This window comes from Streptomyces sp. NBC_00490 (genome assembly GCF_036013645.1).
GTDB classification, from domain to species: Bacteria; Actinomycetota; Actinomycetes; order Streptomycetales; family Streptomycetaceae; genus Streptomyces; species Streptomyces canus_F.
On record NZ_CP107869.1, the window covers coordinates 5,630,009 to 5,857,689 of the forward strand.

General features: G+C 70.4%; 207 protein-coding genes, 2 tRNA genes, 3 rRNA genes and 3 pseudogenes (2 of these 215 running past the window's edge). 136 read left to right on the plus strand and 79 right to left on the minus strand.

All coding sequences use genetic code 11. From position 1 onward, the window contains the following. Positions 1–115: the 3' portion of a recombination mediator RecR gene (gene recR / locus OG381_RS25610; protein ID WP_266824222.1), read on the plus strand. The gene continues 485 nt to the left of window position 1, outside the view; only the last 115 of its 600 coding nucleotides appear in the window; its start codon lies off the left edge, out of view; the stop codon is at positions 113–115. Then, a complete protein-coding gene (locus OG381_RS25615) occupies positions 108–767 on the plus strand; it encodes a DUF5063 domain-containing protein (RefSeq protein WP_327718410.1) in 660 nt (219 codons plus the stop codon). Before recR ends, OG381_RS25615 begins: the two co-directional genes overlap by 8 nt. Before the next feature lie 43 nt (positions 768–810). On the opposite strand, the gene OG381_RS25620 is transcribed toward OG381_RS25615, so the two are convergent. Then, positions 811–1,530 (minus strand): sulfite exporter TauE/SafE family protein, encoded by a 720-nt coding sequence (locus tag OG381_RS25620; protein ID WP_327718412.1) that lies wholly within the window; start codon positions 1,528–1,530, stop codon positions 811–813. 102 nt (positions 1,531–1,632) lie between these two features. On the opposite strand from OG381_RS25620, the gene OG381_RS25625 reads away from it, so the two are divergent. The 3 genes from OG381_RS25625 (at position 1,633) to OG381_RS25635 (ending at position 4,636) form a co-directional block, all read left to right on the plus strand. After that, a complete protein-coding gene (locus OG381_RS25625) occupies positions 1,633–3,678 on the plus strand; it encodes a tetratricopeptide repeat protein (RefSeq protein ID WP_327718413.1) in 2,046 nt (681 codons plus the stop codon). Between the two features lie 108 nt (positions 3,679–3,786). Further along, entirely contained in the window at positions 3,787–3,969 is a 183-nt protein-coding gene (locus tag OG381_RS25630) for a hypothetical protein (RefSeq protein ID WP_327718414.1), read from the plus strand. Positions 3,970–4,129: 160 nt separating this feature from the next. Further along, positions 4,130–4,636, plus strand: a complete 507-nt coding sequence (locus OG381_RS25635; RefSeq protein WP_327718415.1) for an SgcJ/EcaC family oxidoreductase — start codon at positions 4,130–4,132, stop codon at positions 4,634–4,636. Here OG381_RS25635 and OG381_RS25640 read toward each other — a convergent pair. The 4 genes from OG381_RS25640 to OG381_RS25655 are packed head-to-tail and all read right to left on the minus strand — an operon-like array spanning position 4,602 to position 8,611. Beyond that, complete coding sequence (locus OG381_RS25640) at positions 4,602–5,957, minus strand: sensor histidine kinase (protein ID WP_327718416.1); 1,356 nt, start codon at positions 5,955–5,957, stop codon at positions 4,602–4,604. The genes OG381_RS25635 and OG381_RS25640 overlap by 35 nt on opposite strands. Beyond that, positions 5,954–6,643: a response regulator transcription factor gene (locus OG381_RS25645; protein WP_327718417.1), complete on the minus strand. Its 690-nt coding sequence runs from the start codon at positions 6,641–6,643 to the stop codon at positions 5,954–5,956. Before OG381_RS25645 ends, OG381_RS25640 begins: the two co-directional genes overlap by 4 nt. 59 nt (positions 6,644–6,702) lie before the next feature. Further along, positions 6,703–7,893, minus strand: coding sequence for a cytochrome P450 (locus tag OG381_RS25650; RefSeq protein WP_327718418.1), 1,191 nt, complete (start codon positions 7,891–7,893; stop codon positions 6,703–6,705). Then, on the minus strand, positions 7,880–8,611 hold the full coding sequence (locus tag OG381_RS25655; protein ID WP_327718419.1) for a tRNA-dependent cyclodipeptide synthase: 732 nt from the start codon (positions 8,609–8,611) through the stop codon (positions 7,880–7,882). Before OG381_RS25655 ends, OG381_RS25650 begins: the two co-directional genes overlap by 14 nt. 275 nt (positions 8,612–8,886) lie before the next feature. On the opposite strand from OG381_RS25655, the gene OG381_RS25660 reads away from it, so the two are divergent. The 4 genes from OG381_RS25660 (at position 8,887) to OG381_RS25675 (ending at position 13,481) form a co-directional block, all read left to right on the plus strand. Further along, positions 8,887–10,164, plus strand: coding sequence for an aspartate kinase (locus OG381_RS25660; protein WP_266824190.1), 1,278 nt, complete (start codon positions 8,887–8,889; stop codon positions 10,162–10,164). Next, a complete protein-coding gene (locus tag OG381_RS25665) occupies positions 10,164–11,228 on the plus strand; it encodes an aspartate-semialdehyde dehydrogenase (protein WP_327718420.1) in 1,065 nt (354 codons plus the stop codon). The genes OG381_RS25660 and OG381_RS25665 overlap by 1 nt, the downstream gene beginning before the upstream one ends. A 406-nt stretch (positions 11,229–11,634) precedes the next feature. Then, positions 11,635–12,312 carry a SigE family RNA polymerase sigma factor gene (locus tag OG381_RS25670; RefSeq protein WP_095046635.1) on the plus strand — a complete coding sequence of 226 codons (678 nt, stop codon included), beginning with the start codon at positions 11,635–11,637 and terminating at the stop codon, positions 12,310–12,312. 125 nt (positions 12,313–12,437) lie between these two features. Next, a complete protein-coding gene (locus OG381_RS25675; RefSeq protein ID WP_443062044.1) occupies positions 12,438–13,481 on the plus strand; it encodes a hypothetical protein in 1,044 nt (347 codons plus the stop codon). 48 nt (positions 13,482–13,529) lie between these two features. Here OG381_RS25675 and OG381_RS25680 read toward each other — a convergent pair whose 3' ends face one another. Both OG381_RS25680 and OG381_RS25685 read right to left on the minus strand, forming a co-directional pair. Further along, a complete protein-coding gene (locus OG381_RS25680; RefSeq protein ID WP_327718422.1) occupies positions 13,530–14,327 on the minus strand; it encodes an SURF1 family protein in 798 nt (265 codons plus the stop codon). A 43-nt stretch (positions 14,328–14,370) separates the two neighbouring features. Beyond that, entirely contained in the window at positions 14,371–14,745 is a 375-nt protein-coding gene (locus tag OG381_RS25685) for a nuclear transport factor 2 family protein (protein ID WP_266889468.1), read from the minus strand. A 109-nt stretch (positions 14,746–14,854) separates the two neighbouring features. Between OG381_RS25685 and OG381_RS25690 the strand changes: the two genes are divergently transcribed. Further along, entirely contained in the window at positions 14,855–16,678 is a 1,824-nt protein-coding gene (locus OG381_RS25690) for a S9 family peptidase (RefSeq protein ID WP_327718423.1), read from the plus strand. A gap of 80 nt (positions 16,679–16,758) precedes the next feature. On the opposite strand, the pseudogene OG381_RS49665 reads toward OG381_RS25690, so the two are convergent. Continuing rightward, positions 16,759–16,935, minus strand: a pseudogene (locus OG381_RS49665) (cobyrinate a,c-diamide synthase); the annotation flags it as partial. A 16-nt stretch (positions 16,936–16,951) separates the two neighbouring features. Further along, positions 16,952–18,880: an NAD-binding protein gene (locus tag OG381_RS25695; RefSeq protein WP_327722556.1), complete on the minus strand. Its 1,929-nt coding sequence runs from the start codon at positions 18,878–18,880 to the stop codon at positions 16,952–16,954. 178 nt (positions 18,881–19,058) lie between these two features. On the opposite strand from OG381_RS25695, the gene OG381_RS25700 reads away from it, so the two are divergent. Next, on the plus strand, positions 19,059–20,213 hold the full coding sequence (locus tag OG381_RS25700) for a permease (protein ID WP_327718424.1): 1,155 nt from the start codon (positions 19,059–19,061) through the stop codon (positions 20,211–20,213). Next, the gene (locus OG381_RS25705) at positions 20,210–20,911 is read left to right on the plus strand and encodes a TIGR03943 family putative permease subunit (RefSeq protein ID WP_327718425.1); all 702 of its coding nucleotides are present in this window, start codon (positions 20,210–20,212) and stop codon (positions 20,909–20,911) included. Before OG381_RS25700 ends, OG381_RS25705 begins: the two co-directional genes overlap by 4 nt. A gap of 3 nt (positions 20,912–20,914) precedes the next feature. Here the strand turns inward: OG381_RS25705 and OG381_RS25710 are convergent, their stop codons facing one another. Then, positions 20,915–21,763 carry a helix-turn-helix domain-containing protein gene (locus tag OG381_RS25710; protein ID WP_327718426.1) on the minus strand — a complete coding sequence of 283 codons (849 nt, stop codon included), beginning with the start codon at positions 21,761–21,763 and terminating at the stop codon, positions 20,915–20,917. A gap of 98 nt (positions 21,764–21,861) precedes the next feature. Here OG381_RS25710 and OG381_RS25715 point away from each other — a divergent pair, with 98 nt between their 5' ends. Beyond that, complete coding sequence (locus OG381_RS25715; protein ID WP_327718427.1) at positions 21,862–22,623, plus strand: NAD(P)H-dependent oxidoreductase; 762 nt, start codon at positions 21,862–21,864, stop codon at positions 22,621–22,623. Positions 22,624–22,646: 23 nt separating this feature from the next. Here OG381_RS25715 and OG381_RS25720 read toward each other — a convergent pair whose 3' ends face one another. The 4 genes from OG381_RS25720 to OG381_RS25735 all read right to left on the minus strand — a co-directional run bounded on the left by OG381_RS25720 (position 22,647) and on the right by OG381_RS25735 (position 25,049). After that, positions 22,647–22,931, minus strand: coding sequence for a zinc-ribbon domain-containing protein (locus tag OG381_RS25720; RefSeq protein WP_327718428.1), 285 nt, complete (start codon positions 22,929–22,931; stop codon positions 22,647–22,649). Between the two features lie 150 nt (positions 22,932–23,081). Then, a tRNA-Pro gene (locus OG381_RS25725) sits at positions 23,082–23,155 on the minus strand. A gap of 42 nt (positions 23,156–23,197) precedes the next feature. After that, the gene (locus tag OG381_RS25730; RefSeq protein ID WP_327718429.1) at positions 23,198–23,995 is read right to left on the minus strand and encodes a Pr6Pr family membrane protein; all 798 of its coding nucleotides are present in this window, start codon (positions 23,993–23,995) and stop codon (positions 23,198–23,200) included. Positions 23,996–24,122: 127 nt separating this feature from the next. Then, entirely contained in the window at positions 24,123–25,049 is a 927-nt protein-coding gene (locus OG381_RS25735) for a metallophosphoesterase (protein ID WP_327718430.1), read from the minus strand. Positions 25,050–25,169: 120 nt separating this feature from the next. Between OG381_RS25735 and OG381_RS25740 the strand changes: the two genes are divergently transcribed. Further along, the gene (locus tag OG381_RS25740) at positions 25,170–25,637 is read left to right on the plus strand and encodes a GatB/YqeY domain-containing protein (protein ID WP_327718431.1); all 468 of its coding nucleotides are present in this window, start codon (positions 25,170–25,172) and stop codon (positions 25,635–25,637) included. Positions 25,638–25,721: 84 nt separating this feature from the next. Here OG381_RS25740 and OG381_RS25745 read toward each other — a convergent pair whose 3' ends face one another. Beyond that, entirely contained in the window at positions 25,722–28,007 is a 2,286-nt protein-coding gene (locus tag OG381_RS25745; RefSeq protein ID WP_327718432.1) for a transglycosylase domain-containing protein, read from the minus strand. Positions 28,008–28,499: 492 nt separating this feature from the next. Between OG381_RS25745 and wblA the strand changes: the two genes are divergently transcribed. Further along, positions 28,500–28,838 (plus strand): transcriptional regulator WblA, encoded by a 339-nt coding sequence (gene wblA, locus OG381_RS25750; RefSeq protein ID WP_063757766.1) that lies wholly within the window; start codon positions 28,500–28,502, stop codon positions 28,836–28,838. 33 nt (positions 28,839–28,871) lie between these two features. On the opposite strand, the gene OG381_RS25755 is transcribed toward wblA, so the two are convergent. Then, entirely contained in the window at positions 28,872–30,188 is a 1,317-nt protein-coding gene (locus OG381_RS25755) for an ArsA family ATPase (RefSeq protein WP_327718433.1), read from the minus strand. Further along, positions 30,185–31,162 (minus strand): ArsA family ATPase, encoded by a 978-nt coding sequence (locus tag OG381_RS25760; protein WP_327718434.1) that lies wholly within the window; start codon positions 31,160–31,162, stop codon positions 30,185–30,187. The genes OG381_RS25755 and OG381_RS25760 overlap by 4 nt, the downstream gene beginning before the upstream one ends. A gap of 95 nt (positions 31,163–31,257) precedes the next feature. Here OG381_RS25760 and OG381_RS25765 point away from each other — a divergent pair, with 95 nt between their 5' ends. The 4 genes from OG381_RS25765 to OG381_RS25780 are packed head-to-tail and all read left to right on the plus strand — an operon-like array spanning position 31,258 to position 33,631. Further along, complete coding sequence (locus OG381_RS25765; RefSeq protein WP_003967454.1) at positions 31,258–31,416, plus strand: DUF4177 domain-containing protein; 159 nt, start codon at positions 31,258–31,260, stop codon at positions 31,414–31,416. Next, the gene (locus tag OG381_RS25770; protein ID WP_327718435.1) at positions 31,413–31,880 is read left to right on the plus strand and encodes a RidA family protein; all 468 of its coding nucleotides are present in this window, start codon (positions 31,413–31,415) and stop codon (positions 31,878–31,880) included. Before OG381_RS25765 ends, OG381_RS25770 begins: the two co-directional genes overlap by 4 nt. Before the next feature lie 54 nt (positions 31,881–31,934). Continuing rightward, positions 31,935–32,804 (plus strand): NUDIX hydrolase, encoded by an 870-nt coding sequence (locus OG381_RS25775; RefSeq protein WP_327718437.1) that lies wholly within the window; start codon positions 31,935–31,937, stop codon positions 32,802–32,804. After that, complete coding sequence (locus tag OG381_RS25780; RefSeq protein ID WP_327718438.1) at positions 32,801–33,631, plus strand: MBL fold metallo-hydrolase; 831 nt, start codon at positions 32,801–32,803, stop codon at positions 33,629–33,631. Before OG381_RS25775 ends, OG381_RS25780 begins: the two co-directional genes overlap by 4 nt. Before the next feature lie 36 nt (positions 33,632–33,667). On the opposite strand, the gene OG381_RS25785 is transcribed toward OG381_RS25780, so the two are convergent. Both OG381_RS25785 and OG381_RS25790 read right to left on the minus strand, forming a co-directional pair. Further along, positions 33,668–34,489: a nucleotidyltransferase domain-containing protein gene (locus OG381_RS25785; protein ID WP_327718439.1), complete on the minus strand. Its 822-nt coding sequence runs from the start codon at positions 34,487–34,489 to the stop codon at positions 33,668–33,670. Positions 34,490–34,647: 158 nt separating this feature from the next. Beyond that, complete coding sequence (locus OG381_RS25790) at positions 34,648–35,322, minus strand: Crp/Fnr family transcriptional regulator (protein WP_266824125.1); 675 nt, start codon at positions 35,320–35,322, stop codon at positions 34,648–34,650. Between the two features lie 276 nt (positions 35,323–35,598). On the opposite strand from OG381_RS25790, the gene nth reads away from it, so the two are divergent. The 3 genes from nth to OG381_RS25805 all read left to right on the plus strand — a co-directional run bounded on the left by nth (position 35,599) and on the right by OG381_RS25805 (position 38,572). After that, positions 35,599–36,543, plus strand: a complete 945-nt coding sequence (gene nth, locus OG381_RS25795; RefSeq protein ID WP_327722557.1) for an endonuclease III — start codon at positions 35,599–35,601, stop codon at positions 36,541–36,543. 91 nt (positions 36,544–36,634) lie between these two features. Continuing rightward, positions 36,635–37,324: an NUDIX hydrolase gene (locus OG381_RS25800; RefSeq protein ID WP_327718441.1), complete on the plus strand. Its 690-nt coding sequence runs from the start codon at positions 36,635–36,637 to the stop codon at positions 37,322–37,324. A gap of 48 nt (positions 37,325–37,372) precedes the next feature. Beyond that, positions 37,373–38,572: a MarP family serine protease gene (locus OG381_RS25805; RefSeq protein WP_327718442.1), complete on the plus strand. Its 1,200-nt coding sequence runs from the start codon at positions 37,373–37,375 to the stop codon at positions 38,570–38,572. Positions 38,573–38,585: 13 nt separating this feature from the next. On the opposite strand, the gene OG381_RS25810 is transcribed toward OG381_RS25805, so the two are convergent. From OG381_RS25810 to OG381_RS25835, 6 genes are all read right to left on the minus strand, one after another. Then, positions 38,586–38,768: a hypothetical protein gene (locus OG381_RS25810; RefSeq protein ID WP_095046639.1), complete on the minus strand. Its 183-nt coding sequence runs from the start codon at positions 38,766–38,768 to the stop codon at positions 38,586–38,588. A gap of 127 nt (positions 38,769–38,895) precedes the next feature. After that, the gene (locus tag OG381_RS25815) at positions 38,896–39,822 is read right to left on the minus strand and encodes an alpha/beta fold hydrolase (RefSeq protein WP_307027839.1); all 927 of its coding nucleotides are present in this window, start codon (positions 39,820–39,822) and stop codon (positions 38,896–38,898) included. After that, the gene (locus tag OG381_RS25820; RefSeq protein ID WP_327718445.1) at positions 39,819–40,307 is read right to left on the minus strand and encodes a phage holin family protein; all 489 of its coding nucleotides are present in this window, start codon (positions 40,305–40,307) and stop codon (positions 39,819–39,821) included. Before OG381_RS25820 ends, OG381_RS25815 begins: the two co-directional genes overlap by 4 nt. Positions 40,308–40,383: 76 nt before the next feature. After that, a complete protein-coding gene (nhaA, locus tag OG381_RS25825) occupies positions 40,384–41,820 on the minus strand; it encodes a Na+/H+ antiporter NhaA (RefSeq protein WP_327718446.1) in 1,437 nt (478 codons plus the stop codon). Positions 41,821–41,975: 155 nt separating this feature from the next. Next, the gene (gene acs, locus OG381_RS25830; RefSeq protein ID WP_327718447.1) at positions 41,976–43,934 is read right to left on the minus strand and encodes an acetate--CoA ligase; all 1,959 of its coding nucleotides are present in this window, start codon (positions 43,932–43,934) and stop codon (positions 41,976–41,978) included. Positions 43,935–44,215: 281 nt separating this feature from the next. Then, entirely contained in the window at positions 44,216–46,657 is a 2,442-nt protein-coding gene (locus tag OG381_RS25835) for a bifunctional SulP family inorganic anion transporter/carbonic anhydrase (protein ID WP_327718448.1), read from the minus strand. Positions 46,658–46,955: 298 nt separating this feature from the next. Between OG381_RS25835 and OG381_RS25840 the strand changes: the two genes are divergently transcribed. After that, positions 46,956–48,227 carry a hypothetical protein gene (locus tag OG381_RS25840; protein WP_327718450.1) on the plus strand — a complete coding sequence of 424 codons (1,272 nt, stop codon included), beginning with the start codon at positions 46,956–46,958 and terminating at the stop codon, positions 48,225–48,227. Between the two features lie 46 nt (positions 48,228–48,273). Here the strand turns inward: OG381_RS25840 and OG381_RS25845 are convergent, their stop codons facing one another. Next, on the minus strand, positions 48,274–49,254 hold the full coding sequence (locus OG381_RS25845) for an ATP-binding protein (protein WP_327718451.1): 981 nt from the start codon (positions 49,252–49,254) through the stop codon (positions 48,274–48,276). A 101-nt stretch (positions 49,255–49,355) separates the two neighbouring features. Here OG381_RS25845 and OG381_RS25850 point away from each other — a divergent pair, with 101 nt between their 5' ends. Then, positions 49,356–50,180 (plus strand): oxidoreductase, encoded by an 825-nt coding sequence (locus OG381_RS25850; protein WP_327718453.1) that lies wholly within the window; start codon positions 49,356–49,358, stop codon positions 50,178–50,180. Positions 50,181–50,544: 364 nt separating this feature from the next. Here the strand turns inward: OG381_RS25850 and OG381_RS25855 are convergent, their stop codons facing one another. After that, positions 50,545–51,378: an HAD family hydrolase gene (locus tag OG381_RS25855; RefSeq protein WP_327718454.1), complete on the minus strand. Its 834-nt coding sequence runs from the start codon at positions 51,376–51,378 to the stop codon at positions 50,545–50,547. A 585-nt stretch (positions 51,379–51,963) separates the two neighbouring features. Here OG381_RS25855 and ssd point away from each other — a divergent pair. The 7 genes and pseudogenes from ssd to OG381_RS25890 all read left to right on the plus strand — a co-directional run. Next, complete coding sequence (ssd, locus tag OG381_RS25860; protein ID WP_327718455.1) at positions 51,964–53,064, plus strand: septum site-determining protein Ssd; 1,101 nt, start codon at positions 51,964–51,966, stop codon at positions 53,062–53,064. Between the two features lie 32 nt (positions 53,065–53,096). Beyond that, positions 53,097–54,314, plus strand: coding sequence for a TadA family conjugal transfer-associated ATPase (locus tag OG381_RS25865; RefSeq protein WP_327722558.1), 1,218 nt, complete (start codon positions 53,097–53,099; stop codon positions 54,312–54,314). Next, positions 54,307–55,158: a type II secretion system F family protein gene (locus OG381_RS25870; protein WP_327718457.1), complete on the plus strand. Its 852-nt coding sequence runs from the start codon at positions 54,307–54,309 to the stop codon at positions 55,156–55,158. Before OG381_RS25865 ends, OG381_RS25870 begins: the two co-directional genes overlap by 8 nt. A gap of 37 nt (positions 55,159–55,195) precedes the next feature. Then, positions 55,196–55,981, plus strand: a complete 786-nt coding sequence (locus tag OG381_RS25875; RefSeq protein WP_327718460.1) for a type II secretion system F family protein — start codon at positions 55,196–55,198, stop codon at positions 55,979–55,981. A gap of 85 nt (positions 55,982–56,066) precedes the next feature. Then, a complete protein-coding gene (locus tag OG381_RS25880; protein WP_266899418.1) occupies positions 56,067–56,276 on the plus strand; it encodes a DUF4244 domain-containing protein in 210 nt (69 codons plus the stop codon). Further along, on the plus strand, positions 56,263–56,622 hold the full coding sequence (locus OG381_RS25885) for a TadE family type IV pilus minor pilin (protein ID WP_327718461.1): 360 nt from the start codon (positions 56,263–56,265) through the stop codon (positions 56,620–56,622). The genes OG381_RS25880 and OG381_RS25885 overlap by 14 nt, the downstream gene beginning before the upstream one ends. Continuing rightward, positions 56,619–57,107, plus strand: a pseudogene (locus OG381_RS25890) (Rv3654c family TadE-like protein); the annotation flags it as partial. The gene OG381_RS25885 and the pseudogene OG381_RS25890, both read left to right, overlap by 4 nt. Here OG381_RS25890 and OG381_RS25895 read toward each other — a convergent pair. Further along, the gene (locus OG381_RS25895; RefSeq protein ID WP_327718462.1) at positions 56,998–59,523 is read right to left on the minus strand and encodes a DEAD/DEAH box helicase; all 2,526 of its coding nucleotides are present in this window, start codon (positions 59,521–59,523) and stop codon (positions 56,998–57,000) included. The pseudogene OG381_RS25890 and the gene OG381_RS25895 overlap by 110 nt on opposite strands. Before the next feature lie 163 nt (positions 59,524–59,686). On the opposite strand from OG381_RS25895, the gene bldG reads away from it, so the two are divergent. From bldG to OG381_RS26000, 21 genes are all read left to right on the plus strand, one after another. Continuing rightward, positions 59,687–60,028, plus strand: a complete 342-nt coding sequence (gene bldG, locus OG381_RS25900; RefSeq protein WP_005475923.1) for an anti-sigma factor antagonist BldG — start codon at positions 59,687–59,689, stop codon at positions 60,026–60,028. A 116-nt stretch (positions 60,029–60,144) separates the two neighbouring features. After that, complete coding sequence (locus OG381_RS25905; protein ID WP_327718463.1) at positions 60,145–60,582, plus strand: ATP-binding protein; 438 nt, start codon at positions 60,145–60,147, stop codon at positions 60,580–60,582. A gap of 275 nt (positions 60,583–60,857) precedes the next feature. Continuing rightward, entirely contained in the window at positions 60,858–63,269 is a 2,412-nt protein-coding gene (locus tag OG381_RS25910; protein ID WP_327718465.1) for a sodium-translocating pyrophosphatase, read from the plus strand. A gap of 194 nt (positions 63,270–63,463) precedes the next feature. Then, entirely contained in the window at positions 63,464–64,078 is a 615-nt protein-coding gene (locus OG381_RS25915) for a small secreted protein (RefSeq protein WP_327718467.1), read from the plus strand. 64 nt (positions 64,079–64,142) lie between these two features. Further along, positions 64,143–65,660, plus strand: coding sequence for a class I SAM-dependent methyltransferase (locus OG381_RS25920; RefSeq protein ID WP_327718468.1), 1,518 nt, complete (start codon positions 64,143–64,145; stop codon positions 65,658–65,660). Positions 65,661–65,831: 171 nt separating this feature from the next. After that, entirely contained in the window at positions 65,832–68,060 is a 2,229-nt protein-coding gene (locus tag OG381_RS25925; protein ID WP_327718469.1) for a serine/threonine-protein kinase, read from the plus strand. Positions 68,061–68,205: 145 nt separating this feature from the next. Then, positions 68,206–68,403, plus strand: coding sequence for a hypothetical protein (locus OG381_RS25930; RefSeq protein WP_327718471.1), 198 nt, complete (start codon positions 68,206–68,208; stop codon positions 68,401–68,403). 248 nt (positions 68,404–68,651) lie between these two features. Continuing rightward, complete coding sequence (gene topA, locus OG381_RS25935; protein ID WP_327718472.1) at positions 68,652–71,468, plus strand: type I DNA topoisomerase; 2,817 nt, start codon at positions 68,652–68,654, stop codon at positions 71,466–71,468. Between the two features lie 124 nt (positions 71,469–71,592). Then, positions 71,593–74,787 (plus strand): dTMP kinase, encoded by a 3,195-nt coding sequence (gene tmk / locus OG381_RS25940; protein WP_327718473.1) that lies wholly within the window; start codon positions 71,593–71,595, stop codon positions 74,785–74,787. A gap of 107 nt (positions 74,788–74,894) precedes the next feature. Then, entirely contained in the window at positions 74,895–76,100 is a 1,206-nt protein-coding gene (locus tag OG381_RS25945) for a DNA polymerase III subunit delta' (protein ID WP_327718474.1), read from the plus strand. Positions 76,101–76,213: 113 nt separating this feature from the next. Next, on the plus strand, positions 76,214–77,812 hold the full coding sequence (locus OG381_RS25950) for an alpha/beta hydrolase (RefSeq protein ID WP_327718476.1): 1,599 nt from the start codon (positions 76,214–76,216) through the stop codon (positions 77,810–77,812). A gap of 119 nt (positions 77,813–77,931) precedes the next feature. Next, a tRNA-Thr gene (locus OG381_RS25955) sits at positions 77,932–78,005 on the plus strand. Positions 78,006–78,338: 333 nt separating this feature from the next. After that, entirely contained in the window at positions 78,339–79,691 is a 1,353-nt protein-coding gene (locus OG381_RS25960) for an enolase C-terminal domain-like protein (protein ID WP_327718477.1), read from the plus strand. Next, positions 79,688–80,449 carry an SDR family NAD(P)-dependent oxidoreductase gene (locus tag OG381_RS25965; RefSeq protein ID WP_327718478.1) on the plus strand — a complete coding sequence of 254 codons (762 nt, stop codon included), beginning with the start codon at positions 79,688–79,690 and terminating at the stop codon, positions 80,447–80,449. The genes OG381_RS25960 and OG381_RS25965 overlap by 4 nt, the downstream gene beginning before the upstream one ends. A 110-nt stretch (positions 80,450–80,559) precedes the next feature. Beyond that, the gene (locus OG381_RS25970; protein ID WP_327718479.1) at positions 80,560–81,603 is read left to right on the plus strand and encodes a sugar ABC transporter substrate-binding protein; all 1,044 of its coding nucleotides are present in this window, start codon (positions 80,560–80,562) and stop codon (positions 81,601–81,603) included. Between the two features lie 46 nt (positions 81,604–81,649). After that, a complete protein-coding gene (locus OG381_RS25975) occupies positions 81,650–83,200 on the plus strand; it encodes a sugar ABC transporter ATP-binding protein (RefSeq protein ID WP_327718480.1) in 1,551 nt (516 codons plus the stop codon). Further along, entirely contained in the window at positions 83,193–84,269 is a 1,077-nt protein-coding gene (locus tag OG381_RS25980) for an ABC transporter permease (protein ID WP_327718481.1), read from the plus strand. The genes OG381_RS25975 and OG381_RS25980 overlap by 8 nt, the downstream gene beginning before the upstream one ends. Before the next feature lie 99 nt (positions 84,270–84,368). Then, positions 84,369–86,831, plus strand: a complete 2,463-nt coding sequence (locus OG381_RS25985; RefSeq protein ID WP_327718482.1) for a SpoIIE family protein phosphatase — start codon at positions 84,369–84,371, stop codon at positions 86,829–86,831. A gap of 268 nt (positions 86,832–87,099) precedes the next feature. Then, complete coding sequence (locus OG381_RS25990; protein ID WP_327718484.1) at positions 87,100–87,537, plus strand: DUF3052 domain-containing protein; 438 nt, start codon at positions 87,100–87,102, stop codon at positions 87,535–87,537. Positions 87,538–87,600: 63 nt separating this feature from the next. Next, on the plus strand, positions 87,601–88,497 hold the full coding sequence (locus OG381_RS25995) for a glycosyltransferase family 2 protein (RefSeq protein WP_327718485.1): 897 nt from the start codon (positions 87,601–87,603) through the stop codon (positions 88,495–88,497). A gap of 384 nt (positions 88,498–88,881) precedes the next feature. Then, positions 88,882–91,962, plus strand: a complete 3,081-nt coding sequence (locus OG381_RS26000; protein WP_443062045.1) for a BTAD domain-containing putative transcriptional regulator — start codon at positions 88,882–88,884, stop codon at positions 91,960–91,962. A gap of 27 nt (positions 91,963–91,989) precedes the next feature. On the opposite strand, the gene OG381_RS26005 is transcribed toward OG381_RS26000, so the two are convergent. The 3 genes from OG381_RS26005 to OG381_RS26015 form a co-directional block, all read right to left on the minus strand. Continuing rightward, positions 91,990–93,678: a bifunctional 3'-5' exonuclease/DNA polymerase gene (locus OG381_RS26005; RefSeq protein ID WP_327718488.1), complete on the minus strand. Its 1,689-nt coding sequence runs from the start codon at positions 93,676–93,678 to the stop codon at positions 91,990–91,992. A 79-nt stretch (positions 93,679–93,757) separates the two neighbouring features. Further along, positions 93,758–94,483, minus strand: coding sequence for a Clp protease N-terminal domain-containing protein (locus tag OG381_RS26010; protein WP_327718489.1), 726 nt, complete (start codon positions 94,481–94,483; stop codon positions 93,758–93,760). A 75-nt stretch (positions 94,484–94,558) separates the two neighbouring features. Next, positions 94,559–95,185: a LysE family translocator gene (locus tag OG381_RS26015; RefSeq protein WP_327718490.1), complete on the minus strand. Its 627-nt coding sequence runs from the start codon at positions 95,183–95,185 to the stop codon at positions 94,559–94,561. Between the two features lie 65 nt (positions 95,186–95,250). On the opposite strand from OG381_RS26015, the gene OG381_RS26020 reads away from it, so the two are divergent. After that, positions 95,251–96,366: a DUF2786 domain-containing protein gene (locus OG381_RS26020; protein WP_327718491.1), complete on the plus strand. Its 1,116-nt coding sequence runs from the start codon at positions 95,251–95,253 to the stop codon at positions 96,364–96,366. Here the strand turns inward: OG381_RS26020 and OG381_RS26025 are convergent. From OG381_RS26025 to rpmB, 4 genes are all read right to left on the minus strand, one after another. Beyond that, the gene (locus OG381_RS26025; protein WP_327718492.1) at positions 96,363–96,887 is read right to left on the minus strand and encodes a DUF4232 domain-containing protein; all 525 of its coding nucleotides are present in this window, start codon (positions 96,885–96,887) and stop codon (positions 96,363–96,365) included. The two genes, OG381_RS26020 and OG381_RS26025, sit on opposite strands and share 4 nt — an antisense overlap. An 81-nt stretch (positions 96,888–96,968) precedes the next feature. After that, on the minus strand, positions 96,969–97,496 hold the full coding sequence (locus tag OG381_RS26030) for a hypothetical protein (protein WP_327718493.1): 528 nt from the start codon (positions 97,494–97,496) through the stop codon (positions 96,969–96,971). A 44-nt stretch (positions 97,497–97,540) separates the two neighbouring features. Continuing rightward, on the minus strand, positions 97,541–97,846 hold the full coding sequence (gene rpsN, locus OG381_RS26035; RefSeq protein ID WP_307027715.1) for a 30S ribosomal protein S14: 306 nt from the start codon (positions 97,844–97,846) through the stop codon (positions 97,541–97,543). Positions 97,847–97,859: 13 nt separating this feature from the next. Continuing rightward, a complete protein-coding gene (rpmB, locus tag OG381_RS26040) occupies positions 97,860–98,096 on the minus strand; it encodes a 50S ribosomal protein L28 (RefSeq protein ID WP_046260351.1) in 237 nt (78 codons plus the stop codon). Between the two features lie 62 nt (positions 98,097–98,158). Here rpmB and rpmG point away from each other — a divergent pair, with 62 nt between their 5' ends. The 5 genes from rpmG (at position 98,159) to OG381_RS26065 (ending at position 100,571) form a co-directional block, all read left to right on the plus strand. Continuing rightward, positions 98,159–98,323 (plus strand): 50S ribosomal protein L33, encoded by a 165-nt coding sequence (rpmG, locus tag OG381_RS26045; protein WP_307027713.1) that lies wholly within the window; start codon positions 98,159–98,161, stop codon positions 98,321–98,323. A gap of 8 nt (positions 98,324–98,331) precedes the next feature. Then, the gene (locus OG381_RS26050) at positions 98,332–98,580 is read left to right on the plus strand and encodes a type B 50S ribosomal protein L31 (RefSeq protein WP_327718495.1); all 249 of its coding nucleotides are present in this window, start codon (positions 98,332–98,334) and stop codon (positions 98,578–98,580) included. After that, a complete protein-coding gene (locus OG381_RS26055) occupies positions 98,580–99,761 on the plus strand; it encodes a CobW family GTP-binding protein (protein ID WP_327718496.1) in 1,182 nt (393 codons plus the stop codon). The genes OG381_RS26050 and OG381_RS26055 overlap by 1 nt, the downstream gene beginning before the upstream one ends. A gap of 5 nt (positions 99,762–99,766) precedes the next feature. Then, positions 99,767–100,000 (plus strand): 30S ribosomal protein S18, encoded by a 234-nt coding sequence (rpsR, locus tag OG381_RS26060; RefSeq protein ID WP_046260355.1) that lies wholly within the window; start codon positions 99,767–99,769, stop codon positions 99,998–100,000. 316 nt (positions 100,001–100,316) lie between these two features. Beyond that, positions 100,317–100,571 (plus strand): DUF397 domain-containing protein, encoded by a 255-nt coding sequence (locus OG381_RS26065; RefSeq protein WP_266823915.1) that lies wholly within the window; start codon positions 100,317–100,319, stop codon positions 100,569–100,571. Positions 100,572–100,677: 106 nt separating this feature from the next. On the opposite strand, the gene OG381_RS26070 is transcribed toward OG381_RS26065, so the two are convergent. Next, complete coding sequence (locus OG381_RS26070) at positions 100,678–101,175, minus strand: ATP-binding protein (RefSeq protein ID WP_443061936.1); 498 nt, start codon at positions 101,173–101,175, stop codon at positions 100,678–100,680. Between the two features lie 333 nt (positions 101,176–101,508). Between OG381_RS26070 and OG381_RS26075 the strand changes: the two genes are divergently transcribed. The 7 genes from OG381_RS26075 to OG381_RS26105 all read left to right on the plus strand — a co-directional run bounded on the left by OG381_RS26075 (position 101,509) and on the right by OG381_RS26105 (position 108,392). After that, a complete protein-coding gene (locus OG381_RS26075) occupies positions 101,509–102,333 on the plus strand; it encodes a helix-turn-helix domain-containing protein (RefSeq protein ID WP_327722559.1) in 825 nt (274 codons plus the stop codon). 142 nt (positions 102,334–102,475) lie between these two features. Next, positions 102,476–103,936: an aldehyde dehydrogenase family protein gene (locus tag OG381_RS26080; protein WP_327718498.1), complete on the plus strand. Its 1,461-nt coding sequence runs from the start codon at positions 102,476–102,478 to the stop codon at positions 103,934–103,936. A 172-nt stretch (positions 103,937–104,108) separates the two neighbouring features. Beyond that, positions 104,109–104,645 (plus strand): DinB family protein, encoded by a 537-nt coding sequence (locus tag OG381_RS26085; protein ID WP_327718499.1) that lies wholly within the window; start codon positions 104,109–104,111, stop codon positions 104,643–104,645. An 18-nt stretch (positions 104,646–104,663) separates the two neighbouring features. Further along, positions 104,664–105,305, plus strand: a complete 642-nt coding sequence (locus tag OG381_RS26090; protein ID WP_327718500.1) for a PadR family transcriptional regulator — start codon at positions 104,664–104,666, stop codon at positions 105,303–105,305. A 73-nt stretch (positions 105,306–105,378) separates the two neighbouring features. Further along, positions 105,379–106,347 (plus strand): ATP-binding cassette domain-containing protein, encoded by a 969-nt coding sequence (locus tag OG381_RS26095; protein WP_327718502.1) that lies wholly within the window; start codon positions 105,379–105,381, stop codon positions 106,345–106,347. Next, positions 106,344–107,105 (plus strand): ABC transporter permease, encoded by a 762-nt coding sequence (locus OG381_RS26100; RefSeq protein WP_327718503.1) that lies wholly within the window; start codon positions 106,344–106,346, stop codon positions 107,103–107,105. Before OG381_RS26095 ends, OG381_RS26100 begins: the two co-directional genes overlap by 4 nt. Before the next feature lie 90 nt (positions 107,106–107,195). Next, positions 107,196–108,392, plus strand: a complete 1,197-nt coding sequence (locus OG381_RS26105) for a WD40/YVTN/BNR-like repeat-containing protein (RefSeq protein ID WP_327718504.1) — start codon at positions 107,196–107,198, stop codon at positions 108,390–108,392. Between the two features lie 40 nt (positions 108,393–108,432). On the opposite strand, the pseudogene OG381_RS26110 reads toward OG381_RS26105, so the two are convergent. Continuing rightward, a pseudogene (locus OG381_RS26110) lies at positions 108,433–108,783 on the minus strand (ion channel protein); the annotation flags it as partial. 55 nt (positions 108,784–108,838) lie between these two features. Here OG381_RS26110 and OG381_RS26115 point away from each other — a divergent pair. Continuing rightward, a complete protein-coding gene (locus tag OG381_RS26115) occupies positions 108,839–109,600 on the plus strand; it encodes a MerR family transcriptional regulator (protein WP_327718505.1) in 762 nt (253 codons plus the stop codon). A 40-nt stretch (positions 109,601–109,640) separates the two neighbouring features. Here the strand turns inward: OG381_RS26115 and OG381_RS26120 are convergent, their stop codons facing one another. Beyond that, positions 109,641–110,006, minus strand: coding sequence for a YbjQ family protein (locus OG381_RS26120; protein ID WP_327718506.1), 366 nt, complete (start codon positions 110,004–110,006; stop codon positions 109,641–109,643). A gap of 133 nt (positions 110,007–110,139) precedes the next feature. On the opposite strand from OG381_RS26120, the gene OG381_RS26125 reads away from it, so the two are divergent. Further along, the gene (locus OG381_RS26125) at positions 110,140–111,075 is read left to right on the plus strand and encodes a DedA family protein (RefSeq protein ID WP_327718508.1); all 936 of its coding nucleotides are present in this window, start codon (positions 110,140–110,142) and stop codon (positions 111,073–111,075) included. A gap of 35 nt (positions 111,076–111,110) precedes the next feature. On the opposite strand, the gene OG381_RS26130 is transcribed toward OG381_RS26125, so the two are convergent. Continuing rightward, on the minus strand, positions 111,111–112,775 hold the full coding sequence (locus tag OG381_RS26130) for a threonine/serine ThrE exporter family protein (RefSeq protein WP_327718509.1): 1,665 nt from the start codon (positions 112,773–112,775) through the stop codon (positions 111,111–111,113). 100 nt (positions 112,776–112,875) lie between these two features. Next, a complete protein-coding gene (locus tag OG381_RS26135; RefSeq protein ID WP_046260371.1) occupies positions 112,876–113,367 on the minus strand; it encodes an inorganic diphosphatase in 492 nt (163 codons plus the stop codon). A gap of 211 nt (positions 113,368–113,578) precedes the next feature. Between OG381_RS26135 and dacB the strand changes: the two genes are divergently transcribed. The 6 genes from dacB (at position 113,579) to folE (ending at position 121,063) form a co-directional block, all read left to right on the plus strand. Further along, positions 113,579–115,027, plus strand: a complete 1,449-nt coding sequence (dacB, locus tag OG381_RS26140) for a D-alanyl-D-alanine carboxypeptidase/D-alanyl-D-alanine endopeptidase (protein WP_443061937.1) — start codon at positions 113,579–113,581, stop codon at positions 115,025–115,027. Between the two features lie 131 nt (positions 115,028–115,158). Continuing rightward, positions 115,159–116,283 carry a zinc-dependent metalloprotease gene (locus OG381_RS26145; RefSeq protein WP_327718511.1) on the plus strand — a complete coding sequence of 375 codons (1,125 nt, stop codon included), beginning with the start codon at positions 115,159–115,161 and terminating at the stop codon, positions 116,281–116,283. A 192-nt stretch (positions 116,284–116,475) separates the two neighbouring features. Continuing rightward, complete coding sequence (tilS, locus tag OG381_RS26150; protein WP_327718512.1) at positions 116,476–117,504, plus strand: tRNA lysidine(34) synthetase TilS; 1,029 nt, start codon at positions 116,476–116,478, stop codon at positions 117,502–117,504. Positions 117,505–117,555: 51 nt separating this feature from the next. Further along, a complete protein-coding gene (gene hpt, locus OG381_RS26155) occupies positions 117,556–118,116 on the plus strand; it encodes a hypoxanthine phosphoribosyltransferase (RefSeq protein ID WP_046260375.1) in 561 nt (186 codons plus the stop codon). Positions 118,117–118,298: 182 nt separating this feature from the next. Continuing rightward, entirely contained in the window at positions 118,299–120,338 is a 2,040-nt protein-coding gene (gene ftsH, locus OG381_RS26160; RefSeq protein ID WP_327718513.1) for an ATP-dependent zinc metalloprotease FtsH, read from the plus strand. Between the two features lie 119 nt (positions 120,339–120,457). Further along, entirely contained in the window at positions 120,458–121,063 is a 606-nt protein-coding gene (folE, locus tag OG381_RS26165) for a GTP cyclohydrolase I FolE (RefSeq protein ID WP_266889305.1), read from the plus strand. A 57-nt stretch (positions 121,064–121,120) separates the two neighbouring features. On the opposite strand, the gene OG381_RS26170 is transcribed toward folE, so the two are convergent. From OG381_RS26170 to OG381_RS26195, 6 genes are all read right to left on the minus strand, one after another. Continuing rightward, positions 121,121–121,606 (minus strand): DUF3180 domain-containing protein, encoded by a 486-nt coding sequence (locus tag OG381_RS26170; protein ID WP_327718514.1) that lies wholly within the window; start codon positions 121,604–121,606, stop codon positions 121,121–121,123. Between the two features lie 56 nt (positions 121,607–121,662). Beyond that, entirely contained in the window at positions 121,663–122,274 is a 612-nt protein-coding gene (gene folK / locus OG381_RS26175) for a 2-amino-4-hydroxy-6-hydroxymethyldihydropteridine diphosphokinase (RefSeq protein WP_327718515.1), read from the minus strand. Next, positions 122,271–122,630 (minus strand): dihydroneopterin aldolase, encoded by a 360-nt coding sequence (folB, locus tag OG381_RS26180; protein WP_327718516.1) that lies wholly within the window; start codon positions 122,628–122,630, stop codon positions 122,271–122,273. Before folB ends, folK begins: the two co-directional genes overlap by 4 nt. A 249-nt stretch (positions 122,631–122,879) precedes the next feature. After that, positions 122,880–123,383, minus strand: a complete 504-nt coding sequence (locus OG381_RS26185; protein WP_307027668.1) for a nuclear transport factor 2 family protein — start codon at positions 123,381–123,383, stop codon at positions 122,880–122,882. Next, positions 123,380–124,333: a dihydropteroate synthase gene (folP, locus tag OG381_RS26190; protein WP_327718517.1), complete on the minus strand. Its 954-nt coding sequence runs from the start codon at positions 124,331–124,333 to the stop codon at positions 123,380–123,382. The genes OG381_RS26185 and folP overlap by 4 nt, the downstream gene beginning before the upstream one ends. Before the next feature lie 86 nt (positions 124,334–124,419). Then, a complete protein-coding gene (locus OG381_RS26195) occupies positions 124,420–126,231 on the minus strand; it encodes a phosphatidylglycerol lysyltransferase domain-containing protein (protein ID WP_327718518.1) in 1,812 nt (603 codons plus the stop codon). A gap of 231 nt (positions 126,232–126,462) precedes the next feature. Between OG381_RS26195 and OG381_RS26200 the strand changes: the two genes are divergently transcribed. Both OG381_RS26200 and OG381_RS26205 read left to right on the plus strand, forming a co-directional pair. Then, positions 126,463–127,590: an alpha/beta hydrolase gene (locus OG381_RS26200; protein WP_327718519.1), complete on the plus strand. Its 1,128-nt coding sequence runs from the start codon at positions 126,463–126,465 to the stop codon at positions 127,588–127,590. 152 nt (positions 127,591–127,742) lie between these two features. Further along, the gene (locus OG381_RS26205; protein ID WP_327718520.1) at positions 127,743–129,062 is read left to right on the plus strand and encodes a hypothetical protein; all 1,320 of its coding nucleotides are present in this window, start codon (positions 127,743–127,745) and stop codon (positions 129,060–129,062) included. 74 nt (positions 129,063–129,136) lie between these two features. Here OG381_RS26205 and OG381_RS26210 read toward each other — a convergent pair whose 3' ends face one another. Next, the gene (locus tag OG381_RS26210) at positions 129,137–130,471 is read right to left on the minus strand and encodes a PH domain-containing protein (protein WP_327718521.1); all 1,335 of its coding nucleotides are present in this window, start codon (positions 130,469–130,471) and stop codon (positions 129,137–129,139) included. After that, entirely contained in the window at positions 130,468–130,971 is a 504-nt protein-coding gene (locus OG381_RS26215) for a PH domain-containing protein (protein WP_327718522.1), read from the minus strand. The genes OG381_RS26210 and OG381_RS26215 overlap by 4 nt, the downstream gene beginning before the upstream one ends. 31 nt (positions 130,972–131,002) lie before the next feature. Here OG381_RS26215 and OG381_RS26220 point away from each other — a divergent pair, with 31 nt between their 5' ends. Continuing rightward, complete coding sequence (locus tag OG381_RS26220) at positions 131,003–132,154, plus strand: NADH-quinone oxidoreductase subunit D (RefSeq protein ID WP_327718523.1); 1,152 nt, start codon at positions 131,003–131,005, stop codon at positions 132,152–132,154. Here the strand turns inward: OG381_RS26220 and OG381_RS26225 are convergent. Continuing rightward, entirely contained in the window at positions 132,119–133,156 is a 1,038-nt protein-coding gene (locus OG381_RS26225) for an SAM-dependent methyltransferase (RefSeq protein ID WP_327718524.1), read from the minus strand. The genes OG381_RS26220 and OG381_RS26225 overlap by 36 nt on opposite strands. Positions 133,157–133,274: 118 nt before the next feature. On the opposite strand from OG381_RS26225, the gene OG381_RS26230 reads away from it, so the two are divergent. From OG381_RS26230 to OG381_RS26240, 3 genes are all read left to right on the plus strand, one after another. Beyond that, positions 133,275–134,474: a sensor histidine kinase gene (locus tag OG381_RS26230; protein WP_327718525.1), complete on the plus strand. Its 1,200-nt coding sequence runs from the start codon at positions 133,275–133,277 to the stop codon at positions 134,472–134,474. A 105-nt stretch (positions 134,475–134,579) separates the two neighbouring features. Then, entirely contained in the window at positions 134,580–135,251 is a 672-nt protein-coding gene (locus tag OG381_RS26235) for a response regulator transcription factor (RefSeq protein ID WP_327718526.1), read from the plus strand. Positions 135,252–135,302: 51 nt separating this feature from the next. Continuing rightward, the gene (locus OG381_RS26240; RefSeq protein ID WP_327718527.1) at positions 135,303–135,935 is read left to right on the plus strand and encodes an AAA family ATPase; all 633 of its coding nucleotides are present in this window, start codon (positions 135,303–135,305) and stop codon (positions 135,933–135,935) included. 4 nt (positions 135,936–135,939) lie between these two features. On the opposite strand, the gene OG381_RS26245 is transcribed toward OG381_RS26240, so the two are convergent. Next, entirely contained in the window at positions 135,940–137,043 is a 1,104-nt protein-coding gene (locus tag OG381_RS26245) for a DUF5937 family protein (RefSeq protein ID WP_327718529.1), read from the minus strand. 155 nt (positions 137,044–137,198) lie between these two features. Here OG381_RS26245 and OG381_RS26250 point away from each other — a divergent pair, with 155 nt between their 5' ends. After that, positions 137,199–137,414: a hypothetical protein gene (locus tag OG381_RS26250; RefSeq protein ID WP_327718531.1), complete on the plus strand. Its 216-nt coding sequence runs from the start codon at positions 137,199–137,201 to the stop codon at positions 137,412–137,414. Here the strand turns inward: OG381_RS26250 and OG381_RS26255 are convergent. Beyond that, positions 137,404–138,570 carry a threonine aldolase family protein gene (locus OG381_RS26255; protein WP_327718532.1) on the minus strand — a complete coding sequence of 389 codons (1,167 nt, stop codon included), beginning with the start codon at positions 138,568–138,570 and terminating at the stop codon, positions 137,404–137,406. The two genes, OG381_RS26250 and OG381_RS26255, sit on opposite strands and share 11 nt — an antisense overlap. Positions 138,571–138,741: 171 nt before the next feature. On the opposite strand from OG381_RS26255, the gene OG381_RS26260 reads away from it, so the two are divergent. The 10 genes from OG381_RS26260 to OG381_RS26305 all read left to right on the plus strand — a co-directional run bounded on the left by OG381_RS26260 (position 138,742) and on the right by OG381_RS26305 (position 146,889). Then, a complete protein-coding gene (locus tag OG381_RS26260) occupies positions 138,742–139,671 on the plus strand; it encodes a Rossmann-like and DUF2520 domain-containing protein (protein ID WP_307027639.1) in 930 nt (309 codons plus the stop codon). Then, the gene (gene panC / locus OG381_RS26265) at positions 139,668–140,669 is read left to right on the plus strand and encodes a pantoate--beta-alanine ligase (RefSeq protein WP_327718533.1); all 1,002 of its coding nucleotides are present in this window, start codon (positions 139,668–139,670) and stop codon (positions 140,667–140,669) included. The genes OG381_RS26260 and panC overlap by 4 nt, the downstream gene beginning before the upstream one ends. Next, a complete protein-coding gene (locus OG381_RS26270; RefSeq protein ID WP_327718534.1) occupies positions 140,666–142,381 on the plus strand; it encodes an L-aspartate oxidase in 1,716 nt (571 codons plus the stop codon). Before panC ends, OG381_RS26270 begins: the two co-directional genes overlap by 4 nt. A 5-nt stretch (positions 142,382–142,386) precedes the next feature. Further along, positions 142,387–143,364 (plus strand): carboxylating nicotinate-nucleotide diphosphorylase, encoded by a 978-nt coding sequence (gene nadC / locus OG381_RS26275; protein ID WP_327718535.1) that lies wholly within the window; start codon positions 142,387–142,389, stop codon positions 143,362–143,364. Positions 143,365–143,369: 5 nt separating this feature from the next. Beyond that, positions 143,370–144,167, plus strand: coding sequence for a type III pantothenate kinase (locus tag OG381_RS26280; RefSeq protein WP_046260399.1), 798 nt, complete (start codon positions 143,370–143,372; stop codon positions 144,165–144,167). Between the two features lie 124 nt (positions 144,168–144,291). Continuing rightward, positions 144,292–144,936, plus strand: coding sequence for a hypothetical protein (locus OG381_RS26285; protein ID WP_327722560.1), 645 nt, complete (start codon positions 144,292–144,294; stop codon positions 144,934–144,936). A 77-nt stretch (positions 144,937–145,013) separates the two neighbouring features. Then, positions 145,014–145,193 carry a hypothetical protein gene (locus tag OG381_RS26290; protein ID WP_327718537.1) on the plus strand — a complete coding sequence of 60 codons (180 nt, stop codon included), beginning with the start codon at positions 145,014–145,016 and terminating at the stop codon, positions 145,191–145,193. 145 nt (positions 145,194–145,338) lie between these two features. Further along, positions 145,339–145,770 (plus strand): BlaI/MecI/CopY family transcriptional regulator, encoded by a 432-nt coding sequence (locus OG381_RS26295; protein WP_327718539.1) that lies wholly within the window; start codon positions 145,339–145,341, stop codon positions 145,768–145,770. 9 nt (positions 145,771–145,779) lie between these two features. Beyond that, entirely contained in the window at positions 145,780–146,328 is a 549-nt protein-coding gene (locus tag OG381_RS26300; RefSeq protein ID WP_307027628.1) for an amino-acid N-acetyltransferase, read from the plus strand. 225 nt (positions 146,329–146,553) lie between these two features. Next, a complete protein-coding gene (locus OG381_RS26305) occupies positions 146,554–146,889 on the plus strand; it encodes a histone-like nucleoid-structuring protein Lsr2 (RefSeq protein WP_266823828.1) in 336 nt (111 codons plus the stop codon). 9 nt (positions 146,890–146,898) lie between these two features. On the opposite strand, the gene OG381_RS26310 is transcribed toward OG381_RS26305, so the two are convergent. Then, entirely contained in the window at positions 146,899–147,624 is a 726-nt protein-coding gene (locus OG381_RS26310; RefSeq protein ID WP_327718540.1) for an SCO3374 family protein, read from the minus strand. A gap of 430 nt (positions 147,625–148,054) precedes the next feature. On the opposite strand from OG381_RS26310, the gene OG381_RS26315 reads away from it, so the two are divergent. Beyond that, entirely contained in the window at positions 148,055–150,580 is a 2,526-nt protein-coding gene (locus OG381_RS26315) for an ATP-dependent Clp protease ATP-binding subunit (RefSeq protein ID WP_327718541.1), read from the plus strand. Between the two features lie 92 nt (positions 150,581–150,672). On the opposite strand, the gene OG381_RS26320 is transcribed toward OG381_RS26315, so the two are convergent. After that, positions 150,673–153,714, minus strand: coding sequence for an NACHT domain-containing protein (locus OG381_RS26320; RefSeq protein WP_327718542.1), 3,042 nt, complete (start codon positions 153,712–153,714; stop codon positions 150,673–150,675). 61 nt (positions 153,715–153,775) lie between these two features. Further along, positions 153,776–154,372 carry an HAD family acid phosphatase gene (locus OG381_RS26325; RefSeq protein ID WP_327718543.1) on the minus strand — a complete coding sequence of 199 codons (597 nt, stop codon included), beginning with the start codon at positions 154,370–154,372 and terminating at the stop codon, positions 153,776–153,778. 450 nt (positions 154,373–154,822) lie between these two features. Here OG381_RS26325 and OG381_RS26330 point away from each other — a divergent pair, with 450 nt between their 5' ends. Continuing rightward, on the plus strand, positions 154,823–155,377 hold the full coding sequence (locus OG381_RS26330) for a M23 family metallopeptidase (protein ID WP_327718544.1): 555 nt from the start codon (positions 154,823–154,825) through the stop codon (positions 155,375–155,377). A gap of 16 nt (positions 155,378–155,393) precedes the next feature. Here the strand turns inward: OG381_RS26330 and OG381_RS26335 are convergent, their stop codons facing one another. Then, a complete protein-coding gene (locus OG381_RS26335; RefSeq protein WP_327722561.1) occupies positions 155,394–155,993 on the minus strand; it encodes a TetR/AcrR family transcriptional regulator in 600 nt (199 codons plus the stop codon). Positions 155,994–156,113: 120 nt separating this feature from the next. Between OG381_RS26335 and OG381_RS26340 the strand changes: the two genes are divergently transcribed. Next, positions 156,114–157,688 carry an MDR family MFS transporter gene (locus OG381_RS26340; RefSeq protein ID WP_327718545.1) on the plus strand — a complete coding sequence of 525 codons (1,575 nt, stop codon included), beginning with the start codon at positions 156,114–156,116 and terminating at the stop codon, positions 157,686–157,688. A gap of 597 nt (positions 157,689–158,285) precedes the next feature. Here the strand turns inward: OG381_RS26340 and cseC are convergent. From cseC to OG381_RS26365, 5 genes are all read right to left on the minus strand, one after another. Further along, complete coding sequence (cseC, locus tag OG381_RS26345; RefSeq protein ID WP_307027616.1) at positions 158,286–159,629, minus strand: two-component system sensor histidine kinase CseC; 1,344 nt, start codon at positions 159,627–159,629, stop codon at positions 158,286–158,288. A gap of 11 nt (positions 159,630–159,640) precedes the next feature. After that, on the minus strand, positions 159,641–160,345 hold the full coding sequence (gene cseB / locus OG381_RS26350) for a two-component system response regulator CseB (RefSeq protein ID WP_307027614.1): 705 nt from the start codon (positions 160,343–160,345) through the stop codon (positions 159,641–159,643). Positions 160,346–160,458: 113 nt separating this feature from the next. Then, positions 160,459–161,187, minus strand: coding sequence for a hypothetical protein (locus tag OG381_RS26355; protein ID WP_327718546.1), 729 nt, complete (start codon positions 161,185–161,187; stop codon positions 160,459–160,461). Continuing rightward, on the minus strand, positions 161,172–161,714 hold the full coding sequence (locus OG381_RS26360) for a SigE family RNA polymerase sigma factor (protein WP_046263315.1): 543 nt from the start codon (positions 161,712–161,714) through the stop codon (positions 161,172–161,174). The genes OG381_RS26355 and OG381_RS26360 overlap by 16 nt, the downstream gene beginning before the upstream one ends. A gap of 238 nt (positions 161,715–161,952) precedes the next feature. Next, positions 161,953–162,888 (minus strand): A/G-specific adenine glycosylase, encoded by a 936-nt coding sequence (locus tag OG381_RS26365; protein ID WP_327718547.1) that lies wholly within the window; start codon positions 162,886–162,888, stop codon positions 161,953–161,955. A 354-nt stretch (positions 162,889–163,242) separates the two neighbouring features. On the opposite strand from OG381_RS26365, the gene OG381_RS26370 reads away from it, so the two are divergent. Further along, positions 163,243–164,076 (plus strand): hypothetical protein, encoded by an 834-nt coding sequence (locus OG381_RS26370; RefSeq protein ID WP_327718548.1) that lies wholly within the window; start codon positions 163,243–163,245, stop codon positions 164,074–164,076. A 104-nt stretch (positions 164,077–164,180) separates the two neighbouring features. Here OG381_RS26370 and disA read toward each other — a convergent pair whose 3' ends face one another. Next, on the minus strand, positions 164,181–165,305 hold the full coding sequence (disA, locus tag OG381_RS26375) for a DNA integrity scanning diadenylate cyclase DisA (RefSeq protein ID WP_327718549.1): 1,125 nt from the start codon (positions 165,303–165,305) through the stop codon (positions 164,181–164,183). Positions 165,306–165,386: 81 nt separating this feature from the next. Beyond that, positions 165,387–166,796, minus strand: coding sequence for a DNA repair protein RadA (radA, locus tag OG381_RS26380; protein ID WP_327718550.1), 1,410 nt, complete (start codon positions 166,794–166,796; stop codon positions 165,387–165,389). A gap of 198 nt (positions 166,797–166,994) precedes the next feature. On the opposite strand from radA, the gene OG381_RS26385 reads away from it, so the two are divergent. Beyond that, on the plus strand, positions 166,995–168,677 hold the full coding sequence (locus tag OG381_RS26385) for a BACON domain-containing protein (protein ID WP_327718551.1): 1,683 nt from the start codon (positions 166,995–166,997) through the stop codon (positions 168,675–168,677). An 8-nt stretch (positions 168,678–168,685) separates the two neighbouring features. On the opposite strand, the gene OG381_RS26390 is transcribed toward OG381_RS26385, so the two are convergent. Then, positions 168,686–169,537, minus strand: a complete 852-nt coding sequence (locus OG381_RS26390; RefSeq protein ID WP_327718552.1) for a hypothetical protein — start codon at positions 169,535–169,537, stop codon at positions 168,686–168,688. A 71-nt stretch (positions 169,538–169,608) separates the two neighbouring features. Here OG381_RS26390 and OG381_RS26395 point away from each other — a divergent pair, with 71 nt between their 5' ends. The 4 genes from OG381_RS26395 (at position 169,609) to ilvD (ending at position 174,044) form a co-directional block, all read left to right on the plus strand. Further along, positions 169,609–170,550 (plus strand): Ppx/GppA phosphatase family protein, encoded by a 942-nt coding sequence (locus tag OG381_RS26395; protein ID WP_327718553.1) that lies wholly within the window; start codon positions 169,609–169,611, stop codon positions 170,548–170,550. A 103-nt stretch (positions 170,551–170,653) separates the two neighbouring features. Then, complete coding sequence (locus tag OG381_RS26400) at positions 170,654–171,478, plus strand: sugar phosphate isomerase/epimerase family protein (RefSeq protein WP_307027598.1); 825 nt, start codon at positions 170,654–170,656, stop codon at positions 171,476–171,478. Further along, the gene (locus tag OG381_RS26405) at positions 171,475–172,080 is read left to right on the plus strand and encodes a TetR/AcrR family transcriptional regulator (protein ID WP_327718554.1); all 606 of its coding nucleotides are present in this window, start codon (positions 171,475–171,477) and stop codon (positions 172,078–172,080) included. Before OG381_RS26400 ends, OG381_RS26405 begins: the two co-directional genes overlap by 4 nt. A 110-nt stretch (positions 172,081–172,190) precedes the next feature. Next, positions 172,191–174,044, plus strand: a complete 1,854-nt coding sequence (gene ilvD, locus OG381_RS26410; protein WP_327718555.1) for a dihydroxy-acid dehydratase — start codon at positions 172,191–172,193, stop codon at positions 174,042–174,044. Positions 174,045–174,096: 52 nt separating this feature from the next. Here the strand turns inward: ilvD and OG381_RS26415 are convergent, their stop codons facing one another. After that, a complete protein-coding gene (locus OG381_RS26415; protein ID WP_327718556.1) occupies positions 174,097–176,178 on the minus strand; it encodes a serine/threonine-protein kinase in 2,082 nt (693 codons plus the stop codon). A 182-nt stretch (positions 176,179–176,360) separates the two neighbouring features. Between OG381_RS26415 and OG381_RS26420 the strand changes: the two genes are divergently transcribed. From OG381_RS26420 to proC, 8 genes are all read left to right on the plus strand, one after another. Continuing rightward, the gene (locus tag OG381_RS26420; protein WP_327718557.1) at positions 176,361–176,693 is read left to right on the plus strand and encodes an SH3 domain-containing protein; all 333 of its coding nucleotides are present in this window, start codon (positions 176,361–176,363) and stop codon (positions 176,691–176,693) included. Between the two features lie 28 nt (positions 176,694–176,721). Next, the gene (locus OG381_RS26425; protein ID WP_327718558.1) at positions 176,722–177,060 is read left to right on the plus strand and encodes a hypothetical protein; all 339 of its coding nucleotides are present in this window, start codon (positions 176,722–176,724) and stop codon (positions 177,058–177,060) included. Positions 177,061–177,115: 55 nt separating this feature from the next. Further along, on the plus strand, positions 177,116–177,424 hold the full coding sequence (locus tag OG381_RS26430; RefSeq protein ID WP_327722562.1) for an SH3 domain-containing protein: 309 nt from the start codon (positions 177,116–177,118) through the stop codon (positions 177,422–177,424). Between the two features lie 95 nt (positions 177,425–177,519). Next, a complete protein-coding gene (locus OG381_RS26435; RefSeq protein ID WP_327718559.1) occupies positions 177,520–178,026 on the plus strand; it encodes an EamA/RhaT family transporter in 507 nt (168 codons plus the stop codon). A gap of 70 nt (positions 178,027–178,096) precedes the next feature. Next, positions 178,097–178,858 (plus strand): class I SAM-dependent methyltransferase, encoded by a 762-nt coding sequence (locus tag OG381_RS26440; protein WP_327718560.1) that lies wholly within the window; start codon positions 178,097–178,099, stop codon positions 178,856–178,858. A gap of 407 nt (positions 178,859–179,265) precedes the next feature. After that, the gene (locus OG381_RS26445) at positions 179,266–180,078 is read left to right on the plus strand and encodes an ABC transporter ATP-binding protein (protein WP_327718561.1); all 813 of its coding nucleotides are present in this window, start codon (positions 179,266–179,268) and stop codon (positions 180,076–180,078) included. Then, positions 180,075–180,863: an ABC transporter permease gene (locus OG381_RS26450; protein ID WP_327718562.1), complete on the plus strand. Its 789-nt coding sequence runs from the start codon at positions 180,075–180,077 to the stop codon at positions 180,861–180,863. Before OG381_RS26445 ends, OG381_RS26450 begins: the two co-directional genes overlap by 4 nt. 99 nt (positions 180,864–180,962) lie before the next feature. Beyond that, positions 180,963–181,772 carry a pyrroline-5-carboxylate reductase gene (gene proC / locus OG381_RS26455; RefSeq protein WP_327718563.1) on the plus strand — a complete coding sequence of 270 codons (810 nt, stop codon included), beginning with the start codon at positions 180,963–180,965 and terminating at the stop codon, positions 181,770–181,772. A 39-nt stretch (positions 181,773–181,811) separates the two neighbouring features. Here proC and trpS read toward each other — a convergent pair whose 3' ends face one another. After that, complete coding sequence (trpS, locus tag OG381_RS26460) at positions 181,812–182,852, minus strand: tryptophan--tRNA ligase (protein ID WP_327718564.1); 1,041 nt, start codon at positions 182,850–182,852, stop codon at positions 181,812–181,814. A gap of 846 nt (positions 182,853–183,698) precedes the next feature. Here trpS and OG381_RS26465 point away from each other — a divergent pair. From OG381_RS26465 to OG381_RS26520, 12 genes are all read left to right on the plus strand, one after another. Then, positions 183,699–185,224 (plus strand): 16S ribosomal RNA (locus tag OG381_RS26465). Positions 185,225–185,528: 304 nt separating this feature from the next. Beyond that, positions 185,529–188,652: ribosomal RNA gene (locus OG381_RS26470) — 23S ribosomal RNA — on the plus strand. Between the two features lie 97 nt (positions 188,653–188,749). After that, positions 188,750–188,866 (plus strand): 5S ribosomal RNA (gene rrf / locus OG381_RS26475). The 16S, 23S and 5S rRNA genes sit together here, the layout of an rRNA operon. 61 nt (positions 188,867–188,927) lie before the next feature. Next, positions 188,928–189,572, plus strand: coding sequence for an HAD family hydrolase (locus OG381_RS26480; RefSeq protein ID WP_327718565.1), 645 nt, complete (start codon positions 188,928–188,930; stop codon positions 189,570–189,572). 81 nt (positions 189,573–189,653) lie between these two features. After that, on the plus strand, positions 189,654–190,346 hold the full coding sequence (locus tag OG381_RS26485) for a VC0807 family protein (protein WP_327718566.1): 693 nt from the start codon (positions 189,654–189,656) through the stop codon (positions 190,344–190,346). Between the two features lie 90 nt (positions 190,347–190,436). Next, positions 190,437–191,651, plus strand: coding sequence for an MFS transporter (locus OG381_RS26490; RefSeq protein ID WP_327718567.1), 1,215 nt, complete (start codon positions 190,437–190,439; stop codon positions 191,649–191,651). After that, positions 191,602–192,774, plus strand: a complete 1,173-nt coding sequence (locus OG381_RS26495) for an acetoin utilization protein AcuC (protein ID WP_327718569.1) — start codon at positions 191,602–191,604, stop codon at positions 192,772–192,774. The genes OG381_RS26490 and OG381_RS26495 overlap by 50 nt, the downstream gene beginning before the upstream one ends. Before the next feature lie 82 nt (positions 192,775–192,856). Next, entirely contained in the window at positions 192,857–193,672 is an 816-nt protein-coding gene (locus OG381_RS26500) for a phosphatase (protein ID WP_266889242.1), read from the plus strand. A gap of 129 nt (positions 193,673–193,801) precedes the next feature. Further along, complete coding sequence (locus OG381_RS26505; protein WP_004984898.1) at positions 193,802–194,014, plus strand: helix-turn-helix domain-containing protein; 213 nt, start codon at positions 193,802–193,804, stop codon at positions 194,012–194,014. Positions 194,015–194,171: 157 nt separating this feature from the next. Then, positions 194,172–194,270 (plus strand): 30S ribosomal protein bS22, encoded by a 99-nt coding sequence (locus tag OG381_RS26510; RefSeq protein WP_003948845.1) that lies wholly within the window; start codon positions 194,172–194,174, stop codon positions 194,268–194,270. Positions 194,271–194,528: 258 nt separating this feature from the next. Then, entirely contained in the window at positions 194,529–195,590 is a 1,062-nt protein-coding gene (locus OG381_RS26515) for an NAD-dependent epimerase/dehydratase family protein (RefSeq protein ID WP_327718570.1), read from the plus strand. Positions 195,591–195,604: 14 nt separating this feature from the next. Continuing rightward, the gene (locus OG381_RS26520) at positions 195,605–196,657 is read left to right on the plus strand and encodes a lysophospholipid acyltransferase family protein (protein ID WP_307027565.1); all 1,053 of its coding nucleotides are present in this window, start codon (positions 195,605–195,607) and stop codon (positions 196,655–196,657) included. A 60-nt stretch (positions 196,658–196,717) separates the two neighbouring features. On the opposite strand, the gene OG381_RS26525 is transcribed toward OG381_RS26520, so the two are convergent. The 3 genes from OG381_RS26525 to OG381_RS26535 form a co-directional block, all read right to left on the minus strand. After that, on the minus strand, positions 196,718–197,959 hold the full coding sequence (locus OG381_RS26525) for a DUF5667 domain-containing protein (protein WP_327718573.1): 1,242 nt from the start codon (positions 197,957–197,959) through the stop codon (positions 196,718–196,720). Between the two features lie 233 nt (positions 197,960–198,192). After that, positions 198,193–198,966: an ECF subfamily RNA polymerase sigma factor, BldN family gene (locus OG381_RS26530; protein WP_327718574.1), complete on the minus strand. Its 774-nt coding sequence runs from the start codon at positions 198,964–198,966 to the stop codon at positions 198,193–198,195. A gap of 316 nt (positions 198,967–199,282) precedes the next feature. Beyond that, on the minus strand, positions 199,283–200,209 hold the full coding sequence (locus OG381_RS26535; protein WP_307027559.1) for an HAD family hydrolase: 927 nt from the start codon (positions 200,207–200,209) through the stop codon (positions 199,283–199,285). Positions 200,210–200,327: 118 nt separating this feature from the next. On the opposite strand from OG381_RS26535, the gene OG381_RS26540 reads away from it, so the two are divergent. The 9 genes from OG381_RS26540 (at position 200,328) to OG381_RS26580 (ending at position 210,548) form a co-directional block, all read left to right on the plus strand. Further along, positions 200,328–200,615, plus strand: a complete 288-nt coding sequence (locus tag OG381_RS26540; protein ID WP_327718576.1) for a glutaredoxin family protein — start codon at positions 200,328–200,330, stop codon at positions 200,613–200,615. Between the two features lie 235 nt (positions 200,616–200,850). After that, positions 200,851–201,618, plus strand: coding sequence for a redox-sensing transcriptional repressor Rex (locus tag OG381_RS26545; RefSeq protein ID WP_327718577.1), 768 nt, complete (start codon positions 200,851–200,853; stop codon positions 201,616–201,618). Next, on the plus strand, positions 201,615–203,342 hold the full coding sequence (locus OG381_RS26550) for a glutamyl-tRNA reductase (RefSeq protein WP_327718578.1): 1,728 nt from the start codon (positions 201,615–201,617) through the stop codon (positions 203,340–203,342). Before OG381_RS26545 ends, OG381_RS26550 begins: the two co-directional genes overlap by 4 nt. Beyond that, positions 203,339–204,298, plus strand: coding sequence for a hydroxymethylbilane synthase (hemC, locus tag OG381_RS26555; RefSeq protein WP_327718579.1), 960 nt, complete (start codon positions 203,339–203,341; stop codon positions 204,296–204,298). Before OG381_RS26550 ends, hemC begins: the two co-directional genes overlap by 4 nt. Next, on the plus strand, positions 204,295–206,004 hold the full coding sequence (locus OG381_RS26560; RefSeq protein ID WP_327718580.1) for a uroporphyrinogen-III synthase: 1,710 nt from the start codon (positions 204,295–204,297) through the stop codon (positions 206,002–206,004). The genes hemC and OG381_RS26560 overlap by 4 nt, the downstream gene beginning before the upstream one ends. 187 nt (positions 206,005–206,191) lie before the next feature. After that, entirely contained in the window at positions 206,192–207,190 is a 999-nt protein-coding gene (gene hemB, locus OG381_RS26565; RefSeq protein ID WP_327718581.1) for a porphobilinogen synthase, read from the plus strand. Positions 207,191–207,569: 379 nt separating this feature from the next. Continuing rightward, positions 207,570–208,373 carry an SAM-dependent methyltransferase gene (locus tag OG381_RS26570; RefSeq protein WP_327718582.1) on the plus strand — a complete coding sequence of 268 codons (804 nt, stop codon included), beginning with the start codon at positions 207,570–207,572 and terminating at the stop codon, positions 208,371–208,373. 56 nt (positions 208,374–208,429) lie between these two features. Next, positions 208,430–209,629, plus strand: coding sequence for an aminotransferase-like domain-containing protein (locus OG381_RS26575; RefSeq protein ID WP_327718583.1), 1,200 nt, complete (start codon positions 208,430–208,432; stop codon positions 209,627–209,629). Between the two features lie 70 nt (positions 209,630–209,699). After that, positions 209,700–210,548, plus strand: a complete 849-nt coding sequence (locus OG381_RS26580; protein WP_327718584.1) for an arylamine N-acetyltransferase family protein — start codon at positions 209,700–209,702, stop codon at positions 210,546–210,548. Here the strand turns inward: OG381_RS26580 and OG381_RS26585 are convergent. Further along, positions 210,518–211,291, minus strand: a complete 774-nt coding sequence (locus OG381_RS26585) for a DUF4253 domain-containing protein (protein WP_327718585.1) — start codon at positions 211,289–211,291, stop codon at positions 210,518–210,520. The two genes, OG381_RS26580 and OG381_RS26585, sit on opposite strands and share 31 nt — an antisense overlap. 338 nt (positions 211,292–211,629) lie before the next feature. Between OG381_RS26585 and OG381_RS26590 the strand changes: the two genes are divergently transcribed. Together OG381_RS26590 and OG381_RS26595 are read left to right on the plus strand one after the other, a co-directional pair. Next, on the plus strand, positions 211,630–212,238 hold the full coding sequence (locus OG381_RS26590; protein ID WP_327718586.1) for an RNA polymerase sigma factor: 609 nt from the start codon (positions 211,630–211,632) through the stop codon (positions 212,236–212,238). Next, positions 212,238–213,209: a hypothetical protein gene (locus tag OG381_RS26595; protein WP_327718587.1), complete on the plus strand. Its 972-nt coding sequence runs from the start codon at positions 212,238–212,240 to the stop codon at positions 213,207–213,209. The genes OG381_RS26590 and OG381_RS26595 overlap by 1 nt, the downstream gene beginning before the upstream one ends. Here the strand turns inward: OG381_RS26595 and OG381_RS26600 are convergent. Both OG381_RS26600 and OG381_RS26605 read right to left on the minus strand, forming a co-directional pair. Continuing rightward, on the minus strand, positions 213,206–213,418 hold the full coding sequence (locus tag OG381_RS26600) for a DUF397 domain-containing protein (protein WP_327718588.1): 213 nt from the start codon (positions 213,416–213,418) through the stop codon (positions 213,206–213,208). The genes OG381_RS26595 and OG381_RS26600 overlap by 4 nt on opposite strands. After that, the gene (locus OG381_RS26605) at positions 213,415–214,242 is read right to left on the minus strand and encodes a helix-turn-helix domain-containing protein (protein ID WP_327718590.1); all 828 of its coding nucleotides are present in this window, start codon (positions 214,240–214,242) and stop codon (positions 213,415–213,417) included. Before OG381_RS26605 ends, OG381_RS26600 begins: the two co-directional genes overlap by 4 nt. A gap of 113 nt (positions 214,243–214,355) precedes the next feature. Between OG381_RS26605 and OG381_RS26610 the strand changes: the two genes are divergently transcribed. Then, positions 214,356–214,778 carry an ATP-binding protein gene (locus OG381_RS26610; RefSeq protein WP_327718591.1) on the plus strand — a complete coding sequence of 141 codons (423 nt, stop codon included), beginning with the start codon at positions 214,356–214,358 and terminating at the stop codon, positions 214,776–214,778. Between the two features lie 39 nt (positions 214,779–214,817). Here OG381_RS26610 and argS read toward each other — a convergent pair whose 3' ends face one another. Then, entirely contained in the window at positions 214,818–216,584 is a 1,767-nt protein-coding gene (gene argS, locus OG381_RS26615) for an arginine--tRNA ligase (protein WP_327718592.1), read from the minus strand. A 208-nt stretch (positions 216,585–216,792) separates the two neighbouring features. On the opposite strand from argS, the gene lysS reads away from it, so the two are divergent. Next, positions 216,793–218,583 carry a lysine--tRNA ligase gene (lysS, locus tag OG381_RS26620; protein ID WP_327718593.1) on the plus strand — a complete coding sequence of 597 codons (1,791 nt, stop codon included), beginning with the start codon at positions 216,793–216,795 and terminating at the stop codon, positions 218,581–218,583. 70 nt (positions 218,584–218,653) lie between these two features. On the opposite strand, the gene OG381_RS26625 is transcribed toward lysS, so the two are convergent. The 3 genes from OG381_RS26625 to OG381_RS26635 all read right to left on the minus strand — a co-directional run bounded on the left by OG381_RS26625 (position 218,654) and on the right by OG381_RS26635 (position 221,845). After that, positions 218,654–219,922, minus strand: a complete 1,269-nt coding sequence (locus tag OG381_RS26625) for a DUF2637 domain-containing protein (RefSeq protein WP_327718594.1) — start codon at positions 219,920–219,922, stop codon at positions 218,654–218,656. A 92-nt stretch (positions 219,923–220,014) separates the two neighbouring features. After that, positions 220,015–220,911, minus strand: a complete 897-nt coding sequence (locus OG381_RS26630; protein WP_327718595.1) for a DUF3558 family protein — start codon at positions 220,909–220,911, stop codon at positions 220,015–220,017. Between the two features lie 109 nt (positions 220,912–221,020). Beyond that, positions 221,021–221,845, minus strand: coding sequence for a DUF3558 domain-containing protein (locus tag OG381_RS26635; protein ID WP_327718596.1), 825 nt, complete (start codon positions 221,843–221,845; stop codon positions 221,021–221,023). Between the two features lie 185 nt (positions 221,846–222,030). On the opposite strand from OG381_RS26635, the gene OG381_RS26640 reads away from it, so the two are divergent. Further along, positions 222,031–223,224, plus strand: a complete 1,194-nt coding sequence (locus tag OG381_RS26640) for an RtcB family protein (RefSeq protein ID WP_327718597.1) — start codon at positions 222,031–222,033, stop codon at positions 223,222–223,224. A gap of 41 nt (positions 223,225–223,265) precedes the next feature. Here the strand turns inward: OG381_RS26640 and OG381_RS26645 are convergent, their stop codons facing one another. The 3 genes from OG381_RS26645 to OG381_RS26655 are packed head-to-tail and all read right to left on the minus strand — an operon-like array spanning position 223,266 to position 225,549. After that, a complete protein-coding gene (locus OG381_RS26645; RefSeq protein ID WP_327718598.1) occupies positions 223,266–224,531 on the minus strand; it encodes a tyrosine-protein phosphatase in 1,266 nt (421 codons plus the stop codon). A 43-nt stretch (positions 224,532–224,574) separates the two neighbouring features. Beyond that, on the minus strand, positions 224,575–224,772 hold the full coding sequence (locus OG381_RS26650) for a hypothetical protein (protein WP_327718599.1): 198 nt from the start codon (positions 224,770–224,772) through the stop codon (positions 224,575–224,577). Continuing rightward, positions 224,773–225,549, minus strand: coding sequence for an SDR family NAD(P)-dependent oxidoreductase (locus tag OG381_RS26655; RefSeq protein ID WP_266823697.1), 777 nt, complete (start codon positions 225,547–225,549; stop codon positions 224,773–224,775). A 510-nt stretch (positions 225,550–226,059) separates the two neighbouring features. Here OG381_RS26655 and OG381_RS26660 point away from each other — a divergent pair. Continuing rightward, a complete protein-coding gene (locus OG381_RS26660; protein WP_327718600.1) occupies positions 226,060–226,494 on the plus strand; it encodes an ester cyclase in 435 nt (144 codons plus the stop codon). A gap of 12 nt (positions 226,495–226,506) precedes the next feature. Here the strand turns inward: OG381_RS26660 and OG381_RS26665 are convergent, their stop codons facing one another. Then, on the minus strand, positions 226,507–226,842 hold the full coding sequence (locus OG381_RS26665) for a YnfA family protein (RefSeq protein WP_327722563.1): 336 nt from the start codon (positions 226,840–226,842) through the stop codon (positions 226,507–226,509). A 132-nt stretch (positions 226,843–226,974) separates the two neighbouring features. Here OG381_RS26665 and OG381_RS26670 point away from each other — a divergent pair, with 132 nt between their 5' ends. Together OG381_RS26670 and OG381_RS26675 are read left to right on the plus strand one after the other, a co-directional pair. After that, positions 226,975–227,451 (plus strand): hypothetical protein, encoded by a 477-nt coding sequence (locus OG381_RS26670; protein ID WP_327718601.1) that lies wholly within the window; start codon positions 226,975–226,977, stop codon positions 227,449–227,451. A gap of 97 nt (positions 227,452–227,548) precedes the next feature. Beyond that, positions 227,549–227,681, plus strand: the start of a protein-coding gene (locus OG381_RS26675; protein ID WP_327718602.1) for a MarR family winged helix-turn-helix transcriptional regulator. Its footprint extends 353 nt past the window's final position; only the first 133 of its 486 coding nucleotides appear in the window; its start codon is at positions 227,549–227,551; its stop codon lies beyond the right edge, outside the window.

A 227,681-nucleotide genomic window follows, 5' to 3' on the forward strand; every position in this document is an offset into this window, starting at 1 on the left:
GGGCCTCAAGGTCACCCGCCTGGCCAGCGGCCTCCCGGTGGGTGGCGACCTGGAATACGCGGACGAGGTGACCCTCGGCCGCGCCTTCGAGGGGAGACGACTCCTAGATGTCTGACGCCACACTGCACGAGACTGCCCACAACCCGGACGACTTCGCGGTCCAGATCGCGGACCAGGTGGAGAGCTTCCTGGTGGCCGTCACCGAGGTGGCAAGGGGCGACGAGCCGGACTCCGCCGTGCCCTTCCTCCTCCTGGAGGTCTCCCAGATCCTCCTGGCCGGCGGCCGCCTGGGCGCCCACGAGGACATCGTTCCCGACGAGCGCTACGAGCCCGACACGGGCCCGGACGCCGACGTGGACGAGCTTCGCGAGAACCTGGCGAGGCTGCTGGACCCGATCGACGTCTACTCCGAGGTCTTCGACCCCTACGAGCCGCGCAAGGCCCCGGTCCCGGCCCGTATCTCCGACGACCTGACCGACGTCATCACCGACCTCCGCCACGGCATGGCCCACTACCGCGCGGGCCGCACCTCGGAGGCCCTGTGGTGGTGGCAGTTCTCCTACTTCTCCAACTGGGGCTCGACGGCGTCCGCCACGCTGCGCGCCCTCCAGTCGATCGTCGCGCATGTGCGGCTGAACCAGCCCCTCGCGGAACTGGACGGCCTCGACACGGACCAGTCCATGGGCGACGAGACCCTGGAGTTCGAGGCGGGCAAGGTCATGGTGGAGGAGATCGCCGAACCGCTGGGCATGCGCCCGGTGAAGTGACCCGGCGGTCGGCGGGGGCAGTCGACGGAGCCGTCCGGGGCGGTCACAGCCCCCACAGCCCCTTGCCGACGGCCGTGATCCCGCCCGTCAGGGCGAGCAGCAGTACGAGCAGCCGGGCCCGCTTCTCGGGTATGCGGGAAGCGAGGCCCCTGCCGATCAGGCCGCCGACGGTCATCGCCACGACCACCCAGCCCCACCGCGCCCCGCTCAGCTCCGGCAGCCCGTTCGCCGCCACCGAGAACGCGTTGACGACGACGCCGTAGAACATGGCGTTCGGCACGAACTCCCGTACCGTCCAGCCCGCGTTGAGGGCGTAGAGGGACACCGGCGGCCCGCCGACCCCGGCAGCCGAGTTCATGAACCCGCCCGCCGCACCCGCCATGACCGCGCCCTTCGTGCCGCGCAGCGCGGGCACGCGCACGCCCCGCATGACCAGCAGCACGGCGCCGGTGACGAGCCCGCCCATCACCAACAACAGGACCGGCTCCGGCAGTTGGCGGGTCATCCAGGCCCCCGCCGGCACCGTGCACGCCGCCGCCGCGCACAGCGGCACCATCGCGCCCGGACGTACCTGACGCCAGCCGCCCGCCAGTCCCACGACACAGATGGCCCCGGAGGCGCAGTTGGCTAGGACCACCCCCTGCGCGGGCCCGAGCAGCAGGATCAGCGCCGGCACGGCGACCAGGGCGAACCCCATGCCGGTGAGCCACTGGACGGAGGAGCCGAGCAGCACGATCCCCGCGAGAAGCACGTCGGCCGTCATGGTTCACCACCCTCTCCTCGGCAACCCGCTGCGTCCGCGTCGGTCCGGGCGCGATGATGACCGTATGACGGGGCGGTCGAGGGTGTTGACGCGGGTGGGTTCGTGAACTCGGCGGCGGGGGCTTTTGGAGAGCGGGCCATCGCGTCGGCGCAGGGGATACGGCAGGCGCTCAGCGGGGACGGCGTCGTCGCGATGTACGCGGAGAAGGCGTTGCCGCCGGAGGCGTTCGCGCTGCCCGAGTCGGCGCCCGAAAGGTTGGTCAATCTGCCCGACAGGACCGCCTTGTTCGTCGGTCGTCGGCGTGAACTCGCCTTGCTTGACACGGCGTTCAGAGAGGCGAACGACGTCGTGGTCCAAGCCGTGCACGGGCTCGGCGGCATCGGGAAGTCGACGCTTGCCGCGCACTGGGCGGCGGGGTGTGTGAGGTCGTACAACCCCGTTTGGTGGATCACCGCCGAGAGCCCGGCCGATCTCGACGCCGGGCTCGCAGAGTTCGCGGTCGCGTTGCAGCCTGCGCTGCGGGATGTGCTGTCCCGGGAGGCCCTGCGGGAGCGGGCGGTCCAGTGGCTGGCGGGGCATGAGGGGTGGCTGCTGGTCCTGGACAACGTGTCCGATCCGGCGGATGTGAAGGCGCTGCTGGGGCGGGCCCCGGGTGGGAGGTTTCTGATCACCACGCGGCGGGCCAGCGGGTGGCACAAGGTCGCTGAGGCGTTGTCGCTGGATGTGCTGGAACCCGCGGAGGCCATCGAGCTGTTCGAGCGGATCGATGGTTCAGGCGAGGACGTTGAGGCGCTGTGCCGGGAACTGGGGCATCTGCCGCTCGCTGTCGAACAGGCGGCGGCCTACTGCGCGGAGGCTGGCATCTCGGCCGGACGGTACCGGGAGTTGCTGGCCGCGTATCCGGAGGAGGTCTTCGCCCAGTCGGCGGAGGGCACGGACCAGACCCGAACGGTCGCCAGGGTGTGGAGGGTGTCCCTGGACCGGCTGGCGGACACGCCGTTGGCCGGGCGGATCCTCGGGGTCATCGCCTGGTGGGCGTCAGAGGGGATTCCGCGGGCGTATCTGGAACCGCTCGGGAGTCCGGTCGAGGTGACGGAGGCGGTCCGGCGGCTGGCTGCGCACAGCCTGATCAAGGTGCACGACGATGACACGATCTCGGTGCACCGGCTGGTTCAGGCGGTGGGGCGGGCGGAATTCGACGCGAGCCACGAGGCCGCCCACGTGCTGCTGGACAACAGTGGAGCGCTCCGCGCGGTCGACGCCGAGCTGACCTGGCTCATGCACTTGGAGGCGATGGCCGGCCGTACCGATCCGGAGAACGACGGCGAATACGAAGCCTGGCTGTTCGACATGGGTGGCTTCACGGCCGAAGCCGCCCGCGCGGTGGAACTGCATGAGCGAGCCGCGGCCGCGGCGGAGCGGACGTTCGGGCCCAGTGACGAGTTGACGCTCACCACGCGCGGCCACCTGGCCCAGTCACATGGATATGCCGGTGATCGCATACGCGCGGTCGAGTTGCTGGAAGAGAACTTGGCCGACCATGTGCGTGTGCTCGGTCCCAGAAGCAAGCTGACCTTCGAGGCCCGTTCAGCCCTGGCCGACGCGATGGTGGAGGCGGGACGCTTCGCTGACGCGCTGTCGTTGGCGAGGGCGAACGTGAGAAGTGCCGAACAGGCTCTGGGCGACCGGCATCAGACGGTTCTCGGGGCACGGTCGACATGGGCGAAGGCGTTGAGACGCGCTGTGGAGACGGACACCGGCAGCGATGCGACAGTTGCCGCCCGCGCGATCGAGGAACTACTCGTCAAGATCTCAGCGGTCGAGGGCGAGGACTCCATGATCTTCGACATCTGCCACTGGCAGCTCATCTGGGTCTGTAAGTCCGCGGGGGACATCGAGGGGGCCGCGGCTCACTTCGAAGAGTGCATCACACGTAGGGGGCGCATCTTCGGAGAGACGGACGGGGTCACGCTGAGCACCCGCCGGGCGCTCGTCAGATTTCTCTGGGACACGGTCGGGGACCTGGGCCGCGCTCGCGACCAGGCCGTCCTTCTCCTCGCGGACTGGGAGCGCCTGGTCGGCGAGACCGCCTACGTCCGAGACCTCCGTCAGGACTTCGCCCCCCTTCTCACCCCACCCGGGGTGTAGCCCTCTACACCCCGCCTTCGGGAGGCCGCTCCCTCGTCCCGGCCCCCGCGCCACGGAATCGTTGATGTCACCAGGTCACCGCCCCCGTAGCGAAGGAATCACCCTCCCATGAAGAGCCTCCTGTCCTCCAAGCCCGTCCTCTGGTTCCTCTTCCTCTTCAACGCCGCCGTCGCCGCCGTCGCCCCCTTCGTCGTGGACGGCAGCCAGGGTGTGATGACCGCCGTGGGCATGGGCGTCGTCGCGGCCGGTGCGGGAGTGAGCCTCGTCCGGGACAAGGGTGTCGCCAAGTAGTCGGCCCCTCACACTCCGTGAGTTGGATCACTCCTGGACGTCCCCTGTACGACACCTGCACGGCCCCTAACCGGTGTCACGCGAGTCTTAAGTCACTTCCTCCACAGGAACCGCAGACAGAGCGGAGGAAGCAACTCCCCTCGCCCGCACTGGAGATGACATGACCCGTCGCCCGATAACCAAGCGTGCAGCCATCGTCACCGCTGGTGCCCTCGTCGCCGTCGGCACCTTCGCCGCCGGCGTCGGCGTCGCCGGACCGGACAAGCACAGCGTCAAGAAGCCCACCAAGGCCGAGATCGCCGCCCAGTTCGACGGCTGGAACAAGGCCCTGCAGACCGGCGACGCCCAGAGAGTCGCCGACCGGTACGCCGCGGACGCCGTCCTGCTGCCCACCGTCTCCAACAAGGTCCGCAGCGACCGCGCCGAACGCGTCGACTACTTCGAGCACTTCCTGCTGAACAAGCCGGTCGGCAAGAAGATCGAGACGCACATCAACGTCCTCGACAACAACTCCGCCCTGGACGCCGGCGTGTACGAGTTCACGCTCACCGACCCGGAGACCGGCGCCAAGCGTGTCGTCGAGGCCCGCTACACCTTCGAGTACGAGAAGCGCAACGGCGAGTGGAAGATCGTCAACCACCACTCCTCGGCGATGCCCGAAGGCTGATCCGCACCACCAGCCCGCCCCCGGGCGCGTCCCCGAGCGTCACCGTCCCGCCGTCGTCGGTCACCAACTGCTTGACGACGGCGAGGCCGAGACCGGACCCGGAGCGCCCGGTCAGGCCCTGGCCGCGCCAGAAGCGGTCGAAGGCGCGGGACTTCTCCGCGTCGGACATGCCCGGCCCCTGGTCGAGGACCGACAACAGGGCCTCCTCGCCCCGCGATTCGGTCCGGACGGTGATCGTGCCCCCGTCCGGTGACACCTCCAGGGCATTGGAAAGCACGTTGTCCAGCACCTGGTCCAGATGACCCGGGCTGGCCATCACCAGCAGCCGGCCGTCGGCGTTACTCCCCCCAAGCGCGATGGTGACTCCGCGCTCGTCGGCGGCCGGCCTCCACACGTCCAGACGTTCCTCGATGATGTCCGCCAGCAACAGCGGCTCCGCGGCCGTGACCTTCGCCTCCGCCCGCGCCAGCACCAGCAGCCCGTTGACCAGACGGCTCATCCGGACCACCTCGGCGGTCGCCTGCTCCACGTCCTCCCGTACGAACTCGTCATCGGTGCCGTCCGCGATGTTGTCCAGCGACAACCGCAACGCCGTGAGAGGGGTGCGCAGTTGATGCGAGGCGTCCGCCACGAAGATCCGCTGCGAGGCGACCAGCGTGTCGAGACGCTCCGCACCCTGGTTGAGGGTGCGCGCCAGCGTCTGGGTCTCCGGCGGGCCCGTCACGGGGGAGCGCGCGGTGAGGTCGCCGTCGCTGAACTTGCTGGCCATGGCGTTGAGTTCGCGCAGCGGAGCGGTGATCCGGCGGGCGGCGTACGCGCCGATCGCGGCGGCGGCCGCGAGCACGAGCACGGCCAGCGCGGCCCGGAAGCCCCAGATGTTCCACAGCCTGGTGGTCATCCCCGAGGTCGCGTACACGATCCGCACGGCCGCCTCACCCTCGGCAGGCACGGTGACCGTGAGGTGCTTGCCCCAGACGAAGTCGGAACCCCAGTCGGTCGTCGGCTCGTTCTTCTCCACGGCCCGCGTCAGCGCTGCGTCCGTGGAGGGCTCAGGCAGGGCCGGGGCGCAGTCGCTGGTCGGGGTGACCTGGACGGTGCCGGGGGTCTTGCGGCTGTAGGCCTTGGCCACCTCGGTCAGCGCGTCGCACGAAATGCTGTCGCCGTTGCCCAGCAGCAGCGCCATGGTGTTGGCCTCGCGCAGCACGGAGAGCCTGGTGTCGTCCCGCAGTTGGTCGGTCAGCGTGAACGCCACCGGCACCGTGAACAGCAGGATCGCCACCGCGACGAGCAGGATGTAACTCCGGATGAGCTGGCGGTTCATGAAGCGTCACTGCCGCCGTTGACGATGAGCCGGAAGCCGACCCCCCGCACCGCCTCGATCGTGATCGCCCCCGCCAGCTTCCGCCGCAGCGCCGCCACATGGACGTCCAGGGTCTTCGTCGGCCCGAACCAGTTCGCGTCCCAGACCGCCTCCATGATCTGCTCGCGCGACATCAGCGCCCCCGGCTCCTCGGTGAGGAAGGCCAGCAGGTCGTACTCCTTGGGGGCCAGCGCGACCTCCGCGCCGTCCAGGTGGACCCGGACCGCCTTGCGGTCGATCGTGAGGCGGTCGCCGTAGCGGTCGGGCCCGGCGGGCTCGGCGGACGACGTACGCGGCTGGGCGCGCCGCATCACCGCCCTTATCCGCGCGATGACCTCCCGGACCCCGAACGGCTTGGAGACGTAGTCGTCCGCGCCGAGTTCGAGGCCGACCACCCGGTCCGTCTCGTCGCTCCGTGCGCTGATCACGATGATCGGCACGTCCCCGCGCTCGCGCAGCGCCCTGCACACGTCGAGACCGTCGGTGTCGGGCAGCCCGAGATCGAGGAGTACGACGTCGTAGGGCTCCTCGTGCCTCAGCGCCGCCCCGCCCGTGGCGACCCAGGTCACCTCGAAGCCGTAACGCAGCAGTCCGCGCCGGAGTGACTCGGCGACCGGCTCATCGTCTTCCACCAGCAGTACGCGCACAGGCGAACCCTAATGCTTGAACTTTAAGACGACCGCTCGCCGAGTCCCTCAACACACGGCTACCACATGACCGGCAGCCGCTCCGGGATCCGCTTCATGAACCCCGTCCGCCACACCAGCTGTTCCACCGGAACGGCGAGCGCGAGCCGGGGCATGCGTTCCAGCAGCACCGCCAGGGCGATCTCGGCGTGCCTGCGGCCCAGCGCCGTGGCGGGGCAGTAGTGCCGGCCGCCGCCGAAGGAGAGGTGCGCGGCGCTGTTGGCGCGGTCGAGGTCGACGGTGTGCGGGTCGGGGAAGGCGGCCGGGTCGAAGTTCGCGCCCTCGACCAGCACGAGCACCAGCTCGCCCGCCGCCACCCGCACGTCCCCGAGGACCACGTCCTCCAGTGCCAGCCTCGGCAGCCCGTCCCCGATGGACAGATTGATCCGCAGCAGCTCCTCCACGGCCGCCGGAATCCGACCGGGGTCCGCGACCAGATCGGCCTGGAGCCCGGGGTGCTGGATCAGCGCCAGCAGGGCCATGGTCAGGAACCCGGCGGTGGAGACGACGCCCGCCCCGAACATCGTCACGCCGACCGTCGCGAGCATCTCGTCGGTGAGGTGGGCGTAGTCGGGGTCCGTGCGCAGGGCGGCCAGCTCGGCCATCAGACCCGCCGTCGCCGGGTCGTCCAGCCGCTCGGTCATGTACGCGATGTCGCGGTCCCAGTTGAGCCGGGCGCCCGTGACCGGACAGGCGGAGTTCATGAACGCGATGTCCAGGCTCCGCATCAGCCTCGGCGCGTCCTCCTGCGGGATGCCGAGGAGCCGGCAGTGCATCCCGGCCGAGTACGGATCGGCGAAGCCGCCCCGCAGATCCGCCGGAGCGCCCTCGCGGGCCAGCGCGTCGATCAGCCGGCCGGCGTAGGACCGCATCCACTCCACGAGACCTGGGCTCTTCGGGTTCAGGGCCTTCAGTACGGCCTTGCGCAGCCCGGCGCCCGTGATGTTCCCCATGTTGTTGACGACCTCGGGCGGGATCGTCAGCGCGTACTGGCGGGGCACACCCGGCGCCGAGGTGTCCTTCAGGCTGAACCGCGGGTCCTCGAGGACCTGCTTGCAGAGGTCGTACGACGACACCAGCCAGGCCGAGTCGCCGGCGATGGTGCGGACCCGGCGGACGGGGGACGACCCGCGCAGCTCCTCGACCTCCGCGGGGAGCCGGTCGCCGCGCCAGGTGAACGGGAAGTCGACGAGGGTGTCAGCGGACGGCACCGCGCACCTCCCGCGCCGGCGTGACGATGGCGTGGCCCTGGTTGCGTGAGGCGCGCAGGCCCGCGCCGGGCGCGTAGAGCAGCTCGGCCATCGGCAGCAGCTGGTGGTAGCAGTTCAGGGAGGACGGCACGCCCAGGACGGCCGGGGTGTCCAGGAAGAGCGGGGCCTCGGCGCAGACGTACGCCATGCAGACCTCGCGCTGGGCCTCGGTGACGCTCTGCGTCTTCCCGGCGAGGAAGGTGGCGACGAGCTGTTCGCAGGTCGTGCGGAACTCCTCGTCGGTGCCGAGGCGGGCGGTGAGGTGCTCGTGGAGGTCGCGGTACGCGGGATTGGCGCGGAAGTCCGACATGGCGTGGGCCCGCAGACGGGTGCCGCCGGGGTCGACGGCCCGCACGGCGCCCAGCACCTTGGCGCGTACGCCGCGCAGGTTCTTCACCGCCTTGCGGCGCGCGTCGTCGGCCGGATAGCCGGAGGCCTCGTACATCTCGGCCACGTGCAGATCGGTGTGGACGAAGTCCACCCGCTCGAAGTGGGCGAGCCCCCAGCGGGCCAGGTCCAGGACCCGGCGGGCGGAGAAGTAGCTGTTGCCGGGGGAGACGCCGATGACGGCGTGGTCGCCGGCGCCGCGGATGACCTCGCAGTGGGGGGTGAAGGGCCGTACCTCGAAGAGGTCGGTGAGGGTGACGTGCTGGATCTCTGAGACGGTCGCAGTCGTCAAGGAAGGAGAGTCCTTCGCGTCGCTAGTCCCGGGGGAGCCGAGTGCTCCTGGTGTGGCGACGACGACGTGAAGTTACCGGGCGGCTACGGAGAGCGTCAACGGGTGACCTGGCCCACTTTGCCGAGTGTTCACCGTGCGGATGGGCAGGGTCGTGCTGGGCGTCCGGGTCTCACCATGTGGTTTTACGAAGGTCGATTTCGGACGCTCGTTAGACTGAGCCGACCGCAGTACATATACGTATGTGCGGATAGTGACTGACTGAGCGAGGAGCGCACGTGGGCCTTGTCGTGCAGAAGTACGGAGGCTCCTCCGTAGCCGATGCCGAGGGCATCAAGCGCGTCGCCAAGCGAATCGTGGAAGCGAAGAAGAACGGCAACCAGGTGGTTGTCGTGGTTTCCGCGATGGGCGACACGACGGACGAGCTGATCGATCTCGCCGAGCAGGTATCTCCGATGCCGGCCGGCCGTGAGTTCGACATGCTGCTGACCGCCGGAGAGCGGATCTCCATGGCCCTGCTGGCCATGGCGATCAAAAACCTGGGCCACGAGGCCCAGAGCTTCACCGGCAGCCAGGCAGGCGTCATCACCGACTCGGTCCACAACAAAGCGCGGATCATCGACGTCACGCCCGGCCGTATCCGGGAGTCCCTGGACCGGGGCAACATCGCCATCGTCGCGGGCTTCCAGGGCGTCAGCCAGGACAAGAAGGACATCACCACGCTGGGCCGCGGCGGCAGCGACACCACGGCCGTGGCCCTGGCCGCCGCCCTGGACGCCGAGGTGTGCGAGATCTACACCGACGTGGACGGCGTGTTCACCGCCGACCCGCGCGTGGTGAAGAAGGCGAAGAAGATCGACTGGATCTCCTTCGAGGACATGCTGGAGCTGGCGTCGTCCGGCTCCAAGGTGCTGCTCCACCGCTGTGTGGAGTACGCCCGTCGCTACAACATCCCGATCCATGTCCGGTCCAGCTTCAGCGGACTCCAGGGCACATGGGTCAGCAGTGAACCGATCAAGCAAGGGGACAAGCCGGTGGAGCAGGCGATCATCTCCGGTGTCGCGCACGACACCTCCGAGGCCAAGGTCACGGTCGTGGGCGTGCCCGACAAGCCGGGCGAGGCCGCCACGATCTTCCGCACGATCTCCGACGCCGAGATCAACATCGACATGATCGTGCAGAACGTGTCCGCCGCCTCCACCGGTCTGACGGACATCTCCTTCACGCTGCCGAAGACCGAGGGCCGCAAGGCCATCGACGCCCTGGAGAAGAACAAGGCCGGCATCGGCTTCGACTCCCTGCGCTACGACGACCAGATCGGCAAGATCTCCCTGGTCGGCGCGGGGATGAAGACCAACCCGGGCGTCACCGCCTCCTTCTTCGAGGCGCTCTCCGACGCGGGCGTGAACATCGAGCTGATCTCGACCTCGGAGATCCGCATCTCGGTCATCACGCGCGCCGACGACGTCAACGAGGCCGTCCGCGCCGTGCACACCGCCTTCGGGCTCGACTCCGACAGCGACGAGGCCGTCGTCTACGGGGGCACGGGACGCTGATGGCCGGGACAGGGTCCGTGCGGCCGACGCTCGCGGTCGTGGGAGCGACCGGAGCCGTCGGTACGGTCATGCTTCAGATCCTGTCCCAGCACGCGGACATCTGGGGCGAGATCCGTCTGATCGCCTCGCCGCGCTCGGCCGGCCGCAAGCTGGCCGTGCGCGGCGAGCAGGTCGAGGTGGTCGCCCTGACGGAGGAGGCCTTCGACGGGGTCGACGTCGCCATGTTCGACGTCCCCGACGAGGTCTCCGCGCAGTGGGCGCCGATCGCCGCCGCGCGCGGTGCCGTCGTCGTGGACAACTCGGGCGCCTTCCGGATGGACCCGGAGGTGCCCCTCGTCGTCCCCGAGGTCAACGCGCACCGGGCGCGCGTCAGGCCGCGCGGCATCATCGCCAACCCCAACTGCACGACCCTCTCGATGATCGTGGCCCTCGGAGCGCTCCACGCCGAGTTCGGGCTGCGTGAGCTGGTGGTGTCCTCGTACCAGGCGGTGAGCGGCGCGGGCCGGGCCGGCGTCGAGACCCTGCGCCAGCAGCTCTCGCTGGTCGCCGGCACGGAACTGGGGACCCATCCCGGAGACGTCCGGCGGGCCGTGGGCGACAACACCGGGCCCTTCCCGGAGCCGGTCGCGCTCAATGTCGTCCCGTGGGCCGGGTCGCTGCGCGAGGACGGGTGGTCGTCGGAGGAGATGAAGGTGCGGGACGAGTCCCGCAAGATCCTCGGCCTCCCCCAGCTGCCCGTCGCGGTCACCTGTGTACGGGTTCCGGTCGTCACCACGCACTCGCTGACCGTCCACGCCCGCTTCGAGGGCGAGGTCACCGTCGCCAAGGCGCGTGAGATCCTCGCCACCGCGCCGGGCGTCGTGCTCTTCGACAACCCGGCCGCCGGGGAGTTCCCGACCCCCGCCGACGTGGTCGGCACCGACCCCACATGGGTGGGCCGGGTACGCCGGGCGCTGGACGACCCGACCGCCCTCGAACTGTTTGTTTGCGGCGACAACCTGCGCAAGGGCGCGGCCCTCAACACCGCGCAGATCGCCGAGCTGGTGGCGACCGAGTTCATGTGACGTTTCCCGGATTTCCTTCTGTGAGCCGGAAAAGCACTGGCCTGCGGACAGTCGCTTTGTAGGATCTGTGAGCGACTTGTGGTGCGGACGATGGTCCGGACCACTTGATCCGAGCCGCCTCGGCGTCCGAAAATTTGCCTCCCCGCTCTCCGCAACCGCGCGAAGGGCGGGGAGCGTCTTTGCGAACGCCCTTCAGGGGGTGCGGGGATGCTTCAAGGGGCGTGGGGACGCCCCGAATCATTCAGGACACAGGGGAAGAGCGGGTAGGCATGAGGGCGCTTGACGCACGGTCAGTAGTGCTGCCTGACACAAGACGGAAGGTGGTCTCGTGCGGCATGCGGCCGTCCGACGCAAAAGTGACGCCCGGCGCGTACAACCCTTACGGGGGTAAGCGTGTCCAACTGGCGTGGCAGAGGTTCTCGATTTCACAGCGGTCTCGCGCGGTACGGCTCTCCGGCCGCCGCGCCCCACGGCCGTACGACCCCGCAGGGCCGGTACGCCCGGTGGCATGCCGGTGATCGCGCCGATGCCCGCAGCGCGGCCTACCCGCATACCCAGTCAGCGTGACGGTGCCGAGGACGTGGCTGCCGCAGGCACCACCGTCGACCACCTCACCGAGACCTACCGGGCGCACTACCGCTCGTTGCTCGGTCTCGCAGCCCTTCTCCTCGACGACACCGCCTCCTGCGAGGACGTCGTCCAGGAGGCCTTCATCCGCGTCCACTCCGCGCGCAAGCGCGTCCGGGACCCGGAGAAGACGCTCGCGTATCTGCGCCAGACCGTCGTCAATCTCTCCCGCTCGGCCCTGCGCCGCCGCATCCTCGGACTCAAGCTGCTGTCCAAGCCGATGCCGGACATGGCGAGCGCCGAGGAGGGTGCGTACGACCTGCTGGAGCGGGACTCGCTCATCAAGGCGATGAAGGGACTCCAGCGCCGCCAGCGCGAGGTCCTCGTCCTGCGGTACTTCGCGGACATGACCGAGGCGCAGGTCGCCGAGACGCTCGGGATATCCCTGGGCTCGGTGAAGGCGTACGGCTCCCGCGGAATCGCCGCCCTGCGGGTCGCCATGGAGGCACCGGCATGAGCGGCCCAGGAGACCACGACGGGCGGCGCCACGCGCATGTCCCGCACGAGCCCTACGAGTGGCGCGAGCCGGGCGATGCGGGCGCGCCGCACAAGCCGAAGCAATCAACTGCTGGGAACGGAACTGTGAACCACGGCCTCGACGACCAGAGCCCCTCGGGAGGGCTCGACTCGGACGAGCTGGCACTGCGCCGCATGCTGCAGCAAGCGGTCGAGGAGATAGAGCCGCGCGACGGCACTCTCGACCATCTGCGCACCGCGGTACCCGCCCGACGCGCCCGCAAGCGGCAGGCACTGGTCGGCATGGCGGCCGCCGCGCTCTTCGTCGGTACCGCCGTCCCCGCCCTGCTGCATGTCTCGGGCGTCACCGGCTCCGACGCCGACCCCCAGAACGCCGGCGCCTACTCGCAGACCCAGGGCGGCGCGACCCAGGGCAAGGGTCCGGACGGCGGCGAGAGCACCTCCGGCGGGTCCTCCAGCAAGGTCGAGGACAAGGACAAGGGCGGCTCGAAGGAAGACGACAAGGACAAGGGCTCCGGCACCGGCACCGGGGGCAGCGACAGCTCCGGTCCCTCGGCCACCAGCACGGCGGGCGTCCCCGCGTGCACGGCCACGGACCTCGGTGTACCGACCGCCAGCGTCGACCCCGCCGACTCGGCGGGCGCGGTGTACGGCACGTTCACCTTCACCAACGGTTCGACCGCGGCCTGTCTGGTCACCGGTCCGGGCAGCGTGGGCACCGCCACGGCGGGCGCGGCGGACTCCACCAAGGTCGCCCCGCAGCGGCATTTCTCGGGTGACGCGGCGGTCTCCCTGCCCGACCCGTCCCTCGAACTCGCCTCCCTGAGCCTGCAGCCCGGCGCCTCCTACATCGTGAGGTTCGCCTGGGTCCCCTCGGAGACCTGCCCCGTGGACAACGGCGACCCGGATCCCACCGACGATCCCACCCCCACACCCAGCCCCACCGAGAACTCCGGCACCACGGGGGGCACCTCCACGGGCGGCGACACCGGCACCTCCACCCAGATGATGAGGGCGGACGGCACGGTGGACGGCAGCGTGACGATCACCGGCACGGCCGAGGGCGGCGCCCCGTCGACGTCGGTGACGGTGTCGAACGCGTGCGCGGGCACGGTGTACTGGACGGGTGTGCTGACGCCGACGGCGTAGCTCAGGCGGCGTGGAGCCGGTGCGGCAGGAAACCGGTCGGACTCGGCGTCACACCGACGCGGGCTGATCGCCCGGTTTCGGCTCCGGCTCCGGCAGCAGCCCGAGCTCGGCATCCCGGATGAACTCCACCTCGCGCCGGATCAGCCGGAACCACATGAAGACCACGAACCCGGCGAAGACGAACCACTCGCCGGTGTAGCCGAGGTTCTGGAACGCCTTGAGATTCAGCCCGGTGTCCGGAGCCGCGGCCGCGGGCACCGCCTTCATCCCGGCGTCCCCGGTGTTGAGGGTGACCCAGGCGTCGTACACGTCGTACGACACCAGGTTCACCAGGTAGGCCGCGCTGATCGCCGACGTCTGCCCGGCCGGCAGCCCGCCCTGTGCGCTGACCCCGTTCTCACCGGGCTGCTCGGACGCCTGCAGGGCTCCCGTGACGGTGACCCGGCCCGAGGGCGCGGCCGGAGCCTTCGCGGCGTCCGCGGTCCCCGGCAGCCATCCCCGCACCACCGGCAGGGCCTTGCCGCCGTCGGTCCGCAGCAACGTCAGCACGTAGTAGCCGTTCCTGCCGTCCAGCTCCCGGCCCGGTACCAGCAACTGCTTCCCGTACCGCCCGGTCGCGGTGGTCTGCGCCCCGGACGTCTCCTTGTCCACCGGCAGCAGGTCGGCCAGCGGCCGCGCGGGATCCCCCGCGTCCGTCGCGACCTGCGAGGTCGCCCGGTCGTGATCCGCCATCCGGTCCTCGAACCGGCTCAGCTGCCAGGACCCCATGAACACACAGAAGGGGATGGCGAGCAGCACGAAGACGTTGATCCCCCACCAACGGGGCGTCAGCAGAAACCGGTACACACCTCAACGGTACGGGGCAGTCGGCGGGCATCGGCCCGCGGGGTCAGTACCTCTCGACGAGATGCTCCCGCCCCGCCGGCGGCTCGTACGGCTCCGGCCAGAAGTCGGTCATGGCGGATATCCGGCCGTGCTCGTCCCCGGTGAAGAACGCGATGCCGTACATCTCCTCCAGCCCCACCGTGAAGTGGACCCAGCTGACCACCTGCCCCGGCTCGGCGACGATCCGCTCGATCCGCAGGTGCCAGTCACCGGGATACTCCCGGTTGAACCGCACGAACTGTTCTCGCCCGCTGATCCGCTCACGTGTCTGCGGCAGCGTGTACACGACGTCCTCGGCCAGCGTGTCCGCGAACGCGTCCCAGTCCCGGGCCTCGGCGGTGGCCCAGAAGGTCTCGACTGTCTTGCGCAGATCTGTCATGCGGTCGAGTCTGCACCCGGCCACTGACAACGGGGTCCCGCGGTGGAGGTTGTCCACAGGCTGGGGACCTCGGCGGCACATTGTCGGCGGGGCCAGGCACTATGGGGCCATGACTGAGAGCAACGGGTCCGTCTCGCCCGAGCAGAACGAACCGACGCCGGACTGGGAGAAGCGCTTCCGGGCGCCCCGGGTGTCCCTGCCCGACTGGGCGGAGGACGCACCGGACCGCTCCCTGTTCGTGTCGAACGCGACAGGGACGTACGAGCTGTACGCCTGGGACCGCGCCACGGGCGAGCAGCGCCAGGTGACCGACCGGCCGAACGGCACGACGGACGGGGTGCTCTCCCCGGACGGCGCGTGGATCTGGTGGTTCGACGACAAGGACGGCGACGAGTTCGGAGTCTGGCGCCGACAGCCGTTCGCGGGCGGCGAGGACGACCTCGCGGCACCGGGCCTGGACGCCTCCTACCCGGCGGGCCTCGCCCTCGCCCGGGACGGCCGTACGGCGGTGGTGGGCCGCTCCACCGACGAGGACGGTACGACGATCTATCTCGTCCGCGAGGGCGAGCAGCCGGTGGAGATCTACCGCCACCGTGAGTCCGCCGGCGTCGGGGACCTCTCCCACGACGGCTCGCTGATCGCGCTGGAGCACACCGAGCACGGCGACGCGATGCACTCGGCCCTGCGGGTGGTCCGCCCCGACGGCACCGCGGTCGCCGACCTCGACGACACCAAGGACGGCACCCAGGAGCGGGGCCTGGAGGTCCTGGGCTTCGCCCCGGTCGACGGCGACCCGCGCCTGCTGATCGGCCACCAGCGCCGGGGCCGCTGGGAGCCCCTGGTCTGGGACGTCTCGACCGGCGTGGAGACCGACCTCGCCCTCGACCTGCCCGGTGACGTGAGCGCCGAGTGGTACCCGGACGGCACCGGACTGCTCATCGCGCACAGCTTCGAGGCCCGCAGCGAGTTGTTCCGCTACGACCTGGCGACCCGTGAGCTGGTGCGGATCCCGACCCCGCCCGGCTCGGTCTCCGGCGCGACGGCCCGCCCCGACGGCAGCGTCGAGTACCTGTGGTCCTCGGCCGCCGAACCGTCGACGGTCCGCTCGACGACGGGCCGGGTCGTCCTGGACCCGCCGGGCCTGAAGTCCCCGGGCTCGGTCCCGGTGGAGGACGTCTGGGTGGAGGGCCCGGGCGGCCGTATCCACGCCCTGGTCCAGAAGCCGCGGGGCGCGACGGGCCCCCTGCCCACGGTCTTCGACATCCACGGCGGCCCGACCTGGCACGACAGCGACGCCTTCGCGGCCGGCCCGGCGGCATGGGTCGACCACGGGTACGCGGTGGTGCGGGTCAACTACCGCGGCTCCACGGGCTACGGCCGCGCGTGGACCGACGCCCTGAAGTACCGCGTCGGTCTGATCGAGCTGGAGGACATCGCGGCGGTCAGGGAATGGGCCGTGAGCACGGGTCTCGCCGACCCCGCCCGTCTGATCCTGACCGGCGGCTCCTGGGGCGGCTACCTCACCCTCCTCGGCCTCGGCACCCAGCCCGACGCCTGGACCCTGGGCATCGCGGCCGTCCCCGTCGCCGACTACGTCACGGCGTACCACGACGAGATGGAAGCCCTGAAGGCCATGGACCGCACCCTCCTGGGCGGCACCCCGGAAGAGGTCCCCGAGCGCTTCGAGGCAAGCTCCCCCCTCACCTACGTCGACCAGGTCAAGGCCCCGGTCTACATCTCGGCCGGCGTCAACGACCCCCGTTGCCCCATCCGCCAGATCGACAACTACGTCAAGCGCCTGGAAGCCCGCGGCGCGGTCCACGAGGTCTACCGCTACGACGCGGGCCACGGCTCACTGGTAGTGGACGAACGCATCAAGCAGGTATCCCTGGAACTGGACTTCGCCACCCGCCACCTGCCCCCGACCCCCTGACCCACCGCTCCCCGACGCCGTCCCGGCGTCGGGGACCGTGTCTTTCAGCCTGTCCGGCGTTCGAGGACGAGGGTTCGCCATCCCGATCCCCCACCCACCCGCGTGAATCTCAGCCCGTCCGGCGTTTGAGGACGAGGCCCTTTCGGGGCCGACGGGGGTCTGGGGGCGCAGCCCCCGGGGACCGGGGTCGAAGGGGCAGCGCCCCTGGAGGATGGGACGGGTAGGGGCGGCGGGGGCGAAACAACCCACCCCGCACCCCTACACCCCGCGCCCCTACATCCCGGCCCGCTCCCGAGCCCGCCTCCCCAACAACTCCGCCAACCCACGCCGAGTGGCCGCCAACACCACCCGATCCGCCCCCTTCAGCACATACGTATCGGGCAGATCCCACACCAGCCCCGACGGCGACCCGACCTCCTCGTACGCCCCCTCCACAGCCGACTCCTCCCGCCGCCGCCCGGTGTACGCGGTGTCCAACGCCAGCACCCGCCACGCCCCCGCCCGAAACGCCTCCCCGACCGTCTTCCCCTCCAACTGCGGATGCCCACCCACCTCGACCGCGGCGAACAGCAACACCCGCCGCTCCACAGGAATCGCCCCCAGAATCTGCCGCCCCATCATGGCCCCGGCGAACGCGGGCGCAGCCAGATGAGACACACTCCGACTCCGAGTGGAAGCCTGCGGATGAGCGGCCCGCAGGGTCCGGTACACCGCGGTGGCGAAGTCGTCGTCGTACAACCGCAGCACCACCCGAAGATCCGGCCGCACGGACCGCGCGTACAACGCCGCCTCCAGATTCGTCGTATCCGCACTGGTCACCGCCAGCAACGCGTGCGCCCGATGCACCTTGGCAGCCTCCAGCACCCCTTCCTGAGTGACATCCCCGAGCACCACGGGCACCCGCAGCCGCCGAGCGGTCGCCAGCCCCCGGGCCTCGGGATCGGACTCCACGCACACCACGGGGATGTTCAGCTCCCGCAACCGCGTCAGCACCCGGGTGCCGATCTTCCCCAGTCCGAGCAGCACCACATGCCCACCCAGCCCCCGCGGCGGCTTGCGCAACGCGGACGCGGTCCGAAAGGTACCCAGCGCCTCGAGCACCGCGGCCAGCAGCACCGGCAGCAGCAGCAACCCGACGAGCCCGGCGAGGAGTTGCAGGACCTGGCGCCCGGTGGACGCCCCGAGCGCGGGGTCGTTGATGGCGAAGAGATCGAGAAGGGTCATGTAGGTCGCGTACAGCGGATGGTCCCCGGTCACCACGGTCAGCGCGACGGCGAGCGCGGCCACACACCCCACCAGCCCGGCCAGCGACCACCGCAGCCGCCGCGAGAAGAGCGAGGCGAACGGCGGCACGACACTGCGCCCCGGGGACATGGAAGGCGCCGCGTACGACACCTGCTCCAGCACCACGGTCCCGCGCTCACCGGCCGCCCGTACCGCCGCGGCGTCCGGCAGCAGCTCGGGCCCCTGCTCGGCACCGCCCGGATCGGCCCCGTCGGGCCCCGCGGTGCCGTTGCCGCTCGCGGACAGCAGCGCCAGCGTGGCCCGCCCGGAACCACCGCCTCCCGGCGGCAGCTCCACGGCCCGCAGCAGCAACCCGTCCGTCTGCACGACCTTGCTGGTCCCGGCGACGGCACTGGCCACCAGCGCCGGCGCGGCGGTGTCGGCGTCGGACAGGACGGTCGTCGACGCGTCGAAACCGGACCCGGAGTCGGACGCGGAGCCGGAGTCGGACCCGGAGCCCGCGTCCGAATCGTCCCCGGAGGCCAAGGCCGAAGCCTGGTCGAGGAGTTCCTCGATGTACTGCCCCAACCGCCGGTTGTAGAGCCGCAGGACGAGCCGCAGCCGGGGGTTGAGCCGGCGGGCGGTCAGCGCGGCACGGATGTTGGTCTCGTCGTCGTCGTACACGAGCGCCAGCGCGGCGGCCCGTTCCACCCCGGCGTCGGCGAGCACGGCCTCGGTCGCCTCGGCGGCCTCCAGTAACCGTTCACCACCGGCGGGTTCGGCCGCCCCCGCCCGGCCACCGGCGGCACTCACCATCCGGTCCAGCAACGCCGCCGAAGCCGCCCGCGCCCGCCCCACCACCGGCGGCCGCACGCTCCGCTCGGACGCGGGCACGACAAGGGTGACCTGCTCCCCGTACACCCCCCGCAACTCGGCGGCCAGCCGATGCGCAAGCCCGTCGTCGCCGCAGACCACCATGTGCGTGGCGGCGGCACCCTGTTGACCTTGATTCGGAACGCTGCCCACGAGGGGAAAGAGTGCCCTACCGGGACGGGGGGTTCCAGGACGGGGTCGGTCGGCGGCGCCGGTTCCCGCGGTTCGTAAGGTTCCCGTCATGATCCGGTGCCGAGTTGAGCAAGGGCGCCACAATGCCCGTATGGGAGGAAAGGCACCGCACACCGAGCCCGGAGGTACCGCGCCCGTGGCCCTCACCAAAGCCGCGCCGAACCGGCCCGACGCCACCCCGAGCCCACCCGACGCCACACCCGCCGAGCCGAAGACTCCGCACCCGAAGGCCCCGCACCCGGAGGCCCCGCACCCGGAGGCCCCGCACCCGAAGGCCCCGCACGCGGAGGACCAGGCCCGCCACCTCAACTCCCCCCTCCTCCTCACGATGCTCCTGCTCCTGGTGCTGCTCATGCAGGGCCCGATCCGCGGGCTGCTCGCCGCCCCGGTGATGCAGAGCTGGATGACGGTGTTCGTGGCCGTGGTCGTCCAGGCTCTCCCCTTCCTCGTGCTCGGTGTGATGCTCTCGGCGGCGATCGCGGTGTTCGTACCGGCGTCCTTCTTCGCCCGCGCGCTGCCCAAACGCCCCGCCCTGGCGGTCCCGGTCGCGGGTGTGGCGGGCGCGGTGCTGCCCGGCTGCGAGTGCGCGTCCGTCCCCGTGGCCGGAGCCCTGGTCCGCAGGGGCGTCGCCCCCGCCGCCGCCCTGGCGTTCCTGCTCTCCGCCCCGGCGATCAACCCGATCGTGCTGACGGCGACGGCGGTCGCGTTCCCGAACAACCCCGAGATGGTCCTCGCCCGTTTCGTCGCCAGCCTGTTCGTGGCGTGCGCGATGGGCTGGCTGTGGCTGCGCCTCGGCCGTACCGACTGGCTGCGGCCACCGGCCCGCGCGTCGTACGAGGGCCAGAGCAAAGGGGCGGCGTTCTGGGGGTCGGTCCGGCACGACGTGATGCACGCCGGCGGTTTCCTGGTCGTCGGCGCGATGGCGGCGGCGACACTGAAGGCGGTCGTACCGGCGGAATGGCTGCGCGCGGCGGCGGGGAATCCTTTCGTCTCCGTGCTCGCCCTCGCCGTACTGGCCGTCCTGCTGTCGATCTGCTCGGAGGCGGACGCGTTCGTCGCCGCGTCCCTGTCCCAGTTCTCGCTCACCGCACGACTGGCGTTCCTGGTGGTCGGCCCGATGATCGACCTGAAGCTGTTCGCGATGCAGGCCGGCACCTTCGGCCGCGGTTTCGCGCTGCGCTTCGCGCCCGCCACCTTCGTCCTCGCCGTCCTGGTGTCGGTGCTGACCGGGGCGGTGCTGCTGTGAACCGGCACGCGCAGTCGGCGGTCATGTTCCTGCTCGGCGCGACCCTGCTGCACGCGGGCAGCACCGACCTGTACCTCCGCTACGTCAAGGCGGGCCTGCGCCCGCTGCTGCTGCTCTCCGGCGCGGTCCTGATCGCGGCGGCGGTGGCGACGCTCTGGTACGAGCGGCGCGCCGGCCACGCGGAACATCACCACGAGCCCCGGATCTCCTGGCTCCTGGCCCTCCCCGTCCTCGCCCTCGTCCTGGTCGCCCCGCCGGCCCTCGGCTCGTACAGTGCGATGCGCACGGGTACGGCCCTGCAGCAGGCGTACGGCTATGACGACCTGCCCGCCGAGGGGCCGCTCCGCCTCGGCGTGGCCGACTACGCGGGCCGCGCGGTCTACGACCACGGGCGGTCCCTGAAGAACCGCGAGATCAAGGTCACCGGCTTCGTCGCCCTGGACCGGGCGGGCCACCCCTATCTCGTCCGCATGGCCCTCAACTGCTGTGCCGCCGACGCCCAGCCGGTGAAGGTCGCCCTCACCGGCACGATCCCGCCGGTCCTGCGCCCGGACGCCTGGCTGGAGGTCACCGGCACCTACACGCCCCAGCGGACCGAGGACCCGGTGAACAACGGCCCGATCCCGTATCTGTTGGTCACCTCGTCACGGCCGGTGACGGCGCCCGCGGACCCGTACGACGAGACGTGGAACAAATGACAGTCAGGTGGTGAGGCGCGCGAGGGCGGCGGCCTCCGGGGTGCCCTCCTCCGCGCTGAACACATGCAGCACGAGCCCGGACTCGCCCGGCCCGGCGGGCACATGCAGCGTCTCGAAGTCCAACTCCAGCAGCCCTACGACGGGATGCCGCAGTCGTTTGCGCCCGGCGGCGCACATCGTGACCTCACCGGAGTCCCAGATCCGCCGGAAGTCGGCGCTCTCGGCGCCCAGTTCGGCGATCAGCGCACCCAGCTCACCGTCGCCCGGATAGCGCCCGGCGGAGACCCGCAACTGCCCCACCGCCTCGGCGGCCCGGTCCTGCCAGTCGGGATGGAGGTCACGGGCGGCGGGGTCGAGAAAGAGGAACCGGGCGTTGTTGGGATCGCGCCGCCCCGACACGTCGAGGCCGCCCATGAGCGCGGCCCCCAGCCGGTTCCAGGCGACGACGTCGAGACGGTGGTCGGTGGCGAAGACGGGCAGCCGGTCCATGGCGTCGAGCGCGCGCCGCAGCCCGGGGCCGATCCGGGTGGCCGGCACGGGCTCGTGCCGCCCGGCGGCGAGGGTGTCGAGATGCCGCCGCTCCGCCGCGTCGAGACCGAGCGCCCGCGCCAGCGCGTCCAGCACCTCGGCGGACGGCTGGGTGGCCCGTCCCTGCTCGAGACGGACGTAGTAGTCCACGCTGATCCCGGCGAGCTGCGCCAACTCCTCGCGCCGCAGCCCCTGTACCCGGCGCCGTTTGTTCCCCACGACCCCGGCCACACCGCCGATCCCCGCCTGCTCCGGCGCGACCCGCCCGCGACGGGCCCGCAGAAACCCACCGAGGGCCCGCTGACCGTCGTAGCTCACATCCATGAACTCCAGTATGCGTGGCCCTGCCAACACCAGGATCGACGATCCGCCGGTCGAAGAGGGTTCTGGCTGTGGCCGGGGAGCCGGGCGAACCTGACGTCATGAAGAAGATCCTGATCGTCAGCGCCCACCCCGATCCCCGTTCCCTGAACAGGGCGTTGACGACGTTCGCGGCGGACCACCTGCGCGAGGCGGGCCACGAGGTACGGCTCTCCGACCTCTACGCGATGAAGTGGAAGCCGACGGTCGACGCCGACGACTACCCCGACCACACCCCGGACCACCGCCTCCACGTCATGGCAGCCTCCGAACAGGCCACACTGGAAGGCCGCTTGAGCCCGGACGTCGTCGCGGAACAGGAGAAGATCCGCTGGTCGGACGCGGTGGTCCTGCAGTTCCCGATGTGGTGGTTCTCGGCACCGGCGATCCTGAAGGGCTGGATCGACCGGGTCTTCACCAGCGGCTTCGCCTACGGCCCCCAGGTCCCGCCGCCGTACGCCGAGAGCGCGTTGACGGGCCGCCGGGCCCTGTTGTCGGTGACGCTGGGCGCCAGGGAGTCGTCCTTCTCGGACCGGGGCATCCACGGCCGCCTCACGGACGTACTGCACCCCCTGCAGCACGGCCTGTTCTGGTTCACGGGCATGACCCCGCTGGAGCCCTTCGCGGTCTACGACGCCAACGAGCTACCGGAAGACCGCTTCCAGTCGGCCCGACAGGCCTACGCGAGGCGCCTGGACACCCTCTTCACCGCCGACCCGGTCCCCTTCCGGTCCCTGACGGGCGGGGACTACGACCGAGCCATGCGACTGCTGCCGGGCAGGGAGCGACCGGGGACGACGGGCCTGGACCTGCACGTCCGCTAGCCGACGAGCCCGCTGGAGGCCGCTCAGTGCTGGTAGGGCTGCTGCTGCGGCTGCCCGTACGCCTGCTGCCCACCCGCGGCCTGCGCCTGCAACTGCTCGGCCTGCTCCTTGGTGACCTTCTGCTCCGCACCGCAGAAGGTGCACTGCGTCGTGAACTTCGTCGAGAACGGGAAGAGCGGCACGAAGAACAACGTGAACTTCGTGACCCGCTTCCGCAGCGTGTGCGCAGCGGGATTGCCGCACTGGCCACAGACGAGGGTGAGTATCGCGAGCTGGTAGAGGTAGCCCTTGGTGCCGAAGATGATCATGCGGGGTCCTTTCGGGGTGGTACCCACCTGTCTGCCTGCCGACTCAGGTTACGGCCGCCCCCTGTGGCCCATCAGCACACGAGCCACATCGCACAAAACAGGCGAGGCACCTAGGAACGTTCCTAGGTGCCTCACCGGATGCTTCAGCTGTCGGGGTGGCGGGATTTGAACCCACGACCTCTTCGTCCCGAACGAAGCGCGCTGCCAAGCTGCGCTACACCCCGATGTCGCTGCTTGTCCTGCTTGTCGCGGCGACGACGTTTACTTTAGCCCACTGGTGGCTGGAGACGAAATCCGGTTTTCGCGCGGTGGTGGGCGCGATGGCGGAGGGGGTTCGGGCGGGCGTGGTCCAGGGCTACGAGGAGGATGGCGAGGGCGTAGAAGGAGAGGCCGAGGAGGAGGGCGTTGCCGAGGACGCTCTTGTAACCGTGGAGGTCGACGTCGAGGAAGGCGTAGAGGTAGCGGGCCGGGGTGCCGGGGAGGAGCAATTCGCCCCGGGTGAAGGAGAAGGCCAGATAGGCCATGGGGTAGAGGAGCCAGTTCGCCGCCCGGCGGAGGCGGAAGCCGCCGGGTGCGGTGAGGAACAGCCAGTCCACGACCGCCGCGATCGGGAGCCCCGTGTGGAGGGCGTGGTTCGCCAGGGACTGCCAGCCCGTCGGGGGAGCCGTCCCGCCCGTCATCGAGAACGGGGTCGTCGCGTCGGCCAGGAGCAGGTGGTACACCGAGCCCGCGAGCAGGACGTAGAGGAGTGTCGCGCCCGTCAGGGCGGCCGGCAGCGGGCGGCGGGCGCTCCACGCGCGCTTCGCCGACAGCACCGACACCAGCGCCAGCAGGATCGCGCTCTGGATCGAGAAGTAGCTCAGCACACGGGCCGGACTGCCGAGGAGCAGGTCGATCGTGACGGCCGCCGCGGCCGCGAGAGCGACCAGCAGGCGGTACACGGCGGCCAGGGGGCGGCGTACGGGCGCCACCACCGCCGTGGCGGGGACGGGGGAGGGCAGCAGCGCGGGCATGCCGGGGATCGCGGGAAGGTCCGGGATGTCCCTGGGTATCGGGGTGGTCATGCCGTCACGCTAAGCACCCCGGACAAAAGGGGCGATACGGGCGGGCCGTGCGGGTTACCCCACGGCCCGGCACCCACGGCTTAAGCACCCGTACCCGAGCACTCACGCCCACGCACCCGCGCCGAAACTACCCCCGCGCCACCAGCGTCAACAGCGTCGCCTCCGGCGGGCACGCGAACCGTACCGGCGTGTAGCGGTTCGTTCCGCACCCCGCCGACACGTGCAGATACGACGTCCGGCCCTCGGCCGTGTGCGTCGACAGACCCTTCACCCGTTCCGTGTCCAGGTCGCAGTTGGTGACCAGCGCTCCGTAGAAGGGGATGCAGAGCTGCCCGCCGTGCGTGTGGCCGGCGAGGATCAGGGGGTAGCCGTCGGCGGCGTACGCGTCCAGGACGCGCAGGTACGGCGCGTGGACCACGCCCATCGAGAAGTCCACGGAGGACGATGGGCCGCCGGCCACCTCCGCGTACCGGTCGCGCTTGATGTGCGGGTCGTCCAGGCCGGTCAGCTCGATCGACATGCCCTCGACCTTCAGGGTGCCGCGGGTGTTGGTCAGGTCGAGCCAGCCCGCGGCGTCGAAACCGTCCCGCAGTTCCTCCCACGGGTTGTGGACCACGCCCACGGCGGGCGGGTTGCCGTTCAGACCGTGGCGGCCGCTCGTCTTCTCCAGGAGATAGCGGGCGGGGTTGCGGGGCCTGGGGCCGTAGTAGTCGTTGGAGCCGAAGACGTACGCCCCCGGGAACTCCATCAGCGGACCCAGCGCGTCCAGGACCTCCGGGACGCCCTCGGGGTCCGAGAGGTTGTCGCCCGTGTTGATCACGAAGTCGGGGCGCAGGCCCGCCAGCGAGCGCAGCCAGCGCTGCTTCTTGCGCTGACCGCCGACCATGTGGATGTCGGAGACCTGGAGCATGCGCAGGGGACGCATTCCGGCAGGGAGAACGGGGACCGTCACCCGTCGGAGGCGGAAGGAGCGGGCTTCGAAGCCCGCCGCGTACACCAGACCGGCGGCGCCAGCCGCCGCGATCGACAGAGGTACTCCGTATCGCGCGCGCATGGCCCCATCGTGTCAGACCCGGCAAGTACCTTGTCGCCCGCCGTCGTTTGAAGCCGTACCCGGGGCGGCCCCCTTAAATCGTTGGGCGTTCGGCCTCGCGCACCTGCGAGAATCAGTCACATGACCACCAAGCTCAAGTCGAAGCTGCAGGAAGACCTCACCGCCGCCATCAAGGAGCGCGACGAGCTCCGCTCCTCGACGCTGCGCATGACGCTCGCCGCGATCACCAAGGAGGAGGTCGCGGGCAAGGAGAAGCGCGAGCTCTCCGACGACGAGGTCCTCAAGGTGATCACCAAGGAGGCGAAGAAGCGCCGCGAGGCGGCGGACGCGTTCGCCGAGGGTGGTCGTGCCGAGTCGGCCGAGCGGGAGAAGGCGGAGGGCGAGGTCCTCGCCACGTACCTGCCCAAGCAGCTGTCCGACGAGGAGCTGACCGACCTCGTCGCCCAGGCCGTCCAGGAGGCGAAGGCGGCGGGTGCCGAGGGGCCGCGGGCCATGGGCGCCGTCATGAAGATCGTGAACCCGAAGGTCGCGGGCCTGGCGGAGGGCGGCCGAGTCGCCGCCACCGTGAAGAAGCTGCTGGCCGGCTGACCGGCCGCGCCGAACGGCGAACGGCCCCTTCACCGTCGTACAGAGATCTCTCTACGACGGTGAAGGGGCCGTTTCGTCTAGCGGCTAGCCGTTGCGGCCGCCGTTGCCGTTGTTGCCCTGGAACAGGTCCTCCGGGATCGAGAAGGTCGGGTCCGGGAAGGCCCCGCCGTCCGTGCCGCCGTTGTTCTGGCCGCCGTCGTCGTCGCCGTTGTCCCCGTCGCCGTTTCCGTTGCCATTCCCGTTGCCGTTCCCATTTCCGTCCCCGTCCCCGTCTCCGTCCCCGTTGCCGCGGTCCGGGTTGTCGGGGGGGAGCTGGATGTAGTTGAACGGCGGGGCGTCCTTGCCCGCGAGGGCGCCGGTCATGGCGTCCTTCCAGATCGGGCCCGGGACCCTGCCGCCGTAGACGAGGTCGTTGTACTCGCCGCCGATCGTGATGTTCTTCATCTCGACCTTCTGGGAGGCGCTGCCGACCCAGACCGCGCCCGACAGGTTCGGCGTGTAGCCGACGAACCAGGCGTTCTTGCGGGAGTCCGTCGTACCCGTCTTACCGGCGTTGTCACGGTCGGACAGGCCCGCCGTCTGGCCGGTACCGGAGTCGACCACGCCCTTGAGGAGCTGGTTGACGGTGTCCGCGGTCGTCTCGGACATGGCCCGCGAGCAGGTCGACTTGGGCACCTCGAGCGACTTCTGCTGCTGGGCGACGCGCTGGGTGATCGACTCGATGGCGACCGGTGTGCAGTACATGCCGCGGGAGGCGAAGGCGGCGTACGCGGTCGCCATCGTCAGCGGGGAGATGCCCTTGGAGCCCAGCGCGATCGCGGGCACCTCGGGCAGCTTGTCGCCGTTGCCCTGCACGACCTGGAGCTTGTTGGTCATGTTGACCACGGGGCACAGGCCGATGTCGGAGATCATCTGCACGAAGTAGGTGTTGACCGAGAGCTCCATCGCCTTGCGCAGGCGGTAGGGGCCCTTCTCCGACTCCGACTCGTTCTCCAGCTTCTCGCCGTTCAGATTGACCCACGGCTTGCTGTCACAGGTCTGGACGGGGCTCGGGTACTCCATCTGGTACGGCGACGAGTACTCCTGGTTGGCCGGCCGGCCCTCCTCCAGCGCGGCCGCCGCGACGAACGGCTTGAACGTCGAACCGGTCGGGAAGCCGTAGTTGGAGCCGCCCATGCCGTAGCCGACCGAGTAGTTGATCTCGGTCTCGTTCTTGCCGTAGCCGTACGGCTTCGACTGGCCCATGCCGACGATCTTGCCGGTGCCGGGCTCGACGAGGGTGGCCGCGGCCGCGACCTTGTCCGACTTGTAGACGTGGTCCTTGAGCGAGGCCTGGACCGAGTCCTGCGCCTGCGGGTCGAGGGTGGTCTTGATCGTCAGACCGCCCTGGTTCCAGACCTTGGCGCGTTCCTCCTTGGTCTTGCCGAAGACCGGGTCGTTCTTGAAGACGGCCTCGACGTACTTGCAGAAGAAGCTGGCGCCCTTCGCGGCGGTGATGCAGCCGTTCTTGGGCTGGCTGACCTTGAGGCCGAGCTTCTCCTCCTGGGCCTTGGCGGCCTCCGCGCGGGAGATGTCGCCGACCTCGGCCATGCGCTGCAGCACGATGTTGCGCCGCTTGGTGGCCTCGGCCTCGTCGTTGATCGGGTCGTACCGGCTGGGCGACTGGACGATGCCCGCGAGCAGCGCCGACTGGGCGAGGGTGAGGTCCTTGGCGGACTTGGAGAAGTAGCGATGGGCGGCGGCCTCGACGCCGTAGGCCTGCTGGCCGAAGAACGTGATGTTCAGGTAGTTCTCGAGGATCTTCTTCTTGCCCAGCTCCTCCTCGACCTGGATCGCGTACTTCAGTTCGCGGATCTTGCGGCCGAGGGTCTGCTGGGTGGCCTGGGCGACCTTCGTCGGGTCGTCGCCGGCCTCCTCCACGAAGACGTTCTTCACGTACTGCTGGGTGAGCGTGGACGCGCCCTCGGCCACCCCGCTGCTCTGCACGTTCTTGTTGAGCGCGCGCAGCACGCCCTTCAGGTCCACCGCGCCGTGCTGGTAGAAGCGCGAGTCCTCGATCGCGACGATCGCCTTCTGCATGTACGGCGAGACGTCCTTGAGCTCGACGACCGTGCGGTCGCGCGAGTACACCGTGGCGATCTGGCCGCCCTTGGCGTCGAGGATCGTGGTGCGCTGGCTCAGCGGCGGCGTCTTCAGATTGGCCGGGAGCTCGTCGAAACTGTCGACCGACCCCTTGGCCGCGAGGCCCAGTGCACCGAAGGCGGGCAGGGCGATGCCTGCCAGCACCGCGCCAGAGAGCACGCTGACACCGAGGAACTTGGCGGCCTGCTGGGCGGGGGACAGGCCGCCACCGGAGCGCTTCTTCGACATGGGGGCAGCCTAATCCGTACTCATGAGCGTTCGGAGGGAGCGCTTGCTCCTCGGGATGTTCGGCGGCCTTTTCGCGCGCATGGCAAAGAGAGCGCCTACCTTCTCATTCGCCGGACACGCGCGCAGGCCTTGGCCTAAGCTGCTCTCAACTGTCACAGCAGTGCGGTCACGTATCAATACGTCCGGCGACCCCGAATCGTTCCGGAGGTTCCCAACTTTTTGATGGGGACGTGTCCGAATCCGCCTTGTGTGTCACCTGGTGCCCGTTGTGACTCAACTGAACTGTCCCGCTTTGCCGGGATGATCACGCATGTCGCCAGCTCACTCCCCCGGGTGATCTGCCGCTTACGCATAGTCCGTTCGGGCCATTCAAGATTGGGCCCGAAGGGGGTGTTGCGCTGTGCCCACCTTCCGTAACGTCCTCAACTGGCGGCGGTGAATATGCCGCTGCCGCCGTGGGGGAGCCTCGATTCGGGAGAGGACGGCGCCGGTATGGGCTGGGTAACCGACTGGAGTGCGCAGGCGGCCTGCCGCACTACCGATCCAGATGAGCTGTTCGTTCAAGGAGCAGCACAGAACAGGGCCAAGGCGGTGTGCACCGGATGTCCGGTGCGCACGGAGTGCCTGGCCGACGCGCTCGACAACCGCGTCGAGTTCGGCGTGTGGGGAGGCATGACGGAGCGGGAACGCCGTGCGCTGCTGCGCAGGCGGCCCACTGTGACCTCCTGGCGCCGGCTCTTGGAGACCGCGCGTACGGAGTACGAGCGAGGGGTCGGCATTCTGCCCCTCGACGACGATGAGGTGTACGAGAACTACGCGGCGGTGGGCTGAGGGCGGGGCCCCTGGGGGTCCGTCCGCTCCGGCTCAGCCGTCCGCGGTCTCGGGCAGCTCCGGCCGAGCGGCCGCGAGCCGCGTTCCGATGTCTCGCAGCCCCGCGAGGTCGTGTACGTCGCCGGGCAGCGCGGCCACCTCTGCCACCGCCACTTCGGGGTGGCGCGCGGTGAAGCGGTCACGCGTGCGCTGCTCGCGGGAGAGCAGCCGCATACGCTCGGCATGCAGCCTCAACAGGCCTGCGGTGAGTTGTTCGACGGTCCGGTCCGCGGCGGGGGAGCCTTCGGCGGACACCGGATCGGATGCGGGGGACTCTGAACTGCCGTCTGTGTCGGGAGAGTTACGAACTCCAGCTTTCCCGTCCTCCTGATCGACAATGCGGGACTCCTCAAGATTTTCCGCGGCGGCGAGTGCCCGCTCGGCCGACAGCCGGGCGGCGCCGCTGCCGTGGACCCGGTTGAGGACCAGCCCCGCGAGCGGCATGTCCTCCGCGGCCAGCCGCTCCACGAAATAGGCGGCCTCCCGCAGTGCGTCCCGCTCCGGCGCCGCGACCACCAGGAACGCCGTGCCGGGCGCCTGCAGCAGTTTGTACGTCGCGTCCGCGCGCGTGCGGAACCCGCCGAACATCGAGTCCATGGCGGACACGAACGTCTGGACGTCCTTGAGCAGTTGGCCGCCGAGCAGCTTGCCCAGCACGCCGGTCATCATCGACATCCCGACGTTCAGGAACTTCATCCCGGCCCGGCCGCCGACCTTCGCGGGCGCCAGCAGGACGCGGATCAGCTTGCCGTCGAGGAAGGACCCGAGCCGCTTGGGCGCGTCCAGGAAGTCCAGCGCGGACCGGGACGGCGGGGTGTCCACGACGATGAGGTCCCACTCGTCGCGGGCCCGCAGCTGGCCCAGCTTCTCCATCGCCATGTACTCCTGCGTGCCCGCGAAGCCCGCCGAGAGCGACTGGTAGAAGGGGTTGGCGAGAATCGCGGACGCCCGCTCGGGGTCCGCGTGCGCCTCGACGATCTCGTCGAAGGTGCGCTTCATGTCGAGCATCATCGCGTGCAGCTCGCCGTCGCCCTCGACGCCCTTCACCCGGCGTGGGGTGTTGTCGAGGGAGTCGATGCCCATGGACTGGGCGAGCCGGCGGGCCGGGTCGATGGTCAGGACGACGACCTTCCGGCCGCGCTCGGCGGCCCTGAGACCCAGCGCCGCCGCGGTCGTGGTCTTGCCGACGCCGCCCGAGCCGCAGCACACCACGATGCGCGTCGCCGGATCGTCGACCAGCGGGTCCAGGTCGAGCATGCGCGCGGGGGAGAGACGGTGGTGCCGGGCCTGCCCCTCGACGTCCGGACTCATGACATCCCCTGCTTCCGCAGTTCCGTGGCCAGCTCGTACAGACCCGCCAGGTCCATGCCCTCGGCGAGCAGCGGCAGTTCGTGCAGCGGCAGGCCCAGTTCGCTGAGCACCGCGCGCTGTTCGTGCTCCAGCGCGTACCGCTCGGCGTACTCCTCGGCCTGGGCCAGGAGCGGGTCCACCAGCCGCTCGGCATGCCCGCCGCGCCGTGCCCCGCCGAGCCCGGCGGCGGACAGCGACTGGGCGAAGGAGGAACGAGTGGTGCCCCGGACGAGTTCCAACTCGTCCGCGTCCAACACCTCCGGACGCACCATGTTCACGATGATCCGCCCCACCGGCAGCTTCGCCGCCCGCAGTTCGGCGATGCCGTCCGCGGTCTCCTGGACGGGCATCTCCTCCAGCAGCGTCACCAGGTGCACGGCCGTCTCCGACGACTTCAGCACCCGCATCACCGCCTGCGCCTGGTTGTGTATCGGCCCTATCTTCGCGAGTCCCGCCACCTCGTCGTTGACGTTGAGGAAGCGGGTGATGCGTCCGGTGGGGGGTGCGTCCATCACGACGTGGTCGTAGGCGAACCGCCCGGACTTCTCCTTGCGCCGCACCGCTTCGCAGGCCTTGCCGGTCAGCAGGACGTCCCTGAGACCGGGCGCCACGGTGGTGGCGAAGTCGATGGCGCCGAGCTTCTTCAGGGCGCGTCCGGCTCCACCGAGCTTGTAGAACATCTGGAGGTAGTCCAGAAGGGCCAGTTCGGGATCTATGGCGAGGGCGTACACCTCCCCGCCGCCCGGTGCGACCGCGATTTTTCTCTCCTCGTAGGGCAACGCCTCCGTCTCGAAGAGCTGTGCGATGCCCTGGCGGCCCTCGACCTCGACGAGAAGCGTGCGCTTCCCCTCGGTGGCCAGGGCCAGCGCGAGGGCAGCGGCCACCGTCGTCTTACCGGTACCGCCCTTGCCACTGACGACCTGGAGCCTGCTCACGTCATCGAGCGTAACCATTCGATGCGGGTACCAACCGGCAGGCTGTGGATAACGCGGGCGGAGCCTGTGTGTGGTCAGCGGCTAAAGTCGGCCACATGACCAAGTGGGAATACGCAACCGTGCCGCTGCTCGTCCATGCCACGAAGCAGATTCTGGACACCTGGGGCGAGGACGGCTGGGAGCTCGTCCAGGTCGTGCCCGGGCCGAACAACCCCGAGCAGCTGGTGGCCTACCTGAAGCGGGAGAAGGCGTGAGCGCGGTCGAGGCGAAGCTCGCCGAGCTCGGGCTGACGCTGCCGGAGGTGGTTCCGCCGCTGGCCGCGTACCAGCCGGCCGTGCAGTCGGGCGTGTACGTGTACACCTCGGGCCAGCTGCCGATGATCGAGGGCAAGCTCCCGGTCACCGGCAAGGTGGGCGCCGAGGTCACGCCGGAGGAGGCCAAGGACCTGGCCCGCACGTGCGCGCTGAACGCGCTGGCGGCCGTCAAGTCGGTCGCCGGTGATCTTGACCGCGTCAAGCGTGTGGTGAAGGTCGTCGGGTTCGTGGCGTCCGCGTCGGACTTCACCGGCCAGCCGGCTGTCGTCAACGGCGCGAGCGAGCTCCTGGGCGCGGTCCTCGGCGACAAGGGCGTCCACGCGCGCAGTGCGGTCGGCGTGGCGGTGCTGCCGCTGGACGCACCGGTGGAGGTCGAGGTCCAGGTGGAGCTCACCGAGGCATAGCCGCACCTCCGGGCCCCTCTCGAACATTCGCGCACCACGGGATAGCCTCCGCCCATGGCGAATGGGCAGTGGTTTCCGCAGGACTGGCCGGAACGGATCCGTGCGCTCGCCGACGGCACGCTCACCCCGGTCGTCCCCAAGCGCGCGGCCACGGTCATGCTCCTCAAGGACACCACCGCGGGCCCCGTCGTGCACATGCTGCGCAGACGCGCCTCCATGGCCTTCGCCGGAGGCGCGTACGCGTATCCGGGCGGCGGTGTGGACCCTCGCGACGACGACCACCAGATCCGCTGGGCGGGCCCCACGCGCGCGTGGTGGGCCGAGCGGCTCGGCGTCGACGAGGCTCAGGCCCAGGCGATCGTCTGCGCGGCCGTACGCGAGACGTACGAGGAGGCGGGCGTCCTGCTCGCCGGACCGGCCCCGGACTCGGTGGTCGGTGACACCACGGGGGAGGACTGGGAGGCGGACCGCCAGGCCCTGGTCGCGCGGGACGTGAGTTTCGCCGGGTTCCTGGAGCGCCGCGGCCTGGTGCTGCGCTCGGACCTGCTGGGCGCGTGGACCCGCTGGATCACCCCGGAGTTCGAACCCCGCCGCTACGACACCTGGTTCTTCGTCGCCGCCCTCCCCGAGGGCCAGCGCACCCGCAACGCCTCCACGGAGGCGGACCGCACGGTGTGGATCGGACCGGCCGAGGCGGCGGCGTCGTACGACAAGGGCGAACTGCTGATGATGCCGCCCACGATCGCGACCCTGCGCCAGCTGACGCCGTACGGCACCGCCGGCGAGGCCCTCGAGGCCGCCCCCGCCCGCGACCTGACCCCCGTCCTGGCCCGGGCCCGTCTGGACGGCGACGAGATCGTGCTGTCCTGGCCGGGGCACGACGAGTTCACCAAGCACATCCCGACCGGTGGAGCCCCCGCATGACGGACGCCGCAGCCCTTCCCGGTCAGCCGAGGGGCGGGGTGCTCTCGGGCCCCGCCACCCCGAGGGCCGTCAACGTCCTCGCGCCCAACGCGTCCGCGATGACCCTGGACGGCACCAACACCTGGATCCTCGCCGAGCCCGACTCCGATCTGGCCGTCGTGGTCGACCCCGGGCCGCTGCACGAGGGGCATCTGCGCAACGTCGTGGACACCGCCGAGAAGGCCGGCAAGCGCATCGCCCTGACCCTGCTGACGCACGGTCACCCTGACCATGCCGAGGGCGCCGTGCGGTTCGCCGCGCTGACGGGCACGAAGGTGCGGGCGCTGGACCCGGCGCTGCGGCTGGGCGACGAGGGGCTGGGCGCCGGGGACGTGGTCGGGATCGGCGGTCTGGAGCTGAGGGTCGTACCGACGCCGGGGCACACCTCGGACTCCCTGTGCTTCCATCTCCCGGCCGATCAGGCGGTTCTGACGGGGGACACGGTCCTGGGACGCGGTACGACGCTCGTGGCGCACCCTGACGGCCGCCTGGGCGACTATCTGGACTCCCTGAGGCGTCTGAGGTCCCTCACGGTCGACGACGGCGTCCACACCGTCCTCCCGGGCCATGGACCCGTCCTGGAGGACGCACAGGGGGCGGTGGAGTTCTATCTCGCCCACCGCGCCCACCGGCTCGCCCAGGTGGAGACGGCCGTGGAGGACGGGTACACGACGCCGGGCCAGGTCGTCGCGCACGTGTACGCCGACGTGGACCGGTCCCTGTGGCCGGCGGCGGAACTGTCGGTGCGGGCGCAGCTGGACTATCTGGAGGAGCACGGGCTGATCTAGCGGGGAGCGGCGCCTCCGCCTCACGCGCGCGCAGGCCTAGTCCGGACGCGGTGCCTTCACCCCGTGCACGCGCGCGTACTCCTGCGCCAGCCATGGCCCGAGATCGTCGACGTACGACATGAGCACGTCCCGGTCGCCGCGCGGCGCGTACCCGCGCACAGCGGCCGACCGCATCTGTGCGGCCCGCTGCGGGTAGTACGCGCCGAACGCCTCCGCCATCTCCGTCAGATCGCTCGTCCAGCCGTTCCAGCGGGGCATCACGAGGGTGAAGCCGGTGCGGACGAGATGGCGGGACATGAAGCGCACCAGGGGGCGCAGCGCCCCCTCGGAGTCGCCCGTGCGGGAGATCCGCTCACGCCAGCGCGGCAGCAGCAGGGCGAGGTCGCCGTTGGTCTCGCGGGCGAGCCGAGAGTCCGGCCGGTAGCGCGGCAGGTACTCGGCGAGGTCGTCGCCGAGCAGCGGGGTGCACAGACAGGCCACGAACCACCCCAGGTCGTACGTCTCCGCCTCGCTCAGCAGCCGCGCCCGGCTGTAAAGCAGCGTCCCGGCACCGTCGATCTCCGGGAACTCCTTGTCCAGCGCCGTGTCGAGCGCCCGGGCCGCCTCACGGTCCGCGTCCGTCGGTTCCTCGTGCAGGGCGACCAGCAGGTCGAGGTCGCTGCGGCCCACACGCGCGGTGCCGCGCGGGACCGACCCGTAGAGGTACGCGCTGTGCAGTCGCGGCCCGAACAGATCCAGCAACCGGTCCCGCGCCGCGGCGACGACCGGCCGGAAGACGTGCGGCACGCGCGCGAGGGAGCCTTCGCGGGCGAGGTAGCCCTGGACGTCGAGACCCTTGCGCAGAACGGTTTCGGCCATGGGTTCACTGTGCCGCCACAAGGGGGCGGGAGCAGCGGATTTACGGCGCGGCCGAACGGGGGTCCGGGGGCGCAGGCTCCAGCCCCCAGGGCCACACGGGCGAGGGCCCGCCTCTCAGCGAGACGGGCCCTTCGAAGCCGTACGGCCGAGACCGAGCGTCAGCGGGAGCGCTTGGCGAGCCGCTCCACGTCCAGCAGGATCACCGCGCGGGCCTCCAGGCGGAGCCAGCCGCGCTGGGCGAAGTCGGCGAGGGCCTTGTTGACCGTCTCGCGGGAGGCGCCGACCAGCTGGGCGAGCTCTTCCTGCGTGAGGTCGTGGACGACGTGGATGCCCTCCTCGGACTGCACGCCGAAGCGGCGGGAGAGGTCGAGGAGTGCGCGGGCGACGCGGCCGGGGACGTCCGAGAACACCAGGTCGGACATCTGGTCGTTGGTCTTGCGCAGCCGGCGGGCGACGGCGCGCAGCAGCGCGGTGGCCACCTCGGGGCGGACGTTCAGCCAGGGCTGGAGGTCGCCGTGGCCGAGACCGAGCAGCTTGACCTCGGTCAGCGCGGTGGCGGTCGCCGTGCGCGGGCCCGGGTCGAAGAGCGACAGCTCGCCGATCAGCTCGCCGGGGCCGACGACGGCGAGCATGTTCTCGCGGCCGTCGGGGGAGGTGCGGTGGAGTTTGACCTTGCCCTCGGTGACGACGTAGAGCCGGTCGCCCGGGTCGCCCTCATGGAACAGGGAGTCGCCGCGCGCGAGGGTCACCTCACTCATGGAGGCGCGGAGCTCCGCGGACTGCTCGTCATCGAGCGCCGCGAAGAGCGGGTTGCGCCGCAGAACGTCGTCCACGAGTTCTCTCCTTGTCGACCTGCTCAGGGGATCTTGCTCCCCCTTGGTACCAGGGGACCGTGTTCCCCATTTTGCCGGACGGTCCAAACAGTGTGATCTGTCACAAGGATGCCGCACAGGTGTCCCGGGGTAAGCGGCAGGGGTCCAATCGGGCGCCGATCTTCCGGGTCCGGGGCGATTGTCGGTGCCGGGCTCTAGGCTGGCCGGGTGTCCAAATCGCCGGTGAGAGCACAGGCCAAGGGGGCTGGGCGGGTGGCTGTACGTCGAGATTCCGCTGTGGGCGAACAGGACCCCGGTGGCGGAAAGAAAACGGCAAAAGTGACAAAGAAGGCTGCGGTGAAGAAGGCTCCGGCGGTGGTGAAGCAGGCGGCCGAGAAGAAGGTCCCCGTGAAGAAGACCGTGGCGGGAAAGGCTCCGGCCAAGACCGTCGCCGTCAAGCCGGCGAAGGCCGAGTCGCCCGCCGCGCTGGTGCGCCGGGCCCGCCGGATCAACCGAGAACTGGCCGAGGTGTTTCCGTACGCCCATCCGGAGCTGGACTTCGAGAACCCCTTCCAACTCGTGGTCGCCACGGTGCTGTCCGCCCAGACGACCGACCTGAGGGTCAATCAGACGACCCCGGCGCTCTTCGCCAAGTACCCGACCCCCGAGGACCTGGCCGCCGCCAACCCCGAGGAGGTCGAGGAGATCCTCCGTCCGACCGGCTTCTTCCGGGCCAAGACCAAGTCGGTCATAGGGCTGTCCAAGGCACTGGTGGAGCAGTTCGGCGGCGAGGTCCCGGGCCGCCTGGAGGATCTCGTCAAGCTGCCCGGCGTAGGCCGCAAGACGGCGTTCGTCGTCCTCGGCAACGCCTTCGGGCGGCCCGGCATCACCGTGGACACGCACTTCCAGCGGCTGGTGCGGCGCTGGCAGTGGACCGCCGAGACCGACCCCGACAAGATCGAGGCCGCGATCGGCGCGCTGTTCCCCAAGAAGGACTGGACGGACCTCTCGCACCACGTCATCTGGCACGGCCGCCGTATCTGCCACGCCCGCAAGCCCGCCTGCGGCGCCTGCCCCATCGCCCCGCTCTGCCCGGCGTTCGGCGAGGGCGAGACGGACCCGGAGAGGGCGAAGAAGCTCCTCAAGTACGAGAAGGGCGGCTTCCCCGGGCAGCGGCTCAACCCCCCGCAGGCCTACCTGGACGCGGGCGGGAAGGCGGCGCCGCCGCTGGGGGCCGGATGAGGGGCGCCGCCAGGGGCACGGGCCGGCCGGCACGGCTCCAGGAACGATCTCGGGGTGGCCGGGCGTTGGACTCGCAAGGACGGGGGTGGCGATGACGCGCGCGAGCAATGCACAGGGCGTGGCGCTCAGCAAGGAGGGTCTGCCGCAGTGGCTGGACCCGGTGGTGCACGCGGTGGAGACGGTCGAGCCGCTGCAGCTGAGCCGGTTCCTGCCGCCCGCGGACGGGGCGGGGCGGCAGTCGGCCGTGCTGATCCTGTTCGGCGAGGGGGAGCGCGGACCCGAGCTGCTGCTCATGGAGCGGGCCAGCTCGCTGCGGTCCCATGCCGGGCAGCCCTCCTTCCCGGGCGGCGCCCTCGACCCCGAGGACGGCGACCCGATGGGCGACGGACCGCTCAGGGCCGCCCTGCGTGAGGCCGAGGAGGAGACCGGGCTCGACCCGGCGGGCGTGCAGCTCTTCGGCGTGCTGCCCAAGCTCTACATCCCGGTCAGCGGCTTCGTCGTGACCTCGGTGCTGGGCTGGTGGCGCGAGCCGACCCCGGTCGGAGTCGTGGATCCGAACGAGACGGCGAGGGTCTTCACCGTTCCCGTGGCGGATCTCACCCATCCCGACAACCGGGCCACCACCGTCCACCCCAGCGGCCACCGAGGCCCGGCATTCCTGGTCGAATCGGCCCTGGTGTGGGGCTTCACGGCCGGAATCATCGACCGTCTGCTGCACTACGCGGGATGGGAGCGCCCCTGGGACCGGGAGAAGCAGGTCCCGCTCGACTGGCGGTCATGACAGGGTGTCTGCCGTGTTGTGTCGTGTGATGAGGCGAGGCCTGAACCGGTGAACGTGCTGGACATCCTGTTGCTGGTCGCCGCCGTGTGGTTCGCGATCGTCGGCTACCGCCAGGGCTTCGTCGTCGGCATCCTGTCGGTGATCGGCTTCATGGGCGGTGGTCTTGTCGCCGTCTATGTGCTGCCCGTCGTCTGGGACGCCCTCACCGACAACTCGGAGGTCAGCACGACCGCCGCCGTCGTCGCGGTCGTCGTCGTCATCGTCTGCGCCTCCGTCGGCCAGGCCCTGACCACCCACCTCGGCAACAAACTGCGCCGGTACATCACCTGGTCCCCGGCCCGCGCCCTGGACGCCACCGGCGGCGCCCTCGTCAACGTCGTCGCGATGCTCCTCGTGGCGTGGCTGATCGGCTCCGCCCTCGCCGGCACCACCCTGCCGACCCTGGGCAAGGAGGTCCGCGGCTCCAAGGTCCTCCTCGGCGTCGCACGAGCCCTGCCCGAACAGGCCAACACCTGGTTCGCGGACTTCTCCTCGGTCCTCGCGCAGAACGGCTTCCCGCAGGTCTTCAGCCCGTTCTCCAACGAGCCGATCAACGAGGTCCAGCCGCCCGACCCGGCGCTCGCGGGCAGCCCGGTCGCCACCCGCGCCAAGCAGTCCATCGTCAAGGTCATGGGCACCGCCCAGAGTTGCGGCAAGGTCCTCGAAGGCACCGGCTTCGTCTTCGGCGAGCGCCGCGTCATGACCAACGCGCATGTCGTGGGCGGCGTCGACGAACCCACCGTCCAGATCGGCGGCGAGGGCAGGAAGTACGACGCGACGGTCGTCCTCTACGACTGGGAGCGCGACATCGCCGTACTCGACGTACCGGATCTCAAGGCGCCCGCCCTGGAGTTCACGTCCACGGACGCCAAGAGCGGCGACGACGCGATCATCGCGGGGTTCCCGGAGAACGGCGGGTACGACGTCCGGGCCGCGCGCGTGCGCGGACGCATCCCGGCCAACGGACCGGACATCTACCACCGCGGCACCGTGCACCGCGATGTGTACTCCCTCTACGCGACCGTCCGCCAGGGCAACTCCGGCGGCCCGCTGCTCACCGCCGAAGGCGAGGTCTACGGCGTGGTGTTCGCCAAGTCCCTGGACAACGCCCAGACCGGATACGTGCTGACCGCGGACGAGATCCAGGAGGACATCGCCAAGGGACGCACCGCGAACCAGCAGGTGGACAGCGACAGTTGCGCGCTGTGAGGTGGGGGGTGCGTCAGCCTCGAGGGTGACGCAGCCGTACCGAGACCCAGCGGGCCCGGCGGCGCAGAATGTGCGGAATGCCCACCCGGAGATCCGTGCCCTGCATCTGCGGGGCCCCTCCTCGTTGGTGGGGGCTCAGACCATGGCCCGAGCGGCGATTGCGTGCTGCGTCACTGTAGTCGTGCGTCCAGCCCATACCCCGACGTCTGCCCCTGCCCCAAGGTCGATAACCGCCCCCAGGGCCCCCAATTGGCCTATGCGCCGGGCAAGTGGCTGTTCGTCGGACAGGTGTTCAGATCCGGATACCGGGCGCGTCCACACGGTCACCGATCGGGCTCGGGATCCTTCAGCCAATTGATCAGTTCGGTCGAAAAAGCGACCGGATCCTCTTCATGAGGGAAGTGGCCCAGTCCGTCGAACAGCCGCCAGCGGTACGGCGCTTCGACGTACTCGCCGGAGCCGGCCGCGCTCCGCGTGCGCAGCACCGGGTCCAGCGAGCCGTGCAGATGCAGCGTCGGCACTCGCACCGGGCGCTTCATACGGCGGTTGAACTGGATGCCGTCGGGGCGGGCCAGGGAGCGCACCATCCAGCGGTACGGCTCGATCGAGCAGTGCGCCGTCGACGGGATGCACATCGCGCGGCGGTACGTCTCCACCGCGTCGTCGTCCGGCAGGACAGGGCCCGACCAGTCCCGCATCAGCCGGGCGACCAGCGCGCCGTCGTCCGCGGTGAGCTGCCGCTCCGGGACCCAGGGGCGCTGGAACCCCCAGATGTAGGAACCGGCGCGCGTCTGCTTGACGTCCGAGAGCATCGCCGAGCGCCAGCGCCGCGGATGGGGCATCGAGGCCACCGCGAGCCGCCGTACGAGCTTCGGACGCATCGCGGCCGCCGTCCACGCCAGATAGCCGCCCAGGTCATGGCCGACCAGCGCGGCGTCCGGCTCGCCCAGGGAGCGGATCACGCCGGTGATGTCGAGGGCGAGGTTGGCCGGGTCGTAGCCGCGCGGGGTGCGGTCGCTGCCGCCGACGCCCCTGAGGTCCATGGCGACGGCCCGGAACCCGGCGTCGGCGAGCGCGGGCAGCTGGTGCCGCCACGTCCACCAGAACTGCGGGAAGCCGTGCAGCAGCAGGACCAGCGGGCCGTCGCCCATCTCGGCGATGTGGAAGCGGGCGCCGTTGGCGGCGACCTCGCGATGGGTCCAGGGGCCGTCCGGTCGTACTACTGAGGCAGATGTGGCGGGGTCCGTCATGACGACGAGCGTGCCACAGCTTCGATGGCCTCCGGGACACGGTCCTGCGTCAGCTCCGGCCGCGGATGCGGCTTGGCGTTCTGCAGGATGCTCGCCGACTCCTTCATCGACGCGGCGGTCTTCTGCGCGCCGCCGCTCTTCTTCGCCTTCTTCGCGAAGACCACGCCGATCAGCGCCAGCAGCCCCGCGATGAGCACGTTCGCCGCGAAGGACAGCAGGAAGCAGACCGCCATGTTCCAGTCGCTCCAGGTGCGGATGCCGTACGCCAGGGCGAAGTTCAGCATCGGCAGCGAGAACACCAGCACCCCGCCGGCCACCATGAACGCGCCGCCGCTCGTCGCGCCGCGCTTCACGTCCCGCTTGAGCTGCGCCTTGGCCAGCGCGATCTCGTCATGCACCAGTGCGGACATCTCGGTCGTCGCCGAGGCGAACAGCTGGCCGATGCTGCGTTCGGCGCCGACCGGGCTGCCGTCGGGTGCGCTCATCGCGTTCTCCCTGAATCTGCCGTGTGCCCGACTGGGAAGTCGTGGGCCGGAAAGTCTTTTGTACCGTCCCGTCAGATCATGCCCGACGGTCGTCCTCCTCGCCTGCCCCGCCCGTCACTTCGGCAAGCCCTGTTCGCTCGGCGGCCATGAGTTCGGCGATCCTGCGGTGCTCGGCGGCCTTGTTCTCGTGGATCGCGGCCATGCGCAGGTGGTACGCCGGGTCGTCCTCCTCGTAGATGTCCGGGATGCCGTCGAGGTCGTCGTCGCGCTCCTCGGCCTCGACCATTCGGCGGTACTTGACGTTCCGGATCTTCAGCAGCACGGTGGCGAGCGTCGCCGCGATGAGCGAGCCCATCAGCACGGCCGCCTTGACCTCGTCCGTGAGTGTCGCGTCCCCGTCGAACGCCAGCTCCCCGATGAGCAGCGACACCGTGAAGCCGATGCCGGCCAGGACGGCGACCGCGAAGACGTCCGCCCACTCCAGGTCGTCGCTGAGCGAGGCGCGGGTGAAGCGGGCCGTCAGCCAGGTCCCGCCGAAGATGCCGAGCGCCTTGCCGACGACGAGACCGAGGACCACACCGAGCGTCTCGGGCTTGGTGAACACATCGCCGAGCGCCCCGCCGGACACCGAGACACCGGCGCTGAACAGCGCGAACAGCGGTACCGCCAACCCCGCCGAGAGCGGCCGTACGACATGTTCGATGTGCTCGCCGGGCGAGTGCTCCTCGCCCTCCCGGGGGGTGCAGCGCAGCATCAGGCCCATCGCGACGCCCGCGATGGTGGCGTGGACGCCGCTGTTGTACATCAGGCCCCAGATGACGAGCGCGAGCGGCACGTACACGTACCAGCCGCGTACGCCCTTGCGCAGCAGCAGCCAGAAGAGGACCAGGCCGATCACCGCGCCGCCCAGGGCGGCGAAGTCGATGTCCGCGGTGAAGAACACCGCGATGATCAGGATCGCGAAGAGGTCGTCGACGACGGCGAGGGTGAGCAGGAAGGCGCGCAGGGAGCTGGGCAGGGAGGTGCCGATGACCGCGAGCACGGCGAGTGCGAAGGCGATGTCGGTCGCGGTCGGGACGGCCCAGCCGTCCAGGGAGCCGCCGCCGGTGACGTTGGTCAGGACGTAGACGAGGGCCGGTACGGCCATGCCGCACAGGGCCGCGACGACCGGCAGTGCGGCCGCCCTGGGGTCCTTGAGATCACCGGCGACCAGCTCGCGCTTGAGTTCGATGCCGGCGACGAAGAAGAAGATCGCGAGGAGTCCGTCGGCCGCCCAGTGCGCGATCGAGAGGTTCAGGCCGAGCGCCTCGGGACCGAGGTGGAAGTGGCTGACGCTCTCGTAGCTGTCGTGCAGCGCGGGGACGTTCACCCAGATCAGTGCGGCGACCGCGGCGACGAGGAGCAGGACACCGCCGACGGTCTCGGTGCGCAGCGCGTCCGCCACGAAGGTCCGTTCCGGCAGGGAGAGCCGTCCGAGGACCTTGCGGGTGGGGGTGGTGCGGGGCGCGGCCATCGGGGGACCTCCGGTCGATGGGTAGGGCGAAGCTGCTCGCCGACCAGACTTCCCGGCACACCTATGGAGTCACGCTTGTTTTTCTTAGTTTACCTAAAAAGGGGGCGCCCGGCGCGTTGCTCGCGCCGGGCGCCCCTTCTGGCGGGCTCGGTGACTCAGTCCTCGCTGGGCGCGGCCGGCAGCTTCGCCTGGATGAGATCCATGACCGTCGAGTCGGTCAGGGTGGTGACGTCTCCCAGCTGGCGGTTCTCGGCGACGTCCCGCAGCAGACGGCGCATGATCTTGCCGGAGCGGGTCTTGGGCAGCTCGGCCACCGGGAGGACCCGCTTGGGCTTGGCGATCGGGCCGAGGGTGGCGCCGACGTGGTTGCGCAGGTCGTTGACGAGGCCCTCGTCCTCGGCGTTCGCCGTGCCGCGCAGGATCACGAAGGCGACGATGGCCTGACCGGTGGTCTCGTCGGCGGCGCCGACGACGGCGGCCTCGGCGACCGACGGGTGGGAGACGAGCGCCGACTCCACCTCCGTCGTGGAGATGTTGTGGCCGGAGACGAGCATGACGTCGTCCACGCGCCCGAGGAGCCAGATGTCCCCGTCCTCGTCCTTCTTCGCCCCGTCACCGGCGAAGTACTTGCCCTCGAAGCGTGACCAGTACGTGTCGAGGAACCGCTGGTCGTCGCCCCAGATGGTGCGCAGCATCGACGGCCACGGCTCGGTGAGGACGAGGTAGCCGCCCCCGCCGTTCGCCACCTCGTTCGCCTCGTCGTCGACGACGGTCGCGGAGATGCCGGGCAGCGGGGTCTGCGCGGAGCCCGGCTTGGCCGCGGTGACACCGGGCAGCGGCGAGATCATCATCGCGCCGGTCTCGGTCTGCCACCACGTGTCCACGATCGGCGTCCGGTCGGCACCGATGTGCTTGCGGTACCAGATCCACGCCTCGGGGTTGATGGGCTCACCCACGGAACCGAGGACGCGCAGCGACGACAGGTCGAACTTCGCGGGGATGTCGTCGCCCCACTTCATGAACGTACGAATGGCGGTGGGCGCCGTGTAGAGGATGGTGACCCCGTACTTCTGGATGATCTCCCAGAAGCGGCCCTGGTGCGGGGTGTCCGGCGTGCCCTCGTACATGACCTGGGTGGCGCCGTTGGCGAGCGGCCCGTAGACGATGTACGAGTGCCCGGTGACCCAGCCGACGTCGGCCGTGCACCAGTAGACGTCGGTCTCCGGCTTGAGGTCGAAGACGGCGTGGTGGGTGTACGCGGTCTGGGTGAGGTAGCCGCCGGAGGTGTGCAGGATGCCCTTCGGCTTACCCGTCGTGCCCGACGTGTAGAGGATGAAGAGCGGCTGCTCGGCGCCGAAGGCCTCGGGGGCGTGCTCGGCGGACTGCCGGTCGACGATCTCGTGCCACCAGACGTCACGGCTGTCGTTCCAGGCCACGTCCTGGCCGGTACGGCGCACCACGAGCACGTGTTCGACATTGCCCGCCTTGTCGGCGGCCTCGTCGACCGCCGGCTTCAGCGCGGACGGCTTGCCGCGGCGGTAGCCGCCGTCGGAGGTGATGACGACCTTGGCGTCGGCGTCCTGGATACGCGTGGCGAGCGCGTCCGCGGAGAAGCCGCCGAAGACGACGGAGTGGGCGGCGCCGATGCGGGCGCAGGCCAGCATCGCGACGGCCGTCTCCGGGATCATCGGCATGTAGACGGCGACCCGGTCGCCCTTCTGTACCCCCAGCTCCAGCAGTGCGTTCGCGGCCTTGGAGACCTCGTCCTTCAGCTCGGCGTAGGTGATCGCGCGGCTGTCGCCGGGCTCGCCCTCGAAGTGGATGGCGATCCGGTCGCCGTTCCCCGCCTCGACATGCCGGTCGACGCAGTTGTACGCGACGTTGAGCTCGCCGTCCTTGAACCACTTGGCGAACGGCGGGTTCGACCAGTCCAGCGTCTCGGTCGGCTCCTTGGCCCAGGTCAGCCGACGGGCCTGTGCGGCCCAGAAGCCGAGCCTGTCAGCCTTGGCCTGTTCATACGCCTCCGCCGTGACATTGGCGTTCGCTGCCAGGTCTGCGGGCGGCGCGAACCTGCGCTCTTCCTTGAGCAGGTTGGCCAGGCTTTCGTTGCTCACGACATCTCCCTTTCCCAGGGTGTCCGTTGTGTCCCAGGCCACAGCTCATCAGACCGGAGGGTGCGCTGACAAGGGCCGTTGGAAAATTGGTTTAGACCTTTGAGCGCGTCGAGGTCGGCGGCCCGGGTTCACTGGTACCCACGGACGCCGACCAGGCAGAGTTCAGTGCGACGCCCACCACGCGTACCGGCAGTCCCGCGGTGAACAGCCCTCTCGTCCGTCGGGCGATGACCGGTACGGGACGGGCGGCCACCGGAACCGGGGCCGCCCGTCCTCCACCGTCACGCCGACACGTCCGCCGCCTCCACATGGTCGAACAGCTCGTCCCCGCTCACCCCGGTGAGCAGATACGCCTGTGCCTCGCCCACGTGGAAGTACATCCCGTGCAGCTCCAACTCCCGCTTCCGCAGCGCCCGCGCCACCGACTCGTGCGCGCTCAGATGCTCCAGCTGCTGGACCACGTTGGTGAGAGACAGCTGCTCGACCGCGTCCGCGGGCGCCCGTCCGGCGAGCCGGGCCCATGGACGGCTGTCGTCGGCCATGCGCTCCAGGCTCGGCAGTCCGTGCCGCAGCCACCGCTTGAGCGGCGTCTGCGCACCCCCGGGCTCGGTGTTGAGCAGCGCCTGCATGGCTCCGCACCCCGAGTGCCCGCACACCGTGATGGACCGCACCTTCAGCACGTCCACCGCGTACTCGATCGCGGCCGCCACCGAGTCGTCGCCGCTCTCCTCGCCGGGCATCGGCACCAGGTTGCCCACATTGCGGACCACGAACAGGTCGCCCGGACCACTGGAGGTGATCATCGAGGTGACCAGCCGTGAGTCGGCGCAGGTGAGGAAGAGCTGCGCCGGGCGCTGCCCCTCACGGGCCAGCCGGGCCAGCTCGCCCCGCACCAGGGGAGCGGTGTTGCGCTGGAACGCGCTGATGCCGCGCGCCAGTTCATGTCCGCCGGCACTGGACGGACCGGTCCCGCCCGCCTTGACGAGGCCACCGGAGTCGCTCGGGTGTCCGCCGGACGGGGGCGTGGACCGCGGGTCCTCGCACTGGTGGTTGCGCCAGGGTGTCCAGGGGCGGCAGCGGCAACCCGCTGAGGCGGCGCGGTCGGTGAACCCGGTGTCGGCCCCGCTTCCGATCCCGAGTGCGGTGTGAGCGGCGGGGACGTCCCCCGGCTCGGCGATCCGGACCCCGGCGCGACGGCCGGTCAGCTCGACGCTGCCGCCCTGCGCGGTGTACGTGTTCTGCCAGTCCTGCAGTGCCTCGAACGCCGCGTGGTCCATGAAGGACCCGTCCAGTTCGACGACGACCCGGGCGCCGTGGGGCACCAGATGCAGGGCCCGGCTGAGGCGGGGCACAGCGAGGAACGTCAACTGCCCTCGCACGTGTACGTGATGGACTCCGTCCTGCTCCTCGTGGGTGATGCGGGTGCGGGCGAGGCGGTGCAGGGCGACGGCGACGGCCACGGCGATGCCGAGCACGACACCCTCCAGGACGCCGAGGAACACCACGCCGACGGTGGTGACGACGTAGACGAGGACTTCTCGGTGGCGGGTCACCGTGCGGATGTGGTGCAGGGACACCATCTGGATGCCGACGGCCATCACCAGGGCGGCGAGCGAGGCGAGCGGGATGAGCTCGAGCAGCGGGACCATCAGCAGCGCGGCGATCACCACGAGAACGCCGTGCAGCATCGTGGAGTTCCGGCTCACGGCACCCGCGTGCACATTCGCCGCACTGCGCACGGCGACACCGGCGACCGGGAGCCCGCCGAGCGACCCGGAGACGATGTTGGCGGCGCCCTGGCCGAGCAGTTCACGGTCCAGGTTGGAGCGTCTGACGCGGGCGGTCAGTCCGGGGCGGCCGGCGGCCATCTTGTCCACGGCGACCGCGCCGAGCAGCGACTGCACACTGCACACCAGGGTGGTGGTCAGCACGGCGGCGACCAGACCGAGCACGGGGCCTTCGGGGAGCCCGGCCAGGGCATGGCTGCTCCACGAGGGCAGGTCGACCCTGGGCAGCGTCAGCCCGGCGAGTGCGGCGGTCGCGCTGGCCCCGGCGACGGCGACGAGCGCGGCCGGGATCTTGCGCAGCAGACGGCCGGCCCGCCCGGGGATGCGGGGCCAGAGCAGCAGCAGGGCCAGGGTCAGCGCGCTCACCGACACGGCGGCGGGACGCACCTGGGCCAACTGGGCGGGCAGGGACTGGAGGTTGGCCAGGACGGAGCTCTGCGGAGTGCCGCCGAGGACGATGTGCAGCTGGGCGACGGCGATGGTGACGCCGATGCCGGCGAGCATGCCGTGCACGATGGCGGGGCTGACGGCGAGCGCGCTGCGCGCCACGCGCAGGCAGCCCAGGCCCAGTTGGGCCAGGCCCGCGAGGACCGTGATGGCACAGGTCGTCCGCCAGCCGTAGCGGTGGATCAGGTCGGCGGTGACGACCGTGAGTCCGGCCGCGGGGCCGCTCACCTGGAGCGGGGCGCCGCCGAGCCGGCCGGCGACGAGTCCTCCCACGGCGGCGGCGACGAGGCCTGCCTGGAGAGGCGCGCCGGTGGCGAGGGCGATGCCGAGGGACAGCGGCAGGGCGATCAGGAAGACCGCGATCGAGGCCGACACGTCGGCGCCCGCGACACGGAAGCGGCGGGGCCCGGACGGCGGTGGGCTGTGGGGTCGGTGGATGCGCTCGGCTCGACTCGGGTCGGTGGCGCGGGTGGGGACGCAGGCGGACATAGTTCCCGTCTCCTCCGGGGCAGCGCGGTCGCGGAACAGGTGGTCCCCCGCCAGGGCGGGGGGTCGGGTCGCGGCCGTGGGTCACGGCGTACAGCGGCGGGATGCATCAACGCTGGGTAAACGAATCGTAATTCAGAGTAAAGGCCAGGCATAGACTTTTCTGGCAAATGGCGCAATAGGTCACCCATCAGGGTGATGTGGATATTTCATCGGCTTGTCGTACTAATTCATTCCGGACCTCGTGCGAGCTTGACGGCGCTGTCGTTGGCCCCGAGAGAAGGAAGTAGGTGGGCGGAACATGGCCGCCACCCAGAGGATCGCCGCGGGCGCCGTGGTCGCCGCGCTCTGTGCCGCGTCGCTCGCCGGTTGCGCGCTCGGCACCGACGGTGCCGAGGAAGGGACCTTGGGCCCGCAGAAGGCGAAGCCGGCCCAGGCGCCGCCCAAGAGCGCGGTCCGCCTGATCGGCGACGGCTCCACCGCGTACACCGGGCTCCAGCCCCACCTGCCCCGACCCGAGCGCATGAAGCCCGGTCAGAAGCCCCCGCAGTTCGTGGTGTTCTCCTGGGACGGCGCGGGCGAGGACTCCCAGAAGCTGTTCTCCCACTTCCGCAAGGTCGCCAAGGCGAACAACGCGACGATGACCTACTTCCTCAGCGGCGTGTACATGCTCCCCGAGGAGAAGCGTGACCTCTACCGGCCCCCGCAGCACTCCCCGGGCCGCTCCGACATCGGCTTCAACGACGAGAAGGGCATCGCCGAGACCGTCAAGCAACTGCGCGGGGCGTGGCTGGAGGGCAGCGAGATCGGCACCCACTTCAACGGCCACTTCTGCGGCAGCGGCGGCGGGGTCGGACAGTGGTCCGTCGAGGAGTGGAAGGACGAGATCGCCCAGGCGAAGCAGTTCGTGAAGTCCTGGAAGACCACCACCGGCATGAAGAACGCGAGCCCGCTGCCCTTCGACTACGACAAGGAGCTCATCGGCGCCCGCACACCCTGCCTGGAGGGCCAGAAGAACTTCATGAAGGCCGCCCGTGAACTGGGCTTCCGCTACGACACCAGCGGGGTCAACGACCAGCTCTGGCCCAAGAAGAAGGAAGGCCTGTGGGACCTCTCGATGCAACTGGTGCCGTTCTCCGGCCACACCTTCGAGCAGCTCACCATGGACTACAACTTCGCCGTGAACCAGTCGGGCACGATGTACGGCGACCCGAACAAGCACGAGTTCTGGGGCGACCAGATGCGTGACAGCCTGCTCAAGGGCTTCCACCGGGCCTACGACGGCAACCGCGCGCCCCTGATCATCGGCAACCACTTCGAGTCCTGGAACGGCGGCACCTACATGCGTGCCGTCGAGGAGACCATCGAACAGGTCTGCAACAAGCCCGACGTGCGCTGTGTCTCCTTCCGGCAGCTCGCCGACTGGCTGGACGCCCAGGACCCGCAGGCCCTGGCCAGGATGCAGACCCTCGGCGTCGGCGAGGCCCCGAAGCAGGGCTGGGCGTCCTTCCTCTCGGGCCGCCCCGCCCCGGCCCCGAAGGGCGTACCCGGAGCGCCGGCGGCCAAGCCGTGAGCCCTGGGCGGTGAGCCGCGAGTGGTGAGCCCCGGGCGGTGAACCGTCAGGCGTTCATCACGACGCTCTCGCCCAGGACGAACCCGGGGTCGACCTGCGCCGCCAGGTCGGCCCCGGTGCGCTCGTTCCCCCAGGACTGGGCGTTCTTCAGGTGGAAGTGCACCATCTGGCGTGTGTAGCGCTCCCAGTCCCGCAGCTCGTACGTGGCGTCGACCGCGCTCTGCAGCCGGTGCAGGGAACCGCGGTTGACGTCCTCCAGGAGCTCGAACCGGGGCGGCCGGCCCTTCTCCATGGCGCGCACCCAGTCCGAGTGCCCGACCGTCACCAGCAGGTCGTCCCCGACCTCGGCGCGCAGGAAGTCGAGATCGTCCTGCCCCTGCACCTTGTTGCCGACGACCTTCAGGGCGACGCCGAAGTCGCGGGCGTACTCCTTGTACTGGCGATAGACGGAGACCCCCTTCCGGGTCGGCTCGGCGACGAGGAACGTGATGTCGAAGCGGGTGAACATGCCGGAGGCGAAGGAGTCCGAGCCCGCGGTCATGTCCACCACGACGTACTCGTCACGCCCGTCCATCAAGTGGTTCAGGCACAGCTCCACCGCTCCCGTCTTGGAGTGGTAGCAGGCGACCCCCAGGTCGGCGTCCGTGAAGGGGCCGGTGACCATCAAACGGACGCTGCCACCGTCGAGTTCCACCGGCCGGGCGCAGGCGTCGTACACCGGATTGTCCTCGCGCACCCGCAGCAGCCGGGAGCCCTCGCCCGGCGGGGTCGTCTTGATCATCGTCTCCGTGGAGGCGATGCGCGGGTTGGTGCCGCGCAGATAGTCCTTGATCAGCGGCAGCCGCTCGCCCATCGCGGGCAGTGCCGCGGCCGCCGCCTCGTCGAGACCGAGGGCGGCGCCCAGGTGCTGGTTGATGTCGGCGTCGACGGCGACGACGGGTGCGCCGGTGGTGGCGAGATGGCGGATGAACAGGGACGACAGGGTGGTCTTGCCGCTGCCGCCCTTCCCGACGAAAGCAATTTTCATGTTCACCAAGCGTAGTGGTGTGATAGCTGTACGTGGCAGGCGTGCGTGAAGAAGACCACTCCTTCGTGGGGTGTGCGCCGCGGTTGCGTAATGTCGTACTCATGAGTACGACAGGCGCGAACGCCGATCCGCTCGCCGCCCTGGGCTCCCTGCCCGGCGTGGCCGACTCCGTGGAGTCCGTGCGCAAGGCCGTGGACCGGGTCTACGGGCACCGGATCATGCGGCGCCGCAGCACCGCGGTCACCTCCGAGGCGGCCCTGCGCGGCGCCCGCGGCTCCGCGGCGCTGTCCGGCGCCGACTGGGCCCTCGAAGAGGTGCGCCGCCGCTCCGACTTCAGCGGCGACAACGAGGCGCGCGTCGTGGGCGCGGCGCTGAGGCTGACCGCCGAGGCGGGCCAACTGCTCTCCATCTGGCGGCAGTCGCCCCTGCGCGTTCTGGCCCGACTGCACCTGGTGGCGGCCGCGACCAACGGCGACGAGGTCGGGCGCCCGCGTCAGGTGGGCGAGCCGGTCGACGAGCCGCTGATCGAGCTCGCGGCGCCCGACGCGACGGAGGTGCACGGCCGGCTGGAGGGCCTGTCCGAGCTGATCATCGCGGGCGGTTCCGCCCCGGCCCTGGTGACGGCGGCCATCGTGCACGGCGAGATTCTCGCCCTGCGGCCCTTCACCTCCCACAACGCTCTCGTCGCGCGCGCGGCCGAACGCATCGTCCTGATCGGCAGCGGCCTCGACCCGAAGTCCATCTGCCCGGCGGAGGTCGGCCACGCCGAGCTGGGCCGGGCCGCCTATCTGGCGGCGCTCGACGGCTATGTCTCCGGAACCCCGGACGGCATGGCGGCCTGGATCGCGCACTGCGGCAAGGCGGTCGTGCTCGGGGCGCGCGAGTCGACGGCGGTGTGCGAGGCGCTGCAGCGCGGAGCGGCATAACTGTAGTTACAGAAAAGGCCCTCCATGGGGAGGGCCTGAACAGGGTTGCGGCGGTACGAGGTCTCGTACCGCCGCTGGCATGTTCACCGGGTTACCAAGCGTCCTCGAAATATTGCCCATCAGGTCGGGACTTTGCCCGTCACCTGGTGCGGCTGGCCCGTAATCGACGGGTCGACGTCGCGTGGGTGCCCGATTCTCATGCGCGGTCCGTGGGGCCAAATGCGTTATTAAGGTGATCCTTTCGGATGTCCTTGGTCTCGCGGGCCGTTGACTCCTTTGTACTCCAGGACCCGGGCAAGCGGAAGTCCTGGCTGCAGTTCTTTACTTTTACTCTCAAACGGTCACCAAAAGGGCGCGTTCTACGTCAGAGAACCGTCGCCCGGCGCCGACTGGCGTACCAGACGAGGCCCGCGGTGGCCGCCGCCGCCCCTATGGCCGCCGCCGCGACGAGCGCCGGACGGGACGGTGCGGAGAACGCGGGGAGCCGCTGCTTGAGCCGGACCGGCCGGTGGAAATCGAGAATCGGCCACCCGCGCGCGAGTGCCTCGCGGCGCAGCGTGCGGTCCGGGTTCACGGCATGGGGGTGACCGACGGACTCGAGCATCGGCAGATCGGTCGCCGAGTCGCTGTAGGCGTAGCAGCGCTCCAGGTCGTACCCCTCGGACTCGGCCAGCTCCTTGATCGCCTCGGCCTTGGTCGGGCCGTACGCGTAGTACTCCACCTCGCCGGTGAAGCAGCCGTCCTCGCCCACGACCATCCGGGTCGCCACCACCCGGTCCGCGCCGAGCAGTTCACCGATCGGCTCGACCACCTCGGCGCCCGAGGTGGACACGATCACGACGTCGCGGCCGGCGGTGTGGTGCTCCTCGATGAGGGAGGCGGCCTCGTCGTAGATGATCGGGTCGATGAGGTCGTGAAGGGTCTCGGCCACGATCTCCTTCACCTGTTGGACGTTCCAGCCGCGCACGAGTGCCGAGAGGTACTCGCGGGTCCGTTCCATCTGGTCGTGGTCCATACCGCCCACGAGGAAGACGAACTGGGCATATGCGGTACGCAAGGCGGCCCTGCGGTTGATCAGTCCGCCTTGGTAGAACGACTTGCTGAAGGTGAGCGTGCTCGACTTCGCAATGACCGTCTTGTCCAGGTCAAAGAAGGCCGCTGTGCGGGGCAAGGAGTGGTTTTCCACGACCCTGAGCATAGGCGCAGCCCATTCGGCGTAAGGTGGGGCGCGTGGGTTTGCCTGAGAAGGCTCTCGGGTACACCATGGAAGTCACGGATCGTTCGCGACCGTGCTAACCCGGCCCGGCTCCTCCCCCCCCGAGTCGGCCGTGGAGACGACCCCCACTCTCCCCCCCGGTGGGGGTCGTCGCACGTCCGGGTGCGTTTTCTCCCCTCCTTCTGTATCCCTGTACGGCTCTACGGCCGTGTCGAGGCGGCTGCGGCCGCCTCTTTCGCATGCCCATGATTCGTCACTGTGCGTAGCTGTCGCACTGCGCTGCGGAAGTCGTACACATGGCAGTGCGGGGGACGCCGGTATGGGTGACGGCGATATTCACAACGGCTGAGTTGTCCACAGTTATCGACCAAGATCCACAAGATTTCCGGCATCGCTGCACCGTGATTCCAGCGCGGCCCATCGGCACCGGCTCGATGGCCGGTTCCGGTTAGTCGGCCGCGTTCGGCCGGTTCCTATCGGCTGTTCATATGAAGGCCGGTCGCCGGTTCTTCACACGTTTGGGAATCGCGGGGCCCTGGAGGCCCTCGCGAGATGCAGCGAAGGGGGATGGGAAACGTGGCCGCAGCCGTCACACACGATCCGCTGCCCGCCGGAGGGCGACTGGGCGGACCGTTGATCGTCACCGAGGACCCGGTGCTCCTCGACGACCTGCTGCGCCTGTGCGCGGCGGCCGGAGCCACACCCGAGGTCCACCCGGGGGTGCCGCAACCGAGAGGACGCTGGGAGGCCGCACCGCTCGTCCTGGTCGGCGACGACGCCGCGCGGCGCGTGCGCGGAGCCGCCCGCAGAGGGGGAGTGGTCCTCGTCGGACGGGACCAGGACGACTCCGGGGTCTGGCGCCGGGCCGTCGAGATCGGCGCCGACCATGTCCTGATGCTGCCCGACGGGGAGCAGTGGCTGGTCGACCGGATCGCCGACGTCGTCGAGGGCGTCGGCCGGCCCGCCCTCACCGTCGGCGTCATCGGCGGCCGCGGCGGGTCCGGGGCGTCCACGCTCGCGTGCGCGCTCGCCGTCACCTCCGCGCGGGAGGGACTGCGCACCCTGCTTGTGGACGCCGATCCGCTGGGCGGCGGACTCGACGTACTCCTCGGCGGCGAGACCGCCGAGGGGCTGCGCTGGCCCGCGTTCGCCGCCTCGCGCGGCCGGGTCGGCGGCGGTGCCCTGGAGGAGTCGCTGCCGCAGCTGCACTCCCTGCGGGTCCTGAGCTGGGACCGAGGCGACTGCGTCGCCGTCCCGCCGCAGGCCGTCCGCGCGGTGCTCGGCGCGGCCCGCCGCCGGGGCGGCACGGTCGTCGTCGATCTGCCGCGCCGCGTCGACGACGGCATCGCCGAGACCCTCGCCCAGCTCGACCTCGGCATCCTCGTGGTCCCCGCCGAACTCCGCGCCGTCGCGGCGGCCGGACGGGTGGCCTCCGCCGTCGGGATGGTCGTACGCGATCTGCGCGTGGCGGTCCGCGGGCCCCACGCGCCCGGGCTCGACGACCGGGAGGTGGCGCGACTGCTCGGACTGCCGCTGGTGGGCGAGGTGCCCCTGGAGGCGGAACTGCTGAGGCCCCACGAGAGCAGGACCCCGCCGGGAGCCGGGCGGGGGCCGCTGGCGCGGTTCTGCAAGGAGTTCTGGGAGCGGGCGTTGGTGGAGGCCGCATGAGGATCTACTCCGACGAGGGCTCGGTGGTGGCCATGGCCGGTACGGCGCTCCCGGCGGGGCGGTCGGGTGGGGCGGACATGTCCCCGCACCTGCTCGACGGCGTACGGCAGTGGCTCGCCGAGAGCGGGGCCGAGCCGACGCCCGCGCGGGTGGCACAGGCGCTGCGGGAGCAGGGGCGGGTGCTCGGTGACGCCGAAGTCCTCGGAGCGGCCGAGCGGTTGCGCTCCGAACTGGTCGGCAGCGGCCCGCTGGAGCCGCTATTGGCCGACCCCCGGGTGACCGATGTGCTGGTGTCGGCACCGGACCGGGTCTGGGTGGACCGGGGCGGCGGCCTCGAACTCACCACGGTCGCCTTCCCCGACGCCGCCGCCGTACGACGGCTCGCGCAACGCCTGGCCGCGGTGGCCGGGCGTCGGCTGGACGACGCGCGGCCCTGGGCGGACGCCCGGCTGCCCGACGGGACACGGCTGCACGCGGTGCTGCCGCCGGTGGCCGTCGGCTGCACCTGTCTGTCGCTGCGGGTCGTACGGCCGCGCGCGTTCACGCTCGACGAGCTGATGGCGGCGGGCACCGTGCCGCCGGACGGGGACCGGGTACTGCGGGCGCTGATCGAGGCACGGCTGTCGTTCCTGATCAGCGGGGGGACGGGCAGTGGCAAGACAACGCTGCTGAGCGCCCTGCTGGGGCTCGTCGGGCCGGGCGAACGGATCGTGCTGGCCGAGGACTCCGCGGAGCTGCGGCCGGACCATCCGCACGTCGTACGCCTGGAGAGCAGACCCGCCAACCAGGAGGGCGCGGGCCTGGTCTCGCTCGAGGACCTGGTGCGGCAGGCGCTGCGGATGCGGCCGGACCGGCTGGTGGTCGGCGAGGTGCGCGGGCCTGAAGTGGTGCATCTGCTGGCCGCGTTGAACACGGGGCATGAGGGCGGCTGCGGAACGGTCCATGCCAACGCGGCGGCCGATGTCCCGGCCCGCCTCGAGGCGCTCGGCACGGCGGCCGGGCTCGACCGGGCCGCGCTGCACAGCCAGTTGGCGGCCGCGCTCTCCGTCGTCCTGCACCTCGCCCGTGACCGGAACGGGCGGCGCCGGATCGCCGAGGTGCATGTGCTGGAGCGGGATGCCTCGGGGCTGGTGCGGACGGTGCCGGCGCTGCGGTGGGGCGCGGAGGCGTTCGTGTACGAGCGGGGGTGGGAGCGGCTGCGGGGGCTGCTCGGCGCCGCGGGGGCCGACAGGGGGCGTGGTGATGAGTGAGGTGTCGACGGGGGCGGCGCTGGTGTGTGCCGGGGCGGCGGTGTGGCTGTCGGCCGGGTGGCGTTCCGGGGCGCGGCGAGCGGAGTTGCTGCTCGCGGGGGCCGGTGGGGCGGTCGGGACCGGGCCGCCGGTCTGGTGGCGACTGGCCGGTGGAGTACGGCGGTTGGGGAGCGAGTGGTGGTCGGTGGTGGCCGGACTGGTGTTGGCCGTGCTGGGGGCCTCGGTGCTGCCGCTGGTCGCGGGGGCGGCCGGGGTGCCGTTGCTGCGGCGGCTGCGGTTGGCGCGCGAGGCGCGGCGGGCCCGGGATCGCCGAGGGGACGCGGTCATCACGTTGTGCGGGTCGCTCGCCGGAGAGGTACGGGCCGGACGGCAGCCGGGTGAGGCCCTGTTGCGTGCCGCGCGCGACTGCGAGGGGCTGGGGGAGACGCAGCCGGCGGTGCTGGCGGCCGCACGCTTCGGCGGGGACGTACCGGGTGCGCTCGCGGGCGCCGCACGGCAGCCGGGGGCCGAGGGGCTGCTGGGACTCGCGGCGTGCTGGCGGGTCGCGGTGGACCGGGGAGCGGGGCTCGCGGCCGGACTCGAACGGCTCGAGGCGGCGTTGCGCGCGGAGCGGGACCAACGCGCCGACCTGCGCGCCCAGTTGGCGGGCGCCCGCTCCACGACGGTGATGCTCGCCGGGCTCCCCGCCCTCGGACTGCTCCTCGGCACGGCCCTCGGCTCCGACCCGCTGCAGGTCCTGCTGCACACCGGGCCCGGCCTGGGCTGCCTGGCGATCGGCGGCCTGCTGGAGGGGGCGGGGATGTGGTGGGCGGCGCGGATCGTGCGGGGAGCGGAAGCGGTGTGAGGACGGAATCGGCGTGGGGTTCGGAAAGGCGGGCGCGGTGAGTGCGGAAGTTGTCCACAGGCTGGGGGTGATCGCGGGCGCCGTGACGGTGCTCGCGTGGCTCGCCCGGTGTGCGGAGGGGACGCGGCGGGAGCGGCGGCTTCGGCGGCGGCTGACACGGCTGGTGGCCAGGGAGGTCGTGCCGGTCGGACCTCGGGGGAAGGCACGGAAGGTCGTGCGGCGCTGGTCGCCCTCGCTGGGCGCGGTGGCCGGCGGGTGGGTGCTGGTCGGTGGGGTCGCCGGTGTCGTGGTGGGGCTGGTCGTCGCGGTGGGGCTGTGGTGGTGGCGGGGCCGACAGGGCACCGAGGAGCCCGGGGAGTCGTACGACGTCGCGGAGGCGGTACGGCAACTCCCGCTCGCCGCCGATCTGCTGGCGGCCTGTATCGCGGCCGGCGCGGGTCCGGTGATCGCGGCGCGGGCGGTGGGCGAGGCGCTGGGCGGGCCGGTCGGGGAGGGGCTCGCGCGGGGTGCGGCGGAGGTACGGCTGGGCGGTCCGCCGGGCGAGGCATGGCGACGGCTGGCGTCGATGCCGGGTGCCGGTCCGCTGGCGCGGCTGCTGGAACGGGCCGATGTGTCCGGGCTCCCGGCGGCGGTACCGGTCGCACGGCTCGCGGCGGAGGCCCGCGCCGAGTGGACGCGCACCGCGACGGCACGGGCCCGGCGGGCGGCGGTCATGGTGACCGCGCCGGTGGGGCTGTGCTTCCTGCCCGCGTTCATCGCGGTCGGTGTGCTGCCCGTGGTGATCGGCCTGGCCGGCGGGGTGCTGGCAGGGGGTGGTCGATGACGGGACGGGCCCGGAGCGACGGCAAGTGACCGAACGACAGCAGTCAACACAAGCGACTCATACAGCGACTCATACGGGGGTTGAGATGTACAAGGCAGTGCGGGCACGGATGCGTGCCCTGGTGTGCGGGGCACGTGCGGCGCGGCGGGACGCGGGGATGGTCACGTCCGAGTACGCGATGGGGATCATCGCGGCGGTGGCGTTCGCGGCCGTCCTCTACAAGGTGGTGACCAGCGGAGCGGTCAGCGCGGAGCTGCAGGGCATCGTGAAGCAGGCACTCGATGCGCGGATGTGAACGAGGCCGCGCGGACCGGGGGTTCGTGACGGCGGAGTCGGCGGTGGTGCTGCCCGTGCTGGTGATGTTCGCGACGGCGCTGGTGTGGGGGCTGCTCGTGGTGGCCGCGCAGATCCAGTGCGTGGACGCGGCGCGCACGGGGGCCCGGGCGGCGGCGCGGCAGGATCCGGCAGACGCGGTCGTCGAGGTGGCCCGCGAGGCGGCACCGCGCGGTGCGCAGGTCACGGTCAGCCGGGAGGAGGAGCAGGTCCGGGTGGTGGTCGTGGCGCGGCCGCCGATGCTGGGACGGCTGCCCCTCGACGTGCGGGAGGAGGCGGTGGCGTCGGTGGAGGGGGCGGGCCCATGAGGAGGGGCTTCCCGTGGTGCCGGAGTTCTGCCTCGTGGCCGACCTGGGAGGAGGGGCTCGCGCGGCGGCGGGGTCTCGCCCGCGACCGGGGTTCCGCCACCGTCTGGAGCGTCGGTGCGATCGCCGTGCTGTGTGTGGTGTTCGGGGTCGTGCTCGCCCTGGGGCAGGCTGTCGTGGTCCGGCACCGGGCGGCCGGGGGCGCGGATCTGGCGGCGCTCGCGGCGGCGGACCACTGGGCGGAGGGCGGCGAGGGGGCCTGCGCCCGGGCGGAGCGGGTGGCCCGGGCCCAGGGCGCCCGGCTCGCGCGGTGCGTGATCGTGGGCGAGACCTCGGACGTGACGGCGACGGCGGGCCGGGGGCCGTTCGCTGCGGAGGTCAGGGCACGGGCGGGGCCGGCGGACCTGCCCCTTCCGGTATCGGCGGAGCTGTCGTCACCCGCGGAGCTGCCTCTTCCGGGACCGGCTGGGCCGCCCCCTCCGGCACCGGGTCCTGTCGAGCCGGTTCCGGCGGCTCCCCCTCCGTCTCGGGCTTCTCCTCCGGCGCCCCCCGCAACAGCACGGTGAGCAACCGCACCGCCCCCCTCTTGTGCAGCGGGTCGTTCCCGTTGCCGCACTTGGGGGACTGGATGCAGGACGGGCAGCCGGCGTCGCACTCGCAGGCGGCGATGGCCTGGCGGGTGGCGGTGAGCCAGGCGCGGGCGGTGTGGAAGGCGCGCTCGGCGAATCCCGCGCCGCCGGGGTGGCCGTCGTAGACGAAGACCGTGGGGAGCAGGGTGTCGGGGTGCAGCGGGATCGAGACGCCGCCGATGTCCCAGCGGTCGCACGTCGCGAACAGCGGCAGCATGCCGATCGAGGCGTGTTCCGCCGCGTGCAGGGCGCCGCCGAGGATCTCCGGGTTGATGCGGGCCTCGTCCAACTGGTCCTCGGTGACCGTCCACCACACCGCGCGGGTGCGGAGCGTACGAGGAGGGAGGTCGAGTTTCGTCTCGCCGAGGACCTCGCCGGTGATCAGGCGTCTGCGGAGGAAGGAGACGACCTGGTTGGTGACCTCGACCGAGCCGTAGCACAACCGGCCCTCGCCCCAGGGGACTTCGACGTCCGTCTCCAGGACGGAGACGGCCGTCGTGTCGCGGGCCACCGTCGAGTACGTCGGGTTCGCCTCCTCGACCAGGGCGACCGAGTCCTCCAGGTCCAGGGACCGGACGAGGTAGGTGCGGCCCTGGTGGAGGTGGACCGCGCCCTCGTGGACGGTCGTGTGCGCGGCGCCCGCGTCGACCGTGCCCAGGAGGCGGCCCGTGCCGGACTCCACGATCTGGACCGGGTTGCCGCCCCCGCCGCGGATGTCGGTGAGGTCGGCGGCCCGTTCCCGGCGGGTCCAGTGCCAGGCCTTGGTGCGGCGGCGCAGGAGTTTCGCGGCCTCCAACTGCGGGAGCAGGGCCGCGGTCTCCGGGCCGAACAGGGCCAGGTCGTCGTCGGTCAGCGGCATTTCCGCCGCCGCCGCGCACAAGTGCGGTGCCAGGACGTACGGGTTGTCGGGGTCCAGGACCGTCGACTCCACCGGCTGGTCGAAGAGGGCCTCGGGGTGGTGGACGAGGTAGGTGTCCAGGGGGTCGTCGCGGGCGACCAGGACGGCCAGGGCGCCCTGACCGGAGCGGCCCGCGCGGCCGGCCTGCTGCCACAGGGACGCGCGCGTGCCCGGGTAGCCGGCGATGATCACGGCGTCCAGGCCGGAGACGTCGATGCCGAGTTCGAGCGCGGTCGTCGCGGCAAGGCCCAGCAACTCTCCCGAGTGGAGGGCCTGTTCCAGGGCGCGGCGTTCCTCGGGGAGGTAGCCGCCGCGGTAGGCCGCCACGCGTCGGGCCAGCGAGCGGTCGATCTCGGCCAGCCGCTCCTGGGCGATGACCGCGACGAGCTCGGCGCCGCGCCGTGAGCGGACGAAGGCGACCGAGCGGACGCCCTGCACGGTCAGATCCGTGAGCAGGTCGGCGGTTTCGGCCGTGGCGGTACGGCGGACCGGGGCGCCCTTCTCGCCCTGCATCTCGGTGAGCGGGGGCTCCCAGAGGGCGAACACCAGTTCACCGCGCGGCGAGGCGTCGTCGGCCACCTCGACCACCGGGAGGCCGGTGAGGCGGCGGGCGGCGACCGAGGGCTCGGCGGCGGTCGCGGAGGCCAGCAGGAAGACGGGAGAGGCGCCGTAGCGGGCGCAGAGACGGCGCAGCCGGCGCAGCACCTGGGCGACGTGGGAGCCGAACACGCCGCGGTAGGTGTGGACCTCGTCGATGACGACGTACTTGAGCGACTTCAGGAAGGAGGACCAGCGGGGGTGGGACGGGAGGATGCCGCGGTGCAGCATGTCCGGGTTGGTCAGCACGTAGTTGGCGTACTGGCGGATCCACTCGCGTTCCTCGAACGGGGTGTCACCGTCGTAGACCGCAGGTCGAACTGAATTGCCCAGCGGTTGTGAAAGTTCCTTCACGGAACGCCACTGGTCCGCCGCGAGCGCCTTCGTGGGGGCGAGGTACAGCGCCGTGGCCCCGCGGCCGTTCGGGGCCTCCGAGCCGTCCAGGAGGGCCGTCAGGACGGGCGTGAGGTAGGCCAGGGACTTGCCGGAGGCCGTACCGGTCGCCACCACCACCGAGTCGCCGTCGAGGGCGTGCTCGGCCGCCTGTGCCTGGTGGGCCCAGGGGTGTTCGACACCCGCGGCCTGCACCGCGGCGATGACCTCCGAACGAATCCGGTCAGGCCAGACGGCATGGCGACCCTCGCGCGGGGGCAAGTGCTCCGTATGAGTGATGCGCGCAGCCCGACTCGGCCCGGAGGCGAGCCGGTGCAGGACCGTACCCGGTTCCGGCCGGGAGACGGGTTCCGCCGAGGATCGATCGGTTCGGTGATTCTTGGCCATCGGCACCGAGTGTGTCACTGGCGTGACGGACAATGGGACCAAGGCGTCGTGCACGCCTGCCGTAAGTGATTGAATGCCATCGCGGCTGGCGAACCGTCCTGGGGGCTTCAAGCCGAGGTGTCCCGCGGGACGACCGCTCGAGTAGCAAGGTGCTGGAGGATCCGTGGACCTGTCCCTGTCGACCCGAACCGTCGGCGATCGCACGGTCGTCGAGGTCGGTGGCGAAATCGACGTATATACCGCGCCCAAGCTGCGCGAGCAGCTGGTCGAGCTGGTGAACGACGGGAGTTTCCACCTCGTCGTCGACATGGAGGGCGTGGACTTCCTCGACTCCACCGGGCTCGGCGTACTGGTCGGCGGACTGAAGCGGGTGCGTGCCCATGAGGGCTCGCTGCGCCTGGTCTGCAACCAGGAGCGCATTCTCAAGATCTTCCGCATCACCGGTCTCACCAAGGTGTTCCCGATCCACACCTCGGTGGACGAAGCGGTGGCGGCCACCGACTGACCCACCGGCCCGGGCGCGGGAAAAGGACCGCTCCCGGGACGGCAGTAGTACATGGGGGTCCCGGCTTTCGGCAGCCCGGTCCCCCGACAGCACGCCCGTAGTTCCGAGGGGGATGCATGGCCACCGTTGAACTCCGCTTCAGCGCGCTGCCCGAGCACGTCCGCACCGCCCGTCTGGTGGCGGCGGCGGTGGCGCGCAGGGCCGGGGTGGACGAGGCCGTTCTCGACGAGGTCAGGCTCGCCGTCGGCGAGGCCTGCTCCCGTGCCGTCGGACTGCACCAGAACAGCGGCATCACCTCACCGGTGAAGGTGCTGCTCATCGAGGAGGAGAAGCAGTTCTCCATCGAGGTGGGCGACGAGGCGCCGCGCTCGGCCCCGGGTGACCGGGCGCCGGGTGGGGCCGCCGAGGACGTGGACGTGGAGACCGACGAGGACGAGATGGGCCTCGCGGTGATCAGCGGCCTCGTGGACGACGTGGAGGTCACCGCAGGGGAGCACGGCGGGTCGATCCGTATGACTTGGCCGACCACTCCGCCGGCCGCGACGCTTCCCTGATCTCACCGTCGTAGAAGACCTCGAGGGCCCTGCTCAGCAGGGCCCTTTCTTCTTTTCTCCGAATTCGTGAAAGAATTCACGATCAATCGCCCGATAATTCGATCAAGCGTCAATGCCTTTGGGGCATTAGCTCTTTCGGGTTCAGTGTGGTGACTCGATCATTTGCTGAAGAGCGTCTGAAGGCTAATTCCGTTTACCGCGCACTGTTTTGATCAGGTTCCGCTACCTACAATCCGTCCACATCTTGAGCTCAGCACAGGCGTCAAGGAGGACGAATGGCGGGGCTTTCTACCCCTCATCAGTTGGACCATCCCACTTCCCTCGCAGCCGCGGTCCTGACGGACGACAACCGGATCATCATCTGGGTGATCGCCGCCGTCGCACTGGCCGCGCTCGTGGTCGCGGGCATCCTGGTACGCCAGGTGCTCGCGGCGGGCGAGGGCACCGACAGCATGAAAAAGATCGCGACAGCGATCCAGGAAGGTGCGAACGCCTATCTGGCCAGGCAGATGCGCACGCTCGGCGTTTTCGCCGTGGTCGTGTTCTTCCTGCTCATGCTGCTGCCCGCGGACGACTGGAATCAGCGCGCCGGTCGATCCGTCTTCTTCTTGATCGGCGCGGCGTTCTCGGCGGGCACCGGCTATATCGGCATGTGGCTCGCCGTGCGCAGCAATGTGCGCGTCGCCGCGGCGGCACGGGAAGCGACCCCTGCGGAAGGTGAGCCGGAAAAGGATCTCACCGCCGTCTCGCACAAGGCAATGAAGATCGCTTTCCGCACGGGCGGCGTCGTCGGCATGTTCACGGTGGGGCTCGGTCTGCTGGGCGCCTCGTGTGTCGTGCTGGTGTACGCGGCCGACGCACCGAAGGTGCTCGAGGGCTTCGGCCTCGGGGCCGCGCTGATCGCCATGTTCATGCGTGTCGGCGGCGGCATCTTCACCAAGGCCGCCGACGTCGGCGCCGACCTGGTCGGCAAGGTCGAGCAGGGCATTCCGGAGGACGACCCGCGCAATGCCGCGACCATCGCCGACAACGTGGGCGACAACGTCGGCGACTGCGCGGGCATGGCGGCCGACCTCTTCGAGTCGTACGCCGTGACCCTGGTGGCCGCGCTGATCCTCGGTTCGGCGGCCTTCGGCGACGCCGGACTCGCCTTCCCGCTGATCGTGCCGGCGATCGGTGTGATCACCGCGATGATCGGCATCTTCGCGGTCGCCCCGCGCAGGTCCGACCGCAGCGGGATGTCCGCGATCAACCGCGGGTTCTTCATCTCCGCGGTGATCTCGCTCGTGCTGGTGGCGGTCGCCGTCTTCGTCTATCTGCCGTCGTCGTACGCCGACTTCAGGGGCGAGGGCGTCACCGACAGCGGCATCCTCGGCAAGGACGGCGACCCGCGGGTCCTCGCCCTCGTCGCGGTGGCGATCGGCATCGTGCTCGCCGCCGTCATCCAGCAGCTGACCGGCTACTTCACCGAGACCACCCGGCGTCCCGTCCGGGACATCGGGAAGTCCTCGCTCACCGGCCCGGCCACCGTCGTCCTCGCCGGTATCTCGATCGGCCTCGAATCGGCCGTCTACACCGCCCTGTTGATCGGCCTCGGCGTCTACGGGGCCTTCCTGCTCGGCGGTACGTCGATCATGCTGGCGCTGTTCGCGGTGGCACTGGCCGGCACCGGCCTGCTCACCACGGTCGGTGTGATCGTCGCCATGGACACCTTCGGGCCGGTCTCCGACAACGCGCAGGGCATCGCCGAGATGTCCGGTGACGTCGAGGGCGCGGGCGCGCAGGTGCTCACCAACCTGGACGCGGTCGGCAACACCACCAAGGCCATCACCAAGGGCATCGCCATCGCCACCGCCGTCCTGGCGGCGTCGGCGCTCTTCGGGTCCTACCGCGACGCGATCACGACCGGCGCGCAGGACGTCGGCGAGAAGCTGTCCGGCGAGGGTGCGCCGATGAGCCTGATGATGGACATCTCGCAGCCCAACAACCTCGTCGGTCTCATCGCGGGCGCGGCGGTCGTCTTCCTCTTCTCGGGGCTCGCGATCAACGCCGTGTCGCGGTCGGCGGGCTCCGTGGTCTACGAGGTGCGGCGGCAGTTCCGCGAGCACCCCGGGATCATGGACTACAGCGAGAAGCCGGAGTACGGCAAGGTCGTCGACATCTGCACCAGGGACGCCCTGCGGGAGCTCACCACGCCCGGACTGCTCGCGGTGCTGGCGCCCATCTTCATCGGGTTCACGCTCGGTGTCGGCGCGCTCGGCTCGTTCCTGGCGGGCGCGATCGGGGCGGGCACGCTCATGGCGGTGTTCCTCGCCAACTCCGGCGGAGCCTGGGACAACGCCAAGAAGCTCGTCGAGGACGGTCACCACGGCGGCAAGGGCAGCGAGGCCCACGCCGCGACGGTGATCGGTGACACCGTCGGCGACCCCTTCAAGGACACCGCCGGTCCCGCGATCAACCCCCTGCTGAAGGTGATGAACCTGGTGGCGCTGCTCATCGCGCCCGCGGTCATCAAGTTCAGCTACGGCGAGGACAAGAGCATCGGCGTACGGATCACCATCGCCGTGCTCTCGTTCCTCGTGATCGTCGGCGCGGTCTATGTCTCCAAGCGGCGCGGGATCGCCGTAGGGGACGAGGAGGGTGCCAAGAGGTCGGTCAAGTCGGCCGATCCCGCGGTGGTTTCGTAGGCGGTCATACGGGACGCCTGCTCACGGGGCGGGCGGGGGGCGCGTACGGACGCGTTCCCCGCCCGTTCCGTGTGTTCACGCCCTCCTCGTGAGCCTTCTCTCACTTGGTGCAAATGGCTTTAATGCGTCACTTAACGGACACCCCATCTGTGGATGTTCTCCATCTGCCGTGTATGTTCCGGGGCCGAGGAGCCATGGAAGGGACCAATCCGGTGAACAAGAAGCTCGCGGCCGCGCTGTCCGGCGGTGCGGTACTGGCAATGGCGCTGTCGGCATGCAGCAGCGGTGACGACAACAGCGAGAAGCTGGACGCCTGGGCCAAGGAGGTCTGCAGCGCGGTACAGCCGCAGGCCAAGAAGATCGAGGCCGCCAATACGGCGATCCAGAAGCAGACCTCGGACAACAGCACGCCCAAGGACGTCCAGAAGACGGACTCCCAGGCCTTCCAGGACATGGCCGAGGCCTACAAGGCGATCGGGGCCGCCGTGCAGAAGGCCGGCGCGCCGGACACCGGGGACGCCAAGAACGCCGAGAAGAAGCAGCAGGACGCCGTCAAGGAGCTCAACACCCTCGCCGCGTCCTACGCCTCCCTGCAGAAGCAGGTCGACGACCTCAACACCAAGGACCAGGCGAAGTTCGCCGACGGCCTCAAGGACATCGCGACCGCGCTCGACAAGCTGAGCACCACCGGCAACGACGCCCTGCGCACCCTCGAGGAGGGCGACGTCGGCAAGGCGATGGCGCAGCAGGAGAGCTGCAAGAGCGCGTCGGGCGCGCCGTCCGCCGCGCCGTCGGTCACCACCGGCTGACATCCACCCGTGCGTGATCCCGGCGCCGTAGGCATCGCCCGCGGCGCCGGTTCACAATGGGGTGGTGAGTAACGCCAGTCTTGCCCCGCTGCCCTCCGCCGACCGTCCCGACGTCGCCGCGCGTCTGAGGGACGCCCTTCTGGGCGCCTCCTTCACCGCCGACGGGCTGCTCGACCTCCTCGGTGCCCCCGCGTACGCGGCGCTCGCGCGCAGCGAGACCGTGCCCGCCCTGCGGGCGACCCGCGGGGACACGCCGCTGGAGGTGCTCGTACGGCTCTTCCTGTTGCAGCAGCCGGTGCTCCACGCGCACGTGGCGGGCGTGCTGCCCGTGGACGCGTGTCTGGAGAGCGGGTGGCTGGTGCGCGCCGGCTCGGACGAGGTCGCCGCGACCGTCGACGTACGGCCGTACGGCGGACCCGACGGCGAGGACTGGTTCATCGTGTCCGACCTGGGGTGTGCCGTCGGCGGGGCCGGAGGCATCGGCAGCCGGGCCGAGGGCGTCGTCCTGGGCGTCGGCGGTGCCTCCACGACCCTCGCGGGCATCACCGTCCGCGGGCCCGTCTCCGCCGCCCTCGACCTCGGCACCGGCTCCGGTATCCAGGCGCTGCACGCCGCGCGGCACGCCACGCGCGTGACGGCGACCGATCTGAACCCGCGCGCGCTGCACATCACCGGTCTCACGCTGGCGCTGTCCGGCACCCCGGCGGCCGAGCTGCGGGAGGGCTCGCTGTTCGAGCCGGTGAAGGACGGGGAGACGTTCGACCTGATCGTCTCGAACCCGCCGTTCGTGATCTCGCCGGGTGCGCGGCTGACGTACCGGGACGGCGGGATGGGCGGGGACGATCTGTGCCGGTCGCTCGTGCAGCAGGCGGGGGAGCGGCTGAACGAGGGCGGGTTCGCGCAGTTCCTCGCCAACTGGCAGCACGTGGAGGGGGAGGACTGGCAGGACCGGCTGCGGTCGTGGGTGCCGCGCGGATGCGACGCGTGGATCGTGCAGCGCGAGGTGCAGGACGTCACGCAGTACGCCGAGCTGTGGCTCAGGGACGCCGGTGACCACCGGGGCGACCCGGCCGAGTACCAGGCGCTGTACGACGCCTGGTTGGACGAGTTCGAGGCGCGCAAGGTGAAGTCCGTCGGGTTCGGCTGGATCACCCTGCGCAGGACGGGGGCCGCCGTGCCCTCGGTCGTCGCCGAGGAGTGGCCGCACCCCGTCGAGCAGCCGCTCGGCGACACCGTCAGGGCGCACTTCGAGCGCCTGGACTACTTGCGGGAACACGATGACGCCGCCCTGCTGGAGGGCCACTTCAGGCTCGCCTCCGAGATCGTCCAGGAGCAGGTCGGGCTGCCCGGTGCCGAGGACCCGGAGCATGTCGTGCTGCGGCAGAACCGCGGGATGCGCCGGGCCACCAAGGTGGACACGGTCGGCGCGGGCTTCGCCGGAGTGTGCGACGGCTCGCTGAGCGCGGGGCGGATCCTGGACGCGATCGCGCAACTGGTGGGCGAGGACCCGGTGTTGCTGCGGGACCGTACGCCCGCGCAGATCCGGCTGCTGGTGGAGCAGGGGTTCCTGGAGCCGGCGTGAGGCCCGATCCGCGTGACGTCCGAGGCGGGCGGGCACCCCTGAGGCTCATGTGTCTGATCTGGTGGGATTGCTCCTGAAAAGGTCTCCTGTCAGTGGCACCTGCGAAGCTACCTTCAAGAGACAGAGTGCACGCGTCCCCGGGGGAGGCGCGCTGTCTCGGGGGGAGGCGTGATGGCGGGGGATACGCCGGATCAAGGCGAAGGCAGGGTCATCAACGGGCGGTACCGGCTGCTGCGGTCGCTCGGCGCGGGCGGCATGGGCCGGGTCTGGCTCGCGTACGACGAGGAGTTGGCCTGCGAAGTCGCGATGAAGGAGATCGCGCTTCCGGAGGTGCCGATGGACGCGGCCGAGCCCGCCCAGCGCATCGCGCGGGCCCGCAGCGAGGCCCGGCACGCGGCGCGGCTGCGCGGCCATCCGCATGTGGCGACGGTGCACGACGTCGTGGTCCACGAGGGACTGCCGTGGATCGTCATGGAGTACGTGCCGGACGCGGTCGACCTCCAGGCGGTCGTACGGCGTTCAGGGCCGCTGCTGCCCGCCCAGGCGGCCCGCATCGGGCTCGCCGTGCTCGACGCGCTGACCGCGGGGCACCGGATCGGCATCCTCCACAGGGATGTGAAACCGGCCAACATCCTGCTGGCGTCGGACGCTTCGGGTGATCCGTACGCACGCGTGCTGCTCACCGACTACGGCATCGCGCTGCAACCCGAGTCCCGCGAACCCCGGCTCACCGCCACGGCGGGCATCCTCGGCACACCGGGCTACCTCGCCCCGGAACGCGCGCGTGGCGAGCCCCCGACGCCGGCCGCGGATCTGTTCTCGCTGGGCGCGACGCTGTACTCGGCCGTGGAGGGGCGCGGCCCCTTCGACCGGCACGGTGACTACGCCACCCTGACGGCGCTGCTGGGGGAGGAGCCGACGCCCGCGGTGCGGGCCGGTGAACTGGCGCCTGTGCTCCAGGGGTTGCTCGTGAAGGACCCGGTGCGCAGGTCGTCGCCGGAGACGGTGGCGCGGGGGCTGGAGCGGGTGGTGCAGGGGGCCTCGCCCGCGTGGCCCGCGCCGGCCGGTGCGGCGCCGGGGGGATTCGGGCCGCCACCCGCCGGGTTCGGGGCGGCGACACCCCGGACACCGGGTGCGCCACCGACGCCGAACACTCCGCAGACACCGCACACTCCGGGCGGCGTACCGCAGGGGGTGGGCGGTGCGGTGGGGGCGGTGACTCCGGGATCCGGGGGCTTCGGGACCGGAGGCCCGGGCACGCCTGCCGGGGCGCCCCCTTCGCAGTACGACCCCTGGCGGCAGGCCTCCGTGTCGCAGCAGTCGCCCGAGGCCGGCAACCCCTACACGCAAGGGCCCTACGCGAGAGGCGGCGCGCAGTCGCCCTCCACGGGCGGTGGCGGCCCCGCGGCGTCCTACGGCCCGTACACCGGCGGCACCTACGGCGCCGGCTGGGGCGCGGGCGGGCCGGGCGCCCCTGGCGGCGGACCGCCGCCTGCGTCGCCTTCCAAGAAGCGGCTCGCCGTCGTCGCGCTCGTCGTGGCCGCCGTGCTCGTCGTCGCCGGCGGCACCTGGCTGGCCGTCTCGCTGACCGGCGACGACGGTGGCGACGACACCGCCACCCCGAAGAAGCCGCCCACCTCCAGCGTGCCCAAGTCCTCGGCCCCGCCGACCGGACCGGTGCTGCCGTACGGCGATGTCGTCGGACTCAGCCAGCCGCTGGAGACCGGTGACTGTGTGCAGGCGGTCTGGTCGGGGACGCCGTTCAAATCGGTGCCGAACCTGGGCAAGGTGAGCTGCTCCGAGGACTGGCCGGACGGGCAGGTCGTGGCGGTCGACACCGCCACCGACGCCGCGGACGCGGCCGCCGAGGGCGCCGAGCGCTGTGCGAACCAGACGCGCGCGGTCGTCGACGCCCTGCCGGACGCGGCCGGCTACGCCGTCGTACCGACGAAGGAGGGCTTCACGGAGGCCAACAGCGGTACGGCATGTCTCGTACTCGGCCGCCATGCCGCGATAGGCGGTGAAGTCGGCCGGTTCCGCGACGAGGGCGCCAACCTGTGGGTCGGTCAGATGAGCGTCGGCGACTGCTGGATCTACGAGGAGGGCGACGACGGCTACAACGCCCCGCTCACCGATTGCGTGAAACCCCACACCGACCAGGTCGTGGGCGTCGTCCAGGCGCCCGCCGGCATGAACTACGAGAAGGGCGCAGACAACGCGACCAAGCTCTGCGGCAACAAATTCGAGTCGACCTGGGCACCCGGTTCCGAGCGGGCCGTGTTCGGCTGGGTCGCCGACGAGGACGACTGGAACCAGGGGTTCAAGAAGGCGGTGTGCACCGTGGGACGGACCGACAACGAGAAGACGAGCGGAAAGATACCCGTGCCCGGATCGGTCTGATCCCCCGGCCGTGAGCGGGGGCGCCGGGGCAGTCCCCAGCGGCGTCGGCCCCGCGTTCACCTCGGGTTCGCCTGGCCGCCGCCCGCGCGTGTCAACCTCCCGGGGCCGGACACGCGCGGCAGGGGCACAAGGGGGCAGGGGCGTCATGGAGAAGGGGCCGGCGATCTTCGCCGCGGCGGTGTTCGCCCTGTTCGGAGGCGGGCTGCTGATGTGGACCGCCGTCCGGCTCCGACAGCGCGAACCCGTCGCACACGGTGTGAACCCGGTCGCATCGGCGACCCTCGCGAGCCTCGCCGCCGTGGTGGCGCTGGGCCTCGGCGCATGGTGTCTCACCCGGATCTGAGGATCATGGAAAAGCCGAGGTCCCGGTAATCAGGAGGTCTCCCTCCGGTAAGGCTCGAAAGAGCCGGTGGGCACTCCGGGCGGCAGGAATGGCGGTAGTCGGGTTACCGTTCGAGTGGCCGTTGCGGGCTTTTCCCGTTTGACACGGGGGCGGGATGTACCGTCACACTCCGCAGCGTCACCATGACCCGACCCCGGGATGAAGGCGCCTGGGGAGGCCCCAAGCGTCGACCGGAGAGAAGAGCGAAGTTGTCCCCGACCAGCGAGACCGCAAAGGGCGGCCGCCGACTCGTCATCGTCGAGTCGCCTGCCAAGGCGAAGACGATCAAGGGCTATCTCGGCCCTGGTTACGTCGTCGAGGCGAGCGTCGGGCACATCCGCGACCTCCCCAACGGTGCCGCGGAAGTACCGGAGCAGTACACCGGCGAGGTCCGCCGGCTCGGCGTGGACGTCGAGCACGACTTCGCGCCGATCTATGTCGTCAACGCCGACAAGAAGGCTCAGGTCAAGAAGCTCAAGGAGCTGCTGAAGGACTCCGACGAGCTCTTCCTCGCCACCGATGAGGACCGCGAGGGCGAGGCCATCGCCTGGCACCTCCAGGAAGTGCTCAAGCCCAAGGTCCCGGTCAAGCGGATGGTCTTCCACGAGATCACCAAGGCCGCGATCCAGGCCGCCGTGGCCAACCCGCGCGAGCTCAACCAGAAGCTGGTCGACGCCCAGGAGACCCGCCGTATCCTCGACCGCCTCTACGGCTACGAGGTCTCGCCGGTCCTGTGGAAGAAGGTCATGCCCCGTCTGTCGGCGGGCCGTGTCCAGTCCGTCGCCACCCGGCTCGTGGTGGAGCGGGAGCGCGAGCGCATCGCGTTCCGGTCCGCCGAGTACTGGGACCTGACGGGTACCTTCGCGACCGGCCGCGCGGGGGACTCGAGCGACCCGTCGACCCTCGTCGCCCGCCTCCAGAGCGTCGACGGCAAGCGGGTCGCGCAGGGCCGTGACTTCGACTCCCTGGGCCAGCTCAAGGGCGCCAACACGCTCCACCTCGACGAGGCCAACGCCCGTGCGCTGGCCGCCGCCCTGGAGCAGACGCAGTTCGCCGTCCGGTCCGTCGAGTCCAAGCCGTACCGCCGCTCGCCGTACGCCCCGTTCCGTACGACGACGCTCCAGCAGGAGGCCTCGCGCAAGCTCGGCTTCGGAGCGAAGGCGACCATGCAGGTCGCGCAGAAGCTGTACGAGAACGGCTTCATCACCTATATGCGTACGGACTCCACGACGCTCAGCGAGACCGCTGTCACCGCGGCCCGTGCGCAGGTCACCCAGCTGTACGGCGCCGACTACCTGCCCTCGGCCCCCCGGACCTACGCCGGAAAGGTCAAGAACGCGCAGGAGGCGCACGAGGCGATCCGCCCCTCGGGTGATCGTTTCCGCACGCCTGCCGAGACCGGACTGACCGGCGACCAGTTCAAGCTCTACGAGCTGATCTGGAAGCGGACCGTCGCCTCGCAGATGAAGGACGCGGTCGGCAACTCCGTGACCGTGAAGATCGCCGGCACCGCCGCCGACGGCCGGGACGTCGAGTTCAGCGCCTCCGGCAAGACGATCACCTTCCACGGCTTCCTGAAGGCGTACGTCGAGGGCGCGGACGACCCGAACGCCGAGCTGGACGACCGCGAGCGCCGGCTGCCCCAGGTCAGCGAGGGCGACCGGCTCAGCGCCGAGGAGATCACGGTCGACGGGCACGCCACCAAGCCCCCGGCCCGCTACACCGAGGCCAGCCTGGTCAAGGAGCTCGAAGAGCGCGAGATCGGCCGTCCCTCGACGTACGCCTCGATCATCGGCACGATCCTCGACCGCGGTTATGTCTTCAAGAAGGGCACGGCACTCGTCCCGTCCTTCCTCTCCTTCGCCGTGGTCAACCTCCTGGAGAAGCACTTCGGGCGGCTCGTCGACTACGACTTCACCGCCAAGATGGAGGACGACCTCGACCGCATCGCGCGGGGCGAGGCCCAGTCAGTGCCGTGGCTGAAGCGGTTCTACTTCGGTGAAGGCACCGAGGGCGGGGCCGCCGTCGCCGGCAACGGTGACGGGGATCACCTCGGCGGTCTCAAGGAGCTCGTGACCGACCTGGGCGCGATCGACGCGCGCGAGGTGTCGTCGTTCCCGGTGGGCGACGGGATCGTGCTGCGGGTAGGCCGCTACGGCCCCTACATCGAGCGCGGCGAGAAGGACTCCGAGGGCCACCAGCGCGCGGACGTGCCGGAGGACCTCGCCCCGGACGAACTGTCCGTCGAGTTCGCGGAGGAGCTGCTCGCCAAGCCGAGCGGTGACTTCGAGCTCGGCGCCGACCCCGAGTCGGGCCACCAGATCATCGCGCGGGACGGCCGCTACGGCCCGTACGTCACCGAGGTGCTCCCCGAGGGCACGCCGAAGACCGGCAAGAACGCCGTGAAGCCGCGTACGGCCTCGCTGTTCAAGTCGATGTCGCTGGACACGGTGACCCTCGCCGACGCCCTCAAGCTGATGTCGCTGCCGCGGGTCGTCGGCAAGGACGCCGAGGGCGTGGAGATCACCGCGCAGAACGGCCGCTACGGCCCGTACCTGAAGAAGGGCACGGACTCGCGGTCCCTCACAGCGGAGGACCAGCTCTTCACGATCACCCTCGAAGAGGCGCTGGCGATCTACGCCCAGCCCAAGCAGCGCGGCCGGGCCGCCGCCAAGCCGCCGCTGAAGGAGCTGGGCGCGGACCCGGTCAGCGAGAAGCCGGTCGTGGTCAAGGATGGCCGTTTCGGGCCGTATGTGACCGACGGGGAGACCAACGCGACCCTGCGCTCCGGCGACAGCGTCGAGGAGATCACCCCGGAGCGCGGCTTCGAGCTGCTCGCCGAGAAGCGTGCGAAGGCTCCCGCCAAGAAGACGGCGAAGAAGGCGCCCGCGAAGAAGGCCCCGGCCAAGAAGGCGACGGCCGCCAAGACCGCGGCCAAGAAGACGACCACGGCCGCCAAGAAGACGACGGCGAAGAAGGCCACCGCCAAGAAGGCGGCGGCTTCGAAGGCCGCTTCGGAAGACTGAGTCGCGCCGCGGACCTTCACCTCGGGTTCGCAAAACGAACGCCCCGGCATCGGTTTGGTGTCGGGGCGTGCGCACGTTCGGACGGGCGCCGCAGGCTGTCGGTGCCGCCCGATAGGCTGAAAGCATGACGCGAGCCGAGCAGCCAACGGCCCACCAACCGGCCCCCGACGACGCCCTTGCCGCGGACTCCCGAGAGCGCGCCGTCCGCGCCCTGTTGCGCCGACCGCAGCTCAGGAGGCTGTGGAGCGCGCAGCTTGTGGGGGGTGTCGGCGACGTACTCGCCCTCCTGGTGCTGGTCGTCCTGGCCCTCCAGGCGGCGATCGCCGAGGGTTCCTTCGGCGGCGGCTACCGGGGCGTGGCGTTCGCAGTGGCGACCGTCTTCGGGGTGCGCATTCTGGCCACGCTGCTCTTCGGGGCGGTGCTGCTCGGCCCGTTGACGTCGCTCACCTCGCCGGACGGGCCGCTCGACCGCCGCTGGACGATGGTCGGCGCGGACGCCGTGCGCACGCTGGCGCTGATCGTCGCCCCCCTGTGGATCGACTGGACGCCGGACAACGCGCTGGCGGTCCTCCTGGTAACCGCCTTCGTGACAGGAGTCGCCGAGCGCTTCTGGACGGTGTGCCGCGAGAGCGCGGCGCCCGCCCTGCTGCCGGCCCCGCCGCCGGAGGGCGCGACCGTACGGCCGCTGCCGGACCACATGGACGCGCTGCGCCGACTGTCGCTGCGTACGGGCTTCGTGGCGATCCCGCTCGCCGCCGCCGCACTCGTCGCGGCCTCGCTGGTCAACAACCTTCTGGGCGCCGGGATCGACTGGTTCGCCCAGCACCAGGCGGCCCTCGCCTCGTATGTCGCGGCCGGTCTGTTCGCCGCGTCCCTGTCCGTGCTGACCTTCCTGGAACTGCCGGGCACCCGCACGCCGCGCGCGCGTTCCCCGCTGGAGGGCATGCGCCGCCCCAAGACGGGCACCGGCGTCGACAAGGGCCGCACCGGTGTGCTGCCGCTGCTGGTGCTGGCCTCCGCGGCCGTCGCCGGGGCGGTCGCCGCCGCCGTCGCCGTGGCCGTGCTGCACGCCAAGGACCTGGGCGGCGGCCCGGTGACGTACGGCCTGCTGGTCCTGGCGCTGACCGGCGGGGTCGTCGCCGGCATCCGTACGGCGCCCAAGGTGCTGGTCTCGCTCTCGCGGCGCCGGCTGCTCGCGCTGGCGATCGCCTTCACCGGCGTCGCGCTGCTGGCCGCCGGCCTCGTCCCGGACGTCACCACCGTCCTCCTGATCCTCGCGCTGGCCGGGGCCGGCGCGGGCGTGGCCGCCAACACCGGGCACACACTCCTGGACCAGGAGGCCGAGGACTACCGGCGCGGGCGCACGACCGAGCATCTGCACGCGGTCGTACGGGTCTTCGTCGCGCTCGGTGCGGTGATCGCCCCGCTGGTGGCCGCGCTGATCGGGCCGCACCGGCTGGAGAGCGGCAAGTTCGTGTTCGCGCACGGCGGCGCCGCGTTCACGCTGATGCTGATCGGCGCCCTGCTGCTGCCGGTGGCCGCGCTGGTGCTCGCCAAGGTCGACGACCGTTCCGGTGTGCCGCTGCGGCAGGATCTGCGGGACGCGCTGCTGGGCGGCGACGACCCCGTGACGGCGCCCGCGTCCTCCGGTTTCTTCATCGCCCTGGAGGGCGGCGACGGAGCCGGCAAGTCCACCCAGGCCGAGGCGCTCGCCGAGTGGATAAGGGCCAAGGGCCACGAGGTCGTCGTGACCCGCGAGCCGGGGGCGACGCCGGTCGGCAAGCGGCTGCGGTCGATCCTGCTCGACGTGTCCAGCGCCGGGCTCTCGCACCGCGCGGAGGCCCTGCTGTACGCGGCCGACCGCGCGGAGCACGTGGACACCGTGGTGCGTCCCGCGCTGGAGCGGGGCGCGGTCGTGATCTCGGACCGGTACGTCGACTCGTCCGTCGCCTACCAGGGGGCCGGCCGCGACCTGTCGCCGACGGAGGTCGCCCGCATCAACCGCTGGGCGACCGCCGGACTGGTGCCGAACCTGACCGTGCTCCTCGACGTGTCCCCGGAGATCGCCCGCGAGCGGTTCACCGAGGCGCCGGACCGGCTGGAGTCGGAGCCGGCGGAGTTCCACGCGCGCGTGCGGTCCGGGTTCCTGACGCTGGCCGCCGCCGACCCTGGGCGCTATCTCGTCGTCGACGCGGGCCAGGAGCCCGAGGCCGTCACGACCGTCGTACGCCACCGGCTCGACCAGCTGCTGCCGCTCTCCGAGCAGGAGATCCGCGAGCAGGCGGAGGCCCGGCGCAGGGCCGAGGAGGAAGCGCGCCGCAAGGCCGAGGAAGAGGCCGCGCGCAAGGCCGAGGAGGAGCGCCTGGAGCGCGAGCGCCAGGAGCAGCTGGAGCGGCTGCGCGCCGAGGAGGAGGAGCGCAAGCGGCGCGAGCTGGAGGAGGCGCAGCGCCGCGAGGCCGAACGGCAGGCGGAGGAGGCCCGGTTGCGGGCCGAGGAAGCGCGCAAGCGTGCCGAGGAGGAGCGGGTCCGGCTCCTCGCCGAGGAGAAGGCGCGGGCCGAGGAGGAGGCGCGGCGCAAGGTCGAGGAGGACCGGCGTCGCAAGCAGGCCGAGGAAGAGGCGCGGCTGCGGGCCGAGGCCGAGGCGCGGCGGGTGGAGAAGCAGCGCAAGGCCGAGGAGGCGCTGCTGCGGGCCGAGGAGGCACGACGGCTCGCCGAGCAGGCCGCCGCCGCCGCGGAGGCGGGTCCGAAGAAGCCGGCACCGCCCGCGGCCGCCCCTCCGGAGGCGCCGACCGTGCCCACACCGGTGGTGACGCCGACGAACGCGTCGGGCGGACCGGTGGAGGACACGGCCGTGCTGCGGCCGGTGCGCGACGACAAGGCCGAAGGGCCCGCCGACAACGAGGTGACGGCCGAGCTGCCCAAGCCGCCGGCCGGGGCCGCGGACGAGACCGCCGTGCTGCCTCCCGTCGTGCCGGGTGCGGCCGACGAGACGGCTGTGCTGCCGCCGGTGGTGCCGGGTGCCGCGGACGAGACGGCCGTGCTGCCGCCGGTGCCGGGTGAGGCTCCCGCTCATCGGGTGCCGCCGGGGTTCTTCCGGGAGGAGCAGGCGGGACCGGACGGAACCGAGGACCGTACGCGGGAGATGCCCCAGGTCGACGAGACGGGGGCGCCGCGACGGCGGGCCCGCTCGGACTGGGCCGAGGAGACACCGCTGGACGACCTGCCGTCGCTGGCGGACGAGCTGCTGGGCCCGCGTGACGATGACGAGTTCGGCGACGAGCGCGGGGGCCGGGGACGGGGCCGGGGGCGCCGGGGCTGAGGCAGCCCCCTCGTGCCCCCTCGGTCACCTGACGGAGCCCTGTTGTCAGTGCCGGCCCGCACAATGGATCCAGCACCCCCGACCGTGACGAAAGGGCGGCACCACCCATGACCGTCTGGGACGACCTCGTCGGCCAGGAGAAGGTGAGCGAGCAGCTCGCAGCCGCCGCTCGGGACGCCGACGCGCTCGTCACCGCGACCACCACGGGCACCCCGCCGCCCGAGGCGTCGAAGATGACGCACGCGTGGTTGTTCACGGGTCCGCCCGGAGCCGGCCGGACGCAGACCGCGCGGGCCTTCGCCGCCGCGCTGCAGTGCGTGAGCCCCGACCGGGCGCTCGGCGGGATCCCCGGGTGCGGGTTCTGCGACGGATGTCATACGGCGCTCATCGGCACGCACGCGGACGTCACCACCGTCGCCGCGGTCGGCACGCAGATCCTCGCCGACGACATGCGGGACACCGTCCGCAAGTCGTACACCTCACCGGCGACCGGCCGCTGGCAGGTGATCCTCGTCGAGGACGCCGAGCGGCTGAACGAGAAGTCGGCCAACGCGGTGCTGAAGGCCGTCGAGGAGCCCGCCCCCCGTACCGTCTGGATGCTGTGCGCCCCGTCCGTCGAGGACGTCCTGCCCACCATCCGCTCCCGCTGCCGCCACCTCAATCTGCGGACACCCTCCGTCGACGCGGTCGCGGACCTTCTCGTACGACGGGAAGGCATCGAGCCCGCCGTGGCCGCGACCGTCGCACGGGCCACGCAGGGGCACGTCGACCGGGCCCGGCGGCTGGCCACCGACCCCGCCGCGCGCGAGCGCAGGGCCGCCGTCCTCAAACTGCCGCTGCGCGTCGAGGACGTCGGCAGCTGCCTCAAGGCCGCCCAGGAGCTCGTGGACGCGGCCGCCGAGGACGCCAAGGCGCTCGCCGAGGAGATGGACGGCAAGGAGACCGAGGAGCTGAAGGCCGCCATGGGCGCGTCCCAGGGCGGTCGGATGCCGCGCGGCACGGCGGGGGTGATGAAGGACCTGGAGGACAAGCAGAAGCGGCGCCGGACCCGTACCCAGCGCGACAGCCTCGACCTCGCCCTGACCGACCTCACCGGCTTCTACCGCGACGTCCTCGCCCTCCAGCTCGGCTCCCGGGTGGCCATCGCCAACGAGGACGCCGAGGAGGCTCTTCAGCGCCTGGCCCGCGGCGGCTCCCCGGAGTCGACGCTGCGCCGCATCGAGGCGATCGCCGCCTGCCGGGACGCACTCGACCGCAATGTGGCGCCGCTGCTCGCCGTGGAGGCGATGACGATGGCGCTCCGAGCGGGCTGAGGCGCCGGCCCGCGGTACTTCTCACGATCAACAGAAGGTTGACCAGGTACCCCGTACGAGCCGGAAGGTGCACGGAAGGCAACCGAGCGGCTGCGCAGAGTTACTCTCGGCTGATGCACATCAGGCGCAATCCCCGCCCGGCACACCCGATCGCCCCGCCGCGTCACCGGCGTTCGCGCACCGGCGGTGCCCTTCTCGCCGCCGCCGCGCTGGTCGTGTCGGCCTGCTCCGCGGGGAGCGGTTCCCCCGGCTCGACCGCGGAGGCGGCGGTGCTGCCCGCGCTGCCGAAGGCCACGCCGGCCGCTCTCTCGCCGTACTACGGACAGAAGCTGAGCTGGCGCAGTTGCGGGGTGCCCGGTTTCGAGTGCGCCACGATGAAGGCACCGCTCGACTACGACAAGCCGGACAGCGGTGACGTCCGCCTCGCCGTCGCCCGCAAGAAGGCGACCGGCTCCGCAAAGGCGCTCGGCTCACTGCTGGTGAACCCGGGCGGGCCGGGCGGCTCGGCGATCGGCTACCTCCAGGCCTACGCCGGGATCGGCTACCCCGCCGAGGTCCGTGCCCGGTACGACATGGTCGCCGTCGACCCGCGCGGCGTCGCCCGCAGTGCGCCCGTCGAGTGCCTGGACGGGCGCGACATGGACGCGTACACGCAGACCGACACGACACCGGACGACGAGGAGGAGAGCGAGGAACTCGTCGCCGCCTTCCAGAAGTTCGCGGAGGGATGCGGCGCCGACTCGCCCGAGCTGCTGCGCCATGTGTCCACCGTCGAGGCGGCGCGGGACATGGACATCCTGCGGGCGGCGCTGGGCGACGAGAAACTGACGTATGTCGGGGCGTCGTACGGAACGTTCCTCGGGGCGACGTACGCGGGCCTCTTCCCGGACCGGGTGGGCCGGCTGGTCCTGGACGGCGCGATGGACCCGTCCCTGCCCGCGCGGCGCACGAGCCTCGACCAGACGGCGGGGTTCGAGACGGCGTTTCAGTCCTTCGCGCGGGACTGTGTGCAGCAGTCGGACTGTCCGCTGGGCACGAAGGCGGGCGAGGTCGGCCCCAACCTCAAGGCGTTCTTCGAGAAGCTCGACGCCCGGCCGATCCCCACCGGAGACGTGGACGGCCGCAAGCTCGGCGAGTCCCTCGCCACCACCGGGGTCATCGCGGCGATGTACGACGAGGGCGCCTGGGCGCAGCTGCGCGAGGCACTGGCCTCGGCGATGAAGGAGAACGACGGCGCGGGGCTGCTGTTCCTCTCCGACAGCTACTACGAGCGGGACGCCGACGCCCGCTACTCGAACCTGATGTTCGCCAACGCGGCGGTGAACTGCCTGGACCTCCCCGCGGCGTTCAACTCACCGGACCAGGTGCGGGACGCGTTGCCCGAGTTCGAGAAGGCGTCCCCGGTCTTCGGCGAGGGCCTGGCCTGGGCCTCGCTGAACTGCGCGTACTGGCCGGTCGGGGCGACGGGTGAACCGCATCGCATCACCGCGAAGGGCGCCGCCCCGATCGTGGTCGTCGGCACCACCCGCGACCCGGCCACCCCCTACCGCTGGGCCCGCGCCCTGGCCGCCCAGCTCTCTTCCGCCCGCCTCCTCACCTACGAGGGCGACGGTCACACCGCCTACGGCCGCGGCAGCGTCTGCATCGACTCCACCATCAACGCGTACCTCCTCCGGGGGACCCCGCCCACCAAGGGAAAACGCTGCTCATAGACCCTCCGCAGCTGAGTCCCCCCGCCCCGGAATCCCGGCCTCCGGGGCGGGTACGGAGCACCCTCGGAAACTGTGTAGACTTACCGACGTTGCTGATCGCACCATGGTGTGGACGGCGCGCCGCCTTAGCTCAGATGGCCAGAGCAACGCACTCGTAATGCGTAGGTCTCGGGTTCGAATCCCGAAGGCGGCTCTGTAGAAGCCCTGGGACTCACTCGCCGTGACCTGGGGCTTTTGCTTTTGATGGATGCGGCGGCGCCGCTGGGCGCGTGTCCCAGTGGCGCGTAGGCCTCGGGTTCGAATCCCGACGGCGGCTCTTCCTGGGACCAGGTCAGATCCATTCTGACCTGGTCTTTTCTGTTGCCCTGGCGCGAACTGCGCGTGCGGGGCATCCAGTTCGCCGGTCGAGACACAGGTCTCCGGTAGGCGGCTGTGGCTTTTGGGCGATATACAGTCATTTGGGTAACGAGCTTGCCGGCAGGCCCGATTCTGTGGAGTCCCCGATGACGTCGATGAGCCGCCTGTCATGAGGCCCCACCCGGCGCGGGGGCGGATCACGGCGCTGGACGCCTATGACATCCGGTTTCCCACGTCGCGTCGGCTCGAGGGGTCGGACGCGATGAATCCCGACCCGGACTATTCGGCGGCGTATGTGATCGTCCGGACCGATGCCGGGGACGGGCTGGAGGGGCACGGGTTCTGCTTCACCATCGGCCGGGGCAACGAGGTCGAGGTGGCGGCGATCAAGGCGCTGCGCCCCCATGTGGTGGGGCTGCGGCTGGGAGAGGTGCTGTCCGACCTCGGCGGGTTCTGCCGCTCCCTCGTCGGTGACAGTCAGCTGCGCTGGCTGGGGCCCGAGAAGGGCGTGGTGCACATGGCCATCGGGGCCGTGGTGAACGCCGTATGGGATCTGTACGCGAAGCGGGAGGGCAAACCGCTGTGGAAGCTGCTGGCTGATCTGGAGCCGGAGCAGGTGGTCGCGTTGATCGACTTCCGCTATCTGGAGGACGCGCTGACCCCGGATGAGGCGCTGGGGATTCTGCGGCGGGCGCGGGGCGGGAGGGAGGAGCGGGAGGCTCGGCTGCTCGCCGAGGGGTATCCGGCGTATGCCACGTCCCCGGGCTGGCTCGGTTACCCGGACGGCAAGGTCGCCCGGCTGGCCCGGGAGGCCGTGGACAGCGGGTTCCGGCAGATCAAACTCAAGGTCGGCGCCGACCTGGCCGACGATGTGCGGCGGTGCCGTACCGCGCGGGCGGCGATCGGCCCCGGGGTGCGGATGGCGCTGGACGCCAATCAGCGCTGGGGGGTCGAGGAGGCGGCCGGATGGGTCCGGCGGCTGGCGGAGTTCGACCCGTACTGGATCGAGGAGCCGACCAGCCCGGACGACATCCTCGGTCTCGCGAGGATCCGCCGGGACGTGGCGCCGGTGCCGGTGGCGACGGGCGAGCACGTGCACAACCGCGTGATGTTCAAGCAGCTCCTCCAGGCGGACGCGATCGACTTTCTGCAGCTGGACGCCTGCCGGGTCGGGGGAGTCAACGAGAACCTGGCGATCCTCCTGCTCGCGGCCAAGTTCGGGGTCCCCGTGTGCCCGCACGCGGGCGGGGTGGGGCTGTGCGAGCTCGTGCGGCATCTGGCGATGTTCGACTGGCTGGCGGTCTCCGGCACCGTTCAGGACCGGGTCATCGAGTACGTGGATCATCTGCACGAGCACTTCCTCGACCCGGCCGTGATCGTCCGCGGGCGGTACGCGGCCCCGACCGCCCCCGGTTTCAGCTCGGAGATGCGGCCCGAGTCGCTCGCCGCGTACGCGTTCCCCGGTGGCGCCGTCTGGCAGGTTCCGTACGGCCCGCCCCCGGCCGAGGGAGCTCCGGCATGAGCAACGGGGAGGAGTTCCGGGGGCTGGCGGCGGTCGTCACCGGCGGTGCGTCCGGGATCGGTCTGGCCACCGCCGAGACCCTGGCCGCGCGGGGGTGCCGGGTGGCGGTGCTCGACCGGGTTCCGGGACCCGCTTGGCTGCACCCCGTACAGGCCGATGTCAGGGACGCCGTAGCGGTGGCCGACGCGGTGAGCCGGGTGGCGGACCTGTTCGGAGGCCTGGACGTGCTGGTCAACAACGCCGGGATCGGCGCCCGGGGCACCGTCGAGGACAACCCGGACGACGAATGGCACCACGTGCTGGACGTCAACGTGCTCGGCATCGTCCGCACCAGCCGGGCGGCACTGCCGTATCTGCGCCGGTCCCGCAGCGCGGCCATCGTCAACACCTGCTCGGTCGTGGCGCTGGCCGGGCTGCCGCAGCGGGCGCTGTACGCGGCGAGCAAGGGCGCGGTGCTCGCGCTGACCCTGGCGATGGCCGCCGACCACATCGGCGAGGGCATCCGGGTCAACTGCGTCACCCCGGGCACCGTGGACACCCCCTGGGTGCGCCGGCTGCTCGAACACTCCGACGACCCGGAGGCCGAACGCGCCGCGCTCATCGCCCGCCAGCCCGCCGGCCGCCTGGTCACCGCCCAGGAGGTCGCGGACGCCATCGCGTATCTCGCCGGGCCGCTGGCGGGCGCCACCACCGGGACGGCGCTCGCCGTGGACGGAGGGATCCAGGGCATCCGCCGACATCCGGACTCCTTCCACTGACACGGCCTTCTCCTGGCACGACCCTCCACTGACCCACTGACCCACTGACCCACTGACCCACTGACCCACCGACCGACCGGCCACTGACCACCTACTCGGAGCCGAGCACCATGAAGCGACGCATCGCCGCTGTCGGAACAGCCCTCGCACTCTGCTGCGGGCCGGCCGTCACCGCCTGCGGTGGGGGCACGAGCAGCACCACCGACTCCGCTTCGGGCCAGGTGGGAGTGGTCCTGCCGCTGCTCACCTCACCGTTCTGGGAGGCGTACGACTCCTACATCCCCGAGCAGGCCGCCGCCCAGGACGTCCGTGTGCTGCAGACGGTGAACTCCGACTCCGACCCGGGCAAACAGATCACCGACATCCAGAATCTGCTCGCCCAGGACGTGCGGGGTCTGGTCGTCTCGCCGCTGGACTCCGCGGCGATCGTCGCCGGGCTGAATGCCGCGCAGCGCAAGGACGTGCCGGTGGTCGCCGTCGACGTGGCGCCGGACAAGGGCACGGTCGCGATGGTGGTCAGGGCCGACAACCGGGCCTTCGGGGAGAAGGCATGCCGGCGAATCGGCGACGCGGTGAAGACGGGCAAGGTCGTACAGATCCAGGGCGACCTGGCATCCGTCAACGGGCGGGACCGGTCGGAGGCGTTCAGCGCGTGCGTCAAGAAGAACTACCCGGGCATCAAGGTGCTGGACATTCCCGCAGGGTGGAAGGCGGAAAGGGCGGCGGCCGGTCTGGAGGCGCTGTACACCGCCAACCCCGACATCAAGGGGATCTACCTGCAGTCCGGCGGTGTGTACCTGGCCCCCACGCTGAGCACGCTGCGGCGGCACGACGCGTTGGTGGCGGCCGGCGGTCCAGGGCACATCGTGATCGTCTCCAACGACGGCATCCCGCAGGAGCTGGACGCGATCCGCAAGGGACAGATCGATGCGACCGTCTCCCAGCCCGCCGACCAGTACGCCAAGTACGGCATGTACTACATCAAGCGGGCCATGGAGGGCGAGACCTTCCATCCGGGCCCGACCGACCACGACAGCACCGTCGTCCGGCTGCCCGGCGGAATCCTGGAGGACCAGCTCCCGGCACCGCTGGTGACCGAGCACAACGTCGACGACGCGTCCCTGTGGGGCAACCGGATCGGCAAGAGCTCCTGACCCCCGGCAGACCACCTCTCCGGGCCCTCAGGAAAGCGAGACCGCGATGAACCGGACGCCACCGACCGACCCCCGCGCCGAGGGCACCGGCCGCCGCGCGGTGGCCGAGGCGCACGGGATCCACAAGCGCTACGGGCCCACCGTGGCCCTGGACGACGCGCGGATCACCGTCCGGGCCGGTGAGTCGCACGCCCTGGTCGGCCGCAACGGGGCCGGCAAGTCGACCCTGGTGGGCATCCTGACCGGCATGCAGCGGCCGGACCGCGGCGTCGTCCTGTTCGACGGCGAACCCGCGCCTGCCCCGGCGGACCGCGAGGCGTGGCAGCGGCGGGTCGCCTGCGTCTACCAGCAGTCGACGATCATCCCGGATCTCACGGTCGCCGAGAACCTGTACGTCAACCGGCAGCCCACGGTCCGCGGCCACGTGATCAGCTGGCGGCGGATGCGCGCGGCGGCCCGCGAACTGCTGGGCGAATGGGGTGTGGAGGTCGACGAGAACGTGCCGGCCGGCCGGCTCACCGTCGAGGACGCCAAGATGGTGGAGATCGCCAGGTCGATCTCCCGCGGCACCCGGTTCATCATTCTGGACGAGCCGACCGCCCAGCTGGACAGCCGGGCCATCGACCGCCTGTTCACCCATGTCCGGCAGCTGCAGCGGGCCGGGATCACCTTCCTCTACATCTCCCACCATCTGGAGGAGGTCTACGCCGTCTGCCAGGCCGTCACCGTCTTCCGCGACGCCCGCTGGATCACCACGGCGCCCGTGGGCGAGCTGGGCAGGACCGAACTCGTCGAGGCGATGACCGGAGGGCGGGGCACGGCCGCGGTCCCCGGCTCCGGCACGGTCCGGTCGCGGGCGGCGGACGCGCCCGTGGCCGTACGGGTGGACCGGCTGAGCGGCCCGCACTTCACGGACGTCAGCTTCACCGTCCGTTCCGGGGAGACGGTGGGGCTGGCCGGGCTCGCGGGCTCCGGGAGCCACCAGGTCGGCGAGGCGCTGGCCGGGCTGTACCGGCCCGACAGCGGGCGGATCGAGGTCCTCGGCCGTCCGACGCGGCCGGGCAGCGTCCCCTCGGCGCTCGCGGCGGGCGTGGGCTGTGTCCCGCGCGACCGGCACCATGAGGGGCTCGTACCGCACCTGTCGGTGGCCGAGAACGCCTCGCTGAGCATCATGGACCGGCTGGGGCGCCTCGGTGTGATCTCGCGCCCGGCCCGGGACGCCTTCGCCCGGCGGACGATCACCGGTCTCGACATCACGACGGACGGCCCGGACCAGCCGGTCAAGGACCTGTCGGGCGGCAATCAGCAGAAGGTCGTCATGGGCCGGGCGCTGGCCGCCGACCCGGCGGTCCTGGTGCTCATCAACCCGACCGCGGGTGTCGACGTGCAGTCCAAGCGGGCGCTGCTGGCGGTCGTCGACCGGGCCAGGGCCGCGGGACGCGCGGCACTCGTCGTCTCGGACGAGCCGGCGGACCTGCGGAGCTGCGACCGCGTCCTGGTGATGTTCAACGGCTCTCTCGCCGCCGAGTACTCCGTCGGCTGGACCGACGAGGAACTGGTGGCCTCGATCGAAGGGGTCGGCACCGGCCATGAATGACACCGCGCCGAACGGCCGGACCGACGGCCCGGCCCATGGCCCTACGAAAGGCGGCCCGGCGAAAGGCGGCCCGGCGCCCGGCACCGCGGTCCGCCGCCCCGTCCGCACGATCGCCCTGGGCCGGGTCCGTGACCTCGCGCTGCTGCCCGCGGTGCTCCTGCTGCTGGTCATCGGCGCGGTCAGCAACGAGAGCTTCCTGGAGCGGGACAACCTGCTGAACGTGCTCAGCGCCTCCTCGGCGCTCGGACTGCTGGTGCTCGCCGAGGCGATGATCCTGATCAGCGGCAAGATGGACCTCTCGCTGGAGTCGATCGCGGGGCTCGCCCCGGCGCTCGGCTTCATGGCCGTGATCCCGGCCGCCTCGGCGGGGTTCGGCAGCGAACTGCCGACCTGGTGCGGCCTGCTGATCATTCCGCTCATGGGGGCGATGATCGGGGCCGTGAACGGTCTGCTGATCGTCAAGCTCCAGCTCAACGGCTTCATCGTGACCCTGGCGATGAACATCGTGCTGCGTGGAGTCCTGGTCGGCATGGTGTCCGGCAAGACCCTGTTCGACGCCCCCGACGCGTTCCTGGCTCTCGGCTCCGACACCTGGCTCGGCGTCCCCGTCTCCGTGTGGGTGACCGGCGTCTGTTTCGCCGGCGCCGGGTGGGTGCTGCGCCACCACCGGCTGGGACGCGCGGTGTACGCGGTGGGCGGCAACGCACCCGCGGCGCGGGCAGCGGGCATCCGGGTCGAACGGGTGGCCTGGGGGGTCCTGGTCATCGGCGGGACCCTGGCCGCGGTGGCCGGCCTGGTGATCGCCGGGCGGGTCGGGGCGATCAACGCCAATCAGGGACAGGGCCTGATCTTCACCGTGTTCGCGGCCGCCGTCATCGGCGGCATCAGTCTGAGCGGCGGCAGGGGATCCCTGGCCGGGGCGTTGCTGGGCGTCCTGCTGCTGGGCATGCTGGAGAACCTGCTCACCCTGGCCCAGGTGTCGTCCTTCTGGATCCAGGCCATCTACGGCGCGATCATCCTGGTGGCGCTGATGATCGCCCGGCTCATCACCGGCGAGGGCCAGGAGTAGCGCGGGCCGGGAGGGGTCCGGGAGCGCTCCGGAAGGAGCAGTGCCGGGGGCTACGCCATAGAATGAGCCATATGCCACCCTCCAGATGGGACGGCTGACATGAAGGTCCCCAAGGAGGTCGCACCGGACGGACCGCATGGACCGTTCGAGATGGCGAATGTGGCTGCCGCGGTGATCGACGCGAAGGGCACGGTCATCGGCTGGACAGGGGCCGCCGAGCGGCTCCTGGGATACCGCGCGGCGGACATCCTCGACCGCTCCGCCGCCACGCTGCTGGCCCGGTCCGAGGACGCGTCACGAGCGGCCGAGGTCGCCGAGCAGTGCGGGAGCCGGGAGAGCTGGGTCGGCCTGGTGGGCGCCCGGCACCGTGACGGCCGCCGCCTCGAGGTGGGACTGCGGGTGACCGCGATGTCCGACACCGACGACCGCAAGGCCTGGCTCGTATCGGCGATCGACGTGTCGAAGGCTCCGACCTGGGCGGTCAGCGGGGAGGTGCTGGAGGCCTTCCTCACCCGCTCCCCGCTCGGCATGGCCATGCTCAGCCCGGACCTGCGGTACGTGTGGATGAACGACACCCTGGAGCGCTACGGCGGTGTGCCGCGCGAGGAGCGGTTCGGGCACCGGATGTCGGACTCGCTGCCAGGGCTGAACACCGAGGTGCTCGAAGCGAAGATGCGGCAGGTGCTGGAGACCGGCGTGCCGGTCATCGACTACGAGTACCGGGGCTGGACCTGGGCGGATCCGCACCAGGAACACGCGTACTCCACGTCCTTCTTCCGGCTCGACGCCCCGGACGGCAACCCGCTGGGCGTCTGCTACATGGGCATGGACGTCACCGACCGATGGCGGGCCCGCGAGCGCCTGGCCCTGCTCAGCGAGGCCAGCGCCTGTATCGGCGGCACGCTGAACGTGATGCGGACCGCCCAGGAGCTGGCCGACTTCTCGGTACCGCGGCTCGCCGACTTCGTGACCGTCGATCTGCGGGAAGCGGTGCTGCACGGCGACGAACCCGGCTCGGGGCCGGCCGGCAGCACGTTCCTGGTACGGCGTGCCGGACAGCAGTCCATCCACGAGGGCTGCCCGGAGTCGGTGGTCACCACCGGCGACTCGATCGACGCACCCGAGTCCTCGCCGTACTACGAGACCATGGTCAACGGCAGGGCGGTGCTGGAACCCGTCCTGGACCCCGCCACCGCCCCGTGGATCGGGCAGGACCCGGCACGGGCCAAGAGCATCGCGGAGTTCGGGATGCACTCGGTGATGTGGGTGCCGCTGTCCGCGCGCGGCACCGTGCTGGGAGTGGCGACCTTCATCCGCACGGAGCATCCGCAGCCGTTCGAGGAGGACGATCTGCTCCTCGCCGAAGAGCTGGTCGGCCGGGCCGCGGTGTGGGTGGAGAACGCCCGCCGCTACACCCGTGAACATGCCGCGGCGCTGGCCCTGCAACGGAGTCTGCTCCCGCAGGGGCTCAACGGCGGGACCGCCATGGAGGTGGCCTCGCGCTATCTGCCGGCCGATGCCCGGGGCGGGGTGAGCGGCGACTGGTTCGACGTGATCCAGCTGTCCGGCGCCCGGGTCGCCCTGGTCGTCGGTGACGTCGTCGGGCACGGTCTCAACGCCGCGGCGACCATGGGCAGACTGCGTACCGCCGTACAGACGCTCGCCGACATGGACCTGCCGCCCGACGAGCTGCTGGCCCACCTGGACGACCTGGTGATCCGCCTGACGGAGGAGAAGGGCGGCGACGACGAGCCCATCGCCACGGCGGTACTGGGCGCCACCTGCCTCTACGCCATCTACGACCCGGTCACCCAGCTGTGCACCATGGCCCGGGCGGGACATCCGCCGCCCGCCGTGGTCACCCCCGGCGGCAAGGTCTCCTTCCCGGACCTTCCGGCGGGCCCTCCGCTGGGTCTCGGCTCGCTGCCCTTCGAGTCCGCCGAGATCTCCCTGCCCGAGGGGAGCCTGATCGCCCTCTACACCGACGGCCTCATCGAGAGCAGCGACCAGGACATCGACGTCGGGCTGTCCCGCCTCAGCGATGTGCTCGCGCAGTCCGGTCTGCCGCTGGAGGAGCTGTGCTCGACGGTCGTGAACAACCTGCTGACCGGCCCGCAGACCGACGACGTCGCCCTCCTGCTGGCCCGGCCGCATGCGCTGGGCACCGACCGCGTCGCCTCGTGGGACCTGCCGACGGATCCGGCGATCGTCGCGAGCGCCCGGAAGCTGGCCGTCCGCCAGTTGCTCGGATGGCAGCTGGACGACCTGGCCATGACCACCGAACTGGTGGTCAGCGAGCTGGTCACCAACGCAATCCGGCACGGCACCGGACCCGTCAGACTGCGGATGGTCCGCCACGACAAGCTGATCTGCGAGGTGTCCGACGCCAGCAACACCTCGCCCCGGATGGGCCATGCGCGGACGACCGACGAGGGTGGAAGGGGCCTGTTCCTGGTCGCTCAGATGACCCGCCGCTGGGGGACCCGCTACACCCGGTCCGGAAAGATCATCTGGGCGGAGCAGGACCTCCCGGGGCGGGCGGGCGAACCGGACGGACGCTGACGGTTCACCCTTCAGTGTGTCGGCCCGTCCGGTCGTACCGCCTCCGACGCCCGCGACAGCCGCCTCTCCACCTCGGCGCCCCACTGCGAACTGATCACCGGCTCCCGCGCCGGACCACGATCCCTCCCGCCCCGCCGCCGTCCGGGAGCGGGCCCCGCACTTCGCGGTGGGACGTGTCCGCCACCCGGGCCGCGAGGCACGTCGCCAAGTCCGCCTCCGCAGGCGGACATACCCGGCCCGGGCCGTCACGATGGGAGGAGCGGAGGTGATGTGCGTGACGAGCGGATACTCCGGTACGCCCCTCGCCCGGAAGATCGGCATCAAGGGCGGGCAGCGGGTGGGGCTGCGGCACGCGCCCGAGGCGTGGGACATTCCCGGGCTGCCCGAGGGGTGCCAGGTGGTGGAAGGCGGGCCCCGCGGGGTCGATGTCGGCGTCGCCTTCTACCGGGAGCGACGGGAGCTGGCGGCCGAGGCGGCCCGGCTCGTGGCCGGCCTCGCCGACGACGCCATGCTGTGGATCGCCTGGCCCCGGAAGGCGGCCGGTCATGTCAGCGACATCGGCGAGAACGATCTGCGGGAGATCTTCCTCCCGCTCGGCGTCGTCGACGTGAAGGTGGCGGCGCTGGGGGAGGACTGGTCGGGGCTGAAGTTCGTACGCCGGAAGGAGAACCGGCGTACGGGCCACGCGGCGAACCCGGGTACATGAGACGTCCTTACCGTGAACGGCTAGCATCGCGGCGGTACTTGCGAGCCGGGATGAGGTGAGGGCATGGGGGAGGCGCTACGCGTCGCCGTCGCCGTCGTGACCATGGGGAACCGGCCGGAGGAGGTCGACGCGCTGCTGGAGTCGGTGGCCAAGCAGGACGTGGCGCCCACCCGGATCGTGATCGTCGGGAACGGCTGCCGGCTGCCGGAGTTCGCCGAGCGGCTGTCGCTGCCCGGTGAAGTCACCGTCGTGGAGCTGGAGGAGAACCTCGGCTGTCCCGGCGGGCGCAACGTCGGGCTCGCGCGGCTGCGGGAGTTCGGGGACGTCGACGTCGTCGTCGAGCTGGACGACGACGGGCTGCTCGTCGACGCCGATGTGCTGCGGCGGGTACGGGAGTTGTTCGCCGCCGACGGGCAACTCGGCGTCGTGGGCTTCCGGATCGCCGACGAGCTCGGGGAGACCCAGCAGCGGCACGTGCCCCGGGTCGGCGCCTCCGATCCGCTGCGCGGCGGATATGTGACCGGCTTCCTCGGCGGCGGGCACGGCTTCCGCATGGCGATGCTCGACGAGATCGGGGACTGGCCGGCCCGGTTCTTCTTCGCGCACGAGGAGACCGACCTGGCGTGGCGGGCCGCCGACGCGGGCTGGCGGATCCTGTACGCGCCCGAACTGCTGCTCCAGCACCCGAAGACCTCGCCCGCCCGGCACGCCGTCTACTACCGCGTGAACGCCCGCAACCGCGTCTGGCTGGCCCGGCGCCGGCTGCCGCTCGCGCTCATCCCGGTCCATCTCGGGGTCTGGGTGCTGCTCACCCTCCTGCGGAACCGGTCGGCGGCCGGGCTGCGCGCCTGGTTCGGCGGGTTCGCGGAAGGGATACGGGAACCGGCGGGGGAGCGGCGGCCCATGCGCTGGCGCACGGTCTGGCGGCTCACACGGCTGGGACGGCCGCCCGTCATCTGAGAAGGGACGAGGGCCCCGGTCGCTCACCTCCGGCGACCGGGGCCTCTCGCGTCCCCGGATCCGGCCACGACGGCGACACTCCCCCGAGCAACGCGTCGTACGCGCGCACCCTCGGGCCAGATCCGATGAAGTGATCACATCAGGCAGCGCTAACAGATCGCTAACATGTGGCCAGCGGTCCTCCGCGGGGCCACCGGCCGATTGGCGCGAAGTCGCCGAGCGGCGGCCTCGGACGGCGGGTACGGTAGCGGATTCCGGCCGGATCGCCGGGCAGCGGTACGTGGCGGGAAACCGCCGTACAGAGGGCGGAATCCCGCCAGAAGCGGTGGGTTTTCGAGTGCGGAGCGCGGCCGGGTGCGGCGCGTGGGAAGGCAGTGGTTCGGTGTGAAGCCGTGCGAGCTGCGGTTCGGACTGCTGGGGCCGCCGGTTCTCTACGACGCCGGCGCGACCCGGGTGGTGGGCAGCCCCAAGGTGCGCACGCTGCTGGCCGCGCTGCTTCTGGAGGCGGGCCGTACCGTCTCGGTCGACTCCCTCAAGGACGCGCTGTGGGGAGGGGCGCCGCCCGCCTCCGCCCATGCCTCGCTGCACAACCACGTCACCCGGCTGCGACGGCTGCTCGACGACCCCGAGCGGCTGCGGGCCGTACCGCCCGGCTATCTGCTCCGGGTCGAGCAGGGCGAGCTGGACGTCCACGTCTTCGACACCCACGTCGCCGAGGCGCGCGCCGCGCACGCCGGGCGGGACTGGGCACGCACGGTGCGCGCGTGCGGCGAGGGGCTCGCGCTGTGGCGCGGCTCGCCGCTCAGCGGTCTCCCGGCCGAACTGGGCGGATACGCCTTCGCGCAGCGCCTGCGGGAGGCACGGCTGCTGCTTCTGGAGTGGCGCTACGACGCCGAGCTCGCCGTCGGGGACCGGCTCGACGGTCTGGTCCTCGAACTGACGTCCCTGGCCGCCGAACATCCGCTGCGCGAGGCCTTCCACCGCCAGCTGATGCTGGCCCTGCACCGGACGGGGCGGCAGGCGGAGGCGCTGGCCGTCCACCGGGACTTGCGGACGCGGCTGGTCGAGGAGCTCGGCGTGGAGCCGGGGGCGGGGGTGCGGGAGGCGCATGTCGAGGTGTTGCGGGAGGCGACGGGGGCGTCCGCCGGGAGCGAGGGGAGCGGCGAGGGTGCGGCCGGGGGCGTGCCGGTCGGCGGTGCGGTCGGCGGGGCCGAGGACGCGGGGGCCGGGACCGGAGCGGCCGACGCCGAGTCCGGAGCCGTCGACGCCGAGCCCGGGGGGATGCCCACGGGCCCGCCCCGCCCGGCCCAACTCCCTCCGCCGCCGGCCCACTTCACCGGCCGCACAGCTGTCCTCGACGCGATACGGCAGACCCTGTCCGACGCGCCCACCGCCGTCGCCGTCATCAGCGGCATGGCCGGGGTGGGAAAGAGCGCACTCGCCCTGCACGTCGCCCATGACCTGCGGGAACGCTTCCCCGACGGCCAGCTGTACGTCAACCTGCACGGCGCCACCCCCGGCATGACCCCCCTCACGCCGGCCCAGGCGCTCACCGCACTCCTGCGCGACGTGGGCGCCGACCCCCGCGCCATCCCCGAACACCCGGACGCGGCCGCCGCGTTGCTGCGCTCCCTGCTCGCGCCGACGCGCACGCTCATGGTGCTGGACGATGCCGCGACCGCCGCACAGGTACGGCAGTTGCTGCCGGCCGGCAGCGGCTGCGCGGTGATCGTCACCAGCCGCTCCCCGCTGACCGCCCTCGACGGGGCCCGCCGATTCCCGCTCGCCCCACTGTCGGCGGAGGACAGCGCGGCACTGCTGCGGACGGTGTCCGGCCGCGAGGGCCACGACGGCGGCAGCGGCGAGGACGCCGACCGCATCGACGCCGGCCATCCCCTCGTCGAACTCACCGGCCGCCTCCCGCTCGCCCTGCGCATCGTCGCCGCCCGCCTGGCCGCCCGCCGCGCCCTCACCCCCGATGTGCTGGCCGACCAACTGGCCGCCACGGAGGACAGGTTGCGGCACCTGGAGTACGACGACCTGTCCGTACGCCGCTCCCTGGCCGTCGCCCACGACGCGCTCGCCGCCTCCGGCCGCCGCACCGACCGCGACGCCGCCCTCGCGCTGCGCCGGCTCGGCGCCCTCGACCTGCCCACGTACGGCGCGCCCCTCATCGCCCGGCTCCTCGGCACCGAGACCGGCCGTGCCGAGGCCGCGCTCGACCGTCTCGTCGACGTGGCGCTCCTGGACGAGACGGCGTACGGCCGCTACGCCCCGCACGACCTGGTCCGCGACTTCGCCCGCGAACTGGCGGACACCCGGCACGCCCCGGACGTCGCCCGCACCGCCGTGCGCTGGTACACGGCCGTCGTCGAACGCACCCTCACCGCGATCGTCGAGCCAGGCCTCGACCAGGACGACCGCCGCCGCCCCACCGCCGCGCAGCCGCCCGAGCACACGGCGCACGTGCTGTCCGTGCCCGCCTTCGCCTCCTCCGGAGAGGCCTTCGCCTGGGCCACGGCCGAGCTGGAGAACATCGTCGCCCTGGTCGAGCGGTACGCGGACGTCCCCGACGACCGCACCGCCGCCCACGTCGCCACCCTCCTGCGGCTCTTCTTCCCCTACCTCCAACGCGGCGGCCGGGTATCGGAGATGGAGGCGCTCGGACAGGCCGCGCTCCGGCTGGCCCGGCGGTTCGGGGACGAGGTCGCCGAGGCGTACGCGCTGATAGACCTCGCCGGCCTGTACTTCCTCACCGGCCGGCACGGCGAGTCCCTCGCCCGCACCGACGACTCCCTCGCCCTGTGGCGGCGGCTCGGCGTGCTCTCCAGGATCCGGCGCTGCCTCGCCAACCGGGGCCTGCTGCTGGAGAACCTCGGCCGGTACGAGGAGTCCGGGGAGGCACTGCGCCAGAGCCTGGAGCTGTCACGGCAGCTGGACGACCCCTGGGGCGAGGCGGTGACCTACGGCCACCTCGGCAATCTGTACGAGCACACCGACCCCCGCGCCGCCATCGAGCAGCACCGGCGCTCGCTCGCCATCGGCGCCGAGATCGGCAACGTCATCGTGCAGCACTCCGCGCACTGCAACATCGGCTACGCCCATCTCACCCTGGGTGAACCGGCCGCCGCCGTACCGCACTTCGAGGAGAGCCGGCGCATCCTCGGCGGTCACGGGGACTGGCACGGCGAGTCCCAGTCCCGGCTCGGTCTGGTGCGGGCGCTGCGGCTGCTGGGCCTCATGGACCGGGCCGAGAGCGAGTGCGCCGAGCTGCTGAGCCGGGCGGACGCCCGCGCCGACGGCTATGTGGGCGGTCTCGCCCGCCACCAGTACGGGCTGGTGCTGCGGGAGCGGGGGCGCCTCGAGGAGGCGTGCGCGCAGTGGCGTACGGCCCTCGCCGCACTGGACGGGACGGACAAGAAGGCCGTCGTGGACGAGCTGCGCGAACTGCTCGGCGACAGCTGATCATCCGGCGTCCGCACAGCGGGCCGGTCACTTGGCGTCGGCGTAGCACTCCACCACCGACGTCGAGAACGGGAACCGCACCGGCGTCTGTCCGAACGTCAGCCGCGCCGCCAGCTCCGCCGCCTCCCGGATCGCTGCGACGACCGTCTCCGTCTCCTCCTCGGGACAGTGCACGATCACCTCGTCGTGCTGGAAGAAGACCAGCTCGGCCGCCATGTCCGCACAGGTCTGCCGCAGCGCGGCGAGCAGCAGCAGGGTCCAGTCGGCGGCGCTGCCCTGGACGACGAAGTTACGGGCGAAGCGGCCCCGGGCGCGGGCGTCGCGGGAGGCGTACCCCGGTACCCAGCCGTCGTCGGCGGAGGTCTCGGGCGCGTCCTCCTGCGGGATGCCCGCCTCCTCGGCGGCGTCGCCCGCGCCCGCCGCCGGTGGGCAGGTCCGGCCGAGCCAGGTCCGTACGAGCCGCCCTTCCTCGCCCGCGCGGGCCGCGTCGTCGACGTACGCCACCGCCTTGGGGAAGCGGCGTCTGAGCGCGGCGAGGTTCTTGAGGCCGTCGCCGGAGGTCTGGCCGTAGACCGCGCCGAGGACGGCGAGCTTGGCCTGGTCGCGGTCGCCGGAGAAGGCGCGGTCGGAGACGGACTGGTAGAGGTCGGTCTCCCGGCCCGCCACCTCCATCAGCCCGGGGTCACGGGAGATCGCCGCGAGCACCCGCGGCTCCATCTGGTCGGCGTCGGCGACGACGAGCCGCCAGCCCGGGTCGGCGACGACGGCCCGGCGGATGACCTTGGGGATCTGCAGCGCGCCCCCGCCGTTGGTGACCCAGCGGCCGGTGACCGTGCCGTGGCACAGGAACTCCGGCCGGAACCGCCCTTCGCGCACCCAGTCCTGGAGCCAGGACCAGCCATGGGCGACCCAGATCCGGTACAGCTTCTTGTACTCGATCAGGGGCTTCACGGCCGGGTGGTCGATCGACTCGAGCTCCCAGCGGCGGGTGGAGTTCACCTTGATGCCGGCCTGGGCGAACGCCTTGACCACGTCGGCGGGCAGGTCGGGCCGGACCCGGCGCCCGAAGGCCGTGGACACCTCGTCGGCGAGTTCGGCGAGGCGCCGGGGCTCACCGCCGCCTGCGTAGCGCTCGCCGAGCATGTCGTGCAGCACCTGCCGGTGGACGTCGGCGCTCCACGGCAGCCCCGCGCGGTTCATCTCGGCGGCCACCAGCATCCCGGCCGACTCGGCGGTGATCAGCAGCCGCATCCGGTCGGGATGGGCGGTGGCGTCCTGGCGGCGCTGCTGGTCGGCGTACACCTCCAGGAGATCGGAGAGCGGCAGGTGGACGGCCTGCGGTTCGAAGAGGGAGGACTGCGAGCCGGGTTCGGCCGAGCGCAGCGGCGGGTCGGGCGGTACGGGGCCGCCATGTAGCCGGGCCAGGGCGGCGGCGGCCGAGCGCGGCTCGCCGTACCTCCCCGCGTGGCCCAGCAGCAGGGTCTCGGCGTCCTCGATGTCGTAGCACCGCTCGACTCGCACCCCCGCGGCGAGCAGTCGCGGATACACCTCGGCCGTGGACCGCCACACCCACCGCGCCACCTCGGGCCGCCCCCGCACGGCCGCCGCGAGATCCCCCTCCCGCCGCACCGGTCCGGCGGGCAGCCCGTCGGACCCGAGGGGGGCGATCTCCACGCCACCGTCCTCGGCCGGAGCGAGAGCCCAGCGGTCGGTCATGATGGCGAGTCTCGCAGGAGGGTCTGACAACGGCCTTCGCTCGCCGCCGGGCGGCGGTCTCCCGGACCAGGGGAATCAGTCAGGCCCGCTCTTGCTGGATCTTCGCCAGCGCCGTCGTCACGTTCTCCTCCGCCGCCTCCTTCGTGATGCCGAGGCCCGACAGCACGCCCTCGCCGTTCTCGAACTCCAGCAGGGCCAGCAGGATGTGCTCGGTGCCGACGTAGTTGTGGCCCAGGCGGAGGGCCTCGCGGAAGGTGAGTTCCAGGACCTTCTTTGCGTCGGAGCCGTAGGGGACGAGCTCCGGGGCCTCCTCGACGGCCGGTGGCAGTGCGGCGGTGGCGGCCTGGCGTACGACGTCGAGGAGGACGCCCTGTGCGGTGATCGCCTTGGCGGCCAGGGCGTCCGGTTCGGCCAGCAGGCCGAGGACCAGGTGCTCGGGGCGGCCCTCGGCGTTGCGGGCGGCGACGGCCTCGTTGTGCGCGGCCATCACCGTGTTGCGGGCGCGCGTGGTGAAGCGGCTGAAGTCCTGGCCGGCGCCGGGCTCGGCGCCCTCCTTCGGCACGAACCGCTTCTGCGCGGCCTGGCGCGTGACGCCCATGCTCTTGCCGATGTCCGTCCAGGAGGCGCCCGAGCGGCGGGCCTGGTCCACGAAGTGGCCGATCAGATGGTCGGCCACGTCACCGAGGTGGTCGGCCGCGATCACCGCGTCCTCGAGCTGGTCGAGAGGCTGATCGTGGACCTTCTTGATGGCCGCGATGAGGTCGTCGAGGCGTACGGATGACGTGATGTTGGGGTTCGTCGTCATGTGTCAACCGTAGGTTGACAGGCAGGGGGTGTCAACCCGCGGTTGACGGCCCGGGTCCGCCACGCGTGCGTGGCCTTATTTCGGCGACGCGGCAACCAATCGCACCGCCAGCCCCGTGAACACCGTCCCGCTGAAGATGTTGAGCCCCCGCGCCACCCGGCGACTGCGCCGCAGCAGCGCGGAGAGCTTCCCGGAGAGCAGCCCGATCGAGCCGTCCACCGCGAAGCCCATGACCGTGATCGTGAGCCCGAGGACCAGGAACTGCTCCCACACGTGTCCCATCGCGGGCGCCACGAACTGGGGCAGGAACGCCACGTTGAAGAGGATCACCTTGGGGTTGAGGAGGTTGGTCACGGCCCCCTGCCAGAAGGCCCGCCGCATCCCCGGCCCGGTCACCGTCCCCTCGCCGATCGGCGAGCGGTCCCGGAACGCCTTCACCGCGAGGTACAGCAGATAGGCCGCGCCCGCCCAGCGCAGCACGTGGTACAGCGTCGGCAGGGCCAGGAACAGCGCCGACAGTCCGAGCGCCGCGGCCACCGTGTGCACGAACATCGCACAGGCCACCCCGAACGCCGCCATCACCCCCGCCCCGGGGCCGCCGCGTCCGCCCATCGCCACGATGAACATCATGTCGGGGCCGGGAGTCACACAGAGCGCGAAAGCGGCCACGAGGAAGGCCGCGTAGAGAGACATGTCCACCATGGCGCCATGCTCGAAGCCCGCACGGGCGGCGGCACCCGATTTTCGGGGAGTGAGACGATCGCTCCGTGACCAGCAGCAGTGCCCCCGGCACCGTCGACCGCGCCTTCGAGGCGGCCCTCTACACGGACGCCGACTCCGCCCTCGACACGGCCGCCTCCCTCCTCGCCGCCGACGAGAGCGCCGACGCCGAACTCGACCGCCGGGGCCGGGAGTTCGTGGCGGCGGCCTGGCGACGGGGCTGGCAGCCCGCCGACGTCGTACGGATCGTGCGACGGGAGCTGGACGACGTACACGTACGCCTGGCATCGGCGCTGATCCACGCGCAGGCGCCCGACGACCGTGCGCGCGGCCCCCGCTGGCGGGCCCAGCTCGAGGAGCTGACGCCCGACGCCCCCCGACAGGACCGTTTCTCCCGCGCCACCGCGGTCCTGGAGCTGTACCGTCTGCTGCTCCGCCTGCCCGCCCTGGAGCCCCTCGACGAGTCGGCCGGCCGCACCGCACACCCCGAGTCCCGCATGCTCACCCGCATCCGCGCGCTGCTCGCGAAGGCGGAGGGGACGGAGTACCCGGAGGAGGCGGAGGCGCTCAGTGCCAAGGCGCAGGAGCTGATGGCCCGGCACAGCGTCGACGAGGCGCTCCTGGACGCGCAGGCGCCCACGCACGACACCCCCGGCGCCTGCCGGATCGGGGTCGAACCGCCGTACGAGCAGGCCAAGGCGGTGCTGCTGGACGCGGTGGCGACGGCGAACCACTGCCAGGCGGTGTGGAACGAACCGCTCGCCTTCTCCACGGTCGTCGGCTTCGAACCCGATCTGGAGGTCGTGGAACTGCTCTACACCTCCCTGCTCGTCCAGGCCACGACGGCGATGACCAGAGCGGAGGCGGCCCAGCGGGCGGGCGGCCGGAAGCGGACCAAGACCTTTAGGCAGTCCTTCCTCGCGGCCTACGCCCACCGCGTGGGGGTCCGCCTGCGTGCCGCGGCCGAGACCCAGGTGAGCGAGGACCTGCTCCCGGTGCTCGCCACCCGCGAGGTCGCGGTCACCGGCCGCCTCGACCGGATGTTCCCGGAGACGACCACGACCCGGCTGCGCGGCGTCAGTGACGAGGCGGGCTGGGTCGAGGGCTCACAGGCGGCGGACCGCGCGCAGGTGAAGTCCCGGCGGCGGCTCGACAGGACCTAGTCGCCGGACGTCTGGAACCCGCTCACCGAGGCGTCCGGGGTCTTGCCGTCGCTCTTGACCGCGACATCGCCGTAGGACCACGTGAAGTCGTACGTCTCGGAGGAGCCGGGCAGGCTGAACCTCCCCTTCGACACGGCGAGGCTCTTGCCGCCGCCCGCCTCGCCCATGACGTAGGTGAGCGTGAAGGCGGTCACGGCGCCCTTCGTGAGGGTCGTCCTCGTGGCCTTGGCGGACGGGTCCGGCTCGACGGCGACCGTGCCGAGGGTGACGGAGGGCAGGCCGTCGAGGGTGCACTTGGCGCCGCTGTCGTTGGTGATCGTGACGGGCACATTGCCGGTGTCCCCGACGGCGGGGGCGGCGTTGGCGGGTCCGACCTGCACCTTCATCGCGCCGATCGCGCAGGCGGTGACGCCCTGGGGGCTGCTCGTGGCGGCCTTGTCCTTGGTGTCCCCGTCGTCGGAGCAGGCGGTCAGCGTGAGGGCCGCGGTGAGGACGGCGGCGGCGAGGGGGAGGGCGCGCATGAAGGGGTCCTTGAGTGCTCGGGTGCTGCGTGAAGGCGTGCGTGGATCATCACGCACGAAGCCGGGGATCCGTGACGGGGGTCAGCCCAGGCTCGCCGTCGGCAGCCCGGACGGCAGTTGGCCGCCCTCCGACTTGGTGTACGTCTCCGTGCCCAGACCGCCCTCCCACGTCACCTTGAGGCCGGTCTTGCTCACCGAGTCGACCATGCCGGTCTGCCGGTCCTTGCTGCCGTCCGTGCACGTGAGGCGGATCATCCGCATGCCGTCCTCCTCGCCCGCGGTCCCGCTGCAGATGGTCCCGCCGGTCGCGAAGAGTCCGGCCTCCGTACCGTTCACCATCAGCACCACGGCCTTGCCCTTGGTGGTGGCGAGCCAGCTGCCCGCGAGCTCGTCCGAGGCGGAGGCGGACGAGGAGGCTGACCCGCCACTTCCGCCTCCCGTGTCCGCGGTCGCCGTCGACGACGCACCGGTGCTCGGGGAGGAGTCGTCGTCGGAGCCGCCGTCCCCGCCGCACGCGGTCAGCGCGAGTGCGCCCGCCAGCGTGGCGGCGGCCGCCGCGACCCGCATCCGCCGGTGTGACGTGGTGCGCGAGAAGATCGCCGAAGTCACTGGAGGCTCCTAGCTGTAGCGGTCGACGCAACGACCGCAGCAAGCTACCAGGAGGACTTGCGGACCCCCGGCAGGTATCCGGCGTGCGCCTGCTCCCGGAGGCCGACGCGGGAGAGGCCGAAGGCGCGGTAGTAGCCGCGCGGCCGCCCGTCCACCTGGTCCCGGTTGCGTACGCGCGTGGCGCTGGCGTCCCGTGGCTGCCGGTCCAGCTCCTGCCGGGCGGCGATCCGTTCGGCGTCCGTCGAGGACGGGCGCCGGATGATCTCCTTCAGCTCGGCGCGGCGCCCGGCGTACCGGGCGACGATCTCCTGCCGCTTCTCGTTCTTCGCGATCTTGCTCTTCTTCGCCATGGCGGTTTCTCCCTCAGACCCGCACCCCGCGCGCGCGGATCCGCGCCACGGCTGCCTCGATACCGATTGTGTCGACGGTCTTGATCCCCTTCGTGCTCAGCCGCAGCCGGACGTTGCGGCCCTCGCTGGGCAGCCAGTAGCGCTTGGACTGGATGTTGGGGTCGAAGCGGCGCGACGTGCGCCGGTGGGAGTGGGAGATGCGGTTGCCGAAGCCGGGCTGGGCGCCGGTCAGCATGCAGTGGGCGGACACGGGTGATGCACCTCTCTCGAAGCGGTTATGTAAATGGAATTCATTTTCAGTAAGATACCAGCATGGCTCGCAACGAACTCCGCCCGGTCATCAAGCTCCGGTCCACGGCGGGGACCGGCTTCACCTACGTCACCCGCAAGAACCGCCGCAACGACCCGGACCGTATGACGCTCCGCAAGTACGACCCGCTCGTCCGCCGCCACGTCGACTTCCGAGAGGAGCGCTGACCACCGCCATGCGCAACGGAATCCACCCCTCCTACGGCCCGGTCGTCTTCCGGGACCGTGCCGCGAACCACACCTTCCTGACCCGCTCGACGATGACGAGCGAGAAGACGATCGAGTGGGAGGACGGCCACACCTACCCGGTCGTCGACGTCGAGATCTCGAACGTCAGCCACCCCTTCTACACCGGCACCGCGCGCGTGCTGGACACCGCCGGACGCGTGGAGCGCTTCGAGCGCCGGTACGGAAAGAACGGCTGATGCTCTCCGTCGTGATCGTCGGCGGACTGCACGCCGACGCCCGCAAGGCGGCCGTCGAGCGGCTGCTCGCCGACGTGCCGGGCAGCGTCGTCCTCCACCACGACCTGGCGACGGCCGCGGCGGGCACGGTCGTACGGACCGTCCGTGACACCTCCGGGATCCTCGCCGCGGGGGAGGCGCCCCTGGTCAACGACTGCGCGTGCTGTGCGCTGCGCGAGGACCTGGTGCCGGAGCTGCTCCGGCTGGCCGACGACGGTGTCACGCGGCTCGCGGTCGTCGAGCTGTGGGACTCGGTGGAGCCCAAGGCCATGGCCGAGGTCGTCACGGCCGGCGGGCTCACCGTCACCGGCGTCATCACCGCCGTCGACCCGGCGCTGGTCCTGCCGTACCTGGGCAACGGCGACGACCTCGCCGAGCGCGGCCTCGCCGCCGCCGCGACCGACCAGCGCACGGTCGCCGACACCTTCGCCCGGCAGCTGGAGTACGCCCCCGTCCTCGCCGTGGCCGACTCGGAGGAGGCCGACGACGAGGACCGCGAGCTGCTCGCGCAACTGCATCCGACGGCCCGCCAGGTCCCGATCGGCCACGGCGACCCGGCGGGCCCGGAGCCCGCTGCGCGAGCCGGTGTGCAGGCATCCGCACGCTCGCCCTTGGCCGCGGCAGCCCTCGCCGGGTTCGACGTGGAGGCCGCGGCCGCCGCCCAGCACCCCGCCTGTGCCCTCCTGCCCGCCGAGGCGGACGCCCACGGCGTCTCCACGCTGGTCTGGCACCGGTGCCGCCCCTTCCACCCCGAGCGGCTGTACGAGGCGCTGGAGGACATCACCTGCGCGGCCGCCCGCAGCCGTGGCCGGTTCTGGCTCGCCGACAAGCCGGACGTGCTGCTGCACTGGGACGCGGCCGGCGGGGCGCTGTGCGTGGAGAGCGTGGGCCCCTGGCTCGCCTCCCTGCCGGACGCGGCCTGGGAGATGGTCCCGGCGGTGCGCCGGGCCGCCGCGGCGATGGACTGGCACCCCGAGCACGGCGACTGCTGCCAGCACCTGGTGTTCACGTCGCCCGCCCTCGACCGCGACGGCCTCGAACGGCTGCTGGAGCACTGCCTGCTCACCGACACCGAGTACGCCGCGGGCCGCGACGCCTGGAAGCGGCTGCCGCCCGCCTTCGACACCCTCCTGGAGGTCTGACCCGCATGCCCCGCAAGCCCGAGCGCAAGCCCGCCAAGAACCGGCCCAACCCGCTGGACCAGGCGAAGATCACCTACATCGACTACAAGGACACCGATCTGCTGCGGAAGTTCATCTCCGACCGCGGCAAGATCCGCAGCCGCCGGGTCACCCGCGTCACGTCCCAGCAGCAGCGCAGGCTGGCCCGCGCCATCAAGAACGCCCGGGAGATGGCACTGTTGCCGTACGGCAACCGCTGATCGAACGCCCCCTGCGAGGCCCCGGCGTGGACACGGTTCACGCCGGGGCCGAACTCTGCCTCCGCACGATTAGGTGAAGCTTGGAACACAACGGGCGCCGTACGCGTCTATTCCTCATGCACGAGGGGGTTCGGCCCAGCTGCCGGGGTACCGGGGGAACGTAACCAGTGCCCCGTACGTCACATCTGTAATCACAGGACCACCCCGCGTGCACGTGCATCTGCTCATGCATCTGCACGTGAACAGAGCTATGATCCGGACCAGTTGACCACTGCATCAATGGCCCCAAGGCCACCGCACCACCGGGGAGCGACCTGTGGACCACGACGTGTACAACGACGTGTACAACGGCATGGCAGCCACGGAGCTGAACGGGGTGGCCTGGCAGAAGAGCCGGCACAGCAACTCGCAGGGTTCCTGCGTGGAGTTCGCGCGGCTCCCCGACGGGGGCGTGGCCGTGCGCAACTCCCGGTTCCCCGACGGTCCGGCGCTCGTCTACACGCGCGCCGAGATAGAGGCGATGCTGCTCGGGGTGAAGGACGGCGAGTTCGACCACCTGGTAGTGGGCTGACCTTCGGAGGCCGGTGCCTCGTCACCGTGCGGAGGACTCAGGGCGATCGACGTCTCACGCCCCGTGACGCGCGTAGAACCTGGGCACCGAAAAACGCCGCGGGGCCTCACCCGGCCGACTGCAGGCGGAACAGCGCCCAGACGACCTTGCCGTTGAGCGTGCCAGCGAGCGGATGCCAACCCCAGCCGTCCGCGAAGGAGTCGACGAGGAACAGGCCCCGCCCGGACTCCGCCGAGAAGTCGTCCGAGTCGCGCGCGACCGGACTGTCATGGCTGGGATCGCGCACCGCGCACACCAGTCGCTCCGTCCAGCGCATCAGGTGGAGTCGCACGGGCGGAATCTGTTCGGGTGCGTGTCCGTTGCTCGTCGGCAGACCGTGTCGCAGGGCGTTGGTGACCAGTTCGGAGACGACCAGACAGACGTCGTCGAAGCGGTCGCCTATGTCCCACTGGTCGAGCGTTCTGCGGGTGAACTGCCGTGCCTCGCGCACCGCTTCGTAGCGGGCGGGCAGAGCGCAGGAGGCGGCGTTGGACACGGCCGCGGGATCCAGCGGCGGAAGGCCCTGCCGTAACGGCTCGAGCATGGTCGATCCATTCGTCCCCATGCGAGGCACTCCCGGAAGTTCGCGGTCGTTGCGATGCAGCGGTTGCGCGGGACCATGGTTTCGGATGAGGAGTGCAGATGCAAGGTGCAGATGCACGTGCACGTGACCGAATTGGACGTTCCCGTACCGCTTGTTGGGCATTTTTTCCGCCAACTTCCTTACTTCTCTTGCCTTCTCCTCCCCTCCTGCTGTGTGGAATCTTTGGCTTCTTTCCATCTCTGTAATCGGACGAGTACAGCTCGAAGTGTTTTAGTGGCAGACTTCGGCTCCTGAAGACGGCTGGGGAGGCTGGCGAACGTGAGCGCGGGAGAGCCCGGATCGGTGGTGCGGCGGATGCTGCTCGGCTCGCAACTCAGGCGACTGCGTGAGGCACGCGGAATCACCCGCGAGGCCGCGGGCTATTCCATCCGCGCCTCGGAGTCGAAGATCAGCCGGATGGAGTTGGGCCGGGTGAGCTTCAAGACGCGGGACGTGGAGGATCTGCTGACGTTGTACGGCATCACGGACGAGCAGGAGCGCGCCTCCCTCCTCTCCCTCGCCCGCGAGGCCAACGTCGCGGGCTGGTGGCACAGTTACTCCGACGTCCTGCCGAGCTGGTTCCCCACCTATGTCGGCCTGGAGGGCGCGGCCACCCTGATCCGGGTGTACGAGGTGCAGTTCGTGCACGGCCTGCTCCAGACCGAGGCCTACGCCCGCGCGGTCGTGCGGCGCGGCATGAAGGGTGCGAGCGCGGCCGACGTCGAGAAGCGCGTCGCCCTGCGCCTGGAGCGGCAGAAGTACCTCACGGAAGAGGGCGGTCCCGAGCTCCACATCGTCCTCGACGAGGCGGCCCTGCGTCGGCCGTACGGCGATCGCGAGGTCATGCGCGGCCAGCTCCAGCATCTGATCGAGATCTCCCAGCGGCCCAACGTACGGCTCCAGGTCATGCCGTTCGGCTTCGGCGGCCACTCCGGCGAGTCCGGCGCCTTCACCCTGCTCAGCTTCCCCGAGTCCGACCTCTCGGACGTGGTCTATCTGGAGCAGCTCACCAGCGCCCTGTACCTGGACAAGCGCGAGGACGTCGCCCAGTACGAGAAGGCGCTCAAGGAACTCCAGCAGGACAGCCCGGGACCGGACGAGAGCCGGGACCTTCTACGAGGTCTCCTCCAACTCTCCTGAGATCTCCGCCGACTCTCCCAGGGTTTTCCCCAGAACATCGCTGTGCGTCCCCAACTCGCTTGGCGCACAAGTACGATGACGCGTGATCAGACCGTGACGTCGATCGCGCGTCGCGTGCGTCTGCTAGCGATTTGGGGATCACATGTCGTCGTACTTCACTGATCTGGCCCAGCAGTACATCGACGGTGAGTGGCGCCCGGGCACCGGCTCCTGGGACATCATCGACTTCAATCCGTACGACGGCGAGAAGCTGGCGTCGATCACCATAGCCACGGTCGACGAGGTCGACGAGGCGTACCAGGCGGCGGCCCGCGCCCAGAAGCAGTGGGCCGACACCAACCCCTACGCCCGCCGCGAGGTCTTCGAGAAGGCGCTCGGTCTGATCAAGGAGCGCGAGCAGGAGATCACCGACGTGATCATCGCCGAGCTCGGCGGCACGCGCGTCAAGGCCGGCTTCGAGCTCCACCTCGCCAAGGAGTTCCTGCGCGAGGCGATCCACCTGTCGCTGCGCCCCGAGGGCCGCATCATCCCGTCGCCGATCGACGGCAAGGAGAACCGTGTCTACCGGGTGCCGGTGGGCGTGGTGGGCGTCATCAGCCCCTTCAACTTCCCGTTCCTGCTGTCGATCAAGTCGGTGGCCCCGGCGCTGGCGCTCGGCAACGGCGTCGTACTGAAGCCGCACCAGAACACCCCGATCACCGGCGGCACCCTGGTCGCGAAGATCTTCGAGGACGCCGGCCTGCCCAAGGGCCTCCTCAATGTCGTCGTCACCGACATCGCGGAGATCGGTGACGCCTTCATCGAGCACCCCATCCCGAAGGTCATCTCCTTCACCGGCTCCGACAAGGTCGGCCGCCACGTCGCCACCGTCACCGCCTCGCACTTCAAGCGTTCGGTTCTCGAACTCGGCGGCAACAGCGCCATCGTGGTGCTCGACGACGCCGACATCGACTACGCCGTCGACGCAGCGGTCTTCAGCCGGTACGTCCATCAGGGCCAGGTCTGCATGGCCGCCAACCGGGTGCTCGTGGACCGCTCGATCGCCGACGAGTTCACCGAGAAGTTCGTCGCGAAGGTCAAGAGCCTCAAGGTGGGCGACCCGCGTGACCCGGAGACGGTGATCGGCCCGGTCATCAACTCCTCCCAGGCGGACGCCCTCGCGAGCACCGTCGAGCAGGCGATCGCCGAGGGCGCGACGGCCCTGGTGCGCGGTGAGACGACCGACAACCTGGTCTCCCCGTCGGTCCTCACCGGCATCCCGGCCGGCTCCGCCCTCCTCCACCAGGAGGTCTTCGGCCCGGTCGCCTTCCTCATCCCGGTCGACGGCGAGGAGGAGGCGGTCCGCGTCGTCAACGACACCCCGTACGGCCTCAGCGGCGCCGTCCACACCGCGAGCGTCGAGCGCGGCGTCAACTTCGCCAAGCGCATCGACACCGGCATGTTCCACGTCAACGACGGCACCGTCCACGACGAGCCGATCGTCCCCTTCGGCGGCGAGAAGAGCTCCGGCGTCGGCCGCCTCAACGGCGAGACGATGCTGGACTCTTTCACCACGCTGAAGTGGATCTCGGTGCAGCACGGACGGAGCAGGTTCCCGTTCTGACGGGCCACCCCCGAACCGAACCGAGCCGACGTCCGGTCCCCGCGGGGACCGGACGTCGGCTTCGACATTCCGCCTTCTCCATTGAGGACAGAACCTGACCGCAAGGGCCCGTAACTTCGTAGGTGTCAGGCAGAGCCAGCTGACTCCGACGACAGACGAAAGGCGGCCGGTCATGGTCACTCACGTGCGAGCCGAGGCCCACGGCGACGAGCGCGGCGCACTGCTCTCCTTCCTCGCCGAGCAGCGCGGCGGCATCCGCCGGGCCCTGCTCGGGCTCACCGACGAACAGGCGTCCGCCAGGCCCAGCGCGAGCGAGCTGTCCCTGGCGGGCCTGCTCAAGCACGTGGCCGAGGTCGAGCAGGGCTGGGTGGCACGGGCCAAGGGCGAGCCGCCGGCGGTGAAGCGGGACGAGTCGAACTGGCACGAGTGTTTCGTGCTGGTCGACGGCGAGACCGTGGAGCAGCAGCTGGCGTACTGGGAGAAGGTCGCCGACGAGACGGAGGCGTTCATCCGCGCGGTGCCCAGCCTCGACGACACCTTCCCGCTCCCGAACGATCCCTGGTTCCCGCCGGACGAGTCGGTCTCCCTGCGCTGGCTGGTTCTGCACCTGATCCGCGAGACGGCCCGGCACGCCGGGCACGCCGACATCATCCGCGAGTCCCTCGACGGGAAGACGGCCTTCGAGCTGGTGGGACTGGCGCGGAACTGAGGCCATAACCTGGACGGCATGTCAACGATCCGTCTCCTCGTGCTGGCCGCGGTGCGCCAGCACGGGCGGGCCCACGGCTATCAGGTGCGCAACGACCTGGAGTACTGGGGCGCGCACGAGTGGTCCAACGCCAAGCCCGGCTCGATCTACCACGCCCTGAAGCAGATGGCCAAGCAGGGACTGCTGTACGCGCACGAGATCGCGCCGTCCACCGCGGGCGGACCACCGCGCACGGAGTACGAGATCACCGAGGCCGGCACCGAGCAGTACCTCGGTCTGGTGCGCGAGGCGCTGACCTCGTACGACCAGAAGATGGACATGAAGTCGGCGGCCATCGGCTGCATGGTCGACCTCCCGCGCGCCGAGGCGGTGGCCCTCCTCAAGGAGCGCACCCGCAGGATCGAGGAGTGGCGCGCGGCCGTCACCGAGCACTACATCCCGGAAGAGGGCCCGGAGCAGCTCGGCCACATCGGCGAGATCATGAACCTGTGGGTGCACACGGCCGACGCGGAGGCCGAGTGGACCCAGGGGCTGATCTCCCGGATCGAGGGCGGTGCCTACACCTTCGCGGAGGAGGGTGAGCGGTTCGTCGCGGTGCTCGCCGACGACCAGGAGAACCCGTACGCGACAGGGGAGCGGCATCCGGAGGACGCCCGCTAATTAAGTTTGACTAACCGATGCCGGGGCATTAACTTCGAACTGGTAGTCAAGTTTGACTAGCGAAGGAGTCTCAGTGGCCGACGCGGCGATCACCGTCGAAGGGGCACGTAAGAAGTACGGCGGCGGCACCACCGCACAGAACGCACTGGACGGCCTCGACCTGGAGGTCGGCCGAGGCACGGTCCACGGAGTACTCGGGCCGAACGGCGCGGGCAAGACGACCCTGGTCCGCGTCCTGTCCACCCTGCTCCGGCCGGACGCGGGACGTGTCGAGGTGGCCGGCCATGACGTCGTACGGCAGGCGCACGAGGTGCGCTTCCGCATCGGCCTGCTCGGCCAGCACGCGGCGCTCGACGAGGAACTCGGCGGCCGCCAGAACCTGGAGATGTTCGGCCGCCTCTACCACCTGGGCGCCCGCAGGGCACGCGCGCGTGCCGACGAGCTCCTGGAGCGCTTCGACCTGGCCGGCACCGGCCGCAAACCGGTCCGCGCCTACAGCGGAGGCATGCGCCGCCGACTGGACCTCGCGGCCTCCCTGATCACCGAGCCGGAGGTGCTCTTCCTGGACGAACCCACCACCGGCCTCGACCCGCGTGGCCGCGCCGAGGTCTGGTCCGCGGTCCGCACCCTGGTCGGCGGCGGTACGACGGTCCTGCTGACCACGCAGTACCTGGACGAGGCCGACCAGCTCGCCGACCGCGTCTCGGTCGTCGACGCCGGCCGGGTGATCGCCGACGGCACCCCGGACGAGCTGAAGGCCCTGACGGGCGGCGACCGCATCGACGTCGTCCTGCGCGACGAGGGCCAACTGGGCGCGGCGGTCGCCCTGTTGCCGCTGCCCGGGGCGGGCGTCACGGTCGACCCCGACCGCCGGCTGCTCAGCGCCCCGGTCACCGACCGGATGGCGGCGCTCTCCGGCGTCCTGCGGGCACTGGAGGAGGCCGGGATCGAGGCGGAGGACGTGGCACTGCGGCGGCCGACGCTGGACGAGGTGTTCCTGCACCTCACGGACGGGGACCGCCGAGCGAAGGAGACCGCATGAGCACGTACGCGCTGACCGATTCCTGGACCATGACCCGGCGCGAACTCGCCCACTGGGCGCGGCAGCCGGTGCAGGTCCTGGTCGGGCTGGTCTTCCCCGTGATGCTCCTGCTGATGTTCGCGTACCTGGTCGGCGGCGGCCGGGGCGTGAACGGTGACTACGTCGACTACCTGGTCCCCGGCATGCTCGCGCTCACCATGGCCTTCGGCCTGGAGGGCACGATGCTCTCCGTCACCCAGGACCTCAACAAGGGCGTCATCGACCGTTTCCGATCGATGCCCATGGCCAACGGGGCGGTGCTGGTGGGGCGTTCGGTGGCCGACATGCTCCAGTCGGCGCTGGGCCTGGCGGTGATCATCGCCGTCGCCTGCGCGCTCGGCTGGCGCGCGCACGGCGGGGTGTCCGGCTTCCTCGGCGCCGTCGGCCTCCTGCTGTTGTTCCGCTTCGCCATGCTCTGGATCGGCATCCACCTCGCGATGGTCGCGGGCAGGCCCGAGATGGTGCAGGCCGTGCAGATCCTGGTCTGGCCGGTGGGCTTCCTGTCCAACGCCTTCGCCACGCCCCAGTCCATGCCGGGCTGGCTCGGGACGGTCGTGGAGTGGAACCCGATGTCCCAGACGGCCACGGCGGTACGGGAGTTGTTCGGCGGACCGGGCGGTGAGCCGGGGCATGTGTGGGCGGCCGTGGTGTGGCCGGTGGCGCTGGTGGCGGTGTTCTTTCCGCTGGCGGTACGGCGGTTCGGGGCGCTGAGCAAGTAGTCCGGCAAGTAGTCCGGACGGTCGGGCGGGCCGCCCGGAAAGTCGTCGTGAGGAAGTGGGAACCCCGGCGCGGTGAGCGGTGTACCAGAGATGTCGGTGCATCGCGGACCGGGATCGGGGGACGGCATGGAGCGGGTCAGGGGAAGGGCGGCGGTCGTGGTGGCCGTCGTGCTGGGCTTGCTGGCCGTCATGGCGGCATGCACCCGGACGGACTCGGGCGGGCGGGTCTCCGCCTCTCAGGCAGTGGCGCCCGCCCGTATCCCGTCGGGGGCCGGGCTGCCCGGAGGGGCGGTCGATGTCGGGTTCGCCGCGGACGGCAGCGGGTTCGCGCTGCTCGCCGAGTGCGGGAAGAAGCGGTGCGTGCAGAGAGTCGCCGTGCTGGAGAAGGGTGCCGGGGCCTGGAGACTGGGGACCTCGCCGCTTCCGGACGTGACGGGCGACCTCGGCATCACCGCCGGACTCGTCGTCCTCGGACCCGGCCGCGCGCTGATCACCGAGGGCACATGGCCGCCACCGGAGCGCACGTGGTTCACCGGAGACGCGGGCGACAGCTGGCGAGAGGCGACCGCCGAGCCGACGGGCACCACGACGACGGTCCCCGAGGGCGCGGTCCTGGTCGAGAACTGCTCACGGCCCGACGAGGAGGGCAACGGATGCGCCCGGTCCCGTCTGGTGGCGGTGATGCCCGACACGGGGGAGTACCGGATTCTGGCCGGCCAGCCTCCGCTGAAGGGGGTCGTGATCCCGGCGGGTCACATCGGTGCGCGGCTCTACACCTACGGCCTCGATCCACGCTCCGGCAACCCCGCGCTCGCCGTCAGCGAGGACCGGGGCAAGAGCTGGCGTACCTCCGCGATGCCCGCCGGGCCGAAGGGCTGGAGCATGACCGTGGTGACCGACGGCTCGGTGCTCTACGCCGCCCACCACGGCCAGTTGCCCGACGAGGACGACGTGAAGAACGGCCTGCTCGCGATCGACCGCAGCACCGACGGCGGCCATACCTGGGAGCAGGTCTGGAAGCACCGCAAGGGAGCCGAGCCCCGCTCGATCCTCGGCGCCCCGATCGCCGCCGCCGACGGCAGCCTCACGGTCCACGGCGAGGACGGCGTCTGGCGCAGTACCGATGACGGCCGTTCCTTCAGCCGCTCCGGAGGCCGGGGACCGCAGGGCTGGGTGACCACGACCCCGCTCGGCTATCTGTGCGGCGACAGCTTCGGTGCCGGGAGGTACCGCATATCCGCCGACGGGGTCCACTGGAGGACCTTCGACCTGGGCGACGGCACCTGACGGGCTCAGTGGTGGAACCCGGTCGCCGCCTCCTTGCCCCGGGTCCGAGGCTGGGTCCGTCCGCGAGCATCAGCGCGGTCGCCAGCAGCAGCCCGGGCAGCACGGCGGGCGGCAGGACGGGAGCGTCCAGGCCCGTGGTGGCCGGGTCGGGGCCGGCGTGCCCCGGCACCTTCCAGACCACGAGGCCGACCGCCACACCGGTGGCGGTGAGCATGAAGACCGTCCAGAACACGGAGTACCGGCCGATCCCCAGGGCGTCGGGCAGGTTCCGCCACAGCACGTGCTGGAGCGCCTCGGCCGCCGTGCTCACTCCGAGAAGGAGCAGACTCGCGCCGACGCCCACGCCCACGACGAGAGCGGGGAGGATGCCCGAGGCGGAACGGGCTTGCACCTCACGTGGCGTGAGGCCGCAGGGTGGTGGACGTACCGAGAAGGGAGCGGACGAAGTGAGCTATTCCGTGGGACAGGTAGCCGGTTTCGCCGGAGTGACGGTGCGCACCCTGCACCACTACGACGACATCGGACTGCTCGCACCCAGCGAGCGCAGCCACGCGGGCCATCGGCGCTACAGCGACGCCGACCTCGACCGGCTGCAGCAGATCCTGTTCTACCGGGAGCTCGGCTTCCCGCTCGACGAGGTCGCCGCCCTGCTCGACGATCCGGCCGCGGACCCGCGCGCCCACCTGCGCCGCCAGCACGAGCTGCTGACCGCCCGGATCGAGAAGCTGCGGAAGATGGCGGCGGCCGTGGAGCAGGCCATGGAGGCACGGAAGATGGGCATCAACCTCACACCCGAGGAGCGGTTCGAGGTCTTCGGCGACAAGGACCCCGAGCAGTACGCCGAGGAGGCGGAGGAGCGCTGGGGCGGCACGGAGGCGTACGCGGAGTCGCAGCGCCGCGCCGCGGGCTACACCAAGGACGACTGGAAACGCATGCAGGCCGAAGTGGCCGACTGGAGCGAGCGCTACAGCGGCCTGATGGCGGCCGGTGAACCGCCGGCGTCCGAGGCGGCCATGGACATGGCCGAGGAGCACCGGCGGCACATCTGCGGCTGGTTCTACGAGTGTCCGTACGACATGCACCGGTGCCTGGGCGAGATGTACGTGTCCGACGAGCGCTTCAAGGCGTTCTACGACTCCATGCGCCCGGGTCTCGCCGAGCACCTCCGGGCCGCGATCGACGCGAACGCGGCCCGGCACACCTCCTGAGGTCCCGGCCCGGGAGGAAGAGGCCTGCTGAGGAAGGGGCCTACTCCCGGGTCAGGATCACGGCCGTCCCGTACGCGCACACCTCGGTGCCGACGTCCGCCGCCTCGGTCACGTCGAAGCGGAACGCCAGCACCCCGTTCGCACCACGCGCGCGTGCCTGCTCGACGAGCCGTTCCATGGCCTGGTTGCGGGTCTGCACCAGCGTCTTGGTGAGCCCTTTGAGCTCACCGCCGACCATCGACTTCAGCCCCGCCCCGATCTGGCTCCCCAGATGCCGGGAGCGGACCGTCAACCCGAACACCTCACCAAGAACCTCCTGCACCCGGTAGCCGGGAGCGTCGTTCGTGGTCACGACCAGCACGTCCGGCTGGGGTCCCTGACCGCCGCCGTAGTCTTCGATACCCATGCCCCACAGCTTTGTCCCAGCGGGCGCACAGTGCATCCTGGGAGACCGCATGGAACCTGGGTTGTGACGGCTGCGTTGATACTTTTGGGCAGCCAGCCCCAGCCCGTCTCCCAGTACCAGGAGCCACAGACCCGTGACCACGCTCGCGCTCGCCCCCGAGTGGCTCAGTCCGAACTACCTGATCGAGACGTTCAGCCTGCCAGGCATCCTGCTGATCGTCTTCGCCGAGTCGGGTCTGTTCGCGTTCCTGCCCGGCGACTCGCTGCTGTTCACGGCGGGTCTCTTCGTGGCCCAGGGCGAGTACATCAGCCAGCCGCTGTGGCTGGTCTGCTTCCTGATCGTGGTGGCGGCCGTCCTCGGTGACCAGGTCGGCTACATGATCGGAAAGTTCTTCGGGCCCAAGCTCTTCAACCGTCCCAACTCCAAGCTCTTCAAGCAGGAGAACCTGGACAAGGCCCACGAGTTCATGGAGAAGTTCGGCCCGAAGGCGATCGTCCTGGCCCGCTTCGTGCCGATCGTGCGCACCTTCGCCCCCATCGTGGCGGGCGCCGGCCGTATGAAGTACCGCACGTTCCTCACGTACAACGTCATCGGTGGTGTCGCCTGGGGCACCGGCGTGACCCTCGCGGGTTACTGGCTCGGCCAGATCGACGTCATCCACAAGAACGTCGAGGCGATCCTCGTCCTCATCGTCCTCGTCTCGGTCGTCCCGATCATCATCGAGTACCTGCGCGAGCGTTCCAAGAAGAAGAAGGCGGCAGCCGAGGCCCCGGCCCCCCAGGCCTACCAGCCCCCGCCCATGGACGACGCCACGACCCAGCTCCGCCGCATCCCGTCGGACGACGAGCAGCACCAGCAGCAGTACGGCAACCAGAACGACCAGGGCTACGGCCACCAGGGCCACCAGGGCCAGCAGGGCCAGCAGCAGTACGGCTACGACCAGTGCTACGCCCCGCAGCCCCAGCAACAGCAGCAGCCGTACGCCCAGCAGTACCCCCAGGGATACGGCGACCAGCAGCAGTACGACGGCCGGCAGAACCAGCAGTACCCGCCCAACCAGGGCTACTGAAGCGCCCGTTCAGGGACGCCCCAGCTCTCAGGCGCTCAGAACCCACGCGTCCGCTTCGCCGCCCTGCGCCCCGAAGCGGCTCCCCCCGGAACGCGGAGAAACAGCCGCGAGATCTCCGACCCGAGGTTGACCCCGATGGCGATGGCCATGGCGAGTGACGCCGCCGTGGCCAACGACACCAGCCCCTTGTCCACCTCGTTCTGCGCGATGGCCAGCAGCCCGAAGTACGTGGAGGAACCGGGCAGCAGAGGCCCGATCGCAGCGGTCGTGTAGGGCAGCGCGGAAGCGAACCGGTACCGCGACATCATCTGCCCGAACAGCCCCACCAGCCCCGCCGCCACCGCCGTGGAGGCCACCGGCGAGATGTCACCGGCGTAGCGCATCGCGCCGTACACCGACCAGGCGACCCCGCCGTTCAGGGTCACCGCCAGCACGGTCGACCGCTCCTGCTGGAGCAGCACGGCGAAGGTCAGCGACAGCATCATCGACGCCGCGAGCTGCCACAGCGGCCGCTCGGGGATGCTCACCGCGACCTCGGGATTGAGCTCGGCACCCACCTGCACCCCGAAGTACAGGACCAGCAGCACGCCCGTCACGATGCCGACGAAGAAGTACATGACCTCCAGCAGCCGCGCCGACGCGGTGATGTAGAAGCCGGTCAGCCCGTCCTGCACGCCCGCCACCAGCGCCCGCCCCGGCAGCAGCGCGAACAGCCCACCGGTGATGACCGCGGAGGCCTTCACATCGATGTCGGCCAGCGTCAGCGCGATCCCTATGGCGGCCGGCGGCATCGCGGCCACCGTGAACTGGTAGAACTCCGGCAGCCCGCGCCCCGCGCACAGCCACGCCAGCCGGTCGCCGAGCATCGCGCCCAGCGCGGCCGCGACGAACACGATCAGATCACCGCCGACGAGCACCGAGGCCGCACCGGCGAGCAGCCCGCTCGCCCCGGTCAGCACCCAGCCCGGGTACGGGTGCCGGTTGCGGCGGATCTCGGCGAGCCGCCGGTAGGACTCCTCCAGGGAGATCGCCGTCTCGGGGTCGCTGAGGTCGTCCACCAGGTGGAAGACGGCCGCGAGCCGCGTGTAGTCGGTGCCGCGCCGCCGTACCGTCCGGGACGCGGTGATCGGATCGTCGACCAGCGACGGCTGGTACGAGATCGACAGCAGGGTGAAGGTGACGTTCGGCTCACAGCGGTCGAGGCCGTACGACCGGCAGACGGCGAACATCGCCGCCTCCACGTCCTCCGCGCCCTCACCGCCCGCGAGCAGCAGCTCGCCGATACGCAGCGTCATGTCGAGCACGCGCGGGACGGCCGGCCCCTCGTCCTCGGACTTCGGCGCCGACTCCGGAGCGGGCCGCTCGGCCACCGGCATCCGCAGCATCGTGCGCATCCGGTCCTGCCAGGGCACGTCCTTGGTCAGACTGACCACCGGTATGCCGCTTGCCGGCGTGAACGCGGGCGCCTGCTTGGCGCTGTAGGTGCGCGGCGTGTTGAACGCCGACCCCTCGGGCTCGACCGAGGGCACCTGCGGGACGTCCAGGCCGTCGGGGACGGCGAACTCGCTCGTCGTCTCCGGTTCCGTGCCGCCTCTGGACACGGCGAGCCCCTGGGGGATCGCGAACTCGGACGTGATCTCGGGGTCGTAGACACTCCTCGCCTCGTCCGACTGCGGCTTGCGGTCCTCCGCTTCCGTCACTCACAGCTCCTGTGTACGCACCTCCGGTTCGCACCAGTATGCGCACAGAAACACAGTGGGCCGCACGCGTGTGCGTGCGGCCCACAGGACATCAGGAAGCTCAGTGGCCGCCGGACTCCTTGAAGCGCTTGTACGACCGCTCGATCTCGACCTCGGCGTCGACCCGGCCCACCCAGTTGGCGCCCTCGACGGACTTGCCGGGCTCCAGGTCCTTGTAGACCTCGAAGAAGTGCTGGATCTCCAGGCGGTCGAACTCGGAGACGTGGTGGATGTCACGCAGGTGCTCCTGGCGCGGATCCGTCGCCGGCACGCACAGCAGCTTGTCGTCGCCGCCGGCCTCGTCCGTCATCCGGAACATGCCGATCGCGCGGCACTTGATGAGGCAGCCCGGGAACGTCGGCTCGTCAAGAATGACCAGCGCGTCCAGCGGGTCGCCGTCCTCGCCGAGAGTGTTCTCGACGAATCCGTAGTCGGTCGGGTAGGCGGTCGAGGTGAAGAGTCGACGGTCCAGGCGGATCCGACCGGTCTCGTGGTCCACCTCGTACTTGTTCCGCGAACCCTTCGGAATCTCGATCGTGACGTCGAACTCCACCGGTGGCTCCTCCATGATCAACACATAGTTCTGGTGGTTAAGTGTCCCTCACGCAGGTGTGTGATCGCGAAAGGGGCTGGTGGTCGTGCCTGAACTGAGGCCTTGGCGGGCTGCGAAACCGCATGTGGCGCGGCTCGCGAACGCCGTACGACCCCGTCTGGCACAGGCCGCGACCGCCGCGAAACCACGGGTCACGCGACTCGGTCGGACCATGTCGGTGCAGGTCACGAAGGTGCGGACCTGGCAGTACACGGCCGGAGCCGCCACCGCGGGACTGGCGCTGACCGCCGTCGTGGTGACGGCCGCCGGCCCCTGGGACTCCTCCGGTCAGCGTACGGCCGAGCGGGACCGGGCAGCCGCCCTGGAGCACACGGGTGGCGCAGATCACGATCGCGATTCCGGTACGACGGAAGCGGCGCCCGAGCCCGCCCCCAGCGCCGCCTCCGTCCTCACCGGCCTCGGCGGCGCCGGCAGCACGGTGAAGTCGGCGCCGACCGGACCGGCCCTCGCGGACGTGCTGGGCCCGCTCCTGAAGGACCCGGCGCTCGGCAGCAGCCGCGCGGCCGAGGTCGTCGACATCGCCACCGGCAAGCGGCTCTACGGCACCGGCGGGGGCACCGCCCTCACCCCCGCCTCCACGACGAAGATCGCCACCGCGGTGGCGGCCCTGTCCGCGATGGGCGCCGACCACCGCCTCACCACGCGCGCGGACCTCGAACCCGGCACCCAGGAACTCGTCCTCGTCGGCGGCGGCGACCCCACCCTGACGGCCCGCAAGGATGCCGAGGGTTCGGCGAGCCTGCGCGACCTGGCCACCAAGGCCGCCGAGGCGCTGAAGAAGGACGGCGTACGGAAGGTCACGCTCTCGTACGACACGACCCTGTACGCGGGGTCCGGGATCCACCCGATCGGCATCGACAACGCCAACCTCGCCCCGGTCAGCGCCCTGATGGCCGACGAGGGCCGCACCGACGACAGCACCAGCGGCCTGGCGGTCCGTGCGGAGAACCCCGCGCAGGACGCGGCCCGCAAGTTCGCCGGCTTCCTGAAAGAGGCCGGGATCACGACCACGCCCCCCGGCCCCTCCAAGGCGACGGAGCGCGCGAAGACGCTCGCCGAGGTCTCCTCCCCGCCGCTGTCCGCCCTGGTCGAGCGCATGCTGACCAACAGCGACAACGACATCGCGGAGGCCCTGGCGCGCCAGACGGCCGTGGCGACGAAGGTGCGCGCCGACTTCGCGGGCGGGGGCGAGGCGATCCGGGCGCAGCTGAAGAAGCTCGAACTCCCGGTCTCCGGCGCCTCCTTCAAGGACGGCAGCGGCCTGAACCGCGAGGACCGACTGACGGCGGACCTGCTGACGGCCCTCCTGGTGAAGGCGGGCGACCCGGCCCACCCCGAACTCCGCCCCGTCCTCACCGGCCTTCCGGTCGCGGGCTTCACCGGCACCCTGAGCACCCGTTACACGAACGGTGCGGCCGGCGTCGTACGAGCCAAGACGGGCACGCTGACCGGCGTGAACACTCTCGCGGGGACTGTGGTCGACCAGCAGGGCCGCCTGCTGGCATTCGCCTTCCTCGCGTCGGACACGACGAGCAAGGACGCGGCGCAGTCGGCGCTGGACCGGACGGCCACGGCGCTGGCGGCGTGCGGCTGCCGCTGACCGAGGGCGCCGCCACCGCCGTACAGCCGTCTCCGCCGGCACACCCGTCCCGGACGACCTCACGGTGCCCGTCAGCCGCAACCGGCCTCTGTGGCCTGCCCCAAGCGGGAACGCTCACGTACGGTTGACGCATGACGAGCATCGGTGGTGCAGAGATGGTCGACTGGAATCTCGCGGTGGCGACCGCGACCCGGCTCGTGAGGCCGGGCCCGGAGGTGAGCCGCGACGAGGCCAGGGCCGTCGTCGCCGAGTTGCGCAAGCACGCGAGGGCCTCGGAGGAACATGTCCGCGGCTTCACCCGAATGGGTACCGAGGAGACCCACGACACCCCGCTCCTCGTCGTGGACCGCGCGGGCTGGGTCAAGGCGAACGTCGCCGGCTTCCGGGAACTCCTGAAGCCGCTGCTGGAGAAGATGCAGGAACGTCGCAGCAGCACTCCGGGCGGTGCGGTCCTCGGCGCCGTCGGCGGCAAGGTGACCGGCGTCGAACTCGGGATGCTGCTGTCCTTCCTGGCCTCCCGAGTCCTCGGCCAGTACGAGACCTTCGCCCCGTCCACCCGCGAACTCCCCGCAGGCGCCAACGGCGGCGGCCGCCTCCTGCTGGTCGCGCCGAACATCGTGCACGTGGAGCGCGAACTCGACGTGGAACCCCACGACTTCCGCCTGTGGGTGACCCTGCACGAGGAGACGCACCGCACGCAGTTCACCGCCGTGCCCTGGCTGCGGGACCACCTGGAGGGTGAAATCCAGTCGTTCTTGGGGGAGACCGAGGTCGACCCCATGACCGTCCTGGAACGCATCCGGGAGGCCGCCCAGTCGCTTGCCGGCGGGCGCCCCGAGGGCGAGGAGGAGGACGGCGGACGGTCGTTGGTGGAGATCGTGCAGACGCCCGCCCAGCGGGAGATCCTCGGCCGCCTCACCGCCGTGATGTCCCTCCTGGAGGGGCATGCCGACTTCGTGATGGACGGAGTGGGTCCGGAAGTCGTACCGACCGTCCAGGAGATCCGGGAGAAGTTCCAGCAGCGTCGCGCCAAGGGCGCCTCCCGCCTGGACATGGCCCTGCGCAAGCTGCTCGGTCTGGATGCCAAACTCAGGCAGTACCGCGACGGCGAACGCTTCGTACGCGCGGTCGTCAACGAGGTCGGCATGGACGGCTTCAACCGTGTGTGGACCTCCCCCAACACCCTTCCGACGAAGACGGAGATCGCCAAACCGGCGGACTGGATCGCGCGGGTGCACCGCAAGGCCGAGTCGTGAGCCCCGCGGAGGGGTCGTGAAAGAAAACCGGCCGACGGCAGGCGAACGCCCCTTCAATCACCCGTCCGAGGGACCGTGAGCCCTGGGTAGGCGTGCAATGCTCGGGGAACGGCCCGGTTCTGTCACCATCTACACACTCTGAGTGACCGAACTCGGGTCTCACCCCCGAAAACTTCATGAAGGGAACCGGACATGGGTCCCCATCCTGCGGTCGCGGCGATACGCCTGGCGGTCCGCCGCGCCCTCCACGACATCCTCAACGACCATCAGACCTCCTCCGCCGAGAAAACCCCGCATGAGCGCCCGCCGTTGCCGCTCGTGCTCGTGGCGTGCTCCGGCGGCGCCGACTCCATGGCCCTCGCCTCCGCTCTCGCGTTCGAGGCTCCCAAACTCGGCATCCGCGCGGGTGGCGTCACCGTCGACCACGGCCTCCAGCCCGGCTCCGATCTGCGCGCCGACGAAGTCGCCCTGCGCCTGCGCGAACTCGGGCTCGACCCCGTCGAGTCCGTCGCCGTGACCGTCGGCCGCGAAGGCGGACCCGAAGCAGCCGCCCGCGACGCCCGCTACGCCGCCCTCGACGCCGCCTCCGCGCGCCATGGAGCCTGCGCCGTTCTGCTCGGCCACACGCGCGACGACCAGGCCGAGACCGTCCTGCTGGGCCTCGCCCGCGGCTCCGGCATCCGCTCCCTGTCGGGAATGGCCGCGGTCTCGGGGGCCGGCGGCCGTTACCGCCGCCCCTTCCTCCAGCTCGACCGGCAGACCGCCCGCAAGGCCTGTCTGGTCCAGTCGCTCCCCGTCTGGGACGACCCGCACAACGCGGACCCGGCGTACACACGTTCCCGCCTGCGCCACGAAGGCCTGCCCGCCCTGGAGAAGGCCCTCGGCAAAGGCGTCGTGGAGGCACTCGCCCGTACGGCCCAGCTCTCCCGCGACGACGCCGACGCCCTCGACGCCTGGGCCAGCCAGGCCGAGACCGCCGTCCGCGACGCCGCCGGCCTCCTGGAGTGCGCCAAGCTCTACGCCCTGCCGCCCGCCGTGCGCCGCCGCATCCTGCGCCGCGCGGCCATCGAGGCCGGCGCCCCCGCGGGCTCGCTCTTCGCTCGCCACATCGAGGAAGTCGACCGGCTGATCACCGGCTGGCGCGGCCAGGGAGCCATCAATCTCCCCGGCAAGGTCGTCGCCCAGCGCCAGGGTGGCAGACTGGTGATTCGGCAAGGCTGAATCCTTACGCCCCTCAGCGGGGCCGGACAGCTGGTGGGACGACCGAAAGTGATGCGGGTGGACGCGAAAGACATGGGCACCGACCTCAAAGAGGTGCTCATCACCAAGGAAGAGATCGACGCCAAGCTCGTCGAGCTGGCCGCGAAGATCGACGCGGAGTACGCGGGCAAGGATCTGCTCATCGTCGGCGTCCTGAAGGGCGCGGTGATGGTCATGGCCGACCTCGCGCGGGCGCTGTCCACCCCCGTCACCATGGACTGGATGGCCGTGTCGTCGTACGGCGCGGGCACCCAGTCCTCCGGTGTCGTCCGGATCCTCAAGGACCTCGACACCGACATCAAGGGCAAGCACGTCCTGATCGTCGAGGACATCATCGACTCCGGCCTGACCCTGTCGTGGCTGCTGTCGAACCTCGGCTCGCGCGAGCCGGAGACGCTCAAGGTGTGCACCCTGCTGCGCAAGCCGGACGCCGCCAAGGTCGCCATCGACGTCGAGTGGGTCGGCTTCGACATCCCCAATGAGTTCGTCGTGGGCTACGGCCTCGACTACGCCGAGAAGTACCGCAACCTGCCGTTCGTCGGTACGCTCGCGCCCCACGTCTACGGCGGCTGACCCGAAGGGCCCAGCCCCGTAGGAAGATCGGGAACCCTGGCGGGCGCCACGCCGTTGGAGCATGCAGACGGGTCGTCAGCCGTCCTGTGCGTCTTCGGACGACAATGCTGGGGTACCGTCAGAAGAACTGTCTTATCAAACTCACTATGGCAGGAGGGACGGGGCGACACCGCTCCGTATGGATGGACGTGAAGCGATACTTCCGTGGGCCGGTCATGTGGATCGTGCTGGCCGTCCTTGCCGTGGTCGTGTTGATGCAGGTTGTCGGCTCGTCCGGCGGCTACAAGACGGTGGACACCGGCCAGGTCGTCCAGGCGATCAATGAGAACAAGGTCGAATCAGCCAAACTGACCACCGGCGACGAGCAGACCATCAAGGTCCAGCTCAAGGACGGCCAAAAGGTCGAGGGCAGCTCCAAGATCCAGGCGAGCTATATCGGCGACCAGGGTGTGGACATCGCCAACACCCTGCAGGGCAAGTTCCAGCAGAAGCAGATCCCCGACGGGTACACCGTCTCGCCGACGAAGCAGAACGCCTTCGTCGGGATCCTGCTCTCCCTGCTCCCCTTCGTCCTCATCGTGGTCGTCTTCCTGTTCCTGATGAATCAGATGCAGGGCGGCGGCTCCCGGGTCATGAACTTCGGGAAGTCCAAGGCGAAGCTCATCACCAAGGACACCCCCAAGACGACGTTCGCCGACGTCGCCGGATCCGACGAGGCCGTCGAGGAGCTCCACGAGATCAAGGAGTTCCTCCAGGAGCCGGCGAAGTTCCAGGCCGTCGGCGCCAAGATTCCCAAGGGCGTACTGCTGTACGGCCCGCCCGGCACCGGTAAGACCCTGCTCGCGCGTGCTGTCGCGGGTGAGGCAGGCGTGCCGTTCTACTCGATCTCCGGTTCCGACTTCGTCGAGATGTTCGTCGGTGTCGGTGCCTCCCGAGTCCGTGACCTCTTCGAGCAGGCCAAGGCGAACGCCCCGGCGATCGTCTTCGTCGACGAGATCGACGCGGTCGGCCGCCATCGTGGCGCCGGCCTCGGCGGTGGTCACGACGAGCGCGAGCAGACCCTGAACCAGCTGCTCGTCGAGATGGACGGCTTCGACGTGAAGGGCGGCGTCATCCTGATCGCCGCCACGAACCGGCCCGACATCCTCGACCCGGCCCTTCTGCGCCCCGGCCGCTTCGACCGCCAGATCGCGGTCGACCGACCGGACATGCAGGGCCGTCTGGAGATCCTCAAGGTTCACCAGAAGGGCAAGCCGGTCGCACCGGACGTCGACCTGTCGGCGGTCGCCCGCCGGACGCCGGGCTTCACCGGCGCGGACCTGTCGAACGTGCTGAACGAAGCGGCGCTCCTGACGGCGCGCAGCGACAAGAAGCTGATCGACAACCACATGCTCGACGAGGCCATCGACCGCGTCGTGGCGGGTCCGCAGAAGCGGACCCGGATCATGTCGGACAAGGAAAAGAAGATCACCGCGTACCACGAGGGCGGACACGCCCTGGTCGCGGCGGCCTCCCCGAACTCCGACCCCGTCCACAAGATCACCATCCTGTCCCGCGGCCGTGCCCTGGGCTACACGATGGTGCTCCCGGACGAGGACAAGTACTCGACCACGCGCAACGAGATGCTCGACCAGCTCGCCTACATGCTGGGCGGCCGCGCGGCCGAGGAACTGGTCTTCCACGACCCGACCACGGGCGCCGCGAACGACATCGAGAAGGCCACGGCGACGGCCCGCGCGATGGTCACGCAGTACGGCATGACCGAGCGTCTCGGCGCCATCAAGTTCGGTGGCGACAACACCGAGCCGTTCCTGGGCCGGGAGATGTCGCACCCGCGTGACTACTCGGAAGAGGTCGCCGCGCTGGTCGACGAGGAGGTCAAGAAGCTCATCGAGACGGCGCACAACGAGGCCTGGGAGATCCTGGTCGAGAACCGCGACGTCCTCGACGCGCTCGTACTCCAGCTGCTGGAGAAGGAGACGCTGAACAAGGAACAGATCGCCGAGGTCTTCGCTCCCATCGTCAAGCGTCCCCCGCGGCCGGCCTGGACCGGCTCCTCCCGCCGCACGCCGTCCACCCGTCCGCCGGTGCTCTCCCCCAAGGAGCTCGCACTGACGAACGGCGCCAACGGTGCGACGCCGGCGATCACCACCGCCAAGTCCACGGCGGCGGACTCCTCCCCGGCGGCCGAGCCGGTCACCGAGGACCGTCCGGAGAACTGACACCCCGGGCCCCGGTGACCTCACCGGGCCCGGAATGGATGCCGCGCCCCCCAGGATCTAGCCTGGGGGGCGCGGCGCTTTTCGGCCGCGTCGGCAGGACACCCAGGAACGAGGCAGAGATGACCGACCCCGTGACGCTGGACGGCGAGGGCTCGATCGGCGAGTTCGACGAGAAGCGCGCCGAGAACGCGGTGCGCGAGCTGTTGATCGCGGTGGGGGAGGACCCTGACCGGGAGGGGCTCAGGGAGACGCCGGGGCGGGTGGCCCGGGCGTATCAGGAGATATTCGCCGGACTGTGGCAGAAGCCCGAGGACGTACTGACGACGACGTTCGACCTGGGGCACGACGAGATGGTGCTCGTGAAGGACATCGAGGTGTACTCCACGTGTGAGCATCACCTGGTGCCGTTCCGGGGTGTCGCGCACGTCGGCTACATTCCGGCCACCAGCGGCAAGATCACCGGTCTGTCCAAGCTGGCGCGGCTGGTGGATGTCTACGCCCGTCGGCCGCAGGTGCAGGAACGACTCACCACGCAGATCGCGGACTCCCTGATGGAGATCCTTGAGCCGCGCGGCGTGATCGTCGTCGTCGAGTGCGAGCACATGTGCATGTCGATGCGCGGCATCCGCAAGCCGGGCGCGAAGACCATAACGTCGGCGGTGCGGGGGCAGCTGCGGGATGCGGCGACACGCAATGAGGCGATGAGCCTCATCATGGCCCGCTGACGCACCGGACAGGGCGTCCATAGGCTGGAGCGCGGCCCGGAGCGGGGCTTTTCGGCGCTAGGCCGCCGACGCCGCCCCCGTGTTCCGGTCGTCGTCCTCCGGGAGCCTGCAGACCCGCTCCAGGAAGATCGCGGCCACTATGACCGCGATACCCGCCAGAACCGAGAAGCCGGCGTAGATGGCCTGGTCGCGTCGTGCGGGGATGTCGAGGGATTCCAGGAGGAAGACCCCTGTGCCGCCGTACATACCGGCGACCAGGGCGGCCACGAGGGCGCTGGCCTGACCGAAGACGACCGCGCGGGCCGCCATCAGGGGGTCGACGCCCTTGGCCTCGGGGCGCCGCTCACGCTGGGCCTTGAGACGGGAGCGGATAGAGAGCGCCGTGGCGATGAGGACCACGGCGATCAGGGCCAGGACGATGGGGGCGGCCAGGGGGACGCTGGGCAGGGTCCCGATCGAGTTCCACAGGCGGGCGCCCGCCCAGGACAGGATTGCGGCGATGACGAAGACGCCGGCCAGCAGCCTGATGCGCAGCTCTCTCACGGTGCCCCTTCAGCTCCCCCGGAACCCACGAACAGTGGTTGCTTTGACCTTAACGACTACTCGGGCAGCCGGAGTTCCAGGTCCGGGCGGGCTTCGACGCCGATTCGGGTGACGGTGGCCAGCAGGCCGGACACCGGGCCGCGGCCTGGGAGCTGTGCCTGCGGTTCCACGTCGTTCCACGGCACCAGGACGAAGGCGCGTTCATGGGCGCGCGGGTGGGGGAGCGTGAGCGTCGGGTCGTCGGAGACGACATCGGCGTAGGCCACGATGTCGACGTCGAGGGTGCGGGCGCCCCAGCGCTCGTCCCGTACGCGGTGGAAGGCCTCCTCTACCGCGTGGGCCCGCTCCAGGAGCGAGGACGGGGGCAGCGTCGTCTTCACCACGACGACCGCGTTGAAGTACGACGGCTGGCTGCCGGGCTCGACGCCCCACGGCTCCGTCTCGTAGACCGGGGAGACCGCCTTCACGCGGACGCCGGGGGTGTCCTCGAGGGCGTCGATGGCCCCTTGGAGGGTCTCCAGGCGGTTGCCGAGGTTGGCGCCGAGGGAGATCACGGCCCGTTGCGGGTTGTGCAGCGTGGTGTCGGCGGCGTCGACCCGCTGTACGACGGAGGCGGGCACCGGCTGGACGGTCGGGTCGCTGTGACCCTCGGTGAACGAGGCAGTCATACTCGGCTCCGGGTGATGGTGATCGTCACGTCGTCGAAGGGGACCGTGATCGGTGCGTCCGGTTTGTGGACGCAGACCTCGACCTCCTGGACCTCTTCGTGCTTCAGACAGGCCTGCGCGATGCGCTCCGCGAGCGTTTCGATGAGGTTGACGGGCTCGCCCTGGACGACGGCCACCACCTCCTCCGCCACGATTCCGTAGTGCGCGGTCTTCGACAGGTCGTCGTCGGCGGCGGCCGGCCGGGTGTCCAGTCCGAGGACGAGGTCCACGACGAAGGTCTGGCCCTTCTCGCGTTCCTCGGGGAACACACCGTGGTGCCCGCGGGCCTTCAGGCCGCGCAGCGCGACACGATCCACGCGAATCACTCCTGCAATCGTCGGTGACGGCCGGTTCGTGTCGTGTGCGGACGGCACACCGGCCTCGAACGAATCTACCTGCGGGCACTGACAGGGCCGGGCCACGGGGGCGCCGGCCCGAGCCGGGGCCAGAGGTTTCATCGGGTGTTTCCCCTGGGGAACCCGGTGGCTCACGGGTTGGTAGCCGCCCCTACCCGGGGGTCCGTGATTCCAACCACTTCTTGGTCCCCGCGGGGGGCGCCTACCCACTCAGGAGGGGGTGCCGTCCGGTTCGTCCCCGTCGTTTTCGGCCAGAACGGGGGAGGCGTGGTGGGACCAGAGTTTCCAGCCGGACGGGGTGCGGCGGAACACGTTGGTCGCGACCACCAGCTGGCCGACGAGCGGGCCGAGCTCCTCGCCGCCCTCGGGGGCGGGGCCGCCGCTGAGGATGTTCTCGGTGCAGTTCACGAGGGCGGTGTCGCCGGTGACGGAGACGTGCACGTCGGTGAGGAAGAACTGGATGTAGTCGGTGTTCGCCATGATCAGCGCGTACGACCGGAGGACCTCGCCGCGGCCGGTGAGCACGGGCCAGCCGGGGTGCACGCAGGAGATCACGCCGCTGTCGGCCGGATCGTGGTACTCCTCGTCGACGCCGAGGTCGGCCGGGGTGAGCCAGAGGGAGGTCAGTTCCTCGAAGTCGCCGCGCTCCATCGCCTCGTAGTAGGTGGTGTTGGCGGCTTCCACCTGCTCGACGTCGGTGTGGGGGGCGCTCACTGGTCGCCTTCGGGGGAGTGGGTTTCCGGGGTGCTCGCCGCGGCGGTGCGCGCCTGGCTCGCGTGCGCTGTTCCCCGCGCACGGTCCGATGTGCGCGCGCCCTCCACGGCGCGTGCGACCCGTACGGCGTCCGCCGTCGCGCGCACCTCGTGCACGCGCACCGCCCACGCGCCGGCCTGCGCCGCGAGGGCGGAGACGGCGGCCGTCGCGGCATCGCGCTCGCGGGCGGGGGGCGGGGCGCTCCCGGGGCCGGCGAGGACGCGGCCGAGGAAGCGCTTGCGGGAGGCGGCGACGAGGAGAGGGTGGCCGAGGGCGAGCAGTCGGTCGAGGTGGGCGAGGAGGACGAGGTCGTGCTCGGCGTCCTTGGAGAAGCCGAGGCCGGGGTCGACGACGACGCGGTCGGGGGCGATACCGCCGGCGAGGACGGCCTCCACGCGCGCGTGGAGTTCGTCGACGACTTCCGCGACGACGTCGGCGTAGACGCCCTTGACGTTGCCGCCCTCCAGGAAGCCGCGCCAGTGCATGACGACGAAGGGGGCGCCGGAGTCGGCGACGACGGGAATCATCGCGGGGTCGGCGAGGCCGCCGCTGACGTCGTTGACGAGACGGGCGCCGGCGGCGAGGGCCTGTGCGGCGACCGAGGCGCGCATGGTGTCCACGGAGATGGTGACGCCCTCGGCGGCCAGGCCGCGGACCACGGGGATGACGCGCTTGAGCTCCTCGGCCTCGTCGACGCGGGTGGCGCCGGGGCGGGTGGACTCACCGCCGACGTCGACGAGGTCGGCGCCCTCCTCGACCAGGGCGAGGCCGTGCTTGACGGCGGCCGTCGTGTCGAACCAGCGGCCGCCGTCGGAGAAGGAGTCGGGGGTGACGTTGACGACTCCCATGACCGCGCAGCGGTCCCATTCCGGCAGCCCGACGACGCGCCCGCGTCCGCTCTGCTTGCTCATGCGTTCAGCCTAGGCCCAGGAAGGAGCCGCAAGGCCGCCCGGCCCGGAGAGCGGGGGCCGCCCGCCGCGTCCCGGGCCGCCCGAGGTCACGCCGCGCGGACGTCTCGTTCCGCGACGGCGTGGGCACACGCGCGTGCGGTGGTCCGGCGGCGGCGCAGGAAGCGCGGCAGGGGGAGGCCGAGGTTGACGAAGCCCTCGGCCTGCATGGCGGCGAAGCCGATGCGGGGAAGGTCGCCGGAGGCGCGGTAGACGACGAACCGGGGCTCCCAGCGGGGCTGGAACTTCGCGTTGAACTTGTACAGGGACTCGATCTGGAACCAGCGGGAGAGGAAGACCAGCAGCCCGCGCCAGGCGCGCAGCACCGGACCCGCGCCGATCTTCTCGCCGCGCGCGAGGGCGGCGCGGAACATGGCGAAGTTCAGCGACACGCGCGCGATGCCGAGCCTCGGCGCGGCCTGGAGCGCGGCCACGATGAGCAGTTCGTTCATGCCGGGGTCGGCGGAGCGGTCGCGGCGCATCAGGTCCAGGGAGACGCCGTCGCTGCCCCAGGGGACGAAGTGCAGGATCGCCTTCAGGTCGCCGTACTCACCCGGTACGGCGTCCGCCTTGTGGGCGGTGGCGATCAGGCAGTCCCCGTCGGTGGCGTCGCCGATGCGGCCCAGCGCCATGGAGAAGCCGCGCTCGGTGTCGGTGCCGCGCCAGTCGTCGGCGGCGCGGCGGATGCGCTCGAGTTCGGCGTCGCCGAGGTCACGGACGCGCCGGACCCGAGTCTCGTAACCGGCGCGTTCGATGCGCTTGACCATCTGGCGCACGTTGCGCATCGCGCGCCCGGCGAGGGAGAAATCCGCGACGTCCACCACCGCCTCGTCGCCCAGTTCCAGGGCGTCCAGGCCGGTCTCGCGGGTCCAGACCTCGCCGCCGGTCTCCGAGCAGCCCATGACGGCGGGCGTCCAGGAGTGGACCTTCGCCTCGTCCATGAAGCGCTCGATGGCGCCCGGCCAGGCCTCGACGTCGCCGATGGGATCGCCGCTGGCGAGCATCACGCCGGAGACGACGCGGTAGGTCACCGCGGCCTTGCCGCTGGGGGAGAAGACGACGGCCTTGTCGCGGCGCAGGGCGAAGTGGCCGAGGGAGTCGCGGCCGCCGTGCCTGTCCAGGAGGACCCTGAGACGGGCCTCGTCGTCCTCGGTGAGTTGCGCGGCGGGGTGTTCGGGACGGAAGGCCAGGTAGATCGTCGTGATCGCCGTGAGCAGGCCCAGGGCGCCGAGGGAGAAGGCGACCGTCCAGGAGGTGTTGCCCTGGTAGTCGACGGGGCCCTCGAAGCCGAACAGGCCGTACAGGACGTGGGTGATGCGGTCGGCCAGGCTCGGGTCGCCGACGAGCGTCTTCGGGTGGACGCTGACGATGACCAGCCCGAGTGCGAGCGAACCGGCGCCCATGAGGACGAAGTTGGCGAGCGCGCGCCACCGGCTGCGCGGGTCGGGCAGCGCCCTGAACTGGTCGCGGTGGATCAGCAGCGGCGCGAGCAGGGCGAGCGAGATGAGCGCGCCCACCGGGGAGTGGCGGTACGTGAACTGCGCGACCGCGCCGGCCGGCAGCAGGGCCACGGCGGCCCGCCAGGCCCGCCGCTTGCGACGCCTGAGCCCGTGGGCGAGCAGGAGCAGCAGCACGCCCGTGCTCAGGGAGAGCGCCGCGGCGAACGGGCCGAGCGCGCCGGGGAGCACCTCGGCCATGGTGTGCATACGGCTGTGCCGGAAGCGCGGGAAGACGCCCGCGGCGATGTCCATCAGGCCCACGATCGCGCAGGCTCTGGCGACCAGGACGGGGACGGCCTCGGGGCGTGGGCCGCGCGGCGCGTGCCGTGCCCACAGTGATCGGTTCGGAACCCCGCCCGACATTTCCACATCTGTCCTGACAGACATCGCATCCCGTAGTTCTGCGAGAGAGCTTGGATCCGGGCCCGCATCGGGCATCCGGCGACATTGCGCCCTCTAGGACGGTGTCTTCGAGGGAGAGGTTCACTCGCTTCCTCAAAGCCGGTCCAAAGGCCGGGGAAAGGGCCGGACAAGCCTTCGCGAAGATCCGCGGGTACGCCGGCACGGGGAGAAAGCGCAGGCAGGAAACCAACCATGGGTCTCACGGGCAACAACGTGCTGGTGCTGGCGGTCGGGTCGGCGGTGCTGCTGTTCGTCGGCACGGTGTGGCTGTGGCCACGGCTGTCGCGGCGGAGCTGGCGGGCCGTCGGCGGGCGGGTGGGTCTGCTGCTCGCGACCCAGCTGGCGCTCTTCGCGGCGGTCGGGCTCGCCGCCAACCAGGCCTTCGGGTTCTACGCCAGCTGGGCCGACCTGTTCGGGCAGGAGGACGAGCAGGGGGTGGTCGTCGACCACACGCCGAACGGCGGCTCGGGGGGCCCGCTCCGGGTGACGGACATACGGCGGGTCAAGGAGACGGGCAGTGCGCGGCCGCGGAACGGCGGTCAGATCCAGAAGGTCGCCATTGTCGGCCGTACGACGCACATCGCCACGTCCGCCTTCGTCTATCTGCCGCCGGAGTACTTCCAGCCGCAGTACCGCGCGCGGACGTTTCCCGCCGCCGTGGTTCTCACCGGATATCCGGGCACCGCGCAGGCGCTGGTCGACAAACTCAACTATCCGAGCACGGCCTTGGACCTCGCCAAGGACGGCCGTATGCAGCCGATGATCCTGGTGATGATGCGGCCGACGGTGGCGCCGCCGCGGGACACGGAGTGCGTCGACGTTCCGGACGGACCCCGGACGGAGTCGTTCTTCGCCAAGGACCTGCCTGACGCCGTTCTCGCGCATTACAGGGTGGGGAGGAAGCCGGGCAGCTGGGGTGTCATCGGCGACTCCACGGGCGGCTATTGCGCGCTGAAGCTCGCCATGCACCACCCCGAGGTGTACGCGGCGGGCGCGGGCCTCTCGCCGTACTACAACGCGCCGAGCGACCCCACCACCGGCGATCTCTTCCAGGGCGACAAGGGGCTGCGCGATCGCGCGAACCTGTTCTGGTACCTCAAGCACATGCCCGCGCCCGACACTTCACTGCTCGTCAGCAGCAGCAAGATCGGTGAGGCGAACTACAAGGACACGCTGAAGTTCATCGACCGCGTGAAGGCGACGAACCGGACGCGCGTCTCCTCGATCATCCTCGAAAGCGGCGGACACAACTTCAACACCTGGCGGCGGGAGATTCCGGCGACGCTGCAGTGGATCAGCGGGCGGTTGAGCGACCGGTGACAAATGATCTTGCGGTCGGGCCGGTGGATCGTGTCCCTGTTGTCGAATTCGGTGGCGGGTCTGATTCCTGATGTCGTGTGAAGGCTGCGGGATGGCTGTGTTTTTACGGGCCGGGGCACCACGATTCGCCTACGCGCGGTAAGTTTCTGGCCATGCCACGTGGACGTCACCGCCATTCCCCGCCCTTGCACAGGCTGCTTCCCCCGTCGGCGATCGCAGGCGTCTCCGTCGTCTGCGCCTTCGGCCCCTGGGCGTTCTCGCAGCCGGCCGTGCTGCGTGTCGTCGCCGCGGTCGCCGCGGCGACCGCGGTCGTCGGTGCGGCCGTCATGCGCCGCTGGGACACGCAGGCCGGCAAGCAGGTCGCCGACCTCATACGCGCGCGTGCGGGCGACGAATGGCGCTTCGAGGAACGGGTCGCCGAACTGGAGACCGACCTCGAGGAGTCGCGCGAGCTGCGCGGCAAGCTGGAGCAGCGGCTGCGGGCCAAGCGCACGGAACTGGCGGGTCTGCGCAACGAGCACGCGGCCCTGCTGCGCCGGTACGCCACGGCGGAGACCGAGCGGGCGAGCGCCCTGGAGGGCCGCCGGCTGCTCGAGATAGAGGCCACGGCACCGGTACCGGCGCGCGCGCTGCCGCCCGTGCCGGTCGCCGTCGAGGAGGCCGACGCTGTGGCTGCGCCGGCCGAGGACGAAGCGGTGGAGACCGAGGACGAGGCCGTGGAGAGCGCCGAGGGCGCCGAGGCCGCTGAGGGTGCCGAGGCCGTCGACGACGAGCCGGACGCGCCCGCGATCTTCTCGCCGGAGGGCTCCCAGCTGTTCCTGCGGGCGAAGGCCGCGCTGTCGCGGTTCGACGGCGCCGAGGGTGCCACCAAGGACGACGCTCCCGAGGCCCCGGCCGAGGAGGGCTCGACGAAGGACAGCTCGGCCAAGGACGACGGTTCCCCCAAGGACGACGGCTCCCCGGACGGCGACGGCGGTCCGAAGGGCGACGGCCCCGCGAAGGACGTTCCGGCGCAGGCCGGTCCCGTCACCGCACAGGTGGTCACCTCCGGTGACTCCGAAGCGGAGGCCGCGCAGGGGCAGCCCGCGGCGGTCGACGGGCATACGCGCGCGGCCGCCGTCACCACCACGCCGGCCAAGCCGGTCCAGCCCGCGCAGCAGCCCTCCGGGCACTTCGTCGCACCGACCGCGGTGGCCGTCGCGCCGACCGCGCCCGCGCGGCGTGCCGCCGTCGAGGGCGGCTTCGACTTCTTCGGCATGCAGAAGGCGTCCGCCGAGCTGGAGTCGGTGCAGAACGAGGACCTCGCCGACGTGGTCGGCCAGGAGGCGCTCGCCCTCCACAAGGCCGAGTCCGAGGCGGAGTTCAAGCCCGCGGACGAGGCGTCCCGGGGCATCGGCCAGGTCATCGACCTGACGGCGCACGACGAGACCGAGCAGATCGATGTGCAGGGGCTGCGGAGCGCGGTTTCCTGAACGACGTGTCGACGAGAGCCGCGCGGACTCCCGAGGGGGCCGCGCGGCTCTCGTCGTTCTCCGGCGCGGTCCGGTCAGGCCATCCACCGGTCGGGCCGGGCGTCCCGCCGCCCCGTCCGTGACCTCTCCGCCTGCGCCCGCAGCAGCTCCGCGGCCTCCTCCACGTCCCGCAGCCGCGCTGTGACGGTCTTGTTGGCCCCCGTGTCCACATGGACCGCGGCGAGCCGCCAGAGACGCTGCCAGGGCCCCTGGGCGAGCCGTACGCTCTGGACCTTCGCGTGCGGGACCAGGGCGAGGCTGCGGCGCAGCAGGCCATGCCGGGACGCGAACACCGCGTCGGTGACGGCGAGTCCGTAGCCCCGCCACCACACCGGCACACACCGCCCGGCGCGCCGCGGGGGCCGGGACAGCGCCGACGCGGGCGGTACGACCACGCCGGGCAACACGCGCGCGACGATCGCCTCGGCGACCTCGCGCGGAGCGACGGGCACCAGTACGGAGTTGGACGACCCGGCCACGTCCAGCTCGACCCGCACCCAGCCGCGCCGCCGCCACAGCAGCGGCTCCACGATCCGTACGGTCTGCACGCGCCCCGGCGGCACCGTCTCGTGGGTGCGGTCCAGGAGCCCGTGGTCGATCCGCAGTCCGTCGGGCGACTCGCCCACGGTCCAGTCGTACTCGCCGACGAAGCGCCCCACGCTGCTCGCGCCCGCCGCGCCGAGCAGCGGGACGCCGGTCGCGAGGACCGTCCACAGGCTGTGGGTGGCGAACCACAGCACGGGCGGTACGACGAGGGCGGCGGCCAGCGTGGCCCAGGTGGCGCCGGTCAGGACGAGGGCGATCGCGAGGTCGCGCGGGGGTGTGCGCAGCAACTCGCGCGCCGGGGCCTCGCCGACCTCGTGCGCCGTCTCGGGTGCGAACCCGGCGGCGCGTGCGAGGAGTTCCGCGCGCAGCTCCCGCGCCTCGCGCTCCCCCAGGAAAGCCAGTTCGTCCTTCTTGTCGGTGCCTATGACGTCGAGTTTGAGTTTGGCGACGCCCGCCACGCGCGCGAGGAGCGGCTGGGTGACGTCGATCGCCTGGATGCGTTCCAGCCGGATGTGCGCGGTGCGTCGGAACACCAGGCCGGTACGGATGCGCAGTTCGGCCTCGGTGACCGCGAAGTGCGTGTACCACCAGGTGAGGAAGCCGTAGAGGGCGGCGGCGGGGACGAAGAGGGCGAGGACGATCAGCAGGACCGTGGGCGTCAGCCGGGTCAGCTGGCGCTGGGTCTGGTCGGGGTCGTGCACCGCCCACCCGATGAGCACCGCGACGGGCGCCCACGCCCGTCTGAGCGGGGTCACCGGATGCAGCCGCCGCTCGGTCACGGGCGGCTTCCGCCGTACGGCGTCGTCGATGCCCGGCGTCGTCACAGGCCCGCCGATCGTGCCTGGCCGAGCTCGGTGAGCCGGTCGCGCAGCCGTTCCGCCTCGGCCGGCTCCAGGCCCGGGATGGTCGCGTCGGTCGCCGCGGCCGCCGTGTGCAACTGCACGCTGGACAGCCCGAAGTGCCGCTCCACGGGCCCGGAGGTGACCTCGACCAGCTGCATCCGGCCGTACGGCACGACGGTCTCCTCGCGCCACAGCACACCCCGGCTGATCAGCAGGTCGTCGGCGCGCTCGGCGTAGCGCCAGGAGGCCCAGTTGCGGCCCAGCATCACCCAGCCCCACGCCATGAGGGCGAGCGGCAGCAGCGCGAACGCGGCCCAGACCGGGCCCGCGAACAGGTTCAGCAGCACACCGACCGCCACGGCCAGCAGCCCCAGCCACACCACCAGCAACAGCCGTCGCATCCGCAGCAGCCCCGGAGGCAGGCCGATCCACACCGGCTCGCTCTCGGCCGTCCCCGCGCCCTGCCCGTTCCCGGTCTCCATGAGGTCAGCGTACGTAGGACAGACTGTGTCCATGACTCCCACGACGGAGACCACGGTTGGTATCGGCGGCGCCGCGGAGAGCACCGACATGGTGCTCAACATCGGGCCGCAGCACCCGTCGACGCACGGTGTGCTGCGCCTCAGGCTCGTCCTGGACGGCGAGCGGATCCAGCACGCCGAGCCGGTGATCGGGTATATGCACCGGGGCGCGGAGAAGCTCTTCGAGGCGCGCGACTACCGCCAGATCATCATGCTCGCCAACCGCCACGACTGGCTGTCGGCCTTCTCCAACGAGCTGGGCGTGGTCCTCGCGGTGGAGCGCATGCTGGGCATGGAGGTCCCTGAGCGCGCGGTGTGGACGCGCACCCTGCTCGCGGAGCTCAACCGGGTGCTCAACCACCTGATGTTCCTGGGCTCCTACCCGCTGGAACTCGGCGGCATCACGCCGGTCTTCTACGCGTTCCGGGAGCGCGAGGTGCTCCAGAACGTCATGGAGGAGGTCTCCGGCGGACGCATGCACTACATGTTCAACCGCGTCGGCGGCCTCAAGGAGGACCTGCCGGCCGGGTGGGCCACGCGCGCGCGTGCCGCCGTCGCCTCCGTGCGCTCGCGGATGGACGTGTACGACGACCTGGTGCTCGGCAACGAGATCTTCCGGGGGCGCACGCGGGGCGTGGGCGTGCTCACGCCGGAGGCCGTGCACGCGTACGGCGTGAGCGGGCCGATCGCGCGCGCCTGCGGGGTCGACTTCGATCTGCGCCGGGACGAGCCGTACCTCGCGTACGGGGAGCTCCAGGACACCCTGAGGGTGGTGACCCGCGAGGAGGGCGACTGCCTGGCCCGCTTCGAGGTCCTCCTGGAGCAGACCCACAACGCCCTCGATCTCGCCGACGCCTGCCTGGACCGGCTCGCCGAACTGCCGCCCGGCCCGATCAACCAGCGGCTCCCCAAGGTCCTGAAGGCGCCCGAGGGCCACACGTACGCCTGGACCGAGAACCCGCTCGGCATCAACGGCTACTACCTCGTCAGCAAGGGCGAGAAGACCCCGTACCGGCTCAAGCTCCGCTCGGCCTCGTACAACAACATCCAGGCCCTCGTGGAGCTGCTCCCGGGCACGCTGGTCGCGGACATGGTCGCGATCCTCGGGTCACTGTTCTTCGTGGTCGGGGACATCGACAAGTAGCGCCCCGAGCGGTGTGTCCGGGGCGTCCGGGACCGCGACCGGCTGGAGCAGCCAGCCGAAGTCGCCGAGGCCGCCGGGTGCGGTGAGTTCGGCGGCCTCGCCGGCGCTCGCGAGGGCACGTACGTAGGCCGCGGGCTGTGTGGAGGCCAGTGCGAGCGGAGGGCGTGCGCCTGCGATCCCCAAGGCGCGCAGAGCGGCGCGTTGTGTCCGTACGCGCCCCCCGGGCAGCGCGCACGCGTCCAGCGCGACATGCGCCGTGATGTCGCACGACCCGTCCGGTACGGGCGTCGTCTCGCGCCCCGCGCGGAAACCGGTGAGCGTCCCGAAGAGGGGGCGCGCGCCGACCGCGTGCGCGTAGTCGACCGCGACCGCGAGCCCCCGCTCGACCGTCGCGACCGCGGCGGCCCACGCCTCGTCCCGGGGCAGCCCCACCTCCGCCCGCAGCCCCTCCTCGGCCGGCAGCGGCCACCACCGCGCCAGCCACCGCGCCTCCGCGCCGGAGAGCGGCTCCCCGAGCCGCTCGGTCCCGTCGGGCCGTACGAGCACCCGGCGGGCCACGCCCGCGGCGTCCGTCTCGGCGATCTCCACGGGCACGTTGTCCAGCCACTCGTTGGCGAACAGCAGCCCGGTGATCCCGCGCGGCGGCTCGGTCAGCCACTCGATCCGGTGGTCGAGGCCGGCCGGGCGGTCCGCGCGTTCGACGGCGTACGCGCGCGTGCGGGCGGCCAGGTCGGCGGGCAGCGCGGCGAGCACCCCGGTGACCAGCTCGCCGCGGCCGGCGGCCATGTCGACGAAGTCGAGCGCCCTGGGCCGGCCCAGGGCCTCGTCGACCCGGCCCAGCAGCCGCGCCACGGCCCCGGCGAACAACGGCGACGCGTGCACCGACGTACGGAAGTGACCGGCCGGCCCCTCGGGCCGGTGATAGAAGCCCCCGGGGCCGTACAGGGCGCTCTCCGCGGCCGCCCGCCAGCCACGCCATTCACCCGCCGTGTCGTCCGTCACGCCGCCAGATTAGGCGTACAGGGGAACGGGGCCTCCACCTTGGGGAGTACGCGGGCCGGGCATGGATCGGTCCTCCGGTTGACCCCTGCACGCTTCACGCTTCCCTACGCTGGGTTACGTGCAGCGCCTCTATGACTTCCTCCGCAGAAACCCGACAGGGGTCGACACCTTCTGGGCCGTCTTCCTGTTCGGGATCTCGCTGCTGAGCGGGACCGCCAGTTCGGCGGAGCGGGGCACCGACTCACCGGCGCTGATCGTTCCGATCACGTTCCTGCTGTGTGCGGTGATCGCGCTGCGCCGGCTCATGCCGGAGAAGATGCTGGTGCTGTCGGTCGCGATCGGTGTGACGCAGCTGCTGCTGAACGTCCAGACGATGGCCGCCGACTTCGCGATGCTGGTGATCGTCTACACGGTGGCCGCGACGGGCTCCCGGTGGGCCTCCCGGTTCGCACTGGCCGTGGGGCTGTGTGCGGCGCCGATGGCGCAGATGCGCTGGCCGCTGGACGGGACCGCGCTGGGCAACGCCGCGAAGGCGATCTTCCTGACGGTGCCGTTCGCCCTCGCCTGGGTGCTCGGCGACTCGATCCGCACCCGGCGGGCCTACTTCGCGCAGCTCGAGGAGCGCGCGAGCCGGCTCGAGAAGGAGCGCGAGGCGCAGGCGAAGGTCGCGGTGGCCGCCGAACGCGCCCGGATCGCGCGCGAGCTCCACGACGTGGTCGCGCACAACGTCTCGGTGATGGTGGTGCAGGCCGACGGCGCCGCCTATGTCCTCGATGCCGCGCCCGACCAGGCGAAGAAGGCCCTGGAGACGATCTCCTCCACCGGCCGCCAGGCGCTGGCCGAGATGCGCCGCCTGCTGGGCGTGCTGCGCACCGGCGAGCACCAGGAGGTCGGCGAGTACGTCCCGCAGCCCGACGTCGAGCAGATCGACGACCTCGTCGAACAGTGCCGCACCTCCGGTCTGCCGGTCGACTTCAAGGTGGAGGGCACACCACGCCCGCTGCCGAGCGGCGTCGAGCTCACGGCGTACCGCATCGTGCAGGAGGCGCTCACCAACACCCGCAAGCACGGCGGGCCGAACGCGGGCGCCAGCGTGCGCCTGGTGTACTTCGACGACGGGCTCGGCCTGCTCGTCGAGGACGACGGCAAGGGCGCCCCGCACGAGCTGTACGAAGAGGGCGGCACCGACGGACAGGGCCACGGCCTGATCGGCATGCGCGAGCGGGTCGGGATGGTCGGCGGCACTCTGGACGCGGGGCCCCGTCCCGGCGGAGGGTTCCGTATCAGTGCGCTGCTCCCGCTCAAACCGGCGCATTGACGCCGACGCACGCCCTGTGTTGACACCTGTAACAACCCCGCTGTAACCCCCCGCCACCGCAATCAGCAGAGCCACAAGAGCCTGAAAGAGACGGAAGAGGACCCGATGACGATCCGCGTGATGCTCGTCGACGACCAGGTGCTGCTGCGCACCGGGTTCCGGATGGTGCTCGCCGCCCAGCCGGACATGGAGGTCGTCGCCGAGGCGGGCGACGGCGTCGAGGCCCTCGAGGTGCTGCGCGCGACCACCGTCGACGTGGTCCTGATGGACGTCCGGATGCCGAAGCTCGACGGCGTGGAGACCACCCGCCGCATCTGCCAGGACGACAACCCGCCGAAGGTGCTGATCCTGACCACCTTCGACCTCGACGAGTACGCCTTCTCCGGACTGAAGGCGGGCGCGTCCGGCTTCATGCTCAAGGACGTGCCGCCCGGCGAACTCCTCACCGCCATCCGCTCGGTGCACAGCGGTGACGCGGTGGTGGCCCCCTCGACCACGCGCCGCCTCCTGGACCGGTTCGCGCCGATGCTGCCGAGCACCGGCAAGGAGCCCAAGCACAAGGAGCTGGAGCGGCTCACCGAGCGCGAGCGCGAGGTCATGATGCTGGTCGCCCAGGGTCTGTCCAACGGCGAGATCGCGGCCCGGCTCGTCCTGTCCGAGGCGACGGTGAAGACCCATGTGGGCCGCATCCTCACCAAGGTCGGCCTCCGGGACCGGGTGCAGGTGGTGGTCCTGGCCTACGAGACGGGGCTGGTGCGGGCCGGCGGGCACGGCTGAGGCGGGCGCGCACGTGACTCCCGCGTAACCGGTGCCCACTAGGGTCTGCGCATGCTCCTCTGGATCAACGGGCCCTTCGGGGGCGGGAAGACACAGACGGCGTACGAGATCCAGCGGCGGCTGCCCGGCAGCGTCGTCTGCGATCCCGAGCACGCCGGCTTCGGTCTGCGCCGCATGCTGCCGGCCGAACTGCGCGGGAACTTCCAGGACTTGAAGGCCTGGCGGCAGGGCGTCGTCGAGGTGCTCGACCTCGCCCTCACCCAGCACGACGGTGTGGTGATCGCCCCCATGACGGTCACGGACTCGGGCTACTTCGCCGAGACCGTGGGCCGGCTCGGCGAACTCGGCCACGACGTACGCCACTTCACCCTCCTCGCTCAGCCCGAGACCGTCATGAAGCGGCTGCGCGAGCGCGGTTTCGGGCACCTCCTTCAGTACGTCGGCGGGAAGAACGCCGGTCTGGGACGCGAGACCTGGGCCGTGCGGCAACTCGACCACTGTCTCGAGCGGCTGCGGGAGCCCGAGTTCGCCGAGCACCTGTGGACGGACGAATCGACCGTGCCGAAGACGGCCGACCGCATCGCCGTGCTGGCCGGGCTGACACTGCGGCCGAACACCGAGGGCGCGCTGCGGACGAGGCTGAGGCAGATACGGGTCGGGGTGAGGCACATCCGGTTCGACTGACCGGCTATCTGAGGATCCCCTCCAGGAAGTCGCTGCCCAGCCGGGCCACGACCGCGATGTCCAGCTGGTGCTGGACGTACCGGCCGCGACGGCGCGTGGTGATCAGGCCCGCCTTCTTCAGAACGCCCAGGTGCCGGGATATCTCGGGGGCCGTCATCCCGTGCGCCTGCGCCAGCTCGCTCGTGGTCCAGGCGCTGCGGGCCAGGTGGCGGCAGATCCGCATCCGGACGGGGTGGGACAGGGCCGTCATGCGCAGGGCGAGCTGCTCGACGGAGGGCGGCGCCGCGAGTTCGGGGGAGCCGACCGGGTAGTGCACCACGGGCTGCCAGCCGGGCCGGTACAGCACGGCCAGGTGGGGCCAGCCGAGACTGGTCGGCACCAGGATGAGGGGGCCGTCCCCCGTGGTCGTACGGCCCACGCTCAGCTTGTCGACCGTGATCTCGGCGGCGTCCTCGTCGAGGGTGATCGCCGGGGACGCGGCGGCCAGCGCCTCGGCGAGGCCCTTGCGGCGCACGAGGTCGGTCTTGTGGCGGGCGTCCGCCGCGAGCTGGTGGCGCAGCCGGGACCAGGTCTCCGCGAAGAACGCCTCGTCGCAGTCCTGGAGGAACTGGCGCAGCCAGGCCCGGATCTTCGGCGGATCGGTCAGCAGCAGCTCGGTGAACCGCTCCTGCCGCGGCCCCCGCGCGGCGGCCAGCTCCAGGGCGCGCCGCCCCTGCTCGGCGTCGACGAGCCAGCCGCTCCCGACGTCGTAACAGGTCGCGCAGCTGAACTCCAGCGCCGCGTTGACGAACTGCTCGTCCGTGAGCTTGTCCAGCAGGTCCAGCTCCTCGGCGAGCGTGGCCCCGGGGAGGGCGGCGCCGTCCGGGATGCCCGCGTACGGCAGGAACAGGTCCGCGAACGTCGTCGTCCACAGGAAGTCCGCGTCGCACATCCGGTCGGCCAGATGCGGGTCGAGGCGGGCCAGCACGCCGGTCACCCAGCCCTGGAGCCCCGGATGGTGGCCCGGCTCGGACAGCGCGTGCAGCGCCATGCCGAGCTCGGCCAGGGGCGAGGGGACGACGGCGACCCTCTCCGGCCGCAGCCCCGCGATGTCGATGCGCACGCTCATGACCTCATGGTGCACCCCGCCACTGACAGCGCCGCCCCCGATTGACGGCCGCCGTCAATCGGCGCGACATCGCCGCGGTACCGGCGCAACCTGGGAGCACGGGGCAGCCGCGGAGCCCGACCCATCGCACAAGCCTCCCGAGAAGGCGATACGCCATGAGCCTCACCCAGCAGTACCTCCTCGACACCTACCGCGCCCAGCGCCTCGGACAGCCCGACCCGCCCGCGCCCGGTACGCACGACTGGCAGGTCGTGCGCGAACTGCGCGACCACCGCCGGTTCCGGGCGGTGCTCGCCGGGCGGCCGGCCCACGGGCGGATACGGCAGGCCCTGGGCCGGTGGCTGCGCCGGGAGCCGCGGCCTAGCCGCTGAGCAGGGCCACGAAGTTGGCCACCGCCGCCTTCACGTCGTCGGCCGTCCACTCCAGGCCGGCGGCGCCGACGGTGACCTCAGTGAAGGCCAGACCCGGGCCGCCGCGGTCCCAGTAGCCGCTGAACAGATACGTCCCCGTCTCCTCCGCCTGCCGCACCGCCGCCTCCAGCAGCACGTCGGCGTCGTACGGCAGCCAGACCTGGAACTGGTGGGTGTGCGGCTCCTCGGGGTGCACGCGCGCCCACGCCACCCCCGCCTCGGCGAACCCCTCCCGCAGCGCCGCCGCCACCACGCGCGCGTGGCGGACGTACTCCGGCAGCCTGGGCAGCTCCCGTTCCAGGCCGACGAGCGCCGACAGCGCGGTGGGGAACTGCTGGAAGGCCATCCCGCCGTACCGGTGGCGCCAGGTCCTCGCCTCCTCCACCAGCGTCTTCGGACCGGCGAGCGCCGCGCCGGCGAAACCGTCGAGGGACTTGTAGAACGACACGTAGACGCTGTCCGCCAGGCCCGCGATCTCGTCCAGGGGGCGGCCGAAGTGGACGGTGGTCTCCCACAGGCGCGCGCCGTCGAAGTGCACCACCGCGTCCCGCTCGCGCGCCGCCTCCACGACCTCGGTCAGCTCCTCCCAGGTCGGCAGGACGAACCCGGCGTCCCGGAGGGGCAACTCGAGCATCAGCGCGCCATAAGGCTCCTCGAAGTCGCGCACCTCGTCGGCGGTGGGCAGCCGGGGCTCGCCGGTCAGACGCACCGGGCGCAACCCGCTGACCTGGGCGAGGGCATGCCGCTCGTGGACCTCGGGGTGGGCCAGGGCGTGCAGGGCGACCATCGGGTTGCCGGTGCGGCCCGCCCAGCAGCGCAGGGCGACCTGCTGGGCCATCGTGCCCGTGGGGAAGAACGCCGCGGCCTCCTTGCCCAGCAGGGTCGCGACACGCTCCTCCAGGGCCGCCACGACCCCGTTGCCGTAGATGTCCGCGGACTCGTCCACGTCGTACACCTCGGGCGCGGCCTCCACGAGCGACGCGAGCCGCTGCCGGATCGTGCCGCTGAGTCCTCCCCGCCACAGGACCCGCCGCGCCCCTCGCAGGGCCTCCCGGCGCCGCTCCCGCAACCGCTCCTCCGCCGACCGCTCTTCAACCTGCTCCGCAGCATTGCTCATGCCTGGATCATGTCGCGCGCCCCTCCCCGCGGGCACACCCTTTTCGTGCCGGCACGGCCCGCGGCAACCCACAGCCTGTGGACAACCGAACGCCCCTCGAACCAATCGCGTTAACATGACGAGAAATCGTCCGGTACCCGGAGCGGACTGGAACGGGAAGGCCTCCGTCGCGTGAGTACAAGCCAACTGCCAGATCCCAAGGACCGCCCCGCGCGGCTCACCGTCGGTGTCGTCGGCGCCGGGCGCGTGGGACCCGCGCTGGCCGCTTCCCTCCAGCTCGCCGGGCACCGTCCGGTGGCCGTCTCCGGGGTCTCCGACGCCTCCCGCAGGCGGGCCGCGCAACTGCTCCCGGACGTGCCGCTCGTGCCGCCCGCCGAAGTCCTGCAGCGCGCCGACCTGGTCCTGCTGACGGTCCCCGACGACACCCTGCCCGGCCTCGTGGAGGGCCTCGTCGAGACCGGGTCCGTACGGCCGGGACAGCTGCTGGTGCACACCTCCGGGCGGTACGGCACGAAAGTCCTCGACCCCGCCCTGCGCGCCGGCGCGCTGCCGCTGGCTCTGCACCCCGCGATGACCTTCACCGGCACCCCGGTCGACGTCCAGCGCCTCGCCGGATGCTCCTTCGGGGTCACCGCGCCCGAACAACTGCGACTGGCCGCCGAGGCCCTCGTCATCGAGATGGGCGGCGAGCCCGAGTGGATCGCCGAGGAGATGCGCCCGCTCTACCACGCGGCCCTCGCGCTCGGTGCCAACCACCTCGTCACGCTGGTCGCCCAGTCCATGGAGCTGCTGCGCGAGGCGGGTGTCGAGGCCCCGGACCGGATGCTCGGCCCGCTGCTCGGCGCCGCCCTCGACAACGCCCTGCGCTCCGGCGACGCGGCCCTGACCGGTCCCGTCGCGCGCGGGGACGCCGGCACCGTCGCGGCGCACGTCGCCGAGCTGCGCAAGCACGCCCCGCAGACCGTCGCCGGCTACCTGGCGATGGCCCGCGCGACCGCCGACCGGGCGCTCGCCCACGGGCTGCTGAAGCCCGAGCTCGCCGAGGACCTTCTCGGGGTACTCGCCAACGGCACCGACGGCACCAAGGGAGATGCCGGATGACCACCACCCTGCTGCGCACCGCCGACGAGCTCCACGCGCGCGAACGCCACGGCCGCCGTGCCGTCGTGATGACCATGGGCGCCCTGCACGAGGGCCACGCGACCCTGATCCGCACCGCGCGCGAGATCGCCGGACCCGAGGGCGAGGTGGTCGTCACCGTCTTCGTGAACCCCCTGCAGTTCGGCGCGGGCGAGGACCTCGACCGCTACCCGCGCACCCTCGACGCCGACATCAAGATCGCCGAACAGGCGGGCGCGGACGCCGTGTTCGCCCCCTCCGTCGACGAGGTCTACCCCGGCGGCGAGCCCCAGGTCCGCGTCAGCGCGGGCCCCATGGGAGAGCGCCTGGAGGGCTCCTCGCGGCCGGGGCACTTCGACGGCATGCTCACCGTCGTCGCCAAGCTGCTGCACCTCACCCGGCCCGACGTCGCCCTGTACGGCCAGAAGGACGCCCAGCAGCTCGCCCTGATCCGGCGCATGGTGCGGGACCTGAACTTCGGCGTGGAGATCGTCGGCGTACCGACCGTCCGCGAGGACGACGGCCTGGCCCTGTCCAGCCGCAACCGCTACCTCTCCGCCAAGGAGCGGCGCACCGCGCTCGCGCTGTCCCAGGCACTGTTCGCGGGCCGCGACCGGCACGCGGCCCAGGAGGCGCTGCGCGCGCGGGCACGCGAAGTGCCCGCCACGCACGCGCGTGCCGAGGCGCTCAGCGCCATAGGGGAGTCCCGCGCGGCCGCCGACGCGCACGCCGTCGCGAAGGCGCTTCCGGGTTCCCCCTCCGCCGTCCGCGCGGCCGCGCGGCTGGTCCTGGACGAAGCCGCCCGACTCGACCCGCCGATCGCCCTGGACTACCTCGCGCTCGTCGACCCCTCCGACTTCTCGGAGGTCGACGACGACTTCGCCGGCGAGGCCGTCCTCGCCGTCGCCGCCCGGGTCGGGACCACCCGGCTGATCGACAACCTGCCCCTCACCTTCGGAAACCTCGGAGCCGCCTCGTGACCAGCACAGGCATACGACTGCACGCGCCCGCGCCCGGATGGTCGATCGACGCGGACGTCGTGGTCGTGGGCTCCGGCGTGGCGGGCCTCACCGCGGCCCTGCGCTGCGAGGCCGCCGGTCTGCGGACGGTCGTCGTCACCAAGGCCCGCCTCGACGACGGCTCCACCCGCTGGGCACAGGGCGGCATCGCCGCGGCGCTCGGCGAGGGCGACACCCCCGAACAGCATCTCGACGACACCCTGGTCGCGGGCGCGGGCCTGTGCGACGAGGAGGCCGTACGGATCCTCGTCACCGAGGGCCCGGACGCAGTGCACCGACTCATCGAGACCGGCGCGCACTTCGACGAGTCCGAGGAAGGCGGCCTGGAGCTCACCCGCGAGGGCGGCCACCACCGCCGCCGCATCGCGCACGCCGGGGGCGACGCGACCGGCGCGGAGATCTCCCGGGCGCTCGTCGAGGCGGTACGCGCGCGGGGACTGCGCACGATCGAGAACGCGCTCGTCCTGGACCTCCTCACGGACGCCGACGGCCGTACGGCCGGCGTCACGCTGCACGTCATGGGCGAGGGCCAGCACGACGGAGTGGGCGCCGTGCACGCCCCCGCGGTCGTCCTCGCGACCGGCGGCATGGGCCAGGTCTTCTCCGCCACCACCAACCCGTCCGTGTCCACCGGCGACGGTGTGGCGCTCGCCCTGCGCGCGGGCGCGGAAGTGAGCGATCTGGAGTTCGTCCAGTTCCACCCCACTGTGCTCTTCCTCGGCCCGGACGCCGAGGGCCAGCAGCCCCTCGTCTCCGAGGCGGTCCGCGGCGAGGGCGCCCACCTGGTCGACGCCGGCGGCGTGCGCTTCATGGTCGGGCAGCACGAGCTGGCCGAACTCGCGCCCCGGGACATCGTCGCCAAGGGCATCATGCGCCGCATGCAGGAACAGGACGTCGAGCACATGTTCCTCGACGCCCGGCACTTCGGCGCCACCATGTGGGAGCACCGCTTCCCGACGATCCTCGCCGCCTGCCGCGCCCACGGCATCGACCCGGTCACCGAGCCCATCCCGATAGCCCCGGCCGCCCACTACGCCTCCGGCGGCGTGCGCACCGACGCCCAGGGCCGTACGACCGTCCCGGGCCTGTACGCGTGCGGAGAGGTCGCCTGCACCGGCGTGCACGGCGCGAACCGCCTCGCCTCCAACTCCCTCCTGGAGGGCCTCGTCTACGCCGAGCGCATCGTGGAGGACATCGCCGCCGTCCACGCGGCGAACGGCCTCCACGCGCGCGTGCCCGCACCGGTCGAGCGCCCCGAGACCCCCGCGCACCCCCTGCAGTCGCCCGAGGCCAGGTTCGCGATCCAGCGGGCCATGACCAACGGCGCCGGCGTCCTGCGCTCGGCGGACTCCCTGGAGAAGGCCGCCGAACAGCTCCAGCGACTGCACACCGACGCCCGCGAGGCCCTCACCGAGAACGGCAAGACGGCCGAGCCCGGCGTCGACACCTGGGAGGCCACCAACCTCCTGTGCGTGGCCCGCGTCCTGGTCGCCGCCGCACGCGTGCGTGAGGAGACGCGCGGCTGCCACTGGCGCGAGGACCGGCCCGACCGCGACGACGCGGCATGGCGTCGCCACATCGTCGTACGGCTGAATCCGGACCGGACCCTCGCCGTACACACCACCGATACCGCAGACTTCCCCCCGACCCGGCAGCCCCTTCAGGAGCAGTGACAGACGTGAGCACCCCCGACCTTCCCCTCGCTGAGACCGGCGGCTGCGGCGACGGCTGTGCCTGTGGCGCAGACGGCGGCGAGGAGTACCTGGAGTGCGGGCTCGACCCCGCGCTCGCCCAGCTCCTGGCCGACGCGGGGCTCGACCCCGTGGAGGTCGAGGACATCGCCAACGTGGCCATCCAGGAGGACCTCGACCACGGCGTGGACGTGACGACGGTCGCGACCATCCCCGAGGACGCCGTCGCCACGGCCGACTTCGTCGCGCGCGAGGCGGGCGTCGTGGCCGGCCTGCGGGTCGCCGAGGCGGTCGTCTCGGTGGTCTGCGAGGACGAGTTCGAGGTCGAGCGGCATGTGGAGGACGGCGACCGGGTGGAGGCCGGGCAGAAGCTTCTGTCGGTCACCACGCGCACGCGTGACCTGCTCACCGCCGAGCGCAGCGCGCTGAACCTGCTGTGCCGGCTGTCCGGCATCGCGACCGCCACGCGTGCGTGGGCGGACGCGCTGGAGGGCACCAAGGCACGCGTGCGTGACACCCGCAAGACGACGCCCGGTCTCAGGTCGCTGGAGAAGTTCGCGGTGCGGTGCGGCGGCGGGGTCAACCACCGCATGTCGCTCTCCGACGCGGCGCTCGTCAAGGACAACCACGTGGTGGCCGCCGGCGGCGTCGCGCAGGCCTTCAAGGCCGTCCGCGAGACGTTCCCGGACGTGCCGATCGAGGTCGAGGTCGACACCCTGGACCAGCTGCGCGAGGTCGTGGACGCGGGCGCGGACCTGATCCTGCTGGACAACTTCACGCCCCAGGAGTGCGTGGAGGCGGTGGCGCTGGTGGACGGCCGGGCGGCGCTGGAGGCGTCGGGCCGGCTGACGCTGGACAACGCGCGCGTGTACGCCGAGACCGGCGTCGACTACCTGGCGGTGGGCGCGCTCACGCACTCCTCGCCGATCCTGGACGTCGGCCTCGACCTGCGTGAGGCGGAGTAGTCGCGATGCTGCTCACGATCGACGTAGGAAACACGCACACCGTCCTCGGCCTGTTCGACGGCGAGGAGATCGTCGAGCACTGGCGCATCTCCACGGACGCGCGCCGCACGGCCGACGAGCTGGCCGTCCTGCTGCAGGGCCTCATGGGCATGCACCCGCTGCTCGGCGAGGAACTGGGCGACGGCATCGACGGCATCGCGATCTGCGCGACGGTGCCCTCGGTGCTGCACGAGCTGCGCGAGGTGACGCGGCGGTACTACGGCGACGTGCCCGCGGTGCTGGTGGAGCCGGGCGTCAAGACGGGCGTGCCGATCCTCACCGACAACCCCAAGGAGGTCGGCGCGGACCGCATCATCAACGCGGTCGCGGCGGTCGAGCTGTACGGCGGCCCGGCGATCGTCGTCGACTTCGGCACGGCGACGACGTTCGACGCGGTGTCCGCGCGCGGGGAGTACGTCGGCGGCGTCATCGCGCCCGGTATCGAGATCTCCGTGGAGGCGCTCGGGGTGCGGGGCGCGCAACTGCGGAAGATCGAGGTGGCCCGGCCGCGGAGCGTGATCGGCAAGAACACCGTCGAGGCGATGCAGTCCGGGATCATCTACGGGTTCGCCGGGCAGGTCGACGGGGTCGTCGAGCGCATGGCCCGCGAGCTCGCGGAGAACCCGGACGACGTGACGGTCATCGCCACGGGCGGCCTGGCCCCGATGGTGCTGGGCGAGTCCTCGGTGATCGACGAGCACGAGCCGTGGCTGACGCTGGTGGGGCTGCGGCTGGTGTACGAGCGGAACGTGTCGCGCATGTGAGGCGGGGCGGGACGCGCGTCCGGCCGGGTGGCGCCGCGCGCCACACCCGCCCGCCCTGTGTCGAATTTGTCTGATTAGCGCGTACTGTCGCCGCATGCCCACGCCATACGGATCCCGCGGCGGCATGGCGTTCGGTGTGGAGGAGCTGCGTGTGCTCCGCCGCGCTCTCGCTCTTGCCCTTCACCCCCGAACCGCCTCGGCCGAGGATGTTCAGGACTGTCTCCGCCTAGCCGACTCCCTCGACGAGGCGATGCGTGAGGGCGCCCGGCTGCGTGCCTTCCTGGTGGCCGACCTCGCCCGGTACCGCGCCGCCCTGCCCGGCACCGCCGCCGGCTACCTCGCCCTCCTGGAGGAAGCGCTGAGCGCCGGGTACCGTCCGGAGGTCGACGACCTCGCCTCCTTGCGGGCCCTGCGCGGCAACCCCGTCGCGGCGGCCCTGCTCGACCGCTGTCTGGTCCTCGCCGAGCAGGGCATCCGCGCCCGTCTCGCACGCGGGACGGCCCGGCGCACCACCCCGGCCGTCCCGGCCTCCCGTACCCGCCTCCTGGCCCTTCCCGGGGGTCTTTCGGACCGCTCCCCGGGCGCCGACGAGGACCTTGCCGCGGAGCCCGCCGAGAAGCCCGAGCAGCCGGAGAAGAAGCCCATGGACAAACCGGCCACCCCCAAGCCGGCCCCCGAGCGCCCCATCCCCACCCCCGGCGAGGTCTTCCCCCGCCGCAAGCCGGCCCCGCCGCCCTCGAACCCGCCGCAGCAGCTCGCCGCGGGCTGAGCCGCGTGCGGGCCGTCCCCCGGGCCCGCACGCACCCCCGGCCCCGCCCGCGTCCGGCCCGTGGCTACCCTGGACGCATGGACTACGTCTCCGCGCTCGTGCCCCCGGTCGTCATGGCCGTGTTCTTCATCGGCGTGATCAGGGTGATCGTGAAGACCCAGGGCGGGGCCAACAAGGCCAAGGAGGATGCGGCCGTCGACGCCGCCCTCGCGCGCGTGGAGGGCACCCAGCAGGCCTCCGCGCGCGGCGACGCCTGAGCCTCCCGGCCGACGCGCCCTCATCGGCGTACGACTCTCTTTTTCCGAGTCGTACGCCCTTTTTGTTCCTGTTTGCCGGTCAACCGCACGTCCGGCACGCCAATGACGGTTTCTCCCACTATTGTGCTGAGCTGTGCCTCGCCCATTGGGAGAACTCGAAGACGCGGTCATGACGCGGGTGTGGAAGTGGAACCGCCCGGTGACCGTTCGGGAAGTCCTGGAAGACCTTCAACAGGAACGGTCCATCGCCTACACCACGGTGATGACCGTTTTGGACAATCTCCATCAGAAGGGCTGGGTGCGACGGGAGGCCGAAGGGCGTGCCTATCGATATGAAGCCGTCTCCACCCGGGCCGCCTACGCAGCGGCGCTGATGAACGAGGCCTGGTCGCAGAGTGACAACCCCGCCGCCGCTCTCGTCGCGTTCTTCGGCATGATGAGCGAGGAACAGCGGCTGTCGCTGCGGGACGCCGTACACATCGTCCAAGGACCGGAAACCGTCGAAGCCCCACGGGATACCGCTGCCGAAACCGGCGGCGAGAACCCCGGCTCGGCGCCGGAGGGTGACGGGCGATAGCGTCCGCACATGTCAGCAGAGAGCTCGTCCGCCCGGAGTACCGAAGTCAGCGCAAAAGCCATCACGGTCCGGCGGGCCCGCACCAGCGATGTCCCGGCCGTACGCAGTCTCCTCGACGAGTACGTCCGCGCCCGCATCCTGCTCGACAAAGCCACCGTGACGCTTTACGAGGACATCCAGGAGTTCTGGGTCGCCGAACGCGATGACAACGGCGAGGTGGTCGGCTGCGGCGCACTGCACGTCATGTGGGAAGACCTCGCTGAAGTGCGCACTCTCGCCGTGAAGCTCGGACTGAAGGGCGCCGGCGTCGGTCATCAGTTGCTGGAGAAGTTGCTGCACACCGCGCGCTGGCTCGGTGTTCGCCGGGTTTTCTGTCTGACCTTCGAAGTGGACTTCTTCGGCAAGCACGGCTTCGTCGAGATCGGCGAGACTCCGGTCGACACCGATGTCTACGCGGAGCTGCTGCGTTCCTATGACGAGGGTGTCGCGGAGTTCCTCGGTCTCGAACGAGTGAAACCGAACACCTTGGGCAACAGTCGGATGCTTCTGCATCTGTGATCGTCTTGCCCTATTCCATGGGACGGCCCTGCCCAGGTTCCCTATGTCCGAAACGCGCATGTTTCCGGACCGGAGGTGGCCAGTCCGTCTCTCCCAGGGGTTTGTGTTTTCCCAGCAAAAGCGGTTTGCTTTCCGACGTACTGCAGTACTGCATATAACAGGGGGCGGCGAAACGGCGGACGCCGCAGACCCCAGTCCCTCAAGTTATCGATGAAAGGAAATCCGGTGGCACAGAAGGTTCAGGTCCTTCTTGTCGACGACCTCGACGGCGGCGAGGCGGACGAGACCGTGACGTTCGCGTTGGACGGCAAGACGTACGAGATCGATCTCACGACTGCCAATGCGGACAAGCTCCGTGGCCTTCTCGAGGCTTACGTGAAGGGCGGTCGTCGTACCGGAGGCCGCGCCGCGGGAGGCCGCGGAAAGGCGCGCGCCACTTCCGGCGGCAGCCAGGACACCGCGCAGATCCGCGCGTGGGCGAAGGAGAACGGTCTCGAGGTCAATGACCGCGGCCGTGTTCCCGCGTCCATCCGTGAGGCCTACGAGAAGGCCAACGCCTGAGCGCGACGCCTATGAACGGGCGGGTGGCTGAGCGCACGCGCGCAGCCGCAGACGGTGGCAGCACGTCGCCACCGTGGCCAGCAGCCTTACGAGATCGGGGGCGCCCCCACCGCCCCCCAAGGCCGACAGCGTCGGCAGCGAGGTCTCGGCCTCGCACCCCGGCACGGGGGGCCGCAGCCACACGGCGGCCCCCTGCAAGGCACCGGAGGGACCGGCCGGAAGCGGTCGCGGTCCGGTAGGGCCCGGCTCGGGAAGACACCGCGCGGCACCCGCACCGGGCGCGTGAGGACGTCGTACGACGTCGCCGGATCCCTGCTCGGGAAGCAGCCGTACGACGTCGGCGGGCGCCCCCGGCCCGGGATGCGGCGGTGCGTCCATCACCCCGCCCTCGCCGATGGCCGCCAGATCGAGCGGCAGCCCGCCCCACTCCAGCCAGTCCAGCACCCCGGGCACCTCGTCCGCGCTGCCCGCGGCCAGCAGCAGCCGCATCCGGTCGCCCTGCACGGCCACCGGGGAGCCCGGTGCCAGATGGCGCAGACCGGCCCGGCCCGCCTCGAACGGCACGTCCAGGACGTCGAAGCGCGGGCCCACGGAAAGTCGCAGCGGAGATCCGGGCGTCCCGGGCACCGTCGGCCACCCCAGTTCGTTCTCGTACCACCGGCGGACCTGATCGCTCGACTCGAGCGGCCGCCGGGGGAAGGGGACCGTGGTGACCGGGGGAACTGTGCCAACCATGCCAAGTGAAACCTCCGGAAGGACGCCCGAGTTACGCTGGGTATCCCGGTAGTAGCGCAGAGTTCCGAAAGAAGGGGCGTTCGGAGGTGTGGCGCGGCGCAAGGTTGTTCGCCCGTAGCGGAGGGAACCGGTGCGCTCGGCATGGAGTGTCAGTCCCAGCGGGTAAGACATCCCTAGTGGGAGGGGGCGACACGCAGGACAGGACGTCTCACGTTCGCCATCGGCGTACTGGAGGTAGGGGTAACTGCCTGGCCTGCGGGAACATCGTCTCGCACCATCGGGTTGGAGCAGATGTCGGCGTTCGGGGTCAGGAGGCCAAGGACGGTGTCGGCAGTTGGAATGAGCGGTCCCCGCTTGCGGGACTAAGCTGCGGAAGGACAGGGAGGGGAAGTTCCCCCCACTGCCTGACCGCTCTGAGGAGCGATTAACGATGTTCGAGAGGTTCACCGACCGCGCGCGGCGGGTTGTCGTCCTGGCTCAGGAAGAAGCCCGGATGCTCAACCACAACTACATCGGCACCGAGCACATCCTCCTGGGCCTGATCCACGAGGGTGAGGGTGTCGCCGCCAAGGCCCTTGAGAGCCTCGGGATTTCGCTCGAGGCGGTCCGCCAGCAGGTGGAGGAGATCATCGGGCAGGGGCAGCAGGCCCCGTCCGGGCACATCCCCTTCACCCCCCGTGCCAAGAAGGTCCTGGAGCTGTCGCTCCGCGAGGCTCTTCAGCTGGGCCACAACTACATCGGCACGGAGCACATCCTGCTCGGCCTGATCCGTGAGGGCGAGGGCGTCGCCGCCCAGGTCCTGGTCAAGCTGGGTGCTGATCTCAACCGGGTGCGGCAGCAGGTCATCCAGCTGCTCTCCGGCTACCAGGGCAAGGAGACCGCCACCGCCGGCGGGCCTGCCGAGGGCACCCCCTCGACGTCCCTGGTCCTCGACCAGTTCGGCCGGAACCTCACCCAGGCCGCTCGTGAGTCCAAGCTCGACCCGGTCATCGGGCGCGAGAAGGAGATCGAGCGGGTCATGCAGGTGCTGTCCCGCCGTACCAAGAACAACCCGGTCCTGATCGGTGAGCCCGGCGTCGGCAAGACCGCCGTCGTCGAGGGCCTCGCCCAGGCCATCGTCAAGGGCGAGGTGCCCGAGACCCTCAAGGACAAGCACCTCTACACCCTCGACCTCGGCGCGCTGGTCGCCGGCTCCCGCTACCGCGGTGACTTCGAGGAGCGCCTGAAGAAGGTGCTCAAGGAGATCCGCACCCGCGGCGACATCATCCTGTTCATCGACGAGCTGCACACGCTCGTCGGTGCGGGTGCCGCCGAGGGCGCCATCGACGCGGCTTCGATCCTGAAGCCGATGCTGGCCCGCGGCGAGCTGCAGACCATCGGTGCCACCACGCTGGACGAGTACCGCAAGCACCTGGAGAAGGACGCGGCCCTCGAGCGCCGCTTCCAGCCCATCCAGGTCGCCGAGCCCTCGCTCCCGCACACGATCGAGATCCTCAAGGGTCTGCGCGACCGGTACGAGGCCCACCACCGCGTCTCCATCACGGACGAGGCGCTGGTCCAGGCCGCGACGCTGGCCGACCGCTACATCTCGGACCGCTTCCTCCCCGACAAGGCGATCGACCTGATCGACGAGGCGGGCTCCCGGATGCGCATCCGCCGGATGACGGCCCCGCCGGACCTCCGCGAGTTCGACGAGAAGATCGCCGGTGTCCGCCGGGACAAGGAGTCCGCGATCGACTCGCAGGACTTCGAGAAGGCCGCGTCCCTGCGCGACAAGGAGAAGCAGCTCCTCGCCGCGAAGGCCAAGCGCGAGAAGGAGTGGAAGGCCGGCGACATGGACGTCGTCGCCGAGGTCGACGGCGAGCTGATCGCCGAGGTCCTCGCGACCGCCACCGGCATCCCGGTCTTCAAGCTGACCGAGGAGGAGTCCTCGCGTCTGCTGCGCATGGAGGACGAGCTCCACAAGCGGGTCATCGGCCAGGTCGACGCCGTCAAGGCGCTGTCGAAGGCGATCCGTCGTACGCGTGCGGGCCTCAAGGACCCGAAGCGTCCCGGTGGTTCGTTCATCTTCGCCGGCCCGTCCGGTGTCGGTAAGACCGAGCTGTCCAAGGCGCTCGCCGAGTTCCTCTTCGGTGACGAGGACGCGCTGATCTCCCTCGACATGTCGGAGTTCAGCGAGAAGCACACGGTCTCGCGTCTCTTCGGTTCGCCCCCCGGTTACGTGGGCTACGAAGAGGGCGGCCAGCTGACGGAGAAGGTGCGGCGCAAGCCGTTCTCGGTGGTTCTCTTCGACGAGGTCGAGAAGGCCCACCCGGACATCTTCAACTCGCTGCTCCAGATCCTGGAGGACGGTCGTCTGACCGACTCCCAGGGCCGGGTCGTGGACTTCAAGAACACGGTCATCATCATGACGACCAACCTCGGCACCCGGGACATCTCCAAGGGCTTCAACCTGGGCTTCGCGGCCTCGGGCGACAAGAAGTCCAACTACGAGCGCATGAAGAACAAGGTCTCGGACGAGCTCAAGCAGCACTTCCGGCCCGAGTTCCTCAACCGCGTCGACGACGTGGTCGTCTTCCCGCAGCTGACGCAGGAGGACATCCTGCGGATCGTCGACCTGATGATCGGCAAGGTCGACGAGCGCCTCAAGGACCGGGACATGGGCATCGAGCTCTCCCAGTCCGCCAAGGAGCTGCTGTCCAAGAAGGGTTACGACCCCGTCCTGGGCGCGCGGCCGCTGCGTCGCACGATCCAGCGCGAGGTCGAGGACACGCTCTCGGAGAAGATCCTCTTCGGCGAGCTGCGCCCCGGTCACATCGTCGTCGTGGACACGGAGGGCGAGGGCGAGACCCAGACCTTCACCTTCCGCGGCGAGGAGAAGTCGGCGCTGCCGGACGTTCCGCCGATCGAGCAGGCGGCCGGCGGGGCTGGGCCGAATCTGAGCAAGGACGCGTAGCCCTTCGGGGATTGCGCGGAGAAGGGGCCGGTGCCGTGGAGGCGCCGGCCCCTTCGGCATGCGTGGCGGGGGCCGTCGCCCCGGGCGCCTTGTCAGAGGGACTCGACCGTGACCTCCGCGTCCGGGAAGACGTCCCGGTACCGATCGACCTCGATGGTCCGGTCCGTGGCGGGGGTCAGGGTCACCTCACGGACGCGGGGGCAGCACAGAGCCAGCCTGGACAGTTCCTCCCAGCCGTTCAGATGTGTCACCCGCAGTACCTCGACGCCCGGCATCTGCGGAGTGTCGTCAAGGAGGTCCAGCACCGAGTTGTGCAGGGTCAGGTGGGTGAGCCGCGGCAGCCGTGCGATGGCTTCCCAGTCCCGTCGCCACAGACGGCCGGGGCTCGGCCCCAGGTTGAGGGTCCGCAGCGTGGGCCACTGGCCGATGTCCTCGAGTCCTCGGCTTTCCACCGCCCCGTGGGCCAGGAACAGGAACTCGAGCGGAGCCGTGGTGGGGAGGAACCTGGACAGGGGGACGCCCCAGGAGAGTTCTCCGTCGAGTCCCAGGTGGCGTAGTCCGTGGCATCGGTCCAGGCCGGTGAACTGCGCGCCGCGACCGGTCCAGCACATGTGAAGCTCGGCGAGCTGCGTGTCGGCGAGCGGTGACAGGTCTCCGATCCCGGGACAGCGGTGCAGGTGCAGGTAGGTCAGACCGGGCGCGGAACGCAGCGGCGTCAGATCGCTCAGCAGGCTGTTTTCGTAGATCACCAGGTGGCTGAGTGTCTTCTTGCTCAGCGCCGCGAGGAGCGGTGACGGGTCGTGGGTCCCGTTGAAACGGACCCTGGGCCGGGGACCGAGCCGGGGCAGCGCGCGCAGCTGGGTTTCCTCCCGCACCGTGATGAAGAGGTCGGCGGCGGCCACGTGCGTAAGGACCTCGTCGGCGTATTCGTCGGCGTCGAACTGGCTCCAGGCTCCGACCAGTTGCGCGCGCACCGCCAGATCGGGGTGGTTACGGAACTCTTTCAGGACGGGCAGCGCCCCCTCGGTGCCCACCAGTGCCGCTGTGCGCGTCACCGCGGCCGCCTCCGCCGCGGTCAGCCTTTCCGGCCCGGGCAACAGCTCCAGGATCAGTGGGCCGGCCTGGGCGAGGACCTGCGCCTCCGCCTTGGACTGCGGCGGTATCAGCAGGGCCGCCCGCTCCTCGACCTCCGCCCGCACCTGTGGGAGCAGGGACGTCGCGTCCTCCAGGCAGGCCAGGGCCAGCAGATCGGTGCGGGTGTGGCCGAGGGCCAGAAGCTTGCGCAGGAGGTCGACCCGCTCGTGCGGCCGGGCGTGCACCACGGCCATGCGGATCACGTCCTCCCACTGCGGCTCGTGGGCGTGACTGACCAGCACGTCGATGTGGCCCTCCTCGACGGCGGCCAGGGCTCCCAGATAGTCCTGGAAGGTCCGGTGCACGAAGTCCACGATCTTCGGTGCCGGTTCGCGCAGCAGGCCGCTCCGCAGCAGGAGGTGGCGGAAGATCTCCCCGGCGTCCTGCTGATCGGGAGGCATCGCGATGCTGGGCAACGCGCGTTCCACGACGGCCCGTGCCGCGTCCTGTTCCATCTCCGTCCGGCCGCTCAGGATCAGCGCGTAGGCGATGCGCCGCAGCAGTTCGGAACGGGCTCCCTGACTGAGGTCGATGCCGTCGGGAGTCCCCATCCCTCGCTCCCGGTCCCGGCGGGCCAGCAGCATCGACAGGGCGGCGTCGTACAACTCCGGTCGGTTGATGGGCAGATAGCCGCGGCGTTCGCGGTGGAGGGCGCAGATCAGGCCGCACATCAGCGGGTTGGTGGCGAGCCGGGCCAGGTCCCGTTTGGTGCGCAGCGCGTCCAACAGCGGCCCGAGGTAGTCGCGGGCCTGTGCGGCTTCGTGCCACCGGCGGACGAACGTCGTGACCTCGGCCGGGCGCATCGGCGCGAGGACGAGCTCGCGGAAGTCCTCTGCGGTGAGCCAGTCGGAGCGTACGGCCGTGGGGCGCGAGGTCAGCAGCCACTGGTTGCCCGGGTAGGCGTGGATCAGGCCGAGGAGCCAGGCCCGGGTGCGGTGCCGGTCCGCGGCGGGAATCTCGTCCAGGCCGTCTACGAGGACCAGCGCGCGTCGGGTGGCCAGTACCCGCTCGGCCCAGCCGTCCGGGGGTGTCAGCGGACAGCTCACCGCGGCCAGGAGCCGGTTCGGCGACGGGAGTGTGCCCGCGCGGATCAGGGTGCGCAGCGGGAGGACGTACGGAATGCGGTCCCCGTTGCGGGCGGCGGTCACGGCGAGCCACTGCACCAGGGTCGTCTTGCCCGAGCCCGCGTCTCCACGTAGCAGGACGCGGTCGTGGACCAGGAGGGCTTCCTCGGCGGGAAGATGAACGCTGAACGCGCTCTCGGCCCGCGCTCCGGAGGCCGCGCGGTCCTCGTCACCGGTGGCTTCCAGGCTGAGGTAGGCCACTTCGAGCGGCCAGCGGTCGGGGGAGTCGCGCAGGTCGATGCCGTAGATGGTGATGTGGTTGTGCTGCTCGGCCACGTACGGGAGGTAGCGGCGTTCGAACGCGGCGTCGCGGGCGTCGGGGCGTGGGATGCGCGTGATCAACTCGTCGAGCCGGGCGATCAGTTCCGACTGGACGCGGGTCTGCTCCACCAGGGTCCGTGCCACGAACGTGGACCGGCGTGTGAAGAAGTCCAGGATGTGGAGGCAGGCCCACTCGGTTGCCGAGTCGAGGAAATGGCCGGCGTCGGTGGAGAGGCCGAGGGCTGGGGGTGCCTGGGCGCGGAGTTGTCGGGCGAGTTCGCGGTGGCCCAGGCGTACGGCCTGGACGTCGTCCATGTCGAGGTCGCCGAGGGCGAGAAGGCGGGCGGTCACGGCGTCGGTGACTGCTGGTTCCTCGTCGGCGGGGAACGGGGGTTCGCCGGGGGAGTCCGTCGCCGCGCCGACCAGCCGTCGAGCCAGGGCGCGGACCTCCTTCTCGCCCAGCGTCCGCTTCTCGCCGCGGAAGGAGACCAGGGCGGTCAGGCGTACCGGCTTGTCGACGAGGCCCGCTCCCGGGGCGTCCGCCACGAAGAGTTTCCGTACGAGGGAGGCCACCAGGCCGGACGCGAGCTTGCTGCCGAGTACCGCCGGATCCATCCGCCCCACCCCCGTGACCACGCGAACGAGGGTGAGGCTACCCGGAGTCGAGCGGGACGACTCAGGACAGCTGGCCGTCGTAGTCCGGGAGCTTGTACGTCTTCTCGGCGTGGCCGCCCGACAGGTCGGTGGTGTTGTTGCCGATGTTCGCGATGATCGTGTAGCCCTTGTTCTCGATGGCGACGCGCTGGGCGGTCTTGTAGGCGGCGACGTCCTTGAAGAGGTCGATGAAGCTGCGGACGTAGAGGCCGGAGACGTCGTACCCGACGTGATCGAGGTTGTAGTCGGTGAACGAGTAGATGATGCCGGGGCGGGCCGTCACGAAGAAGAGGGAGACGCCGTGGTCCTGGGCGTACTCCGCCACATCCAGGACCGGCTCGTTGGCCGGCTGGGGGTAGCTGAAGCCGAAGTCGGTCTCCAGGGTGGTGTTGTCGATGTCGAAGACGATGGCCTGCTTCTCGCCCGGCTTGGCGGCGGCGATCCGCTGCTTCAGGTACGGCAGCGCCTGGTCCATGACCGCCCGGCAGTCCTGCTGCCAGGTGGTGTAGCCGACGTCTTCGGTGGTCGCGGCCTCGGCCGGGGCGGCGAGTGACACGAGGGCCGCCGTGGAGACGGCGGTGACGGCCATACGGCGCACCAAGGGGCGTCGGTTCGTCATCTGTGGGGGGTCCTCTCACGTCAATAACGCTGCCGTTGTCGCGTGCATGCTCGTCGGCGTGGGTGGCGCGAGGGGAACCGTAGGGTTACTGGAGGGTAAGTGCCAAGAGGTGTGCGTCACATGATTTCGGGGACGGGGTCGCGCGGGCCTCTATGGCCGGTGATATGACGCACAGGCGATTTGTCCGTTACTAGGGGGAATAGTGGATAGCCGAGATTGCGCAAAAGGGACTTTCAGCCCGGAACTCCCAGGCTGGTTATGCCGTCATGGGTGGATTCATTCCAGATACGTGCTCTGTCAAGAAGCGGGCATTTTTGGGATGAAGTACTAGCTTCCGTCGTAGATCAGCGGTTTGGGGCTTCCGAGGCCTCCGGGTTACCAAGGGATGCCCCATCCGGCAGCGGCTTGTGCGCCGGGTGGCTTTTCTGTCCCCGTCCCCATGAGGTTTCGATGTCCCAGCGCGTTTCGTCCCGTTCTTCCCGTACGTCCCTGCTCCGTACCCGTGCCGCCGTGGTGGCCGTCGGTCTGGGGGCCGCGGCCGTGCTGGGGACCGGGGTCGCGGCGGCCGCGGAGACCGGCAAGACCGTCTCCTGGGTCGACCCGGTGAAGAAGTACAAGCTCAGCGCGAGCTTCGCGCAGTCCGGCGCCCTGTGGCAGTCCACCCACAGCGGGCAGGACTTCGCCGTGGCCAGCGGCACCCAGGTCTTCGCCGCGCACGGCGGCACCGTCGTCAAGGCCGGCGGCAACGGGGCCGGTGACGGACCGGCGTACGGCAATGCCATCGTCATCAAGCACGCCAACAAGACCTACTCGCAGTACGCCCACCTCTCGCGCATCAACGTGAAGGTCGGCCAGGTCGTCAAGACCGGCCAGCGCATCGCCCTGTCCGGCAACACGGGCAACTCCAGTGGCCCGCACCTGCACTTCGAGATCCGTACGACCGCCAACTACGGCTCGGCGATCGACCCCGTCGCCTTCCTGCGCACGAAGGGCGTGACCGTCTAGGTCCGGCCAGGGTCGTCTAGGGCTTCCTGCGGGCGCCTTCGTGGGCCTGGGTGACCAGGTCCGACGCCACCTCCAGGACCGCCCTGCGCTTGTCCTCGGGGTCGCCCGCGAGGTCCTGGAGGAAGAACATCCCGGCGTGCAGGGTGAAGATCGCGCTGGTGTAGCGGACCTGGTCGACCAGGTCCGCCTCCGGGTCGATCATGATGTCGCGCAGCCCCTGCATGCGCTCCTTGAAGGTCTCGCCGACCCGCAGTTCCCGTACGGCCGCCTGGTTCTCCTGCATGAAGCGGAACAGGGGGGTGGCGTTGGCGAGGATGCCGCTGTAGCGCCGTACGATCTCCTGCTTCGTCTCCAGGGTGTGCGGCTGCTGCCTGCCCCACTCGATCAGGTCGAGGATCGGCTGGGTCAGATCGTCGAAGATGCTGACCAGGATCTCTTCCTTGGTCTTGAAGTGGTAGTAGAGCGCCGCCTTGGTGACGTCCAGGCTCTCGGCGATCTCGCGCAGGGAGGTCTTCTCGTAGCCCTGCTCGGCGAAGAGGTCGAGCGCCACGTCCTGGATGCGCTGGCGGGTGTCCCCGCGGCGCCGCTGCTTGGTGCCGTCCATGGTGCCGCCCATTCTCCGTGAAGCCATCGGCTTTGAACAAAACTTACTTGACGCCCGGCTAGTTACGGGGCTACCTTCCCCAGTGTAGTCAACTTGCCGGGCGGCAAGTAAGTAGCTGGGGGAGTGGGAGTGATGGCGGACACACAGACAGTGGTCGAGCCGGAAGACGACAAGCAACCGAAGAGCGTGCGGGTCGTCCTGCTCGCACTGATGATCACGATGATGCTGGCGATGCTCGACAACATGATCGTGGGCACCGCGATGCCGACGATCGTCGGTGAGCTGGGCGGGCTCGAGCATCTCTCCTGGGTCGTGACGGCGTACACGCTGGCGACCGCCGCCTCCACCCCGCTGTGGGGGAAGATCGGTGACATGTACGGGCGCAAGGGCGCCTTCATGTCGTCGATCGTGCTCTTCCTGATCGGGTCGGCGCTCAGCGGTATGGCCCAGGACATGGGACAGCTCATCGGGTTCCGGGCCGTTCAGGGCCTTGGCGCCGGTGGTCTGATGGTCGGTGTCATGGCGATCATCGGTGACCTCATTCCGCCGCGGGAGCGGGGCAAGTACCAGGGCATGATGGCCGGCGTCATGGCGCTCGCCATGATCGGCGGACCGCTGGTCGGCGGCACCATCACCGACCACTGGGGCTGGCGCTGGGCCTTCTACATCAACCTGCCGCTCGGTGTCGTCGCGCTCGCCGCGATCAGCGCCGTGCTGCATCTGCCGAAGAAGCGGGCCGAGGCACGCATCGACTACCTCGGTGCCGGGCTGCTGACCATCGGCATCACCGCGATCGTGCTGGTCACCACGTGGGGCGGTACGGAGTACGCCTGGTCCTCGGCGCGGATCATGGAGCTCATCGGCATCGGTGTCGCCGCGCTGATCGGGTTCGTGTTCTGGCAGACCAAGGCCGCCGAGCCGGTTGTGCCGCTGCACATCTTCCGCAGCCGCAACTTCACGCTGATGTCCCTCATCGGCTTCATCACCGGGTTCGTGATGTTCGGTGCGACGCTGTTCCTGCCGCTGTACCAGCAGTCCGTGCAGGGTGCGTCCGCGACCAACTCCGGGCTGCTGCTCCTTCCGATGCTCGGTGCGATGCTCGTGACGTCGATGGTGGCGGGGCGGGTGACCACGAACACCGGGCGGTACAAGGTGTTCCCGGTCGTCGGCGGTGCGCTGATGGTCGTCGGGCTGTACCTGCTGTCGCTGATGGACACGGACACCTCGCGGCTCACGTCCGGGGTGTACATGGCCGTCGTCGGGCTCGGTATGGGCTGTCTGATGCAGATCACCATGCTGGTGGCGCAGAACAGCGTCGAGATGAAGGACATGGGCGTTGCGTCCTCGTCCACGACGCTCTTCCGTACGCTCGGTTCCTCCTTCGGTGTGGCGATCATGGGTGCGCTGTTCAACAGCCGGGTCCAGGACGTCATGGCCGAGCGGGGTGGGGCGATCGGGGCGAAGGTGACGGAGTCGTCCGCGCAACTGGATGCGGCGAGTCTGGCGAAGCTGCCGGTTGCTGCCCGTGAGGCGTATCAGCATGCGGTGTCGTCCGGTACGCACTCGGCGTTCCTGCTGGGGGCTGTGGTGGCGGTGCTCGCCCTGGTCGCTGCGGTGTTCGTGAAGGAGGTTCCGCTGAAGGGGGCGGGGCCGAAGGAGGAGACGGAGGAGGCGGGGGCGCCGATGCAGGTCGTCGAGGCCGTCTGATCCGAACCTGAGCTGAAGGCCCCCCGGCTGGTGTCCGCCCCGGGGGGCCTTCGCGTTTTTCCTCGCCCCCGCCGCCCCTACCCGTCCCATCCTCCAGGGGCGCTGCCCCTTCGACCCCGGTCCCTGGGGGCTCCGCCCCCAGACCCCCGTCGGCCCTGAAGGGGCCTCGTCCTCAAACGCCGGACAGGCTGAAAGACATGGGCGGTGCTGAGGGGGCGAGGTGAGTGGGGGATTGGGATGCGGGCCTCGTCCTCGAACGCCGGGCGGGCTGGGAGAGATGGGCGGTGCTGAGGCGGCGTGGGTGGGGGATTGGGATGGCAGAGCCTCGCCGTCACGCCGGGTGGGCTGGAAGCCGTGGGCGGCGCTGAAGGGCGTGGGTGGGTGGGAGATTGGGATGCGGGGCCTTGTTCTCGGGCGCCGGGCGGTTGGAAGTCACGGTGGCGCTGAGAAGGCGCGGGTGGGTGGGGGGTCGGGATGGCAGAGCCTCGCCCCCGAACGCCGGGTGGGCTGGGAGGCGTGGGCCGATGCTCAGGGGCGCGCGGAGCCTTGTTTTGAGGTGCTGGGCAACGCCGTCGGTCCTGGGACGGCGGGCCGGGGTTACGGCATCATCGGGTAGCTTCCCGTGTTTGTCGGGGCGTGTTCCGGTAGCCACAGGACGGCCACCGCGCCCTCTGCGGGGACTCCGTCGGGTGCGCCCGGGGGGCGGATGTTGCGGAAGGTGAGGCGGGCGCCGAGGACGCGGGCCTGGCCGGCGGCGATGGTGAGGCCGAGGCCGTGGCCGTGGCCCGCGCGGTCGCTGCTGCCGGTGCGGAAGCGGCTCGGTCCGTCGGCGAGGAGGTCCTCGGGGAACCCGGGGCCGTGGTCGCGGACCCGGATGACCCGGCCCTCGACGGTGACCTGGATGGGCGGTCTGCCGTGCCGGGCGGCGTTGGCAAGCAGGTTGAACAGCACCCGCTCCAGGCGCCGCGGGTCCGTCGTGACCATCGACTCGTGCACCACCCGGACGTCGATCTCCGGATCCTTCGCCATCACCCGCCGGGCGACGAACTCGCCCAGCAGGATGTCCTGGAGCTCCGCCCGCTCGGACGCGCTGTCCAGCCGGGCCACCTCCAGGACGTCCTCGACGAGGGTGCGCATGGCCTTCGCCCGGTCCAGGACCAGCTCGGTCGGCCGGCCAGGGGGGAGGAGCTCGGCCGCGGTCAGCAGGCCGGTCACCGGGGTGCGCAGCTCGTGCGCGATGTCCGCGGTGACCCGCCGCTCCGCCTCCAGTCGCTGCTCCAGCGCCTCCCGCATGGCGTCCACGGCGCTCGCGAGGTCGTCCGTCTCGTCCCGTACGACCCCGCCGATCGCGTCCCGCACCCGCACGTTCGTCTCACCGCTCGCGACCTCGTTGGCGGCGGCCGCGGCCTTGCGCAGCCGGCTCGACAGCCGGCCCCCTATCAGCACGCCGAGCGCGCTGCCGCCGAGGACGACCGCGATGGAGCCGATCACCAGGGCCTGGTCCAGGTCGTTGAGGATGTCGGTGCTGCGGTCGGTGAACCCGGTGTGCAGGGACAGCACATTGCCGTCCTTGGCCGGTACGGCCGCCCAGATGTCCGGCATCCCGCCCGGCCCGTCCGTCACATAGGTCGCCCGGCGTCCCTGCTCGACCTTGTGCCGCAGCGGCATCGGCAGCGACGAGTCGTTCTTCTCGACGTGCGGGAAGTTCGCCAGGCCGGTCTTCTCGTAGTTGTTCTGGGCGATCTGGATGCGTTCGTCGGCGAGGTCGCGGGCGTTGTCCAGCATCGAGACCCGGGCGGCGTTGTGCACGACCAGGCTCAGCGCGATCGCGACCAGCGCGCCGACGAGCGCGATCGCCGCGCTGAGCTTCCACCTCAGTCCCGTACGGATGCCCGTACGCTCCAGCCGCGCCGGGACCAGGCGCCGAAGATTCCCCCGCATGTCCGCCCCGCTCAGGCCTTCAACTTGTAGCCGAAACCGCGGACCGTCTCGATCCGGTCCTGGCCGATCTTCGTACGCAGTCGCTGCACATGGACGTCGACGACGCGGGTGTCACCGCCCCAGCCGTAGTCCCACACCCGCTCCAGGAGCTTGTCCCGCGACAGGACCGTGCCCGGCGCGGAGGAGAACTCCAGGAGCAGTCGCATCTCGGTCGGGGTGAGGGCCACCGGCTCCCCGGCCCGGCGCACCTCCATACCGTCGGTGTCGATCTCCAGCTCGCCGAAGGTCAGCACCCCGCCGTCGGCCGCGGCGCCGCTCTCCTCGGACCGGTCACCGCCGCCCGCGTGCCCGAAGCGGCGCAGCACCGCGCGGATACGGGCGACCAGGACGGCACCGTCGAACGGCTTGGTGACGTAGTCGTCGGCGCCCGCCTCCAGGCCCAGCACCACGTCGATGGAGTCCGCGCGCGCCGACAGCATGATCACCGGGACGGTCGACTCGTCCCGGATGCGCCGGCACAGGCTGACGCCGTCCAGGCCCGGGACCATGACGTCCAGCAGGGCGATGTCGGGTCGGTCGGCGCGGAACGCCTCCAGGCCCGACAGCCCGTCGGGCATGGCGGTGACCGCGAAGCCGTCCCGCTCCAGGGCGAGTTGGGTGGCCTCGCGGATGACGTCGTCGTCCTCGACGAACAGAACGTGGGTCTGGTCTGCCATCCCGCTGCTCTCTGTCCTCGTGTCGCTGTCTAGGGGGCGCTGTGCAGGTGTCGTTGTCTGTGGGGGAGTCGTGGTGCCGTTGACAAGTGATCGGATCGTAGGCCCCGATCGGTTCACTCCGTGGGCGACGGGGTGGGTCCGAGGTCGCCGAGCACATTGTGCGCGTAGCGCACCTTGACGAAGTGACCCGCCGACGACCACCGGTAGGTGATCACGTCCTCGCCGGACGGGCTCGACACCGGATCGCCCTTCTCGTACAGCTGCCTGCTCACCACCAGGTTGCCGCTGGTGTCGATCTCGGCGTAGACCGGGGACTCCTCGGCGCTGAACACGTTCTCGTACGCGCCACGCTCCTCGTGATACACGTACGAGCCGACACCGACGCCGTCGCCGCAGGTCAGGACGTTGACCACGATGTCGTCCGACGAGCCTCCGGTCAGGTCGCCGTAGGCGACGTCGAGCGGGTACTCGTCCGCGACGCACGGCTTGAGGTCGTCCTTGACCTCCGCCGAGACCAGCGGGTCGCTCTTGACCAACCTGACCGCGGTCGTACGGCTCAGCGAGTAGGAGTCGGAGTCGTCATCGGGGTCGGACGTGAAGGCGGAGGGCGCGGAGGCGGGGACTCTGGAAGGCGAGGCCGAGGGTGCGGCGGCCCCGGCCGCCATGTCGGTGCTCGACGAGGACTCGGCGAACGCCGGTCCCTCGTCACGGGTGCCGGTGCCGCCGGTGGCGCAGGCGGAGACGAAAAGGGCGAGGGCGGCGAGCACGGCCACCGCCGTGAACGCCGCCTGCAAAGTGCCCCGGCCCCGTGAGGGGTCCGCGTCCGTCAGGCCGCCGTGCAACGCTCCCGCTCCTCACGCTCCAGCGCGCGTGCGTCCAGATCACGGCTCTCCAGCTCCTCGCGGAGCCTGGCGAGGGCCCGGTGCAGCGTGCTCTTGACCGTTCCGGCCGACATGCCGAGCGCGGCGGCCGTCTCCTCCGTGGACATCTGCTCCCAGTGTCGCAGCACGACCACGCTGCGCTGTTTCGGGGCGAGCACTTTCATGATGTCCATCAGCAGGGCGCGGTCCGCGTGCTGCTCGGTGGCGTCGTCGACCGAGGCGTCCGGGAGCTGCTCGGTCGGCACCTCCTCCAGCTTGCGGGCCCGCCACCACTCGGTACGGGTGTTGATCATGACCCGGCGCAGGTAGGCGTCCGCGAGCCGCTTGTCCGCGATGCCGTCCCAGCGGTGGTACGTGCGTGCCAGCGCCGTCTGCAGGAGGTCCTGGGCATCGACCGGGTCCGGGACCAGGCGACGGGCGCTGCGCAGCAACGCGTCCTGCCGGGTGCGTACGTACTCCTCGAACTCGAGCACCTCGCCCTGCGCCATGATCGACCGCCTCCATCCCCGTTTCCGACCCGCCCGCTGCCGGTTCTCCATGTCCTGCGTGCCGCGCTCTCCTGCGGTACGCCAATGAAGCTACGGAGCAGTTGTCACGGGGCTGTGCGGGACAGCGCGCGGCCAGCACTCGGCTGTCCGTCGGTTGTGTAACGGAAGTAGGAAAGGGGTAAACCGGCGCACCGAATAGCGCCGGTTCAGGGTGATTTGGGCGTGTGGAGTGGTGCTGTTACGTCAACGGCAGCCGATACAAACCACCGGACAGGGGCTCGACAAGTCCGTCCGCGACGAGTCCGTCGAGCGCCCGCGCGCGCTGCACCGGCTCGTGCCACACCCGGTCGAGCGCGGCCTGCGGCACGGGCGCGTGGGCCTCGCGCAGGACGGCGAGGAGCTTGCCGCGGACCTGGCGGTCGGTACCGGCGTACGTCTGCCCGCGCCGCGCCGGACCGTCGTGCTCCGGCTTGCCCGCGAGCCGCCAGGCGCACTGGGCGGCGATCGGACAGCGGTGGCAGGACTCGTTTTTGGCGGTGCACACCAGCGCGCCGAGCTCCATGGAGGCGGCGGCCCAGCGGGCGGCCGTCCGCTCCTCCGTCGGCAACAGGGCGCGGGCCAGCTTGCGTTCGGCGGCGGTGGTGGCGTTAGGCGGGTATTGCACGCCGGTGACGGCGCGCGCGAAGACGCGGCGGACATTGGTGTCGAGGACGGCGTGCCGCTGTCCGTACGCGAAGGACGCGACCGCCGCGGCCGTGTACTCCCCGATGCCGGGCAGTGCGAGGAGCTGGGCGTGGTCGGTGGGTACGTCGCCGCCGTGCCGTTCGGTTATCGCGACGGCCGCCCCGTGCAGGCGCAGAGCGCGACGCGGATAGCCGAGCCGGCCCCACGCGCGCACGGCCTCACCGGGGGCCTCCTTCGCGAGGTCGGCGGGGCGCGGCCAGCGGGCCAGCCACTGCTCGTAGACCGGCAGGACGCGGCTGACCGGCGTCTGCTGCAACATGAACTCGCTGACCATCACCCCCCAGGGCCCGGCTTCCGGGCGCCGCCACGGCAGATCGCGGGCGTGCTCGTCGAACCAGTCGATGACGGGGGTGTGCAGGTGCTCTCCGCCGGGAGGCCCGGCGGGGGTGTCGGAGGGGCTGCTGTGCGGGGGCTTCGTGGGCGCAGTCATGGCCTTCCGATCCTGCCATGCGGGACAGGGGGCGCGGGGGAAGCGCCACCCCCAGGGGTACGGCGGGGAGGGGGCGCGTGGGGGCAGTGCCGCGGAGAGGACGGCGCCCGACGAGCGGAAGCGGTGCGTTTCCGCGGTGTGCCGTACCCACGTACGAGTGGCATGCGGAAGAGCGGTGATGTCACGGAGGGTAGGCGACTGGCTGAAACTGTCACGCCCCGCGATCATGATGTGCCCCAGCTCGTGAAGGCGGCCGAGTGAACCGCCGTCTCCGGAATGATGATCCGGAAAAGTTGTGGTCCCCGGCGGCGGGTGGGGGCGGCGAAGGCGCCGATCTCTCGTACAGTTTGCGCCGTGGGATCTCTGCGCAATCCGGTCGGGCCGCTTCCCTCCACCATCTACTGGCGACGGAGGGCCGTACTGCTGTCCGTGCTGGCCCTGTTGGCGTTGCTGATCGCCTGGGTGGTCTCCTCGGGCGGCGGTGGAGGCGAGAACGGTGCCGACGGGTCCAACGACAAGAATCCCTCGCCTTCGACCATCACGCCGGGGCCGACCGGCTCCGGGCCGGCGATCAGTCAAGCGCCGGGCGGGCGCGACGAGTCGACGCCGGGCGGGGGCTCCGGGGGCACGGAATCGGGGTCCGGCGGCGGGTCCGGTGAGGGCTCCTCGACGTCCGGTTCGGGGTCCGGCTCCGGTGGGTCCGAAGGCGCGGCCGGTGGCGCTGCCGGCGGTGGTACGGGCAACGGGGTCGGGCAGGACGACACCCTTCCGGCCGGGTCCGGGGTGCCCAACTGCACCGCGGGATCCGTGAAGTTGACCGTGAGCAGCCTCCGCAACGGGTACGGGCCCGGCGAGACGCCGGCGCTGCTGCTGACCGCGGCGAACTCCTCCGGCGGTGACTGCAAGGTCGATCTCGGGCCGAAGAGCGCGGTGTTGACGATTACCGAGGCGGCCGAGGACGACGAGTACTGGTCCTCCGCGGACTGCCCGAAGGCCGCGGCGAGTCTGGTGTTCCGGGTGCCCGCGGGGAGCAGCATCACGTACACCGTGAAGTGGGACCGCAAGCCGAGTGCTCCGCAGTGCGCGACGCCGCCGGCGGGGACCGCGGGTGCGGGGACGTATCTCGTGGAGTTGGCCGCGCCGGGGTACGCGAAGGTGCAGACGTCGTTCGTGCTGGAGAGCGACTGATGTAGGGGGTGCGCGGGGGTTGTCGGTCGGCTGTGGCGGCGCTGTGGTCGCTCGCGCCCACGCGGCGGAGCCGTACTCGATACGGCCCCGCGCCTCTGAGGTCGCTACACGTACCGTTCCAGGATCGAGCTCTCCGCCAACCGCGACAGGCCCTCTCGTACGCTGCGTGCCCGCGCCTCGCCGACCCCGTCCACCGTCTGCAGGTCGTCCACGCTCGCGGCCAGCAGCTTCTGCAGGCCCCCGAAGTGTTCCACCAGGCGGTCGATGATCGCGCCCGGCAGCCTCGGCACCTTCGCCAGCAGCCGGAAGCCTCGCGGCGAGACCGCCGAGTCCAGCGCCTCCGGAGAGCCGGTGTAGCCCAACGCGCGTGCCACCGTGGACAGTTCGAGGAGCTCGGCGTGGCTGAGGGCGTTGAGCTCGTACAGGGCCTCGTCGACCGTGCGGGAGCGCTTGGCCGTGGGCTCGGGGACGTAGTCCCGGACCACCAGCTCGCGCTCGGGCTCCACGCCGGCGATCAACTCGTCGAGCTGGAGGGAGAGGAGACGTCCGTCCGTGCCGAGTTCGAGCACGTACTCGGCGATCTCCGTCGCGATACGGCGGACCATCTCCAGCCGTTGCGCCACCGCCGACACGTCCCGGACCGTCACGAGGTCCTCGATCTCCAGCGCTGACAACGTTCCCGCGACCTCGTCCAGGCGGAGCTTGTAGCGCTCCAGGGTCGCCAGGGCCTGGTTCGCGCGGGACAGGATCGCCGCCGAGTCCTCCAGGACGCGGCGCTGGCCGTTGACGTAGAGCGCGATCAGACGCATGGACTGGGAGACCGACACCACGGGGAAGTCGACCTGCTTGGAGACACGGTCCGCCGTGCGGTGGCGCGTGCCCGTCTCCTCCGTGGGGATCGTCGGATCGGGCACCAGCTGCACACCCGCCCGCAGGATCTTCGATCCGTCCGTGGAGATCACGATGCCGCCGTCGAGCTTGCACAGCTCACGCAGACGCGTGGCGGTGAACTCGACGTCCAGGACGAAACCGCCCGTGCACATCGGCTCGACGGTCTTGTCGAAACCGAGCACGATGAGTCCGCCCGTGTTGCCGCGGAGAATCCGCTCGAGGCCGTCGCGCAGGGCCGTGCCGGGTGCCACGGCGCTCAGTGAGGCGCGCATCAGGCCCTCGGCACCGGAGCTCCCACCGGACTTTCCGGGAGCTGCTGCCCGGTCGTTGGCTGCCACTGCACTCCTCCGGTCGCAGGTTCTGGGACGCTCCCGTTTCGCACCTTCGGTTCGTACGGACGGGCGAGACCAGGGCAAAGTCTACCGGCGCTCCTCCTCGTCCCGTGGGGCGTCTCGCCGACGCGACCGCGGAAGGACCCTCAGAGCCTCTCCTATGTCGGCGACTTCCAGGACCTTCATACCGGCGGGGATCTTGCCCGGGTCGCCCGGCACGAGCGCGTGGGTGAAGCCCAGACGGTGTGCCTCGGCGAGCCGGCGCTGGACCCCCGTGACCCGTCTGACCTCGCCCGCAAGGCCTACTTCGCCGATCGCGACGAGGTTCTTGGGCAGCGGGGTGTCGCTCGCCGCAGACGCCAGCGCGAGGGCGATGGCGAGGTCCGCGGCCGGCTCCGACAGCTTCACTCCGCCGACCGTCGCGGAGTAGATGTCCCTCTTGCCGAGTGCGCTGATCCTGCCCCGCTGCTCCAGGACGGCGAGCATCATCGAGACGCGGGAGGTCTCCAGACCCGAGGTCGTGCGGCGGGGCGAGGGGATCTGCGAGTCGACGGTGAGGGCCTGGACCTCGGCGACCAGCGGGCGGCGGCCCTCCAGGGTGACCGTCAGACAGGTGCCGGGGACCGGTTCGTCACGACGGGTCAGGAAAAGTCCGCTCGGGTCGGTAAGGCCGGTAATGCCCTCGTCGTGCAGTTCGAAGCAGCCGACCTCGTCCGTCGCTCCGTACCGGTTCTTGACGCCGCGGACCAGCCGCAGGCGCGCGTGCCGGTCGCCCTCGAAGGAGAGCACCACGTCCACGAGGTGCTCCAGCAGACGCGGGCCCGCGATGGCGCCGTCCTTGGTGACATGGCCGACGAGGAGGGTGGACATGCCGCGGTCCTTGGAGGCGCGGATGAGGGCGCCCGCCACCTCCCGCACCTGGGCCATGCCGCCGGGGGCGCCGTCGATCTCGGGGGACGCGATCGTCTGGACGGAGTCGAGGATCAGCAGGGACGGCTTCACCGCGTCCAAGTGGCCCAGGACCGCGGCCAGGTCGGTCTCCGCGGCGAGGTACAGATGGTCGTCGATGGCCTTGATGCGGTCGGCGCGCAGCCGGACCTGGCTGGCCGACTCCTCGCCCGTGACGTACAGGGTGCGGTGCTCGTCGCTCGCCGACTTGGCCGCCACGTCGAGGAGCAGGGTCGACTTTCCCACGCCGGGCTCGCCCGCCAGCAGGACGACCGCGCCGGGTACGAGTCCGCCGCCGAGCACCCGGTCCAGCTCGGGTACGCCGGTGGAGCGGGCGGTGGCCGTGCGGCCGTCGACCTGGCCGATGGGCACGGCGGAGGTGGTGACGCGGCCCGGGGCCGTCGTACGCACCGCGGGCGCGCCGTACTCCTCGACGGTGCCCCACGCCTGGCATTCGGGGCAGCGGCCGAGCCACTTCGCCGTCTGCCAGCCGCACTCCGTGCAGCGGTAGGCGGGTCGGTCCTTGGCGGTCTTCGTACGGGCAGCCATGCACGAACCGTAACGGGCGACACTGACAACGCCTGTCGGTGACCGTGAGCGCCCGGTGTCATCCGGCCATCGACGTCAAGAACAGGCCACGGAATCAGGGGTTCCTGTCCCCTTATGAGGGATCGTTTCACCCGTACGGAGTAAAAGTGCTCAAGGGGGAAGAAGGGGCCATCGCCCGCGCCCTACGGTCCACGGGTGATGAGCAGCAGTCCGGAGACCTCGACCCGCACCACCGGCGCGCACCGGGCGCAACGGGAGGCGCGTGACCGCGGTGCGGCGCGCACGCTGGCGCAGCGTCCGCCGGCGCGCTACGAGCCGTATCTGGACGGCCTGTTCACCTACTGCCTGTCCGTGCTGTGCGACCACGACGCGGCCACCGCCGCGCTCGGTGACGTCCTCGCGCTCGCCGAGCGCCGCCGCGGTCCGGAGGCGGCCGGGGACCGCCGGGCCTGGCTGTACGCGCTGGCCCGCTGGGCGTGTCTGCGCAAGCTCGGCGAGGCCAAGCAGAAACGTCAGGCCAGTCACGCGGCAGGGCGGCATCACACCGAGCAGCAGGCGGCCCCGCCCGTCTCCGAGGAGGCCCAGGAGGAGCGCCGGCGCCAACTCGCCCTGCTGGCCTGGCCGGAGGCCGCCGGCACCACCCCGGAGCAGCGCGAGGCGCTGGAACTCGCCGTACGCCATCACCTCGCCGCCCATGAGGTCGCCGCCGTCCTCGGCATGGACGTGCCCGCCGCCCGTGAACTGCTCGCCTCCGCCGCCTGCGAGGTCGAGCGCACGCGCGCGGCCCTCGCCGTCGTGGAGACCGGCACCTGCCCGAGCGTCGCCCGCCTCACCGGCGACCATCAGCTGGTGATCGGCACGGCCCTGCGCCGCGAGCTCGTACGGCATGTCGACGACTGCCCGCGCTGCCGCCGTACCGCCGAGCGCGCGGTCGCCGGCCGTTGGCCCGGGGCGACGGTCACCCCCGCAGAGCTGCCCGTCCTCGAGGCGCCGCGCGCGACGCTGCACATCGCCATGGCGCACTTCACCCGCGCGTCCGCCCCCCGCTTCGACCGGCGCGGCTTCCCGATGGACCCCAAGGACCGCGCGGCCCGCCGCGACCGTCTACGCGCGCGTGCCGTCACGACGACCGTCGTCGCCACCGTCGTGGCGGCCCCCGTGCTCGCCCTGTGGGCCGCCTACCGGGGCACCCCCACCGCCGATGGCGCCGAGGGACGCTCGGCCAGCGCCAGCGAGGCGCACGGCCCCGACAGCCTGGACGGCGAGGCCGCGGGCGGCTACGAGAACGCCGGAAACGCCAGCACCCGGCCCGCCGACCGCTTCACCAAGGGCGACAAACCCGATGTATCGGTGAAGGTCATCAGCGTCACGGGCGTCGGCAGGAAGGGCGCCGGACAGCTGGAGGTCGCGGCCGGCAACAGCGGCGACACCACACTGATCACCCTCACCGCCACCGGCGACACCCCGGTCCGCTGGTCCGCGAGCACCGGCGCCGGCTGGCTCTACCTCAGCCAGTCCTCGGGAACCCTCGAACCCGGCGAATCGTTGACGATCAAGGTGTACGTCGACCATCTGCGCGAGCCGTCCGGCCACTGGAGCGCGCGTGTGGCCGTCTCACCGGCCGGCGCCGTCGTCTCCATCGAGGGCTACGGCACCGCCCCCACCCCGACCGACCCCGGCACCCCCGCCGACCCGCCCCCGTCCACCCAGGACCCGGACCCGACCCCCACGACCTCGGCCCCCACGGACCCGACCCCCAGCGATCCGCCGCCCTCGACGTCCGATCCGGACCCGACGCCGACGGATCCCAGCCCGTCCGGCCCGGCGAGCTCGACGCCCCCGCCCGGCGACAGCGGCGACCCGAGCCCGTCCACGTCGTAACCGTGGAGCTAGGCCACGGGGTCGGCCGGATGCGGCGCCAGCAGCGGCAGCTGGGACGCCAGCCGCTCCTCGCACAGCTCGGCCAGCCGGTCGTAGCCCGCCTTGCCCATCAGCTCGGTCAGCTCCGGCCGATAGGAGACGTACACCGGGTCGCCCGCGCCGTGCGCCGAGGTCGCCGAGGTGCACCACCAGTGCAGATCGTGGCCGCCCGGGCCCCAGCCGCGGCGGTCGTACTCACCGATCGACACCTGGAGCACCCGGGTGTCGTCGGGCCGGTCGATCCACTCGTACGTCCGGCGCACCGGCAGCTGCCAGCAGACGTCCGGCTTGGTCTCCAGCGGCTCCCGGCCCTCCTTGAGCGCCAGGATGTGCAGCGAGCAGCCCGCGCCGCCGGCGAAGCCGGGCCGGTTCTGGAAGATGCACGAGCCCTTGTAGGGGCGGGTCTGGCGGTCGCCGTCCTCGTCCTCCGAGATCCAGCCGCCTTCCGTGCCCTCGTCGTGGAACTGCCAGATCTCCGGAGTGAGCCTGGCCACATGACCGGCGACCCGCTTCTCGTCGTCCTCGTCGGAGAAGTGGGCGCCCAGGGTGCAGCACCCGTCGGCCGCGCGGCCCGGCTGGATGCCCTGGCAGCCGCTGCCGAAGATGCAGTTCCAGCGAGAGGTCAGCCATGTCAGATCGCACCGGAAGATCTGCTCGTCGTCCGCCGGATCAGGGAACTCCACCCATGCGCGCGCGAAGTCGAGCCCCTTCTCGTCGGCTTCCGGGGCCTGCTTCGACTTCTTCGGTGACTTCACCGGCGACTTCGCCTGCGAAGAACCGCTGGAGGATTTGTCGGCCTTCGCCTTTTTCGTCTTTGGCACGCGTCCAGGGTAAGACGCTTGGCAAGGCTCCGGATACGGCCGACCGCAGGGGTGGCAGTAGCGTTCCGTACATGAGACTCGGTGTCCTCGACGTGGGATCGAACACGGTGCATCTGCTGGTGGTGGATGCCCACCCCGGCGCGCGCCCGCTGCCCGCGCACTCGCACAAGGTGGAATTGCGCCTTGCCCAACTCCTCGACGAGGGCGGCGCGATCGGTCCCGAGGGTGTCGACAAGCTCATCGGTGTCGTCAAGGAGGCCCTTCAGGCCGCCGAGGACAAGGGCGTCGAGGACCTTCTCCCGTTCGCCACGTCCGCGGTGCGCGAGGCCAGCAACGCCGACGACGTCCTCGCGCGCGTGCACGCCGAGACCGGCGTCGAGCTCCAGGTCCTCACCGGCGCCGAGGAGGCCCGCCTCACCTTCCTCGCCGTCCGCCGCTGGTTCGGCTGGTCCGCCGGGAAGCTGCTGGTCCTCGACATCGGCGGCGGCTCTTTGGAGATCGCGTACGGCATCGACGAGGAGCCCGACGCGGCGGTCTCGCTGCCGCTGGGCGCGGGCCGTCTGACGGCGGGCTGGCTGCCCGGCGACCCTCCGGACCCCGAGGCCATACGGGCGCTACGACGTCATGTCCGCACCCAGATCGCCCGTACCGTCGGCGAGTTCGCCCGCTTCGGCGCCCCCGACCACGTCGTCGCCACGTCCAAGACCTTCAAGCAGCTGGCCCGCCTCGCCGGCGCCGCCCGCTCCGCCGAGGGCCTGTACGTCCAGCGCGAGCTGAAGCGGGAGTCCCTGGAGGCGTGGGTGCCGCAGCTGGCGGGGATGACGGTGGCGCAGCGCGCCGAGCTGCCCGGGGTCTCGGAAGGCCGTGCGGAGCAGCTGCTCGCGGGCGCGATGGTGGCCGAGGGCGCGATGGACCTGTTCGGTGTGGAGAACCTGGAGGTCTGTCCGTGGGCGTTGCGGGAAGGCGTCATCCTGCGGCGGCTTGATCACATGGGATCGAGTGTGGGCACGTGACGGGTGCGGGGAACCCGGAACGCCCGCGCCCGCCTATGGCAATCGCCACAACGGCGAATAGGCGCCCCGCACCCCACCCACCGCAACCCTTAGGCTGACCCCCGTGGCAGAACCAGTCGTACGGATCCCGGATGCGAAGGTCGCGCTCTCCACGGCTTCCGTCTACCCGGAGTCCACGGCGACGGCCTTCGAGATCGCCGCGCGCCTCGGCTACGACGGTGTCGAGGTCATGGTGTGGACCGACCCGGTGAGCCAGGACATCGAAGCCCTGCGCCGCCTCTCCGACTACCACCAGATCCCGATCCTCGCCGTACACGCCCCGTGCCTGCTCATCACCCAGCGCGTGTGGTCCACCGACCCCTGGGTCAAGCTCCAGCGCGCCCAGGCGGCCGCCGAGAAGCTCGGGGCGTCCACGGTCGTCGTCCACCCGCCGTTCCGCTGGCAGCGTCAGTACGCCCGCGACTTCGTGAGCGGTATCTGGCGCATGGCGAACGAGACGGACGTCCGCTTCGCCGTCGAGAACATGTACCCCTGGCGCTACCGCGACCGCGAGATGCTCGCGTACGCCCCCGACTGGGACGTGACGAAGGAGGACTACCGTCACTTCACGATCGATCTCAGTCATTCGGCCACGGCCCGTTCCGACGCGATGCAACTGGCCGACCGCATGGGAGACCGCCTCGGCCACGTCCACCTCGCCGACGGCCGGGGCTCGGCCAAGGACGAGCACCTCGTCCCCGGCCGCGGCACCCAGCCCTGCGCCGAGCTGCTGGAACGTCTCGCCCTGACCGGCTTCGACGGCCATGTCGTCATCGAGGTCAACACCCGGCGGGCGATGTCCAGCGCCGAACGTGAGGCCGACCTGGCGGAGGCCCTGGCCTTCACGCGGCTGCACCTGGCCTCCGCGGTGAAGGTGCCGCGGCCGTGACCGGAGTCACCTCGCGCAAACGGGGCCGCCCGCCCGGTACGGAATCGGCCGACACCCGCGACCGCATCCTGACCGCGGCCCGCGAGGAGTTCTCCGAGCGGGGTTACGAGAAGACCTCGGTGCGCGGCATCGCCAAGGCGGCCGGCGTCGACTCGGCCCTGGTCCACCACTACTTCGGCACCAAGGAACAGGTCTTCGAGGCGGCCGTCGAGGTCGCCTTCGCGCCGGCCCTGAAGATGCGGGACGTGGTCCTCGAAGGCCCCCTCGAGGGCGCCGGCGAGCGCATGACCCGCTTCGTCTTCGGGCTCTGGGAGAACCCGGTGACCCGCAAGCCGCTGCTCGCGATCGTCCGGTCCGCGGTGAACAACGAGGCCGCGGCGACCGTCTTCCGCCGTCTCGTGGCCACGCAGCTGATGCGCCGGATCGCCGGCGAGCTCGACACCCCGGACGCGGAACTGCGCGCCGAGCTCGCCGCCGCGCAGCTGGTGGGGGTGGCGATGATGCGGTACGTGATCAGGATCGAGCCGGTCGCCTCGGCGGACGTGGAGCTGATCATCGCGCGGGTGGCGCCGGTGGTCCAGGGGCATCTGACGAACCCGTGAACGCCTGGTGAGATGAGACGTTCATCCCGCATTCCGGACACTGTGTCCGCCCCCTGGATGACGGGCGTACGCTCGATATCAGCCCTATCTGTCTGAAGGAGCGATCGACGATGCCCGAGCTGAGGTCCCGCACAGTCACCCACGGCCGCAACATGGCGGGCGCACGCGCCCTTATGCGCGCCTCCGGTGTACCCGGTGCGGACATCGGCCGCAAGCCGATCATCGCGGTCGCCAACAGCTTCACCGAGTTCGTGCCGGGTCACACCCACCTCCAGCCGGTCGGCCGGATCGTCAGCCAGGCGATCGTCGAGGCCGGCGGCATCCCGCGCGAGTTCAACACCATCGCGGTGGACGACGGCATCGCGATGGGCCACGGCGGCATGCTGTACTCCCTGCCCTCCCGCGACCTCATCGCGGACTCGGTCGAGTACATGGTCGAGGCCCACTGCGCGGACGCCCTGATCTGCATCTCCAACTGCGACAAGATCACCCCGGGCATGCTGAACGCGGCCCTGCGTCTGAACATCCCCACGGTCTTCGTCTCCGGCGGCCCGATGGAGTCCGGCCGCGCCACGCTGGTCGACGGCTCGGTCCGCACGCTCGACCTGGTCGACGCGATGTCCGACGCGGTGAACGACAAGATCTCCGATGAGGACATGCTCCGCATCGAGGAGAACGCCTGTCCGACCTGCGGCTCCTGTTCCGGCATGTTCACGGCCAACTCGATGAACTGCCTGACCGAGGCCATCGGCCTCTCGCTCCCGGGCAACGGCTCGACCCTGGCCACGCACACGGCCCGGCGCCGGCTGTACGAGGACGCGGCCCGCACGGTCATGGACATCACCCGCCGCTACTACGAGCAGGACGACGAGACGGTCCTGCCGCGCGCGGTCGCCTCCTTCGCGGCCTTCGAGAACGCCATGGCCCTCGACATCGCCATGGGTGGCTCCACCAACACGATCCTGCACCTGCTGGCGGCGGCCCAGGAAGCGGGCGTCCCCTTCGGCCTGGAGGAGATCAACGACGTCTCCCGTCGGGTCCCGTGCCTGGCGAAGGTGGCCCCGAACGTCGCCAAGAACCGCACGTACTACATGGAGGACGTGCACCGCGCCGGCGGCATCCCCGCCCTGCTGGGCGAACTGCACCGCGCGGGCCTGCTGCGGGAGGACGTCCACTCCGTCCACAGCCCGTCCCTGGCGGACTGGCTGAAGACCTGGGACGTCCGCGGCGGCTCCCCCTCGCCCGAGGCGCTGGAACTCTGGCACGCGGCCCCGGGCTGCGTCCGGTCCGCCGAGGCCTTCTCCCAGTCGGAGCGCTGGGACACCCTGGACGAGGACGCGGAGGGCGGCTGCATCCGCAGCGCCGAGCACGCGTACTCCAAGGACGGCGGCCTGGCCGTCCTCAAGGGCAACCTGGCCGTCGACGGCTGCGTCGTGAAGACGGCCGGCGTCGACGAGTCCATCTGGACCTTCGAGGGCCCGGCGGTCGTCTGCGAGTCCCAGGAAGAGGCCGTCCAGAAGATCCTGACCCAGCAGGTCAAGGAGGGCGACGTCGTCGTCATCCGCTACGAGGGCCCCAAGGGCGGCCCCGGCATGCAGGAGATGCTCTACCCGACCTCGTACCTCAAGGGCCGCGGTCTCGGAAAGCTCTGCGCCCTGGTCACCGACGGCCGCTTCTCCGGCGGCACCTCCGGACTGTCGATCGGCCACGCGTCCCCCGAGGCGGCGGCCGGCGGCACGATCGCCCTCGTCGAGGAAGGCGACCGCATCCGCATCGACATCCCGAACCGCACCATCGAACTCCTCGTCGACGAGGCCGAACTGGCCCGCCGTGACGCGGCGCTGGGCGGCGTGTACGCCCCGAAGAACCGCGAGCGCAAGGTCTCCGCGGCACTGCGGGCCTACGCGGCGATGGCCACCAGCGCGGACAAGGGCGCCGTCCGCGACGTTTCCAAGCTGGGCTGATCCACAGGGTTCTACCGCGAGGGCCGTCTCTTCGGAGACGGCCCTTTCGGTGTCACCAGTCCGCGGGGTTGCGGGCGTCCACGGAGAAGACGGTGCCGTCGGGGGCGGAGGCGTAGATGTGGGTGTGGGCGGGGATGGGTTCGGGCAGTGCACCCGAGACCTGGGCCGAACCCGGGCCCACCCGCGCAGGGGTCTGCCCGAGCAGTTTGCCGTCACGGACGTCCACGGCGAGGAGGCGGCCGTCAGGGGCGGTCACGTACACGTGGTTCCCATCGGCGAGCGGCGCCGATCCCCGTGCCAGGCCCGTCTCCAGACTCCAGGTCTGCTTGCGCGCCTTCATGTCGACGGCCACCAACGACCCACCGGCGCCCATGAGGTAGACCCTGTCACCGTTCACGGTGCCATGAGCCTGCTGGAGCACGGCGGGCAACGCCACCCGCTCCGAGGCCCCGTTGGCGGGCGTGTAGCGGATCACGGCCTCGGCATCGCCGTAGACCGCGTCGAGGGCAAGCAAATAGACCGATCCCCCAGCAGCGCCAAGGAGTTTCAGCGTCCCGTCCAGGTGTGTGTCCCACCGGACATCACCCGTGTCGGGGTCCACCGCGCTCACCCGGGTACGCGATCGGTCGTCGGACGTGCTCGTCGCGTACGCGGACCGGTCTCCCGCGAACGAGACGAAGTACGGGGCCTTGTGCCCCGGTATCCGGCCGCTCCACTTCCGGTCGCCCGAAGCGCCGTCCAGGCCGGTGACCGTTCCGTCGGCGCCGGTGAGGAGAACCATGCCTCCGGCGCACACCAGCCCGCTGTACGAGGCCTTCCGCTGCCAACGTGTCGTGCCTGACGTGGGGTCGAGCGCGTCCAGGCGTCCGCTGCGCTGCGGTGTGGGCTGTACGAGGCCGCCCGACACGAGCGGCGGGCCGCTCTGCGGCGTGGACGTGGAACGCCGCCACAGAACGCGACCGTCGGCCGGGTCGAGAGCGAAGACCATTTCGCCCTGTGCGCAGAGCAACTTCCCTTCCCCGTAGGAACACTTGGGGGTGCCTTTCGCGGGAGCCGCCACGGCCCAGTCCTCGAACCCGGCCGACTCGGTCTGTGCCGGACTGCTCCTCGGCGTCGCACGTTTGTCGTCGAGCAGATGCACGCAGGCCAGTGTGACGACCACGGCGAGGCCGACCACCCCGGCTCCGAAAGCCGCCGCCCTGCCGGAACGCCTTTTGGGCGGCCGCCCGGGCTCCTTGCCGCGGGGCTCCGGCTCGGAGACGTCACCTGTCCGCTGCGCCGGTATGAACGCCTGCGTGTCGTACGAGGCCGCGACCGACCGCAGCTCCCGCATCAACTCATCGGGTGTTGGCCGATCTTCGGGCTCTTTGGCAAGACACCGCACGATGAGCGGGGCGAGATTCTCCGGTACGCCGGTCAGGTCGGGCTCGTCGTGGACGACCTGATACGCGACGACGTACGGGCTGTCCGAGTCGAACGGCCCCCGCCCCGTGGCCGCGTGCACCAGCACGGAACCCAGCGCGAAGATGTCGGCGGCCGGCCCGACCTCCCGCGGCCTGCGGAACTGCTCGGGGGCCATGAACGGCGGCGTGCCGATCAACTTCCCCGTCTCGGTGCGCAGTTCGCTGTCCTTTGGCCGGGAAATGCCGAAGTCGATGACCTTCGGCCCGTCCTCGGCGAGCAGCACATTGCTCGGCTTGAGGTCCCGGTGCACCACGCCGACCCGGTGAATGTCGCGCAGCGCCTCGGCCAGTCCGGCCATGAGGCGGCGCAACTGGGCAGGTTTCATCGGCCCGTTCCGCTTCACTTCCTGGGCGAGCGTCGGCCCGGGAATGAACAGCGTGGCCATCCAGGGCCGTTCAGCATCCGGATCGGCATCGACGACGGGTGCGGTAAAGGCACCGCTCACCCGCCGAGCCGCGGCGACCTCCTGCCGGAACCGCCCCCTGAACTCAGGGTCCTTGGCGAATTCGGTGTGTACGACCTTCACCGCCAGCGTCATTCCGGAGCCGCTCTGTGCGCGATGCACGACGCCCATTCCGCCGGAACCGAGGCGGGACTCCAGACGGTAGTGGCCGGCGTACTCCGGAAGTTCCGCTTCCGCGCCCGCTCCGGTGTTGTGCTGCGGCGCCATGGAACCACCCCCGTGCTGTTCGTCCGCGCGCGCGACGCACGGAGCCTAGTCGATGACTCGTGCGAGACAGAGGCGGCTTGCTAGCGTTCGTGTGCGAGTTGCGCACGCCTGTTTCGCGGCGTGTTCGAGGGGAATCAACGGGGTCCCACGACAACTGTGGGGCTCAACGGGGGAGTGTTTTCATGTCTGTTGAACGTGTCGAAGAGGTCGAGAGCGAAGACGAGACGAAGTCCGTCACCGCCACGGCGGCCACGTCCGCCGCTCTGCGCTACTACTCGGTCGCCCCGGGCTATCGCGTGAACGTCCGTAGCGGTCCGGGCACCGGCTACACCATCGTCCGTGTCCTGGCCGAGGGGGCCAAGGTCCCGATCTGGTGCCAGGCGCCGGGTACGAACATCGCGGGCCCGTACGGGACGTCGAACATCTGGGACAACATCGACGACGGCGAGTACGTCTCGGACGCGTACGTGAACACCGGCAGCGACGGCTACATCCGCCCGCGCTGCTCCCTCTGACCTCACCACCCATACCCGGGGGAACCTCATGACGTCATTGAGACGCCGCTCCGTCCTGCTCGCCGGCCTCAGCGGCGCCTTCATCACGGTGGGCGCCGCCACCGGCGAGGCCGCGACCTTGCGCTATTACGAGGTAGCGCCGGGCTATCGCGTCAACGTCCGCAGCGGCCCGAGTACCTCCTACCGTGTCATCCGTGTGCTCGCCGAAGGCGCGAAGGTCCCGATCTGGTGCCAGACGCCGGGGGAGACGATCACCGGCCCCTATGGCACGTCGAACATCTGGGACAACATCGACGACGGCCAGTACGTCTCGGACGCCTACGTCCACACCGGCAGCGACGGTTACGTCGCCTCCCGCTGCGCCTGACTTCACCTTTCACCCCCAAGGAACCCCCATGCCATCCCTCAAGCGCAGATCCGTCATGCTCGCCGGCCTCACCGGCGCCCTCCTCATGGTCGGCGCCGCACACGCCGAGGCCGCGGTCCGCTACTACGACACAGCCCCGGGCTACCGCCTGAACGTCCGCAGCGGTCCGGGCACCGGCTACACCATCATCCGCGTCCTGGCCGAGGGCGCCAAGGTCCCGATCTACTGCCAGAGGCCGGGCGAGACGGTGACGGGCCCGTACGGCACGTCGAACATCTGGGACAACGTCGACAACGGCGAGTACGTCTCGGACACGTACGTGCACACCGGCAGCGACGGCTACGTAGCGGCCCGCTGCTCCTGACCCCTGACGTCCACGTGACCCGGCGCCGCCCGGGTTCGTGACCAGCGCAGTGCACCCCCTCGGAGCCCGCGGCCACCCGGAGCCATAATCGACGCGTGAGCGACGACAACGGCACCCAGGAAACCCCCGCGGGCTCCGCACCCGCCCCCCGCCCCGAACCCATCCGCTTCTTCGGCACGACCTGGGTCGACCACGACAACGGCTACCCGGCCCGCCGCATCGGCGCCGCCGCCGGCTCCCTCGCCGCCGCCGTCGGCTCCTGCCTCGTGCTCCGCTTCGCCTTCCAGGGCCTCCAGATCGCGGACATCGGCAGCTTCGTCACCCTCCTCATGGTCGTGATGTTCGCGATCTGCAGCGCCCTCGCCTTCCGCCACACCTGGGAGGGCTTCACCAAGCGCGCGGACCCCGACCGCCAGGCCTCCCTCCGTGGCCTGCTGGCCATCGGCTTCGTCGGCTCCCTCCTCGCCTACTTCGTCCGCTCCCTCTTCGAGGCCCCGGGCGAGAAGCTCCACCGCGAGGAGTACGACACCGCCCGCAAGCGGTACGAGAAGCGCGCAACCCGCCGCACCGGCAACCCCTCGAAGAAGCGCCGCCGCTCCTAGCCGGAAGCCGGACCCCGCTTCACACCGAAAAAACACCGCCCCCTTCGCCGAACCCGGCCACCATGGCCGTATGACGGCTCCCTCGCACACCGCCCGCGCCCACTCCTTCAACGCGGCCGCAGCCCAGTACGCGGCGAACCGCCCCTCCTACCCGCCCGCCCTCTTCGACGCCGTCGAGGACCTCGCCGGCCGCCCCCTCACCGGCTCCCGCGTCGTGGACGTCGGCGCCGGAACCGGCATCGCGACCGCCCTCCTGCACGCCCGCGGCGCCGACGTGCTCGCGGTCGAACCCGGCGACGGAATGGCCGCCCAGTTCCGCCGGACCCACCCCGACATCCCGATCGTGCGCGGCAACGGCAACACCCTGCCCCTCGCCGACGACTCCGCCGACTTCCTCACCTACGCCCAGGCCTGGCACTGGACCGACCCGAACCGCGCGATCCCGGAGGCCGTCCGCGTCCTGCGCCCGGGCGGCGCGCTCGCCCTGTGGTGGAACACCGACGCCCTCGACGTGCCCTGGCTCGCCGAGGCCGCCGAACGCATCGGACGCCACTTCGAGGTGAACATCCACGAGGAGAAGCGCAACGTCAACGCCCGTGCCGTCGACCCCGCCGAGCGCCTCGACTTCACCCGCCGCGAGGTCCGCTGGAGCCGCCGCATCCCCGTCGACACCCACATCGCCAACATCGCCAGCCACTCGACCTTCCTGGTGGGCGACGAGGAGGAGAGCGCCGCCTTCCTCGCCGAGGAGCGCGCCCACCTGATGCGGGCCTTCCCGGACGGCATCGTCGAAGAGGTTTACGACGTCATCCTGCTGCTCGCCACGGCCTGAGCCGCACCGAGCCCTGCCGAGGGCCGGCTCACGCCCTCGCCCTCCCACTCGCCGCCCCCGCCCGGCCCCGCCCGGCCCCGCCCGGCGGCCCATCCCTCCAGGGCCGCCGCGCACGCATGGTCCAGATCCCGCAGCCCGCCCAGTTCCAGCCGCACCTCCCGGTGGGGAGATGCGAGGGCGCAGTACCGGGGGAGAGCGCGGCCAACCTGAGCGCGTGGGGCATATGGCCGCGCACTGAAATCCATCGCCGAGAACGGGAGTTGATCGCGCAGCCGCTTCCCGGAGCCGTCAGAGGGATCCCGGAGCACGCGAACCGGACCACGCGCTTCCGATCACGCCGCCGCGCGCCCCGGTCGCCGAACGGCATGGCTTGACTGAGCTCGTCCACGAGGAGCAGTATTCATCACATGATGAATTACTCCTCCGGCCCACCCGACACCGGCACACAGACCACCGAGAGCCCCGCCGTCCGAGCCGAAGGCCTCACCGTCGTCCGCGGCCCCCGCACCGTCCTGCGCGGCCTCGACTTCACCGTCCCGCGCGGCCAGATCACCGGACTGCTCGGCCCCTCCGGATGCGGCAAATCCACCCTCATGCGCTCCATCGTCGGCACCCAGGCCAAGGCCACCGGCACCCTCGACGTCCTCGGCCACCCCGCCGGCCACCCCACCCTGCGCACCCGCATCGGCTACGTCACCCAAGCCCCCTCCGTCTACGACGACCTGACCGTCCGCCAGAACCTCGACTACTTCGCCGCGATCCTCGCCCCCGGCCACGCCGCCGCCGACCGCCGCCACTCCGACGTCACCCGCGTCATCGAGGACGTCGACCTCACCAGCCACGCCGACGCCCTCGCAGGAAACCTCTCCGGCGGCCAGCGCAGCCGCGTCTCACTCGGCGTGGCACTCCTCGGCACACCGGAACTACTGGTCCTGGACGAACCCACCGTCGGCCTCGACCCCGTCCTCCGACGCGACCTGTGGAACCTCTTCCACGACATCGCCACCCAGCGCGGAGCGACCCTGCTCATCTCCTCCCACGTCATGGACGAGGCCGAGCGCTGCCACCGCCTCCTCCTCATGCGCGAAGGCGAGATCCTCGCCGACGACGCCCCGGACGCCCTGCGCACCCGCACCGGCGCCGAGACCGTAGAAGCCGCATTCCTGCACCTCGTCGACGAGGCCGTGGCAGCCGGACAGAAGAAGGAGACGACCCGATGAGCACGACGACCGCCACCACGACCGTCACCCCGGCCCCCACCAGCGCCCTCAGCGTCTCCCGCACCCTCGCCACCGCAGCCCGGGTACTGCGCCAGCTCCGCCACGACCCCCGCACCATCGCGCTGATGATCCTGATCCCCTGCGTGATGCTGTTCCTGCTGCGCTACGTCTTCGACGGCAGCCCGCGCACCTTCGACAGCATCGGCGCCTCCCTCCTCGGGATCTTCCCGCTGATCACGATGTTCCTGGTCACCTCCATCGCCACCCTGCGCGAACGCACCTCCGGCACCCTCGAACGCCTCCTCGCCATGCCCTTGGGCAAAGGCGACCTCATCGCCGGCTACGCCCTCGCCTTCGGCACCCTCGCGATCATCCAGTCCGCCCTCGCCACCGGCCTCGCCGTCTGGTTCCTCGGCCTGGACGTCACCGGCAGCCCGTGGCTGCTCCTCTTGGTCGCCCTGCTCGACGCACTCCTCGGCACCGCACTCGGCCTCTTCGTCTCGGCCTTCGCCGCCTCCGAATTCCAGGCCGTCCAGTTCATGCCGGCCGTGATCTTCCCCCAGCTCCTCCTCTGCGGCCTGTTCACCCCCCGCGACAACATGCACCCGGTCCTGGAGACCATCTCCGACGTCCTCCCGATGTCGTACGCCGTCGACGGCATGAACGAGGTCCTCAAGCACACCGACATGACCGCCGCCTTCGTCCGCGACGCCCTGATCGTGGCCGGCTGCGCGCTGCTCGTCCTCGCCCTGGGAGCGGCGACTCTGCGGCGCCGCACCGCATAGCCGGCGCACGTCCCGCCAACCGGACAGCCGAGCCGCACACCCACCCCCGGTGCGAGGATGAACCCCGGACGACGCAACCCCCGGAGGGCACCCGCAGCCATGACCCAGAAAGTCGCAGTCCTCGGCACCGGCAAGATCGGCGAAGCCCTGCTCAGCGGAATGATCCGAGGCGGCTGGGCCCCGGCCGACCTCCTGGTCACAGCCCGCCGCCAGGAACGGGCCGAAGAGCTCCGCGCGCGCTACGGAGTCAACCCGGTCACCAACGCCGAGGCCGCCAAGACCGCCGACACCCTGATCCTTACGGTCAAGCCGCAGGACATGGGCACTCTTCTGGACGAACTCGCCCCCCACGTCCCCGCCGGCCGCCTGATCATCAGCGGCGCGGCAGGCATCCCCACCTCCTTCTTCGAGGAGCGCCTCACGGCGGGCACCCCGGTCGTCCGCGTCATGACGAACACCCCCGCCCTGGTCGACGAGGCCATGTCCGTCATCTCCGCCGGCACCCACGCCACCGCCGAGCACCTCGCCCACGCCGAGGAGATCTTCGGCGCCGTCGGCAAGACGCTCCGCGTCCCCGAGTCCCAGCAGGACGCCTGCACCGCCCTCTCCGGCTCCGGCCCGGCGTACTTCTTCTACCTGGTCGAAGCCATGACGGACGCCGGCATCCTGCTCGGCCTGCCCCGCGACAAGGCCCACGACCTCATCGTCCAGTCCGCGATCGGCGCCGCCACGATGCTCCGCGACAGCGGCGAACACCCTGTCAAGCTCCGCGAGAACGTCACGTCCCCCGCGGGCACCACGATCAACGCCATCCGCGAACTCGAGAACCACGGCGTACGAGCCGCCCTCATCGCCGCCCTCGAAGCCGCCCGCGACCGCAGCCGCGAACTGGCCTCGGGCAACAACTGAAGCCGCGCGGCCCCCGGCAAGGGGGCCGCACGCCACCCCTCACCCCGCGGCGGCCGCGCCCATCACGGTCTCCGAGATATCAGCGGCCGCCGGCAGCAACCCGATCGCCCGATACGCCGCGTCGACGGTCGGCCGGGCCATCGCCCGAGCCTTCTGCGCCCCATCCCGCAGCACCCTCTCCACATAGCCAGGATCCGCGCACAACTCCTTGTGCCTCTCCTGCACGGGCCTGAGGACCTCGACCACGGCCTCCGCGGTGTCCTTCTTCAAGGCGCCGTACGACTCATATACACCGCTCAGCGCCTCCGGGTTCCCACCCGTGCACGCCGCGAGGATCTCCAGCAGATTGGCGAGACCCGGCCGAGCCGCCCGGTCGTAGACGACGTCCCGCCCGCTGTCGGTCACGGCCCGCATGATCTTCTTACGCATCACGTCCGGCTCGTCGAGCAGATAGACGATCCCGGGTCCGGTGTCATCGCTCTTCCCCATCTTCGAGAGCGGCTCCTGCAGGTTCATCACCCGCGCGGCCACCTTCGGAGGCGTGGCCCGGGGCACCACGAACGTGTGCCCGTACCGCTGGTTGAACCGCACCGCGACGTCCCGCGCCAGCTCCACATGCTGAGCCTGGTCATCGCCCACCGGGACCTCGTCGGTCCCGTACGCCAGGATGTCCGCCGCCATCAGCACGGGATACGTCAGCAGCGACAGCCGCACACTCCCGCCCCGCTCCCGCTCACGCGCGGCCTTCTCCTTGTACTGGATCATCCGCCGCATCTCGCCGTCCGTGGCCACGCACTCCAGCAGATACGACAGTCGCGCGTGCTCATCCACATGACTCTGTACGAACACGGTGCACAGCTGCGGATCCAGCCCTGTCGCCAACAGCAACGTCGCCGCCTGCCTACTGAGCCGCCGCACCCGCGCCGGATCGTGCTCCACGGTCAACGCGTGCAGATCGACGACACAGAACAGGGCGTCTGCCTGGTGCTGATCGACGGCTGCCCACCGCCGCATGGCGCCCAGGTAGTTCCCCAGCGTCAGATGCCCGGTCGGCTTGACCCCACTGAAGACTCGCGTCATCTCTTCTCCACCTCCTGGTCGAGACCGCCGTCCCCGACGGCCGGCCCTCAGAAGCTCTGGAGGGAGATACGAGAACGGCCGCCGAAGCGGCGGCCGTTGAGTGCATACGTAGGTCCGGCCGCCGTCAGGCGGCCCACCACTGCTGGGTGTACGTACGACGCGTCGTCATGCGGACCAGAGTACGCCGCCAAGGGCCCGTCCGGACGTGAGTTGACACTCCCCGCGCCGATCCGTACTGTTCTCCGAGTTGTCCGACGTGAGCGCCGACTCCGGTCGGTCCCCGGACAGCCATTCCGCAGGTACCAACCTCTAGTCGACCGCAGTCGATCCGGCCGCTGTCTTTCTATTGGCATGCGTATTTGCGAAATGAGGAATCCGCGTTCGAAAGGACGCAGCCCCGATTAGCGCGGGGCCACGGATTCCGCTAAAGTCTCACTCGTCGGAACGGCCCAACAGCCGGGAAGGCAAACCCCCTCTGACTGGGAGTCAGGCCCGAAAGGATCTGATAGAGTCGGAACCGCCGGAAAGGGAAACGCGAAAGCGGAAACCTGGAAAGCACCGAGGAAATCGGAACTGGAAACGGTCTGATAGAGTCGGAAACGCAAGACCGAAGGGAAAAGCCCGGAGGAAAGCCCGAGAGGGTGAGTACAAAGGAAGCGTCCGTTCCTTGAGAACTCAACAGCGTGCCAAAAATCAACGCCAGATTAGTTGATACCCCGTCTCCGGCCGTCATGGTCGTAGATGAGGTTCCTTTGAAGAAAAACACAGCGAGGACGCTGTGAACCATCGGCTTATTCCGCCGGTGGTTCCGCTCTCGTGATGTGTGCACCCGATTACGGGTAAACATTCACGGAGAGTTTGATCCTGGCTCAGGACGAACGCTGGCGGCGTGCTTAACACATGCAAGTCGAACGATGAACCACTTCGGTGGAGATTAGTGGCGAACGGGTGAGTAACACGTGGGCAATCTGCCCTTCACTCTGGGACAAGCCCTGGAAACGGGGTCTAATACCGGATACCACTACCGCAGGCATCTGTGGTGGTTGAAAGCTCCGGCGGTGAAGGATGAGCCCGCGGCCTATCAGCTTGTTGGTGAGGTAATGGCTCACCAAGGCGACGACGGGTAGCCGGCCTGAGAGGGCGACCGGCCACACTGGGACTGAGACACGGCCCAGACTCCTACGGGAGGCAGCAGTGGGGAATATTGCACAATGGGCGAAAGCCTGATGCAGCGACGCCGCGTGAGGGATGACGGCCTTCGGGTTGTAAACCTCTTTCAGCAGGGAAGAAGCGAAAGTGACGGTACCTGCAGAAGAAGCGCCGGCTAACTACGTGCCAGCAGCCGCGGTAATACGTAGGGCGCAAGCGTTGTCCGGAATTATTGGGCGTAAAGAGCTCGTAGGCGGCTTGTCACGTCGGGTGTGAAAGCCCGGGGCTTAACCCCGGGTCTGCATTCGATACGGGCTAGCTAGAGTGTGGTAGGGGAGATCGGAATTCCTGGTGTAGCGGTGAAATGCGCAGATATCAGGAGGAACACCGGTGGCGAAGGCGGATCTCTGGGCCATTACTGACGCTGAGGAGCGAAAGCGTGGGGAGCGAACAGGATTAGATACCCTGGTAGTCCACGCCGTAAACGGTGGGAACTAGGTGTTGGCGACATTCCACGTCGTCGGTGCCGCAGCTAACGCATTAAGTTCCCCGCCTGGGGAGTACGGCCGCAAGGCTAAAACTCAAAGGAATTGACGGGGGCCCGCACAAGCAGCGGAGCATGTGGCTTAATTCGACGCAACGCGAAGAACCTTACCAAGGCTTGACATACGCCGGAAAGCATCAGAGATGGTGCCCCCCTTGTGGTCGGTGTACAGGTGGTGCATGGCTGTCGTCAGCTCGTGTCGTGAGATGTTGGGTTAAGTCCCGCAACGAGCGCAACCCTTGTCCTGTGTTGCCAGCATGCCCTTCGGGGTGATGGGGACTCACAGGAGACCGCCGGGGTCAACTCGGAGGAAGGTGGGGACGACGTCAAGTCATCATGCCCCTTATGTCTTGGGCTGCACACGTGCTACAATGGCAGGTACAATGAGCTGCGATACCGTGAGGTGGAGCGAATCTCAAAAAGCCTGTCTCAGTTCGGATTGGGGTCTGCAACTCGACCCCATGAAGTCGGAGTTGCTAGTAATCGCAGATCAGCATTGCTGCGGTGAATACGTTCCCGGGCCTTGTACACACCGCCCGTCACGTCACGAAAGTCGGTAACACCCGAAGCCGGTGGCCCAACCCCTTGTGGGAGGGAGCTGTCGAAGGTGGGACTGGCGATTGGGACGAAGTCGTAACAAGGTAGCCGTACCGGAAGGTGCGGCTGGATCACCTCCTTTCTAAGGAGCATCTAGGCCGCCAAGCTTGCTTGGTGGTCCAGGACCAGTACATCGGCGAATGTCCGATGCTGGTTGCTCAAGGGTGGAACGTTGATTATTCGGCACTCTCAGTCATCTCGGGCTGCAAGTACTGCTCTTCGGAGCGTGGAAAGCTGATCAGAGTGGTGAGGGTGTCGGGCACGCTGTTGGGTGTCTGAGGGAATGAACCCCCTCGACGCCGGCCCCAGTGAACTCGGAGTGAAGCTCCGGGGTGATGGGTGGCTGGTCGTTGTTTGAGAACTGCACAGTGGACGCGAGCATCTGTGGCCAAGTTTTTAAGGGCGCACGGTGGATGCCTTGGCACCAGGAACCGATGAAGGACGTGGGAGGCCACGATAGTCCCCGGGGAGCCGTCAACCAGGCTTTGATCCGGGGGTTTCCGAATGGGGAAACCCGGCAGTCGTCATGGGCTGTCACCCATACCTGAACACATAGGGTATGTGGAGGGAACGCGGGGAAGTGAAACATCTCAGTACCCGCAGGAAGAGAAAACAACCGTGATTCCGGGAGTAGTGGCGAGCGAAACCGGATGAGGCCAAACCTACGACGTGTGAGACCCGGCAGGGGTTGCGTCGTGGGGGTTGTGGGATCTCTCTTTCACAGTCTGCCGGCTGTGAGACGAGTCAGAAACCGTATGGATAGGCGAAGGACATGCGAAAGGTCCGGCGTAGAGGGTAAGACCCCCGTAGCTGAAATCTGTACGGCTCGTTTGAGAGACACCCAAGTAGCACGGGGCCCGAGAAATCCCGTGTGAATCTGGCGGGACCACCCGCTAAGCCTAAATATTCCCTGGTGACCGATAGCGGATAGTACCGTGAGGGAATGGTGAAAAGTACCGCGGGAGCGGAGTGAAATAGTACCTGAAACCGTGTGCCTACAAGCCGTGGGAGCGTCGCTGTATGTGCTTGCACATACAGTCGTGACTGCGTGCCTTTTGAAGAATGAGCCTGCGAGTTTGCGGTGTGTTGCGAGGTTAACCCGTGTGGGGAAGCCGTAGCGAAAGCGAGTCCGAATAGGGCGACATAGTAGCGCGCTCAAGACCCGAAGCGGAGTGATCTAGCCATGGGCAGGTTGAAGCGGAGGTAAGACTTCGTGGAGGACCGAACCCACCAGGGTTGAAAACCTGGGGGATGACCTGTGGTTAGGGGTGAAAGGCCAATCAAACTCCGTGATAGCTGGTTCTCCCCGAAATGCATTTAGGTGCAGCGTCGTGTGTTTCTTGCCGGAGGTAGAGCACTGGATAGGCGATGGGCCCTACCGGGTTACTGACCTTAGCCAAACTCCGAATGCCGGTAAGTGAGAGCACGGCAGTGAGACTGTGGGGGATAAGCTCCATGGTCGAGAGGGAAACAGCCCAGAGCATCGACTAAGGCCCCTAAGCGTACGCTAAGTGGGAAAGGATGTGGAGTCGCACAGACAACCAGGAGGTTGGCTTAGAAGCAGCCACCCTTGAAAGAGTGCGTAATAGCTCACTGGTCTAGTGATTCCGCGCCGACAATGTAGCGGGGCTCAAGCGTACCGCCGAAGTCGTGTCATTTCAGCATGAGGGCCAACGCCCGCTGGGATGGGTAGGGGAGCGTCGTGTGCCGGGTGAAGCCGCAGCGGAAGCTAGTGGTGGACGGTTCACGAGTGAGAATGCAGGCATGAGTAGCGATACACACGTGAGAAACGTGTGCGCCGATTGACTAAGGGTTCCTGGGTCAAGCTGATCTGCCCAGGGTAAGTCGGGACCTAAGGCGAGGCCGACAGGCGTAGTCGATGGATAACCGGTTGATATTCCGGTACCCGCTGTGAAGCGTCAAACATCGAACCCATTAATGCTAAGGCCGTGAAGCCGTTCCGGACCCTTCGGGGAATGGAAAGTGGTGGAGCCGCCGAACCACGGTGGTAGTAGGTGAGTGATGGGGTGACGCAGGAAGGTAGTCCATCCCGGGCGGTGGTTGTCCCGGGGTAAGGGTGTAGGCCGAGTGGTAGGTAAATCCGCCGCTCATTAAGGCTGAGACCTGATGCCGAGCCGATTGTGGTGAAGTGGATGATCCTATGCTGTCGAGAAAAGCCTCTAGCGAGTTTCATGGCGGCCCGTACCCTAAACCGACTCAGGTGGTCAGGTAGAGAATACCGAGGCGTTCGGGTGAACTATGGTTAAGGAACTCGGCAAAATGCCCCCGTAACTTCGGGAGAAGGGGGGCCATCACTGGTGATCCGATTTACTCGGTGAGCTGGGGGTGGCCGCAGAGACCAGCGAGAAGCGACTGTTTACTAAAAACACAGGTCCGTGCGAAGCCGTAAGGCGATGTATACGGACTGACGCCTGCCCGGTGCTGGAACGTTAAGGGGACCGGTTAGTCAAGATTCGTCTTGGCGAAGCTGAGAACTTAAGCGCCAGTAAACGGCGGTGGTAACTATAACCATCCTAAGGTAGCGAAATTCCTTGTCGGGTAAGTTCCGACCTGCACGAATGGCGTAACGACTTCTCGACTGTCTCAACCATAGGCCCGGTGAAATTGCACTACGAGTAAAGATGCTCGTTTCGCGCAGCAGGACGGAAAGACCCCGGGACCTTTACTACAGTTTGATATTGGTGTTCGGTTCGGCTTGTGTAGGATAGCTGGGAGACTGTGAACTCTGGACGCCAGTTCAGGGGGAGTCGTCGTTGAAATACCAGTCTGGTCGTGCTGGATGTCTAACCTGGGTCCGTGATCCGGATCAGGGACAGTGTCTGATGGGTAGTTTAACTGGGGCGGTTGCCTCCTAAAGAGTAACGGAGGCGCCCAAAGGTTCCCTCAGCCTGGTTGGCAATCAGGTGTTGAGTGTAAGTGCACAAGGGAGCTTGACTGTGAGACCGACGGGTCGAGCAGGGACGAAAGTCGGGACTAGTGATCCGGCGGTGGCTTGTGGAAGCGCCGTCGCTCAACGGATAAAAGGTACCCCGGGGATAACAGGCTGATCTTCCCCAAGAGTCCATATCGACGGGATGGTTTGGCACCTCGATGTCGGCTCGTCGCATCCTGGGGCTGGAGTCGGTCCCAAGGGTTGGGCTGTTCGCCCATTAAAGCGGTACGCGAGCTGGGTTTAGAACGTCGTGAGACAGTTCGGTCCCTATCCGCTGCGCGCGCAGGAATATTGAGAAGGGCTGTCCCTAGTACGAGAGGACCGGGACGGACGAACCTCTGGTGTGCCAGTTGTTCTGCCAAGGGCATGGCTGGTTGGCTACGTTCGGGAGGGATAACCGCTGAAAGCATCTAAGCGGGAAGCCTGCTTCGAGATGAGTATTCCCACCCCCTTTGAGGGGTTAAGGCTCCCAGTAGACGACTGGGTTGATAGGCCGGATCTGGAAGCACGGTAACGTGCGGAGGTGACCGGTACTAATAGGCCGAGGGCTTGTCCTCAGTTGCTCGCGTCCACTGTGTTGGTTCTGAAACCACGAACAGCCCCATACCCAAAATTTCGGGTGTGGTGCGGCATTGTTCGACAGTTTCATAGTGTTTCGGTGGTCATAGCGTGAGGGAAACGCCCGGTTACATTCCGAACCCGGAAGCTAAGCCTTACAGCGCCGATGGTACTGCAGGGGGGACCCTGTGGGAGAGTAGGACACCGCCGAACAAATTTTAGAAAAGGCCCACGCCATCAGGCGTGGGCCTTTTTTGCGTTTAGGGTAAATGGCATGCGCTATGACCTGGTTATCTTCGACAACGACGGCGTTCTCGTCGACAGTGAGCCGATCTCCAACCGGCTGCTGGCCGGCTACCTCACCGAGCTCGGGCATCCGACGTCGTACGAGGACTCCATCCGTGACTACATGGGATCCGCGATGCATCGGATCCATGACCTGATCGAGGAGCGGACCGGGGAGCGGTTGCCCGAGGACTTCGACGATGTCTTTCACGGGCGGGTGTTCGCCGCGTTCGAGCGGGAGCTGAAGCCTGTGGCCGGTGCTGTGGGTGTGCTGGAGAAGCTGGCCGCCGATGGGGTGGCGTACTGCGTGGCGTCGTCCGGGAGCCATGAGCGGATTCGGGTGGGGCACCGGACGACCGGCCTGGACCGGTGGTTCGAGGAGGGGCGGATCTTCAGTTCGCAGGATGTGGGGCGGGGCAAGCCGGCGCCCGATCTGTTTCTGTACGCCGCCGAGCGGATGGGCGTCGCGCCGGAGCGGTGTGTGGTGGTCGAGGACAGTCCGTTGGGGGTGCGGGCGGCGGTCGCGGCCGGGATGGACGTGTACGGGTTCACCGCGATGACGCCTGCCGACCGGCTCGCTGGTGCCACTCAACTCTTCTCCGACATGGGGGAGTTGGCGGACCTGCTGGTCTGATCCGAAGGCTGACATTTGTCATGCGGAGCTCCGGACGATCGTTTCTACTGGGGGACCCCGGTCGGGCGGGAAGCTGAGGGCATGACGAAGACGAGCAAGCAGAACACCTTCGGCCCGCTGATCGTGGACGTGGCGGTGCCTGTCGGGTCGTACTACCTCTTCAAGGACGCCTTCGGGATGAGCACCTTCGCGGCGCTTGCCTGGAGCAGTGCGGTGCCGGCCGGGCGGACCGTGTGGAGTGTGGCGAGGGAGCGGACGGTCAATGGGCTGGCAGCTCTCATCCTCGTCGTGAACGCCGTGTCGCTGCTGCTCGGTCTGCTCTCCGGGGACCCGCGGCTGATGCTCGCCAAGGACAGCGGGGTCAGCAGCATCATCGGGGTCGGGATTCTGGTCTCCGTGGCGCTGGGCCGGCCGATGATGACGGCGGGGCTCAAGCCCTTCCTGGTGCGGGGGGACTCGGCCAGGGAGGCCGCCTGGCGGCGGCTGGCCGACGGGACCGCGGAGGGCTCCGGTGCCTTTCTTCGGGCCGAGCAGGTGTTCTCGGTGGTGTGGGGCGTCGTCCTGCTGGCGGAGTGTGTGGCGCGGGTCGTCGGGGCGTACACCCTGCCCGTGGACACCATGGTGTGGCTCGGGTCCGTCATCCTGGCCGGTTCGATGACGCTGGCCTTCGTGGTGAGCCGGGTGGTCGCCGCGGAGCCCATGGCGCACCTGCTCATCGCCGAGGTGAAGGTCGCCGAGGAGGCCGTGAAGGCGGACGTCGCGGTCGCCGCCTGAGGCTTGGAGAGTCCTCCTGAACAAAGCTGAGTCAAATTCATCTTTGGCTGGATCTACCCACGGGTAGCCCGGGGCCCTACGCTCGCCGCCATGACAGATGTGCTGCGGCGCGGTAGGGCCTCGTTGGCGTTCAGCTTTTTCGCCCAAGGGGTGGCCTTTGCCCTGTTGGTGACCCGGATTCCCGCGATCCAGGACCGGTACGGGGTCTCCGACGCGTTGCTGCCGGCCTTCCTGGCCGCCGTGCCCATCCTCGCCGGGGTGGGGAGTGTGTCGACCGAGAAGCTGGTGAAGCGAATACCGCCCAGTCGGCTGCTGCGCTGGGCCCAGCCCGTCGTCCTGCTGGCGCTGCTCGGGGTCGGGGCGGGTGACTCGACGGTCGAGCTGGGGATCGCGCTCGGCGCGTTCGGGCTCGCGGTAGGGATGCTGGACGCGTCCATGAACATGCTCGGGGTCAGTCTGCAGCGGGCGTACGGGCGGAGCATCATGCTCAGCTTCCACGCGGTGTTCAGTCTGGGCGGGATGGTGGGGGCGTCGCTGGCGTGGGTGGGGGCGCACTGGGATCTCGCGCTGTTCGTGTCGTATCTGCCGGTCGTGGTGGTGCTGCTGCCGGCCGCGCTCGCGGGGAGCCGGTGGTACGTCGACGGGGGCTCCGAGCCGGTGGAGGACAAGGCCGGTGGTGAGGGCGGGACCGTCGCGTTCAAGCTGCTGCTGCCGCTGTGTCTGGTGATGACCTTCGCGTACATCGGGGACTCGACCGTCTCCAACTGGAGTGCGAAGTACCTCGATGACGTGCTGGGCAGCAGTGAGCAGATGGCGACCGTGCCGTACAACGTCTACATGGTCACCACCTTGATCGGGCGGGGTCTCGGGGACCTCGGGGTGCGGCGGTTCGGGGCCGTGGCGGTGGTGCGGGCGGGGGCCGTGGTGGCCGCGCTCGGGTTCGCGGTGGTGGCCTCGGCGCCCGGGGCGTGGGTGGGGATGCTGGGATTCACCTTGCTGGGGCTGGGGTTGTGTGTGCTGGTGCCGCAGACCTTCGCGGCCGCCGGGCGGTTGTTCCCGGGGGCTTCCGACGCGGCGGTCGCTCGGCTCAATGTCTTCAACTATGTCGGGTTTTTGATCGGTTCGCCCTTGGTGGGGGCGTTGGGCGATGCGTGGAGTTATCGCGGGGCGATGCTTGTGCCGATGGTGTTGGTGCTGGTGACGCTTGTGTACGCCCGGTCGTTCGCCCCTCAACCGGACCGATACGGTGGCGGGCATGAGCGGCCGCGCACAGCTGATGTGGGACGAGGCAGTAACGGGCTATGACTTCGGTCCGGACCATCCGATGGATCCGGTCCGGTTGGCTCTGACCCGTGGGCTGGTGAGCGCCTTCGGGCTGGACCGGGAGGTGGACGTCGTATCGGCGAAGCCTGCCGGGGAGTCGACGTTGCGGCTGGTGCACCGGGAGGACTACATCGAGGCCGTGAAGGCGGCGTCGGTGGAGCCCGGGGCGGCTGATGGGGCCTATGGGCTGGGAACCATGGACGATCCGGCCTTCGCGGGGATGCACGAGGTGTCCGCCCTGATCGCCGGGCAGTCGGTGGGCGCTGCCGAGGCGGTGTGGCGCGGGGACGCGCTGCATGCGGTGAACTTCGCGGGCGGGTTGCATCATGCGATGCCGGGGGGCGCGTCGGGGTTCTGTATCTACAACGACGCGTCGCTGGCGATCGCGCGGCTGTTGGAACTGGGGGCCGAGCGGGTCGCCTACATCGATGTCGACGTGCATCACGGGGACGGGGTGCAGGCGGCGTTCTGGGAGGATCCGCGGGTTCTGACGATCTCCTTGCACGAGCATCCTCGGACCCTGTTTCCGCAGACCGGCTGGCCGGAGGAGACGGGGGCGGACTCGGCGGAGGGCAGTGCGGTGAATGTCGCGCTGCCGGCGGGGACCGGGGACGCGGGGTGGCTGCGGGCGTTTCACGCGGTCGTGCCGGAGCTGGTCGCCGATTTCCGGCCGCAGGTGCTGGTGACCCAGCACGGGGCCGATACGCACTTCGAGGATCCGCTGGCCCATCTCGCCGTTTCGCTGGATGCGCAGCGGGCTGTGCAGGTGGCGTGTCACGACCTGGCGCACGAGCACGCCGACGGGCGGTGGGTGGCGCTGGGCGGCGGCGGGTACGCGGTGGTCGATGTGGTGCCGCGGTCCTGGACGCACCTGGTGGGGATCGCCGCGGGGCGGGCCGTGGAGCCGGAGAGTGTGATCCCGGAGAGCTGGCGGCAGGAAGTGTTCGCGCGGACCCGGCAGTTGGCGCCCATGCGGATGACCGACGGGCGCTGGCCGGTGAGTTGGGCCGACTGGGAGGCGGGGTACGACCCCGCGGACCGGTTGGACCAGGCGGTGCTGGCCGCTCGGCGGGCCGTGTTTCCGCTGCGGGGGCTGCTCGCGTAGGGCGGAGGCCTCGTTACGCCAACTGTGCGGTGTTTCTTCGTTCCCCTCCCGTGTCCCGCTTCCGTCCGCCACCATCACTCCCGTGTTGAGCACCGGCGCACTGCGCGCCCATTTGTTGGCTGCTCGTCTGGCGGGACCGGTGGCCACCTCCCGGGAGGAGAGCCTGCGGAGTTATCGGCTTTTCGCCGCTCGTGACCCAAGAGTGCTGATCGGGATCGATCCCGAGTGGACTTGGGGACAGCGGGATTTGATCGGATTGATGGCCGATAAATGTGGGGTTTCTGGCGATCCGAGGCAGACGCAAGGCCATGATGTGATCGACCCTGAGCGGACTCTGGTCGCTCTGGATGCCTTCGCCGAGCGGATCGGGGCAGTTGCCCAGCGTGGCGGCACCGTGCTCCTCGGGACCGGGCATCCGCACCGACTGCTCGGGTTCTACGCCGCCTTGGCGGACGCCTTGTCGGCGGCGGGGTGTACCGTCCTCACCCCTGCGCATGGTCGCTGTGTCGACATAACGACCCGGTTCGGTCTACGCACGTACAACCTTGACTACGTACGGGGAGTCGCGTTCGTGCGAGAACCGGGGGTGCCGAGCTCCGGTCGTGCGACCGGCGCACACACGCACTCACCCCTCCCGGTTCGGACCGTCCTGGCCGCCGCCGCGGACGAGGGCGGCGTGCTCCCCGAGCTGGTCATCGGGGACCACGGGTGGGTCTGCGGGGCAGGTCAGCTGGGGTTTGAGGCCATTGGGCTGGCCGATACCGATGACCCCGCGCTCTTCGTGGGGGAGGCCGAGGGGGTCGTGTCCGTCGTCGTTCCACTTGATGACGCTGTGCGGTCTGATTACTACCGACCGCTTACCCGCTACGTACTCAATCGAGCGTGTCTGTCACAGTAGGCCGCCGATGGGTGCACCTCTTCCCCACTCGCATCACCCGCCCCTACATTGGGGAGTGAGCACGCAACGACGAAGAGTCACCGGAAGGGGAAGCCGGTGACCGTCGAGTGCGGAAGGTTCAGGTGTGTCATGGCTGCAGCAGGCGAGAGGCCTCTGAACGAGGTTCAGTTCCTTACCGTGGCGGAAGTCGCCTCGGTGATGCGAGTGTCGAAGATGACCGTGTACCGGTTGGTGCACAGCGGTCATCTGCCCGCGATTCGGGTGGGGCGGTCCTTCCGCGTCCCCGAGCAAGCGGTTCACGAGTACCTTCGCGAGAGCTATGTGGGGGTGGAAACCGCCTGATGGCTGTGGGGCGGGGGGATCCTCAGGGCATGACAGGGGTCCCCCTTCCCCCCCTCGATTACGAGCTCAGCGCTCAGGCGGGTAGGCTAGCCCCTCGTAGGTCGTATGGGCCCATGGCGCCCAAACGCCGAGTGATGAGAAGTGAGCGAGGGTAGTCGTGGGCTCTGTTATCAAGAAGCGGCGCAAGCGGATGGCTAAGAAGAAGCACCGCAAGCTGCTCAAGCGCACGCGCGTTCAGCGTCGTAACAAGAAGTAAGGCGACGCCGCGCAAGCAGCGTGATTTGTGGCCCCCCACCACACCCGGTGGGGGGCCACACGCATACCCGGAATCGGATGCCGGGCGCTGTGCGTACGTCTGACACCGACTGGCTCGGTCTCGTCGTACGACTGTGGAAGTCGTCACTTCGTGCATTGGGCGGTCATCACAGCGCAACATCGACCCGCTAGGTTGGCCGCACACGGGGAACACGGCAGGGTACGCGGGGGACGAGTGCTGGAAGAGAGGCGCTGAATCTTGGGCAAGGTCGTGCTCGTGACCGGGGTGGCCCGTCAGCTGGGGGGCCGGTTCGTACGACGGATCCAGCGTGACCCGCAGGTGGACCGGGTGATCGCCGTCGACGCCGTGCCGCCGGAACACCACCTGGGCGGCGCCGATTTCATCCAGGCCGACATCCGGCAGTCCACCATCGCGCGGGTGCTCGCGGAGACGGGCGCCGACACGGTCGTACACCTGGACGTGACGGCCATGGCGCTGGGCAGTGGCAGCCGGACCACGGTCAAGGAGACCAACGTCATCGGCACCATGCAGCTCCTCGGTGCCTGCCAGAAGTCGCCGACGGTCAAAAGGCTCGTCGTCAAATCCAGTACCAATGTCTATGGGTCCGCGCCTCGCGATCCCGCCGTCTTCACCGAGACGACTCCTCCCAAGTCGCTGCCCAGCGGCGGCTTCGCCAAGGACACCGTCGAGGTCGAGGGGTATGTGCGGGGGTTCGCGCGGCGGCGGCCCGATGTGGCCGTGTGTGTGCTGCGGTTCGCCAACATCCTGGGGCCCAGCGCCGACACGCCCCTCGCCTCGTACTTCTCGCTGCCCGTGCTGCCCACCGTTCTCGGGTACGACCCGCGGCTGCAGTTCGTGCACGAGGACGATGTGATCGAGGTGTTGCGCATCGCCTCGCACGAGCCGCGGCGGGGCACGCTCAACAGCGGGACGTTCAACATCGCCGGTGACGGGGTGCTGCTGCTGTCGCAGTGCGCGCGCAGGCTGGGGCGGCCCACCGTGCCGTTGCTGCTGCCGGCGGTCACCTGGGCCGGATCGCTGGTGCGTACGCTCGGGATGACGGACTTCTCGCCCGAGCAGATCCGGCTGCTCACGCACGGCCGGGTCGTGTCGACGGACCAGATGCGCGAGACGCTCGGATTCCAGCCGAAGTACACGACGGCGGAGACGTTCGCGGACTTCGCGCGCGGCCGCGGACCCGGACTGGTGCCGCCGGAGGCCGTCGCGGGGGCCGTCGACCGGATCGCCGCGCTGCCTGTCCTGGGCGGCGGCCACCCCACGACGCAGAGCGCCAACTGAGGAGCGCATCAACGATGGCGGACGCCAAGGTCATTCCGTTCGACGACGACCGGTCCCGCGGGGCTGCCGTACAGCGGCCGTCGCGGCGCCGGAGCGCGGGGAGCAGGCGCAAGGGGGCCGAGCCCGCGGTGGTCCGAGAGGTCCAGCCCCTGCCCAGCGAGGCGCCGGGGCAGGATGATGTCCCTGTGACGCGTGAGGAACAGCCGCCGCAGCAGGCGCAGAACGACGGCGGTATCGAGCGGCGGATCGCGGGCGGGCTCTCCTTCCTGCGGCGCCGGCTCACCGGTGACTACGACGTCGATGACTTCGGTTACGACGAGGAGCTGACCGACCAGGTCCTGATGTCCTTGCTGCGGCCGGTGTACGAGAAGTACTTCCGGGTCGAGGTGAAGGGCATCGAGAACATCCCGGCGGAGGGTGGCGCGCTGATCGTCGCCAACCACTCCGGGACGCTCCCGCTGGACGGTCTGATGATGCAGGTCGCCGTCCACGACAACCATCCCGCGGGCCGGCATCTCCGGTTGCTCGCCGCGGACCTGGTCTTCATGCTGCCGGTGGTCAACGAGCTCGCCCGCAAGCTCGGCCACACCCTGGCCTGCGCGGAGGACGCCCAGCGGCTGCTCGGTCAGGGTGAGTTGGTCGGAGTGATGCCGGAGGGCTTCAAGGGCATCGGCAAGCCCTTCAGCGAGCGGTACAAGCTCCAGCGCTTCGGCCGCGGCGGCTTCGTCTCCACGGCGCTGCGCAACGGGGCACCGATCATCCCGTGCTCGATCGTCGGCGCGGAGGAGATCTATCCGATGATCGGCAACGCGAAGACCCTGGCCCGCCTGCTCGGCTTCCCGTACTTCCCGATCACGCCGACCTTCCCGTGGCTGGGCCCGCTGGGCGGAATCCCGCTGCCGACCAAGTGGACGATCCAGTTCGGCGAGCCGATCCTCACGGACGGCTATCCGCCGGAGGCGGCCGAGGACCCGATGTTGATGTTCAATCTGACGGACCAGGTCAGAGAGCAGATCCAGCACACGCTCTACAAGTTGCTGGTGCAGCGGCGGTCGGTCTTCTTCTAGGGGTACGACGGTGGGGGCGCCCTTCGGGAGAAGGGCGCCCCCACCGTCGTACCGGAAGGACTAGTTCGCGTCCTCGCCGTCGATGCCCAGGCCGGGCAGGAGGCCCGGGAGGAGGGGCGGGAGCGTGACGTCCGGCTGGGACGGGGTGCTCGTGGACGGGGAGGCCGTGCTGGTGCTGTCCTGGGTCGGGTCGAGCAGGCCGCCGGTGTTGCCGCCGAGGAGGCCGTCGCTCTCGTCGTCGGACGTGGACGAATGGCTGGGACTCTTGCTGCCGTTCGAGCCGCTGCTGTCCGAGGTGCCGTTGCCACTGCTGGGCGCGGCCGAGCGGCCGGAGCCGGACGTGCCGGTGGACGGCGAGCCGGAACCGCCCTGCCGTCGGCCCGGACCACCGTCCTGGGCCGGAGGCTGGGGCAGCAGGGACTGCAACGGGGCCACTTCTTCGTCTATGGCCTCGAACACCGACGACACCTGCTGACTGACATCGCCGAGCTGCACCGGCAGCCGGTCGCGCAGCGCGCCCCAGACCTCGCGGTGCGAGCGGGAGAAGGTGTCGAGGGCCTGGATGGGGCCCAGGGAGCCCGGGTCGCGCTCGTACGCCTCATGGAGCAGCCGGTGCCCCTCGGAGGCGTCGTGCTGCATGCCGGACAGGGCGCGACGGATCTCGCCGACGGACTCGTGATCGAGGTGGCCGCCGCGGTCACGGTCCATCAGCCGACGGGCCTCGTTGAGACGCGTGGAGGCCTGGTCGAGATAGCCCTGGCCGCGCTCGTCGTCCCCGTCGGACAGATAGTTGAGCTTGAAGTCCTCGATGCCGCGCTTCAAGCCGTACAGCGAGTCGCCCGGGAGGGCGTCCGAGCTGGCGGCGGCGACTCCGCCGAAGGCACCCGCGGCGACCCCGACACTGAGTCCGCCGGCCGCGAGGCCCTTGGTCAGTCGGGAACGCGGTCGCAGTTTGCCCAGCGGGGACGCCCGGTGCGAACCCCGCGCCCGATGGGAGCGCTGTTCGGGCACCGAAGGATCCGCTGCCTCGCCTCCGGCGGCACCTTCCTGGAGCATGGCCTCGAACGCGGCCACCAGCTGGGCCCGCTGGACGACCTTGACCGCGGGGTCCAGCTTCGGCCTGGGCAGCTCGTCGAGACATTCCGTAAGGGCCAGCATGCGGCCCTGTTCGGTCTGTTCCGCAGCTGCCGAGTCCGGCGCCGGTCCTTCGGACTGCTCGGCCGCCGGGCCCTGGCCGGACTGCTCCTCCAGGGCCTGGGCGAAGGCGTTCGCCCGCCGGTGTGCCGATACGTTCGCGATCACTGGCGGCACCTCCTCTCGTCATGACGGTCGACTCCCCAGGGGGTCCTGAGGGTTGCACGCCCTGACCTCGTCCACTCGATCGAGTGATCGAAGTCGGCCAGGGAGTGACCACAGGGAGCCTGCATCCCGCACAACGAGCAACGCGGCACTTGGGTTACGGACGGCGGATGATCGGATCGGGAAGTCAACGGACTCTCACTGAGAGCGAGTTGGATGCTACGGGGCGTGTTCGCTCAGCGGGCGTCGTCCGGGAGGAGCCGGGCGAGGGTGCGCACGGCCCGGTACTGCAGGGTCTTGATGGCGCCCTCGTTCTTGCCCATCACCCGGGCGGTCTCGGCGACCGAGAGGCCCTGGAGGAAGCGGAGCGTCACACACTCCTGCTGCTGTGGGTTGAGGCGGCGCACGGCGTCCAGGAGGGCGGCGTTGGAGAGGGACTCCAGGACGGAGTCCTCCGGTGACCGCTCGACCTCGTTGGCGTCGAGCATCTCGCCGGTCGTCACTTCGAGACGAAAACGGCTGGACTTGAAGTGGTCGGCGACGAGGTTCCGGGCGATCGTCACAAGCCAGGCGCCGAAGTCACGGCCCTGCCAGGTGAAGGTGCCGATCCTGCGCAGCGCGCGCAGGAACGTCTCGCTGGTGAGGTCCTCGGCGGTCGCCTTGCCGCCCACCCGGTAGTAGATGTACCGGTAGACGGTGTCGCTGTACTGGTCGTAGAGGCGTCCGAAGGCGTCGGCCTCGCCGGCCTGGGCACGCTCCACGAGGTCCATCATGCGGGCGCTGTCGCTGTCCGCGGCCGGTCGGCGCGCGGCGGTGGTGCCGGTCGAACGCCCTCTTCTGCCGACAGCCGCGGAACCGTCGGCGAGTGCGTAGCACGGGCCGATCGGTGCCGTGGCTACGGCGAGGGCGGGGACGGCGTACGCGGTGGGGACGAAGCCGCGCAACAGGTCTTGGACCGTTGCGCGCAGCGTAGCCAGGCCCGAGGCGTCAACCCCGACGTGTGGGTACACGGGACTCCCAGAGGCAGAGCTTCCATCACGTGCAGTGCGGGACCGTTCACCCGTCGTAGCGACGGAGGGGTACCGGTTTGCGTCTGAGGAGAATAACGCTTCGTGCAGGCACTGCTACACCCAGTTGCTCAAATCATCGATTACGTCGCTTCTGTAACCGAATGACGCCCGTTCAAGTGCCGCAGAGTGACCGGTTGTTGATCAGATGAGATCGAGTTCCGGTCATGGTCGGGGCGTGTTGTGGCCGTGTGCCGACAAGAGGACTGGATGGAGGAGGTGGGGGGTATTCAAGGTGATTCGGGCGCGAGCAGACTCGTCACCTGCGGCGGCGATGCAGAGCGATCGCGGCCGCAGTGCCTCCGGCAACCGCTCCTACGCCTGCTGCCGCGGGGATGCCGACCTTTGCCGCCTTGCGGCCCGTTCGGTAGTCCCTCAGACGCCAGTCCAGGTTCCTCGCGTGCCTGCGGAGCTTGGCGTCCGGGTTGATCGCGTAGGGGTGGCCCACCAGGGAGAGCATGGGGATGTCGTTGTGGCTGTCGCTGTAGGCGGCGCAGCGGTTCAGGTCCAGGCCCTCCGCCGATGCCAGCGCTCGGACCGCCTCCGCCTTCGCGGGGCCGTGCAGGGGTTCGCCCACCAGCTTGCCCGTATAGACGCCGTCCACCGACTCCGCCACCGTGCCGAGGGCGCCGGTCAGGCCGAGGCGGCGGGCGATCACCCCGGCGATCTCCACGGGGGCCGCTGTGACGAGCCACACCTTCTGGCCCGCGTCCAGGTGGGCCTGGGCGAGGGCGCGGGTGCCGGGCCAGATGCGTTCGGCCATGTACTCGTCGTAGATCTCCTCGCCGATGGACATCAGCTCGGAGACGCGGTGGCCCTGCACGATCGACAGGGCCGAGTCGCGGGCCTCCTGCATGTGTTCGGGATCCTCGATGCCGGCCAGCCTGAACCACGCCTGCTGCCAGGCGAACCGGGCGAGGTCGCGGGTCTCGAAGAACTTCCGCTTGTACAGGCCCCGGCCGAAGTGGAACAGCGACGCACCCTGCATGACGGTGTTGTCGAGGTCGAAGAAGGCGGCTGCCTTGTCGTCGCCGAGTACCGGGAACACCGGTTCCCCACCTGGGGCGGAGGTCTCCTCGACCTCCTGTGACGACTTGCGAGCGGCCTCCGCCGAGGCCTCGCCTGCCAACACGCTCCGCGCCGTGGCGGAGCGCCTACGGGGAGTGAGCCATCCGAGAGCGGCCATGGCGTGAGCATAGCCAGTTTGTTCGGAGCTTCCGGAGCCGAGAGGTTCGAAGGGTGTGAACTCTCCGCGACCGGGCCGTTAAACAAGCGGATCCCGGCCCGGCGCCGACCGCGCGAGAATGGCCGACATGAGTCCCATCTTCCGCCGCAAGCCGGCCAAGGCTCCCGAGGACCGGCTCGTCACCCTTATCCGTAAGCCGGGATGCCATCTGTGTGATGACGCACAGATCGTCATCGAGCGGGTGTGCGGGGATCTGGGGGTCCCCTGGGAGCAGAAGGACATCTCCCAGGATCCCCAACTCCACGACCAGTACTGGGAACAGATCCCGGTCGTCCTGGTCGACGGGGACCAGCACACGTTCTGGCGCGTGGACGAGAAACGCTTGAGGACGGCACTGACCGAGTAGTCCAACTCGCTCGACCCTTCGCTTAGGATCGATGGCGACTTGGTCCTGGGGGCGGGATTGCTGAGGAGAGTGTGCTGTTTTGCCCCCGAGAGAGACGCGCGTGACCCCGGTCACGTTGGCCGGGCAAATCGGACACCATCTTTGTGCACGCGTTCACAAAGACATAGCCTGCTTTCGACGGGGCGGTCTGGGTACGTGTGACCGCCTGCAGCCCCGCTCTACCCGCAGGAGCACCGTGGCAACTGGCCGAACTCACCGACCGGCGACCCGTAGCCGAGGAATTCCCGAGGCCACCGTCGCCCGGCTTCCGCTGTACCTCCGCGCGCTGACCGCACTGTCGGAGCGCTCGGTCCCCACGGTCTCCTCCGAGGAGCTCGCGGCCGCGGCGGGCGTCAACTCCGCGAAGCTGCGCAAGGACTTCTCCTACCTCGGGTCCTACGGAACGCGTGGTGTGGGCTACGACGTCGAGTATCTCGTCTACCAGATCTCCCGCGAACTGGGCCTGACCCAGGACTGGCCGGTCGTGATCGTCGGTATCGGCAACCTCGGCGCCGCTCTCGCCAACTACGGCGGCTTCGCCTCCCGCGGCTTCCGGGTCGCGGCCCTCATCGACGCCGATCCGGGCATGGCGGGCAAGCCGGTCGCGGGCATTCCGGTCCAGCACAGCGATGAACTCGAAAAGATCATCAAGGACAACGGCGTATCGATCGGTGTCATCGCCACCCCCGCCGGTGCCGCCCAGCCGGTCTGTGACCGGCTCGTGGCCGCCGGCGTCACCTCCATCCTGAACTTCGCGCCGACCGTGCTGACCGTCCCGGACGGCGTCGACGTGCGCAAGGTGGACCTCTCCATCGAGCTCCAGATCCTTGCCTTCCACGAGCAGCGCAAGGCCGGTGAGGAGGCCGCCGCCGCAGCCGACGCCGCCGGTGCGGTCGCCGCCGTCCGTGGTGACTCCGCCGACAAAGGGCCCGACGGGGACGTACCCGCCGTGATGCCGGCATGAGTCTCCTCGTCGTGGGGCTGAGCCACCGCAGCGCTCCGGTCAGCGTCCTGGAGCGGGCGGCGCTGAGCGCTGACGCCCAGGTCAAGCTGTTGCAGGACGCCGTCGCCGCGGAGCCGTCCGCCGAGGCCGCCGTGCTGGCCACCTGCAACCGGATCGAGCTGTACGCCGACGTCGACAAGTTCCACGCCGGTGTCGCCGAGCTGTCCACGCTGCTCGCCCAGCACAGCGGGGTGGGGCTGGACGAGCTCACTCCCTATCTGTACGTGCACTACGAGGACCGAGCCGTCCATCACCTCTTCTCGGTGGCCTGCGGGCTGGACTCCATGGTCGTCGGGGAGGGGCAGATCCTCGGACAGATCAAGGACTCCCTCGCCAAGGCGCAGGACCTGCACACCGCCGGACGGCTGCTGAACGATCTGTTCCAGCAGGCACTGCGGGTCGGCAAGCGGGCGCACTCCGAGACCGGGATCGACCGGGCCGGACAGTCGCTGGTCACCTTCGGGCTGGAGCAGCTGGCCTCCGGTACGGCCGTGGACGCGTGGGCCCCGGGCAAGAAGGCGCTCGTCATCGGTGCCGGGTCCATGTCCTCGCTCGCCGCGGCGACGCTCGCGCGGGTCGGCGTCGGCGAGATCGTGATCGCCAACCGGACGCCGGACCGGGCCGAGCGCCTCGCCGAGATCCTGAACGACGCCGACGACCTGGACGTGGCGGCCCGCGCGGTACCGATGGACGCGGTGCCGGGCGAGCTGACACGTGCCGACGTCGTGGTGTCCTGTACGGGCGCGACCGGGCTGGTGCTCACGGCTTCGGAGGTCGCCGAGGCCGTCGCCGCGGGCCCGGTTACGGGTTCGCCCGCCGACGCCGACGGGGTGCCGTCCCGCTTCGGGCCGGGAGCCGCCCTGGGCGGCACGAACGCCCGCAGCCTCACCGGACCGGCCGCCGCGGGCTCCGCGGACGACGAGAACTGTCCGCTCGATCTCAACGCCGTCCCCGCCACCGCCGGGTTCTCCGTGCTCGGGGAAGCAGCCGTCGCCGGGATGGCCACCACCGAGCTCGAACAGCACGCCGCCTGGGTCGACAACGGCATCGCCCGAGTCCCCGGCCCGGCCGACGAGGCCGACGCCATCGCCGCGCTCGCCGCCGCTGCCGCCACCGTCGGACGGATTCCCGAGCGTCGCAGGCCCGAGCCGGTCGCTCCGCAGCCCGCGCCCGGCCTCTTTCTGCTCGACCTCGCCATGCCCCGCGACATCGACGCCGCCGTGCACCGGATTCCCGGAGTACGGCTCGTCGACATCGAGTCGCTCGCCGACGCCTCGGCCGACGCCCCGATGGCGGCCGATGTCGACCAGGTGCGGCGGATCGTCGCCGACGAGGTCGCGGCCTTCGGTGCCGCGCTCCGCGCCGCGCACATCACTCCCACCGTGGTCGCGCTGCGCACCATGGCCGCCGATGTGGTCGCCGGGGAGATCGCCCGGCTCGAGGGGCGGCTGCCGGGGCTCGACGACAAGCACCGCAGTGAGATCACCCAGACCGTGAAGCGCGTGGTGGACAAGTTGCTGCACGCGCCGACCGTACGGGTCAAGCAACTCGCCGCCGAGCCCGGCGGTGCCGGGTACGCGGACGCGCTGCGGACCCTGTTCGACCTCGACCAGGAGACGGTCGACGCCGTGTCCCGCGCCGAGGACAGCACCGAGAAGAACAGCAAGAACCGAGGGCCGGCATGACTGACAAGGCACTGAGGCTCGGGACAAGGCGAAGCAGACTCGCCATGGCCCAGTCCGGGCAGGTGGCGGACGCCGTGAGCCAGGTGACCGGACGGCCCGTTGAGCTCGTCGAGATCACCACGTACGGCGATGTGTCGCGGGAACAGCTCGCGCAGATCGGCGGCACGGGCGTGTTCGTGACCGCACTGCGGGAGGCCCTGCTCAAGGGAGAGGTCGACTTCGCGGTGCACTCGCTGAAGGACCTGCCCACCGGGCAGCCCGACGAGCTCTCGCTCGCCGCCGTCCCCCTGCGCGAGGACCCGCGTGACGTCATCGTCGCCCGGGACGCGCTGAAGTTCACCGACCTGCCCCGCGGGGCGCGCATCGGTACCGGGTCACCCCGGCGGATGGCCCAGCTCAACGCGTACGCACGCGCCCATGGGCTGGACATCGAGACCGTCGCGATCCGGGGGAACGTCGACACCCGGATCCGGTACGTGCACGACGGTGAGCTGGATGCGGTGGTGCTGGCCGCGGCCGGGCTGCATCGCATCGGGCGCATCGACGAAGTGACTGACTTTCTTTCAGTCGACACGGTTTTGCCCGCTCCCGGCCAGGGAGCACTGGCGATCGAATGCACCGCGGACAACGCGGACCTGATCGCCGCGCTCGGCGAACTCGACGACCCGTTCACGCGGGCCGCCGTGACTGCCGAGCGGTCACTGCTCGCCGCCCTGGAGGCCGGTTGCAGCGCACCTGTGGGCGCGCTGGCCGACCTGCTGGCCGACGGGCAGATTGTCAAGGAAATGCGCCTGCGCGGCGTCGTCGGCACGACCGACGGCTCGCGGATGGTGCAGTTGTCCACCACCGGTCCCGTGCCCGAGACGTACGACCAAGCAATGGCGCTCGGCCGTGAACTCGCTGCCGAGATGCTTGCCCAGGGCGCGGCCGGTCTGATGGGGGAGCGAGCACAGTGAGCCCCACCGCCCTTCCTGCCGCCGGACCTGAACACGGGCACGTCACCTTCCTGGGTGCCGGACCCGGGGATCCGGGACTACTCACTCTGCGCGCCGTCGAGGCGCTGGGGAACGCGGACGTTCTCGTCGCCGAGCATGAAGTGCTCGACGTCGTGCGCGTCCACGCTCGCTCAGGCGTCGCCGTCGTCGACACGGATTCGGATCCCTCGTCGGATCCGCATCCGGGCACAGGCGCGCCTCAACTAACGGTTGTTGACGGTACGTCAACAACCGCTGCCGCCCCCGCCGTGCGGGATGCCGCACATCTTGTCATGGAGGCCGCGCGGGGCGGCAGGCGGGTCGTACGTGCGGTGTCCGGGGACCCCGGGCTCGACGCGTACGCCGCCGAGGAGATGCTGGCGTGCGCCGCCGCGGGGGTGCCTTTCGAGGTCGTTCCCGGTGTCGCCGCCGCGGTCGGCGTGGCCGCGTACGCGGGTGTTCCGCTGCGGGACGCCCAGGGCGCCGATGTGCGGTTCGTGGATGCGCGGACCGCTTCCGACCGGTGCTGGACCGAGGTCGGGGCGTCCGACGGGACCGTGGTCGTCTCGACGACCCTGGATTCCGTGGGCGCCGCCGCCGGTGAGCTCGTCGCCGCCGGACGCAAGCCCGACACTCCGCTGACGGTCACGGTCGCTGGTACGACCACTCGTCAGCGGACGTGGACGGCGACGCTGGGGACCATCGCCCAGCTGCTCAAGCAGACCAAGGTGCTGCCCTCGCCTGATGGCGGGCGGCCGGTGATAGCCGTGGTCGGTGAGCGGTCCGCCGCTGCTCAGCGCGAGCAGCTGTCGTGGTTCGAGTCCAAGCCGCTCTTCGGGTGGCGGGTGCTCGTGCCGCGTACGAAGGAGCAGGCGGCTTCGCTCTCCGACCAGCTGCGGTCCTACGGGGCTGTGCCGCACGAGGTGCCGACGATCGCCGTCGAGCCGCCGCGGACGCCTCAGCAGATGGAGCGGGCGGTCAAGGGGCTCGTCACGGGCCGCTACGAGTGGATCGCCTTCACCTCGGTGAACGCCGTCAAGGCCGTGCGGGAGAAGTTCGAGGAGTACGGGCTCGACGCGCGTGCCTTCGCCGGGATCAAGGTCGCCGCGGTGGGCGAGCAGACCGCCAAGGCGCTCGTCGCCTTCGGTGTGAAGCCGGACCTGGTGCCCTCCGGGGAGCAGTCCGCTGCCGGACTCCTCGAGGACTGGCCGCCGTACGACCCCGTATTCGACCCGATCGACCGGGTCTTCCTGCCGCGCGCCGACATCGCCACCGAGACGCTGGTCGCGGGGCTCATCGAGCTCGGGTGGGAGGTCGACGACGTCACGGCCTACCGGACCGTGCGGGCGTCGCCGCCGCCGGCCGAGACCCGTGAGGCGATCAAGGGGGGTGGCTTCGACGCCGTTCTCTTCACGTCGTCCTCCACCGTGCGCAACCTGGTGGGTATCGCCGGGAAGCCGCACAACGTGACCGTCATCGCGTGTATCGGTCCCGCCACCGCGAAGACCGCAGAGGAGCACGGGCTCCGGGTGGACGTGATGGCTCCCGAGCCGTCCGTGCACAGACTGACCGAGGCGCTGGCCGACTTCGGGCTGAAGCGGCGGGCGGCCGCGCTCGAGGCCGGGGATCCGGTCACCCGGCCCAGCGAGCGCCGGCCCGGGGCCCGGCGGAGGCGTAGCACCACCTGACCCCCTGCTGAGGGGCGCGGTTGCGGATGCGGCGGTCTGGTGTTCCTGCCAGGCCGCCGTCGCTGTGCGGCCGTAGCGCAGCGGGTTCCGCGGGCCCTACGTCGCCTTCGCGCGGGGGCGCCGCCCGGGCCCGCGGGCCGACGTCGCGTCGGCAAAGGGGGGTGTGGGGCGGGCGTAGCGTAGGGGTATGACGACGTACGGATCCTTTCCCGGCAGCCGGCCGCGGCGGCTGCGGACCTCTCCCGTCATGCGGCGGATGGTCGCCGAGACGAGGCTGCACCCCGCTGACTTCATCCTTCCCGCCTTCGTGCGGGAGGGCGTGAGCGAGCCGGTGCCGATCGAGGCCATGCCGGGCGTGGTGCAGCACACCCGGGACAGTCTGAAGAAGGCCGCCGCCGAGGCTGTCGAGGCCGGGATCTCCGGGATCATGCTGTTCGGGGTGCCCGAGGAATCCAAGAAGGACGCGCTGGGAACGCCGGGCACCGATCCGGACGGGATCCTTCAGGTCGCGCTGCGGGATGTGCGGGCCGAGGTCGGTGACGAGCTGCTCGTGATGTCCGATCTGTGTCTCGACGAGACCACCGACCACGGGCACTGCGGGGTGCTGGACGACCAGGGGCGGGTCGACAACGACGCCACCCTGGAGCGGTACGCCGAGATGGCTCAGGTGCAGGCCGACGCCGGGGCGCATGTCGTCGGGCCCAGCGGGATGATGGACGGGCAGATCGGGGTCGTGCGCGACGCCCTCGACCAGATCGGGCGCGAGGACGTGGCCGTCCTCGCGTACACCGCGAAGTACGCGTCCGCCTTCTACGGGCCCTTCCGGGAGGCCGTCGGGTCCTCGTTGCGGGGGGACCGCAAGACCTATCAGCAGGACCCCGCCAACGCCCGGGAGTCGTTGCGGGAGTTGGCCCTCGATCTGGAGGAAGGGGCCGACATGGTGATGGTGAAGCCCGCCGGGCCCTATCTCGACATCCTGGCGCGGGTCGCCGACGCGGTGGACGTGCCCGTGGCCGCCTATCAGATCTCCGGTGAGTACTCGATGGTCGAGGCCGCCGCCGAGAAGGGGTGGATCGACCGGGAGCGGGCCATCCTGGAGACGCTGACCGGGATCAAGCGCGCCGGGGCGCAGAACATCCTCACCTACTGGGCTGTTGAGGCTGCCCGGATGCCGGCGCTTCGGTAGTCGCCGTCGTTGTCTGTGTCGTGGACGTCGAGGGGCCTTCGTCGCGAAGGCCCTCGCCGTCCTCGCACGCGGTCAGGGTGAGGGTGGCGAGCACGACCGTCAGGGCTGCCAGGAGGCGGGGTGCGGTGTGCGCGTTCGCTGGCGCGGGCATCGGCAGGGGCCTCTCTGTCGGTTGTCTGTCTGTCGGTTGTCTGTGAGGAGTGGTCTCAGCCTGGCGCCTGGGTGGGTGTGGTGACCATAAGGTGCCGCCCGTTCTGGGACGGGCAGAGGGCGGGACGGCCTCCGAACTGCGGGGATGCCGCGTCCCGAGGATGCGGTACGGGACGCGGGAGACGGGAGTCCGCCGTCCCGACGGCCGCCGCGGGCTAGCTTGTTCGTCATGAGCATGGAGATCGACACCACCAAGGCGCATCCCGCGCGTGTCTACGACGTCTTCCTCGGCGGCACCGACAACTACCCCGCCGACCGTGAGGCCGCCGCCGCGGCGCTCGCCGCCAATCCGCGCGGGTACCTGGATGTGCGGCACAACCGCGACTTCATGCGGCGGGCCGTCACCGAGCTGGCGGAGCGGGACGGGATACGGCAGTTCCTCGATGTGGGGACCGGGTTACCGACCGCGGAGAACGTGCATCAGATCGCCCAGCGGATCCACCCCGAGTCGCGGGTCGTGTACGTCGACAACGATCCCGTCGTGCTCGCGCACGCGCGGGAGCTGCTGAGCGGTCATGCCGAGGGGCGTACCGCCTATCTCGACGCCGGCTTCGAGGACCCCGCGCGCATTCTCGAGCGGGCCGCCGAGACGCTGGACCTGAACCGGCCCGTCGCGTTGTTCCTGGTGGCCGTGTTGCACTTCATCGAGGACGAGGTCGCCTATCCGGTGGTGCGGGAACTCGTCGACGCGCTGCCCCCGGGGAGCCGGGTGGTGCTCAGCCACCTCACGCTGGACCTCAACGCGGCGAACATGCGGGCCGTGCAGGAGACGTACACCGCACGTGGGTTCTCCTTCGTGCTGCGGTCCAAGGGGGAGGTCGAGCGGTTCTTCGCGGAGAGCGGCCTTGAGGTCGTCGAGCCCGGTGTCGTGCCGGTGCACCGGTGGCGGCCGGACGGGGCCGCGCCCGCCGAGATCGCTGATGTGACCGACGCGGACATCAACGTGTACGCGGCGGTCGGGCGCAAGGGCTGATCCCGCATCCCGGAAAGCTGTTTGTAGGCGGCATCTATATCTCTAGGGTGCTCGGCATGACCCTTACGAGCACCTTCGCCGCCCCGCCCTCGCTCGCCTCGCGCGTCCGGTCGACCGGCGGGTCGGCGGTACGGGAGATCCTCGCCGTCACCGCGCGGCCCGAGGTCGTCAACTTCGCCGGCGGGCTGCCCGCGCCCGAGCTGTTCGACCGCGAGGGCGTCGCGGCGGCGTTCCGGCAGGTACTGGAGGAGACGCCGGGGCAGGCTCTTCAGTACTCGACGACCGAAGGGGAGCCGCGGCTGCGGGAGTTGCTCGCGCGACGCACGACGGTGCGGGGGCTGGCCACCGGCGCCGAGGAGCTTCTTGTCACCACCGGGTCGCAGCAGGGCCTGTCGCTGGTCGCCGCCGCGCTCGTCGAACCCGGTGACACCGTCCTGGTCGAGGATCCCTGCTATCTGGCGGCACTTCAGGTCTTCGGACTGGCGGGGGCGCGGGTTCTCGCCGTGCCGGGCGATGCGCAGGGACCGGACGTGGAGGCCCTGGCGGAGCTGGTGGTGCGGGAGCGGCCCAAGCTGTTCTACACCGTCCCCACCTTCCAGAACCCCAGCGGGCGGACCATGTCGGCCGAACGCCGGGCCGGTGTGGCCGAGGTGGCGGGGCGGTCCGGGGTGTGGATCGTCGAGGACGATCCGTACGGGGAGCTGCGGTTCGAGGGGGAGCGGCTGCCCTGGATCGCCTCCTACCCGGGGGCCGGGGACCGGACCGTCCTGCTCGGGTCCTTCTCCAAGGTGATGGCTCCCGGTCTGCGGCTGGGATGGCTGCGGGCGCCGAGTGAGCTGCGGCGGGCCTGTGTCGTCGCCAAGCAGGCCGCCGATCTGCACACGCCGACCGTCAACCAGCTTGCCGCGGCCCGGTATCTGGAGGAGCGGGATCTCGACGCGCACGTGGCCCGGGTCGCGGCCGTGTACGGGGAGCGGCGGGACGCGATGCTGGCGGGGCTGGCCGACGCGCTGCCGGAGGGGGCGTCCTGGAACCGGCCCGAGGGCGGCATGTTCCTGTGGGCACGGCTGCCCTCGCACTACGACACGACCGCCCTGCTGCCCGAGGTCGTACGCCATGACGTGGCCTATGTGCCGGGGGCGCCCTTCCACGCGGGACAGGCCGACCGGGCGACGCTGCGACTGTGCTTCGTGACGGAGACGCCGGAGCGGATCGGGGAGGGGCTGCGGAGGATGGGCGTGGTCCTTGGGTCCTAGGTCTCAAGGACGGGGGCGGTTGGGGCCGGCGGCTGCGGACGGCGGGGGGTGGTGTGCCTAGGGTTGAGGCATGTCCGACACAGTGGAGTTCGACCTCGACGCGTATCTCGGCCGGATCGGGTGGGAAGGGGAGCGGGTCGCCGATGTGGCGACCCTGCGGGCGGTGCATCTCGCGCACTCGCGGGGCATCCCCTACGAGAACCTCGACGCCATGAACCGCACGGCTCCCTCGCTGGCCATCGGTGATCTGCTGGACAAGCTGGTCCGCAGCCGGCGCGGGGGGTACTGCTACGAGCACAACATCCTGTTCCTGCACGCCCTGGAGGCGCTGGGCTTCGGGGTGACCAGGCTGGCGGCGCGGGTGATGGTGGGCGCGGACGGTTCGGAGAGCTCGGGCCGTCCGCGCACCCATATGACCCTGCTGGTGGAGGTGCCGGGGGAGACGCGGCCCTATCTCGCCGACGTCGGCTTCGCGGCGATCGGCGCGCTGCTGGAACCGGTGCCGCTGGTGGCCGGCGTCGAGTTCGAGGGCGCGGGGCGACGCCACCGGCTGGTGCGGGTGACGCACCCGGGGCCCCTGGACCTGTGGGTTCTGGAGACCTATGTGCCGGGCTCGGCATGGGGTGACGGCTGGCGGCGGCAGTACAACTTCACGCTGGACCCCGCCGAGCGGCCCGACTTCGAGGTGGCCAACTGGTACGTCGCCATGCACCCGCGCTCCCCGTTCGTCCAGCGGCGGTTCGTGCAGCGGCTCAGGGGCGACCAGCATGTCCTGCTGCTCGGCCAGGAGCTGACCGTGACCTCCCCCGACGGCACGGTCAGCAAGCGGGAGGTCTCCGAGGAGGAGGTCGCACGGCTGCTGGACGAGGAGTTCGGGATCGACGTCCCTCAGTCCCACCAGAAGGACCACGCCGGCTGATCGAGCAACTGGCGTTCGGCGTAGGCCTCCAGGACGGTGTCGCCGCCCTGCCAGAGGTTGTCCGGGCAGAACGCGAAGTGTTCGGCGGCCAGGGCCCGCGCCTCGGCGAGTGTCGTGGGCGGGGCCGCCACGGAGACCCGCAGATGGTCGAAGCCGAGCGCCACGACCCGTATGCCGAAGCGGTCCTCCCAGGAGCGGAGCACCGCGCTGAGACGGGCCGTGTCGTCGCCGTGGTTCACCGCGCCCGTCCAGCCGAGCGCCGTCGGGATGTCGGCGCTGCGGCGGGCCGGGACCAGGGCCAGGCGGGGTTCCTTGAGAGGGCCGCCGGCCGAGAGGAAGCCACCGGCGATGTCGGTGGCCGCCGCGTCCGGGTCGGTCGTGGCGGCGGTCGCCTCCGCCAGGCCCGGCCAGTCGCCGGCCTCCGCGGCGCAGCACTCCTCCCAGAAGTCGGCCAGGACCTCCTCCGCGTCGTGATCACCCGGGTACGACACCTCGGCCGGCGCCAACTCCCAGTCCTCCGGGCCGCCGTGACCCCCACCGATGTCCAGGACCACCGGGAGCAGCCCGACCGCGCGAGGCGCCTCCTGGAGGGCGGCCCAGGCGGCCGGGGTCGCCCGGTCGTCGGCCAGCCAGAGCAGCGGCTCGTGCCACGGCCCCTCGTCCGTCGTGTCGATCAGCTTGCCCGGCGGAAGACCGAGGCCGAGAGAGGCCAGCCTCGGCAGCGGGTTGGGGAGCGTTGCCATGCCGACGACTGTAGGCGCAGCCACTGACAACGCCGGGCGCCCCGGTGCCCCCGACCGGCCCCGGGGCCACCGGGACGGGAGGGATGGGCAGATCTGTCCCCTGCGAGGAGGACACGACCTGCGGTTTCGCCGCCAGAGGCGGGACAGATCTGCCATTCGCCGGGCGGCTACGGTGCCCCGGGCCGAGCCGGGCATGGCGTCGGCCGTCACCGCACCGGCGGGGGCCGGGAATTCACGTAGTCACCCTGATCCGCGAGGACTTGAGGTTACGGTGGGCCGAGCGTCGGGGGCGCGAACGGGCGGCGCGTCGACGGCGCCCCGGAGGGGAGGGAGACCGCGTGACGGAGCCGGGCCCGCGCGAGGACGACCCCAGGAAGCCGCTGCCGGTCGGCGGCCCCGCGGAGGGCGCCCCCGAGAAGGGCGCTCCGGCCGAAGGGGTCACCCCGCCGTCGTACGGCCTGTCTCCCGAGGACGAGGAGGCGTTCGGCCGCTTCTACCGCGCCTACGTCCCCAGGCTCACCGCGTACCTCGTCCACCAGGGCGCTTCCGTCGACCGGGCCGGGGAGTTCGTGCGGGACACGATGGTCAAGGCCCACCGCTCATGGCACGAGATCAGGTCGCACAAGAGCTGGGCCTACTCGGTCGCCTACCGGGAGTTCGTCCGCCACGCCACCCGCGTGGAGGAACCCGTCGAGGAGGTACCCGACTCCACGACCCTGCTGCGCCGCCCCGAGGCGACCGAGTCCTGGTTACAGGAACAGGAGATCGTCCGGGTCCTACGGGGACTGCCCGCACGCCAACGGCAGGTGCTGGCCCTCATGCTGGACGGGTGGAAACCGGCCGAGATCGCCAAGCTGATCGGGATCGAGGGCGCGGCGGTGCGGTCGAACCTGTTCAAGGCGCGCAAGGCCGTCGCCCAGCACCTCGCGCGGCGGGAGGAGGACTGATGGCCGACGAGTGGCTCTCCCGAGAGCACGAGGAGTTCGCCCTCGGCCTCTCCCGGTTCCTCGACCTCGACGCCGGGCTGCATGAGGTGCGCGAGCAGGCCGGCCGGCATGAGGACGTGGTCCGAGGTCTGGGGCTGGTGGTGGACGCCGAGGGCGGACTGGCGAGCATCCTCCACGCCGAGGACGCGACGGACCCCGCCACGACGGACCCCGCGAACCGCGCGTGGATGTCGGAGGCCGATGTCGCCGAGGCTCTGCGCGCCCTCCCCGCGGAACAGCGGCTGGCCGCGCGCAAGGACCCCGCGATCGCCGCCTGCGTCAGCGGCGAACTCCTGGTCCGGGCCCTGGAACTGCTCGACGACCTCGTCCAGGAGAAGAAGCGGCCGGGAACCGCCGAGGACTACCCCGCCCCGTACGCCGAGCGCTTCGCGGACCTCGCCCTGGACTACGCCCGCGCCCGCAGGTTCACGCTGGCGGAGCCGCCCGCCCTGACGCTCCCCGCCGCCCTCAACCTCGCCGCGGTCTTCGCGCGCACCTTCGAACACGACCTCCGGGCGGCCCGCCACCCCGGCGACAGCGCCCACGCCCTCACCGACACCCTCGACTCCGCCGCCCGCGCCCGGGACCCCGACCGCGTCCGTGGCATCGACCTCGTCGCCCGCCCGCTCGCCCGCAGCCTCGCCCTCGAAGCCGGCCACCGTCTCCGCCTCCCGACGGCGGACGGCCTCGTCGCCGCGCTGCTCGACGGCACGCTGGACGACTTCACCGACGCGGACCTCACCGGCGTGAACCCGAACGACCCCGGGCTCAACGGCATCCAGTGGTCCGACCCGGGCACCCGCTGGCCACCCGGCACGGACATCGAGGCGCTGCGGAACAGGTCCGAGGAGACCTCGCCGTACTCCCGCGTGTATGTACTCGGACGGCGTCCGAAGGGAACGAGCAGGCCCGGGGCGGGAGTTCGGGTCTAGACGGTCGTCGCGATGAATGCCGACCAGGCGGTGGCCGTGACCTGGAGGGTCGGGCCGGTGGGGGTCTTGGAGTCGCGGACGTGGATGGTGTGGGGGCCCTCGTCGCTGGTGTGGCTGGACTTGTGCCAGGTGTAAGCGACTTCGAGGCATTCGCCGCCCTCGCTGCCGCTGTAGGTCGACTTGAACCACTGAAGTGCCTCGGTGCTCATTGCTCTCCTAGCAGACGGTCGAGCAGGCCCTTCGATTCCAGTGGCGACAGGGCCTGTGCTCGCAGCATCGCATATTTGAGAGAGAGCCTGGACACCTCATCCGCGTCGGAAACCCACTGGCTGCCGCGCTGCCCCTCGATGTAGGCGAGGTGCTGGTGGTCCGGGGTTTCCAGGAGGACGAAGGGGCCGTCCAGCCCAGCGTGCGAGGGGCCGGCCATCGGCAGGAACTGGACGGACATGCATGGCAGTTCTGCACACGCCCGCAGGTGGCGGAGTTGTTCCGCTTGTACCTCTGGCCCTCCGATGCCCAGGTGCAGCACCGGCTCCCAGACCACGAAGCTGAGGGTCGGTGGGGTCGTGCGCTGAAGGATCTCCTGCCGCTCGACGCGTGCCGCTGTCTTCGTCTGGATCTCGTCCTCGCCGTATGCCGGAACGCGCTCCCGGAGCACGGTCTCCGCGTACGCCCGCGTCTGAAGCAGGCCCGGCAGCACCTGGTTGGCATAGAGGGACAGCGCGATCGCCTCCCGCTCATGCTCCATGTACAGCTCCGCCCACATCGGGAACTGGTCGATCTCCGGCAGGTTCGCCACCCCGACCGACAGCATCCCCTTGGTCTGGAGGATCTCGTCCAACAGGGCGGCCAGGTCCGGCTTCAGGGACCTTCTGCCCTGCTCGATCGAGGCGATCGTCTCCTCGTCGACCTTGACCAGCGCGGCCAGGGCACTCTGGGTGTGGCCCGCGGCGCGGCGGGCCGCGGCCAGTTGCTTGCCCAGCATCTTCATCGAGGTCAGGTTCTTCGGCCGCGGTGGCTTCTTCGCGCTCATGCTGGTCTCAATCCCCCAGGTCCCACGTACGTCACCGGGTGAGAGCCCGTACAAAAATTTCGTACGGGTTCACTCGCTGATCCACGCCAGTGACTCTGCGCGACATTCGTACCGTGAATGAGCAAAGCCAACTCGCCTTCCAGCGCGACCAGTTCTATCGACGTGATCGCCGTTCCGTGGGCGCCGCCAGGCGGTTCGCGCGGTGGTCCCTCGTCCACTGGGGGATCTCGGCGTGGGAGCGGGCCGATGATGTGTCGCTGTGTGTGAGCGAGTTGGCGACCAACGCGCTCGTGCACGGGGCGCCGCCGGGGCGGGGGTTCCTGCTGCGGGTGCGGTACGACGGGGCCGTACTGCGGGTGGAGGTGCATGACAGCGGGGGCGGCGAGCCGTGTGTCGCGGACGAGGCCGACGAGGGCGGGCGCGGGCTGCTGCTCGTCGCCGCGCTCGCCGACAAGTGGGGGGTGGGACAGCGGGACCCCGGCAAGGTGGTGTGGTGCGAGTTCGTCCACCCTGCCGGGGTCTGCGAGCCTGCCTGAGCGACTGGCCTCTGGCTGTGCGCAGGTGCGCGGTCGCGCTCAGAGCTTCTCGGGCGTCCTGATGCCCAGCAGGGCCATGCCCTGGTGGAGGGTGCGGGCGGTCAGGTCGCAGAGGAACAGACGGTTCTCCGCGATGTCCTTCGGCGGCTCCGGCTTGATGACCGGGCACTGGTCGTAGAACGTCGTGAAGAGCGACGCCAGCTGGTACAGGTACGCGGTCAGTTTGTGCGGTGCGTACTCCGCCGTCGCCTCCGTGAGCAGGTCGCCGAACGCGTCCAGGTGCAGGCCCAACGCCCGCTCGGCCGGGGCGAGTTCGAGCTCCGGGTGGGCGGTCGGCCGCTTGTCGTCGGCCTTGCGCAGGATCGACTTGATACGGGCGTACGCGTACTGGAGGTAGACCGAGGTGTCGCCGTTCAGCGAGACCATCTGGTCCAGGTCGAACTTGTAGTCACGGCTCGGCGAGGTCGACAGGTCCGCGTACTTCACGGCGCCGATCCCGACGTACCGGCCGTTCTCGACGATCTCCTCCTCGGTCAGGCCCACCTTCTCGGCCTTCTCGCGCACGACGGCCGTGGCCCGCTCGACGGCCTCGTCCAGGAGGTCCTCCAGCTTCACCGTCTCGCCCTCACGCGTCTTGAACGGCTTGCCGTCCGCGCCCAGCACCGTGCCGTAGCCCATGTTGTGCGCGGTGACGTCGTCGCCGAGCCAGCCGGCGCGGCGGGCCGTCTCGAAGACCATCCTGAAGTGCAGCGACTGGCGTACGTCCACGACGTACAGCAGCGTCGTCGCGTCCAGGTCGACGACACGGTTGCGGATCGCGGTCAGGTCGGAGGCCGCGTAGCCGAAGCCGCCGTCCGCCTTCTGCACGATCAGCGGGACCGGCTTGTCGTCCTTGCCGCGGATATCGTCGAAGAAGACCACGAGCGCGCCGTCGGAGCGTTCCGCGACGCCCATCTCCTCCAGGAGGCGGGCGGTCTCGGGCATGCCCTCGTTGTACGCGGACTCGCCGACGATCTCCTCGTCGCGGATCTCCATGTCCAGCTTCTCGAAGACGGAGTAGAAGTAGACCTTCGACTCGTCGACGAACTGCTGCCACAGTTCGAGGGTCTCCTTGTCGCCGGACTGGAGGGCCACGACCCGCTTGCGGGCGCGCTCCTTGAACTCCTCGTCCGTGTCGAAGACCGCGCGCGACGCCTTGTAGACCCGGTTCAGGTTCGACATGGCCTGCTCGCCGTCGACGTCCTCGGGCGGGGCCAGCTCGCCCGGGTTCTCGACCAGGTACTGGATGAGCATGCCGAACTGGGTGCCCCAGTCGCCGATGTGGTGCCGGCCGATCGTCCGCTCGCCGGTGAAGTCGAGCATGCCGCGGAGGGCGTCGCCGATGACCGCGGAGCGGAGGTGGCCGACGTGCATTTCCTTGGCGACGTTGGGCTGGGCGTAGTCGACGACGGTGACGCCGGGGTTGTCCTTGAGGGGCACGCCGAGCCGGTCGCCGTCGGCGGCGCGGGCGGCGAGGGTCTCGATGATCGCCTTGTCGGTGACCGTGATGTTCAGGAAGCCGGGGCCCGAGACCTCGACGTCCGCCAGGAGGTCGCCCTTGGTGATCTTCTCGACGACCTGGACGGCCAGCTCCCGCGGGTTCGCCTTCGCCTTCTTGGCGAGGGCGAGGATCCCGTTGGCCTGGTAGTCGGCCCGGTCGCTTCGTCGCAGCAGCGGGTCGACTCCGTCGGTTTCCGGGAGAGCGGAAGTGAGGGCGTCGGCGAGGCGTGCGTTGACGTTCGCGGTGATGGACGTGACCGGGGCCATGGGTATGGGTGCCGTTCTGGTCGGGGGCCGGGTTGACAGTCCCTGTCAGTATCCCACGGGGTCGCAAAGGGGTTTTCGGTCTCGATGCCGGGTGCGGGCCGGTGGGGGCCGGTCGCGCAGTTCCCCGCGCCCCTTAAGGCGGCTGCGCCGCCTATCGGGGGCCGGTCCCTGATAAGGCGTTTTCCTTGTTGCCGACCTAGCTGGGAGAATGGGTGCGCCAGCCGTAGACCGTACCGGCTGCTTCAGGAGAGAAAGAAGGACGTGCCCCGTGGCTCAGAGCACCGAGACCACCGACTGGGTCTCCCGTTTCGCGGATGAGGTCATCGAGGAGTCGGAGCGTCGGGCCCCGGGCAAACCGGTCGTCGTCGCGTCCGGGCTGTCCCCCTCGGGGCCGATCCACCTCGGGAACCTGCGCGAGGTCATGACCCCGCACCTGGTCGCCGACGAGATCCGGCGCCGGGGCCTCCAGGTCCGGCACCTCATCTCCTGGGACGACTACGACCGTTACCGCAAGGTGCCGGCCGGCATCGTGGGCGTCGACGAGTCCTGGGCCGAGCACATCGGCAAGCCGCTGACCTCCGTGCCCGCGCCGAAGGGCTCGGCGTACCCGAACTGGGCCGAGCACTTCAAGGCCGCCATGGTCGAGGCGCTCGGCGAGCTCGGGGTCGAGTTCGACGGGATCAGCCAGACCGCGCAGTACACCTCCGGGGTGTACCGCGAGCAGATCCTGCACGCCATGAAGCACCGCGGTGACATCGACGCGATCCTCGAGCAGTACCGGACGAAGAAGGCGCCCCCGAAGAAGCAGCAGAAGCCCCTCGACGAGGCCGAGCTGGAGGCCGCGGAGGGGTCGGGAGCGGCGGACGAGGACGACGGCTCCTCCGGCAGCGCAGGCTACTTCCCGTACAAGCCGTACTGCGGCAACTGCGAGAAGGACCTGACGACCGTCACGGCGTACGACGACGACAGCACCGAGCTGACGTACACCTGCGACGTCTGCGGCTTCTCCGAGACCGTGCGGCTCAACGAGTTCAACCGCGGCAAGCTGGTCTGGAAGGTCGACTGGCCGATGCGGTGGGCGTACGAGGGTGTCGTCTTCGAGCCGAGCGGTGTCGACCACTCGTCCCCGGGGTCCTCCTTCCAGGTCGGCGGGCAGATCGTCGGGATCTTCGGCGGGAAGCAGCCCATCGGGCCCATGTACGCCTTCGTGGGGATCTCCGGGATGGCGAAGATGTCGTCGTCCAAGGGCGGTGTGCCCACGCCCGGCGACGCGCTCCAGATCATGGAGCCGCAGCTGCTGCGCTGGCTCTACGCCCGGCGCCGCCCCAACCAGTCCTTCAAGATCGCCTTCGACCAGGAGATCCAGCGGCTCTACGACGAGTGGGACAAGCTGGACGCCAAGGTCGCGGACGGCTCCGCGCTCCCCGCCGACATCGCCGCACACGCGCGTGCGGTGCGCACGGCAGGCGGCGAGCTGCCCCGCACGGCCCGGCCGCTGCCGTACCGGACCCTCGCGTCCGTCGCGGACATCACCGCCGGGCACGCGGACCAGGCGCTGCGGATCCTGTCCGAGCTCGACCCCTCGAACCCGCTGGGCTCGCTGGACGAGGCCCGGCCGCGGTACGACAAGGCCGAGGCCTGGATCAACACGCACGTTCCCGCCGACCAGCGGACCATCGTGCGGGACGAGCCGGACGTCGAACTCCTGAAGTCCCTCGACGAGGCGTCCGCGCAGTCCCTGCGCCTGCTGCTCGACGGGCTCGCCGAGCACTGGTCGCTCGACGGGCTGACCCATCTCGTCTACGGCGTGCCCAAGGTGCAGGCAGGGTTCTCCGCGGACGCGACGCCCAAGGAGCTGCCGCCGGAGATCAAGACCGCACAGCGGACGTTCTTCGCGCTGCTCTACCACCTGCTGGTGGGCCGTGACACCGGTCCCCGGCTGCCCACCCTGCTGCTGGCCGTGGGCCAGGAGCGGGTGCGGACCCTGCTCGGGGCGTAAAGGCCGGTTCTACGACGAGGGGGGCGCCCGGTGAATCACCGGGCGCCCCCCTCGTCGTACGCGATCGTGGTTACGCGATGTGGTCCTCTTCCAGTTCCGCGTTGTAGCGGTTCGTGAAGCGGTTGACCATGCGCTTGGACTCGTCCGGCGGAAGCATGAGGCTGAACTCCGCCTCGACGTTCTCGCTGAACTCGCGCGGGGTCGGATAGCCACTGCCGCTTATCGACTTCTTGAAGACCTGGTAGTACGACTCCTCGTCCGGCTCCGGACTGCCGCCGCCCTCACCGAGCTCCCGCGTGCGGCTGGGGCCCACCGGGATGGGGAAGCTGCCGGTCTCCTCCGAAGAGGGCTCCTCGTGGACCGGCCGCTGCTGTTGCTGGTACTGCTCGGCCTGCTGCTGCTCCGCGTACCACTGGGCGTACTGGTCCGGGTCGTACGCCGGGTCGTAGTCGCCCTGGTACTCGATCTGCTGGGGCGGAGCGAACCAGGGGCTCTCCTCCGGCACCTGCTCGTACTGCTCCTCGACCGGAGCCACCGCCTGCTGCGGGACGGGCGCGGCCTCCACGGCCCGCTGCTGCACCGGCGCCTCGACCTGCGGCGTCGGCACCGGCACCGGTACCGGCGCCGGCGCCGGAGGCAGCAGCGCGGGCTCGATGCCCGCCGCCGCCAGGCCCGCCGGAGCCGTCTCCGCCAGCGGCACCCCGTACCGCGCGAGCCTCAGCGGCATCAGGGACTCCACCGGAGCCTTCCGCCGCCAGGCACGGCCGAAGCGGGACCTCAGCCGCGCCTGATAGACCAGCCGCTCCTGCTCCAGCTTGATCACCTGCTCGTAGGAGCGCAGCTCCCACAGCTTCATGCGCCGCCACAGCAGGAACGTGGGCAGCGGGGAGAGCAGCCAGCGCGTGAGCCGGACACCCTCCATGTGCTTGTCTGCCGTGATGTCGGCGATCCGGCCGATCGCGTGCCGCGCGGCCTCGACCGAGACCACGAACAGGATCGGGATCACCGCGTGCATGCCCACGCCGAGCGGATCCGGCCACGCGGCCGCACCGTTGAAGGCGATCGTCGCCGCCGTCAGGAGCCACGCCGTCTGGCGCAGCAGCGGGAACGGGATGCGGATCCACGTCAGGAGGAGATCCAGGGCCAGCAGGACACAGATGCCCGCGTCGATGCCGATCGGGAAGACGTAACTGAAGTTCCCGAAGCCCTTTTGGAGGGCGAGTTCACGGACGGCCGCGTACGACCCCGCGAAGCCGATACCTGCGATGATCACGGCGCCGAACACGACGACGCCGATGAGAACGCGGTGCGTCCGGGTCAACTGCACTGGTGCGGCCACCCGTGATCCCCTCCCCTTGCGTGTTGTTGCGCGCAACAGAGTGGCACATGTGTGCGGCGCACGGGTGGCCGGTAGGGACCGTCAGCCCCTGTTCAGCTCTTCTTCGCAGCCGACTTGGACGGAGATGCGGACTTCGACGGGGACGCCGAGGGCGACTTGGAGGCCGACTTCGACGCCGACTCGGACGGAGACGGACTCGCCGCGCCCCCCGCACCCGTGCCGCCGCCCGCGTTCGCCTTCGCCACCGCGGCCACCGCCTCCTTGGCCGCCTTCTTCACCAGCTTGGCCAGGCTGTCCGCGCTCGGCGTCTTCTCGCCCGCCAGACCCGCCCCGTTGTAGTCGACGGTGACCACGACGTTCTCGACGCGCGTGACCAGCGTCTGCTGCTTGAAGGAGCCTTCCTTCTTCTTGAGGTCGTAGGTCACCAGCGTCGCCGCCTCGCCCGTACCGGTGACCGGCGCCGTCTTCGCGTTCTTCGCGCCGTCCACCGACTGGGCGTCCTGGACCTGCTTGTCGAAGTACTCCTGCGCCAGCTTGTCGCCCTCGCCGCGCGTGACGTCCGAGTCGAAACGGAGCAACGAGACGTTCAGCCAGCGGAACTGGGAGCCCTTGACGCCGTTGTTGTCGAGGCTCGACCAGGAGCAACTGCCCCGCGTCGCCACATCATCCGACTTGCCCTGCTTGCCGGACTTGGGCGCCTTCGGTACGAGATCGCCCAACGTGCCCTTGGACAGGGTGTCGCACGGGTCGGGAAGCGAGGCATACGTCGCCGCCTGCACCGTCGGCGACGCGCTCACGGACGCGGAGGCACCGGCGCCGGCGGCGGACTCCTTGCTCCCGGCGTCGTCCGAGCCGGAGTCCGAGGAACAGCCGGCCGCCACCAGCATCACCGGGACTGCCGCCGCGCCGAGAAGTACCCGGCTCAGGCGCCCCGCTCGCTTCCCACCCTGGTCTCGCTGTGCTGCTCGCTGCATGGTTCCTTCACTCATGACGCTGCTCGTGCTCCTGCGGTCGGCTCGGGTCCGAGGGGCCACGGTACGCGGTGAGGCAGCTGTGCGGCTCTGGTTCACCCGCTTTGCCGAGGCGCCCGAACGGCCCTCAACCCGCGAGCGCGTCGGCCAGCCGGGAGGCCACTTCCCGTGCCCTGTCCTGCATTTCCTCACTGTCCGGCACCACACCGACCGTCGCCGACTGCTCCTCGTACACGATCGTCACGATCACGTTGGACGTGCGGAACGCCACAGTCACCGTGCGCTGCCGAGCCGTCGAACCCGAGCTGCTGAGCTCGTCGTCCAGGAACGCCTCGTCGCCGACATCGTCGAGCAGCCGGGGCTGCAGATCGCTCGGAGTGGCGCTCGGAGAAGTGCTGGAGGAAGAGGGGGAAGACGAGGAAGAGGGCGAGGAGGAAGAGGACGAACTCGGGGTGGCGCTCACGTCGGAACTCACGTCGGACGTGCTCGACTCGGAGTCCGTGGGCTCCGGGAGGTCGGCGTCCTCCCGCTTCTCCGCGAACACCCCCTCCGCCTCACTGTCGTCGCTCGCGGCGTCGTACGACACCACCCGCTCCAGATCGACGAGCAGACGGTCCGTCGCGTCCGTCGACTCCACCTTCCAACGGCAGCCGACCTTGCGGTCCGTGTCGAACGTGACCGTCGGCTCCCCCTCGTACGCCTTCTCGCGCTGCGTCTCGTCCGTGATCTGCGGGATGCCGGGCAGGAGCGCGTCGAGCGTGCTCTGGCCGACCGCGGCGCAGGGCTCCGGGAGAGTGCGGTAGCGGCCGGGTTCGGCGGCGGCCGACGCGGTGCCGGCGTCGCCGGGGTTGGCGTCGTCCGTGATGCCGCCGTCGTCCGAGCCGCTGGTGCAGCCGGCCAGCAATGCCACGAGGAGCGCCGCGGCGCCGGGTACATAGGCCTTCCGCTGCACGGTCGGCTCCTCTCGCTGAGTGCGTGTTCCCGCTGCTTATTCGCTTGCCGGGCAGGGGTGACCCCTGGGCACCATGTGTATCGCACGCACAGCCGTGGACGCCGGTCCGTTGTCCTATTCGTTGATCTTGGCGCCGGTTTTGCGATCTGAGACTTTTATACAATTTCCGGGGGAATGAGGACGATATGTCGTACGTGGAGATGCCGGGCGCGAAGGTACCGATCCGCATGTGGGCCGACCCGGCGTCGGTCGAGGACGTGGCGCTCCAGCAGCTGCGCAACGTCGCGACCCTGCCGTGGATCAAGGGCCTGGCCGTGATGCCGGACGTGCACTACGGGAAGGGGGCGACGGTCGGGTCGGTCATCGCCATGCAGGGGGCCGTTTGTCCTGCGGCGGTGGGGGTGGACATCGGGTGCGGGATGTCGGCCGTCAAGACGTCTCTGACCGCCAATGATCTGCCGGGGGACCTTTCCCGGCTGCGGTCGAAGATCGAGCAGGCCATTCCGGTGGGGCGGGGGATGCATGACTCCGCCGTTGAGCCTGGGCGGTTCCATGGGCTTGCGACTGCGGGGTGGGAGGAGTTCTGGGGGCGGTTCGATGGGGTCGCCGAGGCGGTGAAGTTCCGGCGGGAGCGGGCCGGTTTGCAGATGGGGACGCTCGGAGCCGGGAATCACTTCTGTGAAGTTTGCGTAGATATGTCCGGTTCGGTGTGGCTCATGCTCCACTCCGGCTCCCGGAACATCGGCAAGGAACTCGCTGAGCACCACATCGGCATTGCTCAGAAGCTCCCGCACAACCAGGGCCTGATCGACCGTGACCTCGCCGTCTTCATCGCGCAGACCCCGCAGATGGCGGCGTACCGCAACGATCTGTTCTGGGCGCAGGAGTACGCGAAGTACAACCGCACGATCATGATGGCGCTCCTCAAGGACGTGATCCGCAAGGAGTTCAAGAAGGCGAAGCCGGCCTTCGAGGCGGAGATCAGCGCGCACCACAACTACGTCTCGGAAGAGCGGTATGACGGGATGGACCTGCTCGTGACCCGCAAGGGCGCGATCCGGGCCGGTTCCGGCGAGTACGGCATCATCCCGGGCTCCATGGGCACGGGGTCGTACATCGTGAAGGGTCTCGGCAACGAGAAGGCCTTCAACTCGGCCTCGCACGGCGCCGGTCGGCGTATGAGCCGCAACGCCGCCAAGCGGCGCTTCTCGACGAAGGACCTGGAGGAGCAGACGCGGGGCGTGGAGTGCCGTAAGGACTCCGGCGTCGTGGACGAGATTCCGGGCGCGTACAAGTCGATCGACCAGGTCATCGACCAGCAGCGGGACCTGGTGGAGGTCGTCGCGAAGCTGAAGCAGGTCGTCTGCGTGAAGGGCTGACGCAAGGGCCCGAGCCGTGGTGGCTCGGGCCCTTCGCCATGTCACCGGAGTGCCTTCTCCAGCAAGGTCACCGCGTACGGGCTGCCCAAGCCGCCGTCCTTTGTGGGCTGTTCGCCTACGACCGTGTAGCCCGCGGACTCGTAGTACGTGCGGAGGCGGGGGTTGGTGGACAGGCAGTCCAGGCGGGCGTAGGGGCGGGCGGACTGTGTGATGCGGGATTCCGCGTGGGTCAGGAGTTGGCGGCCGGTGTGGGGCGGGGCCGTGTGGGGGGTTGTCATCAGGCGGTGGATGTAGCCGGCGTCGGAGGGGTGGGGGCCCCAGGCCGCCTCGTCGGTCCACCAGAGTTCGTAGGCGCCGGCCAGGGTGTCGCCTGTGTGGGCCAGCCAGACCTCGCCCTCCTGCATGCGGGTGAGGAAGTGGGCCTCGGTCTTCTCCTGGGGCTTCCACTGGTCGATTCCTCTGGCCAGCATCCACAGGGAGACCGAGTCGCGCAGGTGGACCAGGGTCATCGCGTCCGCCGGGGTCGCCCTTCGGTAGGTGAGGGGCGCCCAGGTCGACGGGGCCGGTTCCAGGAGGTTGTCGCGGAGCTTTGCGGTGAGGGCTTCGGCGTCCAGGCCCAGGGCCTTCGTGACGTAGCCCTCCACCGAGCCGTAGCGCGAGTTGAGGGATCGCAGGAACAGGCGCATCACCGACTCGGGGGCGCGGGCGAAGGCCGGCCAGGTCGGGGTTCTGCCCTCGTTCCTCGCCCGCCAGTCCGCCAGGAGGGACGCGGTGGCCAGTTCCGTGAGGCTGAAGTCCTCGATGATCGTGCGCTCGTCGACGCCGAGCAAGGAGAGGATCAGGGCTGCCAGTTCGCCCGTGCGGTCCTTGCCGGATGCGCAGTGGAAGGCCAGGGGGGTGTCGGACTGCGCTGATTCCGCGACCAGTTCCAGGGCCTGGCGGATTTCCTTCGTGCCGTCCTCGGCGACTTCCATGAAGCGTTCGGCGAGGTAGGGGCCGGGGTCGATGTCGGGGCCCAACGCCGCCTGGTTGTAGGGGCGGTGCTCGATGCTGAGGTGGTGGTAGGTGAAGGAGTCGTCCCGCGGGATGCGGCCCCTGGCCTCGATCTCCCAGTCGTGGCGCAGGTCGATCACCGTGCGGATGCCCAGGGAGAGGAAGCGGGACCAGTCCGGGGTGTCACGGGTCAACTTGCCCAGGGAGTCGGCGCGGTAGAGCCTTCGCGGGCGGATCCTGCGGCCGTCGGCGGCCCGGTAGCCGCCGAGATCGCGGACGTTGTGCAGGGCGTCGAAGCGTACGTGTCTGTCCACGGGCAGCGACCATATGCGGTCACTGCCCGTCCTGACCTGGCATTTACTTCGCGTGTGTCACCGCGTAGATCATCACGAAGGCCACGATGTGGATGCCGAAGAGGAAGTACGCGAGGTAGTACCAGACGAACCGTTCGCGCTTCTTCTCCAGTGCGAGGTGCCGACGGTCGGACTCGTCATCGAGGTCGACGGGATCGCCGGGATCGCCGGGGTCGACGGGGTCGCCGGGGCCGTCGGGCATCTACAGCTCCCTGTGAACCTTCGTGTTCGACGCCTGTGCGCGGGGGCGCAGGACCAGGAGGTCGACGTTGACGTGGTGGGGGCGGGTGACGGCCCAGGTGATCGTCTCCGCGACGTCGTCGGCCGTCAGGGGCTCGGCGACACCCTCGTAGACCTTCTCCGCCTTCTCCTTGTCGCCGCCGAAGCGGGTCACGGCGAACTCGTCCGTCTTCACCATGCCGGGCGCGATCTCGATGACGCGGACCGGCTGGCCGACGATCTCCAGACGGAGGGTCTCGGCGAGGACGTGGGCGCCGTGCTTGGCGGCGACGTAACCGGCGCCGCCCTCGTAGGTGCCGTGGCCCGCGGTGGAGGAGACGACGACCACCGTGCCGTCGCCGCTCGCGACCAGCTTGGGCAGGAGGGCCTGGGTGACGTTCAGGGTGCCGAGGACGTTCGTCTCGTACATCGAACGCCAGTCGGCCGGGTCGCCGGTCGCGACCGGGTCGGCGCCGAGCGCGCCGCCGGCGTTGTTGACCAGGACACCGATCGTCCGGAAGGCCGACGCGAACTCGTCGACCGCGGCGCGGTCCGTGACGTCCAGCTGGTACGCCGTCGCCTGGCCGCCGGACGCGTTGATCTCCGCCTCCAGCGCCTCGATGCGGTCCTTGCGGCGGGCGGTCAGGACGACGCGGTACCCCGCGGCGGCGAGCTGTCGGGCCGTGGCGGCGCCGATTCCGCTGCTCGCACCGGTGACGACGGCGATGCGGGAGGCGGCGGACGGGGCGGCGGTGGCCATGGGCTGCTCCTCGGGCGTGCGTACGAATGGCTGCCGCCAGGATAGGCGGGCGGGGCGGGGAGGGGTTTCTGGTCTCAGCCAGCGGTCCGGTGGGGGACGGGGGCCGGGGTGGGTTGGGAGGGGTGGGGGCTGGGGGTCGGTGTCGCCGGGGGGTGTGGTCTCGGCCGGAGGTGATGTCGCCGGGGCCGGTGTGGGCTGGAGGTGTGGGGTCGGTTGGGGGGTGCGGTCTCGGTCAGTGGTCCGGTCGCGGTCAGCGGTCCGGTGGTGGCCGGGGGTCGGTGTGGGCTGGGGTGTGGGGTCCGGCCGGGGGCCGGTCTCGGGCCGTGGTTCGGTGTCGGCCGGGTTCGGTGTGGGCTGGGGGCGGTCTCGGGCAGTGGTTCGCGGTCGGCTCGTGGGTCGGGCTCAGTTTGTGGGCGGGTGTCGGGTCGGGGCTGGGTGCGGCCGACCGACCGGTTCGGGCTGTGCGTGGGAAAATTGAGGTGGGTGGTCCTCTGGTGGTGGAGGTGGATCATGGGTGGAGCGCGAGAGGTCATGGATCGGCTTACCGAGGCGCTGACTGCGCATCCGGATGTCAAGGCGATCGGGGAGCTGTACGCGGAGGACGCGGTCGCGTACACGCCGGACGAGGGGGAGATCCACGGGCGGGACAACATCGTCGAGTACTGGCGGCACATGACGGACGCGGTGCCGGATGCGATGTTCGAGACGTTGTACGCCTGTGAGGTCGGCGACACGGCCATCGATGAAGGGGTCTTCAGCGGGCGGAACACGGGTCCGATCGTGCTGCCTTCCGGGGAGTCGCTTCCCGCGACGCAGAAGGAGATCAGGATTCGCGGGGTGGATCTCGCGACCGTGCGGGACGGCCGGATCGTCAGTTACCGGCTCTACTTCGACCAGATGGAGTTCCTGGGGCAGCTGGGGCTGCTGCCCGAAGACGCCGGGTGAGGCTCCCGCTGCTCAGTTGCCCCGCGGCGCCCACATGATCACCGCCATGCCCGCGAGGCAGACCAGCGCGCCCGTGATGTCCCAGCGGTCGGGGCGGTAGCCGTCCGCGACGGCGCCCCACAGGATCGAACCGGCGACGAAGATCCCGCCGTACGCGGCGAGGATGCGGCCGAAGTGGGCGTCGGGCTGGAAGGTGGCGACGAAACCGTAGGCACCGAGGGCCAGCACGCCGCCGGCCATCCACAGCCAGCCCCGGTTCTCCCGTACGCCCTGCCAGACCAGCCAGGCACCGCCGATCTCGAAGAGGGCGGCGACGACGAAGAGGGCGGCCGAGCGCAGGACGAGCATGCCGCGCAGCCTGCCATATGGGTCCACGTCACCTGGCCATACGGGTCCAGTCACCTGTTGGAGGGCGCCTGTCGCCCGCTCCGCGTGGGATACATCCGACGGTATGGCCACGCTGGAGTGAGGAGTGCCGGTATGCGGGTTGTTGCTGTGTGCGTCGCGGCCGTGCTGGCCGTCGGCGGGGTGGCGCCGGGGGCTTTCGCGGGGACGGGGGACTTTCCGGGGGACCCCGAGGCCGATCTGGCCTATCACGGTGCCGTCGCCATGGCCGCGGGCCAGGTGGAGGTGCGGTTCACGCCGCGGAATCACGGGCCGTCGGCGGTGCCCGACGCGACGGTGCGGCTGCGCTGGTCGGAGCCGTTGGCGAACCGGCAGCTGCTGCCGGAGGGGTGCGCGCGGTCGGGCGTGAGGGTGGTGTTGTGCCGGGTCGGCGCGCTGGACGCGGACGGGCTGGGCGACCAGATCGGCTTGCGGCTGCGGCTGAGGGGCGAGCCGGCCGAGGCCCTGCTGGAGATCGACACGGTGTGGAGCGGCGGTGTGGTGGACCGGAACCACTTGAACGACCGCCAGCGGGTGCTGGTCCTGGACACGGGCGACACGTACTACTTCTGACCGCGGACGGATGGGAGGGTGTGTGGATGGGAGGGTGCGCGGGTGGGCGGCTCCCTTCCGATCTTCCTTCCCATCGGCCGCGTCGTACGATCTCTGCATGGTGCAGGTGGAGGGCGGCGCGGCGCGAGAGCGGTTGCTCGAGGAGTTGGGGACCGTTTCTCGGCGGTACATGGCCTCTTACGCTCTCTTCAACCAGGCCTTCGCCGATCATCTGGGGCTGCATCCGACCG

What these genes read in the sequence shown, in the direction of transcription:
- OG381_RS26520 (WP_307027565.1), top strand. Translation starts at nt 195,605, where the DNA reads ATGGCGGACGCCAAGGTCATTCCGTTCGACGACGACCGGTCCCGCGGG.
- OG381_RS25905 (WP_327718463.1), top strand. Translation starts at nt 60,145, where the DNA reads ATGGCCACCGTTGAACTCCGCTTCAGCGCGCTGCCCGAGCACGTCCGC.
- OG381_RS26290 (WP_327718537.1), top strand. Translation starts at nt 145,014, where the DNA reads ATGGACTACGTCTCCGCGCTCGTGCCCCCGGTCGTCATGGCCGTGTTC.
- OG381_RS26220 (WP_327718523.1), top strand. Translation starts at nt 131,003, where the DNA reads ATGACTCCCACGACGGAGACCACGGTTGGTATCGGCGGCGCCGCGGAG.
- OG381_RS26025 (WP_327718492.1), bottom strand. Translation starts at nt 96,887, where the DNA reads ATGCGCGCCCTCCCCCTCGCCGCCGCCGTCCTCACCGCGGCCCTCACG.
- OG381_RS25665 (WP_327718420.1), top strand. Translation starts at nt 10,164, where the DNA reads ATGGCCGGGACAGGGTCCGTGCGGCCGACGCTCGCGGTCGTGGGAGCG.
- OG381_RS25970 (WP_327718479.1), top strand. Translation starts at nt 80,560, where the DNA reads ATGAAGCGACGCATCGCCGCTGTCGGAACAGCCCTCGCACTCTGCTGC.
- OG381_RS26080 (WP_327718498.1), top strand. Translation starts at nt 102,476, where the DNA reads ATGTCGTCGTACTTCACTGATCTGGCCCAGCAGTACATCGACGGTGAG.
- OG381_RS25695 (WP_327722556.1), bottom strand. Translation starts at nt 18,880, where the DNA reads ATGGTGGTCTGCGGCGACGACGGGCTTGCGCATCGGCTGGCCGCCGAG.
- OG381_RS25980 (WP_327718481.1), top strand. Translation starts at nt 83,193, where the DNA reads ATGAATGACACCGCGCCGAACGGCCGGACCGACGGCCCGGCCCATGGC.
- rpsR (WP_046260355.1), top strand. Translation starts at nt 99,767, where the DNA reads ATGCCCCGCAAGCCCGAGCGCAAGCCCGCCAAGAACCGGCCCAACCCG.
- OG381_RS26430 (WP_327722562.1), top strand. Translation starts at nt 177,116, where the DNA reads ATGCTCGCCGGCCTCACCGGCGCCCTCCTCATGGTCGGCGCCGCACAC.
- OG381_RS26570 (WP_327718582.1), top strand. Translation starts at nt 207,570, where the DNA reads ATGAGCATGGAGATCGACACCACCAAGGCGCATCCCGCGCGTGTCTAC.
- OG381_RS25820 (WP_327718445.1), bottom strand. Translation starts at nt 40,307, where the DNA reads ATGAGCGCACCCGACGGCAGCCCGGTCGGCGCCGAACGCAGCATCGGC.
- OG381_RS25785 (WP_327718439.1), bottom strand. Translation starts at nt 34,489, where the DNA reads ATGGCCGAAACCGTTCTGCGCAAGGGTCTCGACGTCCAGGGCTACCTC.
- OG381_RS26120 (WP_327718506.1), bottom strand. Translation starts at nt 110,006, where the DNA reads ATGGGTATCGAAGACTACGGCGGCGGTCAGGGACCCCAGCCGGACGTG.
- OG381_RS26365 (WP_327718547.1), bottom strand. Translation starts at nt 162,888, where the DNA reads ATGACTGCGCCCACGAAGCCCCCGCACAGCAGCCCCTCCGACACCCCC.
- OG381_RS25635 (WP_327718415.1), top strand. Translation starts at nt 4,130, where the DNA reads ATGACCCGTCGCCCGATAACCAAGCGTGCAGCCATCGTCACCGCTGGT.
- OG381_RS26480 (WP_327718565.1), top strand. Translation starts at nt 188,928, where the DNA reads ATGCGCTATGACCTGGTTATCTTCGACAACGACGGCGTTCTCGTCGAC.
- OG381_RS26580 (WP_327718584.1), top strand. Translation starts at nt 209,700, where the DNA reads ATGTCCGACACAGTGGAGTTCGACCTCGACGCGTATCTCGGCCGGATC.
- OG381_RS26255 (WP_327718532.1), bottom strand. Translation starts at nt 138,570, where the DNA reads ATGAGCAATGCTGCGGAGCAGGTTGAAGAGCGGTCGGCGGAGGAGCGG.
- OG381_RS25740 (WP_327718431.1), top strand. Translation starts at nt 25,170, where the DNA reads ATGACCACCAAGCTCAAGTCGAAGCTGCAGGAAGACCTCACCGCCGCC.
- trpS (WP_327718564.1), bottom strand. Translation starts at nt 182,852, where the DNA reads ATGACGCGAGTCTTCAGTGGGGTCAAGCCGACCGGGCATCTGACGCTG.
- OG381_RS26340 (WP_327718545.1), top strand. Translation starts at nt 156,114, where the DNA reads ATGGCGGACACACAGACAGTGGTCGAGCCGGAAGACGACAAGCAACCG.
- OG381_RS25910 (WP_327718465.1), top strand. Translation starts at nt 60,858, where the DNA reads ATGGCGGGGCTTTCTACCCCTCATCAGTTGGACCATCCCACTTCCCTC.
- OG381_RS26090 (WP_327718500.1), top strand. Translation starts at nt 104,664, where the DNA reads ATGTCAACGATCCGTCTCCTCGTGCTGGCCGCGGTGCGCCAGCACGGG.
- OG381_RS26585 (WP_327718585.1), bottom strand. Translation starts at nt 211,291, where the DNA reads ATGGCAACGCTCCCCAACCCGCTGCCGAGGCTGGCCTCTCTCGGCCTC.
- OG381_RS26595 (WP_327718587.1), top strand. Translation starts at nt 212,238, where the DNA reads ATGGCCGACGAGTGGCTCTCCCGAGAGCACGAGGAGTTCGCCCTCGGC.
- OG381_RS26310 (WP_327718540.1), bottom strand. Translation starts at nt 147,624, where the DNA reads ATGGTTGGCACAGTTCCCCCGGTCACCACGGTCCCCTTCCCCCGGCGG.
- OG381_RS26450 (WP_327718562.1), top strand. Translation starts at nt 180,075, where the DNA reads ATGAGCACGACGACCGCCACCACGACCGTCACCCCGGCCCCCACCAGC.
- OG381_RS26005 (WP_327718488.1), bottom strand. Translation starts at nt 93,678, where the DNA reads ATGACCGACCGCTGGGCTCTCGCTCCGGCCGAGGACGGTGGCGTGGAG.
- OG381_RS25815 (WP_307027839.1), bottom strand. Translation starts at nt 39,822, where the DNA reads ATGACGGACCCCGCCACATCTGCCTCAGTAGTACGACCGGACGGCCCC.
- OG381_RS26100 (WP_327718503.1), top strand. Translation starts at nt 106,344, where the DNA reads ATGAGCACGTACGCGCTGACCGATTCCTGGACCATGACCCGGCGCGAA.
- hemC (WP_327718579.1), top strand. Translation starts at nt 203,339, where the DNA reads ATGACTGACAAGGCACTGAGGCTCGGGACAAGGCGAAGCAGACTCGCC.
- panC (WP_327718533.1), top strand. Translation starts at nt 139,668, where the DNA reads ATGACCACCACCCTGCTGCGCACCGCCGACGAGCTCCACGCGCGCGAA.
- folE (WP_266889305.1), top strand. Translation starts at nt 120,458, where the DNA reads ATGACCGACCCCGTGACGCTGGACGGCGAGGGCTCGATCGGCGAGTTC.
- OG381_RS25755 (WP_327718433.1), bottom strand. Translation starts at nt 30,188, where the DNA reads ATGAGTCCGGACGTCGAGGGGCAGGCCCGGCACCACCGTCTCTCCCCC.
- OG381_RS25615 (WP_327718410.1), top strand. Translation starts at nt 108, where the DNA reads ATGTCTGACGCCACACTGCACGAGACTGCCCACAACCCGGACGACTTC.
- OG381_RS25855 (WP_327718454.1), bottom strand. Translation starts at nt 51,378, where the DNA reads ATGCTCAGGGTCGTGGAAAACCACTCCTTGCCCCGCACAGCGGCCTTC.
- OG381_RS25810 (WP_095046639.1), bottom strand. Translation starts at nt 38,768, where the DNA reads ATGGGCTGGACGCACGACTACAGTGACGCAGCACGCAATCGCCGCTCG.
- OG381_RS26485 (WP_327718566.1), top strand. Translation starts at nt 189,654, where the DNA reads ATGACGAAGACGAGCAAGCAGAACACCTTCGGCCCGCTGATCGTGGAC.
- OG381_RS25840 (WP_327718450.1), top strand. Translation starts at nt 46,956, where the DNA reads ATGGCCGCCACCCAGAGGATCGCCGCGGGCGCCGTGGTCGCCGCGCTC.
- OG381_RS26085 (WP_327718499.1), top strand. Translation starts at nt 104,109, where the DNA reads ATGGTCACTCACGTGCGAGCCGAGGCCCACGGCGACGAGCGCGGCGCA.
- tilS (WP_327718512.1), top strand. Translation starts at nt 116,476, where the DNA reads ATGGGTCCCCATCCTGCGGTCGCGGCGATACGCCTGGCGGTCCGCCGC.
- OG381_RS26315 (WP_327718541.1), top strand. Translation starts at nt 148,055, where the DNA reads ATGTTCGAGAGGTTCACCGACCGCGCGCGGCGGGTTGTCGTCCTGGCT.
- OG381_RS25835 (WP_327718448.1), bottom strand. Translation starts at nt 46,657, where the DNA reads ATGTCCGCCTGCGTCCCCACCCGCGCCACCGACCCGAGTCGAGCCGAG.
- OG381_RS25870 (WP_327718457.1), top strand. Translation starts at nt 54,307, where the DNA reads ATGAGTGAGGTGTCGACGGGGGCGGCGCTGGTGTGTGCCGGGGCGGCG.
- cseB (WP_307027614.1), bottom strand. Translation starts at nt 160,345, where the DNA reads ATGGCAGACCAGACCCACGTTCTGTTCGTCGAGGACGACGACGTCATC.
- OG381_RS26250 (WP_327718531.1), top strand. Translation starts at nt 137,199, where the DNA reads ATGAGCCTCACCCAGCAGTACCTCCTCGACACCTACCGCGCCCAGCGC.
- OG381_RS26660 (WP_327718600.1), top strand. Translation starts at nt 226,060, where the DNA reads ATGGGTGGAGCGCGAGAGGTCATGGATCGGCTTACCGAGGCGCTGACT.
- OG381_RS25965 (WP_327718478.1), top strand. Translation starts at nt 79,688, where the DNA reads ATGAGCAACGGGGAGGAGTTCCGGGGGCTGGCGGCGGTCGTCACCGGC.
- OG381_RS26335 (WP_327722561.1), bottom strand. Translation starts at nt 155,993, where the DNA reads ATGGGCGGCACCATGGACGGCACCAAGCAGCGGCGCCGCGGGGACACC.
- wblA (WP_063757766.1), top strand. Translation starts at nt 28,500, where the DNA reads ATGGGCTGGGTAACCGACTGGAGTGCGCAGGCGGCCTGCCGCACTACC.
- cseC (WP_307027616.1), bottom strand. Translation starts at nt 159,629, where the DNA reads ATGCGGGGGAATCTTCGGCGCCTGGTCCCGGCGCGGCTGGAGCGTACG.
- OG381_RS25960 (WP_327718477.1), top strand. Translation starts at nt 78,339, where the DNA reads ATGAGGCCCCACCCGGCGCGGGGGCGGATCACGGCGCTGGACGCCTAT.
- OG381_RS26235 (WP_327718526.1), top strand. Translation starts at nt 134,580, where the DNA reads ATGACGATCCGCGTGATGCTCGTCGACGACCAGGTGCTGCTGCGCACC.
- OG381_RS25800 (WP_327718441.1), top strand. Translation starts at nt 36,635, where the DNA reads ATGACGCGCGCGAGCAATGCACAGGGCGTGGCGCTCAGCAAGGAGGGT.
- OG381_RS25880 (WP_266899418.1), top strand. Translation starts at nt 56,067, where the DNA reads ATGTACAAGGCAGTGCGGGCACGGATGCGTGCCCTGGTGTGCGGGGCA.
- OG381_RS25775 (WP_327718437.1), top strand. Translation starts at nt 31,935, where the DNA reads ATGGCGAATGGGCAGTGGTTTCCGCAGGACTGGCCGGAACGGATCCGT.
- OG381_RS26505 (WP_004984898.1), top strand. Translation starts at nt 193,802, where the DNA reads ATGGCTGCAGCAGGCGAGAGGCCTCTGAACGAGGTTCAGTTCCTTACC.
- OG381_RS26600 (WP_327718588.1), bottom strand. Translation starts at nt 213,418, where the DNA reads ATGAGCACCGAGGCACTTCAGTGGTTCAAGTCGACCTACAGCGGCAGC.
- OG381_RS26215 (WP_327718522.1), bottom strand. Translation starts at nt 130,971, where the DNA reads ATGGAGACCGGGAACGGGCAGGGCGCGGGGACGGCCGAGAGCGAGCCG.
- OG381_RS25700 (WP_327718424.1), top strand. Translation starts at nt 19,059, where the DNA reads ATGGGAGGAAAGGCACCGCACACCGAGCCCGGAGGTACCGCGCCCGTG.
- dacB (WP_443061937.1), top strand. Translation starts at nt 113,579, where the DNA reads ATGTCGGTGCAGGTCACGAAGGTGCGGACCTGGCAGTACACGGCCGGA.
- OG381_RS26075 (WP_327722559.1), top strand. Translation starts at nt 101,509, where the DNA reads ATGCTGCTCGGCTCGCAACTCAGGCGACTGCGTGAGGCACGCGGAATC.
- OG381_RS25850 (WP_327718453.1), top strand. Translation starts at nt 49,356, where the DNA reads ATGAGTACGACAGGCGCGAACGCCGATCCGCTCGCCGCCCTGGGCTCC.
- OG381_RS26440 (WP_327718560.1), top strand. Translation starts at nt 178,097, where the DNA reads ATGACGGCTCCCTCGCACACCGCCCGCGCCCACTCCTTCAACGCGGCC.
- OG381_RS25690 (WP_327718423.1), top strand. Translation starts at nt 14,855, where the DNA reads ATGACTGAGAGCAACGGGTCCGTCTCGCCCGAGCAGAACGAACCGACG.
- OG381_RS26540 (WP_327718576.1), top strand. Translation starts at nt 200,328, where the DNA reads ATGGCCGACATGAGTCCCATCTTCCGCCGCAAGCCGGCCAAGGCTCCC.
- ilvD (WP_327718555.1), top strand. Translation starts at nt 172,191, where the DNA reads ATGCCCGAGCTGAGGTCCCGCACAGTCACCCACGGCCGCAACATGGCG.
- OG381_RS26285 (WP_327722560.1), top strand. Translation starts at nt 144,292, where the DNA reads ATGGCGTTCGGTGTGGAGGAGCTGCGTGTGCTCCGCCGCGCTCTCGCT.
- tmk (WP_327718473.1), top strand. Translation starts at nt 71,593, where the DNA reads ATGACGCGAGCCGAGCAGCCAACGGCCCACCAACCGGCCCCCGACGAC.
- OG381_RS26145 (WP_327718511.1), top strand. Translation starts at nt 115,159, where the DNA reads ATGACGAGCATCGGTGGTGCAGAGATGGTCGACTGGAATCTCGCGGTG.
- hpt (WP_046260375.1), top strand. Translation starts at nt 117,556, where the DNA reads ATGCGGGTGGACGCGAAAGACATGGGCACCGACCTCAAAGAGGTGCTC.
- OG381_RS25990 (WP_327718484.1), top strand. Translation starts at nt 87,100, where the DNA reads ATGTGCGTGACGAGCGGATACTCCGGTACGCCCCTCGCCCGGAAGATC.
- OG381_RS25865 (WP_327722558.1), top strand. Translation starts at nt 53,097, where the DNA reads ATGGCCGGTACGGCGCTCCCGGCGGGGCGGTCGGGTGGGGCGGACATG.
- OG381_RS26385 (WP_327718551.1), top strand. Translation starts at nt 166,995, where the DNA reads ATGAGCAGCAGTCCGGAGACCTCGACCCGCACCACCGGCGCGCACCGG.
- OG381_RS25915 (WP_327718467.1), top strand. Translation starts at nt 63,464, where the DNA reads ATGGAAGGGACCAATCCGGTGAACAAGAAGCTCGCGGCCGCGCTGTCC.
- OG381_RS26575 (WP_327718583.1), top strand. Translation starts at nt 208,430, where the DNA reads ATGACCCTTACGAGCACCTTCGCCGCCCCGCCCTCGCTCGCCTCGCGC.
- OG381_RS26330 (WP_327718544.1), top strand. Translation starts at nt 154,823, where the DNA reads ATGTCCCAGCGCGTTTCGTCCCGTTCTTCCCGTACGTCCCTGCTCCGT.
- OG381_RS26640 (WP_327718597.1), top strand. Translation starts at nt 222,031, where the DNA reads ATGTCGTACGTGGAGATGCCGGGCGCGAAGGTACCGATCCGCATGTGG.
- OG381_RS26425 (WP_327718558.1), top strand. Translation starts at nt 176,722, where the DNA reads ATGACGTCATTGAGACGCCGCTCCGTCCTGCTCGCCGGCCTCAGCGGC.
- OG381_RS25735 (WP_327718430.1), bottom strand. Translation starts at nt 25,049, where the DNA reads ATGCGCGCGCGATACGGAGTACCTCTGTCGATCGCGGCGGCTGGCGCC.
- OG381_RS25780 (WP_327718438.1), top strand. Translation starts at nt 32,801, where the DNA reads ATGACGGACGCCGCAGCCCTTCCCGGTCAGCCGAGGGGCGGGGTGCTC.
- OG381_RS25710 (WP_327718426.1), bottom strand. Translation starts at nt 21,763, where the DNA reads ATGGATGTGAGCTACGACGGTCAGCGGGCCCTCGGTGGGTTTCTGCGG.
- OG381_RS25885 (WP_327718461.1), top strand. Translation starts at nt 56,263, where the DNA reads ATGCGCGGATGTGAACGAGGCCGCGCGGACCGGGGGTTCGTGACGGCG.
- OG381_RS26010 (WP_327718489.1), bottom strand. Translation starts at nt 94,483, where the DNA reads ATGACGACGAACCCCAACATCACGTCATCCGTACGCCTCGACGACCTC.
- OG381_RS26495 (WP_327718569.1), top strand. Translation starts at nt 191,602, where the DNA reads ATGAGCGGCCGCGCACAGCTGATGTGGGACGAGGCAGTAACGGGCTAT.
- OG381_RS26445 (WP_327718561.1), top strand. Translation starts at nt 179,266, where the DNA reads ATGATGAATTACTCCTCCGGCCCACCCGACACCGGCACACAGACCACC.
- folK (WP_327718515.1), bottom strand. Translation starts at nt 122,274, where the DNA reads ATGACTGCCTCGTTCACCGAGGGTCACAGCGACCCGACCGTCCAGCCG.
- OG381_RS26420 (WP_327718557.1), top strand. Translation starts at nt 176,361, where the DNA reads ATGTCTGTTGAACGTGTCGAAGAGGTCGAGAGCGAAGACGAGACGAAG.
- OG381_RS26535 (WP_307027559.1), bottom strand. Translation starts at nt 200,209, where the DNA reads ATGGCCGCTCTCGGATGGCTCACTCCCCGTAGGCGCTCCGCCACGGCG.
- nhaA (WP_327718446.1), bottom strand. Translation starts at nt 41,820, where the DNA reads ATGGCCGCGCCCCGCACCACCCCCACCCGCAAGGTCCTCGGACGGCTC.
- OG381_RS26205 (WP_327718520.1), top strand. Translation starts at nt 127,743, where the DNA reads ATGCCACGTGGACGTCACCGCCATTCCCCGCCCTTGCACAGGCTGCTT.
- proC (WP_327718563.1), top strand. Translation starts at nt 180,963, where the DNA reads ATGACCCAGAAAGTCGCAGTCCTCGGCACCGGCAAGATCGGCGAAGCC.
- OG381_RS26550 (WP_327718578.1), top strand. Translation starts at nt 201,615, where the DNA reads ATGAGTCTCCTCGTCGTGGGGCTGAGCCACCGCAGCGCTCCGGTCAGC.
- OG381_RS26195 (WP_327718518.1), bottom strand. Translation starts at nt 126,231, where the DNA reads ATGTCGGGCGGGGTTCCGAACCGATCACTGTGGGCACGGCACGCGCCG.
- OG381_RS25685 (WP_266889468.1), bottom strand. Translation starts at nt 14,745, where the DNA reads ATGACAGATCTGCGCAAGACAGTCGAGACCTTCTGGGCCACCGCCGAG.
- rpmG (WP_307027713.1), top strand. Translation starts at nt 98,159, where the DNA reads ATGGCTCGCAACGAACTCCGCCCGGTCATCAAGCTCCGGTCCACGGCG.
- OG381_RS26415 (WP_327718556.1), bottom strand. Translation starts at nt 176,178, where the DNA reads ATGGCGCCGCAGCACAACACCGGAGCGGGCGCGGAAGCGGAACTTCCG.
- lysS (WP_327718593.1), top strand. Translation starts at nt 216,793, where the DNA reads ATGGGTGCGCCAGCCGTAGACCGTACCGGCTGCTTCAGGAGAGAAAGA.
- OG381_RS26665 (WP_327722563.1), bottom strand. Translation starts at nt 226,842, where the DNA reads ATGCTCGTCCTGCGCTCGGCCGCCCTCTTCGTCGTCGCCGCCCTCTTC.
- argS (WP_327718592.1), bottom strand. Translation starts at nt 216,584, where the DNA reads ATGGCCCCGGTCACGTCCATCACCGCGAACGTCAACGCACGCCTCGCC.
- OG381_RS26320 (WP_327718542.1), bottom strand. Translation starts at nt 153,714, where the DNA reads ATGGATCCGGCGGTACTCGGCAGCAAGCTCGCGTCCGGCCTGGTGGCC.
- OG381_RS25640 (WP_327718416.1), bottom strand. Translation starts at nt 5,957, where the DNA reads ATGAACCGCCAGCTCATCCGGAGTTACATCCTGCTCGTCGCGGTGGCG.
- OG381_RS25630 (WP_327718414.1), top strand. Translation starts at nt 3,787, where the DNA reads ATGAAGAGCCTCCTGTCCTCCAAGCCCGTCCTCTGGTTCCTCTTCCTC.
- OG381_RS25975 (WP_327718480.1), top strand. Translation starts at nt 81,650, where the DNA reads ATGAACCGGACGCCACCGACCGACCCCCGCGCCGAGGGCACCGGCCGC.
- OG381_RS26395 (WP_327718553.1), top strand. Translation starts at nt 169,609, where the DNA reads ATGAGACTCGGTGTCCTCGACGTGGGATCGAACACGGTGCATCTGCTG.
- OG381_RS25745 (WP_327718432.1), bottom strand. Translation starts at nt 28,007, where the DNA reads ATGTCGAAGAAGCGCTCCGGTGGCGGCCTGTCCCCCGCCCAGCAGGCC.
- OG381_RS26670 (WP_327718601.1), top strand. Translation starts at nt 226,975, where the DNA reads ATGCGGGTTGTTGCTGTGTGCGTCGCGGCCGTGCTGGCCGTCGGCGGG.
- OG381_RS26655 (WP_266823697.1), bottom strand. Translation starts at nt 225,549, where the DNA reads ATGGCCACCGCCGCCCCGTCCGCCGCCTCCCGCATCGCCGTCGTCACC.
- OG381_RS26070 (WP_443061936.1), bottom strand. Translation starts at nt 101,175, where the DNA reads ATGGGGACGAATGGATCGACCATGCTCGAGCCGTTACGGCAGGGCCTT.
- OG381_RS25765 (WP_003967454.1), top strand. Translation starts at nt 31,258, where the DNA reads ATGACCAAGTGGGAATACGCAACCGTGCCGCTGCTCGTCCATGCCACG.
- OG381_RS26050 (WP_327718495.1), top strand. Translation starts at nt 98,332, where the DNA reads ATGCGCAACGGAATCCACCCCTCCTACGGCCCGGTCGTCTTCCGGGAC.
- folP (WP_327718517.1), bottom strand. Translation starts at nt 124,333, where the DNA reads ATGAGCAAGCAGAGCGGACGCGGGCGCGTCGTCGGGCTGCCGGAATGG.
- OG381_RS26360 (WP_046263315.1), bottom strand. Translation starts at nt 161,714, where the DNA reads ATGGCGCAGGGCGAGGTGCTCGAGTTCGAGGAGTACGTACGCACCCGG.
- OG381_RS26245 (WP_327718529.1), bottom strand. Translation starts at nt 137,043, where the DNA reads ATGAGCGTGCGCATCGACATCGCGGGGCTGCGGCCGGAGAGGGTCGCC.
- OG381_RS25715 (WP_327718427.1), top strand. Translation starts at nt 21,862, where the DNA reads ATGAAGAAGATCCTGATCGTCAGCGCCCACCCCGATCCCCGTTCCCTG.
- OG381_RS26055 (WP_327718496.1), top strand. Translation starts at nt 98,580, where the DNA reads ATGCTCTCCGTCGTGATCGTCGGCGGACTGCACGCCGACGCCCGCAAG.
- OG381_RS25930 (WP_327718471.1), top strand. Translation starts at nt 68,206, where the DNA reads ATGGAGAAGGGGCCGGCGATCTTCGCCGCGGCGGTGTTCGCCCTGTTC.
- OG381_RS25925 (WP_327718469.1), top strand. Translation starts at nt 65,832, where the DNA reads ATGGCGGGGGATACGCCGGATCAAGGCGAAGGCAGGGTCATCAACGGG.
- OG381_RS25845 (WP_327718451.1), bottom strand. Translation starts at nt 49,254, where the DNA reads ATGAAAATTGCTTTCGTCGGGAAGGGCGGCAGCGGCAAGACCACCCTG.
- OG381_RS25720 (WP_327718428.1), bottom strand. Translation starts at nt 22,931, where the DNA reads ATGATCATCTTCGGCACCAAGGGCTACCTCTACCAGCTCGCGATACTC.
- hemB (WP_327718581.1), top strand. Translation starts at nt 206,192, where the DNA reads ATGACGACGTACGGATCCTTTCCCGGCAGCCGGCCGCGGCGGCTGCGG.
- OG381_RS25985 (WP_327718482.1), top strand. Translation starts at nt 84,369, where the DNA reads ATGAAGGTCCCCAAGGAGGTCGCACCGGACGGACCGCATGGACCGTTC.
- OG381_RS25895 (WP_327718462.1), bottom strand. Translation starts at nt 59,523, where the DNA reads ATGGCCAAGAATCACCGAACCGATCGATCCTCGGCGGAACCCGTCTCC.
- OG381_RS26630 (WP_327718595.1), bottom strand. Translation starts at nt 220,911, where the DNA reads ATGAGTGAAGGAACCATGCAGCGAGCAGCACAGCGAGACCAGGGTGGG.
- OG381_RS26105 (WP_327718504.1), top strand. Translation starts at nt 107,196, where the DNA reads ATGTCGGTGCATCGCGGACCGGGATCGGGGGACGGCATGGAGCGGGTC.
- ssd (WP_327718455.1), top strand. Translation starts at nt 51,964, where the DNA reads ATGGGAAACGTGGCCGCAGCCGTCACACACGATCCGCTGCCCGCCGGA.
- OG381_RS26240 (WP_327718527.1), top strand. Translation starts at nt 135,303, where the DNA reads ATGCTCCTCTGGATCAACGGGCCCTTCGGGGGCGGGAAGACACAGACG.
- OG381_RS25730 (WP_327718429.1), bottom strand. Translation starts at nt 23,995, where the DNA reads ATGACCACCCCGATACCCAGGGACATCCCGGACCTTCCCGCGATCCCC.
- OG381_RS26650 (WP_327718599.1), bottom strand. Translation starts at nt 224,772, where the DNA reads ATGCCCGACGGCCCCGGCGACCCCGTCGACCCCGGCGATCCCGGCGAT.
- OG381_RS25950 (WP_327718476.1), top strand. Translation starts at nt 76,214, where the DNA reads ATGCACATCAGGCGCAATCCCCGCCCGGCACACCCGATCGCCCCGCCG.
- OG381_RS26605 (WP_327718590.1), bottom strand. Translation starts at nt 214,242, where the DNA reads ATGAGCGCGAAGAAGCCACCGCGGCCGAAGAACCTGACCTCGATGAAG.
- ftsH (WP_327718513.1), top strand. Translation starts at nt 118,299, where the DNA reads ATGGACGTGAAGCGATACTTCCGTGGGCCGGTCATGTGGATCGTGCTG.
- OG381_RS26300 (WP_307027628.1), top strand. Translation starts at nt 145,780, where the DNA reads ATGTCAGCAGAGAGCTCGTCCGCCCGGAGTACCGAAGTCAGCGCAAAA.
- OG381_RS25995 (WP_327718485.1), top strand. Translation starts at nt 87,601, where the DNA reads ATGGGGGAGGCGCTACGCGTCGCCGTCGCCGTCGTGACCATGGGGAAC.
- radA (WP_327718550.1), bottom strand. Translation starts at nt 166,796, where the DNA reads ATGGCTGCCCGTACGAAGACCGCCAAGGACCGACCCGCCTACCGCTGC.
- OG381_RS26325 (WP_327718543.1), bottom strand. Translation starts at nt 154,372, where the DNA reads ATGACGAACCGACGCCCCTTGGTGCGCCGTATGGCCGTCACCGCCGTC.
- OG381_RS25945 (WP_327718474.1), top strand. Translation starts at nt 74,895, where the DNA reads ATGACCGTCTGGGACGACCTCGTCGGCCAGGAGAAGGTGAGCGAGCAG.
- OG381_RS26200 (WP_327718519.1), top strand. Translation starts at nt 126,463, where the DNA reads ATGGGTCTCACGGGCAACAACGTGCTGGTGCTGGCGGTCGGGTCGGCG.
- OG381_RS26280 (WP_046260399.1), top strand. Translation starts at nt 143,370, where the DNA reads ATGCTGCTCACGATCGACGTAGGAAACACGCACACCGTCCTCGGCCTG.
- OG381_RS26015 (WP_327718490.1), bottom strand. Translation starts at nt 95,185, where the DNA reads ATGGTGGACATGTCTCTCTACGCGGCCTTCCTCGTGGCCGCTTTCGCG.
- OG381_RS26490 (WP_327718567.1), top strand. Translation starts at nt 190,437, where the DNA reads ATGACAGATGTGCTGCGGCGCGGTAGGGCCTCGTTGGCGTTCAGCTTT.
- rpsN (WP_307027715.1), bottom strand. Translation starts at nt 97,846, where the DNA reads ATGGCGAAGAAGAGCAAGATCGCGAAGAACGAGAAGCGGCAGGAGATC.
- OG381_RS25620 (WP_327718412.1), bottom strand. Translation starts at nt 1,530, where the DNA reads ATGACGGCCGACGTGCTTCTCGCGGGGATCGTGCTGCTCGGCTCCTCC.